Raw genomic sequence first — 228,315 nt, forward strand, 5'->3', positions numbered from 1 at the left:
CGATGCCCAACGCGTGCTGGTCACCAACTACCCCCAGAGCGAGTACCTCGCGCGCGGATTCCGCGCCAAGGACGACCCCTGGTGGAAGGTCTGGTAAGGGCAGGTCGGTCCTTGCCGGGTCCGTGATCCCGGCGCTGCGAACGACTTGGCCCTGCGGTCGGGGTGCCGACTTGCGTGCGGGGGGCACGGGGCACGGGCAGGCGATTTTTGACACAATCCGTTCGCGGCGGCGTAGTTGCCGTCAGCCTTGCCTCTTTCGCCCTTCAAACAACCGGCCGCAGCACCGTTAAGCCCCCATGGGATTGCTTTCCTCACAACCCCAGCGGCACATCGGGCACGTCGTCCCCGTGGCATGCATTCTGGCGGTCCTGTATTTCGGCCAGGTCTTCATCAAGCCGCTCGCGATTGCCGGTGTGCTCAGCCTGGTCATCGCGCCCCTCGTGCGAAAGCTCGGGCGGACCGGACTGGGCCGCACCACGTCCACGCTGACATCGGTGCTCCTGGTGGCCACCTGCGTGGTATGGATGGGCGTGGTGATCGCGATCCAGCTTGTTGCCGTGGCCGAAGACCTGCCGCGCTACAAGGCGGCCATCGGTGCCAAGGTCGAGTCGATCAAGGAACTCACGGTGCGTCCGCTCGAACGCTTCGAGGCCGAGCTCAAGGGCGTGGTGCCGCAGGCACCGGCGACCCATCTCAGCGCGGAGCCCGAGCGCCCTGCGAGCGCCCGCGGTGCGGCTGGACCGTCGGCGTTCCAGGCAACGCCCCAGCATGCTCCGGCGCCGGACGCGGCGGGCGATCTGGTCACGCGCCTGTTCTCTGCGCTGTGGGGGCCATTGGGCGAGGCGGGCATCGTCTTCATCCTGCTGGTGTTCATCCTGCTGGAGCACGAGTCGCTCAGCGACCGCTTCATCCGGGTCGTCGGCGAGGATGAACTCGGCACGACCGTGCAGGCCCTCAGCGACGCGGCGCACGGCGTGTCGCGTTTCTTTCTTTCGCAGTCGATCGTCAATCTCGCGTTCGGCACGATCATCGGCCTGAGCCTGTGGGCCATCGGCATACCGCATGCCGCCCTGTGGGGCGTGGTCAGCGGGCTGCTGCGTTTTGTTCCCTACGTGGGCATTCTGGGCGCGGGTGCGCTGATTGCCGTGTTCGGCGCGGCGGCCGATCCGGGCTGGTCGCTCACGCTGTGGAGCCTGGGCGTGTTTCTCCTGCTCGAGCTGCTGGTCGCGCATGTCGTCGAGCCGCAGGTGTATGGCCACAGCACCGGACTCGCGCCGCTGGCCGTGATCGTCTCCGCCTTGTTCTGGGGCGCCATGTGGGGGCCGGTGGGTTTGCTGCTGTCGACGCCGCTGACCCTGTGCCTCGTGGTCCTGGGGCGCCAGGTGGAGGCGCTGCAGCCCCTGACCATTTTGCTGAGCGACGCGCCCGGCCTGAGTGCGGGACAACGCTTTTACCAGCGGGCGCTGGCGGACAACACCGACGCGATCATTCAGGATGCTCGAACCTTCATGCGCCAGGGCAGTCTCGCCAAGTATTGCGATCATGTGCTGCTGCCCGGCCTTGCGTTGGGGGCGGTCGATTTCAACCGGGGCCGGGTCGGCCTGCAGCAGTGGCAGCGCATCCAGAGCAACCTCGGCCGCCTCGCCGAGTCCCTGGCGAACACGCACACCCGCACGCGGCTGGGCCTGCGGCGCAGGCGTTCGGCGGTATCGCTGGTCGACGCCAACATCGGCGCGCACCTGCGCCAGATCCGGGAGGCACGCCTGGGTCGCTGGCAGGGTCGCCTGGATGTGCCTTCGGGCTCGATCGTCCTTTGCATGAGCTTCGGCTCCGAGCGCGACGACCTGCTGACCGAGTTGCTGGTGCGGGCGCTGCGCGACGACAGTGTGGACGCGCGCAGCGCATCCATCGACGATCCGTCGGACCCGTCGATGGCCGGCAAATCCGTGCTGGTGGGCACGCTCTTCGTCGTCTACCCGCACGCGCAGGACATGGACCGCTGGCGCACCCAGATCGCCGAGGTGCGCGCAGCGCTGCCGCACGCGATCCTGGTCACCGTCAAGCTCAAGCTCGACGATCACTCGGCGGACATCGAGCAGGTCCAGGCGCATGTCGACCTGATCCTGCATTCGTACTCTGAAGCCGAGGCCTTCGTCCTGCAAGGCAGCAAGACGGCTTAGCGCGCACAGGGGTCTTTGCCAGCGCGGCGTGCCAGAGCGCCGAAAGACGATATGATTCGTATACGTTTCATACATCAGGATCCCCATGGGCATCGTCAAGATTTCAGAGCAGATGCACGAAAACCTGCGTGTCGCAGGCAATGCACTGAGCCGTTCCATCAACGCGCAGGCCGAGCACTGGATGCGCATCGGCATGCTCGCCGAGATGCATCCCGATCTCGACCACCGCGATATCTGCCAGATGCTGATCCGCGCCGAGCAGGCGGGTGGGCTGGACCTGGCCGTGCTGGCCGCGGCAGCGCAGCCACGTGCCGCCATGTCAGCGGTGGCAGCCGCGGCACCGGTGCGGCTGAAGAGGGCCGTTGCATGAATTCGAACGTGTCGATCCGCTCGAAGGACGAAATCGCCATGGCGCGCGAGGCGGGCCGGCTGGCTGCCGAGGTGCTGCAGATGATCGCGCCGCACGTGAAGGCCGGCGTCAGCACCGGTGCGCTCGACCGCCTGTGCCACGACTACATCGTCGACGTGCAGCACGCCGTACCGGCCAACATCGGCTACCACGGCTATACCAAGACCGTGTGCACCTCGGTGAACCAGGTGGTGTGCCACGGCGTGCCGTCGGACGAGAAGATCCTGAAGAAAGGCGACATCGTCAACATCGACGTGGCCGTGATCAAGGACGGCTGGTTCGGCGACACCAGCCGCATGTACTTCGTCGGCGAGCCCACGGTGCTGGCGCGCCGGCTGGTCGATACCACCTACGAGGCCATGTGCGCGGGCATCCGCCAGGTGCGCCCGGGTGCGACGCTCGGCGACATCGGGCATGCCATCCAGGCGGTGGCGCTGCGCGAGCATTTCAGCGTCGTGCGCGAATACTGCGGCCATGGCATCGGGCAGATCTACCACGACGAGCCGCAGGTGCTCCACTACGGCCGGCGCGGCGAAGGCCTGCGGCTGCAGGAGGGGATGATCTTCACGATCGAGCCGATGCTCAATGCGGGCAAGAGGGAGACGCGCCAGATGCCCGACGGCTGGACCGTGGTGACACGCGACCGGTCGCTGTCGGCGCAGTGGGAGCACATGGTTGCCGTCACCGCCGATGGTTTCGAGGTGCTCACGCCATGGCCTGAGGGCACCGGCGGCTACGCCCCCATTGCGATGCCGGTAGAGGCCGCTGCCGCTTAGCGGCAGAATGGCCGGATGAAAGCTCCTCCCCGTTTGCAGTCGCTGGTCGACGAAGGCCTGATCGACACCGTGGTTCGCCAACTCATGAGCGGCAAGGAGGCGATGGTCTACGTCGTGCGTTGTGGCGACGAAACGCGCTGCGCCAAGATCTACAAGGAAGCGACCAACCGCAGCTTCCGCCAGGCGGTCGACTACACCGAGAACCGCAAGGTCAAGAACACGCGCCTGCAGCGCGCCATGGCCAAGGGCACCAAGTTCGGCCGGCAGGCCACCGAGGCCGCGTGGCAGAGCGCCGAGGTCGATGCGCTGTACCGTCTGGCCGCGGCCGGCGTCCGCGTGCCCGTGCCCTACAACTTCTGCGACGGCGTGCTGCTGATGGAACTGGTGACCGACGCCGACGGCGACGCCGCACCCCGCCTGAACGACGTGGTGTTCACGCCCGAAGACGCGCGCCGCCACCATGCGACGCTGCTCACCGAGGTGGTTCGCATGCTGTGCGCGGGCGTCGTGCACGGCGACCTGTCGGAATTCAACGTGCTGCTGGCCGCCGACGGCCCGGTGATCATCGATCTGCCGCAGGCCGTGGACGCCGCGGGCAACAACCACGCCAAACGCATGCTGCTGCGCGATGTCGACAACCTGAAGAACTTTTTCGGCCAGTTCGCGCCGGACCTGCTGCGCACCCGCTACGGCGAAGAGATGTGGGGCCTGTACGAACGCGGCGAGCTCGACACCGCCTCCGTGCTGACCGGCGTCTTCAGGCAGGCGTCCGGCCCGGTGGACCTCGGCGGTGTGCTGCGCGAGGTGGACGATGCGCGCGACGAGGAAGCAGCGCGGCGGCTGCGCATGGCCACCCGCTGAGGGCGGGTGGGCGGGCGGTGGCGCCTCATGCGGCGGCCTGCTCCCGCGTGCAGATTTCCCGGCATGTGACCAGCGTCACATCGCCTTCCAGAATCGGTTTGGCGATGCCGAAGAAGTGAGCGACGGCGGCCGACTGGTTGTGACGGTCCATCGCGGCTTGATCGACAAAGCGCTCGTAGGTCGTGAACACGCAGGGGTCTGTCATGTCCTGCGACACGTAGAAGCCAAGCGTCTGCGGCTCATGCCGACGGACATGGTCTGCCACCGCGCTGAGCGCGTCGGACATGGCGGCTTGGTGACCTGGCTTGACGCGGATGACTGCGGTGATGGTGAGCATGGCGATCGATCGTGAGTGGGCGAGTTCGATGCGTTGCAAGAGCCGGGCCGGGTCGTTTGCCGGTCGCCCGACCTGAAGCCTGATCGCTTTCAATAGGCCGATGTCCTACAGCAGGTGTCTGCATCCGCGCAAATTTTCAGCCGTGACGGATCAGATACTTCGCCTCGCCGAGGGTCGACCAAGACCGGCAACAAACAAGTCCAACGTATCCAGAGGGAATCCAATATGAACAAAATTTTCAAGCTGTCCGGCGCCGTGGTGCTGGCAGCAACGCTTGCGGCGTGTGGCGGTGGCAACAGCGACGATCCAAGCCCGAGCGAGCAGACCGGCATCCTGACGGTGACCAATGCATCGATCGACGGCGTCAACGGCATCTATGGCAATGGCGCCCTGAACCTGACGGACGTGGAAAAGAAGAATCCGGTCGGCTCCGACCCCGAGGTCTGCACGTTCAAGTTCGACGGCGCGAATCGCGTCGGCGCAGACGGCACTGCCTACGGCGACGTGCGTTACCGGCCCGATGCCACGACGTTGTACGTGATCTTCCTCACCGTCAATGGCGTTGAGTACAGCAGCGGCCAGCCTGACAACTCCGCGGTGGTGCGCGACAGCGATCGAATTCGCCTGTCTGCCAAATCGCTCACCGCCGGCAATGGCAGCACCATCCGGGTCAGTGGCGTGATCCCGATGCGCCCGTCGCGTCCTACCGGCTGCTGATCGGGCATCGCGCGCGGGTTGCACTCGCTTGCCGTCAGGCCGAGCTACGGCGTGTCAGTCCGGCTTGATGTTGGCGCGTGCAATCACCTTTTTCCAGCGCTCCTGTTCAATTGCAATGAACTGAGTGAACTGTTCGGGCGTACCGCCAATGGCCTCGGCGGCGTCGCCTCGCAAGCGTTCCAGGGCGGCAGGTGCCTTCACCGCTTTCATGGTCTCCGTCGACAGCTTGGCAAGGTGAGCGGGTGCAAGGTTGGCAGGCGCGAGCATGCCGTACCACTGCGTCATCTCGAAACCTGGAAAGCCCTGTTCGGCGACGGTGGGCACGTCCGGCAGTTGCGGCAATCGCCTGGATGAGCCGGTCGCGATACAACGCACCTTGCCCGATTTGATGAACGGGATGATGGCTGCAGCACCGATGGCTGACGCTTCCAGGCGCCCGGACAGCAGATCGGTCAACATGGGGCCGGTGCCACGGTAAGGAACGTGCAGCATGAAGACGCCCGCACTCATTTTCAAGTACTCGAAAGCCAGGTGGCCTGCGCTGCCATTGCCAGCGGAGCCGTAGCTCAGCTTGCCCGGATTCGCCTTGGCATAGGCGATGAATTCGACGAGATTTTTTGCCGGGACGTCCGGGTGCACCACATAGAGGCTAGGCACCTTGGCCAACAGGCTCACCGGCTTGAAGTCCTTGTTGGCGTCATACGGCAACTTGGCGAAGATGTACGGATTGACGGCCAGTGTGCCGATGTGCCCCAGGATGAGCGTGTGTTGGTCGTCGCTGCGCGCGACTTCCGCCATGGCGATATTGCCCGCCGCACCGGGCTTGTTGTCGACGTAGACGCTTTGGCCGATCAAGGTTGAAAGCTCGGCTGCAGTGGAACGTGCCACGATCTCCGAGCTTCCGCCGGGTGCAAATGGCACCACGAAGCGAATGGACTTGGTCGGCCAGGCGGCTTGAGCGGCGGCGCGCGGCAACCACAGGCTGGCTGCGCCGACGGCACTTCCTGCCTGAAGCAGGTGGCGTCGTTGGATGCCGCGGTGTGGCTGTTGGGAATCGGTGTCGAACATGTCGTCTCCTTTTTTTGAGGTGGAAGGTGCCGATCATGCACTTGCGGCATGTTCGAGAACCGTGAGCCTGAGCGATTGGACTACTTGCAATTCGGCCGCATGGCCTTGGCTCCAGTGCCTGCAGTGACGCAGAGTCGTACTCGTGCGACATCGCAACCCCTTTTGAAGCATCAACCCAAAGCATTGGAATCATGAATACACCCTCAGAAGCCACCCCCTCCCACCTCGATGTGTCTCAAGCGGCCCTGGAAGCCGAAGAGGACACCGACGAGTTGCGGCCGCTGAATGCGATCGAGAAGACCTACACCGAGCATGACTCCCGCGGTACGGGGACATCGCGCTGGGGCACGTGCATGCTGTATGTGGTGGCCGGTGCAGCCATCGCCGCGCTCGCACTTGGCGCGACGGCCCGCCGCAGGCCCGACCTGCGTCGTCGCGGCGCCGCGTGGGTCAGCGAGCATCTGCCGCGTCGCGGTTGGTGATAGGGTGCCGCAGCGCCACGTAACAGCGTGGGTCTCGGCGCCACCTTGCGTGACGTAAAAAAGCCGCCTCAAGGGCGGCTTTTTCTGCGTGTTTGGCCGTGGGCACTTACGCGGCCCACGTTACGGCATGTTCACTTGCAGGAGCTATCTTGTATTTTTCTCGTCGTGACAGCTCTTGGTCGACGTGCCGTTATGAGATCCGGCTTGCCTGCGCAGGCACTACCCAGCATTCTGGGTAGCCTTGGATTATATCACGTGGATCGGAAATCGGTGAGATTGCCGCTGATCACACGCGGTATCTGTCAAAAGACATGACTCGCCGGGTCTGACGCGAGGGGTGGGGATGTCCTACATACAGGGCCGATGCACTGGCAATAGTCAGTGATGCGCCAGCCAGTGCTGCCTGCATTCGTTCGAACCCCACAGCCCCACAGAGAACACCCATGCCCAAATCACGCAAGTCCGCCGGGAGCGCTTCGTCGCTTGCCGTCAATTCCGCGAAGGCCGCCAGCCGCAACACCGACAGTGGTCCCGCACATCCCGCGCCGCCGGGCACCGTGCCGGGCGACCTGCCGGCGCAAAAGGCCGCGGACACCCAGGCGCTCGCAGCCGGCATGCCTGCCAACACCAACAAGCCGCTCGAACACGGCATCGACAACGCCAAGGCCGCTCCGCAAGGCCTGACAGTCGAGCCGCCGTCGGCCTTGCCGGGTGGCAGCACGCTGTCCGAGCACAACGCCTCGGCAAAGACGGGCGGCGTGGCCGCTCCGGGCATCAATCCTGCCAGCGCGCCGCTGGACCGCGTGCGCGTCGATTCGGCGGGCCAGCGTCTCACGACCAACCAGGGCGTACCGGTTGCCGACAACCAGAATTCGTTGAAGGCCGGCGTTCGCGGACCGGTGCTGCTCGAAGACTTCATCCTGCGCGAGAAGATCACGCACTTCGACCATGAACGCATTCCGGAGCGCATCGTGCATGCCCGAGGATCGGGCGCGCATGGATTCTTCGAATGCTATGAACCGCTGACGAAATACACCAAGGCCGACCTTTTCAACGAAGCCGGCAAGATCACGCCGGTGTTCGTGCGTTTCTCCACCGTCGCCGGGGAGCGCGGTTCCAAGGACACGGCGCGCGATGTGCGTGGCTTTGCCGTCAAGTTCTATACGCAGGAAGGCAACTGGGACCTGGTGGGCAACAACATGCCCGTCTTCTTCATCCAGGACGCGATCAAGTTCCCCGACCTGATCCATGCCGTCAAGCCCGAGCCGCACCACGGCATGCCGCAGGCCGCGTCCGCGCACGATACCTTCTGGGACTTCGCCTCGCTGATGCCCGAGTCGACCCACATGCTGATGTGGCAGATGAGCGACCGTGCGATTCCGCGAAGCTACCGCATGATGCAGGGCTTCGGCGTGCACACCTTCCGCCTGGTGAACGAGGCGGGTGAATCGGTGTTCGTGAAGTTCCATTGGCAGCCCAAGCTGGGCACGCATTCGATGGTCTGGGACGAGGCGGTGAAGATCTCCGGCGCCGACCCGGACTTCCATCGCCGGGATCTGTGGGAAGCCATCGATTCGGGTGAATACCCCGAATGGGAACTGGGGCTGCAGATCTTCACCGAAGCGCAGGCCGAGGCGTTCAGCTTCGACGTGCTCGACGCTACCAAGCTGATTCCCGAGGAACTGGTGCCGGTGCAGATCGTGGGCCGTATGGTGCTCAACCGCAACCCGGACAACTTCTTTGCAGAGACCGAACAGGTGGCGTTCTGTACCGCGCACATCGTGCCGGGCATGGATTTCAGCAACGATCCGCTGCTTGCCGGACGCATCCACTCGTACGTGGACACCCAGATCAGCCGGCTCGGTGGACCGAACTTCCATGAACTGCCGATCAACGCGCCCATCGCGCCGGTGCACAACAACCAGCGCGACGGCATGCACCGGCAGGCCATTCCGCGCGGTCGCGTCGCGTACGAGCCGAATTCGCTCGCCGGCGGTTGCCCGTTCCAGGCCGGCGCGGCCCAGGGCTTTCAGAGCGTGGCACGGCGCATGGATGCGAAAGAGGCCAGCGACAAGGTCCGTGGCAAGCCGGAAAAATTTGCCGACCACTACACGCAGGCCGCCCTTTTCTACGAAAGCCAGACGCCGGCCGAGCAGGCACACATCGCTGCGGCCTTTCGCTTCGAACTGTCGAAGGTCACAGTGCCCGCCGTGCGCGAGCGGGTGGTCGCCACACTGGTGAATGCCTCCCCGGCCTTGGCAGCGCAGGTTGCCGAAGGCCTGGGAATTGAGGTGCCTGCGGCGTTGCCGTTGGCACTGGAGACGCCTGTTTCGCCCGAAGTCAAGAGCTCGCCCGCACTGTCGCTCACGGCGCGACCGGGCGACGGCGGAATCCGAACTCGCAAGGTGGCCATCCTGGTCGCCCATGGCGCCGAGGGCACCAGCATCGCTGCGCTGCAGGCGGCATTGCTCGAGGGCGGCGCGGTACCTCGCCTTGTGGGGTCGCGCCTGGGAAGTTTTTCGGCTGAAGGGGGCGAATTGCTCGAGGTCGATGCAACGATGGAAAACAGCCCTGGCTTCCTGTTCGACGCGCTGGTGCTTCCCGACGGCGTGGCCGCCGCCGAGGCACTGGCCCGGGATGGGCATACCGCGGAGTTCCTGAAAGACCAATATCGCCACGGCAAAACCATTCTCGCGATGGGCGCGTCGCAGGGGCTGCTTGGCGATGCGGGCATTCCGCTCACCCTGCCTGATGGTTCAGCCGATCCGGGACTGATTCTCACCGACGCCGTCGGTGTAGCTTCTGCAGTGCCCTCCTTCATTGCAGCGGTGGGCGGCCCGCGCCACAGCGCACGCGAAACGGACCCACCCCGGGTCTGAGTCCGGCGTTTGCGTGAGCCCGGGCGCATCCCCCGGGCCACTGCGGCAGCACGCGAGAGGATGTGAGAGGGATGAAATGGGCGGGCGTGGGACCCCAGGGCAGGAACGAGTCGGAAGGGCCGGCTGAACTGATAGATTCAGCCCTTTCCTGCGGCCGCCCGGTCGCTCCATTCCTTTCGTCTTATTGCATCGTTCATGTTCCAGAGTGCCGGACGCGCGAGATTTATGCTGCTGCTCGCGCTGCTGGCGCTCGTCTTGCTCGCAGCGCCTCAGCGTCTGCCGTCGAGCGTACCTGCGCACTTCACCAGCGCGGACACGCTCATCGAAGACGGCGACGACTTCGCCCCAGCGCCTTATTTGCTGGACCCTGACAGTCTGGCGGGAGGCTGGACGCCGGTCGCGCTGCCTCACGTGATGCACCGGCCCGCGCTCAACCCTACGCGGTCGGCCGCATTGAACGGTGCAACCAGCGTCGTGAACTGGTATCGGCTCCAGATTCCGCCGCTGGCGCGCGAGACCGCGCAGCGCTATATCTATATCCCGAGGGTGAAGGCCGATGGGCGGGTTGCTGTCTATGGCGACAGTCGGCTGCTATACCAGTCAAACTCCAGCTTGATCTGGAATGGTTGGAACCAGCCACTACGAATCCTCTTGACCGAGGGGCGCGACGCACCCATGCCTGCCATCATCTTCATTCGCATCGAGCGTCCGGTGTGGGCCCAGGGTGCGTTGTCCACCGTCTGGCTGGGCACCGACGAGGCCATTGGCTGGCGGTATCGCATGCGCACCTTGCTGCAGGTGCAGCTCCCCTACATGGCGAGCGTCGCCTTCCTCGCAGTCGGGCTGTTTTCCCTGGCCGTGCGCATTCGGCTGGGCAAGGGGTCGCTGTACATGGTGTTCTTCCTGATCACCGTCGCTGCCTACATCCGGTCCATTCACTATTACGTCGGCCAGGAGAAACTGATCCTCTCTGACGAGTGGTTCCTGTGGCTGACCGTCAGCTCGCTGTTCTGGCTGATCGGCCTGTCGCATTTCTTCTCGCAGCGGCTGCACCGCCAGCCCCGTCCGCTGCTGAGCAAGGTCACCATTGGCGTCTGCGGCACGCTGACCGTCATCACGCTGCCCGACTTGATGCCCACTTTGGGTCTGCCCAGCATCGCCGGGCTCACGCCGATTGCCTACCTCCTGGGCATCGGGCTCATGCCCGCCATCGTCTACTGCGGCTACGTGAGCGCGCGCAAGGTGAAGTCGCTCGATGGCGTGCTCGTCGCCTGCTGGGGTGCCCTGGCATTCATCCTTGGCCTCTTCGACCTGCTGCTTCAGAACAATTTCGTGGGCCCGGAGGCTTTGTATCTGGGTTCCTACGCCAACAACGGGCTGTTCCTGGTGTTCATGTACATCCTGTTCAGGCGTTACGTTGAAGCGATCGACGATGTCAAACGCACCAATGCCAGCCTGGAGGCCCGGCTGCAGGCGCGCGAGGCGGAGCTGACGACCACCCACACGCGCTTGCGGGAAGCGGAGCGTCACCAGACCCTCAGCCGCGAACGGCAGCGCCTGATGCAGGACATGCACGACGGGCTGGGCTCATCGCTCATCAGCGCGATCCGTTCGATGGAGCAGGGCGGTCTGAGCGACGTCAAGGTCACGCAGATTCTCAAGGACTGCGTGGACGACCTGAAGCTGGCGATCGATTCCATGGAACCGGTCGAAGCCGACCTGTTGCTGCTGCTCGCGACCCTGCGTTTTCGGCTGGAGCCGCGGCTGGAAGGCACCGGTATCGTGTTGCGCTGGGCGGTCACGCAGATTCCAGAACTGAAATGGCTGGAGCCCAGCTATTCGCTGCACATCCTTCGGATTTTTCAGGAAGCGTTTGCCAACATCCTCAAGCACACCCGCGCCAGCGAGATCCACGTGAGCACCGGCGCCCAGGACGGTTGGGTGAGCGTGACCATCGCTGACAACGGCGCGGGCTTCGACACCGCATTGGCGCTGCGCGACGGCGGCAAGGGGCTGGCCAACCAGATGCGCCGCGCCGAGGCGTTGGGCGGTCAGGTCCTGATCGTGTCGGACGCGGGCGGCACGCGCGTGACCTTGCGCCTGCCGGTCGAGCGTCCGGCGCGCGGCTGAGCCGGGCGCACCCGCTGCGTCCGCGCGATCGGCTCAGTCGAATCGGCTCGCCAGGAAGGGCGAAGGGTCGACGAATGGCTTGTCGCCACCGACCAGTTCGGCGACCAGACGTCCGGTGACGGGGCCGAGCGTGAAGCCCTGGTGGGCATGTCCGAAGTTGAACCACAGTCCCCGATGGCGCGGCGCCGGTCCCAGCACCGGCTTCATGTCGACCGTGCAGGGACGGGCACCGAGCCAGGGCTCGGCCTCCACCGGCGTTCCCAGCGCGACCAGCAGTTGGGCGGTCGATCGCTCGGCGCGCTGGAGCTGGACGGGCGTGGGTGTCGCGTCGTGGCGTGCGAACTCCGCACCGGTGGTCAGGCGCAAGCCGCGCGACATCGGCGCGAGCATCACGCCGCGTTCGGTGTCGAGCATCGGCACCGCCAGGCGCGTGCCACCCTCGTAATGCCGGTGGTAGCCGCGTTTGACGAACAGCGGCAGGCGGTAGCCGAGCTGGCGCGTCAGCGTGTCGGCCCAAGGGCCGAGTGCCACCACGACGTCTGCGGCTTGCACCGGGCCCTCCGCCGCGTCGACCGACCAGCCAGCGCCCTGCGGGCGCAGGCTCAGCGCATCGCCGTGCGCGAACTGCCCACCGCGCAGCACGAAGAGCTTGGCGTAGGACGCCACCAGATCGCCAGGGTCACGCACGGTCCATGGATCGGTCCAGTGGATCGCGCCCGCCATCGGCAGCTTCAAGCCCGGCTCGGCCGCGGCCAGGGCCAGGGGCCCCTGCACCACGCAGCCGAGTTCGTGCGTGCTTGCCACGGCACGCGCGTGGGCTGCGGCGGTGTCGAACGCCTGGGCCGAGCGGTAGGCCTGTCGCCAGCCGTCGCGATGCACCAGATGGCCGGCATCCGCCTGGTCGATCCAGTGGGCATGCGCGTCGATGCTGTGTCTGATCAACGTCGCATAGGCCTGCGCGATGGGCTGGTAGCGCGCGGGCGCCGACGCATGCCAGTACCTGAGCAGCCTGGGCGCCAGCGCCGCCATGGCACCCAGGTGGTAGCGCGCATCGTTGCTCAGGCCGGTGGCCACACGAAAGAGGACGCCCAGGTCGCGGGGGAATGCATAGGGCTCGACGGCTTCGCGCTGGATGATGCCGGCGTTGCCGTAGGAGGTTTCGCGACCGGGCATCTTGCGGTCGATCAGCGTGACGGCGTGTCCGCGTTCCTGCAGCGCCAGTGCCGTGCTGACGCCCACCATGCCGGCGCCCAGAACGATCACTTCATGGCGGTTGGGTGTCATGAAGGCGTCGCCTCCTGGCAAGGATGGGGCCGTGGGGGAGGTGTGTGGAGGTGGGTCATGAGGCAAGCGCTGGCCGCGCAGGAATGCATCGATTGTCGCGCCGGATGCTTGTCGCCGGCGCATGAGCGAAACATCGATATTCGACCGCTCGATTGCCAAACGCGCAATCCATGCCTGCCTGTTCGAATGGTTTCAGGTCGCTCAACCTGCGCGGATCGCCTGCGTGAGAAAGTCGACGAAGGCCCGGCCGGCATCGGGCAGGGGCCGCCCGGCCAGTGTCTCGACCTCCAGATAGCGTTCGTTCATTTCACGGTCGCGCAGCGGTACCGCCACCAGCGTGCTGGCGAGGAGCCGTGTGCGGATCGACAGCTCGCCGTAGAACGCGATGCAGTCCGGCGCGGCCGCCACGAAGCTCACGAGCGCATCGGCGTGGTTGCTCGACATGGCCGTGGTGTAGCGCAGTCCCTGCCGGCTGCAGCTGATGTCGAGCAACTGGCGCACCGAGCTCGACGGATGTGGCAGCGCCAGCGGTGAGGCGACCACCTGGCTGAGCGAGAGCTGGCGTTGGCCCGCCAGTGGATGCGCGCGCGACATGACCGCCAGGATCGGGCTCGGATGGCGCAATGCGAGCTCGATGCCGCGTTCGGGCACCGAGCTCAAGGTCATGCCCACGTCGGCCTCGCCATCCCGCACACGGCGTGGAATGTCGGCCTGCGCGCACACGTCCAGGTGGAACTGGATGCCGTGGTAGGTCTTGCGGAAAGCCGCAATCAGCGTGGGAATGAAGTCGAATGCAAAGCCCTCGGCGCTGGCCACCCGCACGGACCCGCTGCGCAGCCCGCGCAGGGCGGAAATGTCGTTGAGCACGCGTTCGTTGTCCTGCTGCGCGCGCTTGGCATGCGCGGCGAGCAGCTCTCCCGCGGCGTTGGGCACCATGCCGCGGGCGTGGCGCTCGAACAGTAGCGTGTCCATGTCGCTTTCCAGGCGCGCCACCTGGCGGCTGACCGCGGAGGGCGCCACGTTGAGCCGGGCTGCGGCCTCCTTGACCGAGCCGGCGCGAACCACTTCCAGGAAGTAGCGCACCGCAGTGTCCTGCAGGAAATGCGGTGACATCAGGTTTCCTCCTGTGCGGTGGTGCGTGTCATGAATTGCTGTTAACGCAATCGAAGATTCTAAACAATGCGCTTGTGGCACTCCTGGGTGCGTCCTAGGATGCGATGGACCGGGCCGGCGACGCGGCCTCCCATTCCAGGTTCTTGAACTGCAGGAAACACCCATGACCCTTCTTCGCACTTTGGCCGGCGTGTCGCTGGCTGCAGGTCTGTGCATCTCGGGCGCCGCCGCGCTGGCCGCCGGCACCGACTTCCCGACCCGTCCCGTGACCCTGGTCATTCCCTTCCCGCCAGGTGGTGCCACGGATGTGCTCGGGCGCGTGATCGCGCAGCGCATGGCCAAGGAGCTCGGCCAGAACATCGTGGCGGACAACCGCGCTGGCGCCGGCACCCTCATCGGTGCGTCGTACGTGGCCAAATCCGCACCTGACGGCTACACGCTGCTGATGAGTTCGGGCACCACCTTCACCGTCAATCCGGCCATCCGAAAGAATTTGCCCTATGACCCGGCCCAGAGCTTCGAACCCATCGGCATCGCGGGGCGCACCGGCCTGATCCTGCTGGCCAACAAGGACGTGCCGGTCGACACCTTCAAGCAGTTCGTCGCGTATGTGAAGGCCTCGCCCGACAAGTACGCCTACGGTTCCTTTGGCAGCGGTACGACGGCGCACTTTGCCGGCGAGACCATGCTGCGTGCGGCCGGCCTGAAGATGGCCCATGTGCCCTACAAAGGCAGTGCGCCCGCCATGACGGACCTGATGGGCGGACAGATTCCGTTTGCGGTGGACACGGTGAGCGCTGCCATTCCCCAGTTGGCCAACGGCAAGATCAAGGCCATTGCCGTGACCACTGCCAAGCGCTCGGCGCTGTTGCCCGGCGTGCCGACGATGGCCGAAAGCGGCTACCCCGACGTCCAGATGGACACCTGGCTGATTGTCGCGGCGCCCAGGGGCCTGCCCGCTGCGGTCAAGGCGAAACTCGACGCCGCACTGGCTGCAACCATGGCCGATCCGCAGACCCAGGCCAAGCTGGTCGCAATGGGCATGGACCCGTCGTACAGCACGGGTGCCGCGGCCAGTATGCTGATCGAAAAGGAACTGCCCATCATGCGCGCCGTCGCAGCCCGCTCGAACATCACCGCGGACTGATCGCCGCCCCTTTTTCTGGAGACACATGCCTGAATCCATTCATTGCACAACCGGTACGCTCGTCGAGCAATCGGCCGTGACGCTGCGCCGCCTGATCGGCAGCAAGGCGGTATCGCCGGTGGAACTGCTCGACGCTTGCATTGCGCGTATCGAACAAGTCAACCCTTTCGTCAATGCCGTCACGGCCACCTGCTTCGACCGGGCGCGCACTGAAGCGCGGGCCGCAGAGGCCGCCGTCATGGCGGGCGAACCCCTTGGCTTGCTGCATGGCCTGCCACTGGGCGTGAAGGACCTGGAGCCGACCGAAGGCCTGCTCACGACCTGGGGCTCGGCGCTGTTTCGCAACCATGTGCCGACCGCCGACGTCGAACTGGTGGCGCGGCTGCGCCGTGCCGGTGCCATCGTTGCGGGCAAGACCAACGTGCCTGAGATGGGCGCCGGCGCGAATTCGCGCAACGATGTCTGGGGCGCGACCGGCAATCCGTTCAACCCCAACCTGAATGCAGGCGGCTCCTCGGGCGGATCGGCCGCGGCGCTGGCCTGCGACATGCTGCCGGTGTGCACGGGGTCGGACACGGGCGGTTCGCTGCGCATTCCGGCGGCCAAATGCGGCGTGGTGGGCTTTCGGCCGTCGCCTGGCGTGGTGCCCAGTGCCCGCAAGCTGCTCGGCTGGACGCCGCTGTCGGTGGTCGGCCCGATGGGCCGGACGGTCGAAGATGCCTGCCTGCAACTGGCCGCATCGGCCGGCATGCATGCGGGCGACCCGCTGAGCTATCCGTTGGACGCCTTGTCATTTCTCAAGCCCGCCGAAGTCGACCTGAGCGGCCTGCGCGTTGCCTGGACCGAAGACTTCGGCACCTGCGCGGTCGACCACGGTATCCGGGCGACCTTTCGCAGCAAGATCGCCGGCATGCGCCATCTGTTCCGACGCTGCGATGAGGTCCAGTTCGATCTCGGCGAGGCCCACCGATGCTTCGACGTCCTGCGTGCCGAGGCCTTTGTCGCGGGCATGCACGCGGCCTACACGAAAGACCCGGGCAGCCTGGGCCCGAATTCCCGCGCCAACTACGAGATGGGGGCGCGCATGAGCCTGCTCGACAGCGCCTGGGCCCAGGCCGAGCAGACACGGTTGATCCAGCGCTTTCAGCAGACCTTCGCCGAGTACGACCTGGTGCTGTCGCCGACGACGCCGGTTTCTCCCTTTGCCTGGACGCAGCTGTACGCGGACACGATCAACGGCGAGAAGCAGGAGAACTATTACCGCTGGCTGGCGCTGACCTACGTCACCACCTTGCTCACCCATCCGGCGCTGTCGCTGCCCTGCGGTGTCGATCACCAGGGCATGCCATTCGGCTTGCAGATCGTGGGTGGCTTTCGTGCCGACCACCACGTGCTGGGCGCTGCACAGGCGATGGAGCGGGCCTTTGCCGCCTTGCCTGAACTGCGCAGGCCGCGTCCCGACCTGTCGGCGCTTCGGCCGGCTGAACCGGCGCTGCGCTCGATCGTGACCGCGCCACCGCAGGCCGCAGATGGGTTCGCACCCGTCGGCGGCTCGGTTTCTGTCGTCTGACGTTCGAGAAGTTCGGGGGACTAACTTCGCGGCGCGGGTGGGGTCGGCGGCGGCGTTGGTGGTACGGCGCCTGTGGGCCGGAACATCAGGCGTGGCGGTTCGGCTTCGCAGGTACCGGTGACAGTGTCGCCTCGTGGCGTCGTCACTGTCACCTGTGCGCCGACGGACGCCGCGCGGCAGACCTCGAAGAATTCGGGTGGCGGCATGTCGTGCCGCCAAGGCGGGGGCGGGCGGTGCGCCATGTCCAGATCCGGGCCCCGATCTCCGCCATGCGGCGGCGGCAACACCATGCAGCCGGAAAGTGTCGTCGCCAAGGCCAAGCCTGCGGTCATCCAGCGTCTCATTCCAATCTCCTTTTTGTCCATGCAGAAGCAAGACTTTGGCGTGGGAGTTTGGAAGCATTTAGGAAGACGAGGGTCTCTTGCACACTGATTGCGGCTCAGTGGGAGGTGCAGCCTGCGTCGGCGACAAGCCGCCTCAGTTCGGCCAGCAGTTCATGCAGATCGGCCGGCTTGGCGAAGTGCGCGCCGAATCCGGCCTCCTGGGAAGCCCGCCGGTCGCGAGCCTGGCCATAGCCCGTCAAGGCCACCAATGCCATGGACGGCCAACGGCCATTGGCACGCACGCGGCGCGCAAATTCATAGCCGCTGATGTCCGGCAGGCCGATGTCGACCACGACCGCGTCGACAGGCGATTCGTAGAGTCGTTCGAAGGCCTTCTCGGCACTGTAGGCCACACGCACCGAATGGCCTTCCAGCCGGTACCAATCGGCCAGAAGATTCACCGCATCCTGGTTGTCGTCCACGAAAAGCAGACGCAGCGGCGGTCCCGCAGGCGATGCGTCGATGTGTTCGATGGCGCAAGCATCAGGCAGAGGAGGCGCCAGCGGCAGCATGAGATGGAAGGTCGTGCCTTTGCCAGCGCCGTCACTCGTTGCATCGATGGTCCCCCCGTGGAGTTCGGCCAGGCTGCGGGCGATCGCGAGTCCGAGGCCGAGACCACCGCCCGGGCGCTGCAGGCTTTGGCCCGCCTGCACGAATCGATCGAACACATGGGGCAGCAGCGCGGAATCGATGCCCACACCCTCGTCGGACACCGAGAGTTCGGCCTGGCCTTCGACGACGGCAAGTGCCACGGTGATCGACTTCGCGGGCGGCGTGAACTTGGCGGCGTTGTTGAGCAGGTTGGACACCAGTTGGGCCAAGCGCAACGCATCGCCCAGCACCATGATCGGCGTGGTGGGTAGCACGACGCCGGGCATGCGTGCACGTTGCTGCATGAGGGGCTGCGCAAGTTCCATCGCATGGGTCACGACGTCGCGCAGATCGACCCGTTCGCGCTGCAGGACGATGTTGCCCGCCACGATACGCGGCACGTCGAGCAGGTCGTCCACCATGCGGGAGAGCTGCTTGACTTGGCGCTCGATCATCTTGCGTTCGCTCGTGAAGACGTCGGGCTCCTTGCGTGCCATGAGTTGCAGAACGAGCGAAATCGGCGCGAGCGGGTTACGCAGCGCATGTCCGAGCATGGCGAAGAATTCGTCCTTTGCATGGCTCGCCGCCTCGACCTCGGCACGCGCCTGGTGCGCCTGGGCGAGCAAACGGACGTTGTCGAGCGCGAGCGCAGCCCGTTGTGCGAATTCTTCGACCAGGGTGACGTCCTCGGGGCTGAAATGGCGCTCCGACTCGGATTGCAGCACCGCCATCGCACCGATCGTGCGGCCGCGTGCCACCAGTGGCACCACGCAGCACGCGTGAATGCCGTGGCTGACCGCGAGCGCGCGCAAGCCTGCATGCGGCAGTTCAGAGAAGTCCCTCGTGGTGCGATTGACTACAAAGGTTTCACCTGTCGTCACCGCCCAGTGCAGTGAACCCGGTGCGTTGGTGTCGGCGATGGCGCGGGCGACGGCGGCGGTCACCTGGCTGGCACGGGTCAGGTTGCGATAGCGCGCGAGCTTGCGATGGAGCATGTCGTTCTCGTCGAGCAGGTCAATGCGACAGATGTCGGCGAAGTCCGGCACGATGACCTGCGCGATGGCCTCTATCGTCGAGGCCTCTTCGAGGGAGCGCGACAAGGTCGTGCTGACCGTGGCGAGCCATTGCAGGCGCTGCTGAGCGGCTTGCGCCGACAGCAGTGCCTGCTGGCCGGTCACCAGCAGGGTGTCGCGTTCCTCCTCGTGCTGGATGCGGTCGGTCGCCGCCTCTGCGAGTGCGTGGGAGACGCGGTCGACTTCGTCGATGCCCGACCGGTTCGGCGCGACCGGCTCACCGTGGCCCAGTGCCAGCGCGCTTTCGCGCAGGCGGCGCATCGGCCGCGTGATGGTGCGCGCGACCCACCAGACGCCCAATCCGCCAGCGAGCAATGAAAACAGCACGCCCCCGCTGTAGGCCCACATGGTGCGCCGCCATGCGCTGTCGACGGTGGACATGGGCATGCCGAGCACGACCTGCCAGCGGGCCGATGCGAGCCGGACGATGGCCGTCTGCATGGGGACGCCCTCATCCGTGTTCACGGTGCGCAGGAGTTCTGCGCGCGTATCCTGGCTGACCAGTGCCTCGCGCAACGTCGGGCCCGGTGGCCGGCCGCGGGTGAGTTCATCGTTGACCGATCGCGCGATCCGCAATTGATTGCTGTCGAAGACCGACACCTTCCAGCCGTCTGGCACCTGCTGGTTGCGCAGGACCGCAGCGACAGTCTCTGGTTTTACGATGGCCGTGAGTACATGGCGCACCTGGCCACCGCGAAGCACAGGGACGCGGACGGCGAACAGCAGCTTGTCGCGCGAACCACTGAACAGCCCGCTGACGACCGGCCGCCGTGTGCGAACCGCCTCTGCATGGCTGGGAAGGTCCAGGACCTGGTCGGCTGTGATACCAAAAGGACGTTCGCTGCTGAAGACGACATGGCCTTCAGGCGTGGTGAGCTGCACACCCTCCCAACCTGGATTGGACGCACGCAGCGCGCTGGCCAGCAGGTGCGCATCGGCCAGCGTCGACAGGTCGGTGGCGCCCAACGGATCGGTGAGCGCGAGCGTTTGCAGGGAAGAGATCGCCAGGCGAAGTTCGCTGTCGACTGCGCCCGCCACGGCGCGTGCCATGCCGATTGCGGCATCGCGCGATTGCGCACGCTGGCCGAGCCCCAGGTCGACCAGCGCAATGCCGCAGAGGATCGCCAGTGGCAGCATGGCGGCGATTGCCACCATCAACACGCGGCCGGGCAGGCTCATCAGACGCATGGGCCGCAGTCAGGTGGTGGTGCGGTTGACCAGCCGCTGCAGCTCCGCAGCCATCGCTTCGACGGCGGCAGGTTTGGGGAAATGGGCATCGAAGCCCGCGGCCAGTGCCTCCTGGCGGTCGGTCTCCTGACCGTAACCGGTCAGTGCAATCAGCACCATGCTGCGCCATCGCTCGTTGGCGCGCATGCGTCGGGCCAGTTCGTAGCCGCTGATGCCCGGCAGGCCGATGTCGAAGATGGCCGCATCCGCGGGCGCTTGATAGAGCAGCGCAAGCGCTTCTTCGGCGCTATGAGCGGTGCGCACCGCGTGACCCTCCAGCCGGAACCAGTCTCCGAGCAAGGCGACCAGGTCCTTGTTGTCGTCGACCAGCAAGAGACGTAGAGGCGCCGTCAGAGGCGCCGTCGACGGTACCGGTCCGGGCGTCGGGGCGGCGGGCAGGGCCTTGCGGACTTCGGTGTTCGCCAGCGGAATACGCACCGTGAATACAGCCCCTTCGCCCGGACCTGCACTTTCTGCGCGGATGCTGCCGCCATGAAGCTGAACCAGACTTTGCGCGATCGACAAGCCGAGCCCGAGGCCCCCGCCGGCGCGCTGCAGATGCTGCTCGCCTTGCACGAAGCGATCGAACACGTGGGCCAGCAGATCGTGTGCAATGCCGATGCCGGTATCGGCCACGACCAGTTCCGCTTCATGGGCATGAACCTCCAGCTTCACTGTGATGGCCTGCCACGGCTCAGTGAACTTGGCCGCGTTGTCCAGTAGCGCGGAGACGATCTGCGCCAGGCGGACCTCGTCGCCCTGAACCATGACGGGCGAGGAGGGCAGCGACAGTACAGGCTTGCGCGCGCGGCTTTGCAAGGTAAGGCGCGTGAGCTCGAGCGCTCGCGAAACCACCTCGCGCATGTCGACGGGTTCCATCTTCAGCACGAACTTGCCCGACAGCACGCGCGCCACGTCGAGCAGGTCGTCGACGATGTGCGTGAGGTGTCCGACTTGCCGTTCGATGATCTGGCGCTCGCGTGGAAATGCGGCATCGCCGCGCCGCGTGATCACCTCCAGCGCCAGTGCGATCGGTGCCAGGGGGTTGCGCAGTTCGTGGCCGAGCATGGCCAGGAATTCGTCTTTCGACTGGCTCGCAAGCTCGGCCTGCTGCTGCGCGCTGCGGGCCTGTGCGAACAGCCGCACGTTGTCCAGCGCGAGCGCGACGCGCTGGGCGATTTCGCCGATCAGGATGCGGTCGTCGGCCGTGAAGCGCCGCTTCGACTCCGCCTGAATCACGGCCATCGCACCTATGGTGCGGCCCCGTGCGACCAGCGGCACCACGCACAGCGCGGTCATGCGCATGGCCCGTGCGAAGTCGCGGAATGTCGCGTCCTCGATGTCGGACAGATCGGCTTTGGAGAAGTTCTGCAGAAAAACCTCGCCGGTGGCCACGGCGTGGGGAAAAAAGCCGGGCACGTCAGGCGGCGCCTTGTGCCGGCTATTGACTTCGTGCTGGATCTCAGCACTGCGCCGGGGGTTGAAATGGCGAGTGAGCTTGCGCTGCAGCTCATCGTTTTCGTCGAGCAGGTCGATGCGGCAGGCGTCCGCAAACTCCGGCACGAGCACATCGGCAATCGCATGCAGCGTGGAACTTTCTTCCAGCGATTTGGAAAGCATCGAGCTCGCGTGCATAAGGTATCCGATCCGGCGCTCGGCGGCTTGCGCGTCCGAACGTGCCTGGCGTTCGGCCAGCAGCAGGTCGTCGCGTTCGGCTTCGCGGCGCGTGCGCTCGATGCCGGCGAGCCCCAGCGCGCTGGCCACTGCATCGATCTCGACGATGCCCGAACGCTGGACCGTGACCACCGCGCCCCGCCCGAGTGCGGCAGCGCTGTCGCGCAACTGCCGTATCGGACGGGTGATCGTGCGCGACGTCCACCAGGCCGCAAAGCCGCTGAGGAACAACGACAGCACCAAGCCGGCGCCGCTGAGCAGCAACGTGCGCACCAGGGTGGCGTTGGCCGTCGACGTGGCGCCGCCGATGACCACCACCCAGGGCGCCGAGGTCATGCGCACCAGCGCCGTCTGCACCTGTACGCCATCGGGGTTCTCGGCAGAGCTGAGCAGGTCCTCGCGGGAACTCATGGTGTCGATCAACGCGCTCACGGCGGCGCTGGGCGGCTGGCCTCTGAAATTGGTTTCGTTGCGCGAGCGGGCCACGCCTGTGCGCATCGAGTCGAACACAGACACCGTCCAGCCCTCGGGAATCTGTTGCCGCGCGAGCACGGCGGAGATCGCTTCGGGCGCCACCACTGCGGTGAGCACGCGCCGTACGGAGCCGTCGCGCAAAATTGGAACGCGCACGGGGAAGCTCAGCCGGCCGCCAGGGCGCAGGGTCAGCGAACCGACAACCGGCTGGCCGGTGCGAACGGTCAGGGCCAGGCTGTCCATGTCGACGGCCCGCTCGATCGGCACGCCGAAAGGACGCTCGGTGCTGAAGATGCCCGAACCATCGGGCGCCGCCATGAGGATGTTCCGCCAGTTCGGTTGCGACGCGCGCATGGCTGATGCAAGCGCATGGGTGTTGGCCAGCGAAGCGAGCGATTCGCCGCTGGCTGGACTGGCCAGTGTGATCGCCTGCAGCGAGGAGACGGTCATACGCAGTTCACCGTCGATAGCGGTCGCAACGGTGCGCGCAACGCCCAGGGTCGACGCCAGCGACTGCGCGCGTTGCTCGGCAATCAGACCGTACAGTGCCACGCCGGAGAGCACGGCAAACGGCACGATGCCCGCCAGTGCGACGAGCAGCACGCGGCTTGAAAAATTGAAGGCACGCATCAGCGAGGATTGGGTCGGTCGGTTGAGCGGTGGCGTCCTGCGCGGCACCGCAGCCCAGAGGAAAAATGGGCTGACAGATAAAAGCAGGGATTGTGACGCCGCAGTGGAAACCGCGCGTGCACTTCAAGCCACACATGTCCCGATAAGTGGCGCAGCCCTTTTTTATTTATTAACATAAGATACATTGTATTTTATAAATCGAGGTGTCCTTGGACCGCATGCATGCTTTCATGCGCGCGGTACCATGGTTGACCATGAACCTTTTGTGCTGCCGATTCAACGCCCTATGGCCGGCTGCCTGCGGAATGCAATCGCCATGCGGCACATGAAGCGGCTCGCGGGTGTGTGGCACCGCGTGCGGCAGGCCACGATGGCCACACCCGGACTGCGCGTGCTGCTGCTGGCCATCCGCAATTACGTGATGCACCAGAGCGCCAACCAGGCCGGGAGCCTCGCGTTTTCGTCGGTACTTGCCATGTTTCCGCTGCTGCTTCTGGTATCGGCTGCGGCCGGCTATATCGGCCAGCCCGGCGATGCTGCGGCGTTGGCCGACCGCGTCATGGGCTACACGCCGCAGCTGGTGCGCGATGCGATGCAGCCGGTCATTCAGCAGGTGCTTGCCCAGCGCAACCAGGCGCTGCTGACGATCGGTCTGGTCGCCACGCTGTGGACGGCGTCGTCGGGTATGCAAGCGGTGCGCTCGGCGCTGAACCGCTCCTACGGCATCGAGCGTGGACTGCCGTTCTGGAAGGCGCGCATCAAGGTCACGCTGTTCACGGTGATCGTGGGCGGGGGCATCGTGGCCGCCTTCAGCTCGGTGATCATCATGCCGTACCTGTGGCGGCTGCTGGAGACCAATGTGGGTGTCGGGCAGGAGGTGCTCTGGCTGCGCAACAGCGTGCGCTACGGCTCGGCCTTCGTGGCACTGACGGTGCTGTATGCCCTGCTCTACGGCTGGCTTCCCGACATCCGCCAGCGCCTGTACACCGTGGTGCCGGGCGCGTTGGTCGGTGCAGCACTCTGGGTGGCCACGGCGGCCACGCTGTCCTACACGCTGCGAAGCGCCGGCAAGCTGGCCTTGCTGTACGGCAGCTTTGCGGGGGTGGTCGCAACGCTGGTCTTCCTCTATATCAGCGCAACCACCTTGATCTTCGGTGCCGAGATCAATGCCGTGCTGCATGAGAAGACCCGTCGCCGGGCAGAGGCGCAGCCCGGCACGCAGCGCTGATAATCGCCAAGGGTTTCCACTGTGGAAACATATTCCAGTTTCTCCCTAAGATTCGGCGCATCCCTGGACCTGCGTTTGCGCGCGGTCCCTTGCACCCTTCCGGAGAAATTTCCATGCGCACCGTACACCGCCTTGGCGTCGCCCTCGGGCTGACTTTTTCGCTGATGCTGCCCGCCTCAGCACAACAGGCGCAAGACAGGGTGATCCGCTTTGGGCACCTCAACAACGCCGACCATCCCGTGAGTTTCGGCGTCAAGCGTTTCGCTGAGCTGCTTGCAGCCAAGAGCGGTGGCCGCATGAAGGTCCAGGAGTTTCCTGCGTCCCAGCTGGGCAACGAGATGCAGCAGCAGTCGGCCCTGCAGGGCGGCGTGCAGCAGATGTCGGCGCCCGCGACCACCTCGCTGGCCGGCATCGTCAAGGAATTCGGACTGGTCGACTTTCCATTCGCCGTGAGCACATTCGAACAGGCAGATGCCCTGCTCGACGGGCCCCTGGGCCAGGCGCTGATCGCCAAGCTGCCAGAAAAAGGCCTGGTGGCGCTGGGCTACTGGGACCTGGGTTTTCGCAATGTGACCAACAGCAAGCGGCCGATCGCCAAGGCGGAGGACCTGGATGGCTTGAAGATCCGCGTCATCCCGAACCCGGTGTTTCTCGACACGTTCAAGGCCTTCAAGGCGAACCCGGTGCCCATGCCTTTCGCCGAACTCTATGGCGCGCTGGAGGCCAAGGCCGTCGACGGGCAGGAGAACCCGTATGCGGTGATCCTCTCGAACAAGTTTTTTGAAGTCCAGAAATTCCTCAGCGCCACGAACCACGTCTACGCGGCGAACATCGTGCTGGTGAGCAAGAAGTTCTGGGACGGCCTGACGCCTGCAGAGCAGCAGATGATGAAGGACGCCGCCAACGAAGCGCGCAGCTACCAACGCCAGGTCAGCCGCGCCGCTGCGCAGAAGGCGGTGGGCGAGTTGCAGGCCAAGGGGCTGCAGTTCAACGAAGTCGCTGCGGCCGAGCAGGCGCGCATGCGCAAGATCGCGAGCCCGGTGATCGAGCGCTTTGCCGCGAGCTACGACCCCGCGATGGTGAAGCTCTACAACGACGAACTCGCACGCATCCGCAAGTGAACGCGCAGGCACGCAATCCCCATGAAAATCCTTGTCCTGCACGGTCCCAATCTCAATCTGTTCGGTCGCCGCGAACCGCACATCTATGGCCGCACCACGTTGGCCGAGATCAATGAGCGGCTGGCCCGGCTCGCCGCTGAACTTCAGGTCGAACTGCTCACGCTGCAGTCCAACCACGAAGGCGCGCTCATCGACTTTCTGCACGCGCACATCGATGCCGCGCAGGGTGCGCTGGTCAATCCAGCCGGCCTGACGCAACACGGTGTGCCGTTGCACGATGCGATCAAGGCGATGCCATTCCCGACGATCGAAGTGCACATGTCGAACATCGCGGCCCGCGAGACATGGCGAGCCCATTCGATCATCTCGCCCGCAGTCAAGGCCACCATTCAGGGGCTGGGGCCGCAGTCCTACCTTGCCGCGCTAAGGGCCCTGGTCGAAACCCTGCGCGAACCGGCGGAACGCGCATGACACGTTGGGTCGACCGGGTCTGCAGGATGCTGGAGGCGGTCATCGGCTTCATGCTGGCGGTGATGGTGGTGCTGGTGTTCGGCAACGTCGTGCTGCGCTACGGTTTCAATTCCGGCATCACGGTGTCCGAAGAAGTCTCGCGCTGGCTTTTCATCTGGATGACGTTCCTGGGCGCGGTCGTCGCGCTCAAGGAACACGGCCATCTGGGCGTCGACATGGTGGTGCAGAAGCTGCCGGCGTCCGGCAAGAAAGCCTGCCTGGCCATCGGCCACATCGTCATGCTGTACATCGTCTGGCTGCTCTTTCAGGGCAGCCTGGCGCAGGCGCGCATCAACTGGGACGTGACAGCGCCGACCACCGGTGCGTCGATGGCGATCGTCTACGCGGCCGGCGTCGTCTTCGCCGTGCTCGCGGCCGTCATCCTCGCGCTCGATCTCTACCGGTTGCTGAGCGGCCAGCTCTCCGATGCCGACCTTGTGATGGTCCAGGAATCGGAAGAAGCCGTTCAGTTGCAGCAGATCCTCGGCGAGAACGCCGCGCCACCACCGGGCCGTGCGCCATGACCATCCTTGTTTTTGTCGGCTCGCTGCTGCTGGCCATGGCGCTGGGCATTCCCATTGCGTTCTCGCTGCTGGCCAGCGGTGTCATGCTGATGTGGCATCTGGACCTGTTCGACGCGCAGATCCTCGCGCAGAACGTGATCAGCGGCGCCGACAGCTTCCCCTTGCTGGCGGTGCCTTTCTTCATGCTGGCCGGCGAGATCATGAACGTGGGCGGGCTGTCGCGGCGGATCGTCGACTTCGCGTTGGCGCTGGTCGGGCACGTCAAGGGCGGACTGGGCTACGTGACCATCATGGCCGGTTGCCTGCTGTCGGCACTCTCGGGCTCGGCCGTGGCCGACGCTGCGGCGCTGACCGCCCTGCTGCTGCCCATGATGGTCAGCGCCGGACACGACAAGGCCCGTGCGGGCGGCCTGATCGCCGCGACCGGCGTGATCGGCCCCGTGATCCCGCCGAGCATCGGGTTGGTGATTTTCGGGGTGGCGGCGAACGTGTCGATCTCCAAGCTTTTTCTTGCGGCGATCGTGCCGGGCCTGCTCATCGGCGGCGCGCTGTGGGTGACCTGGGCCTGGCTGGTGCGCCGCGAGAAGATCGTGCCGCCGCCGCGCAAGTCACGCGCGGAGGTCATGACGGCATTGCGCAAGGCGCTCTGGGCCCTGATGCTGCCCGTGATCATCCTGGTCGGGCTGCGCATGGGCGTGTTCACGCCCACGGAAGCGGCCGTCGTGGCTGCAGCGTACGCGCTGTTCGTGTCGACCGCGATCTATCGCGAGCTGAGCTGGCGCGATCTCTACGGCATTTTCGTGAGCGCGGCCAAGACCAGCGCGGTCGTGATGTTCTTGATTGCCGCAGCCATGGTCAGCGCCTGGCTGATCACCGTGGCCGACCTGCCTTCCAAGGTGATCGGGCTGCTGCAGCCTTTCATGGACAACAAGATCCTGCTGATGCTCGCCATCATGGTGCTGGTGATGGTGGTGGGCACCGCCATGGACATGACGCCCACGATCCTGATCCTCACGCCCGTGCTGATGCCCGTGGTCAACGCCGCGGGCATCGATCCGGTGTATTTCGGCGTGATGTTCATCATCAACAACTCCATCGGGCTGGTGACGCCGCCGGTGGGCACCGTCCTGAACGTGGTGGCCGGCGTGGGAAGGATGTCCATGGACGACGTGACGCGCGGCGTCGTGCCTTTCATGATTGCCGAGTTCGGGATCATGTTCGTCATGGTGCTGTTCCCGTGGCTGGTGATCTGGCCTGCCAAGCTCTTTGCCGGCTGACGCCAGCCCCCCAGATTCATGACTCCGGAGACATCCATGAACGCTTCGCTGATGCGCCACCTGTCTATTGCCGGCTTGGCTGCCGTGGCCGCCCTGTCGGTCTGGTCTGCCAGCGCGCAGGTCAAGGAGCGCACGCTCAGGTTTGCCTTTCAGAACCAGGCCGGGCATCCGCAGGCGCAGGGCGCGCAGAAGTTCGCGGAACTGGTGGCCGAGAAGTCCGGCAAGAAGATCACTGTCAAGCTCTACCCGGGCGGCAGCCTGGGTGGCGATCTGCAGACCGTCTCTGCATTGCAGGGCGGCACGCTCGACCTCACCGTGTTGAACGCAGGCATCCTGACGGCGCAGGTCAAGGAGTTCGCCGCCTATGACCTTCCTTTCCTTTTCAACGACGCCAAAGAGGCCGACGCCGTGACCGATGGCCCCTTTGGCAGCAAGCTGTTCGCCAAGCTCGAAGACCGCGGCCTGCACGGCCTGGGCTACTGGGACCTGGGCTTTCGCAATCTGACCAACAGCAAGCGCCCCATCACCAAGGCCGATGACATTGCGGGGCTCAAGATCCGTGTGATCCAGTCGCCGATCTACATCGATCTCTTTGGGGCGCTCGGCGCCAACGCGACGCCGATGCCGTTTCCCGAGCTATACGCCGCACTCGACCAGAAAGCCGTCGACGGGCAGGAAAATCCCAACACCACCATCCTGTCGTCCAAGTTCGCCGAAGTGCAGAAGTACCTGACGCAGACGCGGCACATCTACAACCCACAGGCGCTCATCGTGAGCAAGAAGCTGTGGGACGCCATGAGCGCGGCGGAGCGCAAGGTGATCGAAGAAGCGGCCGCCGAAGCCACCGCGTTCCAGCGCACCGTGTCGCGCGGCGAGGCGGACAAGGCGCTGGCGGCGTTGAAGGCTGCCGGCATGACGGTGTCTGAACTGTCGCCGGCCGAGACCGCCAGGCTGCGCGAAAAGGTCAAACCCGTCACCGACAAATATGCAGCCGCGCTCGGTGGTGATCTGTTCAAGGAGTTGAACGCAGAGATCGCCAAGGTGCGCAAGTAGGATCGGCGGATTCGGGCCGACAGCTCGAATGGCAGGCGCACGTCGGCAGCAGCGGCAAACATCAGCAACATCGGCAAAGGGGGCATTGCGGATCGCCCGGAGCGGGCGCTGCCCTACCATTTGCGGCTGTTCCGTTCGCGCTTTAGCGCCCTCTCCTGTTTCCAATGACCGAAATCCGCGATGCCGCCGCCGACCTGTCCCGCTTTCGCCGTCGCGTGCTGGTGGTCGTGGGTGTGGTACTCGTGTGCTTCGGGCTGCTCGCTGCGCGCTTGACCTATCTGCAGGTGGTGCGCCATGCCGAGCTGGCCGAGCGTGCGGAGAGCAATCGCACCGCGATCGTTCCGGTCGTGCCGCACCGCGGCCTGATCCGCGATCGCAACGGGGTGGTGTTGGCGTCCAACTATGCGGCCTACACGCTCGAGATCACGCCGGGCAAGGCCGGCAAGGCGGCCGACCTGGACGCCACCCTGGACGCGCTCGCCGAGGTCGTGCCGATCAATGCGCGGGAGCGGCGGCGCTTTCACCAGCTGCGCCAGGACTCCCGCAGCTTCGACGCGGTGCCGGTGCGTACGCAACTCACCGACGAGGAGGTTGCGCGCTTCGCTGCCCAGCGTTACCGGTTTCCAGGCGTCGAGGTCAACGCAAGGCTGTTGCGCAGCTATCCGCAGGGCGAGGTCGCATCCCACGTCATCGGCTACATCGGCCGTATCAATCAGCGCGAGACCGTCGCAATGGAAGACTGGGAGGATGAGGAACGCGCCAACTACCGAGGCACCGACCACATCGGCAAGCTCGGTATCGAGCAGAGCTATGAGCGCGTGCTGCATGGCCAGACCGGCGTCGAGCAGATGGAAACCACGGCTGGCGGTCACGCCACGCGTCAACTCGCACGCCACCCCGCCGTGCCCGGTCAGAGCCTGACGCTGTCGCTCGACATCAAGCTGCAGAAGCTGGTGGAAGACATGTATGGCGAGCGTCGCGGCGCGCTGGTCGCGATCGACCCGAGGACGGGCGAAGTGCTGGCCTTTGTCAGCAAGCCGACCTTCGACCCCAATCTCTTCGTGGGAGGCATCGACACCGAAAGCTGGAAGGCGCTGAGCGAATCGATCGACAACCCGCTGCTCAACCGTGCGCTGCGCGGTACGTACCCACCAGGTTCGACGTACAAGCCTTTCATGGCCCTGGCGGCCCTGGAGACGGGCAAGCGCACCGCGCAGAAGATCGAGAACGACCCCGGCTATTACCACTTCGGCGGGCGCAATTTCCTGAGTCATCCGGGCGGGCTGGGCGGCGTCGACATGAACCGCGCGATCCAGCATTCGAGCAACACCTATTTCTACTCGCTGGCCAACGAGATGGGCGTGGATATGATCCACGACTTCATGGCGCCGCTGGGATTTGGACAGATCACCGGCATCGACCTGTTGGGCGAGGTGCGCGGCGTGCTGCCGAGCACCGGCTGGAAGCGCAACGCCTACCGGCGTGCCGAGCAGAAGAAATGGCATGCGGGCGAGACCATCTCGCTGGGCATCGGGCAGGGCTACAACAGCTTCACGATGCTGCAACTGGCATCGGCCAGTGCAACGCTGGCCCATGGCGGCGTGCGCTTTCGGCCGCATCTGGTGCGCGCGGTCCACGACACCGTCACCGGAGCGGTCGTGCAGCACATGCGGCCGGCCGCCGAGGATCTGGGCTACGCGGCGCGCAATGTCGACGTGGTACGCAACGCCATGGTCGCCGTGACGCAAGGCGGGACCGGTACGCGGGTGTTCGCTGGCTCGGCCTACACCTCGGGCGGCAAGACCGGCACTGCGCAGGCGGTGGGCCTGAGCGCCAAGGCACGTGCGAGTGGCAAAGCCCTCGATGCGCGGCAGCGGGATCACGCGCTCTACATGGCATTTGCCCCTGCCGACGACCCGTCCATCGCCGTTGCCGCCATCGTCGAGAACGCGGGCTTCGGTGCCGCCAGCGCGGCACCCATCGTGCGGCGCGTGTTCGACTACTGGGTCGACGGCAAATATCCGAATGCAGCCGACATGGCGGCCGTGCAGGCGGGCACGTCGGGCGCGCCCCTGGGCACGCCGCTGCTGGCCAGTGAGGTTGAACCGCGCAGCGCTGGTGCGGACATCGCAGATCCTGCGGCTGGCGACTGAACGAGTGATGTCGCCTCAGGCGGCTACTTCAACGGGACCTTCAAGGGCGTCTTCAGGCCCAGCGCCTGTTCCACCTTACCGGCCACCGATTGCAGGGCACCGAATGCGGAGCTTTGCTTCTGATGGCTCTGCCCTTCGTGAATGCTGATCCAGCTGGTACTTTCGACCACGTGGCAAACCAGCGCGCGGTCGAGCTCGCTGTCCTGCAACAGCAACGCTGCGCGCTTGTTTTCGATCAGCGCTGCGTGCAATTGCCGCACGCGGTCGGGTGCGCTGCTGAGGAAATGCTCAAGGCTGCGGCCCGTGCGCTGCCCGCGCCGGTCCGGTGCCCACTCCGCCAGGCTGTGAATCATCGCGGCCCGCTCGGTGGGCGTGAGCTTGAGTTCGAGGTCTTTCATCGGTCGCTCCTTCAGGGGATGCCGGGCATGCGGCGGTTGATACGTTTCTCTCTTTCCTGGACTACGCCGCCGACACGTGTTTGGATTCAGCAGGGCGAAAAAAGCGCAATGTGGTCTCCATCATGACGGCCTTTGAGGGCCTGCCGCCCCTCCACCCCGGCAAGTTTCCTTGCTGTGGTGCTTGTTGCCATTCAGGAAATCACCCTGGCGGCCGATAGACAAGGGCAGCCCGTTTGCTGCGCCCTGCCCTGTCTGATTTCCATGAAAAACGTCCTGAACCGCATGCGCCTCGCTCCTCGTCTTGTCATGGCGTTCGGGCTGGTGCTGTTGATCACCTCGATTGCGGCTGGCGTCGGCATCTGGCGTCTGCAACGGCTTCAGGACATCGCGGACGACCTGGGCGGTGCGTCGTCGCAGCGCGCATTGCTGGCGCGTGAACTGCATGCGATCGTCGTACTGAGTTCGAGCCGAGCCGAGGTGCTGCTGCAGACGAACGACGAGGCGCTGGCTGCGCGCATCAATGCCGATCGCAAGATCACCTCGGCGCGCTCGGATGTGGTGCGCAAGTCACTGGAGAAACTCGCCGACGATGCGCCGACTGCCGCCCTCTTCGACCGTATCGACCAGGTCGGCGATGCCTTTCGCAAGGCGCGCGATGCGCTGGTCAAACGAAAGGCAGCGGGCGAGCAGGTGGGTGCCGATGTCATTCAGACCCAATTGCGCACGGCAGCCGACAGTTACGCCAAGGCAGTCGACGACCTGGCTGTGTACCAGGCGGGCCGCGTCGAGGCCGCTCGACTGGCGGCTCGCGACAGCGAGCAGGCTGGCATCGCCATGCTCTCGTTGGGTATGGCGCTGGCACTGGCATTGAGCGTTTGGTGCGGCTGGGTGCTGCTGCGCTCGATCGTGCAACCCCTGGCCGCGGCCTCGCGCATGGCCGAGCGTGTATCGGCAGGCGATCTGACCACCCCTGTACCGCGCAGCACCGGCCGCGACGAAGTGCAGGTGCTGTTGGGCGATCTGAGTACGATGCAGGGCAAGCTGGCCGAACTGGTCAACAGCGTACAGACGGTCAGCCAGTCGATCACCACCGCGACCACCGAAATTGCCGACGGTAACCATGACCTGTCGGCGCGCACCGAGCAGGCGGCGTCGAATCTTCAACAGACGGCGTCGACCATGGCCCAGCTCACCGACACGGTGCGCCAGAGTGCCGAATCGACACGGCTGGCCGACCAGTTGGTGACCTCTGCATCGGACGTGGCGTCGCGGGGCGGCAAGGTGGTCGCCGAGGTGGTGTCCACCATGGATGATATTGCGGCGTCATCGCGCAAGATCGGCGACATCATCGGCGTGATCGACAGCATCGCCTTTCAGACCAACATCCTTGCGCTCAATGCGGCGGTGGAGGCGGCGCGCGCTGGCGAGCAGGGCCGCGGCTTCGCCGTGGTGGCCAGCGAGGTGCGCAACCTCGCCCAGCGTTCAGCGCAGGCCGCCCGCGAGATCAAGGCCTTGATCGGCGAGAGCGTCGTCAAGGTCGAATCGGGTGCGCGTCTGGTGGCGGAAGCCGGCTCGACCATGGGTGAGATCGTGGTGTCCGTGGGCCGCGTGGCCGACATCATCGGTGAAATCAGTGCCACGGCGGTCGAGCAGAGCCAGAGCATCGGTCAGGTGAACCAGGCCATCGGTCAACTCGACAACATGACGCAGCAGAATTCGGCGCTGGCCGAGGAATCCACCGCGGCAACGCAGAGTCTGAAGGATCAAGCCGGCAACCTCTCGCGTGCCATCGGCAGCTTCAAGCTCATTGCCTGATCCCCGAGGCTTTGCGGTATTGGCGCCGCGTTCAGCCCGGATTCACGGTTGAAAAATGCGATCGATGCGACAGGCGCGGCAGCGCCGGGTGCCGGAGGCCGATCGGCAACGCAACGGTGGGTCGCACCTCGACCCCGGACGTGGCAGGACACGTCTTTGCGGCACCTTGCGCGATGCCGCTGCATTCGTCGTCGACGAACTCAGGCATCGGCGCGAAGTGGGAGTCGTGCGTGTGCTTCATACGTTCACTTTAGGGACGGATTTCGTAGAAATTGAGGCGGCGGTGCGTTCACTCACTGATGGAACGCGCGATATTCCGCTTCTACCGTGCGCTGCGAGACCAACTGAACTTTCCCACAGGAAGTGCATGCATAGAGCGCACGTCCTGGCCACCATCTCATCCACCACCGTCGAGGTATGCGATTGAGGTGCTGTGCACCGCACCGGCATCGAGTCAAAATAAACATGCCAATCCCTGTCGCCGTGAAGGCGTTGTATTGAAAATATGTGCCAAAAAGTCACATTAATGCGCAATCGTGGCAGAATTACATAGATAACAATTAGTTTCACTTGAGGTGGAAAGGGGTGCCGTTCAGGGCCATCCCGCAAGCTGGACAATGGGCAGATGCCCATCCCACGTTTGTTTCTCCTGCCAGTGTTTTCCGGGGCCGTGGCGTTGCTTGGCCTGGTGGCCGGTTGCGCATCTCCTCCTGCGGCTGCGCCGCTTGACCTTCCACGCCAGACGGTCGCCACACAAACCGCGCTGCAGCCGGCTTCCGCGCCGGTGGCTCCCGGCGGAGAAAGCGCACGCAACGTAACGCCTGCCGGATTCGCGGATTGGGTGAGCGACGTGCGTGCGCAGGCGCGCGGCGCAGGCATTGGCGAGTCCGCGTTGCGCGATGCCTTCGATGACGTGCGTTATCTCCCCCGCGTGATCGAACTTGATCGGGCCCAGCCGGAGTTCACACGCAGTGTCTGGGACTATCTGGATGCCGCGGTATCGCCGCAGCGCGTGGCGCTCGGCGAGCAGAAGTTGGCACAGGTTCGGACCCAGGCCGATGCGGCTGCAGCGCGTTACGGCGTACCCGCCGCCACGGTTGTCGCGATCTGGGGCATGGAGAGCAACTACGGCGGCAACTACGGCAACATTCCCACTATCGATGCGCTGGCCACGTTGGGCTTCGAAGGCCGGCGCCAAGCTTGGGCTCGCGACCAACTGATGGCCGCACTGAAGATCATCGACAGCGGCGACATCCATCATGCCCAGATGATCGGCTCCTGGGCGGGAGCGATGGGTCAGACCCAGTTTTTGCCTTCCAGCTTTCTGGCCTATGCGGTAGATGCTGACGGCGACGGGCGTCGTGATATCTGGGGCAGCATGGCCGACGTCCTGGCATCGACGGCCAACTACCTGGCGCGCTCAGGCTGGCAGCCAGGCGAGGCCTGGGGCGCCGAAGTGCAGTTGCCCGCCGGATTCGACTATGCGCGCGCAGATCGCGTTGTGCGTCAGGCGAGCGCCCAATGGGCTGCCGAGGGCGTGCGAGGCATGGGCGGTGCCGCATTGCCTGAGTTGGCCGACGCATCCGTTCTCTTGCCCGCCGGCGCGCGGGGACCGGCGTTTCTGGTCGGACGGAACTTCCGCGCGATCCTTCGCTACAACAGTTCGGACAGCTACGCGTTGGGAGTGAGCCTCCTATCCCAACGCCTGGCCGGCGGACCCGGGGTGGTCGCCGCATGGCCGCGCGAGCAGCAGGTGCTGTCGCGCGCGCAGGTGCTGGCACTGCAGACCCGTCTGAATCAGCTCGGCTTCGACAGCGGCTCCCCCGACGGGATGATGGGGCCATCGACGCGCGATGGCTTGCGCAAGTACCAGCGCAGCCTTGGCCTGCCGGCCGACGGCTACCCGACGGTGGAGTTGCTCGAACGACTGAGCGCGTCTTGAGCCACTGAAGCAGCGTTCATGGACGCAACCCTGTCTGTATGTACAGGGTTTTGCGCCTCTTTTCAGCGAATTGCCAGGATGCCAAGCCGGTCTTCACGGACTGTGGAGAGTCGTACGGGAAGCTTTTGGCTGTACGCTATGTAAAAGATCGTCAAAAATGTGGTCTAAAGTCAATTATGCGCACAATTTTTTCAATGGGGTCGGAGGGGGGTGTGCGGACGACGTGTGCGAGCACGGGTCCTGCCTGCGCCACCGGAAGCATTGAAACGTCGGTCGGCGCGTTGCCGGCGCAACCCCCCGCGCCAAAGTGAAATTCGGTCCGATACGTCCCTCCCCGGCCGCCGATGGCGGTTGTCTTGCTTCCTTGTTTGCTGAGCGTGTGCTTCGGACGCTTGTCCTGGCAATGATGATCGTGCTGGTCGTTGGCTTGCCGTTGACTTATTTCTCCGTCTGTTACGGGTCGGCTGCTGCTGCACTTCAGACCAAGGCCGCGTTCCGCGGCGAGGTCATCACGCAGGCCATCAACCGGGCGCCGCAGATGTGGCGCTTCGATGAGCACCGTCTGCAGGAACTGTTGGTCCGCTTGCCCATGGAGCCAGCCGATGAGCGCGCGGCCATCGTGTCCGATGAAGGAGAAACGATCGTCGCGTCGCGCAGCGCAGTCGCGTGGCCGGTGATGTCGCGCTCAGTGCCTCTGTTCGAAGCAGGGGTGCCAGTCGGGCGTGTCGTGGTTCAGCGTTCGTTGCGCGGCCTGCTGATGGAGTCCGGCATCGCTGCTCTGCTCGGTTTGGTGGTGGCAGCGGTGGTATTGACTGCGCTTCGGCAACTGCTCGCCAAGTACCGAAGCATCGTTTCGGCAATGTATGACGAGCAGGAGCGTGCCCGCGTCACGCTTCAGTCGATTGGGGACGCCGTCATCACCATCGACGCCAATGAGCGCGTCGAGTATCTCAATCCGATGGCCGAGCGCCTGACGCAATGGACGCTGGCTGAGGCACGGGGCAAGCTCTTGAATGAGGTCTGCGCGCTGGCCGACGAAAGCACGATGCAAGCGATCGCGCCACGCGTGAAGCAGGCGATGCGCGAAGGTCGCTTCTGCGCATTCAGCGGCCAGGATGTCGCGCTGTTCCGGCGCGACGGATCGTCGCTGGCCATCGAGGAGTCGGCCGCGCCCATTCGCAGCGAGGGCGGCGACGTGACCGGTGGTGTGATGGTCTTCCGCGATGTCAGTGGCATGCGGCGCATGGCGCAGCGCATCAGTTGGGCTGCGACACATGACGCACTCACTGGCCTGATCAACCGGGCCGAATTCGAAATCCGGGTCGATGCCGCGCTGCTCAGCCTGCAGACACTGGGGCAGCCGCATGCACTGTGCCACCTGGATCTGGACAAGTTCAAGATCATCAACGACACCTGTGGCTATGCGGCAGGCGATGCGTTGCTCAAACAGATGGCAGATCTGCTGCAGGAAAACCTGTTCAGCTCCTGCAGCGTCGCCCGCCTGGGGGGCGACGAGTTCGGCATCCTTTTCGAAGGACGCACGGTCGAGCAGGCCAAGCTGATCATCGAAGACCTGCTTGCACTGCTGTCGCGGCACCGGTTCCGCTGGGATGGTCGTGACCTCTCCGTGAGTGCCAGCGCAGGACTGGTCGGCGTGAGTGCGGACACGGGGACGCGGTCGGACGCGTTCAATGCGGCCGATACGGCATGCGAGTTCGCTAAGCAGCAGGGCCGCAACCGGGTGTGCGTGTACCGCCACAGCGATCGCGATCTCACCAAGCATCGCAGCGAGGTGCACTGGGCCGCCCGGCTGGCCAGTGCCGTCGAGGAAAAGCGACTGGTGCTTTATTACCAGCCCTACGCCAATCTGCGGTCCGACAAGTTTGAACGCAGACACATCCAGATCTTGTTGCGTTTGCTCGACGAGAACGGCGAAGTCACCGATACGGAGACTTTCCTGCCTGCGGCGGAGCGCTACAACCTGATGCCGTCGTTGGACCGCTGGGTCATTGGCGCTGTGTTCTCGCGGTATCGGGAACTGGCGGTGATGCTGGGCGAGCCGCTGACCTGCTGCATCAAGCTGTCGGGCACCACGCTCAATTCCGATGGGATGTTCAAGTTCCTGCGCGATCTGTCGTTGCGCCACGAACTGCCGCAAGGCGCGCTGAGCTTCGAGATCACCGAAAAGGCGGCGATCAACAACATGCTCAAGGCGACCCAGTTCATGGGTGCCGTTCGTTCGTTGGGGTTCACCTTCGCGCTCAATGATTTCGGCATCGGTTCGAGCTCTCTGGCGTACTTGAAGAAACTGCCCGTCGACTACCTGAAAATCGACGGTAGCCTGGTGCGCAACATGGTCCACGACCGGGCAGACCGAACCATGGTCGAAACCATCAACCGCGTGGGTCATCTGATGGGCTTCCAGACCATCGCGGAACATGCCGAGTCAGACGATGTGGTGCGCCAGCTGCGTGCCATTGGCGTGGACTATGCGCAGGGCGAGGCGGTGCAGTCGCCGTCGCCGTTGACATCATCGCTTTCGCTGTCGGCCATTCAGCCTGGTGCGACGTCGATCGGTGACACGCAAGGTATTTTTTGATTTTCCCGAGGGCACCTGCGTGCCACTGCTTCCTGCTCGGAAGCTGACCTCGCCACCTACGTAGGAAAAAGCCGACAGTCAATCGGCATCATTCCCGATTTTCAAACGTCGCGTGACATTTGTCACAAATCAGGATCAGAATCGCCGTTGTCAGGCCAGGGTTTTTGGCCTCAACGTTTTATGGAATCTGCTATGAGCAAGCTGATGGGTTGTGCGTGTGAGTTCAGAGAGCTCGAACGCATCCCGAGGAGCTTCTGGATGCGATGGATTCCGTTCGTGCGGTTCTACTATTGCAGGCAGTGCCGTCAACAATTCCTGGCGTCCAAGCGCAAGGTCGATGCAGCGCGGCGCATGAGCGTTGTTTACATGTCCAATTCGGCTGGGCATTCGATGACCTCCGCGGCGAGCATGGAGCCCGTCGAGCGCAACGACGTTTCGGCCTAGCCTGTTTCACCCACCTGCCCGTTGTTGGGCGTTTCGTCTCCTTCATCGGTGTTGGCCGTCTCGCCCCTGCGTGCACGTCGATCACTGACCACGATCGCCTGCAGAACGCCAAAGGCATCGCTGGCACGCGACACTTGGTCGCGTACGCTCTTGCAAAAAACCGCGTCGAACTGAGGGCGGCCGCCGGCCTCCACGATGCTGGCATTGCGCCGCGTCTCCAGCCCGGTCTGAATGGTCTTGCGCAGCAGGCGCACGGTGTCGCGCATGTCCAGCAGCGCGGCCGCCGCGCGTGCAGAGCCGATTTCGTGCACGGGCACTGAGTCCAATGTGCCCATGAGGCTGCTCAGGATCGATTCGTCGTAACGATCGAAAAGCACGTTCATGTCGACATGGTCGCCTTCGAACAGCACGCCCATGCGTTCTGCACGCTCTGTGGCACCTCTGGCCACGGCCAGCACCGTGTCGGCGCGTCGCTCTTCGGCCGCGATCTCGGCCATACCGTCGGCCCGGCGCCATGCTCGCGCACGCTGCTCGCTCCACAAAAACACGCCGACGATGGCCACCACACTGGCGACGACGTGGAACCATCCCGACCAGTCGCCGGTCTGTACGCACGTGGCGGCGGATGCGATCCAGAGCTGGCACGGCTCCGGCGGTAGCAAGGTGGGCATTCGGTGGTTGACGCAAAAGACATCATGCTAGGTTGATCCTCTGTGTCGCAAAGCGCTGAACTCAGGGGTGGTGGTCTGCCATTTCGCCTATTTGATAAGGAGAGCAAATTATTAAATGGACTAACGGCAGAACCTGATTTGTTGAAAATCTATTATCTTTTGGCTGATGCGGTATAGGCCGTTAGCATAATTCATATCGGCTGACTGTTCACAAGCGCGTGACACCCTGATGCCGGGCATCTCATGTAATACACGAGTCATTTCACACTGTGTCCGCCATCTCCAAGACAAGGATCGAATTCATGAACTTCCAAGCTCCTCGCTTCGCCTGTGATGGCGCTCCGTGTCCAGACACGTTGGCGCGGTTCATGACCCGTACACGAAACCACCTCGGATTGAGTGCAGTCCACACACTGGCCTCCACGAATTCATCCGATGGCGTTCAAGCACACGGAGGGAACGACAGCGGCGACTTTCAAGGTGCACCACGCGGGCAGTTCGAAGCCATCACTGAAGAGTTTGCCGAGCAGTTCTTCATGGATCATCGCGGCGACCTTCGGGCACGCGTGGAGATCGTGAGGCTGACTCAGGAACTCGCCGCCTGCTCCAGCAAATCGCAAAAGCTGGCGAACGAAATCCGCCATATCGAGGCACGCAACGCGGTTTCCTGAACCGGCCGGGGTCGAGCGTGCGCCGGAGCGCGCCACGCAGACCACTCAACTGGCTGAGCTTGGCCGGAAAATGGCCTTCGGTAAACCGGGGCTCTGTGTAAGGCGTCCCCAGCGGCCTGTCAGAATGCGCCCGCTCTCGCGCCGAACATGACCCGCCCCACCGACCTCCCGCCCCGTTCCCGTGCCCCCATGGCACACCGCACCGGCGCGCTGGCTGCCTGTGCCGCAGTGTTCTGCATCATGCTCCTGCTGACCGTGCTCGGTCATGACGGCAAACGCGTGGCGCAACTCATGGTACTGGCGCTACCGGGCATCGTCTGGCTCGCCTGGCCGATCCAGAATTCGATGTTGCATCGGTTTCGCACCGCGGCGGTTTGGCTTTGGGCCCTCGCCTTCATGATCGACGGAGCGCTGCGTGCCTACCTCCTCGACGCTTACCAGGCGGCCCCCGATAGTTCGGTCGTGTTGACCGCCATCGCCAACACCAACGACCGCGAAAGCACCGAGTACCTCCACATGCACTGGCGTACGCTGGCGGTCTGGTGCGTGGTCCTTTGCGGTGCGGCAGCGGCAACGGCCTGGGCAGCGAGGCAGGGCCTGCGCGCTGGCCTCGAGGCCACGCGCTGGCACGTCGTCCTGGTATGCGCCGTATTGCTGCTGACAATGGTGGCCTATGCAAGCAAGCCCTGGCGACGCTTGCATCCCGTGCTGTTCTGGAGCCATTGGCACACATCCCTCTCCACGCTGCGCGCTGGCTGGACCGGTCAACAGGCTCAACGCGACGCAGCGCTCGTGCGCGCACGGCAGGCATCCCCAGTGGTTCTCAGAGCCGGGCCGTCGACCATCGTGCTGGTCATCACCGACAGCATCAATCGCGACAACCTGTCGCTCTACGGCTACGGGCGCGCCACCACCCCGCGATTACAGACCTACCAACGCCAGTTGGGCAACCAGATGGTGGTCATGCGCAATGCCTGGTCGGTCGATGCCAGCACGCTGCCGGCGTTGCGCAACATGTTTGGTTTCGGTGCGCCCGATGCCGTTGACGCCCAGCATGCGCTGGCCCTGGCGCGCGCGGCAGGCTACAAGGTCTGGTGGATGAGCAACCACGACGACGTGGCCATCGAGCAGCAGCATGGCCGCATGGCCGACGTTTTCGAGATGGTCAACCGCGTGCCGGGCCGCGCAAGCGCATCGCTCGATGGCGAGCTGATCGACTGCCTGCAGGAAGCCATGGAGGATCCGGCAGAACGCAAACTCATCGTCGTGCACCTCATGGGCGCACATCCCCACTACAACCTGCGTTTCCCGGCCGGCGATAACCCTTTCGACCACACGGACGACGATGTCGAGGCGCTGATGAAGAAGCATGGCCGCTCCAGCTGGACGCGGGAATTTCGCCAGTCCTACGACGCCGCCCTGCTCTATCACGACTTCGTGGTGTCAGAGACGCTGCAACTGGCACGCACCGCCGGCACCCCGGGCGGGCACCGTGCATGGATGTACCTGTCAGATCATGGCCAAGAGGTCGGCCACGAGAGCGACCGTGCAGGCCATAGTCCGGCGACGGCCTCCGGCTATCGGATACCGGCCGTGGTGTGGCGCAACGACCCGGCGTCCGCGGCGGAAAGCTTGAATCAGGCCATCCAGCAGCAGCCCTTTCGCTCCGACTGGGCGGCCTACATGCTCATGAACTTACTGGACATCCAGTGGGCCGGCGCGATGCCGCAACGCAATGCGCTGTCGGCCGACTATCGCTGGCAGGCGCCGCACTTGCCCGTGCAGGTGCCGTCGTTCACCGACTGAAGCGCACGAACTCAGACGGGCAGCACCGCTTCAGGAGTCGACGGCTGGCCGTCTGCCGCTCCGGCCGTGGCTTTGACCTTGCGGGCAACCGACGGCTTGGCCATGGGCTTCTTCGCAACCGGTGCCTTGGCGGCGGGTTTCGTTGCAGCGGAAACAGTCTTCTTCTTCTTCACTGCGGGCTTGGCGGCAGGTTTTCTGGTCGTCGGCTTTTTGGCTGCCGCCACTGCAGGAGATGCGACCTTTGAAGCTGCAGGCGCGTCGACAAGAAAATCTTCGATCTTCACGCCACGCTTCTTCAATGCGGCTTTCAACCAGGCTGGCTGAGAACCGCGTCCGCTCCAGCTGTCGCCGGTGACGGCATTGCGGTATTTGATGGCCACCTTGAAGCCTGCTTTTTTCGTAGTGCCGGACGGTGGGGCTGAAGGCACAGACGCGCCCCCGGTCTGGAAACTCTGAAGCGTGCGACCAGCGGCAAGTGCATCGCGTAACCACGCAGGATGCGGACCCCGGCCGCCCCAAGTATGGCCCAGGCCATCCGAATAGCGGGCGCTTTGACCCTTGATTGCCGACGACACGGATCCCGATTTTGGAAATGTGAGGTCATCGGCCGCCAATCCGTAAGTCGCGATGAGCTCATTGGCCTTGGCAACAGCGGCTTTCATTTCGGTGTGACGCAATTTCTCTGCAGCGGCCTGCAATGAAGCAATCTCGCGCGAAAGCTGCGCATAAGTCTTGGTCATGGTCTTTTGTGATCAGGTTGGAATGTACCGAGTCTATGGCGTTTTACCTGAACGGCCGAATAGCCATCGGTAATGGTGACAAGACTAGGAGCTACGTCTATCTGGCTATCAGTTTAACTGGCCAAAGCCTCTTGAGAAAAAGCCCTGCCGATGCGGTGCGCTCGGCAAGCTGCACGAACCCCAACAAGTGCGCGCTCATCACCCTGAGAACTTCCAGGTTTCACGCTCACTTGTGCGCCGAGGTCAGCTACCAATCAGCCTCATGAACAAGAATCGATCTCACTTCGTTTTCCAAGAATGACATGAAACTCCCTACTACGCGGTGGCCTGCCCGCTTCCTGGCCGTCACGGGTCTGACTTTGGCATGCTCCTGGGCCTGTGCGGGCGAAGGCGCATTCGGTTGGGTCTACACACTCGACCTCCAGCCAAAGGGAAAAGCCGAACTTGAACAGAAGGTGGACGTCACTCATGGCCAAGCCACTGGCAGCTACGACCTGGGCCAGTACCGCACGGAACTGGAGTACGGCGTGACGGACGACGTCCAGCTCGGGGCGTACGTGAATGCATTCTCGATCTACGCCAAGAACAATTACCTGAGCTCGGAAGTCTGCACAACGATCCCTTGCACGGCAGGCTTTGGCGTTCCGAGCACCGCCAACAATTCGAGCGCGTACCGTCGCAGCGGCATCGATGGCACCTCGCTGGAGGCCATCTGGCGACTGTTGAATCCGGTGACTTCGCCGGTGGGCATCGGCCTTTATGTCGAGCCGACATGGGGCAAGCTCGAAGACGAATTGGAGTTCCGGATCATCGCGCAATCGAACTTTCTGGACGATCGCCTGATCTTTGCGGCCAATCTGCTGGTCGAGCTCGAAAAGGAAAAGTACGACCCTGTGGGCGGGATCATTCGCAACTCCATGGCCGACCTTCTCTATGGCGTCAGCTACCGCTTCGCACCGAAATGGTCAGCCGGTGTCGAAGGCCGCTTTCATACCGATCACGACGGCTACCACTTCAACCAGCACACCCAGACGGCGAACTTCATCGGCCCGAACGTTCACTATGCCGAGAAAGACTGGTGGGTCACTGCCGCCTGGCGCCATCAGGTTGGCGGAAAGTGCTACGCCGACGGCACTGCGGACTGCTCGTTGGGCCAGGTATGGGACAACCACGGCCGCAACCAGATCATGCTCAAGGTCGGATTTCTCCTGAACTGACGCTTATATGAAATGGAATCCTGCGTGGCTGCTTCCCGTGGCTACCCTGGGGGCGGCCACGGCTCCCCTCGTCGCCCATGCGCGAATCTACATGTCGATCGAACAGGCACAACGCGACATGTTCGGCGGTACCGCGCTCTCACCTTTTCCAGTGGCGTTGACCGCCGCACAGCAGGACGCGCTGCGCGATGCATCTTCGGTTTCGCTGCCCTTTCAAGGGAACCGGATCTGGCGTGCGGCCGACGGAGGCTGGTTCGTGGTTGACGAAGTGGTAGGCAAGCATGAGTCGATTACCTATGCGGTCGGCATTCAAGCCGACGGCAAGGTCAAACGTGTCGAAATCCTCGAATACCACGAGTCGTATGGCTACGAGGTGGCGGAGGACCGTTGGCTGCAGCAATTCGCCGGCAAGGGACAGGATGCCACGCTGAAGCTGGGCAAGGACATCGAGAATATTTCGGGTGCTACGCTGTCATCCAAACACCTCACCGATGGTGTCAAGCGCGTGCTCGTGATGCACGGCCTGGTGCTCAAGGGCCATTGAGCCGACGACGGATGAAGCGCTGTCGGCCTTTGCTCGGAACCTATGTCGAAATCACGGTGCACGACGCATCGGAACGCCGTGGGGTGGAAGCTGCAATCGACGCCGCCTATGCGGCAGTGGACGAGGTGAGTCGCCTCATGTCCTTTCACGACCGGTCGAGCGAACTCTCGCGCATCAACGCGCTTGCAGCGGGCGCCACGATGTCGGTTTCACCCTGGACTTGGCAAGTGCTGACACTCGCGCAGGAATTGCACGCGGTCACCGGTGGCCGCTTCGAATGCGGTGTCGGCGCACGCTTGGTGCGCTGGGGCATGCTTCCCGACCACGGACATGTCACACCGGACTCCGGTTCCATGACGGATCTGGTGCTGCTCGCGAACCACGGCGTGCAGGCCCTTCGGCCGGTGTGCCTGGATCTGGGCGGATTGGCCAAAGGCTTCGCGGTCGACAAGGCCGTCGAGGCGCTCACGGCTTCTGGGATCATGCGAGGCGTGGTCAACGCAGGAGGCGATCTGCGTGTGCTGGGCGACGCGCCCCAGCCCATCCATGTGCGCGACGGGAGCGAGCGCCGGCAACCGCGCTATCTCGGCGAACTGGCGGGCGGCGCCATGGCCACTTCGGCGTCGTACCCTGCGGGCCAGGCGAATCCAACGGGCATGGATGGCGTGCTGGTGAATCCGTTCTCGCAACGGCCCATCCACGGCGATACGCGCTACACCGTGCTCGCCCCGACGTGCGCGGTGGCCGACGGCCTGACCAAGGCGCTCGCCGTGGAAGGCCATCTCGCACCGGACTGCCTCGCGCGGTACAGCGCGCTGGCGTTGGTGGCATGAGCGGCAGGCACCACGGCGCCACACGGGTCGGCCGACTCCCACGCTGGCAACGCTGGCTCTGCTACGGGTTGCTGGGCACCTGCGCAGCGACAGGCCTGCTGTGGTTCGTGCTGCTCGATGCGCTGGGCATGTCGCCACCTCAGCTTCGGCTGTGGTGGGTCGGACATGGCGTCAGCGGACTGGCGGCCTTGCTGGCCATCGGCAGCGTTCTGGCACACCACGTCACCGCCACATGGCGCAACCACCGCAACCGGTGGCTGGGCGGACTCACATTGGGAAGCCTTGCCGCCGGTGTCTGTTCAGCCTTCGTCCTCATGTATGGCCCGGAGGAACTTCATACTTGTGGCCATTGGGCGCATGTAGGACTCGGCATGTTCGCGCTGCTCGTGGTGCCAGCGCACGTCGTGTACGGACGCCGCAGCCGGGGGGCCAAAACCCTTGGTGCCCGGGGCGGGACTTGAACCCGCACACCTTTCGGCGAGGGATTTTAAGTCCCTTGTGTCTACCGATTTCACCACCCGGGCAGGACCGTCAGTGCGCTTGAACTCGCTTGCGAACTCAAGCTAAACAGTCCCTTCCACGCGGCGGAACACGCGCGGCTTGGCGGGGCTGCCAGACATCTGGAGGCGCGACCCGGAGTCGAACCGGGCTACACGGATTTGCAATCCGTTGCATAACCGCTTTGCTATCGCGCCACAATCGTTTCGCCTTGCAAGCAAGAGCGAAGCCCATGAGTTTACACCATGCACTGCCGACTCAAGCATCCGGAATGCCTCGATCCAGACGTGTTGCGACGAGAATGAAATGCATCCGAACGCGGTCGAACACGGCGCGATGCGCCGCCCCTTTATTCTGGAATCCTTTTCATGACGTCTTTCGGTACCGCCGTCCGCCCTGCACTTTCCGAGCGTCTCAGGCGCGAGACCTCCGCGCAGCACGAGCGCATGCACAGCCTGATGGCAAAGGGCAACCCTTTCGCCAGTCGCGAAAGCTACGCAGGGTTCGTGGCGGCCCAGTACCTGTTTCAGCGCGACATCGAACACCTCTTCGCCGACAACGATGTCAGGACAGCGGTGCCTGATCTGGAGGTACGGGGCCGACAGGCTGCATCGCTGGCGGACCTGGCCGACCTGCAATCACCAGTGCCTCTGGACACTTTGGCCAGTTCAGGCGTGTGCATGCCCGAGGCACTGGGCTGGCTCTACGTTTCGGAAGGTTCCACACTCGGCGCTGCATTCCTGTTCAAGGAAGCACAAGCGCAACTCGGTCTGTCCGCCGAGTTCGGTGCGCGCAACCTGGCGGCGTACCCGCAAGGCCGGGCCCAGGCATGGCGGAACTTCGTGGCTTCGCTCGACAGCGACCTGTTGGCCGCCGACTCGCACGATGCTGTCATCGCTGGCGCGCACGCAGCCTATGAACGGTTTGCGCAGCTGCTGGAGCGCTTCTTCAAGCTGCGCGTCGTTCCTTGCTGACACGCCCTGGCGCCATCATTGCCGAGCACCAAATAAAAAAGGACCCGAAGGTCCTTTTTTATTTGGTTGATGTGCTTCACGAAGCCCATCAACACGAATTGGAGCGGGATAAGAGACTCGAACTCTCGACCTCAACCTTGGCAAGGTTGCGCTCTACCAACTGAGCTAATCCCGCGTTTCAAGCCTCAGATTATACAACTATTTTTCAAGGCTTGGCAAGTGAGATCCGCTCATTCAGTGTTTAACCGAACCTTCGATCACCTGGGGTGCCGGCTGCGCGGCGCGCTGCTTGGCCAGTTCGGCGACCGCGGCGGCGGATGCAGCAACTTCTTCATCCGACAGTGGCACGGGCATCTTTTCCAACGCGATCTCCAGCACCTTGTCGATCCACTTGACGGGCACGATCTCCAGACCGTTTTTCACGTTCTCGGGGATGTCCTGCAAGTCCTTGGCATTCTCCTCTGGGATGAGTACGGTCTTGATACCGCCACGCAACGCGGCAAGCAGCTTTTCCTTCAACCCCCCGATGGCCGTGACCTCGCCACGCAGGGTGATCTCACCCGTCATGGCCACGTCGCCGCGCACCGGGATGCCCGTCAGCGCCGACACGAACGCCGTCGTCATGGCCGCTCCCGCGCTCGGACCGTCCTTGGGCGTCGCACCGTCCGGCACATGGATGTGGATGTCCCGCTTCTCGAAGATGTCGTCGCGAATGCCCAGCATGCGGGCACGGCTGCGCACCACCGTGCGTGCAGCCTCCACCGACTCCTTCATGACGTCGCCCAGCGAACCGGTCCGGCTGATCACGCCCTTGCCTGGCATCGACACGGCCTCGATGGTCAGCAGGTCGCCGCCCACTTCGGTCCATGCCAGCCCCACCACCTGTCCCACCTGGTTCTGCTTTTCAGCCAGGCCGAAGGTGTACTTGCGCACGCCCAGGTAGTCGTTCAGGTTGCTGCCATCGACCGTGACCTTCGGCGTCATCTTCTTGAGCAGCAGGCCCTTGACCACCTTGCGGCAGATCTTGGACAGTTCACGCTCGAGCGAGCGCACGCCGGCTTCGCGTGTGTAGTAGCGAACGATGTCGCGCACCGCCTCTTCGGTGATCAGGAGTTCTTCGTCCTTCACACCGTTGTTCTTCATCTGCTTGGGCAGCAGGTACTTCAGAGCGATGTGCGTCTTCTCGTCTTCGGTGTAACCCGACAGCCGGATCACTTCCATCCGGTCGAGCAGCGCCGGCGGGATGTTCATCGAATTCGACGTGGCCACGAACATCACGTCGCTCAGGTCGAAGTCGACCTCGACGTAATGGTCGCCGAACGTGTGGTTCTGTTCGGGGTCGAGCACTTCCAGCAGCGCGCTCGAAGGGTCACCGCGGAAATCCGTGCCGAGCTTGTCGATTTCGTCGAGCAGGAACAGCGGATTGCGCGTGCCGATTTTCGTCAGGCCCTGCAGCACCTTGCCGGGCAAGGCGCCAATGTAGGTGCGGCGATGGCCACGGATCTCGGCCTCGTCGCGCATGCCGCCCAGCGCCATGCGGGTGTACTTGCGGCCTGTCGCCTTGGCAATCGACTGGCCCAGCGAGGTCTTGCCCACGCCAGGTGGCCCGACCAGGCAAAGGATCGGCGCCTTGACCTTGTCCACGCGCTGCTGCACTGCAAGATATTCCAGGATGCGGTCCTTGACCTTGTCCAGGCCATAGTGGTCCTCGTTGAGCACCGCCTCGGCATTGGTCAGGTCATGCTTGATCTTCGTCTTCTTGGCCCACGGCAACCCAATGAGCACGTCGATGTAGTTGCGCACCACGGTGGCTTCAGCAGACATCGGCGACATGAGCTTGAGCTTCTTGAGCTCGCTCTCGGCCTTCTTCAGCGCGTCCTTGGGCATCTTGGCGAGCTTGATCTTCTTTTCGATCTCCTCGATATCCGCGCCATCCTCACCCTCGCCGAGCTCCTTCTGGATGGCCTTGACCTGCTCGTTGAGATAGAAATCGCGCTGGTTTTTTTCCATCTGGCGCTTCACGCGCCCGCGAATCTTCTTGTCCACATTCAGGATGTCGACCTCGCGCTCGAGTTGCCCGTACAGGTTCTCCAGACGCGCCTTGATGTCGTCCAGATCGAGCACCGACTGCTTGTTGTCGAGCTTGAGCGGCAGATGCGCAGCGATGGTGTCAGCCAGACGACCGGCATCGTCGATGCTCGAGATCGAGGTGAGGATCTCCGGCGGGATCTTCTTGTTGAGCTTGACGTACTGGTCAAACTGCTGCATCACGGCACGGCGCAGTGCCTCGATCTCGGTGCCCTTCAAGGCGGCGCCATCGGCAGCTTCCACAGGCGTGACATTGGCGGTGAAATGGGTCTCACCGTCTTCAATGCTGTTGACGCGCGCGCGCTGCTGGCCCTCGACCAGCACCTTCACCGTGCCGTCGGGCAGCTTGAGCATCTGCAGGATGGTCGAGACGCAACCGACCTCGAACATGTCCTCCACCGAGGGCTCGTCCTTCGCGGCGGCTTTTTGCGCAACCAGCATGATGCGGCGCTCGGCCTCCATGGCCAGTTCGAGTGCCTTGATGCTCTTGGGACGACCCACGAACAGCGGAATCACCATGTGAGGAAACACCACGACGTCGCGCAGCGGCAACAGCGGCAGGTCGAGCGCTTCAGGGGGTAAGGGGGTGTGGCCAGACATGCAGATCCTTCGCGTCTTTGGCTTTAAGCCTTTTTCGCCGCTTCGCGGTACACGAGCAACGGCGGCTTGTTTTCGTCGATGGTCGATTCCTCGACCACCACCTTGTCGACGTTGGTCGCATTCGGCAATTCGAACATGGTGTCGATCAGCGATTGTTCAAGGATCGAGCGCAGGCCACGCGCACCGGTCTTGCGGGCGAGCGCCTTGCGGGCGATGGCCTTGAGCGCCGTCGGACGGATTTCCAGGTCGACGCCTTCCATCTGGAAGAGCTTGGTGAACTGCTTGACCACCGCGTTCTTCGGCTCCGTCAGGATCTGCACCAGCGCGTCTTCGCTGAGTTCGGCCAGCGAGGCGACCACGGGCATGCGCCCCACGAGTTCGGGTATCAGCCCGAACTTGATCAAATCCTCAGGCTCGACCTCGCGGAACACCTCGGTGATGCTGCGCTGCGCCTTGCTCCTGACCATCGCGCCGAAGCCGATGCCCGACGCCTCGGTACGGTTTTCGATGACCTTCTCCAGGCCCGCGAACGCACCGCCGCAGATGAACAGGATGTTGGTCGTGTCGATCTGCAGGAAGTCCTGATTCGGATGCTTGCGGCCCCCTTGCGGCGGCACGCTGGCCATCGTGCCTTCGATGAGCTTGAGCAGCGCCTGCTGCACGCCCTCGCCCGACACGTCGCGCGTGATCGACGGGTTGTCGGACTTGCGCGAGATCTTGTCGATTTCGTCGATGTACACGATGCCGCGCTGGGCCTTCTCGACCTCGTAGTTGCAGCTCTGCAGCAACTTCTGGATGATGTTCTCGACGTCTTCCCCGACATACCCGGCTTCGGTCAGCGTCGTGGCATCGGCCATGACGAACGGCACGTCGAGCATGCGCGCGAGCGTCTGTGCAAGCAAGGTCTTGCCGGAACCCGTCGGGCCGATCAGCAGGATGTTGCTCTTGTTGAGTTCGACGTCGTCGCCCTTGGACTTTTCCTTGTGGCGCAGCCGCTTGTAGTGGTTGTACACCGCCACGGACAGCATCCGCTTGGCCGGCTCCTGGCCGATCACGTAGTTGTCGAGGTTGGTCTTGATCTCCAACGGCGTCGGCAGGTCGCTGCGCGCGTCACGTGCCTCTTCGCCGGCCGGCAGTTCGTCACGGATGATTTCGTTGCACAGGTCGATGCATTCATCGCAGATGAAGACGGACGGCCCTGCGATCAACTTCTTGACCTCGTGCTGGCTCTTCCCGCAGAACGAGCAGTAAAGCGTTTTTTCGCTGGAGGAGCCTTTTTTCTCGGCCATGGGCAGGTGCCTCGTAACTGGAATTCAACAATGATAACTAAACAAAAACGGCGTTCTCCGTGTGGGAAAACGCCGCTTGTGCATCGACGCCGCCGGCGCCAGCGCGGGACTCAGGGCCGCTTGTGGATCACTTGGTCGATCAGGCCGTAATCCTTCGACTCGTCAGCCGTCAGGAAATAGTCGCGTTCGGTGTCGCGCTGCACCTTTTCCAGCGGCTGGCCGGTGCGCTCGGCGAGGATGCGGTTCATCTGGTCCTTGGTGCGAAGGATATCGCGCGCATGAATTTCGATGTCGGTCGCCTGACCGCGAGCGCCGCCGAGCACCTGATGGATCATGACCTTGGAATTGGGCAGCGAGAAACGCTTGCCCTTCTCGCCCGCCGCCAGCAGGAAGGCGCCCATGCTGGCCGCGAAGCCGATGCACAGCGTCGACACCGCCGGCTTGATGAACTGCATCGTGTCGTAGATCGCCATGCCGGCGCTCACGCTGCCGCCGGGCGAGTTGATGTAGAACGAGATGTCCTTGTCCGGATTCTCGCTTTCGAGGAACAGCAGCTGCGCCACGACGAGATTGGCGGTCTGGTCATTGACCTCGCCCACCAAGAAAATCACGCGCTCCTTGAGAAGACGCGAGTAGATGTCGTAGGACCGCTCGCCGCGGCCCGATTGCTCGATCACCATCGGCACCATGCCGAGACCCTGGATGTCCTGTGCGCTCATGAATAGCTCCGTTCAGTGCTTGACCTTTGCCGGGCGTTCCCGGCAAGGGATCAGATGGGGATGCAGCCGGCGGCTGCAAGCCCCTGCGGCGGCAGCGGGGCTGATCAGCCCTGCTGTGCCATCAGTTCGTCGAAGGTCACCGACTTCGCGTTGACCTTGGCCTTGCCGAGAACAAACTCGGTCACGTTGTTTTCGATGACCACGGCTTCGACTTCCGCCAGGCGGTTGTTGTCGCTGAAGTACCAGCGAACGACGTCGGCCGGCTTTTCGTAGCTGGCGGCCAACTCGTCGACATGTGCCTTGAGTTGTTCCGGCGTGGCTTGCAGGTTGTTGGCGCGCACCAGTTCGGCGACTACCAGACCCAGGCGCACACGGCGCTCGGCCTGCGGGCGGAACATCTCTTCGGGGATCGGTGCCTTGTCGGCATCCTTGATGCCACGCTGCTTGAGCTCAGCGCGCGCGTTTTCCACCATGCGCTGGACTTCCGACTGCACGCTGGCATTCGGCAGGTCGAGTTCCGCATTGGCAATCAACGCGTCCATCACGGCGTTCTTGTTGCGCGCCAGGAGGCGGAACTTCACTTCGCGTTCGAGGTTGCGCTTGATGTCCGCGCGCAGACCTTCCACCGTGCCTTCGGCAATACCGAGCGACTTGGCCAGCTGTTCGTTGACTTCGGGCAGGTGCGATGCCTCGATCTTCTTGACGGTTACCAGGAAGTCGGCTTGCTTGCCGGCCACATCCTTGCCGTGGTAATCGGCCGGGAAGGACAACGGGAACGTGCGGCTGTCACCGGACTTCAGGCCGCGCACGGCGTCTTCGAACTCCTTGAGCATCTGGCCTTCGCCCACGATGAACTGAAAATCTTCGGCCTTGCCGCCCTGGAAGGGCTCGCCATCGATCTTGCCTTCGAAGTCGACCGTCACGCGGTCGTCGTCGGCCACCTGGGCTTCGAGCGCGCGCTGCGCGAACGTGCGGCGTTGCTTGCGCAGGATGTCCAGGGTCTTGTCGATGGCGTCATCGCCGACCTCGGCCGTGATCTTCTCGACCTCGGCAGCCGACAGGTCATTGATCTTGACGTCAGGGAACACCTCGAAGATGGCGTCGAAGGCCATCTGGCCTTCGGGCGATTCTTCGTTCTCCGTGATGCGCGGCTGGCCCGCCACGCGAAGCTTGGCTTCGTTGGCCGCCTGCGAGAACGCCTCGCCGACCTTGTCGTTCATCACTTCGAAGTGGACCGAATAGCCATAGCGCTGCGCCACGACGTTCATCGGCACCTTGCCTGGACGGAAACCGTCCATCTTGACGGTACGCGCCAGCTTCTTGAGGCGCGATTCGACTTCCGACTGGATGGTGCCGACCGGAAGGGTCAGGGTGATCTTGCGTTCGAGCTTCTCGAGAGTTTCAACGTTCACGGTCATTTCTGTCTTCCTTGAGGGGGTATGCTGGTGCGCGGGGCCTGCATCGTTGGGATGCCAGTTCATGGGCTTCAGGCGCACGTCGCGGGATTTTTGCGGTAACACCGCGAGACCCGCGATGGAAAATTGCCAACCGAGGATTCTACTGTGACGGCAATCCTGATTTCTCAAGGGCCGATCACCGGTGGATTGCCGGCCCTGATGTCCCATCGGACGATTCAGAGCAACAGAAAGGCCGCCGCAGCCACCGCAGTTGGGCCCAGCGCACCCGCCAGCAGCCCGCCCAGGCTGACCGTTTCGTCGGCAAAGCCGCGCCGCAGCAGCGCCACGCCCGCCGGATTCGGTGCATTGGCGATCACTGTCAACCCGCCGCCCGCCACTGCGCCGGCCATCAACATGTATTTGGACGCTTCCGACATCCCCTCGATCAACGAACCCAGGTAGGTCAGTGCCGCGTTGTCTGCGATCGCCGTCAGACCGAGTGCGCCAAAGAACAACGCCAGGGGCGACAGGCTGGCCACGATCGGTTGCAGCCACCAGCGCTGCAGTCCGCCCAGCACCACGAGCCCGGCGAGGAAAAACGCCACGAGCAGCGCCTCTTTCAGAAGCAGCGGGCTCTGGTGACGCGAGTAGGCCTGGACAAAGCCCATGAACAACAGAAAGAGACTCAGGAACACGACCGGGTGATGGGCAGACATCACCACGCCGGCCAGCAGCAGCAGATGTACCGCGACGACAGCAAAAGGCACCTTGGGCTCCACGGGTTCGCCCTGCGGAGTCGGTACTGCGGGCTGAAGGTACTTGCGCAATGCGAAGGTTGCCACGGTCGCGTTGATGCAGACTGCAAGGGCCGCCTTCCAGCCGAAGGTGGCAAGCATGAAGGCGCTGTCCCATTGCCACGTCACGGCGACCATCAGCACCGGCGGCGCCGCATAGGACGTGAGCGTGCCGCCGATCGACACGTTGACCAGCAGCACGCCGAGGGCGAGGTATTTGGCGCGCTCGGGAATGTCCCTGCGAAAAATCTGCGGCGCGAGCAACAGCGCGGCGATGGTCATGGCCGCCGGCTCGGTGATCAGCGAGCCCGCCAATGGAACGGCTGCCAGCCCCAGCCAGGCCACCGCCAGCGGCGTGCGCACCGGCAGCACGCGCGCGCACGCATCCACCCAAGCCATGACGGCACGCAGCACCGGGCGCGACGCCGCCATGACCATGATGACGAAGACGAACAATGGTTCGGTGTAGTTGCGGGATTCCGCATACGCCAGCGCCTGGTCTGCGCCGCCGACCCATGCCATCAGGACCACGAGCACGATGGCCCAGAAGCCGAAGACGACCTCGACCTCCCCCAGCAGGTGCAGCAGGCCTGCATGGCGCGGAAAGCGATGCGCCAATCGCGAGAATTGGCTGGCAGCGAAGGTATGCACCAACGCAAGCGCGAAGAGAGTGGCGGCGATCCACTGGATCGCCGGTTCGTAGGAGAGGTTCATGAGGTCGCGGTACTTCCGCGTGGCGGCCCGACCATCGCTACAACCTGATGCCCTGCAGTCCAAGGCAGCACCCGCCCTCATTGTAACCAACGGCCATGGCCCCAACCTTCCATGAGATCGCTACGGGCACTACACTGAAAGAACCTCAGGAGCCACGACTTGCCACTCACCTCTCGCCTGCAAAAGGAAAGAGCGCTCAACGCAGCGGGCATCGTGGTGCGCCCGTTACCCTCCGCGCCGATGGTTCTGGCAACCGGTGAACAGATCTGGCCGGAACGCACGCCGATGCAGCTGTCCACCGAATGGGAGCGCGAGGTCGATCGCCTGTATCAGCAGATGGTCGAAGCCCAATCCCAACCGCCGACCGGCGCCGTACAGCGCTTTGTCGAGACATGCCGCAAAGATGGGCTGTCCGAGGCGTTGACAGCGCTGAACCAACAGGTGCGGCATCGGTACACGGCGGTATACGCCATCGATGGCGAGACCATGAAGAACATCGTGCTGGTTGACAAGGCCGGCGAAGATATCCCGGCCCATCTCGCGCAAGTCCCCATGGGTCTGAGCTTCTGCCAGTACGTGCTTCGGGACGGTGTGTTCCTGTCCAATGATTCGACCACGGACGTTCGGCTGCATGGCCACCCCTCCCAAAGCGTGGTGGTTGCATACCATGCGGTGCCGATCATCGACGACGCTGGCGCCGTCTTCGGCTCCCTTTCCCACTTTGACTTGCGTGCGCAGCCGCTCAGCGACATCGAATTCACGCATTTGCAAGGCATTGCACGCGTGATCTATCCCTTTGCCCGCGACTGGCAGGCACAGAAAAAAGCCCCTGTTCCAGAAAAGAAACAGGGGCTTTGAAGACCGTCGGCAAGAAACCCGATGAAGCGGGCTTTTCCGAGGCGTGGTGCGCGGGGCGGGACTCGAACCCGCACAGTATTGCTACCGTCAGGACCTAAACCTGGTGCGTCTACCAATTTCGCCACCCGCGCAATCCGGATGTGAGACCGACGGCTCTGAAAGAGTCGCCCGCCAAATCGGTAACCGCGTATTTTAGCTGCTAAACCGGCCGATTCTCAGTCTCGCGCTTCACACGGAAAGCAGCAGCGTACATCGCCGGCAGTGCCAGCAAGGTGAGCACGGTGGCCACGATCAGCCCCCCCATGATCGCCACCGCCATCGGCCCCCAGAACACGCTGCGCGACAACGGGATCATGGCGAGCACCGCCGCTGCCGCCGTCAGCACGATCGGGCGCAGCCGGCGCACGGCCGACTCCACGATCGCGTCCCAGGCCGGCACGCCGGCCGTGCGGTCGCTTTCGATCTGGTCGATCAGGATCACGGAATTGCGCTGGATCATGCCCATCAACGCGATCACGCCGAGCAGCGCCACGAAGCCAAACGGCCGATTGAGAAGCAGCAGGGCCGCGGCCACCCCGGCAATGCCCAGCGGGCCCGTGATGAAGACCAGCAGCGCGCGGCTGAAGCTGTGCAACTGCAGCATCAGCAGCGTGAACACCAGGAACAGCATGATCGGCACGCCAGCCACGATCGAGGCAGAGCCCTTGCTGCTCTCCTCCGTCGCGCCCGCCACCTCGATGCGGTAGCCGCTCTTGCCAGCGGCACGCCAGCCTGCCTCGATCTCGCGCAGGCGGGGCAGCAGTTCACTGGTGACGGTCGCACCCTGCAGCCCTTCGACGATGTCGCCCTGCACGGTGATCGCGTAGTCGCGGTTCTCGCGCCACATCACCCCCGGCTCCCAGCCGAACACCGGCTTGGCGATCTGCGTGAGCGGAATCGAAGTGCCCGAGGCCGTCGGCAGGTAAGCATTGGCGATATCGGAGATGTCGTTGCTGTCGCCTGGCTGCGCCCGCATCACGATGTCGATGAGACGATCGTTTTCGCGGTATTGCCCGACCGTCGTGCCGGTGTAGGTGTTGCGTGCAGCCTGCGCGATCGACTGGCTGGTCACGCCCAGTGCACGGGCCTTGGCCTGGTCGACTTCCAGCCGGATCACCTTGACCGACTCGTTCCAGTTGTCGTTGACGCCACGCATGTGCGGGTTGTCGCGCAGCGCCGCCTTGACCTCATCGGCATACAGGCGCAACTGCGCGGGCTCCAGGCCGATCACACGGAATTGCACCGGGTACGGCACAGGCGGTCCGTTGGGCAGCAGTTTCACGCGACCGCGCGCTTCGGGAAATTCCTGCGCCAGCAAGCCCGGCAGCGTCTTGCGCAAGTGCTCGCGGTCAGACAACGACTGGGCCATCACGATCATCTGCGAGACATTGCTCTGCGGAAACACCTGGTCGAGCGGCAGATAAAAGCGCGGCACGCCCGAGCCGATCCAGGTGCTCACCGTCGACACGCCGGCCTCGGCCATCAGCCGACGCTCGGCGCGGCGCGTCACCTCTTCGTTGGCCTGCATCGAAGTGCCTTCGGGAAACCACAGTTCCACCATGACCTCGGGGCGGCTCGAATCAGGGAAGAACTGCTGCTGCACACGCCCCATGCCCACGATGCCCAGGACGAAGATCAGCACGGTCGCACCGATGGTGAGCCACCGATATTCGACGCACCAGTTCACCGCGCGGCGAAAGCCGTTGTAGAAGCGGGTATCGAAAAGTTCGTGCGGCGGCTGGTCGGGGTCGTGCGCCTTCACCTTGAGCAGCAACGTGCCCAGGTAGGGCACGAAGTAGACCGACACGATCCACGACAGCACCAGCGCGATCACCGTCACCGCGAAGATGGCAAAGGTGTATTCGCCGGTCACCGACTTCGCCAGGCCGATGGGCAGGAAGCCCGCCGCGGTGATCAGCGTGCCGGTCAGCATGGGCTTGGCCGTGACGTCGTAGGCGAAGGTCGCCGCGCGCGCCTTGTCATAGCCCTCCTCCATCTTGCGCACCATCATCTCGACCGCAATGATCGCGTCGTCCACCAGCAGCCCAAGCGCGATGATCAGCGAGCCCAGCGATATCTTGTGCAGGCCGATGTTGAAGTAGTTCATCGCCAGGAAGGTCACGGCCAGCACGAGCGGAATGGTGATCGCAACCACCAGTCCTGGCCGCACGTCGACGTGCCAGCCCAGGCGCCCGCCCTTGTGCAGACCCAGTGCGATGAAGCTCACCGCCAGCACGATGGCCACCGCCTCGATCAGCACGTGGATGAATTCATTGACCGAGGTCGCCACCGCAACCGGCTGGTCCTGCACCTGCACCAGCTCAACGCCGGCGGGCAGCCGCCGCTGGATCTCTGCGGAAGCGCCGCGCAGCGCCTTGCCCAGCGCGATGATGTCGCCACCCTTGGCCATCGACACACCCAAAGCGATCACCTCACGGCCCTGATGGTGGACCTTCGTGGTCGGCGGATCGACGTAGCCGCGCCGGACGTCCGCCACATCGCCCAGGCGGATCTGCACGCCCGACGAGCCGCGAATGGGCATGTTGCGCAACTGGTCGACGCTGGTGAACTGTCCGGCCACGCGCATCTGGACCACATCCAGCGGTGCCTGGATCACACCGGCGCTTTCCACCGCGTTCTGCGCGCCGAGCTGCTGGATGACGGCGTTGAGGTCCAGCCCCAGCTGCGCGACGCGCTTCTGGGACAGCTCGATGTAGACCTTTTCGTCCTGCACACCGAACTGTTCGACCTTGGCGACGTCTTTCACGCGCAGCAGTTGCTGGCGCGCGTCGTCGGCAAAATCACGCAGTTCAGCATAGCTGAAGCCATCGGCTTGCAGCGCGTAGATCACGCCATACACGTCGCCGAAATCGTCGTTGAAGAAGGGCCCCTGGATGTTCGAAGGCAACGTGCCCCGGATGTCGCCGATCTTCTTGCGCACCGTGTACCAGACATTCGGCACCTCGCTGGCTTTGGCGGAATCCTTGATCTGGAAGATGATCTGCGACTCGCCCGGCTTGGAGTAGCTGCGGATCTTGTCGGCGTAGGGCGCCTCCTGCAGCGTGCGTTCCAGCTTGTCGGTGACCTGCTCGGCCACCTGCTGCGCCGTGGCGCCCGGCCAATAGGTGCGCACGACCATCGCACGAAAGGTGAAAGGCGGGTCTTCGTCCTGGCCCAGCTGAAAATAGGCCGCGCAGCCCAGGAGCATCAGCACGACCATCAGGTAGCGCGTGAGTGGTGCGTGGTCGAGCGCCCAACCCGAAAGGTTGAAACCCTTTGGTTTTTCCTGCGCGTGCGGCTCTGGCGCGCTCATCGCGCGGCACCCGAGGCGGGGGCGGCAGGTGCAGGTACCGACGCCGTACGCGCCGTACCCGCCGCATTCGCGGCTGCGGCACTGGCCTTGTCCTGATACAGGGTGACCTTCTGGCCCGGCGACAGCACATGCACGCCGGCCACGACCACCGTGGCGCCCGGCGCCAGTCCGGAGGTGACCACGGCTTCGTTGCCGTCCGCCGTGTCCACCTGCACGCGTTGCGAGCGCACAGTCATGGTTGCCCGGTCGAGCACCCAGACTGCCGTGGCACCTGCGTCTTCGCGCAGCGCGCTCGTCGGCAACTTGAGCACCGGCGTCCCGCTGCGCGAAAGCGCCTTGGGACGCGCGTAAACCGTGGCGCCCAGGGCAGGCGCCGTGGCGGCATCGATCGCCACCTTCACGCCGTAGGTCCGCGTGACCGGATCGGCGCTGGCGGCCACTTCGCGGACCTTGCCTTCGAGTGTCTGGCCGCCGACCCAGCCGCGCACGGTCACCGGCGAGCCCACGGGAATCTGCCGCACTTCATCTTCGGGCACCGCGAACACGACGTCGCGAGCACCGTCCTGTGCAATGCGCACCACCGTCGCCCCCGCCGCGACGACCTGCCCCGGCTCCGCTTCGACCGCCGTCACGACGCCTGGCGCATCGGCCACCAGCGTGGTGTAGCTCGCCTGGTTGCCCTGGGAACGCGTCTGCGCCTGGGCTTGCTCCAGTTGCGCCTGTGCTGACTTGTAGGTGCTTTCCCGGCGCTCGAGCTCCGCACCGCTGATGAAGTTCTGCGCGCGCAGTTCGCGGTAACGCCCCAGGTCGGCCTGCGCCAGGTCCCGGTTGGTCAGGGCCGCGGCCTGCTGAGCGCGGGCTGCTTCGGCGGCCAGCCGGTAATCCTGGGGGTCGAGCTGCGCGAGCACCTGCCCGGCCTGCACATGCTGGCCCAGCTCGACCTCGCGACGCGTGACCTTGCCGGCCACCCGAAAACCGACGCGTGACTCCACGCGCGCCTTGACGTCGGCGGAGAACTCCGGCTCTGTCTGGAAGGCGCTGCGTCCCACGTCGACCACTTTGACGGCCCGCAAAGGCTCCTGGGCGGCGGGTGGACGCGAGCAGGCGGCGAGGGCAAGGACCGACACGGCCAGCGCCCAGGTGCCGCGTACGCGCGATGAAGAAACAGGATATTTCACGGTCATCGAGACACCTTGGGACTTACGGGGAGGGGTCACTAATGACCAAAGGGTTAGTAATCTAGGGGAAAGGTTTCACGCTGTCAATGCGAGCCGAAAACCGGCGCGGACCGGCCGGATGACTCGATTTCGACAATAACCCAAGAGTCGTGAAATGCCGCCAAAACCGGCACTGCCCGCAGGCTGGGCAAGCGCCGCGCCGCGGTGCACCTGGCCTCAGGAGCGCGCGCCCATCTCCACCAGCCGGTTGCCGGGCAGTTCGAAATAGTCGGACGCCCTTCCCGCATTGCGTTGCATCGCGCTGAACAGCGCCTGTCGCAGCGGGTTCATGCCGGGCAGGTCTGCATCGCCCAGCGAGGTGCGCGACACGAAATAAGACGTGCTCATGGCCTCGCAGGCCAGGCCATTCTGATAGGCGAAGATGCGGATGAATTCCGGAACGTCGGCGCGCTCCATGTAACCGTGGCGCGCGGTCATGCGCCAGATGCCGTGGCCAAGTGCCTCCGCCGAAATCCGTTCGCGCGCATCCACACGCGGCGTGTCGCATGTCAGCACCTGCATGATCACGACCTGCTCGTGCAGCACCTGGTTGTGCTTGAGGTTGTGCAGCAGCGCATGCGGCGCAGCCTCCGCATCCGCATTGAGAAACACGGCCGTGCCCCGCACACGGTGAGGCATGTGGCCCGCCAGCGCCTCGACAAAAGGCACCAATGGCAGACGCTCGCGTGCTGCAAGCGTCAGGCCGATGCGCCGACCCTTGGCCCAGGTCGTGAAGACCATCATGGCGGCGGCAGCCACAGCCAGTGTGAGCCAGCCACCCTCGGCGATCTTCAGGCTGTTGGCGACCACGAAGGTCAGGTCGACGATCACGAAGGCCAGCACACCGACGCCGACGGCTATTCGGTTCCAGCGCCACAGGTACAGCGCCACCACACCGGCGAGCAGCGAGGTCGTGACCATGGTGATCGACACCGCGATGCCATACGCCGCCGACAGCGCGCTGGAGCTGCGAAAGCCGAATACCAGCAGCAGCACACCCACCATCAGCAGCCAGTTCATTCCCGGCACGTAGACCTGGCCAATCGCCTCGCCCGAGGTCTGGACCACGCGCATGCGAGGCAGGTAACCCATGCGCATGGCTTGAACGGTCAGCGAGAACGCACCCGAAATGACCGCCTGCGACGCAATCACGGTGGCCATGGCCGCCAGCGCGACCATCGGCAAGACGCCCCAGGCCGGAAACAGGCGAAAGAAGGGGTTGTCGATGGCTGCAGGGTTGGACAACACCAGTGCGCCCTGGCCGAAATAGTTGAGCACCAATCCGGGCAGCGCGATGAAGAGCCAGGCCAGGCGGATCGGCCGCGCGCCGAAATGACCCATGTCGGCGTAGAGCGCCTCACCCCCAGTGAAGGCCAGGAACACCGCGCCGAGCACGGCGAGCGCCTGCGCCTGGTGCGTGAACAGGAAACCGACCGCCCGGCGCGGATCGAGCGCCATCAGCACCTGCGGTTGCTGAATCACCTGCCAGAGTCCGGCTACCGCGATGACGACAAACCAGACCAGCATCACCGGCCCGAACACCCTCCCCACCAAGGCCGTGCCCTTGCGCTGCACGGCGAACAATCCAATGAGGATGAGCGTGGTGATCGGGATCACGAAAGGCTGCATGCGAGGTGCCTGCACCTCCAGCCCCTCGACGGCCGACAGCACCGAGATCGCCGGCGTGATCAGGCTGTCACCGTAGAACATGGCGGCACCCACGAGCCCGAGCAACGCGATGGCCTGTATCAGCCAGGGCCGCGCCGCGCTGGACTCGGCCGCGCGTCGTGCCAGTGCCTGCAGCGCCAGAATGCCACCCTCGCCGTCATGGTCGGCACGCAGCACGAACACCACGTACTTGAGCGTGACCACGAAAAGCAGCCCCCAGAACACCAACGACAGCAGGCCCAGCACCGCGTCGGGCGAAAACACGACGCCATGCTCCGGGTTCAACGTTTCCTTGAAGGCATAAAGCGGTGACGTACCGATGTCGCCGAACACCACACCGAGGGCGGCCACGGTCAGGCTCGCGCCCGCACGCGCAGGCGCCTGGGCGTCAACCTGGGCAAGGGGAACGGTTTTCATGGCAAGTGTCATGGCAGAGGAAAAGGCAGCAAGACGCAAGGCAAAGCGTGCGTCGCGCGCCGATCCTACTTCGCCGTGAACGAGAATCCACCGAGTGTCTTCTTTGCCCCACACCGATACAGCCGCGCCACCCACGCACTACGAGAACTTTCCCGTGGCTTCCTGGCTCTGCCCGCCCCGGCTGCGTCCACCCATCGCCGCCATCTACATCTTTGCGCGCACGGCCGACGACATCGCCGACGAAGGCGACGCCACATCCGACGCGCGCATCGCCGAACTGCACGACTTTCGCGCCGACCTGGCGGCTGTGGCACGCGGCGCCCCGGCCTCGTCCCGCTGGCCTGAAGTCTTCGGTCCGCTCGCGCGGGCCTTGCGCGACTTCGCGCTGCCCGAAGCACTGCTGGCCGACCTGCTCAGCGCCTTCGCCCAGGACGTTGGCCACACGCGTGACGCCATCGGCTACACCGACCGTGCCGGCCTGCTGGATTACTGCCGGCGCTCGGCCTGCCCGATCGGCCGGCTGCTGCTGCACCTCTATGGCGTCGGCGACGCGCGTTCGCTGGCGCAGAGCGATGCCGTCTGCAGCGCGCTGCAGCTCATCAATTTCTGGCAGGACCTGAGCGTCGACCTGCCACGCCGGCGCTTCTACCTGCCCGCGGACGACCTTGCTGCGCACGGCCTCGTCCCGGCGGACCTGCGGCGATTCCGACCCCTGTCGCCGGCTGTGCCGCCCCCCGCGGCGGCCCTGGCGCTGGTCGCTGCCGAAGTGGCCTGGGCAAGGGCGCTCATGACCGAGGGCGCCCCCCTGGTGCATCGGTTGCCCGGGCGCATCGGCTGGGAACTGCGGCTGGTCGTGCAGGGCGGCCTGCGCATCCTCGACAAGATCGAGGCGCTGGGCTTCGACACCTTCTCGCAACGCCCCACGCTCGACAAGGCCGATGCACTTCGGCTGACATGGCGCGCACTTAGGATGCGGAGACAATCAGCCGCATGAAGAAGAAGCCGAACGCCAGTCCCCGATGAACCCAGAACAGTACGTCCAGGAAAAGGCCGCTGCGTCGGGCAGCAGTTTTTACTACGCCTTCCTGTTCCTCCCCAAGCCGCGCCGCGCGGCCATCACCGCCTTCTATGCGTTCTGCCGCGAGGTCGACGACGTGGTCGACGAGGTGCGCGACCCGGGTGTCGCCGCGACCAAGCTGGCCTGGTGGCGCACCGAGGTTGCACAGGCCTTTGCGGGCCAGCCGCGCCATCCTGTCATGCAGGCGCTGATGCCGGCGGCACACGAATTCAACATCGAGGCGCACCAGTTGCTGCAGGTGATCGACGGCTGCCAGATGGACCTCGACCAGACACGCTACCTCGACTTCCCTGCCCTGCAGCGCTACTGCCATCTGGTGGCCGGCGTCGTTGGCGAGGTGGCCGCGCGCATCTTCGGGCAGCAGAACCCGCAGACCACCGCCTACGCCCACAAGCTCGGCCTGGCGCTGCAACTGACCAACATCCTGCGTGACGTGGGCGAGGACGCGATGCGCGGGCGCATCTACCTGCCGGTCAACGAGCTGCAGCAATTCGACGTCAAGGCGCACGAAGTGCTCAACCGTGTGTATTCGCCCCGATTCGTCGCGCTCATGAAATTCCAGGCCGCACGCGCCCATCAGGCGTACGACGAAGCACTGGCGCTGCTGCCGGCGGCAGACCGCCGCAGCCAGAAGCCCGGCCTGATGATGGCCAGCATCTACCGCACCCTGCTGCGCGAGATCGAACGCGACGACTTCAAGGTGCTCGACCAGCGCGTGAGCCTCACGCCCGTGCGCAAACTCTGGCTCGCCTGGCGCGTGCAGGCGCTCGGGCGCATGGGGTGAAGGTCGCTGTCGTCGGCGCGGGCTGGGGCGGCCTGGCTTGTGCGGTCGACGCCACGCATGCTGGACACGCGGTCACGCTGTTCGAAGCGGCACGCCAGGCCGGTGGCCGTGCGCGGCGTGTCGACGACCTGCAGGGCCTGGCCCTGGACAACGGCCAGCACATCCTGATCGGCGCTTACACCGCCACGCTCGCACTGATGCGCGAAGTCGGCGTGCAGCCGGACACCGCGCTGCTGCGCGTGCCGCTCAACCTGCGCTTTGCCGACGGCGGCGGGCTGCAGGTGCCGGCCCGCCTGCGGCCTCCGCTCGACCTGCTCGCCGGCATCGCGACCGCACGCGGCTGGGCCTGGCGCGACAAGCTGAGCCTGCTGCGCACGGCGCTGCATTGGCAACGCGATGGCTTTCGCTGTGCACCCGACGCGTCTGTGGGCCTGCTGTGCACGACCCTCACGCCCCGCGTGCGCGAGGAACTCATCGAACCCTTGTGCGTCTCGGCCCTCAACACGCCTGCCGCACAGGCCAGCGGCGCCGTGTTCCTGCGCGTGCTGCAGGACGCGCTCTTCGGCGAGCGCGGTGGCGCCGATCTGCTGCTGCCACGCGTCGACCTCGGCGCCTTGCTGCCAGACCCTGCACTGCGCTGGCTGGCCACACGCGGCGCGCGCCTGCGCATGGGTACACGGGTACAGGCTGTCGCACGGCCGTGTGCCGTTGCGTCGACGGGGGGATGGGAGGTCGATGGCCAGCGCTTCGACCATGTCGTACTGGCCTGCGCACCCTGGGATGCGGCACGTCTGGTGCGGGCCGCCGACCTGCCGGAAGCCGCGTCGTGGCTCACCCGCGCCGAGGCCCTGCACCACGAAAGCATTGCCACCGTCTATGCCAAGGCGCCCGGCGTCAGGCTGCGCGCGCCGCTGCTGGCCCTGCGCGCCGACGACGAATCGCCGGCCCAGTTCGTTTTCGACCGCGGCCAGCTCGGTGGCCCACCCGGCCTGCTGGCTTTTGTCGTGAGCGCGAACCGTGCGCCACGCGAGGCGCTGCAGGCGGCGGTACTGCGCCAGGCCCGTGCCCAGCTCGGCGTGGACGCGATCGGCGTCCTGCAGACCGTGGTCGAAAAGCGTGCGACCTTCGCATGCACGCCAGGGCTGGTGCGTCCCCCAATGCACATCGCGCCGGGCCTCTTGGCCTGTGGCGACTACGTCGACGGTCCCTACCCAGCCACGATCGAGGGCGCGGTGCGCAGCGGCTCGGACGCAGCGGCTGCGCTCATCTCCTGACCCACCGGACATCGCCCATGCGACTGGACTATCTCGATTTCGATTGCAGCGAAGACAGCGAAGGCGTCGGCACCTTCGATGCGCTCGCCTCCACGACCGCCACGCAATTGCCCGCTGTGCATGCCGAGATCGAGACCGTGCTGGCCTGGGCGCATGGGCAGTTCCCCGAAGGCCCTGGCGCGGTGGCCGACGGCGCCGACTGGGACATCGACCTGCAGAGCCTGCGCGAGTACAGCGCGGCCGACACGCTGACGTACGACCCCGCCACCGGCCGGCTGCGACTGACACCCGGCGGCGACGGCGAACCGCGCCACACCACCAGCTTGTCGATCAGCGGCAGCGCGGCGTTCAGCGCCGCATTCCGAGATGCCTTCGAACTGGACTGACGCTCTGGCTCAAGGCTCGCCGTCCGCTGCCGTGCGCCGGTAGTTGTAGTTTTTGTTCAGCCGCTCCATCAGATAGTCGCCATAGCGCACCGGCGGATACTGCGGCGGGTTCATGGCATCGGTGCAGGTCGGCAGGCACTCGATCACGGTGTCCATGCTCGGATCGAGAAAGTAAGGCAGCGAATAGCGGTCACCGCCGGAACGGTTGATCACCCGGTGCGGGGTCGACACGAAGCGGTTGTTGGTCCACCGCGCCAGCATGTCCCCGACATTGAGCACGAAGGTGTCGGCCATCGGTGGCGCCTCGATCCAGTCGCCGGCGCGCGGGCGGACCTGCAAGCCCCCCGAGTCGTCCTGCGCGAGCAGGGTGATGATGCCGTAGTCGGTGTGCGGCGCCGAGCCGAACTGGTCGTCCGGGCCCACCGCCTGTGGCGGATAGTGCAGCGCACGCAGGAAGGTCGTCGGCCGCTCGAAATGATGGTCGAGCGCGTGCGCCGGCAAGTTCAGGCTCAGGGCGATCAGCCGCACGATGTGGCGCGCCACGGCATCGACTTCACGCTGGTACTGCAGCATGCGCGGCTTGAAGTCGGGCAGCCACTGCGGCCACTGGTTGGGGCCCTGCATCGGCGCGCCAGCCCGCAGGGCCGGGTCGTCGGGTGCGAGCTCGTGCATCACCATCAGCGATTCGCTCATGTTCGGCTGCGTCACCCGGGCCACCGACGAGGTCACGATGGTGGACGTCGCCATCCCCATGTAGCCCCTATGGAAGGCATTGATGGCCAGCGACTGCTTCTGCGCCAGGCTCGACGCGTGGAATTCCCGCGAGGCGGCAAAAGCGGCAGCCGTGGTGGCGGGCGCCACTGTGTGGCCGCGGATGTAGGCAAATCCGAGCGTGCTCAGCGCCTGAGCCAGTGCATTCGCGACGCGCGCGGCACCGCTGCCGCCCACGTCGAGGCTGCCTTCGAGATCGATCACAGGAATGGACACCGGTTGCTCCTCTCGTTCAGATGGGGGTGGCACGGGGTCGTCCCGGGCCACGTTTGGGCGCACCTTCGTGCAACTGCAGTCGCGCTGGCGGGTCCGAAGGGTCGGGCCGGGCGAGAAAGGCCTTACGCGTCATGGCCCAGGCGCGCACCACCAGGTCGCGCACCACCGCTTCGGCCCGCACCGGATCGCCAGCGCGGATGGCAGCGAGCATCTGGCGGTTCGAGCGGATGGCCAGCGGCAGCATCTTCTGGTGCTCCATGTAGGCCCAGTGCCGGTAGCGCAACGCCGGCTTGTCGAGCTGGGCGAGCAGCGCCGCCAGCACCGGGTTGCCGCTCTCGCGGTGCAGGATGCCCGTCAACTCGACGTTGGCCTGGAAGCCCGCGGCCAGGTCGTGCTGCGCCTGGGCATCTTCCATGCGCTGGAGGCAATCCGCGAGCCGCGCAACGGTGGCCGTGCGCGCCGACGCACCGGCGACCGCACCGGCCGCCAAGGCTTCGAGCGGCACCCGGCAGCTGTAGATGTGATCGAGGTTCTCGACCGTCATGGGCGCCACGTGCACCCCGAAACGCGGCCGGCGCGTGACCAGGCCGTTGGCTTCGAGCAGGCGCAGCGCCTCGCGCAGCGGCGTGCGGCTGATCTTGTAGAACTCGCACAGGTCGGCCTCGATCAGGCGCGTGCCGGGGGCGAACTCCCGGGTGATGATCTTGCGCTCGAGCATGGCCAGCGCGTCGAGCGCCAGCGGTGCGAATGCGGCACCCGCTTCGTCGGGGGGTGTCATCGCGGGTTGGTCGCTGGTCGTCACTGGCACGAGGTCATGAATCAGAAACGCTGGATTTTCAGCCCGACGAGCTTCTCGGTCGCCATGACCGCGAGCAGCGCCATCACGATGCTCATGGTCGAGACCGCCGCCGCCTCGGGGGTGAAATTGAACCGCAGGTAGTCGAAAAGCTGCAGCGGCAACGTGGCACCGCCCACGTCCTTGAGCAGGTAGGAAATGCCGAAGGTGTCGAAGGAGATGATGAACGCGAACAGGCAGCCGTTGATGACGCCAGGCTTGATCAGCGGCAGCGTGACGCGGCGAAAGCTCACCCAGGGGCTGGCGCCAAGGCTGCGCGCGGCCAGATCCCAGTTGCCGTCGAAGCCGTGCAGCGCCGTCACCACGTTGAGGAAGACGAAAGGCAAGGTGATCAGCACGTGGCCCACCATCATCCCGATACCGAACTTCGTGCCGATGCCGATCGCATAGAAAAAGAACAGCAGGGCCATGGCCGTGAGCACCTCAGGCAGCAGCAGCGGCAGCAGGATGGCCACGCGCAGGCTTTCCTTGCCTCGCGCGGCAAAACGCACGTAGTACAGCGCCGCAGCCACGCCGATGACGCCCGAGACCGCCGTGGCGGCCGCCGCCAGCCAGAGCGAGTGCACGATTGCGTCGATGAACACCTGGTTGTTCAGGAAGGCGACGAACCACCGCAGCGACAGCCCGCGCGGCGGGAAGGTGAGGAACGGCCCCGAATTGAAGGACGCGCCGACCACCACCACGATCGGCGCCAGCAGGTAGGCGCAGATCAACAGGCAGAACAGGCCGAGCAGGACACGTGAAGCGCGCATGGGACTCCCCTACTTCCAGCGGATGCGGGTGAGCCGCATGAACAGCACCACCACCAGGCATGCGGCGGCAGACAGGATCAACGCCAGCGCCGAGCCAAGCGGCCACTGGAACTGGTCGATCAGCGTCTCCACCACGATCACGGCCATGGTCTTGACCCGCATGCCGCCGATGAGCACCGGCGTGACGTAAGCGCTGACGGCGAGCACGAAAACCAGGATGGCACCCGACTGGATGCCCGGCAGCGCCAGAGGCAGCACGATGCGGCGAAACACCTGGCGCGGCGGTGCACCCAGCGAACGCGCCGCATTCTCCAGCGCCGGGTCGATGGTCTGCAGCGCGCCCATGATCGGCAGCACCATGAAGGGCAGGAACACGTGCGACAGCGCCACGACGATGCCGAAGGTGTTGTACATCAACGGAATCGGCGCATCGATCGCGCCGATATCGAGCAGGGTGCGATTGATGAAGCCGTTGTTGCCCAGCAGGATGGTCCAGCCGTAGCTGCGCACGACGATGCCCACCAGCAGCGGCGACAGCACGACGCCGTACAGCACGGCGCGCCAGCGGCTCGATGCGCGCACGATCTGCAGCGCGAGCGGAAAGCCCAGCACCAGGCACACCAGCGTGCTGAGCAGGCCGATCCACAGCGTCTGCAGCAGCGCGCCCACGTAGTAGAAGTCGGCAAAGAACTTGGCATAGCCGGCGCCTGAAAAGCCGCTGCCATACGGCATGTTCGGCGCCGGCGCGCGCAGGCTCATCACGACGATATTCAGATAGGGCAGGACCAGGAAAACGCCGATCAGCACCAGCGCCGGTGCGACCAGCAGCAGCGCGCGGCCTTGCGGTTGGGCGGCACGCGCATTCATGGCGTGGCCACGGCCCACAGCCTGGCGGGGTCCAGCACGAGCGCGACCGGGTCGCCCACCTCGTGCAGCGCCGGAGGCGCCACCTGGACGTTGAGCACCTGGTCGCCAACGGCAATGCGGTGGTCGATGAAGGCGCCATGGAAGTAGCGCGCGATGACGGTACCGCGCAGCGCGTGCGCAGAGGTCGCCGTGGTCAGCGCAATCGCCTGCGGCCGCGCGATCACCGACACCCGCGTGCCTGCTGCGAACTGCGCCTGCTGCGGCATGGGCAGGCGGCCCAGCGGCGAGTCGACGGCGAACGCGCCGGGCGATACCACCCCCGCGATGATGTTCGCCTGGCCGACGAAGCGTGCCACCGCCTCGCTGGCCGGGCGGTCGTACACCGTCTCCGGCGCAGCTGCCTGGGCAATCTGGCCACCGAACATCACGACCACGCGGTCGGACATGGTCATGGCCTCGGCCTGGTCATGCGTCACATACAGCGTGGAGATGCCGACGCGGCGTTGCAGGTCGCGGATGAACGTGCGCATCTCGTCGCGCAGCGTGGCGTCCAGATTGGCCAGTGGCTCGTCGAGCAGCAGGATCTTCGGCTCGATCACCAGCGCACGCGCCAGGGCCACGCGCTGCTGCTGTCCCCCGGAGAGTTCCCGCGGATAGCGCGCGCCCATGCCGCCGAGCTGCACCAGGTCGAGCACCGCCGCCACGCGCGTGGCGATCTCCGGCTTCGGTCGGCCGCGCATCTCCAGGCCGAAGGCCAGGTTCCCTGCCACCGTCATGTGGGGGAAGAGCGCGTAATTCTGGAACACCATGCCGATGTCGCGCTGCTCCGGCGGCAGGGGCGCCACGTCACGGCCATCGAACAGGATGCGGCCCTGGTCGATGGCCTCGAAGCCTGCCAGGCATTTGAGCGTGGTGGTCTTGCCGCAGCCACTCGGGCCCAGCAGCGAAATGAATTCGCCATGCGCGATGTCCAGCGAAATGCCGTCGACAGCGGTCGCACCACCGTAGCGCTTGACCAGGGACTGGATGGAGACGGTGGTCACTTGCCGACGACCTCGTTCCAGCGCTTGGTGATCGTTTCGGTGTTCTTGTTCATGAAGTCCCAGTCCCAGGCCAGGAACTTGTCCATGTCCTTGCCGGAAATCGGAACGTCCTTCTTCAACGCCTCGGGCACGACCACCTTGCGGTTGACCGGTGACACGAAGAACTCCTTCATCAGCACCGTCTGGCATTCGGGGCTCAGGATGAAGTCCAGGTAGGCATGGGCCTGCGCGCTGGGGGCGCCCTGGGGAATGTTGAAGGTCTGGTCCCACATCAGCAGCCCCTCTTCCGGAACGATGCAATCCACCGGAAGGCCCTGGTTGCGCAGGCGCGCGATCTCGCCGAAGTCGAAAGGTGCCACCACCACTTCGCCAGTGGACATCATGGTCGACATGTTGAAGTCGGTCTGCATCACCCGGCCGAGCTCGGCCAGCTTCTTGAAGCCGACATCGATGTTGTGGATGTCCCCGCCATACAGCTTGGAGGCGAGCATCAGCATCATCTTGCCCGCCGTGTTCTGGATGCTGTAGAGCCCCAGCCGGCCCTTGAATTCGGGATTGGTCCAGAGGTCCTTCCAGGACTTGGGCGGCTTCTTGACCATGTCGGTGCGGTAGCCGATGCCAATCGGCGACACGAGCCCGACCGCGCCCCACCCGTCGGCTGCGGCGGTGGCAATCGGATAGACGTCCGCCAGATTCGGCACCAGGCTGCGATCGAGCTTCTGGAACTGGCCTTCCGCGCGCAGCACCGAGGCATAGATCTCGTTGGTCATCACGACGCCGTAGGGCGACTTGCCCACGCCAGCGGCACGCATCGTCGACATATAGGTACGGCCCAGGCCGACGTCCAGCCTGGGCTGGATCCGCGTCTTGGCCGTGAACATCGGCAGCAGCGTGGCGCGCCAGAACTTTTCCCAACTGCCGCCATAGGTGGTGACGACCAGCTCTTCAGCCGCCCGCGCCATGCCGGGCACCGCCATGATGCCGGTGCCCATGAGCGCCGCGAGGGCGTGCAGAACGTGACGTCGACTCGGTGCATTCATGGCGGGGCCTTTCGTTGGTCAATTTCGTTGGTTAAATTCGGTATACTGAATTTCGAAAGCAATATTTGTTCCACATCAAGAGGTCGCGGATGCACCGTCTGATCATCGACACCGATCCCGGCCAGGACGACGCGCTGGCCCTGCTCGTTGCGCTCGGCGCGCCCGACATCGAACTGCTGGGCGTGACGACGGTCGCGGGCAATGTGCCCGTGACCCAGACGGCCGACAACGCGCGCCGCATCCTCGAACTGGCCGGGCGCGGCGACGTGCCTGTGTTCGCGGGTGCCTCCCGACCGTTGCTGCGCGCACCGCGTCCGGTGCCCGAGATTCATGGCGAGACCGGCATCGATGGCTGGGACTGGCTGCCCGCGCAGCGCCCGCCAGAGGCGATGCATGCGGTCGACTGGCTGGTCGAGACCCTGCTGCGGGAACCGGCGGGCAGCGTCAGCCTGATCGCTCTGGCACCCCAGACCAACCTTGCCCTGGCGCTGCGCCGCGCGCCGCAGATCGCTGAGCGGCTGGCGCGCGTCGTGTTCATGGGCGGCGGCTACTTCGAAGGTGGCAACATGACGCCGGCGGCTGAATACAACATCCTGGTCGACCCGGAAGCCGCGGCCATCGTGCTGGGCGCCGGACTCGATCTGACCGCGGTGCCGCTGGACTGCACGCACAGCGCGCCAGCACCGATCGACTGGTCAGTGGAACTCGACGCGCTCGGCACCAGCGTGGGGAGTGCCTGTGGCGGCATGGTGCGCTTCTTCGAACAGTACGGCAACCGCAAGTACGGCACCCGTTCGCGCCCGCTGCACGACGCCGTGGCCATCGGCGCCTTCCTGTGGCCGGAACTGTTCGACGGGCGCCTGTGCCCGGTGGACGTCGAATGCGCCGGGCGCCTCACCACGGGCATGACGGTGGTCGACTGGCTGCGGCAGACCGGCGCGCCGGACAACTGCCACTGGGTGCGCACCTGCCTCGATCCCGCACAGCTCTATGCGCGCATGCTCGGCTGCCTGGCCCGGCTTCCGTAGCTCAGTCGCGTCCCAGCGCGCGGCACAGCGCATGCAGGTCGGGCACGGTCAACTGCGGCGACCTTGCGCCGTGCGACCAGGGCACACGTTCGTCCTCGGGCATGCGCAGGACCCAGGCGGCCTGCATGCCTGCATCGAGTGCACCGACCACATCGAGCAAAGGGTCATCGCCGACGTGCAGCACCTGCGCCGCCGACACGCCAAGGGCCGCGGCGGCCGCATGAAAAATGGGGGCGTGCGGTTTGGCGCTGCCGAATTCCCGCGCGCTGAAGGCCGCGCGAAACCAGCGATCGACGCCAGTGAGCTTCAGGTCCGCGTTGCCGTTGGAGATGGCGACCAGCGGGTAGCGGGCGCTGAGCCATTCGAGCGCCTCGGCCGCATCGTCGTAGAGCACCACGCGCTGGCGCTCGGCAAAGAACACGTCGAAGGCCGTGTCCGCCAGCGCGGGGTCCTCGTTGGCGCGGCGCAGCGCCAGCCGGATCGACTCGCGGCGCAGCGCGCTCAGGTCGTGCGCGAGGTCCGAGCGTTCGCGCTCGGTCGCGGCGCGCAGTTCGCGCAGCACGCCAGGCGACACCAGCAACTCGGCCGTCTTGGGCGCCTCGCGCAGCAACCAGTCGTGCAACACGCGTTCTGCGCGGGCAATGGTCGGCCAGATCGGCCACAGGGTGTCGTCGAGGTCGAGCGAGATGGCGGCGATCCGTGCGAGATCGAGGCCTTCGGTGGGCGCGGTGGCCGGAGTCTCCTGGGTCATGCCCCAGAATATCGCATGCCTCTGCCAGCCACACACGGCGCCGGGTCCATACCGAACCCGGCCCACCCCACGATGCCCACGCCACCACCGTCCTCTGCCCCCTCCTCCCCACGCACGGCTGTGCTCTGGTGCAACCTCGGTTCTCCGGACGCACCGACCGCGCCCGCCGTGCGGCGCTACCTCTCGCAGTTCCTGCACGACCACCGCGTGGTGGAGATTCCACGCGCCATCTGGTGCCTGATCCTGCACGGCATCATCCTGCGCGTACGCCCGGCCAAGTCGGCGGCCAAGTACGCCAGCATCTGGCTGGCCGAAGGCTCGCCCTTGAAGGTCTGGACGGCACGCCAGGCCGCATTGCTCGACGCGCGCCTGGCCGCACGCGGCCACCGCGTGACGGTGCGCGACGCCATGCGCTACGCCAACCCGGCCATCGGCGACCGTCTCGATACGCTGCAGGCAGAGGGCGTGGACCGGGTGCTGGTGCTGCAGGCGTATCCCCAGTATTCGGCCACGACCACAGCCAGCGTCATCGACGCCGTCACCGCGTGGACGCAGCGCCGACGCCGCCTGCCCGAGATCCGCTTCGTCAACGACTACCACGACGACCCCGCCTACATCGAGGCGCTGGCGCAGGGGGTCGAAGCCTGGTGGGCCGTGCACGGCCGGCCCGACCAATTGGTGATGAGCTTCCATGGCATCCCGGCACGCAACATCGCGCTGGGCGACCCGTACCAGTCGCAATGCCTGCGCACCGCGCAGTTGCTGGCCGACCGGCTGCAACTGTCGGCCGACCAGCACCGCGTGACCTTCCAGTCGCGCTTTGGCCGGGCCAAGTGGCTCGAGCCCTACACCGAGCCGACCTTGCGCGCGCTGGGCGCTGCCGGTGTCGGGCGGGTCGATGTGATGTGCCCGGGTTTTCCGTCGGACTGCCTGGAAACCCTGGAGGAAATCGCCATGGAGGGCCGTGAGGCCTTCCTGCATGCGGGTGGCAAGACTTTCCATTTCATCCCCTGCATGAACGACAGTGCAGTGTGGATCGACGCGATGACGGGGCTGGCCGAACGCCACCTCGCCGGCTGGGACACGCAGGCCAGCAACGCGCCGCCCACCGTCGACGGCGCTTTGGCACAGCGCTTGCGTGACGGCACACCGCCCCTGTCGATCGAAAGCGACGGCACGGTCTTCTAGACTCGGTGCTTTCCGCCCATTCCCCAAGCCCAAAAGCCCAAAGCCCAACGCCACGCCGAACCGCAAAGACCATGAGCAACGTCCACGTCATCGACCACCCCCTCGTCCAGCACAAGCTCACCCTGATGCGCCGCAAGGACGCCTCCACCAACAGCTTTCGCCGCCTGCTCAACGAGCTGAGCTCCCTGATGGCCTATGAGGTCACGCGCGACATGCCGATGCAGGACATCGAGGTCGAAACGCCGCTGGAAGTCATGACCTCCCGGGTCATCGACGGCAAGAAGGTAGTGCTGGTGTCGATCCTGCGGGCGGGCAACGGCATTCTGGAAGGCATGCTCAGCGTGATTCCCGGTGCGCGCGTGGGCCACATCGGCCTGTACCGCGACCCCAAGACGCTGACGGCGGTGGAGTACTACTTCAAGATGCCCAGCGAGATGCAGGACCGCGACATCATCGTGGTCGACCCGATGCTGGCCACCGGCAATTCCGCCGTGGCCGCGGTCGAGCGCCTGAAGGTACTCAAGCCGAAGTCGATCAAGTTCGTCTGCCTGCTGACCTGCCCCGAAGGCGTGAAGACGCTGCAGGCCGCGCATCCCGACGTGCCGATCTACACGGCCGCCATCGACCGCGAGCTCAATGACCACGGCTACATCCTGCCGGGCCTGGGCGACGCGGGTGACCGTATCTTCGGGACGAAGTAGAGCTCGCCCCCAGGCTGCGCGGCACTTCGTGTCCGCTTCGCCTTCCCCCTGCCGGGGGCAACACCAGAGGCCCGGCGGAGCCGGTTCCTCGGTGTTTCTGGAAGGGGGCTCGCTGCGCTTTGCGTCACTTTGGCACGGGGGTACTGGCGTGTTTATTCATCAAACAGGGGAAGAACTTGACCATTCGCCGACAACTGATCGTTCGTTGCGCCGCCGTTGCGGTGGGCGCGGCCGGCCTGGCCTTGGCGCTGTCGGGCTGCGCGGGCATGTCCACGACCGGCGCGGTGCGCCTCGACGAGACGCCGCGCATCGCAGTCATCACCGCCTTCCAGCCCGAAATTGTGCTGCTGAGCCAGCGCCTGCAGGGCGCAAAGCGGTACAGCGTGAACGGCAACGACTTCACCACCGGCACGCTGGAAGGCAAGCCGGTCGTGCTGTTCCTGTCGGGCATCAGCATGACCAACGCGACCATGAACACCCAGGTCGCGCTCGACCGCTTCAAGGTCAGCCACATCGTCTTCAGCGGCATCGCGGGCGGCGTGAACCCGGCGCTGCACATCGGCGACGTGACCGTGCCCGTGCAATGGGGCCAGTATCTGGAGGTGCTGATGGCGCGCGAAACGGCGCCGGGCACCTACAGCCCCCCGCCCTGGATGAAGGACGTGACGATGCCGGCCTTCGGCATGATGCACCCGCGCCCGGTCGAGGTCCGCTCGGCGGCACAGCCTGACATCGTGCGCAAGTTCTGGTTCGAGGTCGACCCCCAGATGCTCGCCGTGGCGCGCAGCATCGGCAATGTCGAACTGGCGAACTGCGCGGCCGGCAAGTGCCTGACCACCCAACCCAGACTGGTGGTCGGCGGCAATGGGGTGTCGGGCCAGGCTTTCATGGACAACAGGGCCTACCGTGAATACGTGTTCAAGAACTTCCAGGCCAACACGCTCGACATGGAAACCGCGGCCGTGGGCATGGTGGCCTACAGCAACGGCGTGCCGTACCTGGCCTTCCGGTCGCTGAGCGACCTGGCCGGTGGCGGCAGCGAAGAGAACGAGATGGGCACCTTCATGGGCATCGCGGCCGACAATTCGGCCAAGGTGATGCTGGCTTTCCTGGCGGCCTGGAAATAAAGGCCACATCGGTTCGCCTGGTGCCGTTGCCGCGGAGCGCGCGGCGCCCGACACGCAAAGATTCACCCGCATCGGTCCGCCAACAGGGCAACAGGAACGTTGTTCCCTGAATGACCGAGCGCCCGTCTGCGTTCCAATCTGCGAACGCTTCCTCTACCCGCATGCCATCTGCCCCCGACACGCCACGCTCGGCGCCCGCCCTCTGGCTTGGCGCCTGGTGGCTTCGCCTTCGTCCCTGGCTGTTCGCCACAGCCGGCGTGCTGCTGTTCGCGCTCATGGCCAAGGCGCTGCACGGTTTTCTCGACGAGGTCCGCTACGACGAGGTCATGAAGGCGGTCACGGCCACGCCAGACCTGGACATCGCGCTGGCCGTGCTGGCCACCGCCGTGAGCTACCTGATCCTGGCCGGCTACGACTTCTCGGCGCTCGGTTACGCCCATGCCCGGGTGCCCCGCCCGACCGTGTTCGTCACCTCTTTCGTGGCTTATGCGCTGTCGAACACCATCGGCCTGGGGCCGCTGACCGGTGGGGCGATCCGCACCCGCATGTACACGGCCGCGGGCCTCAAGCCACACCAGATCGCGCAGGTGATCGTCTTCAACGTCGCGGCTTTCGGCCTGGGCATCACGGCTTTCGGGGCACTGGGGCTGCTGTGGGGGGCGCGCGACGTCGCGCCGCTGCTGCACCTGCCGGCCTGGCTGATGCAGACGCTGTCGGCCGCCGCCTTGGCCGCACTTGCCGTCTTCTTTTGGGTCTGCACACGGCGGCGCATGCTGCGCCTGGGCGCGCGCTGGACGCTGCGGCTCCCGACGCCGAGGCTGGCAGGCCGCCAGCTGCTGATCTCTGCCGTGGAGCTGTGCGCTTCGGCGGCCGCCCTGTGGTTCCTGCTGCCGCCCGGGCAGATCACGCTGGCGACCTTCATCGTCTTCTACGCCATTGCCATCGCGGCCGGCATCGTGAGCCATGTGCCCGGCGGCATCGGCGTGTTCGAGGCCGTGATGCTGCTGGCCACGCAGAACCACATGGCCACCGATGCGATGCTCGGTGCGCTGGTGCTCAATCGGGGCATCTACTACGTGCTGCCCTTGGTCGTGGCAACGGCCCTGTTGATCGGCTACGAGTTGCGCTCGGGCGTGGCGGCGCCCCTGGGTCGGGTGGCGGTGCGCCTGAGCCCGCGGTTGATGGCAGCGCTCGCGCTGGTGGCGGGCATCTGGCTGCTGGTGTCGGGCGTCACGCCGCTGACCGAGGACGCGAGGCTGATGCTCGCGGCGCTGCGTGTCCCGTTGCCGCTCATCGAAGCCTCGCACTTCCTCGGCAGCGTGGCCGGCCTGGGTTTTCTGCTGGTCGCGCGCGGCCTGTTCCACCGGCTCGACGCGGCCTGGTGGGCGGCCTTCGTGCTGTCGGTCGTGTCCGCCGGACTCGCCTTGCCCAAGGGCATCGCGCTGAACGAGGCGGCGCTGCTGTCCACGCTGGCCGTGCTGCTGCTGATTTCGCGGCACCAGTTCGACCGGCCGTCCTCGCTCTTCTCGCAGCGCATGGAGCCCGAATGGCTGCTCACGCTGGCGGGCGTGCTGGCCGCCTGCACCTGGGTGCTGGTGTTCGCCTACCAGGAGGTCGGCTACACCAACAAGCTGTGGTGGCAGTTCGAGCTCGACGCCGAGGCGCCGCGCTCGCTGCGCGCATTGCTCGGCATCGCGCTGGCCGCCCTGGCGTTCGGGCTCTGGCAGTTGCTGCGGCCGAGCGCTGGCGTGGTCGCGCCGCCGAGCCCCGAGGACATCGATCGCGCCGCGGAGATCGTGCGAACCAACCCGGCCTCCGAGGGCTGCTACGCACTCACCGGCGACAAGCACCTGCTGTTCTCGCCGTCGCGCAACAGCTTCCTGATGTTCGGCAGGCAGGGGCATTCCTGGATCTCCCTGTTCGGCCCGATCGGCGATCGACGCGAATGGCCCGACCTGGTCTGGCGCTTCGTCGAGCTGGCGACCTCGCACGGGGGCCGCCCGGCCTTCTACCAGGTGCGCCCGGCAAGCCTGCCGCTGTACCTCGACTGCGGCCTCCAGGCCTTCAAGCTGGGCGAATATGCGCAGATCGAACTGCCCGACTTCAACCTCAAGGGCGCCAAGCGCGCCAACCTGCGCTCGGGCATGAACCGGGGTGAACGCGAGGGCCTGCGCTTCGAGGTGCTGGCGCCCGCACAGGTCGAGGGCGTGATGCCAGCGCTGCGCGTCGTGTCCGACCAGTGGCTCGAAGGACAGAAGACCCGCGAAAAGGGCTTTTCGGTCGGCCGCTTCGACGAGCGCTACCTGCGCCGGCTGCCCGTCGCGGTGGTGTGGCGCGAAGATCGGCTGATGGCCTTCGCCAGCCTGCAGGTGACCGATGCCGCGCAGGACGCGGGCGTGGACCTGATGCGCTATGTGCCCGACGCACCGCCGGGCACCATGGACTTCCTCTTCGCCAAGATCCTGCTGCACATGCAGGCGCAGGGGTACCGCAGTTTCGGCCTGGGCATGTCGCCCATGGCCGGCATGGCCACGCGCCGTCGCGCCCCACGCTGGCAGCGACTGGGCCGGCTGCTGTTCAAGTACGGCGAACGCTTCTACAGCTTCCGCGGTCTGTACCAGTACAAGGACAAGTTCGAGCCCACCTGGGAGGCACGCTATCTGACGGCGCCGGGCGGCATTTCGCCGCTGCTGGTGCTCGCCGACGTGGCGGCACTCATCGGCGACGGCGGCAAGACAGGACACGATTCATGAAGACCTCACTCGTTCGCGCGCTGTCGGCTGCGGCGCTGTGCGCTGCCGCACTGCTGGCGCCCACGCTCGCACCGGCGCAGGCGCGCCCCTTGCAGGCGCCTTCGGCCAGCGTCATCTCGTACGGGCAGTTCGACAACATCCAGCTGCTGCGCCCGGCCGGCAAGGTGCAGCAGTTCGTGGTGCTGCTGACCGGCGGGGAAACGCCGGCCGCCAGCGATCGCAAGCTCGCCGACACGATGGTGGCGCGTGGCGCCATGGTGGCGCTGGTGCCGATGGCGCCCTTCTACCGGCGCCTGATCGCCGACAGCCAGGTGTCCAAGTGCGTGTACGGCGGCGGTTCGGTCGACAACTTCGCGCGCCATGTGCAGGCGCAGGACCAGTTGCAGACGTACATCGAGCCGTTGCTGGTGGGGACCGGCGATGCGGCCGCCTTTGCCTACACGCTGCTGGTGCAGTCCCCGGCCGACAACTTCACGGGCGCGATTTCGGTCGGCTTCTGCCCGCGGATGTCGCTGGCCATGCCTCTGTGCACCGCCAATGAACTGCGCACCCGCCTGGCGCCCGACGGCAAGACGGTGGAACTGCAGCCGGCCGCGCGGCTGGTCGCGCCCTGGGTGGCATCGCCGCCGGCCACGGCGGCGGCCTGCCCTGCCGGTGCCGCACCGTCCAGCGCCGCAATCACCGCATCGGCGCCGACCGCCCCCGCAGCCTTCGTGAAGGCCGTGCCGCAAGCCACCTGGATCGCACCCGCCACGCCGGCCGACGGCGCCGACGGCATACCCGCTGGGTTCGCCGCGGCTTACGACAAGCTGGCGGCGCAACGCGTCGCGCTCGGCGCACCACCTGCGCAACTGTCCGATCTGCCGGTGGTGGAAGTGCCGGCCGCAGGCAGCGGCAAACGTTTCGCCGTGCTGATCTCCGGGGACGGCGGATGGGCCGCCATCGACAAGGGCATCGCCGCCGGATTGGTCAAGGACGGCGTGCCGGTGGTAGGCGTGGACTCGCTGCGCTACTTCTGGACCGCTCGCACGCCCGAAGGCATTGCCACCGACATCGACCGCGTGATCCGCTATTACGCCGCGCGCTGGCAGCGCAGCGAGGTGCTGCTGATCGGCTTCTCGCAGGGCGCCGACGTGCTGCCCTTCGTCTACAACCGGCTGCCCCAACGCACCCGGGACAGCATCAAGCTGAACGTGCTGCTGGCACCGGGCCAGAAGGCAGCCTTCGAGTTCCATGTGAGCAACTGGCTGGGCAAGAGCGGCGACAAGCCGATCCTCCCGGAGGCCGTGAAGCTCAAGGCAGCCAACACCGTGTGCTTCTATGGCACCGACGAGAAGGCCGATGCGCTGTGCCCGCTGCTCGATGCGTCGCAGACCCGCACCGTCGCGATGCCGGGCGGCCACCACCTGGGCGGCGACTACGACGCATTGGCCACGCAGGTGCTGGGCTTCGTGCCGCGGTAGGCCGCGCAGCGGCCAGGAAGTGCCGCGGCGGCCTCGCCGTCTTCGCCCTCCTTGCCCTCCGCCAGCTCGATGCGCACGTCCAGCGGACCGCGCCCGCCGAAAGCCTCCGCCCCCGTGTCGATGCGGCCCAGCACATGGAAGCCGCCGGCAAGCGCCTGGCCGTCCTGCGCGTGCAGGATCGCCAGGTCGGGCCCGGCCGACCAGCAGATGATGTCGCCGACTTCGTAGCCTTGCAGGCGTTGTGGCGCCAGTGGCATCGCGCCCGGCAGCGGGCCGAACTTCTCGCGGCCGAACAGGCCGTAGAGCGTGATCGCGAGCGGCAGCATGGCCGCGAAGGCCCGCGCTGCCTCGGTGTCGGCCAGGGTGGCAGGCACGGCCCGGCCATCGAGCGTCAGATGAATCTTCATGGTGGACCTCGTTCGATGATGTGCGATGGGTGGGCCGTCGGTGGCCCTTCAGCGGCCCAGCTGCATCTCTCGCAGCCGCTTGACGTCGCGTGCCGGCGGCAGGCCGAAGAAGCGGCTGTATTCGCGGTTGAACTGCGACTGGCTCTCGTAGCCCACGCGGTGCCCGGCGGTGGCGGCGTCCAGGTGTTCGCCGATCATCAGGCGGCGCGACTCCTGCAGCCGCAGCTGCTTCTGGAACTGCAGCGGGCTCATCGACGTGACCGCCTTGAAGTGCTGGTGCAGCGACGACACGCTCATGTGGATCGCATCCGCCAGATCGTCGATGCGCAGCGGCTCGCGAAAGCGTTGCGACAGCAGGCCGATCGCCTGCGCGATGCGCTGGCTGTGGCTGTCGACCCCGGCCATCTGGGCCAGGCGCCGGCCGTCGGGCGAGCGCATCAGGCGGTAGAGGATCTCGCGCGAAATCAGCGGTGCGAGCGCCGGCACGTCCTCGGGCGTGTCGAGCAGTTTGACCAGGCGCAGCACCGGGTCGAGCAGCGTGGTCGACAGCTCGCCGGTGAAGATGCCGCGCTCCGGCGCGCTGCCGGACGACGCGTCACCCTGGCCGAATTCGAGCGCGAGGGCCGCGATGTCCTTCGCGTCGAAGGCAAGGCGCAGGCCGAGGTACGGCGACTCGGGCGAGGCATCGATCACCTGCCCCGACACCGGCAGGTTCTGCGACGCCACGAGGTAGCGGCTGCCGTCGTAGATGTAGACCTCGTTGCCGAGCAGCACGCGCTTGCTGCCTTGCGCCAGCACGCAGAAGGCCGGCTCGTGCATGGCATGCACCGGGTGCTGCATCTGCGAAGCCCGTGCCAGCAGGAGCCGCGGGATGGCCGTCTCGTGCGCGCCATCCACCCGCGTCAGGCGGTCGATGGTCGCGGCCAGTTCGGCCCGCATCAGCGTGACCTGCATCTGGTCGACAGGGGCTTCGGCGCGCAGCGGGATAGGGGTGGATGTCAGCATGGACCGGAGCTTAGGCGGCGCGACGGCGCTTGTCTCTAGCCTGGCGCGCTCGGCGGACGATCGTGCAAACATCGGCAACGATCCTGCAAAGGGCGATGGCGCGACGATGACGCGACGATCACGCGACAATGGCCCGGCATGCCGATTCAAGGAGATCCCCCGCCCCCACGCCCTGTGGCCCGGCCCCTGCCGCGGGTCGCGCGCTGGCTGCTGCTCGCCTTCGCCGGCCTGTGCCTGGTGCTGGCCGTCATCGGCGTGATCCTGCCCGGCATGCCCGCCACCGTCTTCCTGCTGATGGCCGCCTGGGCCGCGGCACGCAGCTCGCCCCGGCTGCATGCGTGGCTGCTGGGCCACCGCCTGTTCGGCCCGATGCTGCGCGACTGGGAGAACGGCCACTGCGTGAGCCGCCGCGCCAAGTGGAGCGCCGCGGTCGCCATGACGTTCTGCGCCGTTTTCCTGGCGTGGACCGCTCCCCGCCCCTGGATCGCCGCCGTCGGCATCGGCTGCATGGCCGTCGTGCTGGTGTGGCTGTGGCGGCGACCCGAGCCGCAGGGCTGATCCGGTTGCCGGCGGACGGGCGAACTACCTGTCCGTGACGGGCTCCAGCCCGGTCTTGGCGATGGTGGGCGCTGCTGCCGGCGACGCCAGGTATCGGATCAGTTCCGCCGCCGCCGCGGGTTGCGTCGACGCCGTTGCCACACCAGCCGAGAACACCGTGACGCGCTGCACCTCCGCCGGCAGCGGGCCGATGTAGTCGATGCCCTCGATCGGCAGCAGCTCGCTCACCTGCTGCAGGCCCAAGGCCGCGTCACCTCGCGCCACCACGGTGCCCACGCGCTCGCTCAGGATGCGCCGGCTCTTGGGCTTGACCTGTGCCTCGATGCCGAGGTTCTTCAGCAGCTCGATTTCGTAGTAGGTGCCGCTCGCGCTGGCCGAGTAGGCGATCGACGGCGCCGCCAACAACGTGCGCTTGAGCGCGTCGACCGTTGAGATGTCCGGCCGGGGCGCGCCGCGTTTCACGGCGAAGCCGATCGACGAGCGCACCAGGTCGACCTGGCTGCCGGCGACAACCTTGCCGTCCTTCACCAGCGCGTCGAGCGCCGAGCGCGCAAGGATCACGACGTCCGCCGGCTCGCCGCGCCCGAGGCGGCTCGGGATCGAGTCGGCGGCGTTGCCCATGGACGCGCCATAGGCGGTCTTCACCGTGTGGCCTGTCCGCTTCTCGAAGTCCGGGCGCAGCTCGTTGTAGGCGGCGGTGAAGCCGCCCGAGGTCATCACGTGGATGTCGGTGCCGGCGGGCTTGCTGCCGAGGCCGGTGCAGCCGGCGAGCGCGAGGGCGCCGGCCAGCAGTGCGAGGCGGCGAGTGATCGGGCGCGTTGTCGGGCGCGTGATCGAAGCAGTGGGTGCCATGGTGTCTCCAGGTCGTTGATTGCTTGATGGGTCTGGCCATCGTAGGCAGGCAAGCTGTCAAACAGCCGGCACCGGGACGAGGGTTATCCCGGGACGCTCACGGCGCGTGGGCGCTGTGGCTAGGCGCGCGCGGCCTCATCCCAAGCCGCGAGCAGGTCCGGCCGGCGCAGGCGCTGCAGCGCCTGCCGCAGGTGCGGGTGGTTCGCCACGCGGGCGAGCAGTTGCTGCTTCTGCCGCGGCGTGAGCCCGCTGGCCAGGATCGGCGCCAGCCACTGCCGGCCGGCCTCGGCCGCCACGTCGCGCACCACCTTCGACGCGCCAGCCACCTGCAGGCCCAGCGCGTTGCAGAAGGCCTGCAGCCGGGCCGGGTTGAAGATCGGCTCCGCGTGCTGCATCTGCCCATCCGGCATCAGCAAAAGGGCATGGCCGCGCGCGCCGGCGTAGAGGAATGTCGCCGTGATGTCATAGGCCGGCGCCAATTCGGCGTGGCGCCGGTCGCGGTAGATCAGGCCCAGGTTCTTCAGGTGCATGTCGGCGTTGCCGAGCAGTTCGTTGACCTCGATGCGGCGCAGCAGCTCGTGCACCGCCGGCTCGCCGCACTGCGGCAGGCCCAGCAGCACGGCCGCGATGGCGAGGTACGACTCGGTGTACTTGTGCTCGGGCGGCTTGCCGAAGACCTGCGCGAAATCCTCGAAATGGATCTTGTCGCCATGGTCGCGGTCGAAGCGCGTGACCGCCAGGAACTGGCCGTCGACCTCGTCGCCCAGGTCGTAGCGGTGCGGTGCCGTCAGCGCCGTCATCGGCACCAGCTCGAAGCGACACACGTCGACGCCAGCCAGGCCGGCCAGCGTCATGCCCAGGTTCTCGAGCTGCGGCATGCGCGGGTATTCGGCCGACGGCAGCTTGGCGATGATGGCGGCGTCGCCCTGCGAGGTGCGGCCGACGAAGCGGCCTTCGGCATTGCGGTTGACGCCGATCTTGGGCTGCACGCCGGAGATCGACAGCGCGTCCTGAAAAGGCTCCGACCAGACGGAGGCTTCGAGCGCGTCCTGGTTCTGCGTGACCAGGCGCTGCAGCGTGTCGCGGGAGATGTCTTCCCACTCTGCCGTGACCGCGCCCGGCATGTTCTTGCCGCAGGCCGCGATCATGGCCATGTGGTCCATCGGATCGATGGCCGCCTCTTCTGCCACGAAGCGACGGAAGATGCCTTCGGGCAGCAGGTTCTGGAAGAACGGCGGCAGCTGGGCGTCGCCCTTGCTGCCGGTCGTGCTGTTGAATTCGGGCCGGGTCACGTCGAGCCAGAAGGACTGTTGCTGCGCCGGGTCGTCCGCGCGCATCGACTCCGACAGCACGTCGGCCTCGGCCCAGGGGATGCGGGCATAGGCCTCGTCGGCGACGAAGCGCAGGATCGGCGGCAGACCGGGCTGCTCGTACTTGAACAGGCAGCCGATGCGCCGGCCATGCAGCTTGATGACCAGGACGGGCACGTTCATCGGCGGCCTTCCTTGAGGCGCGCCAGCCGCTGCTGGACGGCCGACAGCGCATGCGTCGGGCTGCCCTCGGCGGATGTGCGCAGTTCGGGCAGGCCGCGCTCGAGCGCGCGGGGCACGGTGACCAGGTCGAGCCGCAGCACGTCCATCACGGCCAGCAGCGTCGACACCTGCACGTCGTTGCCCTTGAGCAGGCGGTAGACGGCCTGGCGACTGACGCCGGCCTTCTCGGTCAGCGCCTGTCGCGTCAGACCGCTCGCCTGCCGGGCCGCTTCCAGACGGTCGGCCAGTTCCAGCAAGGTGCTCATGATGTTGCGTATTCGATTATTTATTCAAAATCTTATCGTATATGCAACGCAATGACGTTGCGAATTCAATGCATTTCATATTTTCTTATCGTATTCGATACATTTCAATCCAACATCCTGGGTTGTTGGCGGAAGTCACGCGCCTCCACCGAGGCCGCATTCCCATCAGAAGCCGCCGATCCGCTTGCTTTCCTACGCCGGTACGCGCCCTGGGCGTGCGCAGCGCGGCCTGCCCGCTGTCGACCATGTCGGCCTACGCACTGAACACGGTGAACCCATGAAAAATCTCCTCCTCGCTGCTGCCCTCGGCCTGACGGCATTCGCGCTGGCCGCCTGCGACCCCACACCCCAAACACCGAAGACCGCGACGACCCCGGCGGTGATGACTTGATGACGAACAAGGCCCTCATCGTCGGCGTCAGCGGCGTCATCGGCAATGCCCTGTCAGAGCACCTGCTCGGCCAGGGCTGGTCCGTCCACGGGCTCTCGCGCGGGCGCACCGCCGTCGCGTCGGGCTGCGTGCCCCTCGTCGCCGACCTCACGAACCCGGCGCAGCTGCACGACGTGCTGCACGGCCTGGACGTCAACCGCGTGTTCTTCGCCGCCTGGTCACGCCAGGCGAACGAAAAAGAGAACATCCGCGTCAACGGCGCCATCGTGCGCAACGTGCTCGACGCCGTCGGCCCCTCGCTGCGCGGCGGCCATGCGGCGCTGGTCACCGGCCTGAAGCATTACCTCGGCCCCTTCGAGGCGTACGCGACCGGTGCCGTGCCCATGACGCCCTTCCGCGAGGAACAGGGACGCCAGCCCGTCGACAACTTCTATTACGAGCAGGAAGACCGCCTGTTCGAAGCGGCGGAGCGCCACGGCTTCGGCTGGAGCGTGCACCGGCCGCACACCATCATCGGCTTCGCTGTCGGCAACGCGATGAACATGGGCGTGACGCTCGCCGTGTACGCGACGCTGTGCAAAGCCATCGGCCAGCCCTTCGTGTTCCCCGGCTCGGCGGCGCAGTGGGACAGCCTCACCGACATGACCGATGCGCGGCTGCTGGCGCGGCACCTGGAATGGGCGTCGACGAGCGAAGGCGGCCGCAACGAAGACTTCAACGTCGTGAACGGCGACATCTTCCGCTGGAAGTGGCTGTGGCCGCGGCTGGCCGACTACTTCGGCGTCGAGGCGGCGCCCTTCGACGGAACGACCCGGCCCCTGGCCGACCGCATGGCCGATGCACCCGCGCAGTGGGCCGACATCGCCGCGAAGCACCAGCTGCGCGAGCCGGACATCGGCAAGCTCGCCTCCTGGTGGCACACCGACGCCGACCTCGGCCGGCCGATGGAAGTGCTGGCCGACATGACCAAGAGCCGCAAGGCCGGTTTCCTCGACTTCCAGAGCACGCCGGACGCGTTCTTCGACCTGTTCCAGCGGCTCGAGGCCGAGCGGATCATTCCGACGCGCTGAGCGCCAGCGCCGCGGCGCTGTCGAGGAAGCGCAGCGACGGGTCGAGCGCCAGCGCACGGCGCGCGGCCTGCGCCTCGGCCGCATCCAGCGCTTCGAGCAGCGCGACCTCCCCCGCGATGCTGGTCGCGACCGGCACGCCGTCGCGCCACAGCACGCGCGAGCCGGCGACGCGCGGCACCTTCGGCCCGTTCACGATGGTGCCCAGCAGGTTGGCCGGGTCACTGGCGGCCAGCGCGATGAAGGCGCCGTCGTGCGGCTCGCGCCGGACACGGCGCATCGACGCGACCGCTTCAGGCAACGCGAACTGTTCGCCCGACACGCCCGCGATGAAGCGCCCGCCACGGATCTCGCCGCGGGCCTCCAGCCGGCGGCACACGCGCACCAGGTCGCGCCACGGCGGTAGCCATGCGGCCTCGCGTTCCAGCAGGCGCCAGCAGATCACGCCGTAGCGACGCAACAGCACATGCACAACCTGTTCGATGGCTTCGGCCGAGCCCGGGTTGGCCGATTCGCTCGCTGACGGCGGACGCACCAAGGTCCATCGCCCCGCGTCCTCGATGCCGAACAGCGGCACGCGACGGCGGCGGCGCGTGTCGGCCGACGCGCGCTTCGACGCCGGCACAAGCAAGGCACGCAAGCCGGCGTAGCTATCGCAGCGCACGCGGCCTTTCGCGACGAGTTCGGTCAGCGCCTCTTCGATCTCGACCGGCAGCAGCCGCGTGCCGCCCGCGATCTCGTCGAAGAAGCAGGCGCCGTGCTGCTTCATATAGTCGGCCACGCGGGATGCGCGCGAGCCGAGGTTGTCGTCATCGATGGGCGCGGGCGCCAGCGCCGTCCAGAGCGCGGCGCTTCGGCGCGGCAGCAGCACGACCGGCGTAGCGTGCAGCGACAGGCTGCCCGCGCCCTTGCGCCCTTCCACCGACGTGGTATTCGGCCGCAGCCGCGTCCACAGTACGCGCCCTGCCGTGCACAGGTCGTCGAGCCACGCACCCGCGTAGTCGGTCACGCGCGCGGGCAGCACCTCGGCCTCCCACAGCGGCGCGGGCGCCTCGTAGCCTTCGAGCTGCGACAGCACGCCCGACAGCGCCTCCGGCCCGCTCACGCGCGATGCGGCACCGACGTGCTGCCACTCGAACAGGAACCGCACGAAGTCGCGCGGCTCCACCGGCTCGATCTCGCGGCGCAGGCGCTTGAGCGTGTAGCGGTGGATGCGCGCGAGCAGATGGCGTTCGCACCATTCGATGCTGTCGGTGCCCGGCGTGAACCGCCCCTGCAGCACGCTGCCTTCGGCCTGCAGCGCGAGCAAGGCGGCCTCCACGTCGGCGACAGGAAAGAACAACGGCGCCGCCAGTTGCGCGACGGTGACCGGGCCGAGCCCGCCGAGGCGCGAACGCAGCAGCTCGCGCAGCGCGGCATCGCGGTCGTCGGGCCGCTCGGCATCGGCGGGTGCGGTGATGGCGGGCTGCATCGGCGCCTCGGGCGCAATGGCCTGTAGCAGCGGCAGGCGCTCGGCAGAGACCCACAGGCCCCGTGCGCTGCGGCCCTTGCCTTCGAGCAGCAGCCGCGTCGCGCGCCCGGCCTTGGCCAGCGCGGTCAGCCACTTCTTCCAATCCGCCTGCGCCGTGACTTCGTCGTCGCTCACCGCGCCGAGCATGCCCAGCGCCTCGTGCATCTCGTCGGCGTTGCGCGGCTGCGGCCAGGCTTCGTCGCGCACGCTCGCGATGGCGTCGGCATCGAGCTGCCCGACGTCGTCGGCGCTCTCGGGGTCGGTGTAGCGGCGGTTCTGCACGGCCTGCGTGCGGCGCTCTTCGAGCGGCGCGTCGTCGAGGAAGGCGTAGGGCCGCGCGTTGAGCGCTTCCATCGCCAGCGGCGACGGCCCGGGCAGGTCGCGCGCCAGCACGCGCACCTGGCCCGACTCCATGCGGCGCAGCAGCGCGAGCCAGCCGTCGGCGTCCATCGCGTCGTGCAGGCAGTCGTCCATCGTCTGCGCGACCAGCGGATGTTCGGGCACCTCGCGCTCACCGACGATGTTCTCCAGGCACGCGACCTGGTCGGGGAACACCGCCGCCAGCAGGTCTTCGGAACGCATGCGCTGCAGCTGCGGCGCCACCTTGCGCCCGCCGGTGAAGCGCGGCAGCGCGAGCGCCGTGGTCGCGTTCCAGCGCCAGCGCACGCCGAACAGCGGCGCGTCGAGCAGCGCCTGCACCAGCACGTCGAGCGCCGAGTTGGAGTGCAGGTAGCGCGCCACCTCGTCGAGCGGAAAGCTGTGGCTGGTCGACAGCGACAGCACGATCGCGTCTTCGGTCGCCGCGGCCTGCAGCTCGAAGTTGAAGGTGCGGCAGAAGCGCTTGCGCAGCGCCAGGCCCCAGGCGCGGTTGAGCCGGCTGCCGAAGGGCGAATGAATGACCAACTGCATGCCGCCGGACGCGTCGAAGAAGCGCTCCAGCACGATGGTGTGCTGCGTCGGCAGCGTGCCGAGCACGGCCGCCGCATGCGCGAGGTGCTCGACGATCTGGCGCGCGGCTTCTTCCGCCAGGCCCATCGTCTTGGTCAGCAAGGCCATCGCGCCGTCGCGGCCGCTCAGCGCCAGCACCACCCCGACTTCTTCGCGCAGCCGCGACACGCCGAAGGAGAGTTCGTCCGTCCGCCCCGGCGCCTCGCCGAGCCAGAAGGGAATGTTAGGCGCTGCGCCCTGCGCGTCTTCCACCCGCACACGGCCGGGCTCGATCTTCAGGATGCGGTAGCTGGTGTTGCCCAGCTGGAACACGTCGCCCGCCAGGCTCTCGACCGCGAAGTCTTCGTTGACCGTGCCGATCTTGTCGGCCTGCGGTTCCAGCATGACCGTGTAGTCGCCCGTCTCGGGGATGGTGCCGCCGGAGGTGAGCGCCGTCATGCGCGCGCCCTTGCGCTCGCGCAGCAGGTGGTTCACCGCGTCGCGATGCACATAGCCGGCGCGCTGGCCCTGCCGCGTGGTGAAGCCTTCGGACACCATCCGCACCACTTCCATGAAGCGCGCGTGCGTCAGTTGCGCATAGGGCCAGGCGCGGCGGACCAGCGCGAAGAGATCGTCCTCGTGCCATTCGCGGCACGCCGTCTCGGCCACGATCTGCTGGGCCAGCACGTCGAGCGGCGCGGGGAGCACGCGCAGCGCGTCGAGCTCGCCGCGGCGGATGCAGTCGAGCAGCGCGGCGCATTCGACCAGCTCGTCGCGCGACTGCGGAAAGAGCCGCGCCTTCGGCACGCCGCCCACCGCATGGCCCGAGCGCCCCGCCCGCTGCAAGAAGGTTGCGATGGAACGCGGCGAGCCGAGCTGGCAGACCAGGTCGACGTCGCCGATGTCCAGCCCCAGTTCCAGCGAGGCGGTCGCGACCAGCACCTTGAGCTCGCCGCGCTTGAGCCGCTGTTCGGCGTCGAGCCGCGTCTCTTTCGAGAGACTGCCATGGTGCGCTGCCACCGCGTCCTTGCCGAGGATGTCGCCCAGGTGCCGCGCCGCGCGCTCGGCCATGCGCCGCGTGTTGACGAACACCAGCGTCGTTTTATGAAGCCACACCAGCTCGGCCACCCGCGCATACACCTGCGTCCACTGCTCGTTCGACATCACCGCCGCCAGCGGCGTGGGCGGCAGCTCCAGCGCCAGGTCGCGCTGCTTGGCGTAGCCGATGTCGACGATGGCGCAGTCGGCCGTGCCGTCGGCCTTCACCGCGCCCGCGCCGACCAGGAAGCGCGCCACCTCGTCGATCGGCTTCTGCGTGGCGGACAGGCCGATGCGTACTGGCCTTGTCCCACCCCCTTCTCCGCCCGCCTCCATGCACAGCGCCTGCAGCCGCTCCAGCGACAGCGCCAGGTGGCTGCCGCGCTTGCTTGCGGCGATGGCGTGGATCTCGTCCACGATCACGCTGCGCACCGTCGCCAGCATCTTGCGGCCCGACTCCGAGCCCAGCAGCACGTAAAGCGACTCCGGCGTCGTCACCAGGATGTGCGGCGGCCGGCGCAGGCTCTGCTGCCGCTCCCGCTGCGGCGTGTCGCCCGTGCGCACCGCCGTGCGGATGTCGACATCGGGCAACCCCAGCGCCGCCAACTCCGCCCGAATGCCGGCCAGCGGCGCGTCGAGGTTCAGGCGGATGTCGTTGGAAAGCGCCTTGAGCGGCGAGACATAGACGACTGCCGTTTCATCCGGCAGGCCACCCGGCGCGAGGCCCCGCACGACCAGATCGTCGAGCGCGGCGAGGAAGGCGGTGAGCGTCTTGCCAGAGCCGGTGGGCGCGGCGACGAGGGTGTCGCGACGGGCGCGGATGGTCGGCCACGCGGCGGATTGGGCGGATGTGGGGGCGGGGAAGGTTCCGGAGAACCAAGTGGTGACGGCGGGGTGGAAAAAAAATGCGAGCACAGGCTCACCAACTTAGGGCCAACACGACCATTTCAAGCCATAACCATTCAATGCCAGTGGCCCCTACCAATTTTCATGCCCAGCTTGAAAGTCAACAAATGACGAAGCGCAATCAACTTCAAAGTTCAACGAACGACGATTCTTCGGCTCAACCACCCCGAACTTCATTCTCGGACGTTCTGCCTTGCATTCGTGAAAAATTCGCCATGAAAAAGGCTGTTGGAAAACCCCTCTTGGCAATCTTCGTGACACACTGTATCTTTCGTCAACTAGTGTCATACGAAAAATCCGTGCGGCACCCATATCAGAGTCCGCAACCGCACCAGTTATTCTGCCGAAATAATCAGCAAGACTGATGCAGTTGATTTGCGAGACATTCGGCTTCCGCAAAAGCTAAGCGAACCTCATCCAGGAGCCAATTTGAAATCGTACGACCATGTTCCAGAGCGGCTTCTGACCTGTTTACATGACTCGCAAGATGGCCCATTTTCCATCTCCGCATACTGTGCAGGCTTCGAGGTAGAGCAATGGCGGTGCGATGCGTTCGCCGACCATGCAATGGAATGGATCGCCGATTATGCCTTAATTGAAGAGGAGCTTCGGGTTTCGCACACCAACATGTACATTCGACTAAAAGAAGCGGCGGCCCGCGTCTACAAAAGCGAAAACTACAATAAAAGGGGCGAGCTTGGAGAAATCACCCTTCATGCGATATGCCGGGACTACTTTAAAACAATTCCGTTTGCGCCACGCGTTTTTTACCTGACCGCCTCAAATGATGTGGTTAAGTCGTTTGACATGGTTCATGTTCGATATGATGAGAACGACGGAGTTGAACTGTGGCTAGGAGAAGCCAAATTTTATACCGACCCAAAGCAGGCAATCGCGTCAGCCATCCAGTCAATAAGCACACACATAGAGGCTGGTTTTCTAAAAAATGAAAAGCTTTTGCTAGGCCCGCAAATCTCAAAAAACGTCCCGCACTACGAGAAGATCAGAAAACTACTGTCGCGCCAGACGTCGCTAGATAAACTATTTGAAGCCGCCGTCTTCCCCATCTGCATAGTCTGCGATAGCGCAGCCGTCATGGGCCACACCGCACAAAGTAAAAAATACTTGGGAGAAGTAAGAAAGGAGATCGAGGCACTCAGATCAACACTCCTCGCCTCTGGATTGAGCGGAAAAATTCGAATGACCCTCATATACGTTCCGATTAAATCCAAGACAGCCCTGGCACTCGCGTTCGACAAAAGACTCAAGGGTTTAGCACATGGTTAGTCAACAACAGTGGGCGAATTTGTCAAATCTTTCTGGCGACACGCTTAAACACAGCGTGTTTGCCTTAATGCAGAAAGCCGCCGCAAGAATCCATAAAGGAGAAAGCGACGACCCAACTTTGTTAGAGATTATTCCCCGGCTCGCCGATTTAATCGCCAACAAAAAAGAACTCTTATCATTTGAGCAAGCATTTAGTTCACTGGCGCGAGCGACTGGACTTTGGAACTATATCGACAAGGAAAAAGCCGACACAGCAGATGCCATAGTTGCGGAGACGGTAACCCTGCCCGAGCTTGACGGCATTACGCTTCATAGAGAACAAGTCGTAGCGCTAACAGACTTGCTGGCCGGGCAGAACTTAATCCTAAGCGCGCCAACGAGCTTTGGAAAAAGTCTTCTTATTGACGCATTGCTTGCATCAGGCAAATACAAGCGAGTCGCAATAGTTCTCCCAACAATCTCCTTGTTGGACGAGTTTCGGCGAAGATTGAGGCGAAGATTTGCACACGCCTTCGAAGTAATCATGCATCCTGGAGAAATCCCGAGTAAAGACGCGAAAGTCATATTCCTGGGGACACAAGAGAGACTAATTAATAGAGCTGACTTGGGGAAGCTAGACCTTACAGTAGTCGATGAATTCTACAAGCTTGATTCAGGGCGGAAGGACGATAGGAGCGTGACGCTAAATGCGGCCGTTTACAAGCTTCTGAGCCGCTCGCGCCAGTTCTTCTTTTTAGGCCCCAACATCGATGGCGTTCAATTTTCCACCGAGGGTCGATGGAAATTTAGCTTCTTGAAAACGAGATTTTCAACAGTTGCAGTAGATACGTATGATTTGTCCGACATTAAAGACAAAGCAACTCGACTCTTCGATGAAGTCGGGGAAGAAAAAAATTGGCCTGCATTAGTTTTTGTTTCTTCGCCTTCCAAAGCAAATATTCTGTCTGCCAAAGCGGCTCAAGAGATGGCCGTCTCGAATGGAGGTGCTGATTTTTCTTCATGGCTCGCCGCTAACGTTGGCCAAGGTTGGTCATTGGTCGAAACGGTCAAGTATGGATTTGCAATACATCACGGGAGACTTCCAAGAGCGATCGCATCGCATATGGTTCGTCTTTTTAACAATTCCCAGCTTCCGGTGTTATTTTGCACTTCAACCTTGATAGAGGGAGTCAATACAGCAGCCAAGACTGTGCTCATTTTTGACAAAAAGATAAATCACGCGGACTTTGACTTTTTTACTTTTTCCAATATCAAAGGGCGCGCAGGACGATTAGGCCAGCATCACGTCGGGAAAGTTTTCCTTTTTAACGATCCGCCGGAAAGAGTGACCACTGATGTCTCGCCAACTTTGTTCGGTGATGACGATGACGCGCCCGACGACTATGTTGTTCATCTGGACGAACTTGAGACAACGAGATCCATTGACTCACGCGTTGCGGCGTTAAAGATATCTTTAGGCTTAGACGCCTCTGGTTTGAGGCTTGCTGCATCGATTGGCCTTGAAAAGGCTCTGGCACTCAAAGGGCACGTCGCAGCAGCCCTAAAGGATGGCCACCCTCTGGCATGGAGCTCTTATCCACGCTATAACGAAATTCAAGCCGTTTTGGAGGTTATATGCAAAATTAAACGGGCTGGTGAGTTCGGGGCGTTCACTCCCAAAGCGCTCACCTACTTCATTAACACGCTGAGACTGACGCAGTCGATGCGGGAATTTTTGGTCAAATACGATGGCGGATACACGGGCAAGCCAGAGGACCGTGACAACATTTTCAAGTTTTTGCGAGCCTGTGAATATGGCTTGGTTCAATGGTTTGCAGTTGTAGAGATTTTTGTTAGGCAGGAGCAACCTGATGCTGACTATAGCGTCTTCCTCGAAGGTCTTAGTCGATGGTTTAAAGCCGAGGAACTAAAAAATCTAGACGAGGAAGGCATACCAATTCAAATTTCTGAGCGTTTTCACAAGGGCGAGAACAAAGCCGAGTTGACCAAAAAATTAGCAGCCGCGGCGATTTCTCGCTCACGCTCTCTCTCGCCTTTTGAACGCGACTGGGTCCTTGCGGCACTGGATATAGATGAGCAGGGCCGCCCTCTATTATGAAAAATAAGCTGCCAGGAGCTGCATTAAATTTTTCCGTAGATTGTGAGCAGAACTGCGGCGGGTTGGCCAGGTAACGCAGGCCGACGCGCGGAAAGCGGCGCAGGCCGGGGATGATCGTGGGGCGCAACTCAGCCACCAACGCGTCGAAGGCAGAGTCGGAGTGGGCTTCGACTTTGAAGGCCTTGATGGCGTGCAGGCACTTTACGGTTCGGCCGGTACAACGCCTCAGTCACGCTTCTTGGCAGGCTTGGTGGGGCTGGCTTTCTTGGCCGTACGTTGCTGAAGCTTGGTAAGCGCCTGATCGGCTTCGAAGGTGTGGCCTGCCGATATATCGGCTAGGCCGCGCTTGGCGTCGTCAATCAGGAGCAGGTGAATACGCTCGCGTTCGAGGCGGTGGTAATAGTCCAGCCGGTCGGCACCGATCAGGGCGACGTAGCTTTCACCGTTCTTGGTGATGATCTTCTCGGCGCCCGCCTTGGCCTGGTCCGCCAACTCGGACAAGTTGGCCCGGGCCTGCGTGAATGCAACGACATCACTGGACGCGAATCCCATGGCGGCTCTCCGAAAGAAGTGGATGACAGAGTTCTGTGCAGCCTATCTGAACAGCGCAGACAACTCTCCAGGTGGCTTCAGGCCAAACTTCCTTGCTCGACGCGCGACGATGTGTCTAACAGTTCCTGTTGCCGGCCTGTGCGACGGTGCTCTCGCCTCAGCCGATCCACTCGCGCCAGGACACGTCGCCTCGCACCCCACGCTCAACTTCGTCGAGTCGACGGGCAAAGATCGCCCAGCGACCTTCCCCGCCGAACTCCGCGTGAAGCGACTTCACGAAGCGGCTCGCATGATCGAGCTCGTTCTGGCTGAGGTACCAACCGAAGACGCGTTCGTACTGCGCGAGCTTGCGGCCCGCGAGATGCGCAATCGCGGCCTGTGGCGTCGTCAGGCCATCGAGCATGTCGAGCAGCGCGGTGACATCGCGTGCGATCTCCGCGCCCAGGGCGTCGCCATCCGTGTCCAAGGTGACGTCGTATTCCCGTCGAGCGCCGGGGTTGGCGTCGTTCGGTCGCAGGCGCACATGACACGACGGCTCGCCGGGGTCTTCGACGAGGGGATCGCCGATCACCGCGTCGAGCGCGGGGAGGTACACGGACCCGTTGATGTAGAACCGCGCCGCGAGCGCACCGTTGCGCTTGCTGCGCTCTACATTGACGACCTGTGTGGCCTCTGCCAGTCGGCGCTGGAAGGTCGAACCCGCAGATGTGAATCCTCGGGCGGTCAAGAAAGGCTTCAGGTGGGTTCGAACGACTGCGGCGATCAGCTTCGATGGCGTCATGGGCGTAAAGAATAAGCCAGCGGCGCGCGCCCTGCGATCACGCCGTTCAACGGCTTCCCGGGCGCGTCTGCATCGACAAGCCAACCACTGAGCCCGTCACGCACCCTCGTGCTGGGCAGCGTCGCACTGTCTATAATTCCTTACCTGACGTAAGGAGAGCAAATGGCCATCGCTACGCTGACCAGCAAAGGGCAGATCACCTTGCCCATGTCCGTGCGCAAGGCGCTCGGACTCCGCCCGGGCGCCAAGTTGGATTTCATCGCCCAGGACGATGGATTCAAGGTGGTTGCGCTCGACACGCATGTCTCCACGCTCAAGGGCCGCTTTGCCGGGCGTGTGGCCAGGCCCGTCAGCCTCGAAGCCATGGATCAGGCCATCGCCGATGCGGCTTCGTCCGGGCACCGCAAACCGTAGCATTGAGAGCGCGCTCATGATCGGTCTCGATACCAACGTGCTGGTGCGCTATCTGGCACAAGACGACGCCAAGCAGTCGGCTGTCGCCACGCGCTTCATAGAAACCCAACTCAACGAACGCACACCGGGCTTCATCAGCCTGGTCGTGCTGGTGGAGGTTTGCTGGGTGCTCGAGCGGCTTTATGCAGCGACGGTCAAAGAGATCGGTGAGATGGTGAACGACCTGCTCAGCACGCCGAACTTTCATCTGCAACACCGCGAGGCGGTACAGGAGGCTGCGCAACTGCTGCTCACGCAGAAGACCAAGGGCTCCGGCTTCGCCGACTTGCTGACTGCACAGATCGCATTGAACGAAGGTTGCACTTCGATCGTGAGCTTCGACCGGGGTGCCGTTCGGAACGCCGGCATGACCCTTCTCAGCTGACGCGGCACCAATGCAAGAGGTCCGATATCAGGCGATATCGAACCGATCCAGCTCCATCACCTTCACTCCAGCCGCAGCTGCTTGGGCCACCAGTCGCCGTTCTGGGTGCGGGCGCCACTGGCCTGCTGGTGGAAGGGGCGCTTCGCTTCGGTGGTCATGAGTACCGGCCAGACCCATCGGTGTCGACCTACACGGGCTGTGGCTCCCGTCGACGGCGAACACGGCCGCTCGCGGCTCAGCATTGCTGAGCCTGCCCTTCGAACGCAGCGCCGCCTGAGCCGCCCCATTCAACCGGAACGAAACAGAGAGATATCCATGAAACCGATGAAGCCGATGAAGCCGATGAAGCCCATGGCGCCGATGAAGGCCGACGACGGCTGGTGGCCGGAAGGGCTGTCGAACCCCAGTTCGAGCGGCGGCCAGAATGGGATGAAGTACGCGTTCTTCCCCGACCAGAAGCGACTGGCGATCGAGCGCAACGGCCAGGTCGAGCAGTTCGACACCGGCAGCCACCGCATCTCTGGCGTGTCGCAGAGCCAGAGCGGCAACAGCGGCGGCGACCCGGTGTTCTCGGCGGATGGGGCCGACGTGGTGCTGTCCGACCTTCGCAAGGGGGGCTGAGCGCCTGGGTTCGGGCGGCCCTCAGCGGCCCAGGTGCTGTCGGCGCCACTGCCCCGGTGACAGCCCCGACCAGCGCTTGAACGCATGCTGGAAAGCCGACTGGTTGGCGAAGCCCAGCGCCAGCGCAATGTCCGTCAGGCTGCGCTGTGGCTCCGCCAAGTACTGCTTGGCCTTGGTGTCGCGCACGCCATCGAGCAGCGCACGGTACGTGAGGCCCAGGTCTTCGAGCCGGCCCTGCAGCGTGCGAGGCGCCATGTCAAGATCGGCAGCCAGCGCGTCGAGGGTCAGGGCTTCGTTGCCCAGGCGATCACGCAGGCGGCGCCGCAGCTTGACCAGCAGGCCCGCCGATTCGCCGTTCAGCCGCTCCAGCTCGGTCTCCACCTGGTTGCGCAGCATCCCGTTGACGCCGGGGTCGTGCTGGCGCACCGGCAAGGCGAGGTAGTCGGCCGCACCTTGCATCTCGGTGACGGGGCTGTGGAAGCTGATGTGACCGCCGAAGCTGCGCTCGTAGGCTGCCGCATCGGCCAACGGTGGCCCCTCGAAGCTCACGTCGAAACGCAGACCCGGTTCGCCGGTGAGCCAGCGCGCACGCCATGCCCAAGCGCCCATCAGCAGGTGGGCCAGCCTTGCCGAGGCGGTCTCGCCGGTGGGCAGCAGGCGCAGCGCAAAGTGTCGCTCGTCGACGGTGGACTTGACGCGGTAGACGTTGTGGAACAGGCGCTGAAAGCGCACCAGCAGCGTGCCGACCTCCGAGATCGACGGGCTGGTCATCAGCGTGAAGCCGAGCGCCCCGCCCTCCCATATCTGCACGAACTCCGACGCCTTGAGGGCCAGGCCCGGGTCTGCGAGGCGGGTTTGCGCCGCATCGAGCAGCGCGTGGAAGTCTTCGAGCGGGAACGCAGCGACCGTGTCGCCTTGCTCGATGCGCTGGAGCACCGACGCGGCGAAAAGGCTCGCCGGATCGACCCCCTGTTGGCGCAGATAGGCCAGCACCGAGCGGCAATGGCCGATGTGCACGCTGAGCGGCTGGGCCGGCGGGCGCTCGGCGGCTGGCTTGCGGGCAACCAGCCTGGGTGCGGCTGGCTCAGCCGGATGTAGCGGAGCGAGGAACTGGGGCTGCGTCACGGGCGGCGGAATCCTGGATACGTTGGATCGTCTCGATTCTGATGCGCTCGGGGCCGGCAAAGGCCTCGTTGCGCAAGGCTTCTACCTGCTGCTGCCGCATGCTGTCGGCGAGCGTAGTGTCGCCAAGAATCTTCTCACGTTGCTGCAGGTAGGCGGCGACACGACCATCCCAAGCCTGCGTCTGCCGATCCAGCGATTCGAGGCGGTCTGCGGCGTCACGCCCCACCAGTTTTTCTCGCACGTCGCGCAGTTCCTGGGGGCTGCCAGTGCGCTGCTGCCACGCGGTGGTCAACGCCTCCAGCGTTTGCACCGTCTCCGACACGTCCATTTGCTGGCGCACCGCTTCGGGCTGCGTGCCCCGCAGCTCGGCGATGTGCGCGGCCTTCTGCGCGGGTGAGAGGGCCGGGTCGTTCAGGATGCTCATCTTCGCGAGGCTGTACCGGTCGTACCCCTGCTCTTCGCCGAAGAAGGCCACCACCTCCTCGGGTTGGAAATAGCGGGCGCGCACGAAGGCGACCGCACCCAGGCGCGCCTGCATGTCGCTGAGCGAGGTGGCACGGCTGCCCGAGAGCACCCGCGAGAGTTCGTCCTTGTAGGCGATGTAGCTGTCGAGCAGTACCAGCGCCTGCTCTGCGGCGGCGCCTGGCCAGCGGTGCGTGATGTAGGCCCGAATACGCTCGCGCTGGCGCTCGACCGGCTCCTCGCCGCTGGCAGACAGGAAGTAGTCGAACAGCAGCCGCAGGCCGCGGGTGACCTTCAGTCTGCCGTGTTCGTCGACCTCCAGCTCGCCGCTCACCTCAGTGCCTTGCAGCGAAGCAGGCAGCGCTTCGAGGCCGGTGTCGGCCGTGGCGGGCGCCGTGTCGACCTCGGTCATGGTGCTGCCAGCGTGCAACCACACCTCAAGGCCACGGGGCGTGGGAGCTGGCGCCACCGGTGCCCGCTCCGTGCCGCGCCCGCTGGCCCAGACCCACAGCGCCAACGCCAACACCACGGCGAGCCCGGTGATGCAGACAATGAAGCGTCTACGCCGCCGCGATGGCGCAGCCTCCACGACCAACAAGTGCCTCATCGCGCCGCTCGCTTCACAGACCAGCGAGCTTCAGGCGGTTGGCATGCTGTCGGTACAAGGCCACCGGGTCGGTGAAACCCGCGACCCCGAAGAACTGGTTGATCGTGTCGAGGTGGTTCAGCGCGTAGTCGCCGCGGATCACCGCCCCCAGGTAGCTGTCGCACTGCCCCACCAGGCCGTCGTTGGGCGTGCCCTTGAAGGCCAGCGCCGTGAGGGACAGCGCGGAGTCGCTCGGGTCGATCCCGCTGGTGATCTGGCTGGTGCCGCTCCACGAGTAGTAGCGCACGCCGTTCACCATCGAAGCGCCCTGGCCGCAGCGCGTCGGGGGCACACCGGCCGGGAAGTTCTTGTTGAAGTTGGCCGCCCCCTGGGTGGTGAGCGAGGTCAGCACGGCATTGCCGTCCGACGGCAATCCACCGCTGCCGGACAGCAGGTCGATGATCGAGCCAAGACCCGAGACCACCGCGTTGACCACGGCGTTCGTGAAGGTGCCCGCCGGCGCCGCGCCGGCGATCAGGTCTGCCACTGGCGAGCCGCCCGTGGTGCCGCTGACCGAGGTGACCGACGCCACCTTGCCGGGCGCCACCGCCGCCACGTAACGGGTCGACTGGTTGCCCTGGCTGTGGCCGACGAGGTTGACCTTGCTGGCGCCCGTGATGGCCAGGATGGTGTCGACCTGCTGCAGCAGCTGCTCGCCGCGCACCTCGGACGAATTCACTGCCGAGACCTTGGTCGTATAGACCTTGGCGCCATGGGACTGCAGGTCACCCGGGATGCCGTACCAATAGTCGATGCCGGCCGCGGTGTCCCAGCCCAGCAGGCCATGGGCCAGCACGATCGGGTACTTGGTGGCGGCGTAGGTGTCAGCGGCAGCGACCGGGGCAGCAGCGCCGATGAGTGCGGCCAGCGCCATCGCGCCGAAGAGGGGTCGGTTCATGGTCAGAGTCTCCTGTTGTTGTCGGGTCTACGGCCCCGGCTTGCGGCGGGGCCGTCAGGAGCGATGGTGTCGGTCGGCCGAACGCGCGTCTTGCCTGTACGCGCGGATGTTTTGCTCAGGCGCGTGGAGCCAGGGAAAACCTGGGGCCTGGCCCATGTGTTCAACGGACCCGTGCGAAACGCTGGGCGACCTGGCTTTCAGCTCGGTCAGGCCTTCTTCTGCACCATCTTGATGACGCTGGAAAAGTCCAGCGCGCCGTGGCCGGCCAGGCTGTGGGCGGCATACAGGTTGCGCGCCATCCCGCCCAGCGGCGTCGATGCGCGCACTGCGGCAGCGTTCTCCTGCGCCAGGCCCAGGTCCTTGAGCATCAGGTCGGTGCCGAAGCCACCGGCGTAGTTCTTCGACGCGGGCGCGGTTTCCATCACGCCCGGCAGCGGGTTGTACTTTTCCAGCGCCCAGTTGCCGCCCGAACTGCGCCGCATGATCTCCGACAGCACCTTCGGGTCGAGCCCGTTGGCCACGCCCAGCGCGATGGCTTCGGAGGTTCCGATCATCAGGATGCCCAGCAGCATGTTGTTGCAGATCTTGGCGGTCTGGCCCGCCCCGGCCGCGCCCGCGTGGAAGATGTTGGCGCCCATCTTTTCCAGCACCGGGCGCGCGCGTTCGAGGTCGGCCTCGCTGCCGCCGACCATGAAGGTCAGCGTGCCGGCGATGGCGCCGCCCGTGCCGCCGGACACCGGCGCATCGATGACGGCTACGCCCTTCTTCGCTGCAGCCTCAGCCACCTTGCGCGACGTGGCGGCGGCGATGGTGCTGCTGTCGATGACCAGGGTGCCGGGCGCGATTTGCTCCAGGATGCCCGGCTGCCCGTCGCTGCCCAAGTAGAGCCCTTCGACGTGCGCGCTGGCCGGCAGCATGCTGATGACGATCTCGGCGCCGTCGAGCGTGGCCGCCGCCGACGCGGCGATCGGCAGGCCATCGGCTGCGAACTTCGCGCAGGCGTCCTTCGACAGGTCGAAGGCACTGAGGGTGTGGCCGGCCTTCTGCAGGTTCATGGCCATCGGGCCGCCCATGTTGCCGAGGCCGATGAATGCGATCTTCATGTCTTTGTCTCCGTTGCTTCTTTTGTCGAATGCGTTGTCGTCAGACCAGTGGCACGAGTTCCGGCGCCATCTCGCCGCGCGAGCGCAGGTGGTCCTCGACGAAGGCCGGCGTGATCTCGGCGAGCGTGGCCGGGTTCCATTTCGGGTTGCGGTCCTTGTCGATCAGCACCGCGCGGATGCCCTCGGCAAAGTCGGCATGGGCACAGAAGCCCAGCGACGCCCAGTACTCCAGGCGGAACACCTCGGCCAGCGACATGCGCGGCACGCGCTGCCACAGCGCCCACGACAGCGCGACCGAACTCGGCGCGCCCTTCGCATAGGTCTTCACGGCCGTCTGCAGCCACGGGTCGTCGCTCTGCAGCGCGCGCAGGCGTCGGTCGATGGCCAGCAGGTCGTCGCCGGCCAGCGTGGCGTTGATGAGGTCGAAGTGCTCGCGCAGCTTCGACGCGGGCATGGCAGCGCCCTCGCCCGCCTGCGCCAGCAGCCTGGACATCAACGCGCGGTCGGCGTCGGGTGTGCCCTTCCAGCCGGCGGTCGTGATGGCTTCCAGCACCTCGGCCTTGGCCGCGTGCGGCACCAGCACGTCGGCCAGGCCCGCGAAGATGGCGTCGGCCGCGTTGATCTGCGCCGCGGTGAAGGCCAGGAACAGCCCCGTGCGGCCCGGCGTGCGGCGCAGGAACCAGCTGCCGCCGACGTCGGGGTAGAGGCCGATGTTGACCTCGGGCATCGCGACGCGGCTGCCTTCGGTTACCACGCGGTGCGAGCAGCCGGCCATGAGGCCGACACCGCCACCCATCACGATGCCGTGCCCCCAGCAGACGAAGGGCTTGGGGAAGGTATGGATCAGGTGGTCGAGTTCGTATTCCTCGCCGAAGAAGCGCTCGGCATATTCGTTGCGCTCGGCCTTGCAGTCCAGCAGCGTCTGGTAGAGCTGGCGCAGGTCGCCGCCGGCGCAAAAGGCCTTCTCGCCGGCTGCGTCCATCAGCACGCCGACGACGTCGGGGTCCGCGGCCCAGTCACGCAGTTGCGGCGTGAGCAGGCGCACCATGTCGACCGACAGCGCGTTGAGCGAGGTCGGTGCGTTGAGCGTGGCCACGCCGAAGCGCTGGCCGTTGGCGGTGGGGATTTCCTTGAAAAGGACAACAGGTTCGGTCATGGTCAAAGGATAAGCAGGTTCAGCGGATGTCCGTGTCACCTTCGAGGAGCTTTCGCGCGACGATGACCCGCATGATTTCGTTGGTGCCTTCGAGGATCTGGTGCACCCGCGTGTCGCGCACCAGCCGCTCCAGCGGGAACTCGGCCAGGTAGCCGTAGCCGCCGTGCAGTTGCAGCGCGTCGTTGCAGATGGTGAAGCCCGCATCGGTCGCGAAGCGCTTGGCCATCGCGCAGTAGGTCGATGCATCGGGGTGCGCCGCGTCGAGCTTGCTCGCGGCCATACGCACCATCTGCCGCGCCGCGACCAGTTCGGTCGCCATGTCGGCCAGCTTGAACTGCAGCGCCTGGAAGCTCGCGAGCGGCTTGCCGAACTGCTGGCGGTCGTGCAGGTAGCTGCGCGCCGCATTCAGCGCGCCCTGCGCCGCGCCGACGGAACAGGTCGCGATGTTGATGCGCCCGCCGTCGAGCCCCTTCATCGCGATGCGGAAGCCCTCGCCTTCCGCGCCCAGCAGGTGGTCGGCGGGCACGCGCACGTTGTCAAAGGCGATGGTGCGCGTGGGCTGGCTGTTCCAGCCCATCTTGTGCTCCTTCTTGCCGTAGCTGATGCCGGGCGCATCGGCCGGCACCGCGAAGGCCGAGATGCCGCCCGCGCCACCGCCGCCGCTGCGGGCCATCAGCACCAGTACATCCGTAGCGCCGGCGCCTGAGATGAAGGCCTTGCCGCCGTTGATGACGTACTCGCCGCCGTGCAACTCGGCCCGCGTCTTGAGCGAGCCCGCGTCGGACCCGGCGCCGGGCTCGGTCAGGCAGTACGACGCCAGCTTGCGGCCGCTGGTCAGGTCTTCGCCCCAGGTCTTGCAGACGGCCTCGGTGCCCCAGGTGCCGAGCATCCAGGTCGCCATGTTGTGGATGGTGATGAAAGCGGTGGTCGACGGGTCGACCGCGGCCATCTCCTCGAACACCAGCGTGGCGTCCAGGCGCGGCAACGCGAGGCCGCCGACGCGCTCGGGCGCATAGAGGCCGCAGAAGCCGAGTTCGCCGGCCTTCGCGATGGCGTCCTTGGGAAAGAAAGCCTCGGCGTCCCAACGCGCGGCATGCGGCGCGAATTCGGCCGCGGCGAATTCGCGGGCGGTCTCGGCAAAGGCGCGCTGCTCTTCGGAAAGTTCGAAGTCCATGCAGCCGAGCCTATTTCAAGCTGATGGTGGTGTTGACGCCTTGCGACACCGTGCTGTCGTCGAACCAGCGCGCAGTCACCGTCTTGGTCTGCGTGTAGAACATGATGACCTGCTTGCCGTACGGCCCGAGGTCGCCCAGCTTCGACGCGCGCGAGCCGGTGAAGGAGAACATCGGCACTGGCACCGGAATCGGCACGTTGATGCCGACCTGGCCCACGTCGATCTCTTCCTGGAACTTGCGCGCCGCCGCGCCCGACTGCGTGAAGATGGCGGTGCCATTGCCGTTCGGGTTGGCGTTGATCAGCTCGATCGCCTCATCGATGGTCGCGGCATTCGCCAGGCACAGCACCGGGCCGAAGATTTCCTGCTCGTAGATCACCATGCCGGGCTTCACGTCGGCGAAGACCGTCGGGCCGACGAAGTTGCCCGTTTCGTAGCCGGGCACAGAGGGCTTACGGCCGTCGAGCGCCAGCGTGGCGCCGTCGGCGATGCCGCGTTCGATCAGGCCGTTGACGCGGTCGCGAGCGGCGCACGAGATCACCGGGCCGACATCAACGCCCTTGTCGGTGCCCGCGCCGATCTTCAGCGTCTTGGCCTTCTCGACCAGCTCGGGCACCCACTTCTGCGCATCACCCACCAGCACCGCGACGGACACCGCCATGCAGCGCTGCCCCGCCGCGCCGAATCCTGCCCCGGCCAGCGCATTGAGCGTCTGCTCCTTGTTCGCGTCGGGCATGACGATCGCGTGGTTCTTCGCGCCCATCATGCACTGCACGCGCTTGCCCGTCGGGATGGCGCGGTTGTAGACATGCGTGCCGACCTTGGTCGAGCCGACGAAGCTGATCGCCTTGATGTCCTTGTGATCGCAGATCGCGTTGACCACCGCTTCGCCGCCGTGGATGACATTGAGCACGCCGGCCGGAATGCCCGCCTGCAGCGCGAGTTCGCACAGCCGCATGGTGACCATCGGGTCCTGCTCCGACGGCTTCAGCACGAAGGTGTTGCCGGTGACGATCGCCATCGGGAACATCCACAGCGGGATCATCGCGGGGAAGTTGAAGGGCGTGATGCCGGCGCACACGCCCAGCGGCTGCAGCAGCGTGTACGTGTCGACGCCGTTGGCCACGTTGTTGGCCAGCTCGCCGAGCTGCAGGTTACCGATGCTCGCGGCATGCTCGACCACTTCGAGGCCACGGAACACATCGCCCTCGGCGTCGGGCAGCGTCTTGCCCTGCTCGGCCGTGAGGATGGCGGCCAGTTCGCCCATGTTCTCGCGGATGAGCTGCTGGTACTTGAGGAAGATGCGGGCGCGCGCGCCGATGGGCGTCTTCTTCCAGGTCTTGAAGGCGTCCTTGGCGGACGCGACCGCGGCATCGACTTCGGCCGGCGTCGCGAAGGGCACGCGGGCCAGCACCTCCTGCGTGGCCGGGTTGACGACATCGCGCCATTCGGTCGTCTTCGACTCGACGAACTCGCCGCCGATGAGCAGCTTGACGGTGGCGACCTGGGTGGTCGGCTTGACTTTGGCATCCATGGATTTGTCTCCTTGTAGATTTCTGGCCGGATGGCGGTGAACGAAGGATGCTAGCTTTGCAGTTTTGCGATAGCAAGGGACAAATATGCACCGCCAATCTGCATAATTGCGCCAACGCAAAATGGTCGTCGAGAACGACTCCGCATCCCTCACTCCTCCCATGAAGACCTCCGAATCCATCAAACAGCAAGGCGACGTCATCTGGAACATCGCCAACCTCTTGAGGGGCCCCTACCGGCCGCCTCAATACCGCCGCGTGATGATCCCGCTCACCGTGCTTAGGCGGCTCGATTGCGTTCTGGAGAGCACCAAAGAGAAGGTGATCACGCACCACAAGAAGCTCAAGGCGGACGGGAAACTCGAGCCCGAGGTTGTCGAAAAATTGATCAATCAGAAGTTCAACCTTCCCTTCCATAACACCAGCGAATTCACCTTTCAGAACCTGCTCGGCGACCCTGACAAGCTTGCGGCGAACCTTCGCAACTACATGGCCGGATTTTCCGCACGGGCGCGCAAGATCATCGAGAAGTTCAAGTTTGAAGAGGAAATCGATAAGCTCGAAGAAGCGAATCGACTGTTCGAGGTCGTGCAACAGATGGCGGGAGTGAACCTCCATCCCGACGACATCCCGAACATCGCCATGGGATACCTGTTCGAGGATCTGGTCCGGCGCTTCAACGAGCAGGCGAACGAAGAGGCTGGAGACCATTTCACGCCTCGTGAGGTCATCAAGCTCATGGTGAATCTCCTCTTCACGCACGACGACCTCGTGTATCAGCCCGCCAAGGTCATCCGGATCTATGACCCGGCCTGCGGAACAGGCGGCATGCTGTCAGAGTCCGAAAAGCTGATCAAGGACCCGGAAACAGGACTCAACCCGAGCGCCAACGTCTACCTCTATGGCCAGGAGTACAACCCTGAGTCATACGCCATTTGCGGTTCCGATCTCATGATCAAGGGCGAGGACGTCAAGAACATCGCCTTTGGCGACACCTTGGGCACCGGCAAGACAAAAGACGGCTACGTTGATGGGGATGGCCATCCGGATGAGCGCTTCCACTACATGCTTGCGAACCCGCCTTTCGGCGTCGAGTGGAAGCCAGAGAAAGATTACGTTACGCGCGAGCACAACGAGTTCGGTTTCAACGGCCGCTTCGGCCCAGGCCTACCTCGCATCAACGACGGCGCGTTGCTCTTCCTCCTTCACATGATCTCGAAGATGGAGCCGACCGGGAAACACGGAGAAGGCGCGCGCATCGCCATCGTCTTCAATGGCTCGCCGCTTTTCACCGGAGATGCCGGCAGCGGCGAAAGCAACATCCGTCGCTGGATCATTGAGAACGACATGCTCGAAGCGGTGATCGGCCTGCCCGACCAGCTCTTCTACAACACCGGCATCTACACCTATGTCTGGATCGTCACCAACCGCAAGCAGGGCAAGCGTGTGGGCAAGGTGCAACTCATCAATGGCACCGACTTTGCTTGGAAGATGAAAAAGAGCCTGGGCGACAAGCGCAAGCGCATCGGAGACGGCAACGACGGCACGCCCAACCACATCGCCATGCTTACCCGGCTCTACGGTGAGTTCAAGCATGACGTTCGTCAAACCGTTGGCGATATTCAAACCAACGTCGATGCCAAACGCGATCAAACCAAGTCGCTTTTTGTCAGCAAGATCTTCAACAACCAGGATTTCGGGTTTCTCAAGATCACCGTGGAGCGCCCATTGCGCCTGAACTTCGCAGTCACGGCAGAGCGGATCGCAAGGTTTCAGAAGACCAATGCATTTGTTGACTTGGCCGTCTCTCGCAAGCGCAAGAACAAGGCAAAGATCGAGGAAGAAATGCTGGTGGGCGCAGCGGCACAAGCGGCCATCCTTGAGGTTCTCGAAGCCATGAAGCCTGCGTTCGGCGCAGGGCAACAGGTCAGCGATCGCGAAGTGTTCGACAAGCAGTTGAGCAGCGCATTCAAGGTCGCGGGCATTTCTCTCGACAGCAAACTCAAAGATGCCCTGCTTGCGCCAGGCAGTTTGGGCGAAAAAGACCCGTCAGCGCAAATCTGCAAAGACAAGAAGGGAAATCCCGAACCCGATGCCGATCTGCGCGATACCGAAAACGTGCCATTGCCGCCGGACATCGAACTGCCGCTGCCGCTCGATTACGAAGGCAAGAAGAACAAGGGCAGCAGTTGCAAAACACCATCTACCAGTTCGAGCACAAACAAGGCGTGGTGCAGAAGATCGACGAAGACACGCGGCAGCTAGTGCAGGCGCTGCACGAGGGCACGCCAATCATCATCACCACGCTGCAAAAGTTTCCGTTCATTGCCGAAACGCTCGACAAGCTGCAGCGGGAGGGCAAAAAGGGCCTGGCTCTTTCAACCCAAGACAAGCGCTTTGCGGTGATCGTCGACGAGGCGCACAGCTCGCAATCGGGTGAGACGGCGATGGAACTGAAGGGCGTGCTCAACGCACACGGCGTACAGGAAGCGGCCGCCCAATACGCGTTGGACCACGAACTGGAAGACGACGATGCCGATCAGATGGCGGGCGTGGTGCGCGAAATGATGAAGCGCGGCAAGCAGTCCAATCTGAGCTTCTTCGCCTTCACGGCCACGCCCAAGTACAAGACGAAGAAGGTGTTTGATGAGCCGGGCAGCGCGGGTGAGTCGCCTTTTCACCTGTACACAATGCGCCAGGCGATAGAGGAAAAATTCATCCTCGACGTGCTGCGGCACTACGTCACCTACGAAGCCTATTTCCGCCTGGTGCAGGTGGGCGACGACGACCCGCATGTCGAGCGCAAGAAGGCGGCGCGGGCACTGGCGCGAACGCTCACCTTCCACGCGGTCAACCTGCGCACCAAGACCGAGGTGATGGTGGAGCACTTTCGCACCCACGTGCGCCACAAGATCGGCGGCCGTGCCAAGGCGATGGTGGTGACCGATGGGCGGCTGCACGCGGTGCGCTACAAGCAGGCCTTCGACAAGTACATCGCCGAAAAGGGCTACACCGACGTCAAAACGCTGGTGGCCTTCTCGGGTGTGGTGGAAGACTCTGAGGCACCGGGAAAGAGCTGGACTGAAGTCGGAATGAACGGCGGCATCAAGGAAAGCGAGTTGCCGGAAAGGTTCGACAGCCACGAATACCAAGTGTTGCTTGTTGCCGAGAAGTACCAGACCGGATTCGATCAGCCGCTTTTGCACACGATGTACGTGGACAAGAAGCTGACGGGGCTTCAGGCAGTGCAAACCCTCTCGCGCCTCAACCGGACATGCGCGGGCAAGGAAGACACGTTTATTCTGGATTTCCGGAACACACCCGAAGAAATCTTCAAGGCATTCAAGCCGTACTACCAAGACACGCCGACCGAACCGTTGACCGACGCGCAGCACCTTTACCGGCTCCACCACCAGATCGAGGAAACGGGGCTGATCTTCGAAGAGGAAGTGCAGGCCTTCTGCAAGGTCTACTTTCTTCCCCGCAGGAAGGAGACAGTCCATGATCATGCTGCCATGAACGGCATCCTGGACCAGGCGGTAGACCGGTTCAAAGAACGCGAAGCTGAGGAGCGCGAAGAGCTCAAGGCACTATTGGTCAACTTTCGTAATCTCTACGGATTTCTCTCGCAGGTCATACCGTATCAGGACAGCGATCTCGAGCAGCTGTACACCTATCTGCGCTTCTTGCTGACCAAGTTACCGAAGCGAGAGGGCGAGGGCCCTATCCATCTCGAAGACGAGATCGAACTGCAGTATTACCGGCTGCAAAAGATCAGTGAAGGTCAGATCGACCTTGGGGCGGGCGATGGGAATGGGCAGGCGCTCAAGGGGCCGAACGATGTCGGCACAGGGCAAGAGGATCAGCGCATTCGCCTCTCGGAATTGATCGGGCTTCTGAATGAGCGCTTTGGTACTGACTTCACTCAGGCCGATCAATTGTTCTTCGATCAAATTCAAGAGGAAGCCATCGAGAGCGAGACCCTGAGAGAGGCCGCCGCCACCAACTCGAAGAACGACTTTCGCTACGTGTTCGAGAAGGCTTTTGAAGGTCTCGTCATCGACCGCATGGAGGGCAATGAGGAGATCTTCGGCAAGCTCATGAGCGATGGTGAATTTCGCAAGCTGGCAGTCGAGCACTTGCTGCACCAAGTCTATGGTGCGCTAAAGATGCACAAACCATGAAGCGCCTGTCGCTTCGTTGTCGCTGAGAGCTCCAACCCATGGACTGGGACAACCTGCGCTTCTTTCTCGAGCTCGCGCGCTCTGGCACGCTGCAGAGCGCGGCGCGCCGGCTGGCGGTCGACCACACCACGGTAGCTCGGCGCATCCAGGCGCTGGAAAAACAGGTCGGCTCGCCCCTGTTCTCGCGCGAAGCCGGCGGCCATCGGCTGACCGAGGCCGGGCGTCGGCTGCAGCCACAGGTCGAGGCGATGGAGAACGCGTTCCGCAGCGTCGAGAGCGCGGCGCCCGCCTCGCAGGAAGGCCTGTCGGGCGTGGTGCGCATCGGCGCGACTGAGGGCTTCGGCACCGTGGTGCTGGCGCCGCAGTTGGCGCTCTTTGCCGGCCGGCATCCGAAGCTGGTGATCGACCTGCTCGCCATGCCGCGCCTGGTGCACCTGTCGCGGCGCGAAGCCGACATCGTGATCTCGCTGGAACGCCCCGCGCGCGGCCCGGTGGTGGTCACCAAGCTCACCGACTACACGCTGCGGCTGTATGCGTCGAAGGCCTACCTTGCGCTGCACAGCGCCATCGAGACGCGCGACGACCTGCGCGGCCACACGTTCATCAGCTATGTCGACGACCTGCTCTTCAGCAAGGAGCTGCAGTACCTCGACGAGCTGCACAAGCCCGACACCTTCGCGCTGCGCAGCACCAGCATCCTGGCGCAGCACGCCGCCGTGGCAGCGGGCGCCGGCATCGCGGTGCTGCCGGCCTTCATCGCCGAGCGCGACGCGTCGCTCGCACCGGTGCTGCCGAAGCAGGCGCATTTCACGCGCACCTTCTGGATGTCGATGCCGGCGGAGACCAAGCACCTGGGGCGCATGCAAGCGGTGTGGGGCTTCGTGCGTGAGACGGCGGAAGCACAGCGCAGCATGCTGCAGCTCGCCGCCTGAGCGTGCCGGCGCCGACGCCTCACTCGTCGTTCATACGGAGCGCAGCGGTGACGAGGTCGGCCAGGAACGCGCCGTGGGGTGACAGCGAGGCGTCCCGGCGCTTCACCAGGAAGAGTTCCCGCTGGATCTCGGGCGCCCTGATCGGAATGGCCCGCAAGCCGATGGCTTGCGCATCGAAGATCGACGGCAGCACCGCGGTGAACCCCCAGTGCTGCACCAGGCCGAGCAGCGTCGACAGCTGATCCACCTCCATATGCCAGGGGCTCGGCAACGCGCGTCCGGCCAGCTCGTCGTCGACCTGCAGCCGCGTGGAACTGAGGCGGTTCAGGCTGACGACGCGCAGGTCCGGCAGGTCGGTCCATGCGATCGACTTGCGCCGCTTCAGCGCGGGGTGCGCCGCCCGGGCGATCAGGTTGAAGCCGTAGGGCGCAATGGGCCGGGCCTCGAGCGCCGGCCCGAAGGACATGTGCGTGGAAATGCCGAACTCGGCCATGCGCTCCTCGACCAGCGTCGCGATCGATGCGGCAATGCCATCCCGGATCGACAGGAACACCTTCGGGTAGCGTTTCGCAAAGTCCGGCAGGACCTGCGGCAGCTTCGAATAGGCCACGGTGGCCACCGTGGCGATCACCAGCGCGCCCTCTTCTCCGCGCGCCACGCGAGCCGCCTCGGTCAAGCCGCTGTCCAGGTCGCTGAGCAGCGGCACGACCCGCTCATAGAGCGCCATGCCGGCAGGCGTCAGCAGCACCTTGCGTGTCGTGCGGTCGAACACCCGGCCGCCGATGGCGCGCTCGAGGTTCTGGATGCGCCGGCTGAGCGCGGATGGCGTGATGCAGAGCTGGTCGGCCGCATCGGTGTACTGCCCGAGCCGGACCAGGCTGCAGAAGCCGCGAAGGTCGTCGATGCTGTATTGGATGCGCATATCTCAACAATCGGTGCGTTTTATGCGTTTGACTCTATCAGGACGCACTTCTAACCTCAGCGCCGACGACCCATTCCTCATGAAGACCTCACCCATCCATCTCCAATCGATCGCCAGCCTCTTCGTCGGCGGCAAGACGGCCGTGCTGTCCGACCTGCCGGTCGAGCACCGCAGCATGGTCCTCAACGGGGCGCCTCGCGAGGTCAACCCCAACGGCCACCACGTGTACGGGCAGATGTATGCCCAGCATTTCAAGCTCGCGTCGCCCCGGCATTCGCTGCCGGTCCTGCTGTGGCACGGCGGCGGCATGACGGGCGCGACCTGGGAGACGACACCCGACGGTCGCCCCGGCTGGCTCTGGCGCTTCCTCGAAGCCGGCTACGACGTGTTCTGTTGCGACGCGGCGGAGCGCGGGCGTGCGTCCTTCGCCATGTCGCCGCACATCTATCGCGAACCGCCGGTCTTCCGGACTGCCGAAGAGGGCTGGAAGACCTTCCGGCTCGGCCTGCGCTATGCCGCCGACAGCGCCGAGCGCCACGTGTTCCCGGGCCAGCGCTTTCCGGTCGCATGCTTCGACGAATTCACCAAGCAATGGGTGCCCCGGTGGCCGGCCCACGAAGCCATGATCCTTCAAGCCTACGAGGCGCTGGTGGAGCGCGTCGGCGAATGCATCGTCGTCGCCCACAGCCAGGGCGCGGGCTTTGCGGTCGAGATCGCACGGCGGCGACCGGAGCTGGTGCGACGCGTCGTGGCCGTCGAGCCTGGCGGCATGCCCGATGCGCTGCCCTCGAGGGGCCTTCCGCCGCATCTCGTCGTCTGGGGCGACCACATCGTGCCGTCGGGCAGCCACTGGATGGGCTACCGCAAACAGGCCGACAACTACTTCGCCGTGGTGGCGGAGACCTCGGACATCACCACGCTCGATCTCCCTGCCAAGGGCATTCGCGGCAACTCCCATTTCCCAATGATGGACAGCAACAGCGACGAGGTCTTCCAGGACATCGCCGCCTGGCTCGAGCGCTGACACCCCCACCCAGAAAGAGACATCATGAAAATCATCTCGCGCCTTGCCGGCGCAGCCACGCTATGCGCCCTGTTCGCGGGCTCGCCCACCGCGGCCCTTGCCGAGTATCCCGAGCGCCCGGTGAAGTTGATCGTGCCGTACGCGCCGGGCGGCACCGTCGACGTTTTCGCGCGCCTCATCGTTCCGGGGCTGGAAGCGAAGATCGGCAAACCGGTCATCATCGAGAACATCCAGGGCGCGGGCGGCGCAATCGGCGTGGCGCGCGCCGTGCGATCCACGAACGACGGCTACACCATCCTCATGGGCATCGTCTCGGACGTCGTTCTTGCCCCGCTGACGGAAAGCAGCGCCGGCTACACCTACAAGGACCTTGAACCCATCGGCCCGCTCGGGACCAGCGGCCTTGCGGTCGTCTCCAATCCGGCATTGAATATCCGCAACTTGTCGGAGTTGATCGCCTATGCAAAGAAGAACCCGGGCAAGGTGAGCTACGGCGCCACGGGCGCCAGTTCGCTGCCGGCCCTTGCCATGGAAGACTTCAAGCGTCGGGCCAAGGTGGAGATGAACTTCATCCCCTACGCGAGCGCTTCGAAGATCGCGGTGGATGTCATGGGCGGGCACCTGGACGTGGGCGTCTCCGGGCTGCCTGCGCTGCTGGAGCACATCAAGGGCGGCAAGCTCACTGGCGTTGGCGTGCTGAGCAAGGACCGCGACCTGGGCAACAAGGACCTGCCCTCCGCCGGCGAGACACCCGAACTCAAGGGCGCGGATTTCTTCTTCTGGACTGGCCTCTTCGCACCGAAGGGAACGGCTGCGCCCATCATCAACAAGCTCAACAACGCGTTCGCCGACGTGCTGAAAGACCCCAAGGTCAGGTCACGCTTTGCGGACCTGGGCGTCAAGATCTCCGACCCGACCACCCCGCAGACGTTCGGCGCATTCGTCGCGCAGAGCAACGCGCAGTACGAACAGCTGGTCAGGCAGAGCAACCTGCCCAAGAACTAGCCTGTCGCGCCGATCCACCACAGTGTCACGCCCGCTCCTTGGTTTGAAAAAACGTGAGCGTGCACCGTGCTGTCAGGACCACTGCACCGTGAGCACAGTCATTGCATCGACGTTGGCCATCGCGGGCTCCTGGCCTATTGAAGCTCGAAGCTCTTCTGCTTCACGGCCTGCGAATCCAGGCCGATCTGCACGTTGAAGGCACCGGGCTCGGCCACGTGCTGCAGCTGCGCGTTGAAGAACTTCAGCTTCGACTCGTCGATGGCGAAGCGCAGCACCTTTTCCTCGCCCGGCTGCAGCGCTACCTTCTGGAAGTCCTTGAGTTCCTTGACCGGCCGCACCACCGAGGCGGCCACGTCCTGGATGTAGAGCTGCACCACCGTCTCTCCGGCGCGCTGGCCCATGTTCTTCACGGTGACGGCGGCTTCGATCTTCCCGCCACGCGGCATGGTTGCACCCGACAGCACCACGTCGGACAGCGCGAAGTCGGTGTAGCTCAGGCCGTAGCCGAAGGGGTACAGCGGCCCGGTGACTTCCTCGAAATACTGCGAGGTGTAGTTGCCCGGCTTGCCTTCGGTGAAGGGGCGGCCCAGGCGCGCGTGGTTGTAGTAGGTCGGGATCTGGCCGACCGAGCGCGGAAACGAGATCGGCAGCTTGCCCGACGGGTTGTAGTCGCCGAAGAGCACCTCGGCGATCGCGTGGCCGCCTTCCATGCCGGTGTACCAGGTCTCGAGGATGGCATCGGCCTCCTGCTGTTCGCGCTGCAATGCCAGCGGGCGGCCGTTCATCAGCACCAGCACCAGCGGCTTGCCGGTGGCCTTCAATGCGGTGATGAGGTCGCGCTGGCTCTGCGGCAGGTCGAGGCTGGTGCGGCTCGACGACTCGTGCGACATGCCGCGCGCTTCGCCGACCGCGGCGACGATCACGTCGGACTGGCGCGCAGCGGCCACGGCCTCTTCAATCATCGCGGCAGGCGTGCGCTTGTCCTGCGTGACCTCGGGCGTGTCCCAATTCAGGAAGTTGAGGTACTTGACGATGCCTTCGTCGTTCGTGATGTTGGCACCGCGCGCATACAGCACGCGGCCCTGCGTGCCCACGGCGGCGTTCAGGCCGGTGCGCAGCGTGACGGCGTTCTTCGAATTGCCGGCGGCCGACCAGCTGCCCAGCATGTCGATCGGCGCGTCGGCCAGCGGGCCGACCAGCGCGATGGTCTTCGACTTTGCGAGCGGCAGCGTGCTGTTGCGGTTCTCCAGCAGCACCATCGACTTGCGCGCGACCTCGCGTGCGGCGGCGCGGTGCAGGCGGCTCTCGGCATCGAGATCGGCAGGATCGTCCTTGGCCACGCCGATGCGCAGGTAGGGGTTCTGGAACAGGCCCATGTCGTACTTGGCGCCCAGCACCTCCGTCACCGCCTTGTCGATGTCGTTCGTCGACACCTCACCGGACTTCACCAGCCCGGGCAATTCCTTGAGATAGACCGAGTCGGCCATGCTCAGGTCGATGCCGTTCTTGATCGCCAACCTGGCGGCCTCGCGCTCGTCCTTGGCCACGCCGTGGCGCATGAGTTCGACGATGGCACCGTGGTCGCTCACGCTCACGCCCTTGAAGCCCCATTCCTTGCGCAGCAGGTCCTGCATGAGCCAGGTGTTCGACGTGGCGGGCACGCCGTTGATGGAGTTCAGCGCGACCATCACGCCACCGGCGCCGGCGTCGATGGCGGCACGGTACGGCGGCAAGTAGTCGTTGTACATGCGCATCGGGCTCATGTCGACGGTGTTGTAGTCGCGGCCGCCCTCGACCGCGCCGTACAGCGCAAAGTGCTTGACGCTGGCCATGATGCGGTCGGCCGGCACCGGCAGCGTGCCCTGGAAGCCCTTGACCGTCGCCTTGGCGATCTCGGACACCAGGTACGGGTCTTCACCGAAGCCTTCGGACGTGCGGCCCCAGCGCGGGTCGCGCGCGATGTCCACCATCGGCGCGAAGGTCATGTCGACGGAATCGCCCGCAGCCTCTTTCGCGGCGGTGCTGGCCATCAGCCTGATCGCATCCATGTCCCAGCTCGACGCCAGGCCCAACCCGATCGGGAAGGTGGTGCGATGGCCGTGGATCACGTCATAGGCGAAGAACATCGGGATCTTCAGCCGACCCTTCATGGCCGCGTCCTGCAGCAGGCGGTTGTGCGGACGGTTCACCGAATTGAAGGTGCCGCCCACGCGACCCGCGGTGATCTCGTTGGCCAGTTGCGCGATGGGCATCTCGGGGCCGATGCTGATGAGCCGAAGCTGGCCGATCTTCTCGTCGAGCGTCATCTTGCCAACCAGTTCGGCGATGAACGCACGCTTGTTCTCGATCGGCGCCGCCGCCTGCGCCGGCAAGGCCGACAGGCCAGAGACCAGCGCGACCAGGCAGACGGCCTTCATCAAGGCGCTGTCGCGGGCGGTGCGAGCGCTGGAGGCGTTGCGCGGTGCGCGTGATTCGGTCTGTGTCGGGTCGTAAGAAATTGGAAAAGCGCTTTTCATTCGAAGTCCAAAAAGAGGGCAACCCGCGATCGCCACGGATCGATCGGGCGTGCTGGAGGCCGTGCAATGCAGGTGATGCAAAGACGCAGATGTCTGTGCGATGCCGAGGCCGGGTGCACAGCCCGTAGCACCCTCTGCCATCCAGGAGCGAGCCGTTGACAAACAACGGGCCATGAGTCAACGGCGATCTTACATGCCCCTTTTTCCCTGCTGTGGCATGCGGGGTTTGCCCTGCGAGCGATGCTAAGCTAGCGAAGATGAAGACGACACGGGTCGCCTTGTGCACGACAGGAGCGCTGCGACCACAGCGCGCGCTCAGGGTGGCGACCGCATCGACACATGCGAAAGACCCGCCATGCGACCCGCCGAACGAGGGCAGGAATTTTGCTTCGCAAGCCGGGTCCACCACCGCCCCACCCCGCAGGACGGCATCGCCGCTCCTTTTTCTTGTTTCTGATTGTTCTTTTGGAATAGACCCATGATCTTCAAAGATGCATGCCGGGGAAAGCGTTACATCGCTCACCTGTGCCTGGCTTCCTTTTTCTCGGTCGTCTGTGCAGCTGCCGCTGCGCAGGCCAAGGCTTTCTCGCTGGACGACGTCACCGCACAGGCCCGTGCCCTCATGGAAAAGCCGTACGTGGCACCGCAGAGCAACCTGCCGCCGGTGTTTCGCAACATGCAGTTCGCCGACTACCAGAAGATCCAGCCGCGTTCGGACCGCTTCGAATGGCGCGACACCGGATCGGCTTTCAAGCTGAACTTCTACCACCAGGGCATGCACTTCAATACGCCCGTGCGGATCAACGAGATCACCGGCGATGGCGTGCGCGAGATCCGCTACGACGCCGAGCGCTTCGACTTCGGCGACCTGGGCTTCGACAAGCAAGCCACCAGCACGCTCGGCTATGCGGGCTTTCGCGTGATGTACCCGATCAACCAGGCGGGCAAGGACGACGAGATCCTGAGCTTTCTGGGCGCGAGTTACTTTCGGGTGATCGGCAAGGGCCAGGTCTATGGCCTGTCGAGCCGCGGCCTGGCCCTGGACACCGCGCCCCCCGGTGGCGAAGAGTTCCCGGACTTCCGCGAGTTCTGGATCCAGCGTCCGGGTCCGCAGGACAAGCAGCTCGTGATCTATGCCCTGCTCGACTCGCCGCGCGCCACCGGCGCCTACCAGTTCATCCTGACGCCGGGCAGCGACGCCGTGATGGACGTGCAGGCCAACATCTTCCTGCGCGGCGACGTCAACATGCTGGGCATCGCCCCGCTGACCAGCATGTTCCTGTTCGGCCCCAACCAACTCACGGACAAGCGCAACTACCGCCCGGCCATCCACGACTCGAACGGGCTGTCGATCCACACCGGCACCGGCGAATGGCTGTGGCGCCCGCTCAACAACCCGCGCACGCTGGCCATCAGTTCGTTCGAAGTCGAGAATCCGCAGGGCTTCGGCCTGCTGCAGCGCGGCCGCGACTTCTCGCGCTACGAAGACTTGAAGGACCGCTACGACCTGCGGCCCAGCGCCTGGATCGAGCCCCATGGCAACTGGGGCAAGGGCAAGGTCATGCTGATGGAAATTCCGACGCCCGATGAGACCAACGACAACATCGCCGCATTCTGGAACCCCGATGCAAAGCCGAAAAAGGGCGATGCCCTGCAGTTCGCCTACCGCATGCACTGGACCATGGACGAACCGGGGCTGCACAGCGCCGACAACGCCTGGGTGCGCCAGACCTTCCAGACCGAGGGTGAGCAAACGCAGGCCAACCTGATCCGCAAGCCCGACGGCAGCACGGCGTTCCTGGTCGACTTCGAAGGCCCCGCCGTCGCCAAGCTGGGCGCGGGCGACCCACCGGAAGTGCAGGTGAGCGCGAGCGACAACGCACAGATCCTCGAGAGCTCGGTGCAGCGCAACCCCGCCATCAAAGGCTGGCGACTGACGCTGCGGCTGCATGTGAAAGACCCGGCGCAGCCCGTGGAACTGCGTGCCGCCCTCGCCCAAGGCGGCAAGCCGCTGAGCGAGACCTGGAGCTACCAACTGCCAGCCAACGGCGGCGCCCTGCTGGCCATCACACCGTCGACTGCACCCTCTGCCGTGCAGCAACCGGCCGCGCCGGCTGCATCTTCCACGGAGACGCAGCCTGCCACCCTGCCTGCAGCGCCGGCCGCCAAGACAACGCCCTGAAGACCGGAGCCCGGCAGGCCAGCGGAGCGGGCGCGCCACGCGCCCGGCTCAGCGCGCCGTCGCCGTCTGCTCGGGCGCCAGCCCCTTGCGCACCGTGGCCACCTGTGCGGGTGTCACGGCCTCGGCTCGGTTGCCCCAGCTCGAGCGGACAAAGCTCAGCAGATCGGCCACGTTGTCGTCGGTGAGCCGCCAGCCGAAGCCCGGCATCGCCAGCGCCGAAGGCGCCTTCTCGGTGCTCGGCATCGCCGAGCCGGCGAGCACGATGCGGATCAGTGACGTCGGGTCCTTGGCGTTGACCACGCTGTTGCCAGCCAGCGACGGGAACACGCCCAGGCCCCCTGCGCTCGCACCCGCACCGCTCGACTGGTGGCAGGCGTTGCAGTTGTTCAGGTAGACCATGGCGCCGCCTCTTTGGACCGTCCCCGCGCGCAGTTCCAGCGTGCTCGGATATGTCTGCGACACAGCCACCAAGGCGGCTTGCGAAGGCGCAGGTGGGGTCGGCGGCGTGCCGATCGACTGCAGGTAGGTGGCGATCGACGCCAGGTCTTCGCGGCTCATGTACTGCGTGCTGTTCTGCACCACCTGCGACATGGGTCCGAAGGCCGCAGTATGCGCCGTGCGCCCGGTCTGCAGGTAGGCCACCATGTCGTCCGTCGACCACTGCGCCGCGCCGCCGCGCTCGCTGTGGCGCAGCGGTTGCGCGAGCCATCCATCGATCAGCGCACCCGCCAGATAGCTGTCGCCCTGCCGATCGTTGGCGGCCTTCACGCCGCCCGTCAGGCTGCGTGGGGTGTGGCAATCGCCGCAGTGGCCCAGGCCCTGCACCAGATAGGCGCCGCGGTTCCATTCGGCGCTGCGTGCGCTGTCGGGCTGGTAGGTGCCCTTGTCGAGGTACAGCATGTTCCAGCCTGCCATCAGCCAGCGCTGGCTGAAGGGCCACGGCAGCTCGGTCGGCGGCGGCTTGGCGGAAGACGGCGCCACGCCCTGCTGGAAATAGACGTAGAGCGCATGCATGTCCGCGTCGTTCAGCTTGGCGAACGAGGGGTACGGCATGGCGGGGTACAGATGCTGGCCATCTCGCCGCACGCCCTCGCGCAGCGCGCGGGCGAACTCCGCCTCGGTGTATTCGCCGATGCCTGCGCCCTTGTCGGGCGTGATGTTGCTCGACACGATGGTGCCGAAGGGCGTCGACATCGGCAGGCCGCCCGCGAAGGGCACGTTCGACGGGCCGGTGTGGCAGCTTACGCAGTCGCCGGCACGCGCAAGGTAGCGTCCGCGCTCGACCGTCGGGTCGGACGACGACGCCTGACTCGCCCCCGTGGTCGCCACGGCCGGCGCCGAGGCCACGCCCCCGCTGACCGGGCTCGCCTTCTGGCCGAAGGCCCAGGTCGACAGCAGCGCCGCGACGACGATGCCGAGCCCGGTCACGCGCAGGCGCGTCTTGGTGGCCGCGTTCATCGGAATACCTCCGTGCTCCGCACTGCGGTGCGAGCTTGCTTGGGGCGGCCCAGCGCGGCGCTCATACGAGCGCTCCCGGGTTCTTCAGGTAGTTCTCGCGGATCGCCTTGGCCGACCAGTACGCCAGCGCACCCACGACGGCCGTCGGGTTGTAGCCGAAGTTCTGCGGGAAGGCGCTGGCGCCCATCACGAACACGTTGGGCACGTCCCAGGTCTGCAGGTAGCGGTTGATGGCACTGGTGTTCGGGTCGGTGCCCATGATCGCGCCGCCGGTGTTGTGGGTCGACTGGTAGGGCCGCACGTCGTAGTGCTCGCCCTTCTTCTTGAAGCCCATGCTGATGTGCTTCGGCCCCATGGCCTTGGCGATCTGCTCGACCTTGGTGCCGATGAAGGCGGTCATCGCCATGTCGTTGTCCTTCCAGTCGAAGGTCATACGCAGCAGCGGCTGGCCGAAGGCGTCCTTGTAGGTCGGGTCGAGGTCGAGGTAGTTGTCGCGGTAAGCCATCACCGAGCCCTGGCTGCCGACGCTGGTCTGGTAGACGTAGTTCTCCTTCGCCGCCTTCTTCCAAGCTCCGCCCCAGGTCGGCGTGCCTGCAGGCAGGCTCAGCTGCTGGATCGGCCGCCCACCGGTGTTGATGCAGTTGATGGTCGCGCCGCCGACGAAGCCGAGCGGCCCGTGGTCGAAGTTGTCGCCGTCGAAGTCGTCCATTGCATGGCCGCTCGCGCCGGCACCGACGAAGGGGTTCATCGGCTGGTCCTTGTCGAAGTGCAGCGTGGCACCCCCATTCAACTGGTAGGCATAGCTGCGGCCGACCACGCCCTCGCCCGTCGCCGGGTCGTACTTCTTCCCGATGTTCGACAGCAGCAGCAGGCGCACGTTGTGCATCTGGTAAGCGCACAGCACCACGAGGTCGGCGGGCTGCTCGACCTCGTTGCCCTGCGCGTCGATGTAGGTCACGCCGGTGGCCTGCTTGCCGTCGGGCGACATGTTCACGCGTTGCACGTGCGACCGGGTGCGCAGCTCGAAGTTCGAGCGCTTCATCAGCGTCGGCAGCAGCGTGGTCTGCGGCGATGCCTTGGCATACATGTAGCAACCGTAGCGCTCGCAGAAGCCGCAGAAGTTGCAGGGGCCGAGCTGTGCGCCATGCGGGTTGGTGTAGGCCCGCGACGCATTGGCCGCGGCCTGCGGGAAGGGGTGGTAGCCCAACTCGCGCGCGGCCTTCTCGAAGAGCACGGCGCTGTTGGGCGATGCCAGCGGCGGCAGAGGGTACTCGTTGGCGCGCCAGCCCTCGAAGGGGTTGCCGCCGGGCTGGATCTGGCCCTTGAGGTTGCCGGCCTTGCCCGAGGTGCCGCAGATCTTCTCGAACTGGTCGAAGTGCGGTTCGAGCTCGTCGTAGCTGACGCCGAAGTCCTGCAGGTACATGCCTTCAGGGATGAACTTCTTGCCGTAGCGCGCTTCGTAGGTGCTGCGCAGTTGCAGGTCGGCCGGCAGCGCGCGCCAGTGGTGGCCGTTCCAGTGCACGCCAGCACCGCCCACACCGTCGCCCAACAGGAAGGAGCCGTGCTGCCGATACGGCACGGCCACGTCGGCCGGCGTGTGGCGAATGGTGACGGTCTCCTTCGAGAGGTTCTGAAACAGCTTGCCGCGGATGCCGTAGCTCAGCTCGTCGGTGATGCGCGGGTACGCGAAGTCGGGCACGGTGTCGCGGTTCTCGCCACGCTCCAGCGCCAGGACCTTCAGGCCGGCGGCGGTGAGTTCCATGCCCATGATGGCGCCGGTCCAGCCGAAGCCCACCAGCACCGCGTCGACGCTGGGTTTCTTGATGCTTGCCATGTCGCGCCCCTCAGCCCTGCGGCCCGTTGATGCTGACGGGGGGCAGCGGGTAATGGACGCCGGGCTTCTGCACCCAGTCGAGGAAGTCGGCACGCGCGCCGGGGAAGCCGATCATCTTCCAGGACACGGCGTTCTTGTTGCCGCCATGGATCGGGTCGCTGAAGTAGCCTTCCTTGGTGTTCTGCAGCAGGAAGGTGAAGAAGTCCTTGGCACCGACTTCGGCGAACTGGATGGTGCCGCCGTCGAGGCCCTTGAGCACCTCGTCCTGCGTGGCCGCATCGAGCTCGGCGAAGCGCTTGCCGCCTTTCTGCTGCCTGCACCAAGCATCGGTCGCCGCGATGCCCGCACGGTAGACCTCGCGCGGCGGCATCTTGCCCTGGTAGCCGAAGAGCGGCGAGCTGGGCACGAACGGCCCCTGCATGTACCAGATGGCCGCATGGCCGAACACGCCTTCCATCTGCCGGTCGATGAACTCGGGCACGCCGGCTTCGATGGCGCCGGGGCCGGTGTCGTCGGAGGGTATGAGCCGGGCGACGGCGGCCTGGATGAAGGCCCACTCCTCGGCATGGAAGTACACCGGCGTGTACGGCGGCGAAGTCGGTGCCGCGGGCGCCGAAGCGGGTTGTGCCGCGACCTGCTGGCCTGCGACGAAGCCGGTCGCCGTCAAGGCGCTGGCCGCGGGAACGATCGCGATGGACCGACGCAGAAAGCCGCGCCGGCCCGGTGAGGGAACGTCAGTCATCGATGGATCTGCAGCACGAGGCTGCTGTGTTGTTATGAATCCAGCATGGCACTGCGGCGGCGGCGAGGCAATCGGACGGCAACGCTTCGCACCGATGAAATCGGTCAATGTTTGGCGTGAATCGGCCAAGTGTGCCGTCAAGGCCAGGGCAAGGCCGCGCTCAGAACGGGGATGTCGGCTTGTCTGTAGCATTTCGCCTTTACAGAGACTGGCCCTCGCGGCATCGCATGCGCTCATCCCCCCTCACAACCCACCGGCCGCTGGTCATCGCGTCGATCATGGCCTCGATGGCCATGGTGGCGATCGAGGCCACCATCGTCTCCACCGTGATGCCGCAGATCGCCTCGTCGCTGGGTGGCCTGCATCTCTACAGCTGGGTCTTCGCGTCCTTCCTGCTGGCGCAGACGGCGATGACGGTGGTCTTCGGCAAGCTGTCCGACCTGTATGGCCGCAAGCCGGTGATGTTCGCGGGCATCGCGATCTTCCTGGTGGGCTCGGTGCTCGCGGGCTTCGCATGGTCCATGCCCGCGATGATCGCCTTCCGCCTGATCCAGGGCATCGGCGCGGGCGCGATCCAGCCCGTGGCGCTGACGATCGTCGGCGACCTGTATCCGGTGCGCGAACGCGGCAAGGTGCAGGGCTACCTGGCCAGCGTGTGGGCGGTGTCGGCCGTGCTCGGGCCGATGCTCGGCGCGCTTATCGTGCAGAAGCTCTCCTGGGCCTGGATTTTCTGGATCAACATCCCGATCGGACTGCTGGCCGCCGCCGGCTTCTGGTTCTTCCTGCGCGAGGCGCCTTCGGTACGCCGCAGTGCCATCGACTTGGTCGGCGCCCTGCTCTTCACCGTGGGCATCGCCGCGCTGATGATCGCGCTCACCGAATTCGGCATCGGCAACACCGGCTCGGCGCTCGCATGGGCGCTCGGCTTCGGGGTCGCGGCCGTGCTCTTCGTCGTGCAGGAACGCCGTGCGCCCGATCCGATGGTGTCGTTCCGGCTGTGGGGTGCGCGGGTGATCGCGACCGTCAACGGCGCATCGATGCTCGTGGGCATGTCGCTCATCGGCATCACGACCTTCCTGCCGATGTATGTACTGGTGGTGCTCGAGCGCTCCTCGGTCGTCGCCGGACTGGCGCTCACGATGGTGATGCTCGGCTGGCCGCTGGGCGCCACCCTGGCCTCGCGCACCTTCCACCGCTTCGGCCTGTGGCGCGTGGTGTTCGCGGGCTCGGCGCTGATTCCATTGGGTGCACTGGCCTTCGCACTGCTGCGGCCCGGCAGTTCGCCGGTGCTGGCCGGCGTGGGCTCCTTCGTCATCGGCCTGGGCTTCGGCCTGCTGAGCCTGAGCTCGCTGATCCTCATCCAGGAATCGGTGGCGATCTCGCAGCGCGGTGTCGCGACCGCATCGAACATCTTCTCCCGCAACCTCGGCAGCGCGCTGGGCGCCACCTTCTTCGGCGCGATCTTCAACGTCGGCCTCAGCCGTGCGAACGGCGGTGCGTTGATCTCGGAGGATCAGCTGCGTCAGCTGCTGCAGGGCGCCCATGGCGGCACTGGCGGCACCGCGGCCACCGTCAGCGACACCGCCATTCGCGCGGCGCTGGCCGGCTCGCTGCAGTTCACCTTCCTGATGATGCTGGTGGTGACGCTGGGCATCGTCGTGCTCGCGCTCGTGCTGCCACGGCAAGGGCTGGGCGCGCGGGCGGGTGACGCCCCAACGAAAGAGGCGCTGCCGCAGAACCTGCATTGAGCGCAGGCTCGGCGGGTCAGCGCCTCCAGTTGCCCGGCGGGGAAATCAGCGGATCAGCGGCACGCCGGTCTTGGCCTGCAGCGTGTCGAAGCTCACGCCCTCGGCCAGCTCCACCACCTTCAGGCCTTCGGGCGTCACGTCCATCACCGCCAGGTCGGTGATGATGCGGTCGACCACGCCCACGCCGGTCAGCGGCAGGGTGCACTGTTCGAGGATCTTCAGGTCCTCGGTGCCGTCTTTCTTCTTGGCAACGTGCTCCATCAGCACGATCACGCGCTTGACGCCAGCCACCAGGTCCATGGCGCCGCCCATGCCTTTCACCATCTTGCCGGGGATCATCCAATTGGCCAGGTCGCCCTTGGCGCTCACCTGCATGGCGCCCAGGATCGACAGGTTGATCTTGCCGCCGCGGATCATCGCGAAGCTGTCGTGGCTGCCGAAGATGGCGCTGCCCGGCAGTGTGGTCACGGTCTGCTTGCCGGCGTTGATCAGGTCGGCGTCGACGGCGTCGTCGGTCGGGAACGGACCGATGCCCAGCATGCCGTTCTCGCTCTGCAGCCAGACTTCCTTGTCGCCGGTGTGGTTGGCCACCAGCGTCGGGATGCCGATGCCCAGGTTCACATAGAAGCCGTCTTCGAGTTCTTGTGCGGCACGGGCCGCCATCTGGTCTTGGGTCCAGGGCATGTCAGGCTCCCTCTTTCTTGTTGGCGGGGACTTTCGGGACGGGGACTTCGTCGATCACCGCGGCCTGCGCGATCACGGCCTGCGCCTCGACCTTGGCAGCCTCGACATCGACTGGCGCTGCCGCGCTCACCGTGCGCTTCTCGATGCGCTTCTCGGGGGTGGCATTGAGCACGATGCGGTGCACGTAGATGCCCGGCAGGTGGATGTCGTCGGGGGCGAGTTCGCCGAGTTCGACGATCTTCTCGACCTCGACGATGCAGACCTTGCCGGCCATCGCCGCGGCCGGGTTGAAGTTGCGCGCCGTCAGGCGAAAGCGCAGGTTGCCGGAGGTGTCGGCCACGTCGGCCTTGACCAGGGCCACGTCGGGCACCAGCGAACGCTCCATGACGTACGTCTCGCCGTCGAAGTCGCGCAGCTCCTTGCCTTCGGCCACCTGCGTGCCCACGCCGGTCTTGGTGAAGAAGGCCGGAATGCCGGCACCGCCGGCGCGCAGCTTCTCGGCCAGCGTGCCCTGCGGCGTGAATTCAAGTTCGAGTTCGCCGGCCAGGTACTGCCGCTCGAACTCCTTGTTCTCGCCGACGTAGCTGGCGATCATCTTCTTGATCTGCCGGGTCTCGAGCAGCTTGCCGAGGCCGAAGCCGTCGACGCCTGCGTTGTTCGAGACGCAGGTCAGGTCCTTGACGCCGCTGTCCTTGAGTGCCTCGATGAGCGCCTCCGGAATGCCGCACAGGCCGAAGCCGCCGACCGCGAGCATCTGCCCGTCGGCCACCACGCCCTGGAGCGCCGCCTCGGCGGAGGGATAAATCTTGTTCACCATGGCTTGTGATCCTCGCTCGGTGATGGTTGATGGAATGTCCAGACGATACTACGTACTCGCATACGTAGTATTTCGTAATGGAGACACCTGAGACCCGCCGCCCTGCCCGCCCGCCGTCGCACACCGACACGCACGCCGACATCGACTACCGGCTCGCCTTTGCGCACGCGCCGGTGGGCATGGTGCTGTCGCGCAACCGGACGATGGTCGACTGCAACGCACGGCTGTGCGAGATGTTCGGTGCCGATCGCGACGCGCTGATCGGCCAGTCCTTTCGCGTGCTTTACCCGAGCGTTGCCGAATTCGAGCGCATCGGCAAGCGCATGGAACCCATCCTGAACACAAAGGGCCGCTATGCCGACAACCGCATGATGCGGCGCGTCGGCGACCTGCACGGCGCGATGGCCGGCGAAACCTTCTGGTGCCACGTGACGGGCCATGCGCTCAATCGCGCCCTGCCGCACGAGGCCGGCATCTGGATCTTCGAAGACCTGGGCTCGCGGCGCGCGGGCAAGGCGGAACTCACACCCCGCGAGCGCGAGATCGCCGCGCAGGTGATGCAGGGGCTGACCTCCAAGGAGATCGGCCGTGCGCTGGGTATCAGCCATCGCACGGTCGAGCTGCACCGTGCGCGCCTGATGCGCAAGTACACCGCCGCGACCACGGCCGAACTGGTGCAGAAGCTGATCAGCGGCCCTTGACCGCGATGAGCTCGATCTCGAAATCCAGCGTCGCGTTCGGCGGGATCACGCCGCCCGCACCACGCGCACCGTAGGCAATGGCCGGCGGGCAGGTCAGCTTGGCCTTGCCGCCGACCTTCATCTTCTGCACGCCTTCAGTCCAGCAAGGGATCACGGCGTTGAGCGGGAATTCGGTCGGCTCGCCGCGCTTGTAGGAGCTGTCGAACTCCTTGCCGCTGTCGGGAAAGGTGCCACGGTAGTGGACCTTCACGGTGTCGGTGGCCGCGGGCGAGGCGCCGGTGCCTTCCTTGAGCGACTGGTAGATCAGGCCACTGGGCGTGGTGACCGGCTTGGCCGGCGCCTGTGCCCAGGCGGTAGGCAGGACACACAGGGCGGTGGCGGCGGCAGCGGCGCAGAGAAGGAGTCGCATGAACGGTGGCTTTCGGAAAATGGAAAGCACCATTATTGCCATGCCGACCGTCGTGCCCGTGGGCGTGCCCGTCAGTGAGGGTTGCGGCGCGCCTCGCGCAGGGTCTGCGACGGCAGCTCGCCGAACAGGGTCTTGTACGCGTGCGAAAAGCGGCCCATGTGGAAGAAACCCCACTGCGCGGCCACGTCCTGCACATTGACGTCGCAGGCCTCGGCACGCAACCGGCGTCGGCAGGCGTTGAGCCGCACCGCGCGCAGGAACTCGGTGGGCGATTCGCCAACCGCACCCTGGAAGTGGTTGTGCAAGGTGCGCGGTGTCACGTGCAGGCGTTCGCACAGCGCATCGACCGTGAGGTCGTGGTTCACCGGGTCGATGGCCAGCGAGCGCGCGGTCATCACGGCCCGCAGCCGGCGACGCGCCGTCAGGTCGACGGCCTTTTGTTCGGCCGACTGGGCAGCGTCGCCCAACAGGCACAGCAGCCGGTCCGTCAATGCCTGAAGGGCCGTGCGGCCCCATTGCAGCGCGATCTCGCCGCTCGCGCCCAGGGCCAGCATCGACTCGATGGTCTGGCACAGCGCGGCATGGCGGTGCGCCGACAGCACCGTGGCATGGGTCGAGCCGCTCGCCGTGGCGGGCCGAAGCAGTGCGCGCGCGCCCATGCGGTCCAATTGGTTGCCCAGCCACTCCTCGTCGATCACCACGCCATAGATGCCGAAGTCCCGCGGCGTGCGCAGCACGAAACCGTCGTCGGCCCGCGCGCACAGCACACGGCGCTCGCGCTCCAGCGGCTGGGTGCTGCCAGAAAAGTGCAGTGGCGCGGCATTGCACGCATCGGGCACGCCGAACCAGATGGCACCGCGCCAGGGCAGGCAGCGCTGGCTGGTCTGTTGACCGGTGTGCTCATGGAACACCTGCAGGCGCGGCGCATCCACGCACAGTTCGCGCACCGCGCCGGTGAAGTCGCCGCACGAAATCTGGTCGTATTCCTGGTGCCATGCCGAGATGTGGGTGGCATGCTCGTCGACATCGCGGCTCGCGCGCAGGGCGTAGTGCGGCGGCGCGGCAACGGCACTGGACTCGCTGGCATGGGAGAGAAACGGATCGATGGCGACCATGGCGCGTGCAGGGCAAGCAAGAGCGGTGCCACGCAGACCCACCACGCGACAACGCGCGCTGCGCCGCTTTCCTCTTTTTCCGATTCCGGATAGAACAACTTGCGTCGCTTTGGTCGAATACGGCCATCACAGTTCCAACAGGAAAGCGCCATGAGTTCCAACAGCCCGGCCAGCGGCCATCTCAAGAAGGTTCTCGGTCCCTTCCAGCTCTGGGGCATTGCCGTGGGGCTGGTGATCTCGGGCGAGTACTTCGGCTGGAGCTATGGCTGGAACACCGCCGGCACGCTCGGCTTCCTGGTCGCCACGGTGCTGGTGGCCACGATGTACACGACCTTCATCTTCAGCTTCACGGAGCTCTCGACCGCCATCCCGCATGCGGGTGGCCCCTTTGCCTATGCGCGCCGCGCCTTCGGGCCGACCGGCGGGTTCGTGGCGGGCTTTGCCACGCTGGTCGAATTCGTCTTTGCGCCGCCGGCCATTGCGCTGGCCATCGGCGCGTACTTGAACGTGCAGTTTCCGGGCGTCAATCCGAAGCACTTCGCACTGGGCGCCTATGTGGTCTTCATCGCGCTCAACTGGGCTGGCGTCGGCATTGCCGCGGCGTTCGAACTCTTCGTCACACTGCTGGCCATTTTCGAGCTGCTGATGTTCATGGGCGTGGTCGCGCCAGGCTGGTCATGGGCCAACTTCACGGCCCACGGGTGGGCCGGCGGCGAGGTGCTCAACGGCACGGCCATCTCGGGCATCTTCGCTTCCATTCCCTTCGCGATCTGGTTCTTCCTGGCCATCGAAGGTGCCGCCATGGCGGCCGAGGAAGCCAAGGACCCGCACCGCACCATCCCGATCGCCTACACCACCGGCATCGTCACGCTGGTGCTGCTGGCCTTCGGCGTGATGATCTTCGCGGGCGGCGTGGGCGACTGGCGCACGCTTGCCAACATCAACGATCCACTGCCGCAGGCGATGAAAGTCGTCGTCGGCGAGCACAGCGGCTGGCTGCACATGCTGGTGTGGATCGGCCTGTTCGGGCTGGTCGCATCCTTCCACGGCATCATCATGGGCTATTCGCGCCAGATCTTCGCGCTGGCCCGCGCCGGCTACCTGCCGGCCTATTTCGCTGGCCTGAGCCCGCGCTTCAACACGCCGCACCGGGCGTTGCTCGCCGGCGGCGCGATCGGCGTCGTTGCCATCTTCAGTGACGAACTGGTGAAGTTCGGCGGCCAGACGCTCACCGCCAACATCGTGACCATGGCCGTGCTCGGTGCGATCGTGATGTACCTGATCTCGATGGCCGCGTTGTTCAAGCTGCGCCGCAGCGAACCGAACCTGTTGCGCACCTACCGCGCGCCCTTCTACCCGCTGTTCCCCGCGATTGCCTTCGTACTCGGCCTCGTGTGCCTGGGCGCGATGGTGTGGTTCAACACCTTGCTGACCATGCTGTTCCTGGTGCTTATGGTGCTGGCCTACGGCTACTTCCTGGCCACCGCAGCGCAGCGCAAGGCCGCAGCGCCCGACGACATGCTCTCGGCCTGAGACCACCCACCCACTCTCCCCAAGGACACGCCACGATGCGCTACCGCACCACCATCGCCGGACAGGTCTTCGACTTCGAGGACCTCAAGCAAGTCATGGCCGTGGCGAGTCCGGCGCGCTCCGGCGACTACCTCGCAGGCATCGGCGCGGCGACGGCGCAGCAGCGCATGGCCGCACGCCATGTGCTGGCCGACACACCGCTCAGGCAGTTCCTGACCGAGGCACTCATACCCTACGAGAGCGACAACATCACCCGCCTGATCATCGATGGCCACGACGCGGCGGCTTTTGCCCCGGTCGCGCACATGACGGTGGGCGACCTGCGCAACTGGCTGCTGTCGGCGCAGGCCAGCACGGCGGCGCTGACGGCGCTGGCGCCGGGGCTCACGCCCGAAATGGTCGCGGCCGTCTCCAAGCTCATGCGCAACCAGGACCTGATTGCGGTGGCGAGGAAGTGCAGCGTGGTCACGCGCTTTCGCAACACCATCGGCCTGCCAGGCCACATGGCCGTGCGGCTGCAGCCCAACCACCCGACCGACGACCTGCGCGGTGTGGCCGCGTCCACGCTCGACGGCCTGCTCTACGGGGCGGGCGACGCGGTGATCGGCCTGAACCCCGCGTCCGACAGCATGCCCGTGCTGGGGCGCCTCCTGCACATGCTCGACGAGGTGATCCAGCGCTTCGAGATTCCCACGCAGAGCTGCGTACTCACCCATGTGACCAACACGCTCAAGCTGGCCGAGGCCGGTGCACCGGTCGACCTGGTGTTCCAGTCGATCGCAGGCAGCGAAAAGGCCAACCTCTCCTTCGGGGTCACGCCGGAACTGCTCGACGAAGCCTACGCAGCGGCGCTGGCATTGCAGCGCGGCACGGTTGGCAACAACGTCATGTACTTCGAGACCGGCCAGGGCAGCGCGCTGTCGGCCAATGCCAACTTTGGCGTCGACCAGCAGACCTGCGAGGTGCGCGCCTATGCGCTGGCCAGGCGCTACAAGCCGCTGCTGATCAACACGGTGGTCGGCTTCATCGGGCCGGAGTATCTGTTCGATGGCAAGCAGATCATCCGTGCCGGCCTCGAGGACCATTGCTGCGGCAAGCTGCTGGGCCTGCCGATCGGCTGCGACGTCTGCTACACCAACCATGCCGAGGCCGACCAGGACGACATGGACACGCTGCTGGTGCTGCTGGCCACCGCCGGCCTCACCTTCCTGATCGGCGTGCCGGGCGCGGACGACGTGATGCTCAACTACCAGAGCACCTCGTTCCACGACGCCCTGTTCCTGCGCGAGACCATGGGCCTGAAGCGCGCGCCCGAATTCGAGGCCTGGCTGCAACGCATGCAGATCACCGATGGTGCGGGACAACTGGCACCGCCCTCTTCCACTTCCAACCGGCTGCTCGCAGGCATGGGCGGCCTGGCTGCGCTGAGTCCTTGAGAGGTCCGTGGCAATGAAAGACCGCCCCGACGAGACACCCGCGCCTGTGACAGCCAACCCCTGGCAGGAATGGCGCGCCGCCACGCCCGCACGCCTGGCGTTGGGCCGCGCGGGTGCCGGCATGCCGACGGACGAGACGCTGCGCTTCGGCTGGGCGCACGCCATGGCGCGCGATGCCATTCATGCGGCGCTGGATGTCGACGCACTCGACGCGGCACTGCGTGCGGACGGCTGGGTGGTCGAACGCGTGCACAGCCGCGCCGCGGACCGCACCACCTACCTGCGGCGCCCCGACCTCGGCCGCCAGCTCGACCCCGACGATGCCGAGCGCCTGCGAGCGACGGCAGAGCACCTGCCCGAAGGCCGGCATTGCGAGGTCTGCATCGTCATCGGCGACGGACTGTCGTCGCTGGCGATCGAGCGCAACGCGGTGCCGTTGCTGGCTGCGCTGCGGGCGCACCTGCCGCCCGACACGCGCGTCGCGCCGGTGGTCATTGCGTCCCAGGCCCGCGTCGCGCTGGCCGACGAAGCCGCAGAAATCTTCCGGGCCGACCTGTCGGTGATGCTCATTGGCGAGCGGCCCGGCCTGAGCTCGCCCGACAGCCTGGGCATCTACCTCACGCACGCGCCGCGCCGCGGCCGCCACGATGCCGAGCGCAACTGCATTTCGAACGTGCGCCCCGCCGGTCTGGCTTATGACCTGGCCGCCTTCAAGCTCGCCTGGCTCATGCGCGAGGCGCTGCGCCGCGGCCTCACCGGCATCGCACTCAAGGACGAGAGCGACCTGGCCGTGCTCGATGCGGGCGAGCGCCCCCTCACCCTGCCCGACTGACGCCCGCCTGCCCGCCCACTTCCCAGCATTTCCCGGCTTCTCCCGCGCCACTCCCGTGGGGTCCGCCACCGCATGCACGGTTTCTGTTTCCGTTTCGACCTCTCTCCTCGCTAGGACTTTTTTTCATGCAACGCCGATTCTTCCTCCTCACCCCCGTGGCCGCCGCACTCGTCGCCACCGGCTGCGCCAGCCTGCAGCCGAAGGCAATCACCCTGCCGCCTGCGCATTGGGACGACTTCAACCGCACGCAGATCGAAGGGCTGATCGCGAGCCTCGGCAAGGGCAGCGCCGGCTACAGTGCCGCACGGCCGCCTTACGTCGTCTTCGACTGGGACAACACCAGCGTCTTTCTGGACATCGAGGAAGCCGCGCTGATCTACCAGTTGGAGAACCTGGTGTTCGGCGCCACGCCCGCCCAGCTCGACACGGCGCTTCGCCGCAACATCCCCAAGACGAACTTCCTGCCGGGCTACAACAACGCCGCAGCCCAGCCGGTGAACATCGACCGCGTCGCCCCGGACATCGTGGCCAGCTACACCTGGCTGCGTGCCAATTACGCCGGCTTCGGTGGCACGCAAACGCTGGCGCAGGTGCGCCAGAGCGCGCACTACACGGCCTTCATCACGAAGGTGCGCTACCTCTACGAAGCCATCGGCGACACCTTCGACCACGACACGGCCTACCCGTGGGTCACGTACCTGTTCGCCGGCATGACCGAAGCGCAGGTGCGCAAGCTCACTGTCGACACGGTCAACTGGCAGCTCAAGGAACCGATCGCCAAGGTCAAGTGGACCTCCCCGGCCAGCCTGCCCGGCAGTGCGGGTGTGGTGTCGGTCAGCTGGAAGAACGGCCTGCGGCTGCAGCCCGAGATGCAGGCGCTGTATGCCGCGTTCCGCAACGCGGGCTTCGACGTGTGGGTGTGCTCGGCCTCCTTCGTCGACGTGATCAAGGAGATTTCGTCGAACCCCGCCTTCGGCTATAACAACCCGCCCGAGCGCGTGCTGGCGATGGAACTCGAGCGCGACGCCAACGGTGTGATCCAGCCGACCTATCGCCGCGGCTACGACCAGACGCAGGGCCCTGGCAAGACCAAGAACATCCAGCGCTTCCTGGTGTCGAAATACGGCTATGGCCCGAGCTTCATTGCCGGCGACAGCGAAGGCGACCAGAACATGATGGCCGACTTCGCCGACACGAAGAAGGTGCTGATCGTCAACCGCCTGCGCGACCCGAAGACCGACATCGGCAGGTTCTCCGCGCTGGCGGTGCAGAACTACGGCAAGGCGGACACCCGCTACCTGCTGCAGGGCCGCGACGACAACACCGGCGAGTGGGTGCCATCCCAACTGCACACGCCCCTGGGCGCAACGCAGGGCAAGGCGCTGAAGTAAGAGGTCAGGCGGCGCGACCGGTTGCGTACTGTGCAGCCAGGGCCAGGAAAGCCTCGAGGCCCGGGTCGCGCCCGGTTTCCTCGCGCACGATCTCGGCCACGCGCGGCGCCAGTGCGGCGGCCCGGCGTGCATCGAGAAAGAGCAGCCGATGGCGCCGTGCGAGCACGTCTTCGACGTTGCGCGCGTATTCGAAGCGCACCGCATAGCGCACCATCGCCTCGCTCAGCCCGGCCGTGAGCTCGACGTCAGCGCCCGGCAACGCGCGCACCGCATCGGCCTCGGCGCCATAGCTGTGCAGGCCCGACGCTTCGCTCAACGCGACGCGCGGCGTGCCCGCGGCCGGTGCGCCGAACAGCGGCAGATGCACCGTCACACCGGCAGGCCGCGCGGGCACCAGGCCGGCTTGCGCGCACTGGGCAAGCACGTCTTCGGCCATGGCGCGGTAGGTCGTCCATTTGCCGCCGGTCACCGTGACCAGGCCGCTGCGGCTCACGAGCACCGTGTGTTCGCGGCTGATCGCCTTGGTGTTGCCGTCCTCGCCGCCCTGCGGCTTGACCAGCGGGCGCAGGCCGACCCAGATGCTGCGCACGTCATCCCGCGTAGGGCCCCGACGCAGATAGCGCGCGGCCTCGCGCAGGATGAAATCGACCTCCTCGTCGAAAGGCAGCGGCTCGCGCACCAGGTCGTGGCGCGGCGTGTCGGTGGTGCCGAGGATCACCTTGCCCAGCCACGGCACTGCAAAAAGCACGCGGCCGTCAGCGGTCTTGGGCACCAGCAGCGCATGGTCGCCGGGCAGGAATTCGCGGTCGACGACCAGGTGCACGCCCTGGCTGGGCGCCACCATCGACTCGACAGGACGGCCGACGGCGTCGCCGTCCTGCTGGCGCAGCGCATCGACCCAGACGCCCGTGGCGTTGACCACACAGCGGGCACGCAGTGTGAATTCCGCACCCGTTTCGCCGTCGACGCACACGAGCCCTGCGACCTTGCCGTTCTCATGGACCAGCCGCTTCGCTGCGCAGTAGTTGACCAGCAGTGCGCCGCGCGCGGCCGCCGTGCGGGCGAGCGCCAGCGCCAGCCGTGCATCGTCGAACTGGCCGTCCCAGTACTTCACGCCCCCATGCAACCCCTCTGCCCGCGCGGTCGGCAGCAAGGCACGCGTGCGCGCCTTGCCCAGCAGCTCGGTGCGGCCCAGCCCGGCCTTGCCGGCCAGCGCGTCGTACATCTTCAGTCCCACGCCGTAGAAAGGCGTGTCCAGCAGCCGATAGGACGGCATGACGAAAGGCAGCGGTTGCGCCAGGTGCGGCGCATTGGCCAGCAGGGTCGTGCGCTCATGCAACGCTTCGCGCACCAGCGCGATGTTGCCCTGCGCCAGGTAGCGCACACCGCCGTGCACCAGCTTGGTCGCGCGCGACGAGGTGCCCTTGGCAAAGTCGGCCGACTCGACCAGGACGACCGACAGGCCGCGGGCTGCGGCGTCCAGCGCCACACCGAGCCCGGTCGCGCCACCGCCCACGATGGCGATGTCGCAGGCCGGGAGTGCCTGCAGCCGGGCCATCAGGTCGGCGCGGTGGACGTCCGCAGGAGGATGGGCAGAGGAAGCGGCTGAAGCGGCGAAAGCGGTCATGGACAAAGGGGGCTGCATGGGGGCGGAACGCAGATCGGTGAGATCCGGTCTGCGGCAGGTCGCCATTTTCGTTTATTTTCGTTTTTTCTTTCCAAGCCCACAAGAAGTACTTATTATTTTCCTTTTTGTTTCTTCATTTTCGTTTGAATTCACCGATGCAGTCACCTGCCGATGCCAACCCCCGCCAGCTTCGCCTGTTGGACACCGTGCGCACGCGTGGCGCCATGACGGTCGAGCAGTTGGCCGATCTGTTGGGCGTGACGTTGCAGACCATCCGCCGCGACGTGCAGCGCCTGGCCGACGACGGGCTGCTGGCGCGCTTTCACGGCGGCGTGCGCCTGCCGGCATCGACCACCGAAAACATCGCGCACCGCCAGCGTGCGGTGCTCCACGCCGAAGGCAAGGCGCGCATTGCGGCGGCCGTGGCCGCTCAGGTGCCCGATGGATGCTCGCTCATCCTCAATATCGGCACGACCACCGAAGCGATTGCCAAGGCACTTCTGCGCCATCGCGGACTGCGCGTGATCACCAACAACCTGCGGGTGGCCACGATCCTGAGCGACAACCCGTCGTGCGAAGTGATCGTGGCCGGCGGCGTGGTGCGCTCGCGCGACTGGGGCATCGTCGGCGAGGCGGCGGTCGACTTCATACGACAGTTCAAGGTCGACATCGCGCTGATCGGCATCTCGGGCATCGAGGCCGACGGCACGCTGCGCGACTTCGACTACCGCGAAGTGAAGGTGGCGCAGACCATCGTGCAGCAGGCCCGCGAGGTCTGGCTGGCCGCCGACAGCAGCAAGTTCCACCGGCCGGCCATGGTGGAGCTGGGGCGGCTCGATCAGATCCACCGGCTGTTCACCGATGCACCACCGCCCGAGCCCTTTCCCGCGCTGCTGGCCGAGGCCGGTATCCGCTGCGAAGTGGCGCCCTGAGAACGCGACGCGCCGAGCCGTTTCAGCCGGCCGCGCCGCGGCAATGCGCGAAGGCGTCGAGTTGCGGCTTGTAGGTCGGCGTGCGCACATCCATCACGCCGAGCAGCGTGTGGTACAGGTTGTCGTGGGTGAGCGCCGCGTCGCGGTTGCCTTGCAGGCACCGCGTCGACAGCTTCTCGCGCGCCAGCAGGCCGGCGTCGAACCACGCCACCATCGGCACGTGCTTCTGCACCTCCGGTGCGAAGTCGTACGGCAGGCCATGCAAAAACAGGCCGAACTCGCCGAGCGACTCGCCGTGGTCGCTCATGTAGAGCATGCCGGTGTCGAACTTCGGCGACTGGGTCTTGAGCCAGTCGATGGTGTGCGCCAGGAACTGGTCGGTGTGCGCGATCGAGTTGTCGTACGCATTGATCAGCTCACCGTGGCTGCAATCGGCCAGCACGTTGGTCTTGCATTCCGGCAGAAAGCGCTTGGAATTGGAGTTCGACCGCTTGTAATAGGCGGGGCCATGGCTGCCCATCTGGTGCAGCACCAGAAGGACGCCCTTGCTGCGGCGATCGGCGGGCAGCGCCGCAATGCGCTGGTCGATGTTCTTGAGCATCACGTCGTCCAGGCACTCGTCGCCGTCGCAAAGCGCGCTCTTGACCGCCGGGTCGAGGCCGTCGCCCGCCGACACGTTCGGCACGCGCACGCACACGCCCTTGCAGCCGGCCTGGTTGTCGATCCACAACACGGCGAGGCCGGCGGCCTGGGCCACGTCGAGCAGGCTTTCGTAGTCGTCCTTGCGGCCTTCGTAGCCCTGCTTGCCCAAGTGCGAGAACATGCACGGCACCGAGGCCAGCGTGTTGGTACCGCAGGAATGCACGTTGCGCCAGCTCAGCACGTCACGCGCGGCCAGTTGCGGCGTGGTGTCACGTGCGTAGCCATTGAGCGCGAAATGGTCGGATCGCGCCGTCTCGCCCACCACCATCACGAACAGCGGTGGCTTGATCTGCGCTGCGTAACTCGCACCCAGCGCGGCACCACCCGAAATCGGTATCAGCTTGCCGCTGCGCTTGAACAGCGGCTTGATGAACACCGCCCCGCTCGAGTAGACAATGGCCAGCGGATTCATCATGTAGCGCAAAGTCGTGTTGTTCCGCATGAGCGGCGCCAGATCGCGCGACATGGCGGCCGCACCGCCGGCCACCACGGCCAGGGCCGCCACCAGCAGGAGCGCATTGCGCCAGAGTTGGCCCCACAGCCGCATCGGCAGGATGCGCACGCGCAGCAGCCACCAGGTCGGCAGCGCCATCACCAGCAGCACGTTCAGGAGCATGCGCGGCCCGAGCAGGTCGCGCGTTTCGTGCAGGTCCGTCTGCATGGCGTTGGCGGCCATGGTCGGGTCCATCACCACACGGTAGGTCAGCATGTAGTGCTGGGCCACCGCAGCCACCAGCAGCAGCACGAACCACACCGGCTTCATCCAGCGCGACCAGGCTGTCAGCGACAGCAGAGCCAGCGTGCCGAAGCCGACGAGCACGGCCATGGCCGCCACCAGCCGCAGGTAGACACTCGGCGGGCCGCCCAGGTGCGCCAGCGCGCCCCAGAGCGTCCAGTTGGCGGCGACGAGAAAATAGACGCTGAGCCACGCGACGGCCAGACGCGCCGAGCACGGACGTGCCATCCATTGGTCAACCTGCGTCAGCCAGGCCGGAATGTACTGTTTCACGGAAGATGGGCCGGGATGCGTGGATGCGCCGCGCGCAGCCGATGAGCCAGCCGCGCCCAGCGCGGCGGCATCGATAATTTCAGGGGGCATCTGCCAACGATAGACAACGGGCCTGAAGATTGCCTGAACATCTCGTTCAGGTTTCGTTCAGCTTCAGTTGCCCACCACCGCGAGGCCAGCCCGTGCGCGCTGCCGCCGCACGGCCTGCACACCCAGATCGATCACCAGCCCGACGGCCCAGCAGACCCATGCCGTCCACAACGTGTGGCTCATGTAGTGCGCGCCACGCCACTGCTGGCCCAGCCCCAGCGCGAAACCGACCACGATGGCCACCGCCAGCCAGCGACGCGCCGCCACGGGCGCACCGGTGCGCAAGGCGAACCAGCCACCAAGGTAAGCAAAAGCGGCCGATGCATGGCCCGCCGGAAAACACCGCCCCGGTCCGCCGTCAGCCACACCCCAGGCCCAGTGCGAGACATGGCGTGCCGTGCCGCCGAACTCGGCGAGATCCCAGGGACAACTCGTGCTGCTGGCGCTCTTGATCAGCGACACGGCCAGTACCGACACCAGCACGGTGGCGGCCAGCTGCAGCCGCGCAGGCAGATCCACCTGACGCAGGAAGCCGACCGGCCAGCGCACGGCCACGAACAAGGCGAACAACAGCAGCCAGCTCAGCAAGCGTGGCCCCTCGTGCATCACGAGCAACAGCGCCCGGCTGTCGCGCCACGGGAATCCATGGGGTGTAGCCGCCAGCCGTGCCAGGGGCAGGTCGAGGCCGGACAGGTCCCAGAGCAGGACGATGGCCAGGAAGGCAAAGGTCAGAACGAGCAGGCGCGGGGTCGAGGAGCGGTTCATGCACAACAGGAATCGATAGGAAAAAGCCCGGCCGAGGCATGGGCTACCGGGCGCCGAGCCTAGGCCCGCTTCATGAACGCTACCTGAAGGCCCTAGACTTCCTTCTTTCTTTTTCAAACGAGGTGCTGGTGCGGATTCTGCTGGTCGAAGACGATGTGGCGCTGTCGGATGCGGTCTGCGGCTACCTGCGCGCCAAGGCTTTCGTGGTCGATGCCGTACGCAGCCTGGCGATGGCCGGCAATGCCCTGCGCGCCGCCCAGTACGCAGCCGTGCTGCTCGACCTGCACCTGGGCGACGGTGATGGCCTGCTGCTGCTGCCTCAGATCCGCAGCTTGCGCGACAGCCCGATCGTCATCGTGCTGACCGCGCGCGATCAGGTGACCGACCGCATCCGCGGCCTGGATGCGGGTGCCGACGACTACCTGATCAAGCCCTATGACCCGGCCGAACTGCTCGCGCGCCTGCGGGCCGTCGAGCGGCGACGCAGCGCTGCGCACAAACCGGTGCTCGAACTGGGCAGCCTGCATATCGACCTCGCGCGCGAGCTCGTGAGTCAACTGGGCGTGCAGATCAACCTCACGCAGAAGGAATGGGCCCTGCTGCGCGTGATGGCCACCCGCCCCGAGCGCATCCACACCCGCGAGAACCTTCAGGACGCCCTCTACGGCTTCGACGACGAGGCCGACAGCAACACGCTGGAAGTGTTCATCAGCCGCCTGCGTCGCAAGCTCGGCCGCGACCACATCCAGACGCTGCGCGGCCTGGGCTACCGACTGGTCGGGCAGCCGCAAGAGGGTGACGCTTGAAGCCCGCCGGCAAGCTGGCCGACCGGCTCACCCGCACCCTCATCCGCTGGGTGGGTGGCGTGTGGCTGTTGTGCGTGATCGGCGTGGTCTGGTATGTGGACGGCGAGATCAACTACAACTTCGACCACGAGCTGGTGGAGGTCTCTCACCGCATGTTCGACATCGCGCTGGAAGACCTCGACCGGCGCGAGGGCAGTCAGTCCTCCCAGGCCGACGCCGGGCCGATGGTCGCGCCAACACCGATCTTCGCAGACGCGGCGGTGATGTTCCAGGTCGTCGACGCCAACGAACGGGTGCTGCTGCGCTCGGCCGAGACGCCCGCGGACACCTTCGATGTGCCGCTGGCGGTCGGCTTCGCCAACGACGCGTCGTGGCGCATCTACACCGTGCGCCATCCGACCCGCAAGCTCTTCCTGCAGGTCGCGGACCCGCTGTCGGAGCGACGCACGGCGCTCAATCGCACACTCCTGGGCCTGATCATCCCGCTGGTTGCCGTGCTGCCTCTGCTCGCGCTGCTGCTGAGACGCATCGCGCGCCGTGAGCTGGCGGTGTTGCAAGGCCTGTCGCTGCAGATCGCCGGACGCAGCGGCACCGACCTGAGTCCGATCCCGCTGCAGGACATGCCACAGGAGCTGCAGGTGGTCACCGACCACGTCAACCATCTGCTGGGCCGGCTCTCGCAGTCGCTGGACGTGGAGCGCGCGCTGGCGGCCAACGCCGCGCACGAACTGCGCACACCGCTGGCGACCGCATTGCTGCACCTGCAGACCGCGCTGGAGCACGACCTGCGCCGCGACGACGTGGTCGCAGCGCTCAATGCACTGCGCACGCTCAGCCATCGCACCGAAAAACTGCTGCAGCTCTCGCGTGCCGAGTCGAGCGCCTCTCTCACGCGCACCCCGGTCGATCTGGTGCAACTGGTGGCGACGGTGGCGCAGGAATTCTGGCAACAGCCGGCCGCACTCCACCGGCTCGGCCTGAAGGTGCCCGACAGCGGCGATGCGCCGGTCGCACTCGGCGATGTCGACGCGCTCGCGATCGCGTTGCGCAACCTGGTGGAGAACGCACTGCGCTATGCCCAGGGAGCCGCTGTGGAGATCGAGGTCGACGTCGACGGCCACCTCATCGTTCGCGACTTCGGACCGGGTGTGAACGACGTCGAGTTGCACACCCTGCAACAGCGCCACGTGCGCCACAGTGCTGAGCATGCCGGCTACGGGCTGGGCCTGTCGATCGTCAGCACCATCGTCGAGAAGCACGGCGGGTGGCTCGAACTGCGGTCACCGCTGCCGGGTGCGACGCATGGCTTCGAGGCGAGGATCGGACTGCAGCGGGCCTAGAAAGTCCAGCGCGCACTCAGCCGGGTGCTGCGCGGCTCCATTGGATGCACATGGCGGTCGTCGATGCCATCGCCACAGGCGCCGCGGGCCACCTCGCCGACGGTGCACGATGCATAGGCGTACTCGATGTCGTTGCCTTTGCGCCCGGCCATGTTGAACACGTCGAGTCCGAGCGTGAGGTGCGGGTTCACCGCATAGCGCATGCCCAGATTGAGGAGCGTTGATGACTTCGAGCGTTCGGTGTTCCGCGTGTCCAGCGCGCGGGGCCCGAGGTAGCGCAGCCGCAGCGACGTCGTGAGCGGCCCGTCGACGAAGGTGACGCCGGCGGCCAGCACCTTCTCGACCGCATTGTCGATGTAGTTGCCCTCGCCTTCCGGCGCCACGCCGCGAAAGCGGGCGCGTGACACGGCGCCGTCGAGCTCCAGGCGCCATGCCCGGTCGAGCTTCCAGCGCAGGGTCGCCTCGACCCCGCGACGGTTGCTGGCGCGGCCCGGCTCGGTCGAGCCGGCGTCGCCCACGTAGACCAGTTCCGAGTCGAGCCTGAGCTGCCACAGCGCCAGCGTCGCGGTGAAGTCCTCGCTGGGCTGCAGGCGCCATCCGACTTCGGTCCCGACGCCCTTGACCAGCGCCGGCACACGGTCGGCCGGCAGGCCCGAGGCCGGGTCGGTCGTGATGGTCGCGCCGCGCACGTCGTTGCTGTGGAAGCCGACGCCTGCGTTCAGGTAGAGCTCCTGCTGCGGCGTCAGCGCATAGGCCAGGCCCGCCTTGGGGCTGGCCAGCGAATCGCGACCGCGGCCGCTGTTGACGGCGCCATACACCGGCTCGCGCCCCTGCACGTCGTAGCGCAGTGCATCGCCACGCAGCCCCACATAGCCGCGCAGCCGGTCGGTCAGGTAGACCAGTTGCTGGCCATACACCGACAAGAGGTCCTGCGACACCTTGTCGTCGCGCACGGTGCCGAGTTGCTCGCGCGCCTGCGTGGCGTACAGGCCCACCTGGCCGATGCGGTCGCCACGCCAGCTCGCACCCACGCTCAGCACGCCGTCGAGGCCGCCGAACCGGGTCGGCATCGTGCGGGCCGCCTGGGCGCCGAAGACATGGCGGCGGTCGACCTGTTCGAACTGGTCACCGTTCACCGGGTCGTTCAGGAAATAGGTGAAATCGGAGAAGAGCCGAAAGCGGTAGTCGATGGCATAGGCGCTCAACGTCGTCTCGCCGTCCGGCCCCTTGTCGAACCATTTGCCCGACAGGCTGACGCGCTGCGTGTTGCCGCCGTCGCTGGGGTCGAGCGAGCCGAAGCGCGGCAGCTCGCCGCTGTCGATGAGGCGCTGTGGGACTTGGTCGGTCGCGGTCCAGCGGCTCTTGTAGGCCATGCCGGTCAGGCTGAACCCGCGCATCGGCGAACCCTGCGAATAGCGCAGCACCGCGTTGACCTTCTTGAGGTTCTCGGCCACGTCCCAGGGACCATCGTTGCCCTCGACCTCGATGGCGCCCAGCCAGGTCTGGTCCTGCACCGTGCGCGAGCCTGCGGCCAGCAGCCGGCGAAATTGGTGGCTGCCGACGCTGAGTTCGGCAAAGGGTGCTTCGAGCGCGCCGAAGTAATCGAGGGTCGCGCTTCCCGCCAGCGAGAAGTCGCCGCCATCGGCGAAGTACGGCCCCTTGCGGTAGCGCACGCCCGAGACCAGCTCGGGAATCAGGAAATTGAGGTCCGCGAAGCCCTGGCCATGCCCGTGCGTAGGCATGTTGACCGGCATGCCGTCAACGCTGACGGCGAAGTCGGTGCCGTGGTCGAGGTTGAAGCCGCGCAGGAAGTACTGGTTGGCCTTGCCGTCGCCCGAATGCTGGGTGGCCACGACGCCGGGCACCGCCTCGACGATGTCGCCGGGGCGCAGCTTGGGGCGCGTCTGGTAGGACTCGCGTTCCACCGCGCCCTCGCTGGCGCTGTCGGCTGAACCGATGGCCGCGTCGCGCGGTCCGCGCACCTCGATCTCTGGCAAATGGCTCTGCTGGGCACAGGCTGCGCCGGCAGCGAAAGCCACGCTCAATAGCACCGGTCGTGCCAGTGCCTGTCTGCGTGTCATCTCATCCCTCGTGTTCTTTGCGAAAGCGCGGATTGTCCGGTCACACGGTGACGCTGTCGTTACGCCGCCACGCGAACACGATGTCCAAAGAAAGTTCCCAAATTCTTACCAGATTCACGGCTACGTAACAGTCGAAAAATAGGATGAACTTCTCGGGGCCGCATCGCTCGCGTCCCGAAAAAACGCCCTTCAGACACTCCCTCACAACAGAGAAAGGCACTCGCCATGCGACCCTGTCATCGCCTTCGTTTCTTGTTCGCCAGCAGCTTGCTGGCCATGTTGGCCGCCTGCGGCGGCGGTAGCGACTACCACGCCAGCAACACGCCCGCACCCTCCGGCAGCCCGGCCGCCTCGCCCAACGATTCCGCCAGGCAGGCTTCATTCGCCACCGACTACGGTTCCGGCCTCGCGGCCCTCAACACCTATGGTGGCCTGACCAATGCAGCCTTCGTCGACAACTTCGACGACACCTTCGTGGATGCCGGCTACGCCAAGGCGCAGGTGCGCGAGGCCCTCACGCAGGAAGCCGCCGCGCTGCTGCTCTTCTCGACGGAGCTGTCGTCCTTCCCGGCCGTCAAGCTGTCGGCCGTCACGATCAACGGCTGTGACAGCAAGAACGTGTGCACGCTGAGCGCCACGCTGACCAACACGGACGTCGACACCACCTCGGTCACTTTCACCACACGCCTGTCGTTCAGCGGCGGCAAATTCCGCCTGCTTGGCGACCAGAAGCAAGCCTGAAGCCGCCTTCGCTCCCATCGAATCAACGTCCGGAAATCCTGTCATGACGATCCCTTTCCCCTTGCGCGATACGGCGCTGGCGCTCGTCGCGCTGGCCAGCATCACCACCTTTTCCCTGAACTCGGCCCAGGCCGCCGACCGCGCCGACACCAAGGCCAGCGGCACCTACGTCGCGGGCGACTTTCACAACCACACGACCTGCTCGGACGGAACGCTGTCGGTGCAGAAGCTGGTCGACAAGTCGGCCAAGACCTTCGGCCTCGACTGGTTCGTGCAGGCCGACCACGGCGGCAGCAGCACGCGCAACTGCACGCTGGCCGAAGACCCGTTCGAGCCCGTGCCCACAGGCCTGGGCCTGACGAACAGCACGACGGGCCCGTACCCGCCGAACACCTACCCCGGCAGCGGCCAGCCGGCCAGCACGGGCAAGGGCCCGAACCAGACCTGGGAAGCGACGCTGCCCAACGGGCGCGCCGGCATCAAGGGTGATGGCAGCGCCACGCCCAAGGCCATGTGGCGCTGGCAGGAAATCAAGGAATACCAGTATCCCGTGGCCGAAGCCGAGAGCCGCGCGCGCAACAAGCCGATCTGGATCGGCGTGGAACAGAACGCGCCCGGCCACGAGCACGTGTCGACCAACGTGTTGCCGGGCCAGTTGCCCTGGCCAGCAACCGGCGCCGCCGGCAGTGCCGCCCTGCAGGCGCAGTACGAATACTGCTTCGACCGCAGCGACAGCGACACCAGCCGCGGCGCGGAAAACCAGTGGGATTGCACCGTGGGCGGCAGCAACAACAACAGCCTGGTCGACGCGACTGCACGCAAGATCACTGGCAACAACAGTTCTGCCACGCCCGACCTCGGCCACCTGAAGACCCTCGAAGGCATCAAGTGGATGAACGAGAAGGCGCCGACGGCCAGCTATTTCGTGCCGGCTCACCTCGAACGTGCCGGCGCGTACAGCCCGACCGCCAGCAAGGGCTACAACATCGAGCACCTGCGCGACTTCAACAACACCGCGCCCCAGATCGCGTTCGGCTTCGAGTCGATGCCCGGCCACCAGGCCGAAGGTGAGCGCGGCAGCTACAGCACCGGCGCAGTGGGCGGCGGCACCTATGGCGGCGCCGGCGTCTATGCGGCGGCAGTCGGCGGCGTCTGGGACGCCTTGCTGGGCGAAGGACGCAACTGGTTCTTCTTCGCGAGCTCCGACTTCCACAACCGTGGCAGCTTCGGCCCCGACCAGCGCGAAACCAACGCCGACTTCTTCCCCGGCGAATACACGCGCGACTACGTCATGGTGCGCAAGGGCAGCGACAAACTCACCGCCAGCGGCATCATCAACGGCCTGCGCAGCGGCAACAGCTTCGTCGCCAACGGCCAGCTGATCGACCGCCTGTCGTTCACGGTCTGCGCCGCCAATCCGGGCCTGCCGCGCAACGCCGTGCACGCCCTGTACGGCAAGGCCGGCCAGAACGCCACGGCGGCCAATGGCGACGTGCGCATCAACGGTTGCGCGACGATGGGCGAGAAGCTGGTCGTGCGCCCCGGCACGGACCTGGTGGTGACGGCCGTGCTGCGCGATCCGCCGGGCACCAACAACTCGCCGTATTCGTTCCCGAACCCGTCGCTCAAGCAGGTCAACATCACGCAGCCGCTGAATGCGCCGGTGCTCGACCACGTGGACGTGATCAACGGCATGGTGACCGGCATGGTCAGCCCGTCGGACACGGCGAACTACGCCGGTGCGCTGGGCTCCAAGGCAGCGACCAACAAGACGGCCAAGGTGGTGAAGGTGTTCAACAGCACGAACTGGACGGCCCAGGCCGACGGTACGCGCACAATGAGCTACATCGTTCCGGCCGCCAAGGCATCGCAGTACTTCCGCCTGCGCGGCACCAACCTGCCAGCCTCGGTGCCCTTCGAGACCGATGCCGACGGCAACCCGCTGCTCGACTTCACGTCGAACCCGGCCGACGGCACCCTGCCGGGCAAGATCCCCTGCAGCGACGCTGCCTGCCCGGCGCACATGCGCACGCTCAACGGCACGAAGTATTCGAGCTATGACGTGGCCGGCTGGTCGGACCTCTGGTTCTACAGCAACCCGGTGTTCGTCGAGGTCGTGAACACCGTCAAGGTCGCCGGCATCAAGTAAGCGAACACGGCCCGTTCCCGTTCGGCACGGCAGGCACAGTGTGTCTGCCGTGCCTTTTGCGCCATGGCGCGGCGGTACAGGCCTTGCATCCGATGTCCGAAAAAACCTGGAGCGCCTCGCGAGGCGCCGCCCCTGAAATATCGTCCGCACGCAGTGCGGGCGGCGTACGCCTGGAACTTCCCCTTGCCCATCTGCTGATGGTTCTGTCCGGCGCTGCTGCACTGGCATGGCAGATGGTCTGGACCGCCGAATTCGGCGCCGCGATGGGCCATGAGATCGTCGCAGTACTGGCCGTGCTGGCCGCCTTCTTCGGTGGCTTGGCCCTTGGTGCGCAGCTGCTGGGCCGCACCCTGGCGCACAGCCGCTGGCCAGGACGCTGGTATGCCGGCTGCGAGATGATGCTGCTGGCCTGGGGCCTGGCCCTCACCGTCGCCATGCCTTCGCTGATCAGCGCCACGGCGCTGCTGATCGGCCCCGAACCGTCGGTGCTGCGGCACTGGACGGTCGCCTTCCTTGCCCCGCTGTTTCTGCTGCTGCCCGCCAGCGCGGCGATGGGCGCCACCCTGCCTGCGCTCGAACGCCAGTTGAGTGCAGCGCGCAGCCGCCTTGGCGGGCTCTATGCGGCCAACACCTTCGGCGCGGTGCTTGGCCTGCTGCTGGCAGTGTTCATCGCGATCCCGCACGGCGGGCTGCTGCGCACCGCCCTGCTCTGCGCTGCGTCGAATGCGCTGTGCGCGGTGCTGGCCTGGTGGCTCTGGCGGGATGCGCCGGTCGCACCGAATGCCGTGTCGCACCCCCAGACACAGGCCGCCGACCGGCGCGTGCCGCCCCTGCTGGTGGCCACCGGCCTGCTCGGCATCGGCTACGAGGTGCTCGCCGTGCGCGTCCTCAGCCAGGTGACCGAAAGCACCGTCTACAGCTACGCCCTGTTGCTCGCCGTCTACCTGCTCGGCACTGCGGCGGGAGCGGCGATCTACCAACGGCTGGCGCATCGCGCGGTCGATCCGCGCCCATGGCGCGACCGGCTGCTGCTCGCGCTGGCGGGGGCGGTGCTGCTGTCGGGCGTCGCCCTCGGCGCGGCCGACGTGCTGTGTGCCTGGCCAGCCCGCTGGCTCGGCCCCGGCGTGGCCGGTGCGCTTGCCGGCGAAGCGCTGGCGGCCGCAGCGGCCATGGCGGCGCCGACGCTGGTGATGGGCGCACTGTTCACACACCTGTGCATCGAGGCGCAGTCCGGCGGGCTACCGCTCGGGCGTGCGCTGGCGCTCAACACCGCGGGCGCGGCCCTCGCCCCTGCGCTGGTGGGCGTGTGGCTCGTGCCCGCGCTCGGCGCACCGATGGGCCTGGCGCTGATGGTTGCGGGCTACCTGCTGCTGCAGTCGCCGGCGCGCTGGCGACACCCACGGACCCTGGTGATCGCCATGCTGGCCGGCACGCTGGCGCTGTGGGGCTCGAACCTGCGTTTCATCGACGTGCCCGATGGCGGCCGGGTGTTGAGCTACGACGACGGCGTGATGGCCGCCGTGAGCGTGGTCGCCGACGCCGACGGCGTGGCCCGCCTGCGCATCAACAATCGCGCGCAGGAAGGCAGCAGCGCCAGCGGGCTGGTCGAGTGGCGGCTGGCACAACTGCCGCTGCTGCTGCACACGGCGGCGCCCCGGCAGGCGCTCTTCCTCGGGCTGGGCACCGGCTTCACCGCGGCGGCCGCGTCCCAGGAGCCGGGCTTGCAGGTGCACGCGGTCGAATTGCTGCCCGAGGTGATCACGGCCGCCGCGCTGTTTGCGAAGTCACCGGCCGCACCGGTGCCGTTGCAACCCCTGCATGTCGTGCCGGCCGACGCGCGGCGCTTCGTGCAGGCGTCCGACGCGCACTACGACGTGATCGTGGCCGACCTGTTCCATCCGGCGCGCAGCGGTGCCGGCGCGCTCTACACGGTGGAGCAGTTCGCCGCGGTGCGTGCACGCCTGGCGCCCGGCGGCGTCTTCTGCCAGTGGCTGGCGCTGCACCAGATGGACCTCGAAACGCTGCGCAGCATCGTCGCGGCCTTCCTTGCCGTGTATCCGGACGCCATCGCCGTGCTGGCCAGCAACAGCCTGGACACGCCCGTGCTGGGCCTCGTTGCACGGCCCGACGACCCGGCCATCGACCTGGCGGCCGTGCGGGCGCGACTCGCTCGGGCTGCAGGCCCGTCACAGCGGGCCGCGGCGCATTTCGAGGACGAATTTGCCGTGGTCGGCAGCGTGCTCGCCGGCCCGGCGACGCTCGCGCGATTTGCCCGAGGCGCCGTCGCCAACACCGACGATCGCCCCGTGGTCGTGCACCACGCGCCCTGGGCGACCTACGCACCGCCGTCGACGCCACGCCAGCGGCTGATGCAGTTGCTGCGCGAACTGCAGCCTCACCCCATCGAACTGCTGCGCCAGCCACACGACGCCGAAGCCGACCGCATGCAGGCGTACTGGGACGCGCGCCAGCGCTACCTCGAATTCGGTGCGACCGTGCGGCCCGTCGCCGACACGGGCGAGATGCTGCAGCGCGTGCAGATGCCGCTGATGGGCCTGCTGCGCCAGAGCCCCGAATTCCGCCCCGCCTGCGAACCGCTGGCGGCAATGGCCAACGCCTTGCGCGGCAGCGATCCGGCGCGCGCCCTGGCCGTCACCACCGCCCTCGACGCGCTGGGCGCACGCTGCCCCCACAGCGCCACACCCTGAACGCCGAGCGCTTTCCCAACCCATTTCTCTTTCGATCTACCACCCTCCCATGGACCTCTCCAACGCCCTGAAACGTGCCGCCCGCGAGCCGCTGCTTCACTTCCTTTGCCTCGGCCTGCTGTTGTTCGGCGCCGACCACGTGCTCAACGCCCGCCGCGAAAACCCGCAGACGATCGTCGTGGGGGCCGACGTGCAGAAGGAGGTGCGTGAGATCTTCGTCGCCGGCATGCAGCGCGAGCCGACGCCCGGCGACATGAAGAAGCTCATCGACCGCTGGGTCGACAACGAGGTGCTGTACCGCGAAGGCGTTTCCCTCGGCCTGGACCGCGGCGACAGCACCATCCGCGAACGCGTGATCTTCAAGGCCATGAGCATCGCCCGCAGCGGCATCAGCCTGCCGGCCATCGACGAGCCGCAACTGCGCGCCTGGTTCGAGGCGCGCCACGACCGCTACGACACGCCGGCCCGCTACGACTTCATGGAGGCGGTGGTGGTCGGCGACAGCACGCCCGAGTCGCTGGAGACCTTCGCCCACGCCCTCAACGGCACCGCCAGAAGCGACACGCAGAGCGACTTGCGCGTTTTCAAGGACCGCCCGCGGGCCAACCTGGTCGAGAGCTACGGCGTCGCGTTCGTCGACCAGCTCACCCAGCTCAAGCTCGGCGAATGGCAGGCCGTCCCAAGCAGCGCCGGTCTGCGCGTGGTCCGTGTCGAAGCCATCAAGCCGGGCTCCACGGCGAAGTTCGACGACATGAAGGACGCCGTCCTGCAGGACTGGAAGGACGACGCCACAGCCCAGCGCCTGACCGACGCCGTGCATGAGATGGGCCGGAAGTACACCGTCCGTACCGAGGGGCAACCGTCATGAAGGCCATGTGGCGTCTGGCGCTGCGCGCGCTGTTCGCGCTGGCCGTCGGCTGGCACGCGGCCGGTGCGGGAGCGCACGAGATGAGCATCGCCGAGATGACGATGCGCGAAGTCGCCACGGGTCAGTTCGTCTGGTCCTGGGGCGTGCCGGGAAAGAACCGGCCGGTCTCCGAGGAACTCACGCCGATCTGGCCGGAGGGCTGCACGGGCGACGCGCAGACGGTGCAATGCGCGGGGCCGATGGCGGGCACGCTGGCGATCGACGGCGTGGGCAAGGCCTATTCGGCGGCGCTGGTGCACATCTACTGGCGCGACGGCCAGCAGAGCGTCCACACGCTCAGCGGTGCGCAGCCCAGCGTGCAGCTCTTCGGCGGCGCGCGCGACGAACGCGGTGGCCTGGAGCTGGCCAAGGTGTACGGCATCCTCGGCGTCGAGCACATCTTGAGCGGCATCGACCACCTGCTGTTCGTCATCGGCCTGCTGTTCCTGGTCGGGCTGAACAAGCGGCTGATCGGCACCATCTCGGCGTTCACGCTGGCGCACAGCTTCACGCTGGCGGCCAGCGCGCTGGGCTGGCTGACGCTGCGCTCACCACCGGTCGAGGCCACCATCGCGCTGTCGATCGTGCTGGTCGCCGCCGAGGCCTTGCACGACCGGCAGACCTGGAGCCGACGCTGGCCCGCGCTCGTCGCCTTTCTGTTCGGATTGATCCACGGACTGGGCTTCGCCGGCGCGCTCAAGGACATCGGGCTGCCGCAGCAGAACATCCTGGTCGCGCTGCTGAGCTTCAACCTCGGCGTGGAAGCCGGGCAGCTGATGGTGGTCGCGCTGGCGTGGGGGCTGACGGTGCTGCTGCGGCGCTATTCCTTCGCGCCGCTGGTGAAGCGGCCGGCGCTCTATGGCATCGGCGCGCTGGCCAGTTTCTGGACCATTTCGCGCATCGTGGCGATCGCCGGTTGATCGCGCGCATGGCATCCGCTCCCCCCCGCGCGCAGATCTTCGAACTGTTCCCGACGCCCGTGATGCGCGTCGAGGGCTGCATCGACACCACGCTGGTCGCCGGGCTGCACGCGCAGCTGGGTGGCGACCTGTCGCAGGCCAACCATCGCTCCGACGCGCTGTCGCACAGCCGCCTGCTGTCGCCGCAGGACGCGCCGCTGCTGCGCGAGGTGGCACAGCGCCTGGATGCGCCGCTGCGCGAATTCGGCACGCTGCTCTTCGGCGAGGCGCTGCAGTGGCGCATCAAGGAGATGTGGCTCAACGTGATGCAGGCCGGCGGCCAGCAGGCGATGCACAACCATGCCAACAGCTTTGTCTCGGGCGTGCTCTACCTGAGCGCGTGCGAGCCGGCGAGCAACACGACCTTCATCCGCAGCCTCGGCGGGCGCGACTACGTGTTCAGCAACGCCAACCCGCGCAGCAGCACCGGCCCCTTCAACGCCGAACGCTGGATCGGGCCGACGCCGGCCGCAGGCGACCTGCTGCTGTTCCCGAGCTACCTGCTGCACGAGGTGCCAGTGAACCGCGGCGCCACGCGCAGCACCCTCGCCTTCAACGCCATGCCGGATCGGCTCGATGCGTGGGGCTATTCGATGTCTTTCTCCATCTGAGCCCGGAACGCCCGCTCCCACTTGCCTGACGCCATGACGACCTCACGACACGCCTTCCGCCTCGCCGCGCCCCTGCGGCGCGCTTTCCTGCTGGCACTGGCGCTCTCGCCGATCGCCGCCTCGACGCACGAGTACTACAGCCTGGACTTCACCCTCATCCACCCCTGGGCCGACCCGACGCCCGAAGGCGAGCTGGCATCCGCACCGATCTATTTCAAGATGGAAAACGTCAGCAGAAAGGACCGCCTGATCCGCGCCAGCACGCCCTACGCCGAGACGGTGGAGTTCCGCGGCGGCGACGAGGCATCCGCCCCGCGGCTGGAGGCCATCGACATCGCACCGGCCGACCAGCTCGACTTCGGCAAGGACCAGCCGCACATGGTGTTGCGCAACCTGAAGGTGCCGCTGCAATGGGGCCGCAGCTACCAGATGACGGTGGTCTTCGAGAAGGCGGGCGCCCTGCAGGTGATGGTGTCGGTCGGCGCGCACTGAGTACCGACCGGTCTTCCATGCACGGCCGGATGCACGGCCGGCGCCCTGCGCTCAGGCCGTGACCAGCGCGCGCAGCCACTCGGGCAGTGCCATCGCCTTCTGCTTCGGAAAATCGACCCAGATGGTGGTCGCGCCACCGGCCGCGCAGAGGATGTCGGGCGCGTCGGCGCGCGCCATGGTGGCCCAGGTCTCGAAGGTGGTGCGGGCCGGGTCGCTGGCGTACATCTTCAGCAGCACGTCGCCCGGGTATTCGAGCTGGCGGTAGAAGTTGCAGAAGGCATTGACGATGACCATGCCTTCTCCGTCCGGGTCGGGCTGGAAGCCGATCGCGCGCATCCAGTCGATGCGCGCCGTCTCCATGTAGCGAAAGTAGCTGCCGTTGTTGAGATGGCCCATCGCGTCCATGTCGCCCCACCGGATGGCGATGGACATCTCGTAAACCAGCTTCTTCTGCTCGGGAATCTCGATTCTCATGGTCTCTCTTTTCTTGGGGCTGCATCGCGCAGGCGACGCCGGCTGCAGGGACGCCCCCGGGGAGATTGGCGCTCCTGGATGACAGGGGACGGCCCGGAGCGCCGCATAAAATGTCACAAAGTGCGGTGCCCAGCGGTGCCGGGTACCCGAATCATTATTGACGAGACCCTTGATGACCCACGACGAAATCATTGCCCAGTTCGGTCCCCGCGAAGCCATGGAATACGACGTTGTCGTGGTCGGTGGCGGACCCGCCGGCCTGTCGACTGCCATTCGCCTGAAGCAACTGGCCTCGGCCAACGACAAGGAAATCTCGGTCGTGGTGCTGGAGAAGGGCTCCGAGCCCGGCGCGCACATTCTCTCGGGCGCCATCATGGATCCGCGCGGCCTGAACGAACTGCTGCCCAACTGGAAGGAACTCGGCGCGCCGCTGAACCAGCCAGTGACGGAAGACGCCTTCCTGATGCTCAGCGAAAAGGGCGCCACGCGCACCCCTAATTTCCTGCTGCCGCACAACTTCCACAACGAGGGCAACTACATCGTCAGCCTGGGCAATGTCACGCGCTGGCTCGCGCAGCAGGCCGAGAACCTGGGCGTCGAAATCTTCCCGGGCTTCCCGGCGGCTGAAGTCCTCTACACCGAAGACGGCAAGGTGCGCGGCGTGGCCACCGGCAACCTGGGCATCGGCAAGGACGGTGAGCCGACCGAGAACTTCCAGCTGGGCATGGAACTGCTGGGCAAGTACACGGTGTTCGCCGAAGGTGCGCGCGGCCACCTGGGCCGCCAGTTGATCGCCAAGTACAAGCTCGACGACGGCAAGGACCCGCAGAGCTACGGCATCGGCATCAAGGAACTGTGGGAAATCGACCCGGCCCGTCACCAGCCTGGCCTGGCCATCCACACGGCCGGCTGGCCGCTGCCCAACGACACCTATGGCGGATCGTTCGTCTACCACGCGGAGAACAACCAGCTCATCATCGGCTACGTGGTCGGCCTGGACTACCAGAATCCGCACATGAGCCCGTTCGAGGAGTTCCAGCGCTTCAAGACCCACCCGAACATCCGCTGGTACCTCGAAGGCCAGGACAAGGGTTTGAAGCCGGCCAAGCGCCTGAGCTATGGCGCGCGCGCCATCACGGCCGGCGGCCTGCTGTCGCTGCCCAAGACGGTGTTCCCGGGCGGCGCGCTGGTCGGCTGCGAGGCCGGCTACCTGAACGCGAGCCGCATCAAGGGCAGCCATGCCGCCATCAAGACAGGCATGCTGGCCGCCGAAGCCGCATTCGACGCGGTGATGGCCGGCCGCCAGCACGACGAACTGTCGGCCTACCCCGCCGCCTTCGAAAAGAGTTGGCTGCACACCGAGCTGCACAAGGCGCGCAACTTCAAGCAGTGGTTCAAGAAGGGCCTGGCCGTGGGCACGGTCATGACGGGCATCGAGCAGTTCGTGCTGCGCGGGCGCATCCCATGGACCCTGCACCGCACCGAGCCCGACCACAAGCGCCTGAAGCCGGCCTCGGCCTGCAAGAAGATCGTCTACCCCAGGCCCGATGGCAAGCTCACCTTCGACCGGCTCTCCAGCGTGTTCATCAGCAACACGAACCACGAGGAAAACCAGCCAGCGCACCTGACGCTCAAGGACGCGACGGTGCCCACGCGCATCAACCTGCCGGAATACGCAGGCCCCGAGGCGCGCTACTGCCCGGCCGGCGTCTATGAGTTCGTACCCGACGAGGCCAACGCCGGCAAGGAACGCCTGCAGATCAATGCGCAGAACTGCGTGCACTGCAAGACCTGCGACATCAAGGACCCGACGCAGAACATCGTCTGGGTCACGCCCGAGGGTGGTGGCGGCCCGAACTACACGGGCATGTAACCACCCGTCGCACCCTCCCGTGCTACGCGGTGTCGCTCAGCGCAGCAGGGCACGCGCCTCGCGCACCCGGGACACCGGGAAGATCAGCGCGAAGCGGGAGCCCTGCCCCACCGTGCTCTCGATGCGGAACTCGGCGCCGTGGCGCTGTGCCACGTGCTTGACGATGGCCAGCCCCAGGCCGGTGCCGCCGGTTTCTCGCGAACGGCTGCGGTCGACACGGTAGAAGCGCTCGGTCAGCCGTGGAATGTGCTCGGCGGCAATGCCGGGGCCGCTGTCACGCACCGCATACTCACCGCGCCCGTCGGGCAGGAGCCGCCAGGTGACGCCGATTTCGCCACCGCCGGGTGTGTAGCGGATCGCGTTGCTCAACAGGTTCGACATGGCGCTCTGCAGTTCGGTGGGCACACCGCCCAACTCCGAATCGGCCTCCACGGCAAACGAGAGCCGGTGTCCGTGCTGGGGTGACAGCCGGCTCGACAGACCCCGTCCCTCGTCCTCGCAATGCGCCATCAGCGCGCGCACGCGGGTCCATTGGGTGAATGTCGGCGCGGCGCTGCCTTCCAGGCGCGACAGCGTCAACAGGTCGTTGACCAGCGTCTCCATGCGATGCGATTGCTGCGCCATCAGCGCCAGGTAGCGCACGCGTTCATCGGGTTCGAGCGGCAGGTTCTGCAGCGTTTCGACGAAGCCTGCCAGCACGGTGAGCGGCGTGCGGATCTCGTGCGAGACGTTGGCCACGAAGTCGCGGCGCATGGCCTCGGCCTGTTCGAGCGAAGTGACGTCGCGCGTGAGCAGCATGCGGCGGTTGCCTGCGTAGGGATGCACCTGCACCGACAGCCGCACCGGATGCGCGCGCTGTTCGTGCGAATACGCCGGACCGTCGATGACCACGTCGCGGCTGTAGTTCCACGAGGCCAGGTAAGCGACGAACGTCGGGTCGCGCACCAGGTTGACCAGATGCTGCAGCAGATCGCGTTCGATATCGATGCCGAACTGCGCAGCCGCCGTCTGGTTCGACCATTCGATGCGCCCCTGTTCGTCGAGCAGCACCACGCCGTTGGGGGAGGCCTGGATGGCGGCGAGGAATTCCTGCAGCCGGTCTTCGGATTGGCGCACCTGCTGGTCGCGCTCGCGCAGCAACTTGCGTATGCGCTCGGCGATCTCGCCCCACACGCCCGCACCGCGGGCCGGGAGGCTGGAGACGTCGGTGCGCAACACATGCAGCAGGCGCTGAGCACGCCAGGCGTCGAGTGCCAGCCAGAGCAAGGCGCCCAGCCATGCGCCGAGCCAGAGGTAGCGGACACCGAACAGCATGGCAACACCTGCCAGCGCAGCAGAGGCCAGCAGGAATGCAAAGAGACGAAATGGCATGGCGCGCGATTATCCGGCGCAGGCCGGACGGGCAGACAGGATCAGACGGTGGCCTGTGCGGTCAGCCGGTAGCCGGCGCCGCGCACGGTTTCCACCATCGTTGCGGCGGCGCCCAGCGATTCGCGCAGTCGCTTGACATGCACGTCGACGGTACGCTCCTCGATGTAGACATGGTCGCCCCACACCTTGTCGAGCAGCTGTGCGCGGCTGTGCACGCGTTCGGCATGCTGCATCAGGTAGCCCAGCAGCTTGAATTCGGTCGGCCCGACTTTCAGCGGGGCGCCCTGCCAGGTCACGCGGTGCGTGGCGGTGTCGAGCACCAGCTCGCCGATCTCGATGCGCTCGGTCGCCGTCTCCGGTGCACGGCGGCGCAGCACGGCACGGATGCGCGCGAGCATCTCCTGCGTGGAAAAGGGCTTGGTGATGTAGTCGTCGGCACCGGCATCCAGACCCGCGACCTTGTCGGGCTCGTCGCCACGTGCGGTCAGCATGAGGATCGGGATCACCTTGGTGCGTGGGTCCTTGCGCCAGTGGCGCGCAAGTTGCAGTCCGCTCTGGCCCGGCAGCATCCAGTCGAGCAGGATGAGGTCGGGCAGGAAAGCGTCGATCTCGCGCTGTGCTGCGGCGCCGTCCTCCGACCAGATCGGCTCGAAGCCGTTGTGGCGCAGGTTGACGGCGATCAGCTCGGCGATCGAGGATTCGTCTTCGACGATCAGGACGCGTGGTTTTTTCATTCGCTTTGGTGTGGCGCTACTGCAGCGCTGACTCGATTTCCTGCATCGAAGTGTGCCGCACGTCGGCACCCTTGACGATGTAGATGATGAATTCCGCAATGTTCTTCGCGTGGTCGCCGATGCGCTCGATGGCCTTGGCCAGGAACAGCAGGTCGAGGCTGGCGGAGATCGTGCGCGGGTCTTCCATCATGTAGGTGACCAGCTTGCGCACGAAGCCGTCGAACTCCTTGTCGATCAGGTCGTCGTCCTTGAGGATCGACAGCGCGGCCGCGGTGTCCAGGCGTGCGAACGCGTCGAGCGCCTTGCGCAGCAGGCCCGAGGCCATGTCGGCGGCGATGCGCAGTTCGGTCGACGGCAGCGCGCGGGCCGAACCGCTCTCGATGATCGACTTGACCATGCGCGCGATCTTGTTGGCCTCGTCACCCACGCGTTCGAGGTTGGCTGTGGTCTTGGAGATGGCGATCAGCAGGCGCAGATCGCGGGCGGTCGGCTGGCGACGCGCGATGATCGACGACAGTTCGCGGTCGATCTCGATTTCCATCGCATTGACGCGCACTTCCGTTTCCATCACGCGGTCGGCGGCTTCGGGGTCGAACTGCGCGAGTGCGTAGACCGCCTGGTGGATCTGGGATTCCACCATGCCGCCGAGTTCCATCACGCGCGAGGACACGCCATTGAGTTCGCTGTCGAACTGGCTGGACAAATGTTTTTCGGTCATAGGGTTACCTCTTGATTGGATTCAGCCGGAACACCGCGGAACCGGCTTTGCCGGGCCGCTGGTGTTGCCCCCTCAAGGGGGTTGGCGAAGCGACACGAAGTGCGCGGAGACTGGGGGTTCATCCGAACCTGCCGGTAATGTAGTCCTCGGTCTCTTTGCGCTGCGGCTTGAAGAACATCTGCTCCGTCGCACCGAACTCGATCAGGTCGCCCAGATACATGTAGGCGGTGTAGTCGCTGCAGCGGGCTGCCTGCTGCATGTTGTGGGTCACGATCACCACGGTGTACTCGCTCTTGAGCTCGGCGATCAGTTCTTCGATCTTGGCCGTGGAGATCGGATCCAGCGCCGAGCACGGCTCGTCGAGCAGCAGCACCTCGGGCTTGATCGCGATGCCGCGTGCGATGCACAGCCGCTGCTGCTGGCCACCGGACAGGCCGGAGCCACTTTGCTGGAGCTTGTCGCGCACTTCGGTCCACAGCGCCGCCTTCTTGAGTGCCCACTCGACACGGTCGTCCATGTCGCTGGCGCTCAGGTTTTCGAAAAGCTTCACGCCGAACGCGATGTTGTCATAGATCGACATCGGGAACGGGGTCGGCTTCTGGAACACCATGCCGATCTTCGCGCGGATCAGAGCCACGTCCTGCTTGGAGGTCAACAGGTTCTCGCCGTCCAGCGCGATGGTACCCTCGGCACGCTGCTCCGGGTAGAGCTCGAACATGCGGTTGAAGGTGCGCAGCAGCGTCGACTTGCCGCAGCCTGACGGGCCGATGAACGCCGTGACCTTGTTCTCCGGAATCTCCAGGTTGATGCCCTTGAGCGCATGGAACTTGCCGTAGTAGAAGTTCAGGTCCTTGACCGAGATCTTCGAACGTTCTGCTTGCGTGATGGTTGCTGGCATGCGTGTGCCTCTTTGTCTAGTGTTTGGAGCGGGTCAGGACCCGCGCAAGGATGTTGAGTCCGAGCACCGCGACGGTGATCAGGAACACGCCGGCCCATGCCAGCTTCTGCCAGTTCTCGTAGGGGCTCATCGCGAACTTGAAGATGGTCACGGGCAGGCTGGCCATCGGTTGCGAAAGGTCCGCCGTCCAGAACTGGTTGTTCAGCGCGGTGAACAGCAGCGGCGCGGTTTCGCCGGCAATGCGTGCCACGGCCAGCAGGATGCCCGTGACCACCCCAGCGCGGGCCGCGCGCAGCGTGATGCTCATGATGACCTTCCACTTGGGCGTGCCCAGTGCGTAGGCGGCTTCGCGCAGGCCAGGCGGCACCAGCTGCAACATGTTCTCGGTCGTGCGGATGACCACCGGAATCACGATCAGCGCCAGGGCCAGCGCACCAGCCAGTCCGGAGAAGGTCTTGAAATAGGCAACGACCACCGCGTAGACGAACAGGCCGATCACGATCGAGGGCGCCGACAGCAGGATGTCGTTGACGAAGCGCGTGACGGCCGACAACCAGCCCTTCGGGTTGTATTCGGCCAGGTAGATCCCGGCCATGATGCCGATCGGCGTGCCCACGAAGGTGGCCATGGCCACCATCACGAGCGAGCCGAAGAGCGCGTTGGCGATGCCGCCCTCTTCATTGGGCGGCGGCGTCATTTCGGTGAAAGTGGCGAGCGCGAGGCCGCCAATGCCCTGGCGCAGCGTTTCCCACAGGATCCACACGAGCCAGAACACGCCGAAGGTCATGGCCGCCAGGGACAGCGTGAGCGCGATTTGATTGACGCGCTTGCGGCTGGCGAAACGGGCGGCGCGCGTGGCGTTGAGCGTTTGCGCGGCCAGCAATTTTTCTGCAGTGGTCATGACTTGGTGCCTTCGCTCTTCTTCATGCGCTGGAGCAGCAGCTTGGACAGCGACAGCACGACGAAGGTGATGAAGAACAGGACGAGGCCGAGGTACATCAGCGCGGCCTGATGCAGGCCTGCGCCGGCTTCGGCGAACTCATTGGCCAGCGCCGAGGTGATGCTGTTGGCAGCCTCGAACACCGACAGCGAATTGAGCTGGTTGGTGTTGCCGATCACGAACGTCACCGCCATGGTCTCGCCCAGTGCACGGCCCAGGCCGAGCATGATGCCGCCCACGACGCCTGCCTTGGTGTAGGGCAACACGACCTTGGAGACCACCTCCCAGGTGGTCGAACCCAGGCCATAAGCCGACTCCTTGAGCAGCGGTGGCGTGACTTCGAACACATCGCGCATCACCGAAGCGATGAACGGAATGATCATGATGGCCAGGATGATGCCAGCCGACAGGATACCGATGCCCACGGGCGGGCCGGTGACCAGGCTGCCGAGAATGGGCACGCCGTGGAGCAGCTTTTGCAGCGGCTGCTGCACATAGGTCGACAGGATCGGCCCGAACACCAGCAGGCCCCACATGCCGTACACGATGGATGGCACGGCGGCGAGCAGTTCGATGGCGGTGCCCAGCGGACGCTTGAGCCAGGCCGGCGAGAGTTCCGTGAGGAACAGCGCAATGCCAAAGCTCACCGGAACGGCAATCACCAGTGCGATGAGCGACGTGGCCAGCGTGCCGTAGATCATCACCAGGCCGCCGTACTCGTCCTTGACCGGATCCCAGACGCTGCTCGTGAGGAAGCCCAGGCCATACTTCGAAATGGCAGGCCAGGCGCCGATGATCAGGGAGACCAGGATGCCGATGAGCATGGCCAGCGTCAGCAGCGCGGCGCCCTTGGCGGCCATGCCGAAGAGGCGATCGGTGCCTGCGCCGGTGCGCGGGCGCTTGGCCGGCGGCAGGTTGGAAGAAGCGCGCGCGCCGTCGGCCAGGCGGTCGACGGGCGATGCGGAAGTGGGGAAGGTGGATGACACAGGTCGCTCCAAATTCGGCGCGCCGTCGAGCGGGGGATGGCTCATGGGCGCGCCGTATTCTGATTACTTGACTGCGATGGCCTTGCCGGACGTGTCCTTGATCTCACCCCACGACTTGGCGATGATGGCCTTGACGCTGTCGGGCATCGGCACGTAGTCGAGGTCGTCGGCAGTCTTGTCGCCGGACTTGTAGGCCCACTCGAAGAACTTCAGCACGCTCGCAGCGTTGGCCGGCTTGTCCTGTACCTTCTGCATCAGGATGAAGGTGGCGCCAGTGATCGGCCAGGCACCCTTGTCGGCCTGGTTGGTCAGCACCTGATAGAAGCTCTTGTCCCACTGGGCGGCGCCTGCGGCGGCCTTGAACGCGGTGTCTTCTGGCGAGACAAAAGCGCCGGAGGCGTTCTGCATCTGCGCGAACGTCATCTTGTTCTGCTTGACGTAGGCGTATTCGACGTAACCGATCGAGTTGGGCAGCTGCTTGACGAAAGCGGCGACGCCTTCGTTGCCCTTGCCGCCGGTACCGACGGGCCAGTTCACTGCCGTGCCTTCACCGACCTTGCTCTTCCATTCGGTGTTGACCTTGCTCAGGTAGTTGGTGAACAGGAAGCTGGTGCCCGAACCATCGGCGCGGCGCACCGGAGCGATGGCGGCGTCGGGCAGTTCGAGCGAGCCGTTCAGTGCCTTGATGGCCGGATCGTTCCACTTGGTGATCTTGCCCAGGTAGATATCGCCCAGGACCTGGCCGCTCAGCTTGAGGTCGCCCGGCTTGATGCCCTGGATGTTGACCACGGGGATCACGCCACCGATGACGGTGGGGAACTGCGTCAGGCCCTTGGCGGCCAGTTCGTCGTCCTTGAGTGGTGCATCGGAAGCGCCGAAATCGACGGTCTTGGCTTCGATCTGCTTGAGGCCGGCACCCGAACCCACCGACTGGTAGTTCACCTTGACACCGGTGGCCTTGTTGTAGTCACTGGCCCACTTGGAATACAGCGGCGCCGGGAAGCTGGCGCCTGCGCCGGTCACATCCTGTGCGAAAGCCGGGACATGGGCGAAGGCGGCGGCCACGAAGCTGGCTGCTGCGAATTTGATGGTGGTTTTCATGGAGCTTCCTTTGTGAAGAGCAATCGATCCCGGATTCGGGTTGATGCGGACTTTAGAAAGCTTCTGTGACAACGATATGACACCCCGCGCCACGAGGGAAAAGCCCTCTTTTTCCAGGCGTGCTCTGTGACGCTGTCATACAAACGTCACGCAATGACTGCGCGGCTGCGGCTACCATCGACGCACATGCAAAACGGTACCCTCCTCGCCGCAGTCGATCTCGGCTCCAACAGTTTTCGCCTCGAAATCGGGCGGGTCGATCACGGCCAAATTCATCGCACGGAGTACCTCAAGGAAACCGTGCGGCAAGGCAACGGTTTGGACAGTGCTCGCAATCTGACGCCGGAAGCCATGCAGCGCGGCTGGGACGCGCTGGCACGCTTTGGAGAGCGGCTGGCCGGCTTCAAGCGCTCGCAGGTGCGCGCCGTCGCCACGCAGACGCTGCGCGAAGCGCGCAACCGCGACGAATTCCTGCTGCGCGCGCGCACTGTGCTGGGGTTCGGCATCGACGTGATTCCCGGCCGCGAAGAGGCACGCCTCATTTACCAGGGCGTGGCGCACATGCTGCCTCACAACGAGGCATCCGACCGGGAACGGCGGCTGGTGGTGGACATCGGCGGTCGCTCGACCGAGATGATCATCGGCCATGCACTCACGGCACAGGTGATGGAGTCGTACCGTGTGGGCAGCGTTGCGTGGTCGATGAAGCATTTCCCGCAAGGGCAGTTCACGCCTTCAGCCTTTCGCTCGGCCGAAATCGCGGCCAAGGCGGTGCTCGACGACGCCCTGGGTACCTATTCGTCCGATCAATGGGACGTGGCGTATGGTGCTTCCGGAACGATCGGTGCCGTGAGTGACGTGCTGGTGGCTTCCGGGGCGCCGGTGGGTGTGGTCACCCGCGAAGGGCTCGACTGGCTGCTGGAGCGGCTGCTCAAGGCCGGCAGCGTTGACAAGCTTCGCATCGATGGCATGCGCGAAGACCGCAAGGCAGTGATCGGCGGTGGCGTCAGCGTGCTGCGCGCAGTGTTCGACCTGCTGGACATCCGCGAGATGAAGGTGGCCCAGGGTGCGTTGCGCCATGGCGTGCTCTACGAATTGCTCGAACGCGACGACAGCGTGGCCGATCTGCGCGCGGCGACGGTGGCTCGGCTGGCAGCGCGTTTCGAGGTCGATGCGGCGCAAGCCCAGAGGGTGAGCCAGTGCGCGGCCGCGCTGTACCTGCAGATCGACCCGAGCGCCCGGGATGCCAGCAACGCCAGCCGTTCGGGCCGGGCGCTGCGCAAGTTGGGTTGGGCCGCGCAGTTGCACGAAATCGGCGCCCACATCTCGCACAGCGACTATCACAAACACGGCGCGTACATTCTGGACAACGCGGACGCGCCCGGCTTCGCGACCAACGAACTGCACCAGCTCAGCCAGCTCGTGCTCGGTCATCGCGGCAAGCTGCGCAAGCTGGAAGCCGCGCTCGAAGACGAAGTGATGGTCGCGCAACTGCTGGCGCTGCGCCTGGCGGTGATCCTGTGCCACGCACGCCGTGATCCCGATCCGCAAGCGCTGAAGGTCGCCGCCTCGGGACGCGTCTTCACGCTCAGCTGCAACAAGGGTTGGCCCGAAGCCTACCCCCAGTCTGCGCATCTGCTGCGCGAAGAGATGCTGGCCTGGCAGAAGACCAACTGGCGCGTCGAACTGCCTGCGGGCTTCTGAGGCGCCGCGCTCGTTACAGCAGTTCTGGCGCCTGCACTGTGACGACCACCGTCTGCACGTCGCCGTCGCGTTCACGCGTGCGAATCCACCAGACGGACCCCTTGCGCACCGGGCAGCTTTCCTGCTGCAAGCCCAGCAGCACGGAAATGGCCTGACCGAGCGCCGGCTGGTGGCCGATCACCAGCACCACCGAACGCCCGTTGGGCCAGCCTGCCGCCTCCAGCAAAGCTTCGGGCGTGGTGTCGGGTGCGAGTTCGGCGCGCAGCTTGTACTTGCGGCCCAGCGCCAGCGCCGTCTGCTCGCAGCGGCGCGCAGGACTGCACACGATGCGGGTGCCTTCAGGCAGCTGGCGGTCGAGCCAGCCGGCCATGCGCTTGGCCTGCTTTTCGCCTCGCGCGGTCAATGAACGCTGCATGTCGTCGCAGCCTTCGGTCCAATCGTCAGCCTCGGCATGTCGCCAGAAAATGAGGTCCATATGCAATCTCCGTGGGGATGCGGTCGGTGCGCGTCAAGCGCGGCCGCCGCGGTGCAGTCCGCGCGAGGCATAGCGGCCCATCAACGCGGCCTGCGCGCCGTGCGCTTCGATCGAGCGCGAAGCGCCCTCTTCACCCGGATGGGTGTCACCGTCGACACGGCGGTAAATGCCGTCGGCACCCAGGTCCCAGGCATCGCGGCCATCGTGCAGGTAGGCCACCAGGCATTCGTCGATGAGGCGCTGGCGCAGGCTCGGGTCGGTCACCGGCCAGGCCAGCTCGACCCGGCGCATCATGTTGCGGTTCATCCAGTCGGCGCTCGACAGGTACAGCGACTCGTCCTTGCCATTGCGGAAATAGAAGACCCGCGAATGCTCCAGGAAGCGGCCGATGACCGAGCGCACGCGGATGTTGTCGGTGAGGCCGGGCACCTGCGCCGGCAAGGTGCAGGCACCGCGCACGATCAGGTCGATCTTCACGCCCTTCTGCCCGGCGCGAACCAGCGCTGCAATGAGCGCGTCGTCCGTCAGCGCGTTCATCTTGGCGACGATGCGGGTCGGTTCACCCTGCTCGGCCGCTGCACCGAGTGCATCGATCTGCGTGACCAGGTTGCGGTGCAGGTCGAAGGGCGCCAGCCACAGCCGGTTGAGCTTGGGCAGGCGACTCTGGCTGGCCAGGTGCACGAACACGGCTTCCATGTCGGCAGTGAGCAGCGCGTCGGTCGTGAGGTGGCTGATGTCCGTGTAGAGCTTGGCCGTACGCGGGTTGTAATTGCCGGTGGAGAGATGGCCGTAGCGACGCATCTGCTTGCCCTCGCGGCGCGTCACCAGCAGCATCTTGGCATGCGTCTTCAGGCCGACGACGCCGTAGACCACCTGGGCGCCGATCGACTCGAGCATCTCGGCCCAGTTGATGTTGGCTTCTTCGTCGAAGCGCGCCTTCAGCTCGACCACCACCATCACCTCTTTGCCGCGGCGCACGGCTTCGCGCAGCAGGTCCATCAGCTCGGAATCCGTTCCGGTCCGGTAGATGGTCTGCTTGATGGCCAGCACCTGCGGGTCATTCACCGCCTCGCGCAGGAAGGCCAGCACGCCGTCGAAGCTCTCGAACGGCTGGTGGATCAGCACGTCGCTGCGCTGCAGCCGGTCGAAAAAGGACTGGCCGGGCGACAGCGTGACCGGGAACGAGGGCTGATAGGGCGTGAAACGCAGGGCCTGGAAGCGGGGCTCGTCGATCAGGTCGATGAGCTGGGTCAAGCGGGCCAGGTTGACTGGCCCATGCACGCGGTACAGCGCCTGCGCGGGCAGGTTGAACTGCGCCAGCAGGAAGGTCGCGAGCGATTCGGCGCAGCTGGCCGACACTTCCAGCCGCACGGCCTGCCCGTAGTGGCGATGCTGCAGCCCCTGGCGCAGGGCAGTTCGCAGGTTCTTGACGTCTTCCTCGTCCACGGCGAGATCGGAATGGCGGGTGACACGGAACTGCGAGAACTCACCAACCTCCCGGCCCGGGAACATGCTCGAGAGATGGGCGCGCACGATGCTCGACAGCGCCACAAACAACGTCTTGCCACCCGACACCTTGGCCGGCATGCGGATCAGGCGCGGCAGCACGCGCGGCACCTTGAGAATGGCGATCGGATTCTCGCGGCCGAAGGCGTCCTTGCCGCCCAGGCGCACGATGAAGTTCAGCGACTTGTTGGCGACCTGCGGAAACGGGTGCGACGGATCGAGCCCGACCGGAATGAGCAATGGCCGCACTTCACGCTCGAAGTAGTCGTACACCCACTTGCGTTGCAGCGGCGTGCGCTCGCCGTGCGAAATGATATGCAGGTCGTGGACGGCAAAGGCCGGCATCAGCGCATCGTTGTACAGCGCGTACTGCTTGGCCACCAGCGCATGGGCGGCAGCCGACAGCTTTTCGTACGATTCGATCGAATAGGCGCCGGCCTGGTCGCCGACGCTGTCGGCGATGAGATGGGGTGCTACGCGGACTTCGAAGAATTCGTCGAGATTGGACGAAACGATGCACAGATAGCGCAGTCGTTCGATGAGTGGAACTGTGGAGCGTTCGGCCCAGTCGAGCACGCGCTCGTTGAACGCCAGGATGCTGTGGTCGCGATCGAGAAGGGTCAGCGTGGGCGCCGCCGGGGCTGCCTCACGCACTGCAGGGGGAGACGACATGGTCACGGATTCTGGAACATCGGGCACCGAGGTGCTAGCCGGTGGAAATATGACAGTGTCGACGGTGCACATGACTTATTTGTGACAGGCGTCACAAATCTTCAGTTGCCTAGAAAGTGCTTCCGGTAGCGCGCAGGCAGATCGTCGATGCGCATCAGCATGGGCAGGTCGGCGGTGTTGAAGTCAGGGTCCCACGCTGGCGCACCCAGCACCTTGGCTCCCAGCCGCAAGTAGCCCTTGATCAGCGCCGGCGGCTCGACGACCAGTTGGCCGTCCAGGCGGTCTACCGGCAACGGCAGGCGCGGCTGCACCTGGTACTGGATCGGCGCCATGTGCGTAGCCGAGAGTTGACGCCAGATGCTGGCAGCGGCATCGCCACTGGTCACGCCGTTGTGCGACATCGGTATGCTGGCGCAGCCGATCATCGTGTCCAGCCGGTTGCGGTGCATGAAACCGGCCAGCGCGCCCCAAAGGGCGAGGATGACTCCGCCCTGGCGGTGGTCGCGGTGCACGCAGCTACGACCCAGTTCCACCATGCGCTCGCGCAGGTCGCGCAGCCGGGTCAGGTCGAACTCGGTGTCGCTGTAGGTGCTGCCGACACGGCGCGCCTGTGCCGGGGTCAGCACACGGTAGGTGCCAATGACCTGTCCGCTGGCCTCGTCGCGCACCAGCAGATGCTCGCAAAAATCGTCGAACAGGTCGATGTCGTGGCCTGCGAGCGATGTCGTCAGGCGTGCACCCATCTCACCGGCAAACACATCGTGACGCAGACGCTGTGCCGCGCGCACATCGTCCTGGTGGCGCGCCCAGCTCACGGTGATGCCCGGCGTCGAACCCGCAGCCACGGCCACGGCCGGTGGCACGATCGGGGCCGGTTGCGGCACCGCAACCTGCGTCGGCGCGATCGCGGCATGGACGACCGCCGGACGGGCCGGCTCGGGCGCACGCCAGAAGGTGGCACGCACGCCCAGTTGGGAAATCGGGAACATCGGGTTGGGAAGTTCTTTCATTGGAACCCTTTCTGCGCCCAAGTCTGGCGAACCGCGATGAACAGCGCATGTCAGCGGCGTGGCAGTTGCGTGACGTCCAGGCGCCTGTGCAGTTCTCCGGCAGCGGCCAGCAGCACATATGTATATGCTGACGCCACTCTTTTTCTCGGATCGCAGCGCCATGTCCCAAGCTCCCATCGACGTCTATTCCTGGCCTACACCCAACGGCCACAAAGTCCACATCATGCTCGAGGAGTGCCGCCTCCCTTACGTGGCCCATCCGGTGAACATCGGCAAGGGCGAACAGTTCGCCGCCGACTTTATGGCGATCAGCCCGAACAACAAGATCCCCGCCATCACCGATCCCGTGGGTCCCGGCGGCAAGCCGATCTCGCTGTTCGAGTCGGGCGCCATCCTGGTGTACCTGGCGGGCAAGACCGGCAAGTTCATGCCTGCGGGCGACCGCGCGAAGTACGACGTGCTTCAATGGCTGATGTTCCAGATGGGCGGCGTTGGCCCCATGCTCGGCCAGGCGCACCACTTTCGCATGTACGCGCCGGAGAAGCTTCCCTATGCCATCGAGCGTTACACCAACGAAGCCAGGCGCATCTACGGCGTGATCGACAAGCAGCTGTCAAAGAACAGGTTCATCGCCGGCAGGACCTACTCCATCGCCGACATCGCCATCTTCCCCTGGCTGCGAAGCTGGGAGAATCAGGGCATCGTGCTCACCGACTACCCTCACTTGAAGACCTGGTTCGATGGCATTGCTGCACGCCCCGCCGTGCAGCGCGGGGTGAAGGTACTGGCCGACCTGCGCACCCCCATCACCGGCGACAAGGAACGCGAGATCCTGTTCGGCAAGACGCAGTACCAGAAGCGTTGACGAAAGAGTTTTTCAGAAATTCCAGACACCCCGAAAATCCACGCTATAATCAAAGGCTTGTCGGGGCGTAGCGCAGCCTGGTAGCGCATCTGCTTTGGGAGCAGAGGGTCGTGAGTTCGAATCCCACCGCCCCGACCATAGAAAAGTGAATGCCCGCAAGGACTTAGGTTCTTGCGGGCATTTTGCTTTTGCGAAGGATCGCGTCCAACCGTTGAAGGTTGATCTAACGGCCATCACTCCCCACACCAGAGGTTCGGAGCCGGTTCGCACCAACGTGGCCTACCCATATACCGAGCGCCCCCCGCCGCACGTGCATCACATGCCAGCCCTCCGTGCGCAGGTCGATCGCGCCGCCGACGAGCATCTTGGCGAAGCTCAGGCGGCTGATGCCTAGGGATGTTCATCCAATACTGGGCATCTTTCCGGCAACTGGACCCAGGCCAGCGCCTGCATGCCCCCCCAGAATTCTTCAGGGCCAAACCACATGCAGAACGGAGATAGCGTCTGAGCACACATGGATGCTGAGCATGCCAGGTTCGAATCCCACCGCCCCGTCCCTCAAAAAGCCTCATTCAGGGGCGCACGGAGCCAGTTGGCAGCGGCCCTTCAGCAGATCAAACATCTGTAACAGATTCAACAACCATCGCGTTACCAGCTGGTACCTGTCAGAAGATTTGTTTCATACGCACACAACATCGCGTCGGATTCAGCCGCAAACCCCATAGGCCATGGATGCCCGGGGACATAGCATGTCCACGTTGAAAAAAGACTACAAGTTTGGCGTCGAACGCCGATAGAGAGCCTCATGAATTGGAAAATCAATGCCGCATTGGCCTTTGCGGCCTTTGTTCTCGCCGCACTCGTGGTCCTCGTCCCTATGGACCACGATGTGTCGCTGATACCGGGGATGGCGCTCATGGGCGTCGTCCTGGTCCTGATAGGAAGCCTTGTTGTCGGTGGCGTGCGCCTGCTCAAGGCCAAACTGCGGCCACGCAGGCGCCATACGCATACGGCGCGTTGAGGTCCCCAGACCGATGTACCAAGCAGGAAGTCCAGACAGTGGCGCAGTGATGCATCCGTCACGTGTAAACCCGGAGATTCGCTTCCTACAGGAGTTCGAGGATTTGCCCCATTACGAAAACTCGGCACAAGTCGCAAACTGAAAGTGTTGTTTCTTAATACATCAACAAAAAAATAGACCGAAGGGGCATCCCATGTTCACGTTCCTTGTAGTTTCGTTGCTCGTCATCTACGCGCTTTTTGGTCTGGGTATCCTCAGCATGGCGCGTGCAGCATCTGTGTCGGACGAGGCGATGGAAGCGCACTCCGCGTACCAGGGCACGACACATCCCGTACGCACCCAGTCTCGACGCATGCAAGACCGGCACGCCAGCCCACGCACCGCTCAGATGCCCGTTTCAGGCCTCGCTTCGGGCATGGTGCACAGAGAGCCATAACGGCAGCATGTCGGGTGCCATGGGCTTGCCCACGAGGAAGCCCTGCAACTCGTCGCATCGCGCGGCGCGCAGCGTCTGGGCCTCTTCGTCTGTTTCGACGCCTTCGGCAACCACCTGCAAACCCAGCGCGTGCCCCAGTCCGATCACGGCACGCGCAATGGCCATACCCGTCACATCTTCATCGGTGGGATGAACGAACGAGCGGTCCACCTTGAGCTTGTCGATAGGAAAACGATGAAGGTAATTCAGGCTTGAGTAGCCCGTGCCGAAATCGTCGATGGACAGCATCACACCCAGTGCCTTCAACGCCCGCAATTGCGCAAGCGTCTCGGCCGTCGCATCCATCAAGCTGGATTCGGTCAGCTCGATTTCAATGTCGGATGGCTGCACACCCCTCGTCTGCATCGCCTCGCGCAATTTGTCGATCAAGGCGGAATCGCGCAACTGGAGCGCGGACATGTTGACGGAGACCGGCACGCGGCCCAAGCCCTCTCGCTGCCATATCGCATGTTGTTCGCAGGCCTGGCTGATGACCCAATCGCCGATCGCGACGATCTGCCCCGACTCTTCCGCAATGGGAATGAATTCGGCGGGCGGTACGCTGCCCAGTTCGTCGTTGCGCCAGCGCAAGAGTGCCTCGACGCCCGTGAGCGCGCCAGTGACGGCATGCACCCGTGGCTGGTAGTGCAGCGTCAGCTCGTCGCGTTCAATGGCGTGGCGCAGCTTCGACTCGACGTGCAGGCGCTGCTGGGCCCGCTCGTTCATATCGGAAGTGAAGAAGCGCGCCATGTCGCGTCCGTTGGCCTTGCTCTGGTACATCGCCACGTCGGCGTGGCGCATGAGCGTGTCGATGTCCTGCGCATCGTCCGGGTAGATCGCAATGCCGACGCTGCAGGATACATGGAGCTCCGCGCCGCCGACGTCATGCGGTTTGCGGATGCGCGGCACGAGACGGCGCTCCACCACGTTGAGGATCTCGTGCGCGTCGGCCACCCCGTTGAGCACAATCACGAACTCATCGCCGCCCAGCCGGCTGACGGTGTCGATGGAGCGCACCGATTCGGTCAGACGCCGCGCGACCGACCTCAAAAGGCCGTCGCCGACATGGTGGCCCAGTGAATCGTTGATGTTCTTGAAACGGTCGAGGTCGATGAACAGTACGCCCACGCGCTGTCGGGTGCGCTGCGCCTGCTGAATCGCCATACGAAGCCGCTCGATGCACAGCGAACGGTTGGGCAGCTCGGTGAGCACATCATGATGTGCGAGAAAGCGGATGCGCTCCTCGCTGCGCTTGCGGTCACTGATGTTGATCGACGTGAAGATGTAGTGCGAAATGTGCTCGGGGCCATCGCGCACCACGCTCGCCACCAGCCAAGCGGGGTAATGGGTGCCGTTGCGTCGGCGGACTTCCACTTCGCCCTGCCAGGACGATCGCAGATCGAGCATGGGCCACATCAGGTCGAAATGCATGGTGTCATCTTCGATCAGCACGTCGGGAGCCTCGCCCGCCAGGGTGCGCAGCTCATGACCCGTCTGGCGGCACATGGCGCGGTTGACGGTAAGGATCCTGTGGTCCTTGTCGATGATCATGATGCCTTCGGACGACGCCTCGAACACCTTCGCCCACAGCTCCAGGCGCTGCTCCATCTGCTTGAGATGGTTCACCGGCGTGAAGGCCGTCAGCACCGCGTCCTGCCCCTGGTAGGTCAGCCGGCGCGCCGACAACACGGCCCACGATGGCTCGATGCCACCGCGCCACCGCACCTCGAACTCGTCGACGGCCTTATGGTCGGCCAGTTGTTGGAAGAACCGGGCGCGCACCGACGGTTCGAGTCCGTGCGCCCACGGATCGCGCGTGCTCCCGTTCAGCCAGGCCTGCGCTGGCGGGTTGGCATTGAGTACCTCGTGGCCGGGAATGGCGGTGACCATCATGGGAATCGGAATGGCCGCGACCAGATCGCGCTGCGCCTCGGCTGCGCGCGCGGTGGCCGCGAGTTCCTGCTGGATGCGCCGTTCACGGTCCAGCTGGGCAAGCATGTCGTTGAAGCCCAAGACCAGCCGGCCTATTTCGTCGCCACTGTTCCACTCGGCACGCAGGCTGTGGTCGCCGGTGCGGCGCACCGTGTCCACCACGTCCGACAACCGACGCAGAGGCTTTGCGATCTGCCTCGCCACGTAGAACACCGCCGTCAGAATCAGCAGCAACAACGTCAGCGCCGTGCCCAGGTGCAGCCACATGCGATGAAAGAACCCTCGTTCTCGCGTCTGCAGCATCGTGCCCAATTCGGCATTGCCCAGCGTCCATGCATGGTCGAGGTCGCTGAACAGCGCCTGCTGCGCGGCGTCGAAAGCCGATGCAGCGCTGGCATCGGTGGTTTCGAGCCGCTGGCGCGCGGCACGGCGGAACCGGTCGATGCCCGCGGCCAGGCGCTTGCGGGATGCGCCCAGCCTGTCGCGCAACTGTCCGTTTGCAGCCACGAAGGCCTCGCCGTAGTCGCTCTCGATGCCCGCGGCGACAGCGTCTATTCGACCCTCCAGGGTGAAATACTGGGCGCGAATGTCGGCTGCAGTCAATCCGTCGGGGCCCGGTGTCTGCAGCCGCGCAGCCATGCTCGAACCCAGTTCCATCAGTTCGGGAAAGCGCAACAGCACCAGCGACATCGTGTAATAACTGTCGAGGTCGGGATCCAGAATGAGGTTGGACTGATTGCCGATGCGCGTGACAAGCGCTCGCCCCTGTTCGAGCGCGTCCAGCGCGCCGGACACTTGTCTTGCATCACGCTGCCCTCCTTCCTCTGTGCCCACTCCTTCCTGCGCAGCAGTCACCGCACGGCGAAACCCAAGGCTGGGCTCGGCGGTCCGCATGCCGTCACCGAGTTGACGTTCGACCTGTGCCAGCACAGCGTCACTCGCCACACGGGCCTCTCGCCACCCCGCAAGTGCCAGCAGGCTAGGCTGAAGCTCCTTGATGTAAGCCAGCCCTGTCATCTCCTTGCGCCCGAAATCGATCGCAATGAACTTCTCGTTGATCAATATCCCGCTGATGAAGATGACGGCCGTGAGATCCAACAGGTAGATGACCAGCAGTTTGCGCCCGACACTCAACCTGCCCAAGCGACGAGAAATGATTTGCAACATGTGACTCCCCAACGAAGACAAATGTATGCAAATTACTGACCTTTGACGCGCAAGCTGGCCGGAAAATTAGAATTAGACCCGTGTCGACTTCAAAAATCCTGCGGTGTTCTCGTCGAGACCAGGTTCGACCTCCTCGTTGTGCTCACCCTCGCGTGGAGCACCGGGGATCTCACCGGCTGGAAAATCGGGTTCCACGGGCAGTGGGACGGGGGCGTCGCTGGGCGAGGCGGGAGACGTGGGGCGCATGGAAAATCCTGACAGGGTGAAGATGATCTTGAAATAATAGGTCGCAAGGCCTTTTGCCCGCGTAGGCGCCCCACCGATTGACCTGTGGTCGGCGCCGTCGCCCGCTTCGTGCAGCCTCCGTGAGGCAACAGGGCGAACACGCGCAGGAGCGTTAGAATCGCGCCGTCTTGTTGACGGGCGTACGCAAATGCCCGGCCGGCAATTTCTCACTATCTGTCCGTAGCTCAGTTGGATAGAGCATCGGCCTTCTAAGCCGAATGTCGGGGGTTCGATCCCCTCCGGACAGGCCACATATATGGTTGATGTATCGCAGATGGGCGAGCCGGCCGGTCTACCCGCAGGCCGCTACCCGCCCAAAGTCTCCCAAATTGCCCGGCACGATCAAGGTCCTCTGTGGGGCACCTCGGTGCTTGGCCCGCCTCGTGCGGGCCTTTTTTCGTCCGCTCGCGCCAACGCACCTTCTTTGTAAGCCGCGTCAAACACTCTTGACATTTTGGACACCCCTGCCCAGCGCCCGGTCGGTAGAGTCGACCTTGGTTTCTCCATGGGACGTTTCCAGATGACGTTTCTTCAGCCCGCCAGCGTGCGGGCTGTTTTTTTGGGGACGTAGGGCCCGGTCGACAACGCGCAGCAGGCGTGGCACTGACGCGCTCAAAGCACCTTCACCGCGCGACCGATGAACTGGATCGGTCCGGTGGGCCGGTTCAGCGGCGACCCATTGGGAGGCTCCAGCGTCAGCTCGAAAAGCTGGTTGGGTTCGAGCGGTGGCAGCCGATCGATCGGCACGCGCAAGGTCTGGCCCGGCTTGACCAGGCCCAGCGACACCGGACCGGCCCAACCGTCGGCCTTGGTCCAGAACTGCAGCGACTTCTCCTGCGGCACCTCGGTCGCGCCCAGCGGAATCAGACTGAGCTGATGGTTATCGGCGGTGGCCGTCTGCACCACCCACCCCGGTGCTTTGTCCTGCGGCGCGACCAACACGACCATGTATTGCGGCGTGACCGGCGCACCCAGGCGGGTCACGAGCACCGCAGCGAGCACCGCGGCCGCGGCGAAGCCGGTGCCGGCCAGCCCGCGCCAAAGCCCGAGATGATTCCACCAGCCGCTGCGTGCCGTCTTCTGGCGCACGGCCGCGGCGTTCGGCGCCGCACCCGTGATGCCATTGACGCTGTCGTGGATGCGCGGCCACAGCTGCGCCGAAGGCTGTACCGGCGGCGCCAGGGCCGTGAGCGGCATCAGCCGGGCCTCCCAGGCATCCACCGCCTGCCGCAGTGCAGGCTCGGTCGACATGCGCTGTGCGACGGCGTGTCGCGCCTGCGCGGACAGCGTGCCCAGGACGTAGTCGCCGGCCAGCGCGTCGAGCGACTCGTCAGGCGAATCGTCAGGCGGTAGTGCGGCCTGATCGGACATCGTGCTCATGCCATGCACTCCCGCAGCATGCGCATCCCGCGCTGGATCCAGGTCTTGACCGTGCCCAGCGGCGTACGGGTGCGTTCGGCGATCTCGCTGTGCGAGCAACCGTCGACATAGGCGTAAAGGATGCAGTTGCGGCGCTCGGGCTCCAGGCTCGCCAGGCAGCCCTGAAGACGGCCGAGGTCGGCACGCAATTCGAAGGGATCGGCCGCGGCAGCGTGCGCACGCAGGGCGGCGTCGTCCTGAATGGCGGCCGACGCTTCCTCATCGACCGGCACTTCGCGCGCGCTGCTACGGACGCGGTTGAGCGCCGCATGGCGAACCACGCTGTAGATCCAGCCGCGGCCTGCGCCGCGCGACGGATCGAAGGTTCCGGCCCGCTGCCAGATACTGATGAAAGCGTCGTGCAACACATCCTCCGCATGCTGGTGCTGGCGCACGATGCGCAATGCCACCCCCAGCAGGTAACGGCCTTCGCGTTGGTAAAGTTGCTGCAACGCGCCCTGGTCGCCCCGGGCGCAGGCCACGAGCGCAGCGTCATAGTCGAAAGGGTCGTCGGCGGTCACGGTCGGCGGCAGGGAGGGATGGATCGAACCTCATGGTAGTCGACCGGTGCCCGCCGACACCGGCCGTGTTTCCCCCCATTCCGCAGGGTCAGGCGGCTTTCCAGAAGATGTAATCGGCCTGGTACTTGACCGTCTGCTTCTGGCCCTTGGTCATGGGCGTGCAGGGCGTCGAAGGCGCCACGCCGCCACTCAATGCCACGCGCTGGATGTAGGTCACGCCGCTCATGGCGCCCATGCCCATGGCGGGGTTGGCTTTCACCAACTGGTATGGCAGGCTGGTCGGGCCCGACGGCGCAACGGCCAGTTGGGTGGCGGTCAGCTTGGAACCATCCATCGACTCCCAGGTGGCCGGGGGGCCGTAGTACCTGCCGACCTGCTTGCCACTGCGGTCGTTCAGCGCCGCGTTGGGGCCGACGAACACCCATTCGGTCTGGCCAGGCATGTTGGCCTTGTCCCGGCATTCGTAGGTGATGTCGCCCACGCCCACGGTTTCCAGCGCAACCCGGTTGCCGGCGGGCACCTGAATGCTCGGCGGCAGGCTGGCTTGCGAAAAAGTCGGCGCCATGGTGCTGCTGCCCATCGACCCACAGGCTGTCAACAGTGCGGCTGCGGAAACAGCGCCCCATGCGGCGGCGGGACGGACGGAAGTGATGAAGGACATGTTCTTCTCCAGTGGGTTTGAAAGGGTCAGCAGCGGCTGCTGCTGCATGTACTACCCACCGGTTCCTCGTTCGGATGCACCCCGCGAAAAAAATGATTCAGCGGATGGTCAGGGGGCCGCCGGACCGAAGCGCGGCACGCGATTTTCCATGTTGGCGCGCACGGCCTCGGCCTGATTCGCGCTGCCGATCAGCCGCTGCTGCTCGACCGACTCCGCCATCAGCAACTCAGCCGCGCCGAGGTCCAGCGACGCGTTGAGCAGCCGCTTGCCGCCACGGATGGCATCAGGGCTCTTGGCCGCGATCTCGTGGGCCAGCGCCAGCGCGTCGGTCAGCGGCTCGGCCGACAGGCGCGTGGCAAAGCCGATCTGCAGCGCCTCTTCGCCCGTGAAGATGCGTCCGGTCCAGGTCAGCTCGCGCACCACATCGGCCCGCGCGAGCCCGCGCATGAGCACCATACCTGCCATGTCCGGCACCAGGCCCCATTTGATCTCCATCACCGACATGCGGGTGTCGGGCGCCACGATGCGGATATCGGCACCGAGCGCCACCTGAAGGCCGCCGCCGAAGGCCACGCCATGCACGGCGGCAATCACCGGCACCGGCACGGCGCGCCACACCATGGCGACCTGCTGCGCCGCGTTCGAGATGCCGTGCGTGCGCGTCAACAAGTCGGTGCCGGCCGCACCATCGCCGAGCACGTCGGCGGCAGCCCCTTGGCCCATGCGCTCGAAGGACTGCATGTCGAGCCCCGCGCAGAAGGCCTTGCCGCGGCCGGCGATGACCACCGCGCGCACCTGCGCATCGCTGCACAGCCGCGTGCCGGCTTCGATCAGCGCGTCGAACATGGCCGGGTCCAGTGCGTTCATCTTGTCGCTGCGCACCAGTTGCAGCTCGACCACGCCATCGGCATGGCGCGTCGATTCGATACGGTCGTTCATGGTGTCTCCAGAGTTTTTGGCGACGCGAGTATCGGCGCTGGATGACGGTCCAGCCTGTCACGCTCCGGTCAGCCGGTTCAGGGTTTACTGCCATTTCGGCAGCGGTTTCGAAAACGTTTGGCATGCCCCAGCGCTATCGCATGCGCGACTGTCATAAATCTGTCATATGAAGATTGCGACAATCGTTAACTAAAGCTCGCATGCGCGCAACCGATAGCCAGATAAAAGGCGACGCGCGCTGCTGATCCCACATCCACTCACTCCGAGGAAAACGCCATGAATGCCATCAAGTCCGCAAGAAAATTCATCGTCGCCAACCCTGCCAGCGAGTCTTCACGCACGCTCGCACTGCTGGTGCTCTCGCTCGAATCGGAGACTCAGTTCAACGTCACGGAGCTTTACAAGCTCGACCTGGAAACCTTCGATCTCGCCATCGACGTGCTCAAGCAATGGCGCATCGACCGTTACTACGCGGGCAAGGCCAAGCTGTTTGACCTGTCGCTGCAGGTCAGCTCGCTGCCTGATTGAAAAGCGTTCTCCGCGAACTCCTTAAACTGGGCCCATCACCCCGTTCCCAGGAGACGCACACATGAAGATTCTTTTGCCCATCGATGGATCGACCGCCTCGCTCGAAGCCATCCATCACGCAACGCAACTCGTGCAAGCCGGACTGCAGGCGAGCTTCGTCCTCGCCAACGTGCAGGCACCGGCCAATTTCTATGAACTGGTCTCCACGCCCGATGCGGCGTCGTTGGAAGAAGTGAGCCAGGCTGCCGGTGCGCATGCGCTCGCTCAGGCACAGGCGCTGATGCAGGGCGCCGGCCTCGACTTCGAAAGCGAAGTCGCGTCGGGCGATCCCGGCAACGTGCTGGTCGAGATTGCAGAGCGCTACGGCTGCGACATGGTCATCATGCAGACGGGGGGCGCGGGCGAGCTGCGCCAGGCGTTGCTGGGCTCGGTGTCACATTCCGTGGTACATGGCGCCCACGTGCCAGTGACACTCGTGAACACCAGAGCGCGCTAGAACGCTAGGGCGGGCCGTTGCGCAGACGGTCCTCGCGCTTGAGGGCCAGATAGCTCGCGAGATCGATTTCGTGGAGCTGGCGCGGATACCGCTCCGTCGCCTCGTACCAGGCCAGCAGGCGCGCGTCCTGCTGCTGCGGCGCGGGCACATCCATCGCGGACAGGTAGGCTTCGACGGCCAGGAAATAGCGCATCGCATTGCGCTCGACGAGTCCGCGCGTGCCACGGATCCAGTCGGTCTCTCCGCCAGGAAGCCGGCCCAATGCCGTGAAGCCAACCTTGTCGCTGCCGAAGGTCGCCAGATACGCCTGCGTGGCCACGCGTGCCACCAGGTTGTGTTCGTAGGCGTAGCTGAAATGCAGAAAGGTCCGGCCATTGCGCAGGCGCACGGCTTCCAGCACCACACGGTAACTGCGCGTCCCCAGCGGTCCGCTCTCCGCGCTCAGTTCCACGGCCATGTAGTCGGGGTCCATGGCGATCGTGCGATAGAGGAATGGCAGCGTGAACGCGCTGTCGACCGGCTTGTCGTACCGGCGCACCACACTCAACGTCAGCACCTCTCGGCCCGAATCGGTTGCCACCTGGCAGCGACGGTTGTTGATGTGCAGGATCAGCGCCTCACACCAGCGCGCCGGTGTCTTGAGCGCGGCCGCGACATCCTGCAACGGATGGTCGACGATGGCATAAACGTCGCCCTTGAGCCCTTCGGGCAACTCCATGGAGTCAAGCACCAGCGGTCGGCCGAAAGGGCTGTCGCCCAGCCGTCCACCCAGGGCCTGTTGCGTGTCGCGCAAGGCCTGCGCCGCACCGGTCGTCGGCGATGCGGCGAGCGCCGCGTTTCCGGCCGCCACGCTGGCGGCCAGGACCACCTGCAGGCCTGTCCCCACGATCCGGTTCCATCCACGTCGCATCGAAGAACGGTACATCCTTGCACGATAGCTCACCGACGACCGAGGTTGCAGGTTCAGTCCCGCCATTTCCATCGGATGCAGCAAATCACACATATTGAAACATTCAGACCGGGTCGTGGCACGCGCCTTGCCATGCTGCCTCAAGCGGCGCAGCAAGTCGGCCGACGGCTCCTCTGCTCCATCCGGAAGCAGACCGTTGGCACCAAAGCGGTGCAGCTGTTGTCAACCCGAGCCATGCCATCCACCGATCCTCATTTCGACCCGGCGACCACCCAACAGACCTTCCGTCTGGGCACCCCCGACTACCTGGCGCCGCCACTGATGGCCGCCATCGTGAGCTATATGCGCAGCAGCGCACCTGGCGCGCGCCTCGTGATGCAGCCGCTGTCTCCAGACTGCGATTTCGCCTCGGAGTTGGCTGACGGCCGGCTCGACGTGGTCATCGGGAACTGGCCGCAACCGCCTGCGCATCTGCGCAGCAAACTGCTCTTCAAGGACGAGACGGTATGCCTGGTCGATCGCGCGCACCGTTGTGCCGCACACATGCGGCGTGAAGACTACCTGGAAGGTTCGCATGTCGTCCCTTTGACCTACAGCGTACCGGCAGGCGGGGTGGTCGAGATCCATCTGGCTTCGCACCAGCTTGCACGCAACCCCACCGTGACGGTGCCCTACTTCAGCATGGCGCCCCAATTGCTGCCAGGCACGGACCTGATCTACACCACCAGCCGGCACTTCGCGGAACATTACGCAGCGATCCTGCCCCTGGCCATCGTGACGCCCCCCATCGACTTTCCGGAAATGCGCTTCTATCAACTGTGGGACGCCAGCACCGAGCATGCGGCGGATCGTCTGTGGTTCCGCTCGCTGCTTTCTGCCGTCGTGCGAACGGCCCAGGCCACGCAGCACACGCGCACACCCGACCGCTCGGCGGGACGGACCGGGCACTCGCCCTGAAAGACGGACCAATGTCTTCCGCGCCGCAGGACTGCCGGCGCCGCAGCTCGACGGCTCAGGGACCTTTACGGATCTTGCGTGGCGGTGTGCGGGACGCGTCTGGGCGGCCCGCCCTGCCCACTGGGGGACGGCCAGAACCGTTGTCGCGCGGCGGCAGGCCGGTGTGCTGGGTGAGCAGGCGGCCCTTGGTGGGCGACTTGGGCGACGACGGGACCACCGCTTCTGCCGACACGCTCGAGTTTTTCCTGCGCGCACTGGTGTAGCTGCCGTCGGTCAGCGGCTGCCAGGTGGGGATCAGATGGTGCTTGCCGTTGCCGATGAGGTCGGCGCGGCCCATGCTCTTCAAGGCCTCACGCAGCAACGGCCAGTTGTTGGCATCGTGGTAGCGCAGGAACGCCTTGTGCAACCGCCGGCGCTTGTCGCCGCGCACGATGTCCACCGTTTCACTGTCGCGTGTGATCTTGCGCAGCGGGTTGCGGTTGGTGTGGTACATCGTCGTCGCCGTGGCCATGGGACTCGGGTAGAAGGTCTGCACCTGATCGGCGCGGAAGCCATTCTTCTTGAGCCAGATCGCGAGGTTCATCATGTCCTCGTCGCTGGTACCCGGATGTGCCGCGATGAAGTACGGGATGAGGTACTGCTTCTTGCCCGCCTCGGCCGAGAACTTCTCGAACATCTGCTTGAACTTGTCGTAGCTGCCGATGCCGGGCTTCATCATCTTCGTGAGCGGGCCCTGCTCGGTGTGCTCGGGCGCGATCTTCAGATAACCGCCGACGTGGTGCTGCACCAGCTCCTTGACGTATTCGGGGCTCTGTACGGCCAGGTCGTAGCGCAGGCCGGAGCCGATCAAAATCTTCTTGATGCCCTTGAGCGCACGCGCACGCCGGTAAATCTTGATGAGCGGGTCGTGGTTGGTGCCGAGGTTCGAGCAGATGCCCGGATACACGCAGCTCGGCTTGCGGCAGGCCGCCTCGATCTCGGGCGATTTACAGCCGAGCCGGTACATGTTGGCGGTCGGCCCGCCCAGGTCGGAGATGGTGCCGGTGAAGCCCTTGACCGAGTCGCGAATCGCCTCGACCTCCTTGATGATCGAGTCTTCCGAGCGGCTCTGGATGATGCGGCCCTCGTGCTCGGTGATCGAACAGAAGGTGCAGCCGCCAAAGCAGCCGCGCATGATGTTCACGGAGAAGCGGATCATCTCCCAGGCCGGAATCTTGGTGGCGCCGTCATGGCTGCCGTTCTCGTCGGCATAGCGCGGATGCGGGCTGCGCGCGTACGGCAGGTCGAACACGTGGTCCATCTCGGCCGTGGTCAGCGGAATCGGCGGCGGGTTGATCCACACGTCCCGGGCGGTCGCGCCTTCGCCGTGGGCCTGCACCAGCGCGCGGGCATTGCCGGGGTTGGTCTCCAGGTGCAGTACACGGTTGGCGTGCGCATACAGCACCGGATCGCTGCGGACCTGCTCGTAGGACGGCAGCCGGATCACCGAACGGTCGCGCGGCGGCACCTGGATGCGGGTGCGCATGGCGAGCGCCGGATTGGGCACGAAGTTCAGGGGCTGGATGGCCGGGTTGGCGGCCGCCGGGCCGCGCGACGCCGCCGCAGGAAGCGGCGCGCCGGTCTGCGCGGCCTTGGCGACGGCCTCGGCCTCGTCTTCGCGCGCGCAGGTCGCGCCATTGGCCTTGGCCTGGTCGGACACCATCAGGTAAGGGTTGACGTGCGCCTCGACACGACCGGGCGCGTCGACGCTGGTCGAGTCGATCTCGAACCAGCCTTGGGCCGATTCATCGCCACTGCGGCGAACGAAAGCAGTGCCGCGCACGTCGGTGATCTGCTGCACCGGCTCCTTGGCCGCCAGGCGGTGGGCAATCTCGACGATGGCGCGCTCGGCGTTGCCGTAGAGCAGCAGGTCGCATTTGGCGTCGACCACCACGGAGCGGCGCACCTTGTCCGACCAGTAGTCGTAGTGCGCAATGCGCCGCAGCGACCCTTCGATGCCGCCGAGGATGATCGGCACATCGTTCCAGGCTTCACGGCAGCGCTGCGAATACACGATGGCCGCACGGTCGGGCCGCTTGCCGCCGATGTCGCCGGGGGTGTAGGCGTCGTCGCTGCGGATCTTCCGGTCGGCGGTGTACCGGTTGATCATCGAGTCCATGTTGCCCGAGGTCACGCCGAAGAACAGGTTCGGCTTGCCCAGCGCCTTGAACGCGTCGGCGCTCTGCCAGTCGGGCTGGGCGATGATGCCGACGCGAAAGCCCTGTGCCTCCAGCATGCGGCCGATGACGGCCATGCCGAAGCTCGGATGGTCGACGTAGGCGTCGCCGGTGACCACGATGATGTCGCAACTGTCCCAGCCGAGCGCCTCCATCTCCTGCCGCGAGGTGGGCAGGAACTTCGCCGTGCCGAAGCGGGCCGCCCAGTACTTGCGGTAGCTGGTCAGCGGCTTGGCAGCGCGCGTAAAAAAGGAAACGTCGACCGGGGCGTTCATCGTGGCTTGGGGGGTGGGCCTGCGGATGGCCGGGAGTGCGGGGGACCGAAGATTGTAATTGGCTCCCTCTTCCCTGTCGTTGGCAAGGGTAAGGGCGCGCGCCACCCCGCGGCACACCCGCGCACGCGTACCCGCGGGGGATCAGCCCAAGCTCATTGCATGAACCAGCCGTGGCTCACCACCAGCGACTGGCCCGTCAGCGCGTTGGTTGGAAAGCCGGCGAACATCAGTGCGACCTGGGCCACATCATCCGTGGTGGTGAATTCACCATCGACCGTTTCCTTGAGCATGACGTTCTTGACCACCTGCTCCTCGGTGATGCCCAGCGTCTTGGCCTGCTCGGGAATCTGCTTTTCGACCAGCGGCGTGCGCACGAAGCCCGGGCAGATCACGTTGGCGCGCACGCCGTATTTGGCGCCTTCCTTGGCCACCGTCTTGCACAGGCCGATCAACCCGTGCTTGGCCGTGACGTAAGGCGCCTTGAGCACCGAGGCTTCCTTGGAGTGCACCGATCCCATGTAGATCACGCTGCCGCCGCGGCCCTGCGCATACATGTGCTTGAGGCACGCCTTGGTCGTGAGAAAGGCGCCGTCGAGATGGATGGCGAGCATTTTCTTCCAGTCGGCAAAACTGAATTCGTCCACAGGATGGACGATCTGGATGCCCGCGTTGCTCACCAGGATGTCGATGCCACCAAACGCCTTGACGGCTTGCTCGACACCGGCATTGACCTGATCTTCATCGGTCACGTCCACGCCCACCCCGATGGCCTGCGCGCCGGTCGCCGCGATCTCTGCCGCCGTGGCCTCGGCGGCCGCCTTGTTCAGGTCGGCGATGACGATCTTCGCGCCCGCCTTGGCATACACGATGGCGATTTCCTTGCCGATCCCGCTGGCCGAGCCGGTGATGAAGGCGACCTTGTCCTTGAGCTGCATGAGACGATTCCTTGGTGTGACAAAAACAAAGAAGAGAAAGAAAGATTCTCCAATGAAACGGCAACGGCCGGGCGGTACCGCAAGCAGCGCCACAGCGGCCGTCAGGTGGGGGTCTTGGGCTGGCGCGCCTTGCCTCCCACGCGCATGTCGAGCGTCGGCCGACGCACACGCAGTGCGTCTGGCTCGGTCAGGTCGAAGGTGGTCACGCCGTTTTCGGTGGCGCTCTCCAGCCACTCCGGGTGGGCCAATGTGTTGCGCATGTCGCGCACGCCGGCCTCCCAGTGTTCACGCACGGTCGCACGCGAGAACTCGTAGTCCTTCGAGTCGAGGTCATAGGGCCGGTTGCGGTAGATGAGATGCACGATGTCGATCGGCGCATGGTTCATCTGCGCGCGCAACAACTCCACGCTCTCGTCGTCACGCAGCCGCGCGGGCAGCTTGGCGATCAGGTCGACCACCGCCTGCTGCAGGTTCACGTTGGCAGACAGCGCGTCGGTGTTCATGCGGGTGCGGCTCGAATAGACAATGTCTTTTTGCCGCTGGGCGACTTCCGACAACGTCTGCGGCATCGTGCCGCGCGCGCTGAAAAGGTCCACCTGCAAGGCCACCAGGGGCTCGGTGCGCACGTGGGTGTCCAGCAGGTACTGCAGCGGCGTGTTCGAGACGATTCCACCGTCCCAATAGTCTTCGCCGTCGATGTGCACTGGGGGAAAGCCCGGAGGCAAGGCGCCGCTGGCCATGATGTGCTCCGGGCCGATCTTTTGCGTGCGGTTGTCGAAATAGACGGAATTGCCGGTGCGCACATTGACCGCACCGACGCTCAGGCGCATGTCGCCGTGGTTGATGCGGTCGAAGTCGATCAACCGTTCCAGCGTCGCCTTCAGCGGCGTGGTGTCGTAGTAGCTGGTGACCGGTGCCGCGCCGCCGAGCAGCAGCGTGGGGTCGACGCGCGGCTTGAAGAACCCGGGAATGCCGAAGAGCACGGCCGACGTTGCACTCCACTGGTTCAGCAGCAGCCGGTTGCCCGTGCCCGCGGGCAGCTGCTGGCCCGGCGCCGAAGACACCAGGTCCCAGAACTCGCGCAACCGCGCCACCCGCTGGCCCGGTTCATTGCCGGCGATGAGCGCCGCATTGATCGCGCCGATCGACACGCCGACGACCCATTCGAGGTCTTTGACACGCACGGACAGCGCGTCGTACACGCCCGCCTGGTAGGCACCGAGTGCACCGCCGCCCTGGAGCACCAGGGCCTTGTCGGCAAAACGCATGGCGGGCCCGGTTGCGGGGGCGCGCACGCTGGAGGGGATGTCTTGGCTCATCCCGCTATTGAACACCATCGGGCCGACCGGCAGCTGACGTACGGGTCCGGGCCTCCAGCGCGGCCTCGGAACCGGGCCGCACCGACCCCTTGAGCGAGCCATACGCGTGTGCATAGACCCAGGTGAATTCGGCGCCCAGAAGGAAGATCTGTGCGGAGTAATAGACCCACACCAGCACCACCACCAGCGAGCCCGCAGCGCCGTAACCCGACGCCACGCTGCTCTTGCCGATGTACAGACCAATGAGGTGCTTGCCGACGGTGAACAGCAGCGCCGTGACCGCCGCACCCACCCACACGTCGCGCCACTGCACCCGCACGCGGGGCAACAACTTGTAGATCATCGCGAAGGCTACCGTCACCATGGCGAAGCTGAAGGTAAAGTTGACGAGCTGGGCCAGCGTTTCCCAGCCGCCGAAGAGGGGCGACCACCACTTGCCCAGCGCGGAAAGCGCCGCGCTGGCGACCAGCGACACCATCAAGAGGAAGCCGATGCCCATGATCATGCTGAACGACAGCAGGCGCACCTTCAGCAAGCTGACGATCCCGCTGCTCTGCACGCGCACCGGCGCACGCCAGATGCGGTCCATCGAATCCTGCAACTCTCCGAACACGGTGGTGGCACCTACCACCAGCAGCGTCACGCCAATGACCGTGGCGACAACGCCCTCGGTCGGCTTGTTCACCGCCTCCAGCATGCCCTGAACCGCCAGCGCGCCCTGGGCGCCCATCATCCCCGAGAGCTGCGCGAAGATCTCGCCCCGCGCGGCATCCTGGCCAAACACCAGTCCCGCCACCGAAATCGCGATGAGCAGCAAGGGGGCGACGGAGAAGACCGTGTAGTAGGCGAGCGCCGCGCCCATGCTGGGGGCGTAGTCGTTCTTCCACGAGATGACGGCCTGCTTGCAGAGGTCCAGGAGTGCGCTGAAGTTCATGATCGGAGTTTCGCAGCGCGTGGCACCGCGCCGTGTCGGCGCAGACCCCGGTCTGCGCCTTTGTGCGCGCCGCATCATAATTTCGGCCATGCATCCGGCTCCACCTGCCGCGGCGGCTGAAGCCGACCGCCCCCGTCCGCGCTCGTGCGGCGACCTGTTCCGTTCGTTCACCTGGCTCGCGCTCCAGGGTTTCGGTGGGGTGCTGGCCATCGTGCAGCGCGAAATGGTCGAGAAGAAGCGCTGGCTCTCCCCTGATGAATTCCTGGAAGACTGGGCAGTGGCGCAGGTCATGCCCGGCCCGAACGTGATCAACCTGGCGCTCATGATCGGCGACCGCTACTTCGGCCTGCGTGGCGCCTTGGCTGCCGTGGCTGGCATGCTGACCGTGCCGCTCTTCGTCATCCTCGGCCTGGCCCTGCTCTATGCGCACTACGCGGGTCACCCGCAGATCGCCGCCGCGTTGCGCGGCATGGGCGCCGTGGCCGGCGGGCTGATTGCAGCCACCGGCATCAAACTGGTGCCGCAACTGCGACGGCACCCGCTGGGCTTCGGACTGTGCCTGGCCATCGTGGCAACGGTGTTCGCGGCCATCGCCCTCGTGCGGGTGCCGCTCGGCTGGGTCCTGATCGTGGTCGGCGGTCTCGCCTGCGGCGAAACCTGGCGCAGGTTGGCACGATGACCATCGTCATGCAATCGCACGACTGGCTCGCTTTGCTGGGCCAGTACCTGATGCTGTCGATGCTGTCGATCAGCGGCGCCATCACCACGGTGCCCGACATGCATCGCTATCTGGTGGTGCAGAACGCCTGGTTGACCGATGCGCAGTTCAGCTCCTCTGTGGCCATCGCCCAGGCCGCCCCGGGGCCGAACGTGCTCTTCGTTGCGCTGATGGGCTGGAACGTGGGCATCAACGCCGGCGGCGGCATTGCGGCCGGGCCACACGCCTGGGCGCTCGGCCTGCTGGGGTTGACCATCACCATGGTGGGCATCATGTTGCCCAGCACCACCCTCACCTATTTCGCGACGCGCTGGGGCCATCGCAACCGCACGCGGCGTGAAGTTCGCGCCTTCAAGCAGGGCATGGCGCCGGTCGTGGTCGGCCTGCTGATCGCCACCGGCTGGGTGCTCGCGACAGGCAACCAGGCCGGCGGTACCGCGCCAGCCTGGCATCTCTGGCTGCTTGCGGGGGCCGCCACCGTGGTTGTGTGGCGCACGCGCCTGCATCTGCTGTGGCTGCTCGCTGCCGGCGCGCTGCTCGGCGTGCTCGGCTTTGTCTGACCTTCTCTCTCAAGAAAGCGACTTCCATGCAATTGCGCCCACTCGGCCGTTCGGGCCTCGATGTTTCTCCGCTCGCCTTCGGTGGCAACGTGTTCGGCTGGACGGTGGATGAAGCCCTGTCCTTCCGCCTGCTCGACGCCTGGCTCGACGCTGGCTTCAACTTCGTCGACACGGCCGACGTGTACTCGGCCTGGGTCCCTGGCCACACGGGCGGGGAATCGGAGACGATCATCGGCAAATGGCTGCGCCAGACCGGCAAGCGCAACCGTGTGGTGCTCGCCACCAAGGTCGGCAAGCCGATGGGGGAAGACAAGAAAGGTTTGTCGCCAGCGTACATCCGTGCCGCAGTCGACGCCTCGCTGCAGCGCCTGAAGACCGACCACATCGACTTGTATCAATCGCACGACGACGATGCTGAAACGCCGCTCGAAGACACACTGGGCGCGTTCGCCGAACTGATCAAGGCGGGCAAGGTGCGCGCCATCGGCGCCTCGAACTACACGGCGCCGCGACTCGCCCAGGCGTTGGACGTATCGCAGCGGCTGGGCCTGCCACGCTACGAAAGCCTGCAGCCGCTCTACAACCTTTACGACCGCGCCGTGTTCGAGGACGCCCTGGAGCCGCTCTGCCTGGCGAACGACGTGGGCGTGATCAATTTCTACGCGCTGGCCGCCGGGTTCCTCACCGGCAAGTACCGCAACGAGGCCGATGCGGTCAAGAGTGCGCGCGGGGCGAATACGACCAAAAAGTACCTGAATCCGCGCGGCCTGCGCATTCTCGACGCACTGGACCAGGTGGCGCGCACGCACAACGCAACCCCAGGCCAGGTGGCGATCGCCTGGCAGATCGCGCGCCCGGCCGTCACGGCCCCCATCGCCAGCGCGACGTCTGTGCAGCAACTCAACGAATTGACGGCCGCCGCGACGCTCAAGCTCGATGCGTCCTCGATCGCGGTGCTGAATGCGGCCAGCGCCGAGCAGGCCTGAGCGGGAGACGACCCCAACTGTAGGCCCCCACCGACACCCACTGCCGATGCATGCCACGCGCATTGCGGTCAAGTAAATGCGACAAGGATGGATATCAATTTCGGAGAGAGTTCATGTCCTTCGCGCTCTACATGGTGGGTTTTCTGATCTTCCTCGGCGGCCTGGCCTGGGGCGCATCGGTCGCCGGCGTGCCGACGCTGTACATCGGTATCGGTGCCCTGATCCTGCTGGGCATTGGCATCTTCAGCGGCGTGGGGCGCACGCGCGGCAAGGACCCATCTTGAGCGCTGTCGTCAATTGCGTCGCATCGGCATTGCACCGGAGGCAAGAGCGAACAGCTCGCTTCTGAAGTGGATGCCCAGCCGTGCGAATGCACGGTTGCGATAGGTCTTCACGGTCGGTACGCCGATATTCAGATCGGCGGCAATGCCGTCCTGGCTCATGCCCTGCAACAGGCGTGAGCACACCTCCACCTCTCTGACTGTGAGCGCTGGCTGAAGCTCGCGCAGGCGATCGATCTGTGCATCCTGCATGCGGGTGCCCGACGCCGATGCCAGCGTGAGCGCGACGTGCTTGCGCGTCAGTGCCATCAACAACCCTCCCATTTGCGAGAAGTCGGCAATCTGGCCGTCATTCAACGGGCGCTGTCGGGCATGCCGATAGAAGTTCACCGCAAACACATCGCCCTCGGCGTCTTCCTCGACCACGGAGATGCGTTCGGCAACGCCATGGGCTTCGTACACCTTCGCACGGTGTTCGCTCGGCACTTCACCGGCCGTGATGTGACACAGGTGTGGGCGCTGCAACGGGCGTGAAGGCGCCTGCGGCAATGCCGACCGCAGCGTCCGATCGTGGCGGATCGGGCCCGAGAGATAGGCGCGCCAACAGTCCCGCGTCGTGTCATGCACATCGGTGCTGGCCGTGAGAAAAATCGCCGGGCGGGCACCGGTGCGATAGACCGACAGCGACCCCACCGGCAGCGCCGCACCCAGCGCGCCCAACAGCGCGGCACCGAAGCCCGCTTCGCCCAGCGCGGGAACGGCCGTAGCGATCAGATCTGCCCCGCTCGCAGCGCCGGAGGCATCGGGATCGGCAAGCCAGCTTCGCATCGTGTGTCCAGAGGGGTATCCCGTCATCTTCAGGGATGACAGCGGCGCGGTACCCCGGGACTTACGCTAGGGCATGACCTCGCCTTTTCCAGCGGCCTCCCTCGCGACCGATCCGCTCGCGCCGCCCTTTCTCGACCTTTTCGCCGACCTTGCGGTGGACGTGGGCCAGCCGCAGTTGCTCGGCCAGAGCGCGCGCGGCCTGCGCCGCGTGGTGCCGATCACCGGTGGCAGCGCGCGCGGCCAGGGCTGGACGGCGCGGGTGCTGCCCGGCGGCAGCGACTTCCAGCTGATCGTGAGCGACACGCTGTCTGAACTTGACGCACGCTACGGCCTGGAAACGGACGCGGGAGATCTGGTGTACGTCCACAACCGGGCCGTGCGCGCGGCATCGCCCGAGATCATGGCGCGGCTGCTGAGCGGCCAGAGCGTCGATCCGTCGCAGATCTATTTCCGGTGCAGTCCGTCTTTCGAGACGGCGTCACCCACGCTGCGCTGGGCCACCGAGCGCATGTTCGTCGGCGCTGGTGTGCGCCATCCGACACAGGTCGTCATGCGCTTCTTTGCGCTGCGCTGAGCGACGCGAATCCCGTTCACCCTGCACCACAAAGAGACAACCATGAATCGACACGCGCTTTCACGCCGCCATGCCATCACCCTGACGCTGGCAGTCAGCGCCGCCTGCAGCCTGCCCGCCCACAGCCAGGCGCAGGCCGCGAATTTCCCCAGCCGGCCTGTGCGCATCATCGTCGGCTTTCCGGCCGGCACCGGGCCGGACATTGTGGCACGCCTGTTGGCGCAAAAGCTCTCCGAGGGTTGGAACAACATGGGCGTGATCGTGGACAACAAGCCAGGCGCCGGCGGGTTGATCGCCGCCACCGAGGCTGCACGCAGCCCCGCCGATGGCTACACGCTCATGCTCGGAGAGACCGGGCAGTTGAGCATCGCGCCCAGCAGCTACACCAAGCTCGCCTACGACCCGGTACAGGACTTCGCGCCCGTCAGCCAGGTGGTCACCTCCGACTTCATGCTGCTCGTGAATCCGCAGAAGGTGCCAGCCCGCACGGTCAAGGAATTCGTGGATTGGTCGCAAAAGCAGAATGGCCTGTTCATGGGCACCTTCGGCGCAGGAACGCCCGGGCACTTCGGCGCCTACCTCTTTGGCGATGCCATCGGTCAGAAGCCGACGCCGGTGCACTACAAGAGCACCGGGGATGCGCTGAGCGGCATCTTCGGCGGGGATATCGCCGGTGTGTTCGCTAGCGTCGGACTGGCGGCGCCCAACGTCAAGGCAGGCAAGCTCGTTGCACTGGCCTCGAGCGGCGACCAGCGCGCCCAGGCGCTGCCCGATGTCCCCACCTTCAAGGAACAAGGCTATCCGCAGCTGGTGTTCAATTCGTGGTTCGGGATCGTGGCACCCTCGAAGACGCCGCCGGCCATCGTGGCCAAACTGAGCGCCGACATCCAGAAGGCCATGAAATCGCCCGATGGCCGGGCCAAGATGGAAGACGCCGGCTTCCGCGTGACGGGCACCACCGGCGCCGAATTTGCAACCATCATGGCTGCAGACACGCGCACCTGGGGCAAAGCCGTCGCAGCCACCGGCTTCAAGGCGGACTGACGTCCTCCGGGCGACTTATTTGGGTGCGGAGGCGGCCGCCGCCGCCTTTGCGGCTTCGCTCGACGGATCGGCCGGGTCCATCGCGGACGACGAAGACGAGGACGGGGCCGTCGAGCCCGACGGCGACGCCGTGGGATCGGAGGCCGGGGCTGCAGGCGAAGCGGCCGGAGGCGTCACCACCACAGGGGGCGGCGTGACCACCACGGGGGCCTCTTCCTTCTTGCCGCAGGCGCTCAGGGCAGCGGCAGCAACGATGGCTGCAATCAGGACCGACTTGTTCATTTGAATCTCCTTGAGGTGAATCGAATGAAAATTCTAGAACCACATTGGTGCATCCAAATGTGTTCGAGGCCTTGGCTTACAACGGTGCATGGCACTGCCGCAGTGCACGGTGCCGCTCAGATTTCCGCGACGTGCGCCCATCCAGCTTCGCACCAGTCGCCCATCAGTGCGAGGGCATCATCGCTGGCGCCGCGCAGATCCCGCGCGTCGAGCGCCCGCTGGTCCGCCAGTTTGCGCATGAGCTTCGCATCGCGTCCGCCCGCACGAAAACTCTCGCCATTGATGTAGATATGGCGATCGTCGTAGAGCATGCGGGTGCGTCGGTCGAGCGCCAAGGCAGCGAAGTCACCGGGCAGTTCGCCCGGATCGAACCAGACGTTCGCCTTCGGCTCTGTCATCGACTCGCCGAGCGCCCGGTCGATCGCATCCGCGTCTCGCAGCGCCGCCTGCACGGCCTCGCGCGCAAAGCGCTGCAGTTCGGCCGGCATGGCCGCAGGCGCGGCGACAGCCGGCTGGCGCGGATCGCGGTAATGCACCGGCGGTCCGCCCTCGCCGTCTTCCTGCGCTTCTGCATGGGCTTCGGCGATGCGTGCGAGCAGATCGGCGCCCAGACCCGCGGCGGCGGGCGAACGCAGCCCGATCGAATAGGTCATGCAGTCGTCGCCGACGGCCACGCCGTCGTGCGCATAGCGCGGTGGCAGGTACAGCATGTCGCCCGGCTCCAGCACGAAGGTCTGCTCCGGCTCGAAGTGCTGCAGCACCTTCAGCGGCACGCCCGGTTGCAGGCTGAGGTCGCGCTGCCTGCCAATGGACCAGCGGCGACTGCCATGGGCCTGCAGCAGGAAAACGTCGTAACTGTCGAAATGCGGGCCGACGCCGCCGGTGTCGCTCGCGTAGCTGATCATCAGGTCGTCCAGGCGTGCGTCCGGGAGGAATCGAAACTGCTGCAGCAACGCATGCGCCCGGTCGTCATGGAGGTCCACACCTTGCACCAGCATCGTCCAGCCCGGCTGCTTGCGCGGGGGCAACGCACGGCGCGGCAGCGGGCCGTGGCGCAGCGTCCAGCCGGTGGGGCCTTGACGGATCAGGCGGGATTCGACATCTTCACGTTCGGCCAGTGCGAACAGAGCGCTCCGGTCCACGGGTGGCGCCATGGCCGGCACGGCCTGGCGAACGAGCAGCGGCTTCTTCTGCCAATGACGCTGCATGAACTGCGCGGCGGTGAGTCCGCCGAGCAGAGGTAACGGTTGATTGATGTCCATGGGAGAATTCTGCAATGGAAATCTCTGAACAATGTGTGGTCGGCCTGACCTGGACCCTGAAAGACACCCTGGGTGACGTGCTCGACGTACTCGACGAACCAGTGGAATTCCTCGTGGGCGGCGAGGATCTGTTTGCGGCGATCGAAGCGGTGCTTCGAGGCCATGAGGCGGGCGACCGCGTCCAGCTGCAGCTCGAACCCGAACAGGCGTTCGGGGACTTCAACGACCAGCTGCTCTTCCTCGAGCCCCGGGCGCTGTTCCCGCAAGGCACTGAAGAAGGCATGACCTTCGACGGCGCGGCGCTGCCAGCGGGTACGAATCCGGAGATGCCGAAGAATGCCATCTACACGGTCGCGGAGATATATCCGGATCATCTGGTGCTCGACGGCAACCACCCGCTCGCGGGCATTGCGCTGCGCCTGGACATGACGGTGCGCTCGGTGCGAGAGGCCACCGAAGAAGAAATCGGCCGCGGCAGCGCGGGCACCGGTTTCTTCAAGCTGCCGACCCTGGCGCCGGGCAGCGACCTGCTGCACTGAAAAAAGCCCGCAGCCTCGTCGTCGCGACGGCGCTTGACGGGCAGCATCGAGGTGAGGGCTGGCGCCAGTGCCAGCCGATCACCCCTAGTAACGTGAGATCTGGCCGTTGTCGATGCGCACGCGGTCGCCGATGCGCAGGTCGCCCGGGCTCGCTACGTCGAAGGCACGGTAGGCGCCATTGTCGGTCTGCACCGAGATGCGATAGCTCTCGGAGACGCGCGGCCGATTGTTGTTGGCCTCGATGCTGTTGCCCAGCAAGGCGCCGCCCACCAGGCCGAGCGCCGTGGCAGCCGCACGGCCACCACCGTGGCCGATCTGGTTGCCCAGCACACCACCCACGACGCCGCCGGCGATCGCACCGCCGCCACCGGTGCCCGTGCCCGGCGTTTCCGTACGAATGACCTCGATATTGGCAACGCGGCCATATTCCATGTACGAGCGCGGAGCCTCGTAGGTGCGCGGTGGCGCCTGGTACGGGTAGCTGGTCGTGTAGGCCGGTGGCGGCGCGACACAGGCCGTCAGGCTGACCAGCGCCAGCGCGGCGGCCGTCACGGAAAGAAATCGAGTGGTTGTTTTCATGTCTTGGAAACTCCTCAAAAGCGGTGCACAACAGGCAACCCGGTCCATGTTCAACGCGTCATTCGCCGTTGCGATGACCATGCTGTCATGTTCCGCGTTTCGAGGCGTTAGCGCCCGCGTGGTTCCGCTCTTTACTTGTCGGACATATGCGCCATGCGCATCACTGCGTGCCGGTAGACCCGTAGCCGCCCTCGCCGCGCGTGCTGAGCGGAAAGTCGCTCACTACGTTGAACTGCGCCTGCACGACCGGCACGATCATCAGTTGTGCCAGGCGCTCCATGGGCTGCAACACGAAGGGCGTGCTGCTTCGGTTCCAGGCGCTGACCTTGAGTTCGCCCTGGTAGTCGCTGTCGATCAAACCGACCAGATTGCCCAGCACGATGCCGTGTTTGTGGCCCAGACCCGAGCGCGGCAGGATCAGCGCCGCGTAGCCTGGATCGGCCAGGTGGATGGCGATGCCGGTGCCGATCAGTTGCCAGGCGTTGGGCTCGAGCGTGACCGGCGCGTCCAGGCATGCACGCAGGTCAAGTCCGGCGCTGCCTGGCGTCGCATAGGCAGGGAGTTGATCCGCCATGCGCGGATCGAGGATGCGAACGTCTACTTTCAATTGTCACGCTTTCGGAAAGAGGATGAAGATGTTGCTGGCGGTCACGCGCGTCAGTGGTTCCTGCCGGGCAGACGGGCCGCGATCTCGGCCACGAGCTCGCGCGCCAGGACCAGCTTGGGCGCGTGCGGAAGCTCGCGCACGCCGTCGGCGTCGACCAGCAGCAGGCTGTTGTGATCCTGTCCAAAGGTCAGCGGCCCGATGTTGCCCACCAGCAGCGGAATGCCCTTGCGCTCGCGCTTGGCCTTGGCATGTGCCAATAGATTCTCGCTCTCGGCAGCAAAGCCGACGCAGAACAGGCGGCCGCTCTGGGCACGCGCACTCTGCGCCACCGTGTGCAGCACGTCCGGGTTCTCGACGAAGTGCAGCACCGGCGGCTGGCCGCTGCCGTCCTTCTTGATCTTCTGGTCGCTGTGGCTCGCGGGTCGCCAGTCGGCCACCGCCGCGGTCGCCACGAAAACGGTCGCGCGCTCGGCCTCGTGCACGGTGGCGGCGAGCATGTCATTGGCCGAGAGCACGTCGATGCGGCGCACACCGCGTGGCGTCGGCAGGTGCACCGGGCCGGCCACCAGCGTCACCTCGGCCCCCGCGTCACGCGCCGCGCGCGCGATCGAAAAACCCATCTTGCCCGACGAATGGTTGGTGATGCCGCGGATCGGGTCGAGCGCCTCGAAGGTCGGGCCCGCCGTCACCAGCACGTGTTCGCCGGCCAGCAGCTTGGGCTGAAAGAACGCGATGACGTCGTCGAGCAGTTCGGACGGCTCGAGCATGCGCCCGTCGCCGGTCTCGCCGCACGCCTGCGCGCCGCTGCCCACGCCCAGGAGGCGTGCGCCGTCGGCCGCCACCTGCGCCATGTTGCGTTGCGTGGCCGGATGCACCCACATCTCCCGGTTCATCGCAGGCGCGATGAGCAGCGGCACGCGATCCATCGGCCGGGCCAGGCACAGCAGGCTCAGCAGTTCGTCGGTGCGGCCTTGTGCCAGACGCGCGATGAAATCGGCGCTGCACGGTGCCAGCAGGATCACGTCGGCCTCGCGGCTGAGGTTGATGTGCGGCATGTTGTTTTCTTCGCGCACATCCCACTGCGACAGATAGACCGGGCGGTTCGACAGTGCCTGCATCGTCACGGGCGTGATGAACTGCGTCGCCGCCTCGGTCATCACCACCTGGACGCTGGCGCCCGCCTTGATGAGCAGGCGGCAGAGTTCCGCCGATTTGTAGCAGGCAATGCCGCCGGTCAGTCCGAGAACGATGTGTTTGCCAGCGAGATCTTGCATAGCCAAGAAGTGTAAGACCCACTCGCCCCGGCAACCTGCCTGAAACACCGCGGATCCGGCTCCGCCGGTCCGCAGGTGTTGCCCCCCCGGTCGGGGGGAAGGCGGCCACACGAAGTGGGCAAGCCTGGGGGGTGAGCCTATAATCACAATTTCCCACTGCCCGGACATCAAGGTCCGGAACTGGCATGACCAAATTCGTCTTCGTCACCGGTGGTGTCGTCTCTTCCCTCGGCAAGGGAATCGCCTCCGCCTCGCTCGCTGCCATTCTTGAATCGCGCGGCCTCAAAGTCACCCTGATCAAGCTCGATCCGTACATCAACGTGGATCCGGGCACGATGTCGCCGTTCCAGCACGGCGAGGTGTTCGTCACCGACGACGGCGCCGAAACCGACCTCGATCTCGGCCACTACGAGCGCTTCATCAATACGCGCATGCGCAAGGCGAACAACTTCACGACTGGCCAGATCTACAAGTCGGTGCTCGAGAAGGAACGCCGCGGCGACTACCTGGGCAAGACGGTGCAGGTGATCCCACACATCACCAACGAAATCCAGGAATACATCAAGCGTGGCGCCGGCATCGGCACGGCGCACGAGGTCGACGTGGCCATCGTGGAAATCGGCGGCACCGTGGGGGACATCGAGTCGCTGCCCTTCCTCGAAGCCGTGCGCCAGATGAGCCTGCGCACCGGCCCCAACAACTCGGCCTTCGTTCACCTGTCATACGTGCCGTGGATCGCCGCGGCCGGCGAACTCAAGACCAAGCCCACGCAGCACACCGCCAAGGAACTGCGCGCCATCGGCATCCAGGCCGACGTGCTGCTTTGCCGTGCCGACCGCCCGATTCCCGACGACGAACGCGCCAAGATCTCGCTGTTCTCGAACGTGCCCGAATGGGGCGTCATCAGCATGTGGGACGTCGACACCATCTACAAGGTGCCACGCATGCTGCACGAGCAGGGCCTCGACGGCCTGATCTGCGACAAGCTGCGCATCAACACGCCGCCGGCCAAGCTCAAGCGCTGGGACGACCTGGTCTACGAGGTGGAGCATCCGCAGCGCGAAGTGCACATCGCCATGGTCGGCAAGTACGTCGACCTGTCGGACAGCTACAAATCGCTCAACGAAGCGCTGCGCCATGCCGGCATGAAGAACCATGCCCGCGTGAAGATCGACTACATCGACTCCGAAACGCTGACGCCGCAGGAAGTGCCGCGGCTGGCCAAGTACGACGCCATCCTGGTGCCCGGCGGCTTCGGCGCGCGCGGCGTGGAAGGCAAGATCTCGGCGGCCAAGTTCGCACGCGAAAGCAAGGTGCCCTACCTGGGCATCTGCCTGGGCATGCAGGTCGCGACCATCGAGTACGCACGCAACGTCGCCGGCCTGAAGAACGCCAACAGCACCGAATTCGATCCGCAGACGCCCTACCCCGTGATCGCGCTGATCACCGAGTGGAAGGACAACGACGGCACGGTCAAGACGCGCGACGAAAAGTCCGACCTGGGTGGGACCATGCGCCTGGGCGCGCAGAGTTCCGACGTATCGCCCAATACGCTGGCCCAGACGATCTACGGCGACGTGGTCACCGAACGCCATCGCCACCGCTACGAAGCCAACGTCAACTACCTCGACGACCTGCGTGCCGCCGGCCTGGTGATCTCGGCGCTGACGCAGCGCGAGCACCTCACTGAAATCGTCGAACTGCCGCAGGACGTGCATCCGTGGTTCATGGGCGTACAGTTCCACCCCGAGTTCAAGTCGACGCCATGGAGCGGCCACCCGTTGTTCAACGCTTTCATCAAGGCCGCGCTGGACCACCAGGGCACCGACAAGAAGCCGCTCAAGGCCGTGGCCTGAGACCCAGATCGCAGCCATCCCGGAAACAAACCCATCATGAGCGGCTACATCATTGCCCACGTCGAGGTGACCAACCCGACGCAGTACGAAGAATATAAAAAGTGGTCGAGCGCCGCGATGCTGGCCACCGGTGCCGAGGTCTGCGTGCGTGGCGGCAAGATCGAAGTGCTGGAAGGCGACTGGTCGCCATCCCGCGTCGTGATGCTCAAGTTCCCGACCTTCGAGCAGGCCAAGGCCTTCTACGACACGCCCGAGTACCGGCAGGCCCGCGAAGCGCGCGCCGGTGCGGCGGTCATGCGCATGATCGTGGTCGAAGGTCTGTAAGCAGGCTCACCCCCATGCTGCGTGCACTTCGTGTCACTGCGCACACCCCCTTGCAGGGGGCAACACCGATGGCCCGGCGGAGCCGGTTCCATGGTGTTTCCCGTGAGGATAGAGACGAACGGTTTTTGTTTTATTGGAGTTGTTTTAAATGAGTGCAATCGTTGACATCGTCGGGCGCGAAATCCTCGACAGCCGCGGCAACCCCACCGTCGAATGCGACGTGCTGCTGGAATCCGGCACCATGGGCCGGGCCGCCGTGCCTTCGGGCGCCTCCACTGGCTCGCGTGAAGCCATCGAACTGCGCGACGGCGACAAGTCGCGCTACCTTGGCAAGGGCGTGCTCAAGGCCGTCGATAACATCAACACCGAGATTTCCGAAGCGGTGCTGGGCCTGGACGCCAGCGAACAGGCCTTCCTGGACCGCACGCTCAACGACCTGGACGGCACCGACAACAAGGCCCGCCTGGGCGCCAATGCCACGCTGGCCGTGTCGATGGCCGTGGCGCGCGCCGCGGCCGAGGAATCGGGCCTGCCGCTGTACCGCTACTTCGGTGGCATGGGCGGCATGCAGTTGCCCGTGCCGATGATGAACGTCATCAACGGTGGCGCCCATGCCAACAACAGCCTGGACATCCAGGAATTCATGATCATCCCGGTGGGCGCCAAGAGCTTCCGCGAAGCCGTGCGCTACGGTGCCGAGACCTTCCACGCGCTCAAGGCCATCCTGCACGGCCGCGGCATCAGCACGGCCGTCGGCGACGAAGGCGGTTTTGCGCCCAGCGTGGCGAGCCATGAAGAAGCGATCCAGCTCATCCTCGAAGCCATCGACAAGGCCGGCTACACCGCCGGCGAACAGATCGCCCTGGGCCTGGACTGCGCGGCCAGCGAGTTCTACAAGGACGGCAAGTACACGCTCGCCGGTGAAAATCTCTCGCTGTCGGCCGAAAGCTGGACCGACATGCTGGCGACCTGGGTCGACAAGTACCCGATCATCAGCATCGAAGACGGCATGCACGAAGGCGACTGGGACGGCTGGAAGCACTTGACCGAGCGCCTGGGCAAGCGCGTGCAATTGGTGGGCGACGACCTGTTCGTCACCAACACCAAGATCCTGCAGGAAGGCATCGACCGCGGCATCGCCAACTCGATCCTGATCAAGATCAACCAGATCGGCACGCTGACCGAGACCTTCGCCGCCATCGAGATGGCCAAGCGCGCAGGCTACACGGCCGTGATTTCGCACCGCTCGGGCGAGACCGAGGACTCGACCATCGCCGACATCGCGGTGGGCACCAACGCCGGCCAGATCAAGACCGGCTCGCTGTCGCGCTCGGACCGCATCGCCAAGTACAACCAGCTGCTGCGCATCGAAGAAGACCTGGGCGACATCGCCAGCTATCCGGGCCGTGCGGCCTTCTACAACCTGCGCTGATCGCCTGCCTTGCGCATCCGCATCGTCCCTGTCGTGCTCGCCGTGCTGCTGCTGATCCTTCAGTGGCAGCTGTGGACCGGGCGCGGCAGCATGCCCGACGTGCGCCAGCTGCAGGCCAAGCTGGTCGAGCAGAAGGACAGCAACGCGCGGGCCGCGCTGGCCAACGAACGCCTGGCCTCCGAGGTCAACGACCTCAAGGAGGGGCTGGAGATGGTCGAGGAACGCGCACGGCAGGAGCTGGGCATGGTCAAGCCTGACGAAGTCTTCGTACAGATGACGAAGTAGGCTCGCCCCCAGGCTTGCGCGCTTCGCGTCGCAGCGCCCACCCCCTGCCGGGGGCAACACCTGCGGCCCGGCACAGCCGGTTCCGCGGTGTTTCACGAAAGGGCTTTGCTTCGCTCGCCAGTGCGGCGAAGGCATCATCACTTCCTGCAAAATCGCCGATGGCTGAATTTTTCTCTGCGCCTGCCTTCGTGCTGTGGGGGGCGCCCACCAGCTGGTCGGAAGTGATTGCTGCCGGCCTTGCGCTGGCGATGGTCGGCTGCAACCTGCGTGAAATCCACTGGGGCTGGCCGCTCGCCATCCTCAGTTCCCTCCTCTATGTCGGCGTGTTCACCCAGGCACGCATCTACGGCGACGCATCGCTGCAGGTGTTCTTTGCCGTGATCGCCGGCTGGGGCTGGTACCAATGGCTGCGCGGGCGTCGCGCCGACGGCCGGTCGCTCGAGGTGACCCGGCTTTCACGACGCGGCGCCGGCTATGCATTGCTGGCCTGCGCCGTGGCCTGGCCGGCCGTCGCACTCTTCCTGCGTCGTTTCACCGACACCGACGTGCCCTGGTGGGACGGCTTTGCCACGGGCGTGAGCCTGGTCGGCCAGTTCCTCCTCGGGCGCAAGTACATCGAGAACTGGCTCGCCTGGATTGCGGTCAACCTGGTCAGCATCGGGCTGTTCATCCACAAGGCGCTCTGGCTCACCGTCGGGCTCTACGCGGTGTTCGTGTTGCTGAGCGTGGCGGGCTATCTGGCCTGGCGTCAACGGCTGCATCGACAGCAGCGGCTGGTGAGCTTGTGACGCCGGCCCTCACCGCCGGCTGCGTCATCGCCATTCTGGGGGCCGAGAGCACCGGCAAGACCGACCTGGCCCGCGCGCTGGCCGAACGCCTTGCGCAGCGCGGGGTGGCGGTCACGCTGGTGGGCGAATACCTGCGCGAATGGTGTGAGCGCGAGGGCCGAACGCCGCGGCCCGACGAGCAGGCAGCCATCGCCGCCGAACAGACCCGCCGCATCGCCGACGCCGCATCGCGCGGAGCCGTGATCGCCGACACCACCGCCCTCATGACCGCCGTCTACAGCGACATGCTGTTCGACGATCGCACGCTGTATGCCGACGCGCTGCGCGCCCAGGGCGGCTATGTGCTCACGCTGCTGACCGCCCTCGACCTGCCCTGGATCGCCGACGGCCTGCAGCGCGACGGCCCGCACGTGCGTGAGCCGGTCGACGCCCTGGTGCGCGCGGCGCTGGCACGGGCTGGCGTGTCGTACGCCGTGGTCCACGGCCAGGGCGCGCAGCGGCTGGCCAACGCATGGCAGGCCATCGATCGCCGGGTGCAGGCCAAGGACTCGCCCGACCTCGCGCGGGCAGCGCAGGCCCAGGCAGCATGGCGCTGGTCGTGCGAGAAATGCTCCGACCCGGCCTGCGAGCACAAGCTCTTCAGCGATCTGGTGGCCCAGCGCCGCTGAGGCACTGAAAAAGCGCTGCTCCGTGGCCGCGGCGCTCTACTGGACGACCGGACTCGCCGGCAGCTGGTCGCCCGGCGGACGGAATATCTGCGCGGCATCGATGGCGTCGAAGCGGTACTGCTTGCCGCAGAAATCGCAACCCACCTCGATGTCTCCGCGCTCGGCCAGGATGCCTTCGGCTTCCTCCTGCCCCAGGCCGCGGATCATGTTCGCCACCCGGTCGCGACTGCAGGTGCAGGCGAAGTGCGGGCCGAGCGCGCCGGTCTGCGGCTCGAAGCGCAGCAGCTTCTCTTCCCAGAACAGCCGGCGCAGGATGGTCTCAACATCGAGCGTGAGCAGTTCCTCGCGCGTCAGGCTCGACGCGAGGATGGAGATGCGGTTGTAGTCCTCGTTGCGGCCGATCTGGTCTTCGTTGGCCTGGTCGATGTCGCTGTCGGACGTGCCTTCGAGATTGCCCTGCCCCTTGACCGGCAGGCGCTGGATCAGCAGGCCCGCGGCCACCTTGTCGTCGGCCGCCAGCACCAGCGTCGTGTCGAGCTGTTCGCTCTGCAGCATGTAGTGCTGGAGCACCTCGTTGAGCTTGCCCAGCGGCTGGCCATCGTCACCGAACAGCGGCACCACCCCCTGATAGGGTTGCTGGCCCGGCACGCGGCCCTTGGGGTCGAGCGTGATCGCGCAGCGGCCCTTGTTGCTGGCGTTGACCATGTCGGGCAACCGCGCATCCGCCGGCAGTTCGCCGATCAGCGTCGCCGTCGCGCGCAGGCTCAGATCGTGCTGGACCTCGGCCACCGCCACCTTGACCGGGCCATCGCCGAAGATCTGAAGGATCAGCGCGCCGTTGAACTTGATGTTCGACTCCATGAGCGCCGCGGCCGCCGTCATCTCGCCGAGCAGTTCGGCCACCGGCGGCGGATAGGCACCCGTGGTGGTGTTCGACGCGCGGCGCGCGAGGATTTCCTGCCACGCATCGGTCAGGCGCACGATCATCCCGCGCACCGGCAGGCCATCGAACAGGAACTTGTGCAACTCGCTCACAGCTGTATCTTTCTGCCGCCGGCCGCAGGGGCTCAGGCGATCTTCTTGAGCCCGGTCGCAAAGCGCCGGGCGTTGTGCACGTAGTGCTCGGCGCTTTGCCGCAGCTTGGCAGCAGCCGCATCGTCGAGCGTGCGAACCACCTTGGCGGGCGAGCCGATGATGAGCGAGTTGTCCGGGAACTCCTTGCCCTCGGTCACCACACTGCCGGCACCCACGATCGAGTTGCGGCCGATCTTCGCGTTATTCAAGACCACGGCCTGAATGCCGATCAGCGAGTTGTCGCCGATCGTGCAACCGTGCAGCATGACCTGGTGGCCGATGGTCACGTTCTCGCCGATGGTCAGCGGGCAACCGTGGTCGGCATGCAGCACCGACAGGTCCTGCACATTGCTGTTGCGCCCGATTGTCAGGGTGTCGGTGTCGCCGCGCACCACGGCGCCGAACCACACGCTGGCATTCTCGCCCAGCACCGCCCGGCCAATGACCTGGGCGCTGTCGGCGACCCAGGCGCCAGCGCCCAGTTGTGGCGTCACGCCATCGAGTTCGTAGAGTGCCATCGTGAGGTCTCCTGGGGTCAAAACTAGAATTGTAGGGATGCACCCCCGCCTTGGCGCCCTCGCGGCACTGCGAATCACCGATCCTGCCCGCAAAGTGGCCGCCACACGCGCCCTCTTCGCCCAAACGGCCCTTGGCACCCTGCCCCTGGACACCGTGCGCGTGCCGGGCGACGAGGCCGGCGTGCCCGGCCGGCCCGAGCGCCCGGAACGGGTCTCGGCCATGGCTGTCGGCAAGCGCTCGCCATTTCTGCCAGACGGCCGCGCCGCGCTGATCCATTCGATCTGCCATATCGAATTCAATGCGATCAACCTCGCGCTCGATGCCGCCTGGCGCTACGACGGCATGCCCGAGGCCTATTACCGCGACTGGCTGCGCGTGGCCGACGAGGAGGCACAGCACTTCGCGATGCTGCATGCCCACCTGCAGACCATGGGCTTCCACTATGGCGACTTCACGGGTCATGACGGCCTGTGGGCCATGTGCGAGAAGACGCGCGACGACGTGCTCGCGCGCATGGCGCTGGTGCCGCGCACGCTGGAGGCGCGCGGGCTCGACGCCACGCCGCTGATCCAGGCCAAGCTGCGGCGCGTGAACACGCCCGATGCATGGCAGGCCGTTGCGATCCTGGACGTGATCCTGCGCGACGAGGTGGGTCACGTGGCCATCGGCAACCACTGGTACCGCTGGCTGTGCGAACGCGAGGGGCTCGACCCGATCGCGCATTACCGCGTGCTGTACCGCCGCCACGAGGCGCCGCGGCTGAAGGCGCCCTTCAACCTCGAAGCCCGCGCACGCGCCGGGTTCACCAACGAAGAGCTGCAGGCGCTCGCGCAGGACGACGACCGCGCCACGCGGCCCGCATCGCCTGTCAGTCGGCCTTGATGTTCGCTTCGCGCACGATCCGGCCCATCGCGTCGTATTCGCTGCGAATCTCCTTGGCGAAGTCGGACGCGCTGCCGCCCGTCGGCACGTTGTCCGTCGCGATCAGCCGCGCGCGCAGGTCGGGGCTGGCGAGCGCCTTGTTGATCTCGTCGTTGTAGCGCCCCAGCAGCGCCAGCGGCGTGCCCGCCGGTGCGATCACGCCGAACTGCGAGGACAGACTGGCGCTGCGGAAACCCAGTTCGGTCAGCGTTGGCACGTTGGGCATGCCTTCGAGCCGGGCGGGTGCGCCCACTGCCAGCGGCCGCAGCTTGCCGGTCTTGATCTGCGCGGACACCGGCGGCGCCGCGTTGGTCGACAGGATTTCGAACTGCCCGCTGATTGCGTCGGTCATCTGCTGGCCGCCGCCCTTGTACGGCACGTGCGTGATGTCGACGCCTGTATCGGCGCGCAGTTGCTCGAGAATGATGTGGCCGAGCGACGCCGGGCCGGAAGTGGCCCAGCGGATGTCGCCGGGGCGCGCCTTGGCGTCGGCCAGCAACGAGCGGAAATCACGCGTGCCGGTGGCCGACGTCGCCAGCAGCAACACCGGCGAATACATCACGCTCGCCACCGGTGCGATGTCCTTGAACGGGTCGTAGGGGAGCCGGCCCAGATGCGGGCTCAGCACCAGCGGACTGATGGCCGCAAAACCCAGCGTCGCGCCGTCAGGCTGCGCCTTGGCGACGGCATCGACACCGATGGTGCCGCTCGCACCTGCGCGGTTCTCCACGATCACCGTGCTGCCCAGCTGCTGGGTGAGCTTGTCGGCCAACCCACGCGCGACCACGTCGCTCACACCACCGGCCGGGTAGGCAACGATGATGCGGATCGTCCTGGGGATGGTTTGCGCACCGGCGCCTTGCGCGGCGATGGCGGCACAGGCTCCAACACAGGCGGCGGCGATGAGGGCACGCCGCGAAATCTTCCAGTTCATGGCTTCGGGGTCTTTCAAGTGATGGTGCGCGCAACCAGGGGTCATCCACGCGGATGGTGGTGCGCGTGCAGCTGCTTCAGGCGCTCGCGCGCGACGTGTGTGTAGATCGTCGTCGTCGAAATGTCGGCATGCCCGAGCAGCAGTTGCACCGCCCGCAGGTCGGCGCCGTGGTTGAGCAGGTGCGTGGCGAAAGCATGCCGCAGCGTGTGGGGCGACAGCGGCACATGGATGCCCGCGGCCTGCGCGTGCTTCTTGACGATCATCCAGAACATCACACGCGTCATGCCCGCGCCGCGCGCGGTCACGAACAGGTCGGGCGTCTGCTGGCCCGCCAGGATGGCCGGACGCGATTCGTCGAGGTAGCGCTCGATCCAGCGCCGCGCTTCCCCGCCGAAAGGCACGAGCCGTTCCTTGTCGCCTTTGCCCAGCACGCGCAGCACGCCGTCGTTGAGGCTCAGGTCGAACACCTTGAGGGTGACCAGCTCGCTCACGCGCAGTCCGCTGGCATACATGAGTTCGAGCATCGCGCGGTCGCGCAGGCCCAGCGGCGATGCAACATCCGGCGCCTCCAGCAAGTCGTCAACCTGCTTTTCGGAGAGCATCTTGATGGCGCGCGGCATCTGCTTGGCCGGTATGAGGCGCAGCGTCGGATCGGCCACGATGCGCCGCTCGCGCAGCGCCCAGCGGAAGTAGCGCTTGAAAACCGTCAGCCGCCGGTTGGCCGACGTCGCCTTGCCCCGGTCGACCAGGCGTGCGCCCATGTACGCCTGCAGGTCGGTCTCATCGGCAGTGTCGAGCGGCCGGCCGCGCTGCGCGGAGATCCAGCGCGCGAAGAGCGCAAGGTCGCGCCGGTAAGCGGCCAACGTATTCTTCGACAGGCCATCCTCGAGCCACAGTGCGTCAAGGAAATCGTCGATCCCGGGAGGGTCTGGGGTCGCGAGGGCATGGGGACCCGACGTGGAAACAGAGCGCATGGCCCCCAAGATACCAAAAGCGGCGGCCGGAGGTGCGCCACACGCCTCGGCGACCGCAACAAAAAACCGCCCGAAGGCGGTCTCTGCGCACGATGCGAAGCGCCTCAGTCGAGGGCCAGCTTCTGCTTGACAACCACTTGTTTGTAGATCTCGTACTCGGCCTTGATCTGCGCGGCGAACTGCTCTGGCGTGTTGGCCACGATGATCGAGTCGGTGTCCTCGATGCGCTTGCGCACAGCCGGATCGGCCAGCGCTTTCTTCACGCCCTCGTTGACCTTGTCCACCACTTCCTTGGGCAGGCCTTTCGGGCCGAGGATGCCGTAATAGGCCATGCGGTTGACCGGTTCCAGGCCCACTTCCTTGAAGGTCGGCACGTTCGGCAGCGCTGCCACGCGGGTGGGCGCGCTCACCACGATCGGAATCAGCTTGCCTGCCTTGATGAAAGGCAGCGCCGAAGGCAGGTTGTCGAAGATGATCGGTACCTGGCCGGCCACCGTGTCATTGAGCGCCGGACCCGCGCCGCGGTACGGGATGTGCGTGACGAAAGTGTTCGTCAGGCTCTTGTACAGCTCCATCAGCAGGTGGCCGATGCCACCGGTGCCCGACGACGAGTACGAGTACTTGCCCGGGTTCTTCTTGAGTTCGGCGACGAACTCGGCGTAGTTCTTGGCCGGGAAGCTCGGGTTGACCGCGATGATGTTCGGCGTCGCGGCGATGTTGATGATCGGCGTGAAGTCGTTGATCGGGTCGTACGGCACCTTGGGGTTGATGGCTGGATTGGCCGCCGTGCTGGAGACCGTGGCGATGCCCAGCTTGTAGCCATCGGGCGCCGCGCGCGCGGTTTCAGCCGCCCCCACGATGCCGCCGCCACCGGCGCGGTTGACCACGATCACCGGTTGGCCCAGCACCCGGCCCAGCGGATCGCCGATCACGCGCGCGACGATGTCGGTGGTACCGCCCGGTGCAAAAGGCACGCTCAGCTCGATCGGCTTGTTGGGATAGCCCTGGGCCAGGACCGGGCCGGCAATGGCCCCCAGTGCGATGGCGCCCACGAGCGCATTCCATTGACGACGTTGCATCGGCAACTCCTTGAAATCGGTGAAAAATATCTCTGGATGCTACCGCCTGACGCCGGCTGACGCTCTCCTGAATTACCCATGTCGGTGACGGTTATCCTCGTGGCGTGAATTACGCGCAGCTGCTCTTCCCCGATTTCTCTCTCATCGCCTGCGGCTGGCTTCTCTGCCGCTACACCGCGCTCGACCGCCGCGTGTGGGACCAGGTCGAAAGCCTCGTCTACTACTTCCTGTTCCCGGTGCTGCTGTTCCACTCGATCGTGCGCAGCCCGATCGACTTCAGCGCCGCCTCGCAACTGCTCGTCGGCGGTGTGGGCGTCTGCCTGGCGGGCGTGGCACTGGCGTATGCGTTGCCCTACCTGCCGGGCCTGCGCGGCCACATCGACCGGCGCGACCACGCGGCGAGCGCACAGGTGGCGTTTCGCTTCAACTCCTTCATCTGCCTGGCCATGGCAGAACGGCTGGCCGGCACACAGGGCCTGTTGCTGATTGCAGTGCTGATTGGCGTGGGCGTGCCGCTGATGAACATCGGCGCGGTCTGGCCGATGGCGCGCCATGCCCAGAGCGGCTTTGTGCGACAGTTGCTGCGCAACCCGCTCATCATCGCCACGGCGACCGGGCTGGTGGTCAACCTGCTGGGGCTGCGCGTGCCGGAATGGGCCACGCCCACGCTGTCGCGCATCGGCGCTGCGTCCCTGGCACTGGGGCTGCTGGCCGCGGGTGCGGGCATGCAGTTCGCCACGCTGGCGCGGGGCAAGGTGCTCGCGGTGTCGGTGCTGACCATCCGCCACCTGCTGCTGCCGATCATCGGCTGGCTGTTGGCGCGCGCGCTGCACCTGGAGACGTCGCAGGCCCTGGTGCTGCTGGCGTTCTCCGCCGTGCCGACCGCGTCCAGCGCGTACGTGCTGGCCGCGCGCATGGGCTACAACGGGCCCTACGTCGCCGGCCTGGTGACGCTGTCGACGCTGCTGGGCATGCTGAGCCTGCCGTTGGCACTGTCATTGCCGCGCTGACGACGAATTGGCACGTGCGTTGCGGACCAGAGGACAGGCACCTGCCGATCCTCAAGTTCCATCACTCCGCGACCATGGCCTTCGACGACTGCAAACCCCTGTCAGCATTGAAAAAAGCCGCCGAGCGTCACGCCCGGCCGGACTGCCACAGGCGTCGGCGAATCATTGAACGTCACGTAACACGGGGCGAGGATGCCGTTACCCCCCACGGTCACATCGAAGCAGGTGGCACCTCTTACCTCATGGAGATATGACGATGCTGACGATTCTTCTGTGTGCCGTGGTCGGTGTGCTGGGACTGGGCTATTTCAGCCTGATCCGGATTGCCACACAAGCCGATCAGGACGATCCGGACTGATCGGTTTCAAATCGCGTTCAGAACCCGAAGGGCCGTGGCGGACTCATTCGACCAACTCCGTCTCAGAGACCTCCTGCAAGCGGCCGCAGAACTGGTACCCGACGCCGTGCCGCGCACGCACCGGCAGATTGAGCATGGTGACGGCATGGACCTTGCGCCTCAAGCGAGAGATGGTCATGTGGAAAGTGCGCGAAGGCTTGCTTGAGGTCGATTCCTTCTGACATGTGCCCGTCAAAAGGGCCCAGCGCTTGTGCGGCACCAGTTGATGCTCTCCGCGAAGCATCTCCTTGAGCAACAGGTGCTCGGCCAGCGTCAGATCCACCCGCATGCCCTCGGGTGTCCACACCTGAGGCAGGTACCTGTCGATGCGCCAGGCGGGCGTCGAAGTGTCCGACGCATCGGGCGACAGACTGAGATCGGGCAGCCCTTATTCGGAGGCTTCACTGCAAAACGCCTCTGTGCGATCGGTTCGCGGCGCATCCCCGTCCCAGTGGTAGGCAGCGAACCTCCGGTGAAGCGCCGTCACCTGCGCAACCAGTTCGGCCCCATGCACGGGCGCAGAAAGACACGCATCCGCGCCGCAGTTCAGGCCGCGGACCCGATCTGCCGGCGTCTCGCCCGTGATCAGCAGGATCCCTGCGTCCAGGCTCGACTGCAGCAACGCAATCACCGACAGCACCTCGGGCTCGGGGAACGGGGCTTGCGAAGCGTCCAGGACAACAATCGGGTTCACGCCCAACCCGATGGAGGACATCAGCTCGCGCGTGCTTGTGCACTGATGAACGGAAATACCTGCTTCAGACAAGCTCTCGCAGGCAATGCCAGCCTTGCTTCCAGGCCCGGGCTGGATGAAGCCTTGCGTCATGTCCATGCCGGCGGGAAATTGGTGGTGTGGCGGCTCGACCGCCTCGGCCGGTCCCTGTCGCACTTGGTGACGTTGCTTGAACAGTTGGGCCGGCGCGATGTCCGCTTCCAGTCGCTCAACGAGCACATCGATACGAGCACGTCAGGAGGGCGTTTGGTGTTCCACATGATGGCCGCGCTGGCGGAGTTCGAGCGCGCGCTGATCAGCGAACGCACACGTGCAGGCATGGCTGCTGCACGCGCCGGAGGAAGGCGTGTCGGCCGCAGACCGTCGCTGTCGCCGCAGCAATGCGACGAAGCCTGCCGGCTGATGGCCGATGAGCAATGGTCTCTCCGCGATCTGGGTGCGCATTTTGGATTGCACCCACGTACGGTGAATCGGCTGCTGCGTATCCATACACATGGACAGGAAATGTTTCAGGTCTTGAGTCGCTCGCCGGACGTCTCGATGTAGTGGCGGCCCGCTTCGAGCGGGGATGCGGCGATTCGGTGCCGTGGATCGTGTTGTTTCATCGGTTGAACAGACTCTGGTGAGCTGTCTCTGTGTTGCCCCTGGACTCGGCCCTAGGGTTCGGTTTTTTCTGGCTCAGTGCCTGCATATCACTTGCGAAGTGCGGTGCATGCAAGGTTAAGAGACTTTAAAAAAAGAGGGCAATACCGGTCTAGAAGAAAACTGGCGATCATCAGAACAAAACGGTGACGACCAAGCGCGCGACGCGCGCGCGACTCAGGCGGTCACACTTGCGCGAAACGCGGCCGGCGTGCACCCGAGCCGCGCGCGCATCACGCGCGTGAGGTGGGCTTGATCGGCGAAACCGCACACGGAGGCCACCGCCTTGATGGGCAGGCTGCCTTGGCCCAGCAAGGCGCGCGCGCGATCGAGGCGTCGGTCAATGATGTAGTGGTGCGGCGTCGCAAGGAACGACATGCGGAAATGCTTCGCGAACGTCCACACGCCCATGTTGGCGACCATCGCCAGTTCGTTGAGCGTCAGGCTTTGTTCGAGATGACCTTCGATGTAGTCGACGATGCGGCGGCGCAGCGCCGGGGCAAACTGCCCGGTGCTGGAATGGTCGACGAAATCGACCGAGGCATAGTGGCGCAGGAGGTGGACGGAGAGTTGGGTGCTGAGCGCGTCGACATAGACCGCACCGCCAATGGCAGTGTCGCCGGCCTCGCGCGCTATCGCCGCGACGATGCCACTGACCACAGGGTCATGTTGCCGCAACACGTCATGCAGCCGCACATCGGCGATCGGCCGGTCGAGCACGTCTGCCGCCACCCTCGTGGCGAGACCATCGGGCAGATAGACATGTGTGACCTCGATCGGCTCGGTCCAGTGCCAGTGCGACAGCTGCGAGCGGGTCAGGAGTGACACATCGCCGGGATGGCACGTGGTACGGGTCCAACGACCCTCAAAGCGGCGGTCCACCAGTGTGCTGCCTCGCAGGTACGAGACGATCATGAAGTGGGTGAGCGCCGGAACCTCGACATCGAGACCTTCGTATCGGTAACCACGCAGACCGACGTCCTTCCAGCCGAGGCCGTCGCTGGAGCAGAGCAACTCGCCAGGCACCCAGCGAGGGAGCTCTTCAGGTCGGGCCGGGTGATGCATGAAGGGATTGTTGGTGCACTGGTTGAGGACGGCGGCTGGGGTATACCCTCTCGCCTAATTCAGGCGGACCAACGTCTCCCTCAAGCGCGCAAGCTTCGGTACACGGCCGATTCGAACTCCACGAATCCGGCGTACGAAGATACATCGTGGAACGGCAGGATCTGCGATCCCCAATAGCCACCCACGCCGGTTTTCCGATCGATCCAATAGAAGAGATTGGCCAGGCCGGCCCACATCAATGACCCCGCCGGGCGGCCGGTCGGCGTGTCCTCTTCATTGACCTGGAAAGTGTACGCCCAGGATTTTCGCACGGTGGGCGAAAATTCTCCGTCGTTGGACAGGGATGCAATCGACGTGGTCCAGCCGCCGCTTGTCATGCCTTCGGGCAGACCATTTTTCGACATGACCGCGACAGTTTCAGGCCGCAAGACCCGGCCGTACTCGCCTACTCCGTCGTTGAGGAACATGCGGATGAGCTTCATGTATTCGCCCACGGTCGCATAAAGGCCGTGGCCGCCCATGTCCATCGACGGCGGCTGCGGCAGCACGAGGTCAGGCATGGGCGTGAGCTTGCCATCCTTCGCGCGGTCGTGGAGGGTGGCGCGTCTTGCGCGCATGGCGTCACTCATTTCGAAGCCGATGTCCACCATGCCCAGGGGGGCGAAGATGCGTTCTTTCATGACCTCGCCCAGGCGCTTGCCACGCTGCTGCTCGACCACCTTGCCCAGCCAGTCGATGTTCACGCCGTAGGTCCAGCGTTCGCCGGGCTCGTGCACGAGTACCGTGCGGATCGACTCGAAGGTGCTGGACACCACCGTCGGAATGTTCCTGGCCGTGCGCAGCTTCAAGTCGTCGTGGCTGAAGAACTCGTAGCTGAAGCCGGCCGTGTGGAGCATCAGGTCCCGCAGAGTGATGTCACGCCGCGGCGCACGGGTCTTGGGTTGGCCTGCGGCATCGAAACCATCGAGCACCTGGATCTCGGCAATTTCCGGGACGTAGGTCTTGGCGGCGTCGTCCAGGCGGATCTTTCCTTCTTCGACAAGCTGCATGATGGCCGTGCCCGTCAGCGCCTTCGTGGTCGAGAAGATTGCCATGACGGAGTCGGCGGTCATCGGCTGGTCCTTGCCGAGTTCGCGTACGCCGGCAGCGCCCTCGTAGATGTTGCCCTTTCGGTCTGTGGCCATGGCGACGACGCCCGGCGCGCCGCCCGCTGCGTTGACGGTTCGCTGCAGGATGCCATCGGCCATCGTCTTCAATTTCGTGCTCATTCATGTCTCCAGTCGGCGCAATTGTCGAGATGCATCCCGGCGAGCGCCATTGACGTCCGGGATGCGGAAATTCTGGCGGAGCCTCTGCTGCCAAAGCCATCGATGCCGATCGGGCTGGCTGTTAATTGCCGTATCGAGACAGCAGCTTGCCGTTCGCAGACATTTGCCGAGGCACCAGCATCGCCGCCTGCCATCGACGGCTGACATCGACGACGCTAGACTGCCGTGCACCGGCGCCGCGCGGGGCGCATGTTCAAGGTGGAGACATGAGTGCACTGCAAGGCGTGTTGATCGTGGATGCAAAGGGCGGGCGCACCGAAGAACATCACGTCGTCAGTACCACCGACTGGGACGAAATGCATGCGTGGTCGGACCGCATCTACATGCCCTACGAGGTGTCGCCCACTGGCAAGCCCCAGGCGCCGGATGCGCGCATGTACGCCTCGAAGATCGGATCGAGCATCCTCAGCCGGTTCTCATACAACATTCCGGTGCACATCAAGGATTGGTCGCAGAAGGAAGACCTCGCGATCGTCCTCACGACCATCCGCGGCAATGCGCGTCACTGGGTCGACTCGCGCAAGCCGGCTGACACGGGGGTGGGCGAGGCGTTTCTGGTGGACACCAGCCGCACGGACTACTGGGTCGATTTCGACCCGAACCACCTGCAGGTCAACGTCACCCTGCCGCACCAGTTGCTGGCGAGCCTCTACGAACGCTGGTTCGGGCAGCTTCCCGACGAGCGGCTCTGGCTGCAGAAGGTTCGCTTCGGCGGGCAGGGCTCGGCCTGGATCGCGTTGATGGAATACGCCTCGCGCTGCATGGCGGAGTTCCCCGCCCAAATGGCCGCCGGCCCTCTGGGCCGGCATGTCGAGGAGGCCATTGGCGTGCATCTGCTGATGCAGTGGACACAGTCGATGCACGGCGCCGCTGCGTTCGGTCCGCCGCCCCAGCTCGCGCCGAGGCTCGTGCGGGATGCCGAACGCTACATCGTGCACAACGCGCGCCACGCACCGACCGTGTCGGAGGTGGCTGCTGCGGTGGGCGCCAGCGTGCGCGCACTCTCCGGCGCATTTCGCCGGTTTCGCGGCATCACCGTTCAAATGTGCCTGCGGGAAGAACGGCTCAAGGGAGTCCGCGCCGATCTGCTCGCAGCGCCGCCCGAAGCGTCCATCAAAGCCATCGCGGCTTACTGGGGCTATTGCAGCATGGGCGTGTTTTCCGCCAGCTACAAGAAGCGATTCGGTGAGTTGCCTTCGCAGACGCTCAAGGCCTTTCGGAGGATCTGATCGTTCCGACCTCTAGAAAAGCACCGAACCCGACAGTCATCCTCGGGAGGGACAGTCGGTTCGGTCATCATGCATCGGGTCGGCTTTCGAAGAAGAAGCACTCGGGCAGGATCGCTGGGGCAATGTAGTCGATGTCCTTGGTCGACACACCGCAGGCAAAGAAACCGTCGCGCCAATGCCGGACAACATCGATAATCCGATCAATTTCCTCGCGCGCCTCTTCCGCCGGCAAGCCGAAACGCCCCGCCTGCGACAGGAGGTTGTAGATGCTGGCCGTGCGACCGTAGTCGCCGACGGTCAAGGCCAGGTCCCGCCTCTCCAGGCTCACTACGGGCGCGGGCACTAGATCGTAGGCCGGCGACAACCGCCATCCCTTTTGCCTGCGCAGCAGGGCGTGGTTGCGAGGGTGATCGTCGTTGTTGGTCACGGCAGCGTTGAAGACCATCCGCCTGAAGAGTTCGGCGCAATCAGCTTCTGGCTTGTCAGACCATCGGCGCAAGTTGTCGGCCAGCAGCGGATAAGACCAACGATCTCGGTCCAGGTGGCTGTCGCCGCAGTCGAGCACGGTCAGGCCACTGACGAGACCGAAACGCAGGTAACCCTGGTCGGTGTAATCGCGATCGAACCGCTGCAACATCAGCACGTCACTCTCGCCAACCGCCTCCAGCCGGGACTGTGTGACGTTCAGGCCGCATCTCCGAGCCAAGTCCAGCGTCGCAAATTCGACCCGCTGCAGATTGAAGCGGTCATCTCTGGCAGGAAACTTGCCGAGCCAGAGACTTTGCGCGTCCTCGATGGTGGCCTTCGGCCGCGCACCACCCATGCTGGTGCCAGGATCGAGCTGTTCGAGCAGATGGGCGGCCACTGGGCGGCCTTCTTCGATCGCCTGCGTGGCCGCGATCAACTCGGCGAACTGGTGCGTGCGGTTGTACTGGCGCTTGGGCGCGGGTGGTTCGGCCTTCAGCCCAAAGCTCAGGTACCCTGCCCCATCTTGCGGACCATGGAGCAAATAGTCGATTTCCTGGAGGTCAGCCGCGCTGCGCTCGAGCTTGTGCTCGATCACCCGCCGCCCCCAGGCGTCGGGACCCGCGTCTCGAACCGCGCCGGGAATCCCCTTGAGCTGGGTGAACTGGAAGACTTCCTTGGCAAGAGGCAGCTGAAACGGATCGAGTGCCACCGCCTCTTGGCGCTGAAGGTAGCGGTCGCCGTAGCGAAACCGCCCTATTTGCGTGCCGTCGGGCAGCGTCTGCACCCTGAGCAGCGCTGCTGGCACTGTTTCCAATGTGCCGGGCAGCTGAACATAAACATAGGCTTCTCGCTCAGAAGTCATAGTCGTCGCTCGCGTTTCGGGCCTTGCTCGCCCGTGTGGGGCGGCGCGACGCTTCGAGCGCCTTGCCGTGGAGATCGCTGTCGGGATCGGCAACAGCGTCCAGCGACTTGTCCAGGCCGAGTGCCCACAGTACCGTGAAGCACACGCCAACCGCCGTACCCGGCTTACCGAGTTCCAGCGCCGTGAGGGTGTTTCGATTGATGCCCGCCTTGCTGGCGAGATCGGCGACCGACCAGTTGCGCCGAATTCGCGCCACCCGGATGCGCTGACCCAGCTGGGCAACCTGCTCGGCGGCTTGCCGTGGAATCGCGAATTTGCTCATTAAATTAGGCATTAACTTTAGTTAATGCCCACTATATTAGAATTTTCTCGCATGGTGTACAAGCTGGGTAGCGAAGCTTGAAGCCGAACTGAGCGACGGCCGGGCATTCATCCTCGACGCGAGCACCCGTCCACGATAATGTGACAGCCCGCTCCTGCCTGCACCTTGGCAGCGCATGCGTCGGGTTTCATGGAACGCTTGCGCGTGGCGTAGCTTTCGAACTCGACAGGGCAAAAACCTACGCTGATCGGCGCACTGTAGCGGCCTGAGCGGGAGTGGTGACGAAGTCAAACGACACATCGAAGATCGCAAAAACATCAATGGAATCAAAGGCGTGCTGAAGAAAACCGAGCAAGATCAAGAGCTTATGGAAGCCCCGAAATCTGCGCACACGCCCATGATGGCGCAGTACAACCGCCTGAAGGCCGACCACCCCGACACCCTCCTCTTCTACCGGATGGGTGACTTCTACGAGCTGTTCTACGCCGACGCCGAAAAGGCCGCGCGGCTGCTCGACATCACGCTCACGCAGCGCGGCCAGTCGGCCGGGCAGCCGGTGGTCATGGCGGGTGTGCCGTTTCATGCGGTCGATGCCTATCTCGCTCGCCTCATCAAGCTGGGCGAGTCGGTCGCCATCTGCGAGCAGGTCGGTGAAGTGGGTGCGGGCAAGGGCCCGGTCGAGCGCAAGGTCATGCGCGTGGTCACGCCCGGCACGCTGACCGATGCCGAACTGCTCAACGACAAGACCGAGTCGCTGCTGCTGGCCGTGCACGCCGGCCCGCGCAACACCTGCGGCCTGGCCTGGCTCAGCGTGACCGGGGCGGCACTGCATCTGGCCGAATGCCCGGCGGACGCGCTCGAAGCCTGGATCGGCCACGTCGCGCCGAGCGAACTGCTCTACAGCGCCGAGGTCACCCCCGCCTTCGAGAACCGCCTGAAGGCGGTGCGCGCGGCCACGCCCGTCACGCTGTCGGTGCGGCCCGCGTGGCAGTTCGACGGTGCGCTGGGCGAGCGCAAGCTCTGCGAGCAACTCGCCAGCGCCAGCCTGGCCGCCTGGGGTGCCGAATCGCTGGGCAGCGCGCACGCCGCGGCCTCCGCGCTGCTGGGCTATGCCGAACACACACAGGGCCGCGCCCTCTCGCACGTGCAGCAACTGGCGGTCGAGCGCGACGGCGAGCTGATCGAGCTGCCGCCGGCCACCCGGCGCAACCTCGAGCTGGTGCAGACGCTGCGCGGCGAGGAATCGCCCACGCTGTTCTCGCTGCTCGACACCTGCATGACCGGCATGGGCAGCCGACTGCTCAAGCGCTGGCTGCTGTCGCCGCGGCGTGATCGCAGCCAGGCGCAGGCGCGGCTCGACGCCATCGACGCGTTGCAGGCGACCCCGCCGGGCACCACCGTCGCGCCCTGGCGGCGGCTGCGCGAACAGCTCAAGAACACCAGCGACGTGGAGCGCATCGCCGCGCGCATCGCGCTGCGCCAGGTGCGCCCGCGTGAACTCGTCGCGCTCGGGCTCGCGCTGGGCAAGGCCGAACAGTTCGCGCCCGCGTTGCCTGAGGGCGCAGCGCTGCTCGCGCAAATGGCCGCCCAGATGCAGCCGCCGCCCGGCTGCGCCGAACTGCTGGCCACCGCCATCAAGCCCGATCCGTCCGCGCTGGTGCGCGATGGCGGCGTGATCGCCACCGGCCACGACGCCGAGCTCGACGAGCTGCGCGCCATCAGCGAAAACTGCGACGACTTCCTGCTGCAGCTCGAAGTGCAGGAGCGCGCGCGCACCGGCATCCCGAACCTGCGGGTGCAGTTCAACCGGGTGCACGGCTTCTACATCGAGGTGACGCAGAGCGCGCTCGCCAAGGTGCCCGACAACTACCGCCGCCGCCAGACGCTGAAGAACGCCGAACGCTTCATCACGCCCGAACTCAAGGCGTTCGAGGACAAGGCGCTGAGCGCGCAGGACCGCGCCCTGGCGCGCGAAAAGTGGCTCTACGAACAACTGCTCGACGCGCTGCAGCCGCACGTCAACGCGCTCACGCGGCTGGCCGGCGCCATCGCCGCGCTGGACGCGCTCTGCGCGCTGGCCGAACGCTCGCACACGCTGCACTGGAAGGCACCTGTCTTCGTCGCGCACCCGTGCATCGAGATCGCACAGGGCCGCCATCCGGTGGTGGAGGCGCGGCTGGCCGAGAAATCGTCCGGCGGCTTCATTGCCAACGACGCGAACCTGGGGCCGCAGCAGCGCATGCAGGTCATCACCGGCCCGAACATGGGCGGCAAGTCCACCTACATGCGGCAGATCGCGATCATCGTGCTGCTGGCCTCGATTGGCTCGCACGTGCCGGCGGCCGCCTGCCGGCTCGGCCCGATCGATGCCATCCACACGCGCATCGGCGCGGCCGACGACCTGGCCAACGCCCAGTCGACCTTCATGCTGGAGATGACCGAGGCTGCGCAGATCCTGCACAGCGCCACGGCGCAATCACTGGTGCTGATGGACGAAATCGGCCGCGGCACCAGCACCTTCGACGGCCTGGCCCTGGCAGCCGGCATTGCGGCCCACCTGCATGACCGCACCAAGGCCTTCACGCTGTTCGCCACGCACTATTTCGAGCTGACCGAGTTTCCGGCGGACCACCGCTGCGCGGTCAACATGCACGTGAGCGCAACCGAGAGCACGAAGAACGGGGGGCGCGATATCGTCTTCCTGCACGAAATGCAGCCCGGCCCGGCGAGCAAGAGCTACGGCATTCAGGTGGCGCGGCTGGCCGGCATGCCGGCTGCGGTGGTGAACCATGCACGCCAGGCGCTGGAGGCACTGGAAGCCCACCAGACCGAGGCCCGCGCGCAGGTCGACCTGTTCGCCGCGCCGCCACCCGAGGCCCAGGCGCAGATCAGCGCCGTAGAATCGGCCTTGGCCGCACTCGACCTCGACGCGATGAGCCCGCGAGAGGCGCTCGAAGCGCTCTACAAACTTCAAAAACTGAACGCGCGCGAACGCGGCTGACACCGGAACCCCATGACTTATTGCGTAGGCATCAAACTCAACGCCGGCCTGGTGTTCCTGTCGGACTCACGCACCAATGCGGGCGTCGACCACATCAGCACCTTCCGCAAGATGATCGTGTACGAGCAGCCTGGCGACCGCGTCATGGTGCTGCTGTCGGCCGGCAACCTGAGCATTTCGCAGTCGGTGCGCGAGATTCTGCAGATCGAGGAGCTGCGAGAAACCGAAGACAGCCCACCCATCACGATCTGGAACGCCAAGAGCATGTTCGACGCTGCGCGCGTGCTCGGCTCGGCCGTGCGCCATGTGTACGACCGCGATGCCGAGGCGCTCAAGCACGCCGGGCTCGACTTCAACGTCTCCTTCATCTTCGGCGGCCAGGTCAAGGGCGAAGGCATGCGCCTGTTCCTGGTCTATTCGGCCGGCAATTTCATCGAAGCCACCAACGAAACGCCCTACTTCCAGGTGGGCGAGTCGAAGTACGGCAAGCCCGTGCTCGACCGCGTGCTCACACCCGAGACCCCGCTGGACGAGGCCGCCAAGTGCGCGCTGGTCTCGATGGACTCCACCATGAAGTCCAATCTCTCGGTCGGCCTGCCGCTGGACCTGGTGGTGTACGAGGCCAACCAGCTTCAGACCGACAAGATCGTCTGCATGGACGCCAACAACCCGTACTACCAGATGATGCACAACAGCTGGGGCCAGAAGCTGCGCGAGGTGTTCGACAGCATCGACGACCCCGTGTGGGATGGTGGCGAGACGGCGCATCCGCTGATGCAGCCCGCGCTGCGGCACCCGCCACTGCGCAAGATCTCGACCCCTGAAGAAAAGCTCATCTGACCCCGTGGGCTCGCTTTCGCCCATCGTCTTCTCGCACGGCAACAGCTTTCCGGCGAGCACCTATCGCGTGATCCTCGACAGCCTGCGCATGCGCGGTTTCGAGGTCGACGCGATCGAGAAATTCGGCCACGATCCGAAGTACCCCGTCACCGACAACTGGCCGCACCTGGTGCAGCAGCTCGCCGACTTCGCGAAGGCGCGCGCAGCGGCAGCGGGTGGCCCGGTTTTCCTGGTCGGGCATTCGCTGGGCGGCTTCCTGAGCCTGATGTGTGCTGCCCTGCATCCGGAACTCGCACGCGGCGTGCTGTTGCTCGACTCGCCCCTCATCGGCGGTTGGCGTGCCAACACGCTGAACCTGGTCAAGCGCACCCCCCTCATGCGGCGTGTGTCGCCCAGCGTCGTGAGCCGCCGCCGACGCAACAGCTGGGAAGACCGCGAAGCGGTACTGGCGCACTTTCGCGAGAAGAAGGCGTTTGCGCGCTGGGACGCCCAGGTGCTGCGCGACTACATCGAACACGGCACCTTCGACAGCGAGGACACCCGCGCCCTGGCCTTCGATCGCCTGGTGGAAACCGCGATCTACGACACCCTGCCCCACAACCTGGCAGGGCTGTTGCGCGCGCATCCGCTGCAGTGCCGTGCCGCCTTCATCGGCGGGCGCCAGTCGGTCGAAATGCGGCGCGTGGGCATGGCGATGACCCTGCAGGTCACCAAGGGCCGGGTCATGATGCTCGACGGCACCCACCTGTTCCCCATGGAAAAGCCGATCGCCACGGCGGCGGCGATCGAGGCGTCTTTGCGCAACCTGCTGGCCTGAGCTACTCCGCCCAGACCACCAACCCGCTCCACGCCGTCGCGAGCACGACGATGCCGAAGGCGATGCGGTACCAGGCGAACGGAATGAAATTGTGGGTGCTGATGTAGCGCAGCAGCCAGCGCACGCACAGCCACGCGCTCAGGAACGAGAACAGCAAGCCGACCGCGAACAGCGGCAGGTCTGCCATCGACAGCAGCGCGCGCTCCTTGTAGAGGCTGTAGATGGCCGCACCGATCAGCGTCGGTATGGCGAGGAAAAAGGAGAAGTCGGTGGCGGTCTGGCGGCTCAGGCCGAGCAGCATGCCGCCGATGATGGTCGAGCCGCTGCGGCTGGTGCCGGGGATCATGGCGAAGCACTGGACCAGCCCGACCTTGAGCGCGTCCAGGGGTGTCATGTCATCGACGTTCTCGACCCGCACCGAACCCGGCGGGCGCTTTTCAGCCCACAGGATGATGAAGCCACCAAGGATGAAGGTGCTGGCGACCACGGTCGGAATGAACAGGTGCTCCTTGATGACCTTGCCAAACAGCAGGCCCAACACCACGGCTGGCAGGAAGGCGATGACGATGTTCAACGCCAGGCGGCGCGCCTTGGGTTGCCGGGGCAGCGCCACCACGGTGGACTTGATTTTCTGCCAGTACACCAGGATCACCGCGAAGATCGCACCGGTCTGGATGGCGATGTCGAAGACCTTGGCCTTGTCGTCATCGAACCCGAGCAACGATCCGGCCAGGATCAAATGCCCGGTGGATGAGATGGGAAGGAACTCGGTGAGCCCCTCCACGATGCCCATGATGGCGGCCTTTACCAGCAAAACGATATCCACGTGAACTCCTTGTAAGAGCAGGGATTATGGCGAGCGAAAAAGTCAGTCGGCGTTCAGGAACCGCCGGGCACGCCCGTTGCCGTGCCATCCGCGCCGTCCAGGCCCTGCCAGCCGCCCCCCAGCCCCTGGATGAGGGACACCGCCGCCGTCTGCCGGCTCAACAGCACTTGCAGCACCGTGCGCCGCGCGCTGAGCGCCGACGCCTGGGCAGTGACCACGTCGGTGTAGCTGACCTGGCCGGCGCGATAGCGGTTGAGCATCTGCTCCTCCGTGCGATCGGCTGCGGCCGAGGCTTCGCGGCGCAGCACCTCCTGCTGCGCCAGGCTGGCAGTGGACGTCAGCTGGTCTTCCACGGCCTGGAAGGCAGTGAGCACGGTCTGGCGGTACTTCGCCGTCGAGGCGTCCATCGCGGCACGGGCCGCGTCCACGCGCGCGGCGATGGCACCGGCGTCGAACAGCACCTGCGCCGTCGACAGCCCGAAGGACCACAGCGTGTTGGACGCACTGAACAGGTCCGACACCCGGCTCGACGAGCGCCCGAGGGAGGCGCTCAGGCTCAAACTCGGAAAGTACGCCGAGCGCTCGATGCCGATCTGCGCATTGGCTGCCGCCACCGCGCGTTCGGCCGACGCAATGTCGGGCCGGCGTTGCAACAGCGTCGAGGGCACACCCAGCGGCACGGCCGGCACCACCGGCTGCCAGGTGGCCAGCGCCGGCAGCTGGAAGTCGGCCGGAGCGGCACCGATCAACACGGCGATCGCATGCGCGAGCGTGTCGCGCGTGCCTTGTGTCGACACCCGGTCTGCACGCGTATTGACCAGCGTCGTCTGCGCCTGCAGCACGTCGCTCTGCGGCGCGATGCCCGCTTCGTAGCGGTTGCGGGCAATGGTCAGCGCACGCTCATAGCCCTGGATGGTGGCGTCCAGCAGGGCGAGTTCCGCATCGGCTTCGCGCAGCGAAAAGTAGTTGCTGGCCAGGCTGCCCTGCGCGGACAACCGTGCGGCGGCCAGGTCGGCCTGGCTGGCCTGGGCCTGGGCCTGGGCGCTGCTGACCGTCAGCTTCAACCGGCCCCAGACATCGGCGTCCCAGCTCGCGTCCAGGCTGGCGCTCGCGCTCCCGGTGGCCGTGCCGGCCGTGCGATTGCCGCTGCGCGTCGAACTGCCCGACAGCGACAGGCTCGGAAACAGCGCCGCGCGATCTTCGCGCACCAGGGCCTGCGCCTGCGCGTAGTTGGCCACTGCGGTGGCAATGTTCTGGTTGGAAACTTCGACGCGCGCCGCCAGGGCATTGAGCTGGGCATCGCCGAACAGCGTCCACCACTCGCCGCGATCGAGTGCGTCCGCGGGCGCGGCTGGCAGCCAGCCTACGGCCGCGGGCGCCTCCTTCCAGGCCTGGGGCGATGTCACGGTCGGGCGTTCGTAGGTCGGGCCGACCGCGCAGGCACTGAGCGTTGCGGCAGCGACCACCGACAGGAAAACGGCATGCAGTCGGCAGGCCTGGGGATGTTTCATAAAGCTCTTGCCAGGTGATGTTCGTTGGGGGCTTGGCGGCGCAGCTTGTCCATCAGCACGTAGACCACGGGCGTGGTCAGGAGCGTGAGCAGCTGGCTGGCGATCAGGCCGCCGATGATGGCCACGCCCAGAGGCTGGCGCAGCTCCGCGCCCTGCCCGAAACCGATGGCCAGCGGCAAGGCGCCCAGCGCTGCGGCCATGGTGGTCATCAGGATCGGCCGAAAGCGCAGCATGCAGGCCTCGCGCACCGCTTCGGCGGCGCTCAGGCCGCGCGCACGCTGGGCGTCCAGCGCGAAGTCGATGATCATGATCGCGTTCTTCTTGACGATGCCGATCAGCAGGAACACGCCGATGAGCGCAATGATGGAAAAGTCCATGCGGAACAGCAGCAGCGCGATCACCGCGCCCACACCCGCCGACGGCAGCGTGGTCAGCACGGTGATCGGGTGGATCAGGCTCTCGTACAGCACGCCCAGCACGATGTAGATCACCACGATGGCCGCCAGAATCAGAAACAGCTGCTGGCCTTGCGAGTCGGCCGCACTGGCCGCTGTACCGCTGAAGCTGCCGCGCACGTTGATCGGCATCGCGATGCCGGCCGTCGCCTGGTCCATGATCGTGCGCGCGTCGGCCAGCGTGGCGCCTTCGGCCAGGTTGAAGGACAGCGTGCTCGACAGCTCGCCACCGTCGTGCGAAATCGAACTGGGCACGGCGCGCTCGCTGAGCGTGGCCACGGTCGACAGCGGCGTCATCGTCGTCACGCTGGTGCTCACCGGCGAACCGGTGGAGGCCCCCCGCAGGCCCGGATTCGCGGACGTGGTGGTCACCGTCGTGCCCGTGGCCGTGGTGGGCGAGGTCGGCAGGTACAGGTCCTTGAGCGCGACCGGGCCCTGCATGTAGCGGGGCGACCATTCCATGATGACCGAGTACTGGTTGAGCTCGTCGTAGATGGTCGCCACCGAGCGCTGGCCGAAGGCGTTGTAGAGCGAGCTGTCGACCGCGCTCGACGTGATGCCCATGCGCGATGCGCTGTCGCGATCGACGGTCACGAAGGTCTCCACGCCGTTGTCGGACTGGTCGCTGTCGATGTCGGTCAACAGTGTTTCCTGCTTGAGCCGATCGGCCAGCTTGCCCGTCCACAGGCGCAGGTCCTTGATGTTGTCGGCCTTGAGCGTGTACTGGTAGGTCGAGTTGCTCGATCGCCCGCCCATGCGCAGGTCCTGCACCTGGCCCAGGAAGACGCGCAGGCCTGTGAGCCTGTCGAGCTTGGGGCGCAGGCGTGCGATGACGGCCGCGCTGCTTTCAGCGCGCTCGCCCACCGGCTTGAGGTTGACGAACATGAAGCCGCCACCCGCGCGGCTGCCGCCCGCGAAGCCCACGACCGTGTCGACGGCCGGGTCGGCACGCACGATGTCCACGGCCTGCTTGAGCTTCTCGCCCAGCGCGGTCGACGAAATGCTCTGGTCGGCCCGCAGGCCGCCGTTGAGCTGGCCATTGTCCTGCTGCGGGAAGTAGCCCTTGGGCACCTTGACGAACAGGTAGGCGTTGAGCCCGACGACCGCCAGCAGGATCAGCACCACCAGTGCCTTGCTCGCCAGCGCCCAGTCGAGGCTGCTCTCATAGCGCGCGAGCATGAAGTCGTAGCTGCGCTCGGCCCAGCGCACCGGCCAGGCCGAACGGCGCACAGGCGCCTGGGGGTCGGCCTTGGGCTCCGCGCGCAACAGCCAGGCGCACAGCATCGGCGTGGTCGTCAGCGAGATCACGAGCGAGATCAGCACCGCCGCCGACAGCGTGACCGCGAACTCGCGGAACAGCCGCCCGACCTGCCCTTCCATGAACAGCAGCGGAATGAACACCGCCACCAGCGACAGGCTGATCGACAGCACCGTGAAGCCGACCTCGCGCGCACCGCGCAGCGCCGCGTCCACACGGTCCATGCCGTCCTCGATGTGGCGCATGGTGTTCTCCAGCACCACGATCGCGTCGTCGACCACGAAGCCGGTCGCCACCGTGAGCGCCATCAGGCTCAGGTTGTTGAGGCTGAAGCCCAGCAGGTACATCACGCCGAACGTCCCCAGCAGCGACACCACGGTCGCCACCGCCGGCACGATGGTCGCGCGCGCCTTGCGCAGGAACAGGCCGACCACGAGCACCACCAGCACGATGGAGATCATGAGCGTGAACTCCACCTCCTTGAGCGACGCGCGGATGGAATTGGTGCTGTCGGACGCCACGTGCAGCTCGATGTCCTGGGGCAGTTGCGCGCGCAGCTCGGGCAGCAGCGCACGCACGCTGTCGACCGTCTCGATGATGTTGGCGCTGGCCTCCCGCGTGATCAGCACGATGATCGCGGGCTGGCCGTTGAAGAGGCCCAGCGTGCGCCGGTTCTCCACCCCATCGATCACGTTTGCCACGTCGCTCAGGCGCACGGCGGCATTGTTGCGCCAGGCCACCACCATCGACCGGTAGTCGGCCGCGGCACGCGAGGGCTGCGAGGTATAGATCTGCAGCCGGCGGCCCTCGCCCTCGATCGCGCCCTTGGGCCGGTTGGCAATGGTCGCCTGGATGGCTGCGCGCACGTCTTCCGTGCTGATGCCGTACTTGTTCAGCGCAAAGGGCAACAGCTCGACACGCACCGCCGGCAGCGAGCCCCCGCCGATTTCGACGTCGCCCACGCCCTCGACCTGCGACAGGCGCTGGCTCACGATGTTGGAGACAGCGTCGTAGATCTGCCCCGGCGTCTTGGTCTTGGACGTGAGCGCCAGGATGATGACCGGCGACGAGGCCGGATTCGCCTTGCGATAGGTCGGGTTGCTGCGCAGCGTGGCCGGCAGGTCCGCACGTGCGGCGTTGATGGCGGCCTGCACCTCGCGCGCGGCGCCGTCGATGTTGCGGTTCAGGTCGAACTGCAGCGTGACGCGGGCCGAACCCGTCGAGCTGGTCGACGTCATCTCATTGACGCCGGCGATGGTGCCCAGGCGCCGCTCCAGCGGCGTCGCCACGCTGCTGGCCATGGTGTCGGGGCTCGCGCCCGACAGGCTCGCCGACACCGAGATGCTCGGATAGTCGACCTTGGGAAGCGGCGACACCGGCAGCACGAAATACGCCGCGATGCCTGCCAACGCAATGCCGATGGTCAGCAGCACCGTGGCAATCGGCCGCTCGACGAAGGGACGCGACAGGTTCACGCGCGGGACTCCTGCGGCGCGCGTTTCGGGCCGAAGCGCCGACCCAGCCTGTCAAAGGCCAGGTAGATGACCGGCGTGGTGAACAGCGTCAGCACCTGGCTCACGATCAGCCCGCCGAAGATCGCCAGGCCGAGCGGCCGGCGCAGCTCGGCGCCCTCGCCGAAGCCCAGCATCAGCGGCACCGCGGCGAACAGCGCGGCCAGCGTGGTCATGAGGATCGGGCGAAAGCGCAGCAGCGCGGCCTGGTGGATCGCCTCCAGCGGCGTCTTGCCCTGCTGGCGTTCGGCTTCGATGGCGAAGTCGATCATCATGATCGCGTTCTTCTTGACGATGCCGATCAGCAGGATGATGCCGATGATGCCGATCACGCCCAGGTCGTTGCCCGTGACCATCAGCGCGAGCAGCGCACCCACGCCGGCCGAGGGCAGGGTCGACAGGATGGTCAGCGGATGCACGTAGCTTTCATACAGCACGCCCAGCACGATGTACACGCAGATCACCGCCGCCAGGATCAGCCAGAGCTGGTTCGAGAGCGATTTTTCGTACGCGCCCGCTGCACCCAGGAAGGTCATCGAAACGCCCGCGGGCAGGCCGATTTCCTTGGCGGCCTGGCGGATCGAATCGACCGCGCGGCCCAGCGACACGCCATCGGCCGTGTCGAAGCCGACTGTGGCCGCCGGGTACTGCGCCACGTGCGTGATCTGCAGCGGTGCGAGCTGCTCGCGGATGGTGGCCACCGCCGACAGCGGCGTTGCCGTGCCGGCGCCGTTCTTCAGGTTGAGCGTGCCGAGTTGCTGCGGTGTTTCGATCGAATCGACCGCAGCCTCCAGGATCACCCGGTACTGGTTGGTCTCGGTGAAGATGGTCGAGACGATGCGCTGGCCGAAGGCGCTGTAGAGCACGTCGTCGACCGCGCTGGCCGTGATCGACAGGCGCGAGGCGGTGTCACGGTCGATGTCGATGAAGGCCGACAGGCCCTGCGCGCCCGCATCGCTGGTCACGTTGCGCACCTGCTTGACGTCCTGCAGCCGGGCCGTGAGCTTCTTCACCCAGGCGGTCACGCTGGCGGAATCGACGCCCTCGACCGACAGCCGGTATTCGGTCGGCCCGGTCTCCGCATCGATGGTCAGGTCCTGCGTCGGCTGCAGGTACAGCTTGACGCCGGCCACCTGCGCCACCCGCTCTCGCAGCCGGTTCATGGTCGCTTCCTGCGAGCCGCGGTCGGCCTTGAGGTTGATCAGCAGCCTGCCGGTGTTGAGCATGGTGTTGTTGGCCGCATCCACGCCGGTGATGGAGCTCAGGCTTTCGACCTCCGGGTCTGCCAGCACAGCGCGCGCCGCCGCCTGCTGCAGCTCGGCCATGCGCGCATACGACACGTCCTGCGCGGCCTCGATGCGGCCCTGCAACTGCCCGGTGTCCTGCGTCGGGAACAGGCCCTTGGGAATCAGCACGTAGAGCAGCACGGTGAGCGCCATCGTGGCCAGCGCGACCACCAGCGTCAGGCCCTGGCGGCGGAACACCCATTGCAGCCACACGTCATAGCGCGCAATCACACGGTCGAAGAAGGCCTGCACCTTGCCCCCCAGGCCGCGCGTCGCGTTGTGCGGCTCGCTCTTCAACAGGCGCGCCGACATCATCGGCACCAGGGTGAGCGACACCACCGCCGATATCAGGATGGTGATGGCCAGCGTCATCGCGAATTCGCGGAACAGACGGCCCACCACGTCGCCCATGAAGAGCAGTGGAATGAGCACGGCGATGAGCGACACCGTCAGCGAGATGATGGTGAAGCCGATCTGCGCGGCGCCCTTGAGCGCGGCAGCGAACGGCTTTTCGCCCTCTTCCAGGTAGCGCGAGATGTTCTCGATCATCACGATCGCGTCGTCCACCACGAAACCGGTCGCGATGGTCAGCGCCATCAGGCTCAGGTTGTTCAGGCTGTAGCCCAACAGGTACATGAGCCCGCAGGTGCCGATGAGCGAGATCGGCACGGCCAGGCTGGCGATGAGCGTGGCCTGCCAGCTGTGCAGGAAGAAGAAGATCACCAGCACCACCAGCAGCACGGCCAGCAGCAGCTCGATTTCCACGTGCTTGACCGACGCGCGGATGCCCGTGGTGCGGTCGCTGAGCACCTGCACGTCCAGGTTGGCCGGCAGCCCGGCCTGCAGGGCAGGTAGCTGCTTCTTGATGGCATCGACGGTGGCGATCACGTTGGCGCCCGGTTGGCGCTGCACGTTCAGGATGATGGCCGGGGTGAGCTGCCCGGTCGTGCCCGACCACGCACCCAGGCGCGTGTTCTCGGCGCTGTCGACCACGCGCGCCACGTCGGTCATGCGCACCGGTGCGTTGTTGCGGTAGGCAACGATCAGGTTCCTGTAGTCGTCGGCGGCCACGAGCTGGTCGTTGGCGTTGATCGTGTACGAGCGCTGCGGGCCATCGAAGCTGCCCTTGGCGCTGTTCGCGTTGGCGTTGGAGATGGCCGTGCGCAACGTGTCCAGGCCAATGCCGTAGGCCGCCAGCGCCTTGGTGTCGGCCTGGATGCGCACCGCCGGGCGCTGTCCGCCCGACAGCGACACCAGCCCCACGCCCGAGACCTGGCTGATCTTCTGCGCGAGCCGCGTGTTGACGATGTTCTGCACCTCGGTCAGCGGCATCGAGGCCGAACTGATGGCCAGCGTGAGCACCGGCGCATCGGCCGGATTCACCTTGGCGTACACGGGCGGCGCAGGCAGGTCGGCCGGCAGCAGCGAGTTCGCGGCATTGATGGCCGCCTGCACTTCCTGCTCGGCCACGTCGAGCGTCTCTGTCAGGCCGAACTGCAGCGTGATGACCGACACGCCTGCGGCGCTGGTCGAGCTCATGCGGCTCAGCCCCGCCATCTGGCCGAACTGGCGCTCCAGCGGCGACGTCACCGTGCGGCTCATCACCTCCGGGCTGCCACCGGGATACAGCGTCTGCACCTGGATGGTCGGGTAGTCGACCTGCGGCAAGGCGGACAGCGGCAGGAAGCGAAAGCCCACGAAGCCCGCGAGCACGATGGCAACCATGAGCAGCGCGGTCGCGACCGGCCGCTCGATGAAGGGACGTGAGGGACTCAAGACAGCGCCCTCATTCGCCCTGCGGCGGCCGACGGCGGCGCTCGCCCGCGGGGCCGGAGGCGGCATCGCGCGGTCCCGAGGCGCCACGGCGTGGGCCCGAGGCACCGTTTCGTGGCCGCGCGCCGGGCGCGTCGGTGGCCAGCTGCACGCTCGCACCGTCCTTCAGGCGGTCGCCGCCTTCGGTGACGACCATCTCGCCATCCTTCAAACCACTGGTGACCACCACCGACTCCACCGTGGACTCGCCGCGCTTGACGTCGCGCATGCTCACCGTGCGGTCCTGGTTGATCACATAGACGTAGTTGCCGGTGCCCGAGGTGCGCACCGCCGTCACCGGCACGGTCACGGCGCCGTCGATCGTGCGCAGCAGCAACTGGACGTTGACGAACTGGCTGGGGAACAACGTGGTACCTGCATTGGCGAAACGCGCCTTGGCCTTGACCGTGCCGGTGGTCGTGTCGACGGTGTTGTCGAGCGTGGAGAAAGTGCCCGTGTCCAGCACGGTCGCCTTGGTGCGGTCGAGCGCGGTCACGCTGAGAGTGGCGCCAGAGCGCACGCGGGCCTCGATGTCGGGCACGCGGTCTTGCGGAATGGAAAACTGCACGTCGATCGGCGTGATCTGGGTGATGGTCACGATGCCGGTGGTCGCGCCCGCCGCCACATAGTTGCCGGCGTCGACGGTGCGCAGCCCGACCCGGCCGCTGACGGGGGAGGTGACGCGGGTGAATTCCAGGTTCAGGCGGGCCGTGTCTTCGGCGGCCTTGTCGGTCAGCACGGTGCCTTCGAGCTGCTTGACCAGCGCGGCCTGCGTGTCGACGTCCTGCCGGGCGATCGAGTCCTGGCCGAGCAGCGTGCGGTAGCGCTCCAGCGTGACGCGCGCCGCATCGAGCTGCGCGGCATCGCGGGTGCGAGCGCCCTGGGCCTGCATCAGCGCCTGCTCGTAGGAGCGCGGGTCGATGCGCGCGAGCACGTCGCCCTTGCGCACCATCTGGCCTTCGGTGAACAGCACCTCGGTCATCACGCCCGAGACCTGCGGACGCACGGTGATGGTGGTGACCGGCGTGACGGTGCCCAGGGCGTCGAGCTTCACCGGAATGTCGGCCCGCTTGGCGACCGCCATGCCGACGGTGACCAACGCACCCCCGCCCTGGCGCGGGCCGCCTGGGCCACCTGGGCCGCCAGGCCCCCCCGGTCCGCCGGGGCCGCCCGGGCCGCCGGGTCCACCCGGACCCCCGGGCCCTGCCATGCCCGCCGACATGGCAGGCGGACGGTTGACGAGATACCAGGCGCCAGCGGCCACGGCGGCGAGCACGAGCAGGGCGACGATGCTGCCGACCCAACGACGCCGGCGGCGCGGTGGCGGCGAGGGCGTCAAGGACGCAGACGGGGACTGCGGCGGCGCGTCGGGCGCGGGGGTCGGGTTCTCGGGCGGGTGGGGGTCCATGCGGCAAATCCTGGGAGAAAACGGCGCAGTGTGGCGCCCTGGGCCGGATCGTAGCTTGCCAAAGTGCGCGGATTGCGACTGCCGATGCAGCTTGCCGTAAACCCTCTGTAAAGCGCCGCCCGCTCGCCCGGCCCGGCTGCACTTCGCGCCGCGCTTTCGCATTTCATCGCATCGGGGTCGTTCGCGCCGGCAATTTCCCACACAGTCGCGCCATCGACTTTCATCTCGCCCTTGTGCATTCTTTCGGAGAACACACCATGCTGCTTCAAATCGTCGCTCACACGCCCACCTGGGTCTTCGCCGTGTTCGCACTGCTCATCTGGCTGGGCAGCAAGCAATGGATCGGCGGCAGCGTCGGCTTGGTCCGCGCCACGGTCGTGCCACTCGCAATGGCCGTTTTCTCGCTCTACGGCGTGGTCTCTGCCTTTGCCGCCACGCCCTCGGCGCTCATCGGCTGGGCTGCTGCGGCGGCGGTGGGATTGCTGCTGGTGCTGCAGCGCCGGCTGCCCGACAGCACACGCTACGACGCGGCCCGCCGCAGCTTCCACGTCGCCGGAAGCGCGGTGCCGCTGGTCCTGATGATGGGCATCTTCTCCACCAAGTACGTGGTCGGCGTGCAGCTGGTCATGCATCCGGAACTCGCCACCCACCTGAACTTTGCGCTGGCCATCGCCACCCTGTATGGCGCCTTCGCCGGTGTCTTCACCGGCCGCGCCGTGCGCCTGTGCAGACTGGCGCTGCGTGCCCCCGCCCGCATCGACGGCCAGGCAGCCTGACCCGCTGCCCCCTTACCGGAGACGGCCATGAACCCGCGCAAAACCCACACCCCCCTCACCCTCGACATGCTGGCGCGCCGCCGTGCCAAGGCCAAGCTCGGCTGGTTCGTCCATGCCACCGTGTACCTCTCGGTCAATGCGGTGCTGCTTGCCCTGTCGTTCGCCCATGGCCGCAGCTGGGCCTGGTTTCCGCTGCTCGGGTGGGGCCTCGGGCTGCTGCTGCACGGCGTCGCCGTCTGGGTGCTCGCACCGGGCGGCAACCTGCTCGAGACCATGGTGCAGCGGGAACGCGCCAAGCTGGGCGCACGCGCAGGAGATCCGCGGTGAGCGGGCGTTGGCTGCGGGCCGCCGTGGTTTGGGCCATGGCGGCGGCGGCCACGGGTGTCGCCACTGCCTCGACAGGCGTCGCCGTGCTGCCGTCGCCGCCTGGCAGCGGGCCCGTCACGGTGTTCTATCCGAGCGATGCCGCGCCGGTGCGCGTCGAGCGCGGCCCCTTCGTTTTACAGCTTGCGCCCGGTGCGCCACCCCTGCCGGGCAACGGGCGGCTGATCGTCATGTCGCACGGTTCGGGTGGGGCGCCGTGGCCGCAAGCAGACTTGGCGCAGGTGCTGGTCGCCGCAGGGTTCACCGTGGCCATGCCTGAGCACGCCGGAGACAACTGGCACGACATGAGCGATGTCGGCCCGGTGAGCTGGGCGCACCGGCCACAGGAGGTGTCGCAAGCGATCGATGCGATGGCCGCCGACGCACGTTTTGCACAGCGCCTGGATTTCCAGCAAGTGGGGGTCTATGGCATGTCCGCGGGTGGCCTTGCCGCGCTGACGCTGGCCGGGGCACGCTGGTCGCCCGCGCAACTGGCGCGGCATTGCGACGCCCACCTGAGCGAGGACTTTCCGGGCTGCGTCGGACTGGCGACCACGCTGGACGGCGGCGTGCTCGACCCGCTCAAGCGGGGCATCGCCCGCAGCGTCATCCGCTACAAGTGGGCCGGCGACACCGAATGGCGTCACTGGGACGAACCCCGCATTGCCGCCGTGGTCGCCGCCGTGCCGATGGCTGCGCCCATCGACCTGACTTCTTTGGCCCATCCTCGCGTGCCCCTGGGCCTCGTGCGCGCCGGTCACGACGCCTGGCTCGCGCCGCAATGGCATGTGGACGCGGTGCGCGCCGCATGCAGTACCTGCGTGCTGGTCGCCGACATGCCCGAAGGCGGCCACGGCTCCGTGCTGGCGCCGCAACCCGTGGGTCTGTCGCCGCGCGCTGCAGCGCTCCTCAACGACCCGCCCGGCTTCGACCGGGCCAGCCTGGGCACCGTTTATCGTGCGATTGCCGACTTTTTCGTGAAGAATCTCGCGCCATGAACTTCCTTTTGCTCCTGCTCAAGCTTTCGGTGGTCACCGTGCTGGCGGCGTCGCTGGTCGAGGCGCTGGTGCTGAGCTGGCGCCGGGGGCGAGCGGGCTACGACTGGAAGGCCGCGGGCATCTCCCTCATCGACTTCCTGGTGCGTGAATACCCCCTGCGATGGCTGCTGCCGCTGGCGTTCTTCACCGGTGCCATGGACTGGGTCTACGCGCACCGGCTCTGGACGCTGCCGATGGACCACTGGACCGGCTGGGTCGCCTGCTTCGTCGGCCAGGAGTTCTGCTACTACTGGTACCACCGCGCCGCGCACCGCGTGCGCTGGTTCTGGTGCACGCATGCGATCCATCATTCGCCGAACCAGTTGAACCTGTCGGCCGCCTACCGCTTTGGGTGGACGGGCAAGCTGACAGGCACGCTTCTGTTCTTCACGCTGGCACCGCTGCTGGGCATGCCGCCTAAGGTGATCCTGCTGATGCTCACGCTCAACCTGCTCTACCAGTTCTGGATCCATGCGACCTGGATACCGAAGCTCGGACCGCTCGAATGGGTGCTCAACACACCTTCGGCGCACCGCGTGCACCATGCGTCCAACATCGAGTACCTCGACGGCAACTACGGCGGCGTGCTGATCGTCTTCGACCGCCTGTTCGGCACCTACATTCCCGAGCGCAAGGAGGTGCCCTGCCGCTACGGGCTGGTCACGCCGATCCACGGATACAACCTGCTCGAAATCGAATTCACGCACTGGCGGGCGCTCTGGCGCGACCTGCGCGACGCGCCGTCGCTGGGGGTGGCATGGAACTACCTCGTCAAGCCGCCCGGCTGGCGGCACGATGGCACCAGCCAGACCACCGCCGACCTGCGGGCGCGCACCGGATGACGATCCGCTGGCAGGACGCCACGCGTCACTATCTGCAGGTGGTGGCGGCCTGCTGCGCGATCGCGGTGCTGACCAACATGATCTGGCCGCTCAAAGGCTATCTCCCGCAACTGGGCTACGCGCTTTCCGTGGGAACCATCAGCTGGATGGTGATCGAGTTCGGCCGTTACCTGGTGCCCGAGCGCCACTGCCGCCGCGCCAGCCACGGCGGTCGTGGCTGGCCCCAGGGTTGGCGCGGCCTGTTGCTGACGGCGGTGTCCATCGGCCTGGGATTCATCGGCGGTCAGCGCTTCGGCGACCTGTTCTGGAGCAACGGGCTGGTCAACTCGCCGCGCGACGACGAGATCAGCCTGACCATCACCATCCTTGCCGGCGCAATCATCAGCTTCTATTTCCACAGCAGGGGCCGGGCCGCGGAACTCGTCGCATTGAAGAATGCAGCGGAGCGCAGTGCCAGCGAGGCCAAGCTCAAGCTGCTCGA

The 228,315-nt window shown here is 65.6% G+C and carries 196 protein-coding genes and 6 tRNA genes (1 of these 202 only partly in view); 102 read left to right on the top strand and 100 right to left on the bottom strand.

Annotated features, from left to right (window positions below; translation table 11 throughout):
• Positions 1 to 296 precede the first annotated feature (296 nt).
• The 4 genes from J2W36_RS06265 (at position 297) to J2W36_RS06280 (ending at position 4,226) form a co-directional block, all read left to right on the top strand.
• Positions 297 to 2,180, top strand: coding sequence for an AI-2E family transporter (locus J2W36_RS06265; protein WP_307688834.1), 1,884 nt, complete (start codon positions 297 to 299; stop codon positions 2,178 to 2,180).
• 85 nt (positions 2,181 to 2,265) lie between these two features.
• A complete protein-coding gene (locus tag J2W36_RS06270; protein ID WP_307688836.1) occupies positions 2,266 to 2,550 on the top strand; it encodes a ParD-like family protein in 285 nt (94 codons plus the stop codon).
• Positions 2,547 to 3,365 (top strand): type I methionyl aminopeptidase, encoded by an 819-nt coding sequence (gene map / locus J2W36_RS06275; RefSeq protein WP_307688837.1) that lies wholly within the window; start codon positions 2,547 to 2,549, stop codon positions 3,363 to 3,365. Before J2W36_RS06270 ends, map begins: the two co-directional genes overlap by 4 nt.
• Before the next feature lie 15 nt (positions 3,366 to 3,380).
• Positions 3,381 to 4,226, top strand: a complete 846-nt coding sequence (locus J2W36_RS06280) for a PA4780 family RIO1-like protein kinase (protein ID WP_307688838.1) — start codon at positions 3,381 to 3,383, stop codon at positions 4,224 to 4,226.
• Positions 4,227 to 4,251: 25 nt separating this feature from the next.
• On the opposite strand, the gene J2W36_RS06285 is transcribed toward J2W36_RS06280, so the two are convergent.
• A complete protein-coding gene (locus J2W36_RS06285; protein ID WP_307688839.1) occupies positions 4,252 to 4,563 on the bottom strand; it encodes a putative quinol monooxygenase in 312 nt (103 codons plus the stop codon).
• Positions 4,564 to 4,788: 225 nt separating this feature from the next.
• Between J2W36_RS06285 and J2W36_RS06290 the strand changes: the two genes are divergently transcribed.
• Positions 4,789 to 5,280, top strand: a complete 492-nt coding sequence (locus J2W36_RS06290; protein WP_307688840.1) for a hypothetical protein — start codon at positions 4,789 to 4,791, stop codon at positions 5,278 to 5,280.
• Positions 5,281 to 5,334: 54 nt separating this feature from the next.
• Here the strand turns inward: J2W36_RS06290 and J2W36_RS06295 are convergent, their stop codons facing one another.
• Positions 5,335 to 6,348 (bottom strand): Bug family tripartite tricarboxylate transporter substrate binding protein, encoded by a 1,014-nt coding sequence (locus J2W36_RS06295; RefSeq protein WP_307688841.1) that lies wholly within the window; start codon positions 6,346 to 6,348, stop codon positions 5,335 to 5,337.
• Positions 6,349 to 6,539: 191 nt separating this feature from the next.
• Here J2W36_RS06295 and J2W36_RS06300 point away from each other — a divergent pair, with 191 nt between their 5' ends.
• The 3 genes from J2W36_RS06300 to J2W36_RS06310 all read left to right on the top strand — a co-directional run bounded on the left by J2W36_RS06300 (position 6,540) and on the right by J2W36_RS06310 (position 11,839).
• Entirely contained in the window at positions 6,540 to 6,830 is a 291-nt protein-coding gene (locus J2W36_RS06300) for a hypothetical protein (protein ID WP_307688842.1), read from the top strand.
• Between the two features lie 443 nt (positions 6,831 to 7,273).
• Positions 7,274 to 9,709 carry a catalase gene (locus tag J2W36_RS06305; RefSeq protein WP_307688843.1) on the top strand — a complete coding sequence of 812 codons (2,436 nt, stop codon included), beginning with the start codon at positions 7,274 to 7,276 and terminating at the stop codon, positions 9,707 to 9,709.
• Between the two features lie 225 nt (positions 9,710 to 9,934).
• Positions 9,935 to 11,839, top strand: coding sequence for a sensor histidine kinase (locus J2W36_RS06310; protein ID WP_307688844.1), 1,905 nt, complete (start codon positions 9,935 to 9,937; stop codon positions 11,837 to 11,839).
• Positions 11,840 to 11,872: 33 nt separating this feature from the next.
• On the opposite strand, the gene J2W36_RS06315 is transcribed toward J2W36_RS06310, so the two are convergent.
• Both J2W36_RS06315 and J2W36_RS06320 read right to left on the bottom strand, forming a co-directional pair.
• The gene (locus tag J2W36_RS06315) at positions 11,873 to 13,123 is read right to left on the bottom strand and encodes an NAD(P)/FAD-dependent oxidoreductase (RefSeq protein WP_307688845.1); all 1,251 of its coding nucleotides are present in this window, start codon (positions 13,121 to 13,123) and stop codon (positions 11,873 to 11,875) included.
• 201 nt (positions 13,124 to 13,324) lie between these two features.
• Complete coding sequence (locus J2W36_RS06320; protein ID WP_307688846.1) at positions 13,325 to 14,236, bottom strand: LysR family transcriptional regulator; 912 nt, start codon at positions 14,234 to 14,236, stop codon at positions 13,325 to 13,327.
• 163 nt (positions 14,237 to 14,399) lie between these two features.
• Between J2W36_RS06320 and J2W36_RS06325 the strand changes: the two genes are divergently transcribed.
• On the top strand, positions 14,400 to 15,383 hold the full coding sequence (locus tag J2W36_RS06325) for a Bug family tripartite tricarboxylate transporter substrate binding protein (RefSeq protein WP_307688847.1): 984 nt from the start codon (positions 14,400 to 14,402) through the stop codon (positions 15,381 to 15,383).
• A gap of 25 nt (positions 15,384 to 15,408) precedes the next feature.
• The gene (locus J2W36_RS06330) at positions 15,409 to 16,953 is read left to right on the top strand and encodes an amidase (protein ID WP_307688848.1); all 1,545 of its coding nucleotides are present in this window, start codon (positions 15,409 to 15,411) and stop codon (positions 16,951 to 16,953) included.
• Between the two features lie 439 nt (positions 16,954 to 17,392).
• Here the strand turns inward: J2W36_RS06330 and J2W36_RS06335 are convergent, their stop codons facing one another.
• Positions 17,393 to 20,188: an ATP-binding protein gene (locus J2W36_RS06335; RefSeq protein ID WP_307688849.1), complete on the bottom strand. Its 2,796-nt coding sequence runs from the start codon at positions 20,186 to 20,188 to the stop codon at positions 17,393 to 17,395.
• Positions 20,189 to 20,197: 9 nt separating this feature from the next.
• Entirely contained in the window at positions 20,198 to 23,005 is a 2,808-nt protein-coding gene (locus tag J2W36_RS06340) for an ATP-binding protein (RefSeq protein WP_307688850.1), read from the bottom strand.
• 316 nt (positions 23,006 to 23,321) lie between these two features.
• On the opposite strand from J2W36_RS06340, the gene J2W36_RS06345 reads away from it, so the two are divergent.
• The 7 genes from J2W36_RS06345 (at position 23,322) to mrdA (ending at position 30,871) form a co-directional block, all read left to right on the top strand.
• Positions 23,322 to 24,233, top strand: coding sequence for a YihY/virulence factor BrkB family protein (locus J2W36_RS06345; RefSeq protein WP_307688851.1), 912 nt, complete (start codon positions 23,322 to 23,324; stop codon positions 24,231 to 24,233).
• A gap of 113 nt (positions 24,234 to 24,346) precedes the next feature.
• Positions 24,347 to 25,354 carry a TRAP transporter substrate-binding protein gene (locus tag J2W36_RS06350; protein WP_307688852.1) on the top strand — a complete coding sequence of 336 codons (1,008 nt, stop codon included), beginning with the start codon at positions 24,347 to 24,349 and terminating at the stop codon, positions 25,352 to 25,354.
• Positions 25,355 to 25,375: 21 nt separating this feature from the next.
• Positions 25,376 to 25,825 carry a type II 3-dehydroquinate dehydratase gene (locus J2W36_RS06355; RefSeq protein WP_307688853.1) on the top strand — a complete coding sequence of 150 codons (450 nt, stop codon included), beginning with the start codon at positions 25,376 to 25,378 and terminating at the stop codon, positions 25,823 to 25,825.
• A complete protein-coding gene (locus J2W36_RS06360; protein ID WP_307688854.1) occupies positions 25,822 to 26,388 on the top strand; it encodes a TRAP transporter small permease in 567 nt (188 codons plus the stop codon). Before J2W36_RS06355 ends, J2W36_RS06360 begins: the two co-directional genes overlap by 4 nt.
• Entirely contained in the window at positions 26,385 to 27,665 is a 1,281-nt protein-coding gene (locus J2W36_RS06365; protein ID WP_307688855.1) for a TRAP transporter large permease, read from the top strand. Before J2W36_RS06360 ends, J2W36_RS06365 begins: the two co-directional genes overlap by 4 nt.
• Before the next feature lie 36 nt (positions 27,666 to 27,701).
• Positions 27,702 to 28,718, top strand: a complete 1,017-nt coding sequence (locus J2W36_RS06370; RefSeq protein ID WP_307688856.1) for a TRAP transporter substrate-binding protein — start codon at positions 27,702 to 27,704, stop codon at positions 28,716 to 28,718.
• A 164-nt stretch (positions 28,719 to 28,882) separates the two neighbouring features.
• Positions 28,883 to 30,871: a penicillin-binding protein 2 gene (gene mrdA, locus J2W36_RS06375; RefSeq protein ID WP_307688857.1), complete on the top strand. Its 1,989-nt coding sequence runs from the start codon at positions 28,883 to 28,885 to the stop codon at positions 30,869 to 30,871.
• Positions 30,872 to 30,894: 23 nt separating this feature from the next.
• On the opposite strand, the gene J2W36_RS06380 is transcribed toward mrdA, so the two are convergent.
• Complete coding sequence (locus J2W36_RS06380; protein ID WP_307688858.1) at positions 30,895 to 31,269, bottom strand: hypothetical protein; 375 nt, start codon at positions 31,267 to 31,269, stop codon at positions 30,895 to 30,897.
• A gap of 261 nt (positions 31,270 to 31,530) precedes the next feature.
• Here J2W36_RS06380 and J2W36_RS06385 point away from each other — a divergent pair, with 261 nt between their 5' ends.
• Positions 31,531 to 33,084: a methyl-accepting chemotaxis protein gene (locus J2W36_RS06385; RefSeq protein ID WP_307688859.1), complete on the top strand. Its 1,554-nt coding sequence runs from the start codon at positions 31,531 to 31,533 to the stop codon at positions 33,082 to 33,084.
• A gap of 31 nt (positions 33,085 to 33,115) precedes the next feature.
• On the opposite strand, the gene J2W36_RS06390 is transcribed toward J2W36_RS06385, so the two are convergent.
• Entirely contained in the window at positions 33,116 to 33,325 is a 210-nt protein-coding gene (locus J2W36_RS06390) for a hypothetical protein (RefSeq protein ID WP_307688860.1), read from the bottom strand.
• A gap of 384 nt (positions 33,326 to 33,709) precedes the next feature.
• Here J2W36_RS06390 and J2W36_RS06395 point away from each other — a divergent pair, with 384 nt between their 5' ends.
• From J2W36_RS06395 to J2W36_RS06405, 3 genes are all read left to right on the top strand, one after another.
• Positions 33,710 to 35,026 carry a lytic murein transglycosylase gene (locus J2W36_RS06395; RefSeq protein WP_307688861.1) on the top strand — a complete coding sequence of 439 codons (1,317 nt, stop codon included), beginning with the start codon at positions 33,710 to 33,712 and terminating at the stop codon, positions 35,024 to 35,026.
• Between the two features lie 403 nt (positions 35,027 to 35,429).
• Positions 35,430 to 37,625 (top strand): EAL domain-containing protein, encoded by a 2,196-nt coding sequence (locus J2W36_RS06400; RefSeq protein WP_307688862.1) that lies wholly within the window; start codon positions 35,430 to 35,432, stop codon positions 37,623 to 37,625.
• A gap of 192 nt (positions 37,626 to 37,817) precedes the next feature.
• On the top strand, positions 37,818 to 38,069 hold the full coding sequence (locus tag J2W36_RS06405; RefSeq protein ID WP_307688863.1) for a hypothetical protein: 252 nt from the start codon (positions 37,818 to 37,820) through the stop codon (positions 38,067 to 38,069).
• Here J2W36_RS06405 and J2W36_RS06410 read toward each other — a convergent pair.
• Positions 38,066 to 38,740 (bottom strand): hypothetical protein, encoded by a 675-nt coding sequence (locus J2W36_RS06410; RefSeq protein WP_307688864.1) that lies wholly within the window; start codon positions 38,738 to 38,740, stop codon positions 38,066 to 38,068. The genes J2W36_RS06405 and J2W36_RS06410 overlap by 4 nt on opposite strands.
• Positions 38,741 to 39,042: 302 nt before the next feature.
• Between J2W36_RS06410 and J2W36_RS06415 the strand changes: the two genes are divergently transcribed.
• Both J2W36_RS06415 and J2W36_RS06420 read left to right on the top strand, forming a co-directional pair.
• The gene (locus J2W36_RS06415) at positions 39,043 to 39,411 is read left to right on the top strand and encodes a hypothetical protein (protein WP_307688865.1); all 369 of its coding nucleotides are present in this window, start codon (positions 39,043 to 39,045) and stop codon (positions 39,409 to 39,411) included.
• Between the two features lie 189 nt (positions 39,412 to 39,600).
• Positions 39,601 to 41,217 (top strand): phosphoethanolamine transferase, encoded by a 1,617-nt coding sequence (locus tag J2W36_RS06420; protein WP_307688866.1) that lies wholly within the window; start codon positions 39,601 to 39,603, stop codon positions 41,215 to 41,217.
• Between the two features lie 11 nt (positions 41,218 to 41,228).
• Here the strand turns inward: J2W36_RS06420 and J2W36_RS06425 are convergent, their stop codons facing one another.
• Positions 41,229 to 41,957, bottom strand: a complete 729-nt coding sequence (locus tag J2W36_RS06425; RefSeq protein WP_307688867.1) for an H-NS family nucleoid-associated regulatory protein — start codon at positions 41,955 to 41,957, stop codon at positions 41,229 to 41,231.
• Positions 41,958 to 42,259: 302 nt separating this feature from the next.
• On the opposite strand from J2W36_RS06425, the gene J2W36_RS06430 reads away from it, so the two are divergent.
• From J2W36_RS06430 to J2W36_RS06445, 4 genes are read left to right on the top strand one after another with little or no spacing between them, the layout of a single operon-like run.
• Positions 42,260 to 43,174: a DUF6662 family protein gene (locus J2W36_RS06430; RefSeq protein WP_307688868.1), complete on the top strand. Its 915-nt coding sequence runs from the start codon at positions 42,260 to 42,262 to the stop codon at positions 43,172 to 43,174.
• A 7-nt stretch (positions 43,175 to 43,181) separates the two neighbouring features.
• Positions 43,182 to 43,718, top strand: a complete 537-nt coding sequence (locus tag J2W36_RS06435; protein ID WP_307688869.1) for an FMN-binding protein — start codon at positions 43,182 to 43,184, stop codon at positions 43,716 to 43,718.
• 11 nt (positions 43,719 to 43,729) lie between these two features.
• A complete protein-coding gene (locus J2W36_RS06440) occupies positions 43,730 to 44,551 on the top strand; it encodes an FAD:protein FMN transferase (RefSeq protein ID WP_307688870.1) in 822 nt (273 codons plus the stop codon).
• The gene (locus J2W36_RS06445; RefSeq protein ID WP_307688871.1) at positions 44,548 to 45,012 is read left to right on the top strand and encodes a hypothetical protein; all 465 of its coding nucleotides are present in this window, start codon (positions 44,548 to 44,550) and stop codon (positions 45,010 to 45,012) included. Before J2W36_RS06440 ends, J2W36_RS06445 begins: the two co-directional genes overlap by 4 nt.
• Here J2W36_RS06445 and J2W36_RS06450 read toward each other — a convergent pair.
• Positions 44,991 to 45,075 (bottom strand) — tRNA-Leu (locus J2W36_RS06450). The two genes, J2W36_RS06445 and J2W36_RS06450, sit on opposite strands and share 22 nt — an antisense overlap.
• Positions 45,076 to 45,172: 97 nt before the next feature.
• Positions 45,173 to 45,246: transfer RNA gene (locus J2W36_RS06455), tRNA-Cys, on the bottom strand.
• Between the two features lie 171 nt (positions 45,247 to 45,417).
• Here J2W36_RS06455 and J2W36_RS06460 point away from each other — a divergent pair.
• Entirely contained in the window at positions 45,418 to 46,023 is a 606-nt protein-coding gene (locus J2W36_RS06460; protein WP_307688872.1) for a biliverdin-producing heme oxygenase, read from the top strand.
• 99 nt (positions 46,024 to 46,122) lie between these two features.
• Here J2W36_RS06460 and J2W36_RS06465 read toward each other — a convergent pair.
• The 6 genes from J2W36_RS06465 to J2W36_RS06490 all read right to left on the bottom strand — a co-directional run bounded on the left by J2W36_RS06465 (position 46,123) and on the right by J2W36_RS06490 (position 53,624).
• Positions 46,123 to 46,198 (bottom strand) — tRNA-Gly (locus J2W36_RS06465).
• A gap of 59 nt (positions 46,199 to 46,257) precedes the next feature.
• Positions 46,258 to 48,711: an endopeptidase La gene (lon, locus tag J2W36_RS06470; RefSeq protein ID WP_307688873.1), complete on the bottom strand. Its 2,454-nt coding sequence runs from the start codon at positions 48,709 to 48,711 to the stop codon at positions 46,258 to 46,260.
• Between the two features lie 23 nt (positions 48,712 to 48,734).
• Positions 48,735 to 50,000 carry an ATP-dependent Clp protease ATP-binding subunit ClpX gene (clpX, locus tag J2W36_RS06475; RefSeq protein ID WP_307688874.1) on the bottom strand — a complete coding sequence of 422 codons (1,266 nt, stop codon included), beginning with the start codon at positions 49,998 to 50,000 and terminating at the stop codon, positions 48,735 to 48,737.
• 110 nt (positions 50,001 to 50,110) lie between these two features.
• Positions 50,111 to 50,719 carry an ATP-dependent Clp endopeptidase proteolytic subunit ClpP gene (clpP, locus tag J2W36_RS06480; protein WP_307688875.1) on the bottom strand — a complete coding sequence of 203 codons (609 nt, stop codon included), beginning with the start codon at positions 50,717 to 50,719 and terminating at the stop codon, positions 50,111 to 50,113.
• Positions 50,720 to 50,823: 104 nt separating this feature from the next.
• Positions 50,824 to 52,137, bottom strand: a complete 1,314-nt coding sequence (tig, locus tag J2W36_RS06485; protein WP_307688876.1) for a trigger factor — start codon at positions 52,135 to 52,137, stop codon at positions 50,824 to 50,826.
• Positions 52,138 to 52,352: 215 nt separating this feature from the next.
• The gene (locus J2W36_RS06490; protein WP_307688877.1) at positions 52,353 to 53,624 is read right to left on the bottom strand and encodes a putative Na+/H+ antiporter; all 1,272 of its coding nucleotides are present in this window, start codon (positions 53,622 to 53,624) and stop codon (positions 52,353 to 52,355) included.
• 159 nt (positions 53,625 to 53,783) lie between these two features.
• Between J2W36_RS06490 and J2W36_RS06495 the strand changes: the two genes are divergently transcribed.
• The gene (locus J2W36_RS06495; RefSeq protein ID WP_307688878.1) at positions 53,784 to 54,482 is read left to right on the top strand and encodes a GAF domain-containing protein; all 699 of its coding nucleotides are present in this window, start codon (positions 53,784 to 53,786) and stop codon (positions 54,480 to 54,482) included.
• 44 nt (positions 54,483 to 54,526) lie between these two features.
• Here the strand turns inward: J2W36_RS06495 and J2W36_RS06500 are convergent.
• From J2W36_RS06500 to J2W36_RS06515, 4 genes are all read right to left on the bottom strand, one after another.
• Positions 54,527 to 54,613: transfer RNA gene (locus tag J2W36_RS06500), tRNA-Leu, on the bottom strand.
• A gap of 68 nt (positions 54,614 to 54,681) precedes the next feature.
• Positions 54,682 to 57,834, bottom strand: a complete 3,153-nt coding sequence (locus tag J2W36_RS06505) for an efflux RND transporter permease subunit (RefSeq protein WP_307688879.1) — start codon at positions 57,832 to 57,834, stop codon at positions 54,682 to 54,684.
• Entirely contained in the window at positions 57,831 to 59,018 is a 1,188-nt protein-coding gene (locus J2W36_RS06510) for an efflux RND transporter periplasmic adaptor subunit (RefSeq protein WP_307688880.1), read from the bottom strand. The genes J2W36_RS06505 and J2W36_RS06510 overlap by 4 nt, the downstream gene beginning before the upstream one ends.
• Before the next feature lie 210 nt (positions 59,019 to 59,228).
• Positions 59,229 to 61,136 carry a potassium transporter Kup gene (locus J2W36_RS06515; RefSeq protein ID WP_307688881.1) on the bottom strand — a complete coding sequence of 636 codons (1,908 nt, stop codon included), beginning with the start codon at positions 61,134 to 61,136 and terminating at the stop codon, positions 59,229 to 59,231.
• A gap of 94 nt (positions 61,137 to 61,230) precedes the next feature.
• On the opposite strand from J2W36_RS06515, the gene hpnC reads away from it, so the two are divergent.
• From hpnC to J2W36_RS06535, 4 genes are read left to right on the top strand one after another with little or no spacing between them, the layout of a single operon-like run.
• A complete protein-coding gene (gene hpnC, locus J2W36_RS06520) occupies positions 61,231 to 62,130 on the top strand; it encodes a squalene synthase HpnC (protein WP_307688882.1) in 900 nt (299 codons plus the stop codon).
• Between the two features lie 25 nt (positions 62,131 to 62,155).
• On the top strand, positions 62,156 to 62,998 hold the full coding sequence (hpnD, locus tag J2W36_RS06525) for a presqualene diphosphate synthase HpnD (RefSeq protein WP_307688883.1): 843 nt from the start codon (positions 62,156 to 62,158) through the stop codon (positions 62,996 to 62,998).
• On the top strand, positions 62,995 to 64,272 hold the full coding sequence (gene hpnE / locus J2W36_RS06530; protein WP_307688884.1) for a hydroxysqualene dehydroxylase HpnE: 1,278 nt from the start codon (positions 62,995 to 62,997) through the stop codon (positions 64,270 to 64,272). The genes hpnD and hpnE overlap by 4 nt, the downstream gene beginning before the upstream one ends.
• A 17-nt stretch (positions 64,273 to 64,289) precedes the next feature.
• A complete protein-coding gene (locus J2W36_RS06535; RefSeq protein ID WP_307688885.1) occupies positions 64,290 to 64,658 on the top strand; it encodes a hypothetical protein in 369 nt (122 codons plus the stop codon).
• Between the two features lie 9 nt (positions 64,659 to 64,667).
• On the opposite strand, the gene J2W36_RS06540 is transcribed toward J2W36_RS06535, so the two are convergent.
• From J2W36_RS06540 to J2W36_RS06565, 6 genes are read right to left on the bottom strand one after another with little or no spacing between them, the layout of a single operon-like run.
• Positions 64,668 to 65,645, bottom strand: coding sequence for an isopenicillin N synthase family dioxygenase (locus J2W36_RS06540; protein ID WP_307688886.1), 978 nt, complete (start codon positions 65,643 to 65,645; stop codon positions 64,668 to 64,670).
• Positions 65,646 to 65,661: 16 nt separating this feature from the next.
• Positions 65,662 to 66,423 (bottom strand): GntR family transcriptional regulator, encoded by a 762-nt coding sequence (locus J2W36_RS06545; RefSeq protein ID WP_307688887.1) that lies wholly within the window; start codon positions 66,421 to 66,423, stop codon positions 65,662 to 65,664.
• Positions 66,424 to 66,464: 41 nt separating this feature from the next.
• Positions 66,465 to 67,253: an ABC transporter permease gene (locus J2W36_RS06550; RefSeq protein ID WP_307688888.1), complete on the bottom strand. Its 789-nt coding sequence runs from the start codon at positions 67,251 to 67,253 to the stop codon at positions 66,465 to 66,467.
• 9 nt (positions 67,254 to 67,262) lie between these two features.
• Positions 67,263 to 68,120 carry an ABC transporter permease gene (locus tag J2W36_RS06555; protein ID WP_307688889.1) on the bottom strand — a complete coding sequence of 286 codons (858 nt, stop codon included), beginning with the start codon at positions 68,118 to 68,120 and terminating at the stop codon, positions 67,263 to 67,265.
• Positions 68,117 to 69,163 (bottom strand): ABC transporter ATP-binding protein, encoded by a 1,047-nt coding sequence (locus J2W36_RS06560; protein WP_307688890.1) that lies wholly within the window; start codon positions 69,161 to 69,163, stop codon positions 68,117 to 68,119. The genes J2W36_RS06555 and J2W36_RS06560 overlap by 4 nt, the downstream gene beginning before the upstream one ends.
• Positions 69,160 to 70,203 (bottom strand): ABC transporter substrate-binding protein, encoded by a 1,044-nt coding sequence (locus tag J2W36_RS06565; protein WP_307688891.1) that lies wholly within the window; start codon positions 70,201 to 70,203, stop codon positions 69,160 to 69,162. Before J2W36_RS06565 ends, J2W36_RS06560 begins: the two co-directional genes overlap by 4 nt.
• Positions 70,204 to 70,292: 89 nt before the next feature.
• Between J2W36_RS06565 and J2W36_RS06570 the strand changes: the two genes are divergently transcribed.
• Complete coding sequence (locus tag J2W36_RS06570) at positions 70,293 to 71,231, top strand: nucleoside hydrolase (RefSeq protein ID WP_307688892.1); 939 nt, start codon at positions 70,293 to 70,295, stop codon at positions 71,229 to 71,231.
• A 1-nt stretch (position 71,232) separates the two neighbouring features.
• On the opposite strand, the gene J2W36_RS06575 is transcribed toward J2W36_RS06570, so the two are convergent.
• Positions 71,233 to 71,982: an HAD-IA family hydrolase gene (locus tag J2W36_RS06575; protein ID WP_307688893.1), complete on the bottom strand. Its 750-nt coding sequence runs from the start codon at positions 71,980 to 71,982 to the stop codon at positions 71,233 to 71,235.
• 72 nt (positions 71,983 to 72,054) lie between these two features.
• Here J2W36_RS06575 and hemH point away from each other — a divergent pair, with 72 nt between their 5' ends.
• The 5 genes from hemH to J2W36_RS06600 all read left to right on the top strand — a co-directional run bounded on the left by hemH (position 72,055) and on the right by J2W36_RS06600 (position 79,214).
• Entirely contained in the window at positions 72,055 to 73,170 is a 1,116-nt protein-coding gene (hemH, locus tag J2W36_RS06580; protein ID WP_307689209.1) for a ferrochelatase, read from the top strand.
• Between the two features lie 71 nt (positions 73,171 to 73,241).
• Positions 73,242 to 73,871, top strand: coding sequence for a uracil phosphoribosyltransferase (upp, locus tag J2W36_RS06585; RefSeq protein ID WP_307688894.1), 630 nt, complete (start codon positions 73,242 to 73,244; stop codon positions 73,869 to 73,871).
• A 266-nt stretch (positions 73,872 to 74,137) separates the two neighbouring features.
• Complete coding sequence (locus J2W36_RS06590) at positions 74,138 to 74,998, top strand: 5'-methylthioadenosine/S-adenosylhomocysteine nucleosidase (RefSeq protein WP_307689210.1); 861 nt, start codon at positions 74,138 to 74,140, stop codon at positions 74,996 to 74,998.
• A 161-nt stretch (positions 74,999 to 75,159) separates the two neighbouring features.
• A complete protein-coding gene (mprF, locus tag J2W36_RS06595) occupies positions 75,160 to 77,751 on the top strand; it encodes a bifunctional lysylphosphatidylglycerol flippase/synthetase MprF (protein ID WP_307688895.1) in 2,592 nt (863 codons plus the stop codon).
• Complete coding sequence (locus J2W36_RS06600) at positions 77,748 to 79,214, top strand: virulence factor family protein (RefSeq protein WP_307688896.1); 1,467 nt, start codon at positions 77,748 to 77,750, stop codon at positions 79,212 to 79,214. The genes mprF and J2W36_RS06600 overlap by 4 nt, the downstream gene beginning before the upstream one ends.
• Here the strand turns inward: J2W36_RS06600 and J2W36_RS06605 are convergent.
• Positions 79,169 to 79,621 carry a cyclophilin-like fold protein gene (locus J2W36_RS06605; RefSeq protein WP_307688897.1) on the bottom strand — a complete coding sequence of 151 codons (453 nt, stop codon included), beginning with the start codon at positions 79,619 to 79,621 and terminating at the stop codon, positions 79,169 to 79,171. The two genes, J2W36_RS06600 and J2W36_RS06605, sit on opposite strands and share 46 nt — an antisense overlap.
• A gap of 48 nt (positions 79,622 to 79,669) precedes the next feature.
• Complete coding sequence (locus J2W36_RS06610) at positions 79,670 to 80,626, bottom strand: AraC family transcriptional regulator (RefSeq protein ID WP_307688898.1); 957 nt, start codon at positions 80,624 to 80,626, stop codon at positions 79,670 to 79,672.
• A gap of 138 nt (positions 80,627 to 80,764) precedes the next feature.
• Between J2W36_RS06610 and J2W36_RS06615 the strand changes: the two genes are divergently transcribed.
• The gene (locus J2W36_RS06615; RefSeq protein ID WP_307688899.1) at positions 80,765 to 81,184 is read left to right on the top strand and encodes a YbaN family protein; all 420 of its coding nucleotides are present in this window, start codon (positions 80,765 to 80,767) and stop codon (positions 81,182 to 81,184) included.
• A 24-nt stretch (positions 81,185 to 81,208) separates the two neighbouring features.
• Here the strand turns inward: J2W36_RS06615 and J2W36_RS06620 are convergent, their stop codons facing one another.
• The 3 genes from J2W36_RS06620 to J2W36_RS06630 all read right to left on the bottom strand — a co-directional run bounded on the left by J2W36_RS06620 (position 81,209) and on the right by J2W36_RS06630 (position 83,834).
• The gene (locus J2W36_RS06620; protein ID WP_307688900.1) at positions 81,209 to 82,036 is read right to left on the bottom strand and encodes a substrate-binding domain-containing protein; all 828 of its coding nucleotides are present in this window, start codon (positions 82,034 to 82,036) and stop codon (positions 81,209 to 81,211) included.
• A gap of 119 nt (positions 82,037 to 82,155) precedes the next feature.
• Complete coding sequence (locus J2W36_RS06625) at positions 82,156 to 83,529, bottom strand: type II toxin-antitoxin system HipA family toxin (RefSeq protein ID WP_307688901.1); 1,374 nt, start codon at positions 83,527 to 83,529, stop codon at positions 82,156 to 82,158.
• Positions 83,526 to 83,834: a helix-turn-helix domain-containing protein gene (locus J2W36_RS06630; RefSeq protein WP_307688902.1), complete on the bottom strand. Its 309-nt coding sequence runs from the start codon at positions 83,832 to 83,834 to the stop codon at positions 83,526 to 83,528. The genes J2W36_RS06625 and J2W36_RS06630 overlap by 4 nt, the downstream gene beginning before the upstream one ends.
• A gap of 390 nt (positions 83,835 to 84,224) precedes the next feature.
• On the opposite strand from J2W36_RS06630, the gene J2W36_RS06635 reads away from it, so the two are divergent.
• Entirely contained in the window at positions 84,225 to 85,295 is a 1,071-nt protein-coding gene (locus J2W36_RS06635) for an SDR family oxidoreductase (protein WP_307688903.1), read from the top strand.
• Here J2W36_RS06635 and J2W36_RS06640 read toward each other — a convergent pair.
• The gene (locus tag J2W36_RS06640; RefSeq protein WP_307688904.1) at positions 85,279 to 89,682 is read right to left on the bottom strand and encodes a DEAD/DEAH box helicase; all 4,404 of its coding nucleotides are present in this window, start codon (positions 89,680 to 89,682) and stop codon (positions 85,279 to 85,281) included. The two genes, J2W36_RS06635 and J2W36_RS06640, sit on opposite strands and share 17 nt — an antisense overlap.
• Positions 89,683 to 90,102: 420 nt before the next feature.
• Here J2W36_RS06640 and J2W36_RS06645 point away from each other — a divergent pair, with 420 nt between their 5' ends.
• Positions 90,103 to 90,960 (top strand): HamA C-terminal domain-containing protein, encoded by an 858-nt coding sequence (locus tag J2W36_RS06645; RefSeq protein ID WP_307688905.1) that lies wholly within the window; start codon positions 90,103 to 90,105, stop codon positions 90,958 to 90,960.
• Positions 90,953 to 93,058, top strand: coding sequence for a DEAD/DEAH box helicase (locus tag J2W36_RS06650; protein WP_307688906.1), 2,106 nt, complete (start codon positions 90,953 to 90,955; stop codon positions 93,056 to 93,058). Before J2W36_RS06645 ends, J2W36_RS06650 begins: the two co-directional genes overlap by 8 nt.
• Positions 93,059 to 93,283: 225 nt before the next feature.
• Here the strand turns inward: J2W36_RS06650 and J2W36_RS06655 are convergent, their stop codons facing one another.
• On the bottom strand, positions 93,284 to 93,610 hold the full coding sequence (locus J2W36_RS06655) for a type II toxin-antitoxin system Phd/YefM family antitoxin (protein ID WP_307688907.1): 327 nt from the start codon (positions 93,608 to 93,610) through the stop codon (positions 93,284 to 93,286).
• A 157-nt stretch (positions 93,611 to 93,767) separates the two neighbouring features.
• Positions 93,768 to 94,391 (bottom strand): DUF4304 domain-containing protein, encoded by a 624-nt coding sequence (locus J2W36_RS06660; protein ID WP_307688908.1) that lies wholly within the window; start codon positions 94,389 to 94,391, stop codon positions 93,768 to 93,770.
• 162 nt (positions 94,392 to 94,553) lie between these two features.
• On the opposite strand from J2W36_RS06660, the gene J2W36_RS06665 reads away from it, so the two are divergent.
• From J2W36_RS06665 to J2W36_RS06675, 3 genes are all read left to right on the top strand, one after another.
• The gene (locus J2W36_RS06665) at positions 94,554 to 94,805 is read left to right on the top strand and encodes an AbrB/MazE/SpoVT family DNA-binding domain-containing protein (RefSeq protein ID WP_307688909.1); all 252 of its coding nucleotides are present in this window, start codon (positions 94,554 to 94,556) and stop codon (positions 94,803 to 94,805) included.
• A 16-nt stretch (positions 94,806 to 94,821) separates the two neighbouring features.
• On the top strand, positions 94,822 to 95,229 hold the full coding sequence (locus J2W36_RS06670) for a type II toxin-antitoxin system VapC family toxin (protein WP_307688910.1): 408 nt from the start codon (positions 94,822 to 94,824) through the stop codon (positions 95,227 to 95,229).
• A 315-nt stretch (positions 95,230 to 95,544) separates the two neighbouring features.
• Complete coding sequence (locus J2W36_RS06675; RefSeq protein ID WP_307688911.1) at positions 95,545 to 95,850, top strand: hypothetical protein; 306 nt, start codon at positions 95,545 to 95,547, stop codon at positions 95,848 to 95,850.
• A gap of 21 nt (positions 95,851 to 95,871) precedes the next feature.
• On the opposite strand, the gene J2W36_RS06680 is transcribed toward J2W36_RS06675, so the two are convergent.
• The 7 genes from J2W36_RS06680 to J2W36_RS06710 all read right to left on the bottom strand — a co-directional run bounded on the left by J2W36_RS06680 (position 95,872) and on the right by J2W36_RS06710 (position 103,948).
• The gene (locus tag J2W36_RS06680; RefSeq protein WP_307688912.1) at positions 95,872 to 96,975 is read right to left on the bottom strand and encodes an AraC family transcriptional regulator; all 1,104 of its coding nucleotides are present in this window, start codon (positions 96,973 to 96,975) and stop codon (positions 95,872 to 95,874) included.
• The gene (locus tag J2W36_RS06685; protein WP_307688913.1) at positions 96,935 to 98,044 is read right to left on the bottom strand and encodes a lipase secretion chaperone; all 1,110 of its coding nucleotides are present in this window, start codon (positions 98,042 to 98,044) and stop codon (positions 96,935 to 96,937) included. Before J2W36_RS06685 ends, J2W36_RS06680 begins: the two co-directional genes overlap by 41 nt.
• Before the next feature lie 13 nt (positions 98,045 to 98,057).
• Entirely contained in the window at positions 98,058 to 98,981 is a 924-nt protein-coding gene (locus J2W36_RS06690) for an esterase/lipase family protein (protein ID WP_307688914.1), read from the bottom strand.
• Between the two features lie 206 nt (positions 98,982 to 99,187).
• Positions 99,188 to 100,084 carry a 3-hydroxyisobutyrate dehydrogenase gene (gene mmsB, locus J2W36_RS06695; RefSeq protein ID WP_307688915.1) on the bottom strand — a complete coding sequence of 299 codons (897 nt, stop codon included), beginning with the start codon at positions 100,082 to 100,084 and terminating at the stop codon, positions 99,188 to 99,190.
• A gap of 40 nt (positions 100,085 to 100,124) precedes the next feature.
• A complete protein-coding gene (locus J2W36_RS06700) occupies positions 100,125 to 101,240 on the bottom strand; it encodes an enoyl-CoA hydratase/isomerase family protein (protein ID WP_307688916.1) in 1,116 nt (371 codons plus the stop codon).
• Between the two features lie 19 nt (positions 101,241 to 101,259).
• The gene (locus tag J2W36_RS06705) at positions 101,260 to 102,414 is read right to left on the bottom strand and encodes an acyl-CoA dehydrogenase family protein (RefSeq protein WP_307688917.1); all 1,155 of its coding nucleotides are present in this window, start codon (positions 102,412 to 102,414) and stop codon (positions 101,260 to 101,262) included.
• 10 nt (positions 102,415 to 102,424) lie between these two features.
• Positions 102,425 to 103,948 (bottom strand): CoA-acylating methylmalonate-semialdehyde dehydrogenase, encoded by a 1,524-nt coding sequence (locus tag J2W36_RS06710; RefSeq protein ID WP_307688918.1) that lies wholly within the window; start codon positions 103,946 to 103,948, stop codon positions 102,425 to 102,427.
• Between the two features lie 160 nt (positions 103,949 to 104,108).
• Here J2W36_RS06710 and J2W36_RS06715 point away from each other — a divergent pair, with 160 nt between their 5' ends.
• From J2W36_RS06715 to J2W36_RS06725, 3 genes are read left to right on the top strand one after another with little or no spacing between them, the layout of a single operon-like run.
• Entirely contained in the window at positions 104,109 to 106,211 is a 2,103-nt protein-coding gene (locus tag J2W36_RS06715; protein WP_307688919.1) for a type I restriction-modification system subunit M, read from the top strand.
• Positions 106,136 to 108,130 carry a type I restriction enzyme subunit R domain-containing protein gene (locus tag J2W36_RS06720; protein ID WP_307688920.1) on the top strand — a complete coding sequence of 665 codons (1,995 nt, stop codon included), beginning with the start codon at positions 106,136 to 106,138 and terminating at the stop codon, positions 108,128 to 108,130. Before J2W36_RS06715 ends, J2W36_RS06720 begins: the two co-directional genes overlap by 76 nt.
• Positions 108,131 to 108,168: 38 nt before the next feature.
• Positions 108,169 to 109,062, top strand: a complete 894-nt coding sequence (locus tag J2W36_RS06725; RefSeq protein WP_307688921.1) for a LysR family transcriptional regulator — start codon at positions 108,169 to 108,171, stop codon at positions 109,060 to 109,062.
• Between the two features lie 19 nt (positions 109,063 to 109,081).
• On the opposite strand, the gene J2W36_RS06730 is transcribed toward J2W36_RS06725, so the two are convergent.
• A complete protein-coding gene (locus J2W36_RS06730) occupies positions 109,082 to 109,984 on the bottom strand; it encodes a LysR family transcriptional regulator (protein ID WP_307688922.1) in 903 nt (300 codons plus the stop codon).
• A gap of 79 nt (positions 109,985 to 110,063) precedes the next feature.
• On the opposite strand from J2W36_RS06730, the gene J2W36_RS06735 reads away from it, so the two are divergent.
• Complete coding sequence (locus tag J2W36_RS06735) at positions 110,064 to 111,008, top strand: alpha/beta hydrolase (RefSeq protein WP_307688923.1); 945 nt, start codon at positions 110,064 to 110,066, stop codon at positions 111,006 to 111,008.
• Positions 111,009 to 111,032: 24 nt separating this feature from the next.
• On the top strand, positions 111,033 to 112,013 hold the full coding sequence (locus J2W36_RS06740) for a Bug family tripartite tricarboxylate transporter substrate binding protein (protein ID WP_307688924.1): 981 nt from the start codon (positions 111,033 to 111,035) through the stop codon (positions 112,011 to 112,013).
• 134 nt (positions 112,014 to 112,147) lie between these two features.
• Here J2W36_RS06740 and bglX read toward each other — a convergent pair whose 3' ends face one another.
• On the bottom strand, positions 112,148 to 114,430 hold the full coding sequence (bglX, locus tag J2W36_RS06745; RefSeq protein WP_370869281.1) for a beta-glucosidase BglX: 2,283 nt from the start codon (positions 114,428 to 114,430) through the stop codon (positions 112,148 to 112,150).
• Between the two features lie 577 nt (positions 114,431 to 115,007).
• Here bglX and J2W36_RS06750 point away from each other — a divergent pair.
• Complete coding sequence (locus J2W36_RS06750; RefSeq protein WP_307688926.1) at positions 115,008 to 116,711, top strand: glucan biosynthesis protein G; 1,704 nt, start codon at positions 115,008 to 115,010, stop codon at positions 116,709 to 116,711.
• A gap of 48 nt (positions 116,712 to 116,759) precedes the next feature.
• Here the strand turns inward: J2W36_RS06750 and J2W36_RS06755 are convergent, their stop codons facing one another.
• The 3 genes from J2W36_RS06755 to J2W36_RS06765 form a co-directional block, all read right to left on the bottom strand.
• A complete protein-coding gene (locus J2W36_RS06755; protein WP_307688927.1) occupies positions 116,760 to 118,169 on the bottom strand; it encodes a c-type cytochrome in 1,410 nt (469 codons plus the stop codon).
• Positions 118,170 to 118,230: 61 nt separating this feature from the next.
• Positions 118,231 to 120,003: a GMC family oxidoreductase gene (locus tag J2W36_RS06760; protein WP_307688928.1), complete on the bottom strand. Its 1,773-nt coding sequence runs from the start codon at positions 120,001 to 120,003 to the stop codon at positions 118,231 to 118,233.
• Positions 120,004 to 120,013: 10 nt separating this feature from the next.
• Positions 120,014 to 120,745: a gluconate 2-dehydrogenase subunit 3 family protein gene (locus J2W36_RS06765; protein WP_307688929.1), complete on the bottom strand. Its 732-nt coding sequence runs from the start codon at positions 120,743 to 120,745 to the stop codon at positions 120,014 to 120,016.
• Positions 120,746 to 120,972: 227 nt separating this feature from the next.
• Between J2W36_RS06765 and J2W36_RS06770 the strand changes: the two genes are divergently transcribed.
• Entirely contained in the window at positions 120,973 to 122,493 is a 1,521-nt protein-coding gene (locus J2W36_RS06770; protein WP_307688930.1) for an MFS transporter, read from the top strand.
• Positions 122,494 to 122,538: 45 nt separating this feature from the next.
• On the opposite strand, the gene J2W36_RS06775 is transcribed toward J2W36_RS06770, so the two are convergent.
• On the bottom strand, positions 122,539 to 123,177 hold the full coding sequence (locus tag J2W36_RS06775; RefSeq protein ID WP_307688931.1) for a 3-oxoacid CoA-transferase subunit B: 639 nt from the start codon (positions 123,175 to 123,177) through the stop codon (positions 122,539 to 122,541).
• Position 123,178: 1 nt separating this feature from the next.
• Positions 123,179 to 123,991, bottom strand: a complete 813-nt coding sequence (locus tag J2W36_RS06780) for a CoA transferase subunit A (protein WP_307689211.1) — start codon at positions 123,989 to 123,991, stop codon at positions 123,179 to 123,181.
• 80 nt (positions 123,992 to 124,071) lie between these two features.
• Between J2W36_RS06780 and J2W36_RS06785 the strand changes: the two genes are divergently transcribed.
• Positions 124,072 to 124,695, top strand: coding sequence for a LuxR C-terminal-related transcriptional regulator (locus J2W36_RS06785; RefSeq protein WP_307688932.1), 624 nt, complete (start codon positions 124,072 to 124,074; stop codon positions 124,693 to 124,695).
• Here J2W36_RS06785 and J2W36_RS06790 read toward each other — a convergent pair.
• Together J2W36_RS06790 and J2W36_RS06795 are read right to left on the bottom strand one after the other, a co-directional pair.
• Positions 124,682 to 125,104 (bottom strand): FKBP-type peptidyl-prolyl cis-trans isomerase, encoded by a 423-nt coding sequence (locus tag J2W36_RS06790; RefSeq protein WP_307688933.1) that lies wholly within the window; start codon positions 125,102 to 125,104, stop codon positions 124,682 to 124,684. The genes J2W36_RS06785 and J2W36_RS06790 overlap by 14 nt on opposite strands.
• A gap of 71 nt (positions 125,105 to 125,175) precedes the next feature.
• Positions 125,176 to 126,219, bottom strand: coding sequence for a helix-turn-helix domain-containing protein (locus tag J2W36_RS06795; protein ID WP_307688934.1), 1,044 nt, complete (start codon positions 126,217 to 126,219; stop codon positions 125,176 to 125,178).
• Positions 126,220 to 126,369: 150 nt separating this feature from the next.
• Between J2W36_RS06795 and eat the strand changes: the two genes are divergently transcribed.
• The 4 genes from eat to J2W36_RS06815 all read left to right on the top strand — a co-directional run bounded on the left by eat (position 126,370) and on the right by J2W36_RS06815 (position 131,411).
• Complete coding sequence (gene eat / locus J2W36_RS06800) at positions 126,370 to 127,752, top strand: ethanolamine permease (protein ID WP_307688935.1); 1,383 nt, start codon at positions 126,370 to 126,372, stop codon at positions 127,750 to 127,752.
• Positions 127,753 to 127,787: 35 nt separating this feature from the next.
• On the top strand, positions 127,788 to 129,188 hold the full coding sequence (locus J2W36_RS06805) for an ethanolamine ammonia-lyase subunit EutB (RefSeq protein ID WP_307688936.1): 1,401 nt from the start codon (positions 127,788 to 127,790) through the stop codon (positions 129,186 to 129,188).
• Positions 129,189 to 129,201: 13 nt separating this feature from the next.
• Positions 129,202 to 130,020, top strand: a complete 819-nt coding sequence (gene eutC, locus J2W36_RS06810; protein WP_307688937.1) for an ethanolamine ammonia-lyase subunit EutC — start codon at positions 129,202 to 129,204, stop codon at positions 130,018 to 130,020.
• A gap of 125 nt (positions 130,021 to 130,145) precedes the next feature.
• A complete protein-coding gene (locus J2W36_RS06815) occupies positions 130,146 to 131,411 on the top strand; it encodes an HAD family hydrolase (protein ID WP_307688938.1) in 1,266 nt (421 codons plus the stop codon).
• Positions 131,412 to 131,415: 4 nt separating this feature from the next.
• Here J2W36_RS06815 and J2W36_RS06820 read toward each other — a convergent pair whose 3' ends face one another.
• Positions 131,416 to 133,038, bottom strand: coding sequence for a glycerol-3-phosphate dehydrogenase/oxidase (locus tag J2W36_RS06820; RefSeq protein ID WP_370869277.1), 1,623 nt, complete (start codon positions 133,036 to 133,038; stop codon positions 131,416 to 131,418).
• 155 nt (positions 133,039 to 133,193) lie between these two features.
• Between J2W36_RS06820 and J2W36_RS06825 the strand changes: the two genes are divergently transcribed.
• Positions 133,194 to 133,970 (top strand): DeoR/GlpR family DNA-binding transcription regulator, encoded by a 777-nt coding sequence (locus tag J2W36_RS06825; protein WP_307688939.1) that lies wholly within the window; start codon positions 133,194 to 133,196, stop codon positions 133,968 to 133,970.
• Positions 133,971 to 133,992: 22 nt separating this feature from the next.
• On the opposite strand, the gene J2W36_RS06830 is transcribed toward J2W36_RS06825, so the two are convergent.
• Complete coding sequence (locus J2W36_RS06830) at positions 133,993 to 135,771, bottom strand: phosphoethanolamine transferase (RefSeq protein WP_370869278.1); 1,779 nt, start codon at positions 135,769 to 135,771, stop codon at positions 133,993 to 133,995.
• A 63-nt stretch (positions 135,772 to 135,834) separates the two neighbouring features.
• On the bottom strand, positions 135,835 to 136,536 hold the full coding sequence (locus J2W36_RS06835) for a phosphatase PAP2 family protein (protein WP_307688940.1): 702 nt from the start codon (positions 136,534 to 136,536) through the stop codon (positions 135,835 to 135,837).
• A 128-nt stretch (positions 136,537 to 136,664) separates the two neighbouring features.
• Here J2W36_RS06835 and J2W36_RS06840 point away from each other — a divergent pair, with 128 nt between their 5' ends.
• The gene (locus J2W36_RS06840; RefSeq protein WP_307688941.1) at positions 136,665 to 137,342 is read left to right on the top strand and encodes a response regulator; all 678 of its coding nucleotides are present in this window, start codon (positions 136,665 to 136,667) and stop codon (positions 137,340 to 137,342) included.
• Positions 137,339 to 138,682 (top strand): ATP-binding protein, encoded by a 1,344-nt coding sequence (locus J2W36_RS06845; protein WP_307688942.1) that lies wholly within the window; start codon positions 137,339 to 137,341, stop codon positions 138,680 to 138,682. The genes J2W36_RS06840 and J2W36_RS06845 overlap by 4 nt, the downstream gene beginning before the upstream one ends.
• Here the strand turns inward: J2W36_RS06845 and J2W36_RS06850 are convergent.
• Entirely contained in the window at positions 138,679 to 140,763 is a 2,085-nt protein-coding gene (locus J2W36_RS06850) for a TonB-dependent receptor (protein WP_307688944.1), read from the bottom strand. The genes J2W36_RS06845 and J2W36_RS06850 overlap by 4 nt on opposite strands.
• 252 nt (positions 140,764 to 141,015) lie before the next feature.
• Here J2W36_RS06850 and J2W36_RS06855 point away from each other — a divergent pair, with 252 nt between their 5' ends.
• The 7 genes from J2W36_RS06855 to J2W36_RS06885 all read left to right on the top strand — a co-directional run bounded on the left by J2W36_RS06855 (position 141,016) and on the right by J2W36_RS06885 (position 149,330).
• Positions 141,016 to 141,504 carry a hypothetical protein gene (locus tag J2W36_RS06855; RefSeq protein ID WP_307688945.1) on the top strand — a complete coding sequence of 163 codons (489 nt, stop codon included), beginning with the start codon at positions 141,016 to 141,018 and terminating at the stop codon, positions 141,502 to 141,504.
• Between the two features lie 43 nt (positions 141,505 to 141,547).
• Entirely contained in the window at positions 141,548 to 143,653 is a 2,106-nt protein-coding gene (locus J2W36_RS06860; RefSeq protein WP_307688946.1) for a PHP domain-containing protein, read from the top strand.
• 92 nt (positions 143,654 to 143,745) lie between these two features.
• A complete protein-coding gene (locus J2W36_RS06865) occupies positions 143,746 to 146,361 on the top strand; it encodes a fused MFS/spermidine synthase (RefSeq protein ID WP_307688947.1) in 2,616 nt (871 codons plus the stop codon).
• Between the two features lie 49 nt (positions 146,362 to 146,410).
• Complete coding sequence (locus J2W36_RS06870; protein WP_307688948.1) at positions 146,411 to 147,229, top strand: peptidylprolyl isomerase; 819 nt, start codon at positions 146,411 to 146,413, stop codon at positions 147,227 to 147,229.
• Positions 147,226 to 148,188, top strand: coding sequence for a HupE/UreJ family protein (locus J2W36_RS06875; RefSeq protein ID WP_307688949.1), 963 nt, complete (start codon positions 147,226 to 147,228; stop codon positions 148,186 to 148,188). Before J2W36_RS06870 ends, J2W36_RS06875 begins: the two co-directional genes overlap by 4 nt.
• 8 nt (positions 148,189 to 148,196) lie before the next feature.
• On the top strand, positions 148,197 to 148,838 hold the full coding sequence (locus tag J2W36_RS06880; protein ID WP_307688950.1) for a TIGR02466 family protein: 642 nt from the start codon (positions 148,197 to 148,199) through the stop codon (positions 148,836 to 148,838).
• A gap of 33 nt (positions 148,839 to 148,871) precedes the next feature.
• Positions 148,872 to 149,330 (top strand): copper chaperone PCu(A)C, encoded by a 459-nt coding sequence (locus J2W36_RS06885; RefSeq protein ID WP_307688951.1) that lies wholly within the window; start codon positions 148,872 to 148,874, stop codon positions 149,328 to 149,330.
• A gap of 51 nt (positions 149,331 to 149,381) precedes the next feature.
• On the opposite strand, the gene J2W36_RS06890 is transcribed toward J2W36_RS06885, so the two are convergent.
• A complete protein-coding gene (locus tag J2W36_RS06890) occupies positions 149,382 to 149,804 on the bottom strand; it encodes an acyl-CoA thioesterase (protein WP_307688952.1) in 423 nt (140 codons plus the stop codon).
• A 172-nt stretch (positions 149,805 to 149,976) separates the two neighbouring features.
• Between J2W36_RS06890 and J2W36_RS06895 the strand changes: the two genes are divergently transcribed.
• Positions 149,977 to 151,677 carry an electron transfer flavoprotein-ubiquinone oxidoreductase gene (locus tag J2W36_RS06895; protein WP_307688953.1) on the top strand — a complete coding sequence of 567 codons (1,701 nt, stop codon included), beginning with the start codon at positions 149,977 to 149,979 and terminating at the stop codon, positions 151,675 to 151,677.
• 36 nt (positions 151,678 to 151,713) lie between these two features.
• Here J2W36_RS06895 and phoR read toward each other — a convergent pair whose 3' ends face one another.
• From phoR to pstS, 7 genes are all read right to left on the bottom strand, one after another.
• Positions 151,714 to 153,048 (bottom strand): phosphate regulon sensor histidine kinase PhoR, encoded by a 1,335-nt coding sequence (phoR, locus tag J2W36_RS06900; RefSeq protein WP_307688954.1) that lies wholly within the window; start codon positions 153,046 to 153,048, stop codon positions 151,714 to 151,716.
• 41 nt (positions 153,049 to 153,089) lie between these two features.
• Positions 153,090 to 153,782 (bottom strand): phosphate regulon transcriptional regulator PhoB, encoded by a 693-nt coding sequence (gene phoB, locus J2W36_RS06905; protein WP_307688955.1) that lies wholly within the window; start codon positions 153,780 to 153,782, stop codon positions 153,090 to 153,092.
• A gap of 16 nt (positions 153,783 to 153,798) precedes the next feature.
• Positions 153,799 to 154,500, bottom strand: a complete 702-nt coding sequence (phoU, locus tag J2W36_RS06910) for a phosphate signaling complex protein PhoU (RefSeq protein WP_307688956.1) — start codon at positions 154,498 to 154,500, stop codon at positions 153,799 to 153,801.
• 118 nt (positions 154,501 to 154,618) lie between these two features.
• A complete protein-coding gene (pstB, locus tag J2W36_RS06915; RefSeq protein WP_307688957.1) occupies positions 154,619 to 155,398 on the bottom strand; it encodes a phosphate ABC transporter ATP-binding protein PstB in 780 nt (259 codons plus the stop codon).
• 16 nt (positions 155,399 to 155,414) lie between these two features.
• Entirely contained in the window at positions 155,415 to 156,299 is an 885-nt protein-coding gene (gene pstA, locus J2W36_RS06920) for a phosphate ABC transporter permease PstA (RefSeq protein ID WP_307688958.1), read from the bottom strand.
• Complete coding sequence (gene pstC / locus J2W36_RS06925; RefSeq protein ID WP_307688959.1) at positions 156,296 to 157,369, bottom strand: phosphate ABC transporter permease PstC; 1,074 nt, start codon at positions 157,367 to 157,369, stop codon at positions 156,296 to 156,298. Before pstC ends, pstA begins: the two co-directional genes overlap by 4 nt.
• An 18-nt stretch (positions 157,370 to 157,387) precedes the next feature.
• Positions 157,388 to 158,425 (bottom strand): phosphate ABC transporter substrate-binding protein PstS, encoded by a 1,038-nt coding sequence (pstS, locus tag J2W36_RS06930; protein ID WP_307688960.1) that lies wholly within the window; start codon positions 158,423 to 158,425, stop codon positions 157,388 to 157,390.
• 186 nt (positions 158,426 to 158,611) lie between these two features.
• Here pstS and J2W36_RS06935 point away from each other — a divergent pair, with 186 nt between their 5' ends.
• Positions 158,612 to 160,129 (top strand): Ppx/GppA phosphatase family protein, encoded by a 1,518-nt coding sequence (locus J2W36_RS06935; protein WP_307688961.1) that lies wholly within the window; start codon positions 158,612 to 158,614, stop codon positions 160,127 to 160,129.
• Between the two features lie 13 nt (positions 160,130 to 160,142).
• On the opposite strand, the gene J2W36_RS06940 is transcribed toward J2W36_RS06935, so the two are convergent.
• From J2W36_RS06940 to J2W36_RS06950, 3 genes are all read right to left on the bottom strand, one after another.
• On the bottom strand, positions 160,143 to 160,604 hold the full coding sequence (locus J2W36_RS06940) for a SixA phosphatase family protein (protein ID WP_307688962.1): 462 nt from the start codon (positions 160,602 to 160,604) through the stop codon (positions 160,143 to 160,145).
• 33 nt (positions 160,605 to 160,637) lie between these two features.
• On the bottom strand, positions 160,638 to 162,782 hold the full coding sequence (ppk1, locus tag J2W36_RS06945) for a polyphosphate kinase 1 (RefSeq protein WP_307688963.1): 2,145 nt from the start codon (positions 162,780 to 162,782) through the stop codon (positions 160,638 to 160,640).
• Between the two features lie 101 nt (positions 162,783 to 162,883).
• Complete coding sequence (locus J2W36_RS06950; RefSeq protein ID WP_307688964.1) at positions 162,884 to 163,792, bottom strand: GNAT family N-acetyltransferase; 909 nt, start codon at positions 163,790 to 163,792, stop codon at positions 162,884 to 162,886.
• Between the two features lie 160 nt (positions 163,793 to 163,952).
• On the opposite strand from J2W36_RS06950, the gene J2W36_RS06955 reads away from it, so the two are divergent.
• From J2W36_RS06955 to J2W36_RS06965, 3 genes are all read left to right on the top strand, one after another.
• On the top strand, positions 163,953 to 164,657 hold the full coding sequence (locus J2W36_RS06955; protein ID WP_307688965.1) for a glutathione binding-like protein: 705 nt from the start codon (positions 163,953 to 163,955) through the stop codon (positions 164,655 to 164,657).
• Between the two features lie 61 nt (positions 164,658 to 164,718).
• Positions 164,719 to 164,795 (top strand) — tRNA-Pro (locus tag J2W36_RS06960).
• A 667-nt stretch (positions 164,796 to 165,462) separates the two neighbouring features.
• Complete coding sequence (locus tag J2W36_RS06965) at positions 165,463 to 165,678, top strand: hypothetical protein (RefSeq protein ID WP_307688966.1); 216 nt, start codon at positions 165,463 to 165,465, stop codon at positions 165,676 to 165,678.
• Between the two features lie 397 nt (positions 165,679 to 166,075).
• Here the strand turns inward: J2W36_RS06965 and J2W36_RS06970 are convergent, their stop codons facing one another.
• On the bottom strand, positions 166,076 to 169,252 hold the full coding sequence (locus tag J2W36_RS06970) for an EAL domain-containing protein (RefSeq protein ID WP_307688968.1): 3,177 nt from the start codon (positions 169,250 to 169,252) through the stop codon (positions 166,076 to 166,078).
• Positions 169,253 to 169,711: 459 nt separating this feature from the next.
• Here J2W36_RS06970 and J2W36_RS06975 point away from each other — a divergent pair.
• Positions 169,712 to 169,788, top strand: a tRNA-Arg gene (locus J2W36_RS06975).
• A gap of 361 nt (positions 169,789 to 170,149) precedes the next feature.
• On the opposite strand, the gene J2W36_RS06980 is transcribed toward J2W36_RS06975, so the two are convergent.
• The 4 genes from J2W36_RS06980 to J2W36_RS06995 all read right to left on the bottom strand — a co-directional run bounded on the left by J2W36_RS06980 (position 170,150) and on the right by J2W36_RS06995 (position 173,077).
• The gene (locus J2W36_RS06980) at positions 170,150 to 170,908 is read right to left on the bottom strand and encodes an anti-sigma factor (RefSeq protein WP_370869282.1); all 759 of its coding nucleotides are present in this window, start codon (positions 170,906 to 170,908) and stop codon (positions 170,150 to 170,152) included.
• A gap of 5 nt (positions 170,909 to 170,913) precedes the next feature.
• Positions 170,914 to 171,477 carry a sigma-70 family RNA polymerase sigma factor gene (locus J2W36_RS06985; protein ID WP_307688970.1) on the bottom strand — a complete coding sequence of 188 codons (564 nt, stop codon included), beginning with the start codon at positions 171,475 to 171,477 and terminating at the stop codon, positions 170,914 to 170,916.
• Between the two features lie 88 nt (positions 171,478 to 171,565).
• Positions 171,566 to 172,138: a DUF3455 domain-containing protein gene (locus tag J2W36_RS06990; protein ID WP_307688971.1), complete on the bottom strand. Its 573-nt coding sequence runs from the start codon at positions 172,136 to 172,138 to the stop codon at positions 171,566 to 171,568.
• Between the two features lie 108 nt (positions 172,139 to 172,246).
• Complete coding sequence (locus J2W36_RS06995) at positions 172,247 to 173,077, bottom strand: crotonase/enoyl-CoA hydratase family protein (protein WP_307688972.1); 831 nt, start codon at positions 173,075 to 173,077, stop codon at positions 172,247 to 172,249.
• Between the two features lie 276 nt (positions 173,078 to 173,353).
• Between J2W36_RS06995 and J2W36_RS07000 the strand changes: the two genes are divergently transcribed.
• Together J2W36_RS07000 and J2W36_RS07005 are read left to right on the top strand one after the other, a co-directional pair.
• Positions 173,354 to 173,605: a hypothetical protein gene (locus J2W36_RS07000; protein ID WP_307688973.1), complete on the top strand. Its 252-nt coding sequence runs from the start codon at positions 173,354 to 173,356 to the stop codon at positions 173,603 to 173,605.
• Positions 173,606 to 173,666: 61 nt separating this feature from the next.
• A complete protein-coding gene (locus J2W36_RS07005; protein WP_307688974.1) occupies positions 173,667 to 174,101 on the top strand; it encodes a universal stress protein in 435 nt (144 codons plus the stop codon).
• Positions 174,102 to 174,105: 4 nt separating this feature from the next.
• On the opposite strand, the gene J2W36_RS07010 is transcribed toward J2W36_RS07005, so the two are convergent.
• Positions 174,106 to 174,987: a hypothetical protein gene (locus tag J2W36_RS07010; RefSeq protein ID WP_307688975.1), complete on the bottom strand. Its 882-nt coding sequence runs from the start codon at positions 174,985 to 174,987 to the stop codon at positions 174,106 to 174,108.
• A 258-nt stretch (positions 174,988 to 175,245) separates the two neighbouring features.
• Here J2W36_RS07010 and J2W36_RS07015 point away from each other — a divergent pair, with 258 nt between their 5' ends.
• Entirely contained in the window at positions 175,246 to 175,968 is a 723-nt protein-coding gene (locus J2W36_RS07015; RefSeq protein WP_307688976.1) for a LysR substrate-binding domain-containing protein, read from the top strand.
• Positions 175,969 to 176,023: 55 nt separating this feature from the next.
• Here J2W36_RS07015 and J2W36_RS07020 read toward each other — a convergent pair whose 3' ends face one another.
• The 4 genes from J2W36_RS07020 to J2W36_RS07035 all read right to left on the bottom strand — a co-directional run bounded on the left by J2W36_RS07020 (position 176,024) and on the right by J2W36_RS07035 (position 181,647).
• Positions 176,024 to 178,459: a YgiQ family radical SAM protein gene (locus J2W36_RS07020; protein WP_307688977.1), complete on the bottom strand. Its 2,436-nt coding sequence runs from the start codon at positions 178,457 to 178,459 to the stop codon at positions 176,024 to 176,026.
• 152 nt (positions 178,460 to 178,611) lie between these two features.
• Positions 178,612 to 179,394, bottom strand: a complete 783-nt coding sequence (locus J2W36_RS07025; protein ID WP_307688978.1) for a 3-hydroxybutyrate dehydrogenase — start codon at positions 179,392 to 179,394, stop codon at positions 178,612 to 178,614.
• 101 nt (positions 179,395 to 179,495) lie between these two features.
• Positions 179,496 to 180,713: a DUF3734 domain-containing protein gene (locus J2W36_RS07030; RefSeq protein WP_307688979.1), complete on the bottom strand. Its 1,218-nt coding sequence runs from the start codon at positions 180,711 to 180,713 to the stop codon at positions 179,496 to 179,498.
• Between the two features lie 4 nt (positions 180,714 to 180,717).
• Positions 180,718 to 181,647, bottom strand: coding sequence for a YihY/virulence factor BrkB family protein (locus J2W36_RS07035; protein ID WP_307688980.1), 930 nt, complete (start codon positions 181,645 to 181,647; stop codon positions 180,718 to 180,720).
• Positions 181,648 to 181,735: 88 nt separating this feature from the next.
• Between J2W36_RS07035 and J2W36_RS07040 the strand changes: the two genes are divergently transcribed.
• The 4 genes from J2W36_RS07040 (at position 181,736) to J2W36_RS07055 (ending at position 184,195) form a co-directional block, all read left to right on the top strand.
• Positions 181,736 to 182,326, top strand: coding sequence for a chromate transporter (locus J2W36_RS07040; RefSeq protein ID WP_307688981.1), 591 nt, complete (start codon positions 181,736 to 181,738; stop codon positions 182,324 to 182,326).
• Positions 182,323 to 182,925, top strand: a complete 603-nt coding sequence (locus J2W36_RS07045; protein WP_307688982.1) for a chromate transporter — start codon at positions 182,323 to 182,325, stop codon at positions 182,923 to 182,925. Before J2W36_RS07040 ends, J2W36_RS07045 begins: the two co-directional genes overlap by 4 nt.
• 26 nt (positions 182,926 to 182,951) lie before the next feature.
• Positions 182,952 to 183,911 carry an aldo/keto reductase gene (locus tag J2W36_RS07050; protein WP_307688983.1) on the top strand — a complete coding sequence of 320 codons (960 nt, stop codon included), beginning with the start codon at positions 182,952 to 182,954 and terminating at the stop codon, positions 183,909 to 183,911.
• A 113-nt stretch (positions 183,912 to 184,024) separates the two neighbouring features.
• Entirely contained in the window at positions 184,025 to 184,195 is a 171-nt protein-coding gene (locus tag J2W36_RS07055; RefSeq protein WP_307688984.1) for a hypothetical protein, read from the top strand.
• Between the two features lie 9 nt (positions 184,196 to 184,204).
• Here the strand turns inward: J2W36_RS07055 and J2W36_RS07060 are convergent, their stop codons facing one another.
• Entirely contained in the window at positions 184,205 to 185,020 is an 816-nt protein-coding gene (locus tag J2W36_RS07060; protein WP_307688985.1) for a helix-turn-helix transcriptional regulator, read from the bottom strand.
• A 73-nt stretch (positions 185,021 to 185,093) separates the two neighbouring features.
• Between J2W36_RS07060 and J2W36_RS07065 the strand changes: the two genes are divergently transcribed.
• Both J2W36_RS07065 and J2W36_RS07070 read left to right on the top strand, forming a co-directional pair.
• Positions 185,094 to 185,594, top strand: a complete 501-nt coding sequence (locus J2W36_RS07065; RefSeq protein WP_307688986.1) for a DUF3237 domain-containing protein — start codon at positions 185,094 to 185,096, stop codon at positions 185,592 to 185,594.
• A gap of 42 nt (positions 185,595 to 185,636) precedes the next feature.
• Positions 185,637 to 186,638: a Bug family tripartite tricarboxylate transporter substrate binding protein gene (locus tag J2W36_RS07070; RefSeq protein WP_307688987.1), complete on the top strand. Its 1,002-nt coding sequence runs from the start codon at positions 185,637 to 185,639 to the stop codon at positions 186,636 to 186,638.
• 15 nt (positions 186,639 to 186,653) lie between these two features.
• Here the strand turns inward: J2W36_RS07070 and J2W36_RS07075 are convergent, their stop codons facing one another.
• Together J2W36_RS07075 and J2W36_RS07080 are read right to left on the bottom strand one after the other, a co-directional pair.
• On the bottom strand, positions 186,654 to 186,920 hold the full coding sequence (locus J2W36_RS07075) for a hypothetical protein (protein WP_307688988.1): 267 nt from the start codon (positions 186,918 to 186,920) through the stop codon (positions 186,654 to 186,656).
• Between the two features lie 116 nt (positions 186,921 to 187,036).
• Positions 187,037 to 188,182, bottom strand: coding sequence for a JmjC domain-containing protein (locus J2W36_RS07080; RefSeq protein WP_307688989.1), 1,146 nt, complete (start codon positions 188,180 to 188,182; stop codon positions 187,037 to 187,039).
• Positions 188,183 to 188,196: 14 nt separating this feature from the next.
• Here J2W36_RS07080 and J2W36_RS07085 point away from each other — a divergent pair, with 14 nt between their 5' ends.
• The gene (locus J2W36_RS07085) at positions 188,197 to 188,721 is read left to right on the top strand and encodes an FKBP-type peptidyl-prolyl cis-trans isomerase (protein ID WP_307688990.1); all 525 of its coding nucleotides are present in this window, start codon (positions 188,197 to 188,199) and stop codon (positions 188,719 to 188,721) included.
• Between the two features lie 84 nt (positions 188,722 to 188,805).
• Here J2W36_RS07085 and J2W36_RS07090 read toward each other — a convergent pair whose 3' ends face one another.
• From J2W36_RS07090 to coaBC, 3 genes are all read right to left on the bottom strand, one after another.
• Entirely contained in the window at positions 188,806 to 189,300 is a 495-nt protein-coding gene (locus tag J2W36_RS07090; protein WP_307688991.1) for a glycine zipper 2TM domain-containing protein, read from the bottom strand.
• Positions 189,301 to 189,460: 160 nt separating this feature from the next.
• Positions 189,461 to 189,907 carry a dUTP diphosphatase gene (dut, locus tag J2W36_RS07095; protein ID WP_307688992.1) on the bottom strand — a complete coding sequence of 149 codons (447 nt, stop codon included), beginning with the start codon at positions 189,905 to 189,907 and terminating at the stop codon, positions 189,461 to 189,463.
• A 50-nt stretch (positions 189,908 to 189,957) separates the two neighbouring features.
• The gene (coaBC, locus tag J2W36_RS07100; RefSeq protein ID WP_307688993.1) at positions 189,958 to 191,181 is read right to left on the bottom strand and encodes a bifunctional phosphopantothenoylcysteine decarboxylase/phosphopantothenate--cysteine ligase CoaBC; all 1,224 of its coding nucleotides are present in this window, start codon (positions 191,179 to 191,181) and stop codon (positions 189,958 to 189,960) included.
• A 185-nt stretch (positions 191,182 to 191,366) separates the two neighbouring features.
• Here coaBC and pyrG point away from each other — a divergent pair, with 185 nt between their 5' ends.
• The 6 genes from pyrG to J2W36_RS07130 all read left to right on the top strand — a co-directional run bounded on the left by pyrG (position 191,367) and on the right by J2W36_RS07130 (position 196,534).
• Entirely contained in the window at positions 191,367 to 193,037 is a 1,671-nt protein-coding gene (gene pyrG, locus J2W36_RS07105) for a CTP synthase (RefSeq protein ID WP_307688994.1), read from the top strand.
• 33 nt (positions 193,038 to 193,070) lie between these two features.
• Positions 193,071 to 193,361, top strand: coding sequence for a DUF1330 domain-containing protein (locus tag J2W36_RS07110; RefSeq protein ID WP_307689214.1), 291 nt, complete (start codon positions 193,071 to 193,073; stop codon positions 193,359 to 193,361).
• Positions 193,362 to 193,509: 148 nt separating this feature from the next.
• Positions 193,510 to 194,793, top strand: coding sequence for a phosphopyruvate hydratase (gene eno, locus J2W36_RS07115; protein ID WP_307688995.1), 1,284 nt, complete (start codon positions 193,510 to 193,512; stop codon positions 194,791 to 194,793).
• A gap of 9 nt (positions 194,794 to 194,802) precedes the next feature.
• Positions 194,803 to 195,078, top strand: a complete 276-nt coding sequence (ftsB, locus tag J2W36_RS07120) for a cell division protein FtsB (RefSeq protein WP_307688996.1) — start codon at positions 194,803 to 194,805, stop codon at positions 195,076 to 195,078.
• A gap of 158 nt (positions 195,079 to 195,236) precedes the next feature.
• A complete protein-coding gene (pnuC, locus tag J2W36_RS07125) occupies positions 195,237 to 195,866 on the top strand; it encodes a nicotinamide riboside transporter PnuC (protein WP_307688997.1) in 630 nt (209 codons plus the stop codon).
• A complete protein-coding gene (locus tag J2W36_RS07130) occupies positions 195,863 to 196,534 on the top strand; it encodes an AAA family ATPase (RefSeq protein ID WP_307688998.1) in 672 nt (223 codons plus the stop codon). The genes pnuC and J2W36_RS07130 overlap by 4 nt, the downstream gene beginning before the upstream one ends.
• Positions 196,535 to 196,570: 36 nt before the next feature.
• Here J2W36_RS07130 and hslO read toward each other — a convergent pair whose 3' ends face one another.
• Positions 196,571 to 197,569, bottom strand: coding sequence for an Hsp33 family molecular chaperone HslO (hslO, locus tag J2W36_RS07135; protein ID WP_307688999.1), 999 nt, complete (start codon positions 197,567 to 197,569; stop codon positions 196,571 to 196,573).
• Between the two features lie 32 nt (positions 197,570 to 197,601).
• The gene (locus tag J2W36_RS07140) at positions 197,602 to 198,126 is read right to left on the bottom strand and encodes a gamma carbonic anhydrase family protein (protein WP_307689000.1); all 525 of its coding nucleotides are present in this window, start codon (positions 198,124 to 198,126) and stop codon (positions 197,602 to 197,604) included.
• Between the two features lie 37 nt (positions 198,127 to 198,163).
• Between J2W36_RS07140 and J2W36_RS07145 the strand changes: the two genes are divergently transcribed.
• Complete coding sequence (locus J2W36_RS07145) at positions 198,164 to 199,009, top strand: ferritin-like domain-containing protein (protein WP_307689001.1); 846 nt, start codon at positions 198,164 to 198,166, stop codon at positions 199,007 to 199,009.
• Here the strand turns inward: J2W36_RS07145 and J2W36_RS07150 are convergent.
• The 3 genes from J2W36_RS07150 to J2W36_RS07160 form a co-directional block, all read right to left on the bottom strand.
• Positions 198,996 to 199,982: a Bug family tripartite tricarboxylate transporter substrate binding protein gene (locus J2W36_RS07150; protein ID WP_307689002.1), complete on the bottom strand. Its 987-nt coding sequence runs from the start codon at positions 199,980 to 199,982 to the stop codon at positions 198,996 to 198,998. The genes J2W36_RS07145 and J2W36_RS07150 overlap by 14 nt on opposite strands.
• A 41-nt stretch (positions 199,983 to 200,023) precedes the next feature.
• Positions 200,024 to 200,956, bottom strand: coding sequence for a site-specific tyrosine recombinase XerD (xerD, locus tag J2W36_RS07155; RefSeq protein ID WP_307689003.1), 933 nt, complete (start codon positions 200,954 to 200,956; stop codon positions 200,024 to 200,026).
• A 104-nt stretch (positions 200,957 to 201,060) separates the two neighbouring features.
• A complete protein-coding gene (locus J2W36_RS07160; RefSeq protein WP_307689004.1) occupies positions 201,061 to 202,035 on the bottom strand; it encodes a tripartite tricarboxylate transporter substrate binding protein BugE in 975 nt (324 codons plus the stop codon).
• A 104-nt stretch (positions 202,036 to 202,139) separates the two neighbouring features.
• On the opposite strand from J2W36_RS07160, the gene J2W36_RS07165 reads away from it, so the two are divergent.
• On the top strand, positions 202,140 to 203,045 hold the full coding sequence (locus tag J2W36_RS07165) for an AEC family transporter (RefSeq protein ID WP_307689005.1): 906 nt from the start codon (positions 202,140 to 202,142) through the stop codon (positions 203,043 to 203,045).
• A 401-nt stretch (positions 203,046 to 203,446) separates the two neighbouring features.
• On the opposite strand, the gene J2W36_RS07170 is transcribed toward J2W36_RS07165, so the two are convergent.
• Both J2W36_RS07170 and J2W36_RS07175 read right to left on the bottom strand, forming a co-directional pair.
• Entirely contained in the window at positions 203,447 to 203,725 is a 279-nt protein-coding gene (locus J2W36_RS07170) for a helix-turn-helix domain-containing protein (protein ID WP_307689006.1), read from the bottom strand.
• Between the two features lie 105 nt (positions 203,726 to 203,830).
• Positions 203,831 to 204,274 carry a response regulator transcription factor gene (locus tag J2W36_RS07175; protein ID WP_307689007.1) on the bottom strand — a complete coding sequence of 148 codons (444 nt, stop codon included), beginning with the start codon at positions 204,272 to 204,274 and terminating at the stop codon, positions 203,831 to 203,833.
• On the opposite strand from J2W36_RS07175, the gene J2W36_RS07180 reads away from it, so the two are divergent.
• Entirely contained in the window at positions 204,260 to 204,721 is a 462-nt protein-coding gene (locus tag J2W36_RS07180; protein WP_307689008.1) for a recombinase family protein, read from the top strand. The two genes, J2W36_RS07175 and J2W36_RS07180, sit on opposite strands and share 15 nt — an antisense overlap.
• Before the next feature lie 273 nt (positions 204,722 to 204,994).
• On the opposite strand, the gene J2W36_RS07185 is transcribed toward J2W36_RS07180, so the two are convergent.
• Positions 204,995 to 205,882, bottom strand: coding sequence for a helix-turn-helix domain-containing protein (locus J2W36_RS07185; protein ID WP_307689009.1), 888 nt, complete (start codon positions 205,880 to 205,882; stop codon positions 204,995 to 204,997).
• An 80-nt stretch (positions 205,883 to 205,962) separates the two neighbouring features.
• Positions 205,963 to 207,150 (bottom strand): methyl acetate hydrolase AcmB, encoded by a 1,188-nt coding sequence (gene acmB / locus J2W36_RS07190; RefSeq protein WP_307689010.1) that lies wholly within the window; start codon positions 207,148 to 207,150, stop codon positions 205,963 to 205,965.
• 266 nt (positions 207,151 to 207,416) lie between these two features.
• Between acmB and J2W36_RS07195 the strand changes: the two genes are divergently transcribed.
• On the top strand, positions 207,417 to 208,439 hold the full coding sequence (locus J2W36_RS07195) for an AraC family transcriptional regulator (protein ID WP_307689011.1): 1,023 nt from the start codon (positions 207,417 to 207,419) through the stop codon (positions 208,437 to 208,439).
• A 67-nt stretch (positions 208,440 to 208,506) separates the two neighbouring features.
• Here J2W36_RS07195 and J2W36_RS07200 read toward each other — a convergent pair whose 3' ends face one another.
• Both J2W36_RS07200 and J2W36_RS07205 read right to left on the bottom strand, forming a co-directional pair.
• Positions 208,507 to 209,769 carry a type II toxin-antitoxin system HipA family toxin gene (locus tag J2W36_RS07200; protein WP_307689012.1) on the bottom strand — a complete coding sequence of 421 codons (1,263 nt, stop codon included), beginning with the start codon at positions 209,767 to 209,769 and terminating at the stop codon, positions 208,507 to 208,509.
• Positions 209,759 to 210,091 (bottom strand): helix-turn-helix transcriptional regulator, encoded by a 333-nt coding sequence (locus J2W36_RS07205; protein WP_307689013.1) that lies wholly within the window; start codon positions 210,089 to 210,091, stop codon positions 209,759 to 209,761. The genes J2W36_RS07200 and J2W36_RS07205 overlap by 11 nt, the downstream gene beginning before the upstream one ends.
• Positions 210,092 to 210,458: 367 nt before the next feature.
• On the opposite strand from J2W36_RS07205, the gene mutS reads away from it, so the two are divergent.
• From mutS to J2W36_RS07220, 3 genes are read left to right on the top strand one after another with little or no spacing between them, the layout of a single operon-like run.
• Positions 210,459 to 213,092 carry a DNA mismatch repair protein MutS gene (gene mutS / locus J2W36_RS07210; protein ID WP_307689014.1) on the top strand — a complete coding sequence of 878 codons (2,634 nt, stop codon included), beginning with the start codon at positions 210,459 to 210,461 and terminating at the stop codon, positions 213,090 to 213,092.
• A gap of 12 nt (positions 213,093 to 213,104) precedes the next feature.
• Positions 213,105 to 213,932, top strand: coding sequence for a proteasome-type protease (locus tag J2W36_RS07215; RefSeq protein WP_307689016.1), 828 nt, complete (start codon positions 213,105 to 213,107; stop codon positions 213,930 to 213,932).
• Positions 213,933 to 213,936: 4 nt separating this feature from the next.
• On the top strand, positions 213,937 to 214,749 hold the full coding sequence (locus J2W36_RS07220; protein ID WP_307689018.1) for an alpha/beta fold hydrolase: 813 nt from the start codon (positions 213,937 to 213,939) through the stop codon (positions 214,747 to 214,749).
• Between the two features lies 1 nt (position 214,750).
• Here J2W36_RS07220 and J2W36_RS07225 read toward each other — a convergent pair whose 3' ends face one another.
• From J2W36_RS07225 to J2W36_RS07245, 5 genes are read right to left on the bottom strand one after another with little or no spacing between them, the layout of a single operon-like run.
• Positions 214,751 to 215,575, bottom strand: a complete 825-nt coding sequence (locus J2W36_RS07225; RefSeq protein WP_307689019.1) for an undecaprenyl-diphosphate phosphatase — start codon at positions 215,573 to 215,575, stop codon at positions 214,751 to 214,753.
• Between the two features lie 53 nt (positions 215,576 to 215,628).
• A complete protein-coding gene (locus J2W36_RS07230; RefSeq protein ID WP_307689020.1) occupies positions 215,629 to 217,086 on the bottom strand; it encodes an efflux transporter outer membrane subunit in 1,458 nt (485 codons plus the stop codon).
• On the bottom strand, positions 217,083 to 220,274 hold the full coding sequence (locus J2W36_RS07235; RefSeq protein WP_307689021.1) for an efflux RND transporter permease subunit: 3,192 nt from the start codon (positions 220,272 to 220,274) through the stop codon (positions 217,083 to 217,085). Before J2W36_RS07235 ends, J2W36_RS07230 begins: the two co-directional genes overlap by 4 nt.
• Complete coding sequence (locus J2W36_RS07240; RefSeq protein ID WP_307689022.1) at positions 220,271 to 223,372, bottom strand: efflux RND transporter permease subunit; 3,102 nt, start codon at positions 223,370 to 223,372, stop codon at positions 220,271 to 220,273. Before J2W36_RS07240 ends, J2W36_RS07235 begins: the two co-directional genes overlap by 4 nt.
• A gap of 10 nt (positions 223,373 to 223,382) precedes the next feature.
• The gene (locus J2W36_RS07245) at positions 223,383 to 224,816 is read right to left on the bottom strand and encodes an efflux RND transporter periplasmic adaptor subunit (protein ID WP_307689023.1); all 1,434 of its coding nucleotides are present in this window, start codon (positions 224,814 to 224,816) and stop codon (positions 223,383 to 223,385) included.
• A gap of 257 nt (positions 224,817 to 225,073) precedes the next feature.
• Here J2W36_RS07245 and J2W36_RS07250 point away from each other — a divergent pair, with 257 nt between their 5' ends.
• The 5 genes in view from J2W36_RS07250 to J2W36_RS07270 are tightly spaced (at most 27 nt apart) and all read left to right on the top strand, a layout consistent with a single transcriptional unit that may run on beyond the window.
• Entirely contained in the window at positions 225,074 to 225,592 is a 519-nt protein-coding gene (locus tag J2W36_RS07250; RefSeq protein WP_307689024.1) for a DUF6622 family protein, read from the top strand.
• Between the two features lie 27 nt (positions 225,593 to 225,619).
• Complete coding sequence (locus J2W36_RS07255; protein ID WP_307689025.1) at positions 225,620 to 225,919, top strand: 2TM domain-containing protein; 300 nt, start codon at positions 225,620 to 225,622, stop codon at positions 225,917 to 225,919.
• Positions 225,916 to 226,953, top strand: a complete 1,038-nt coding sequence (locus J2W36_RS07260) for an alpha/beta hydrolase family protein (RefSeq protein ID WP_307689026.1) — start codon at positions 225,916 to 225,918, stop codon at positions 226,951 to 226,953. Before J2W36_RS07255 ends, J2W36_RS07260 begins: the two co-directional genes overlap by 4 nt.
• The gene (locus tag J2W36_RS07265) at positions 226,950 to 227,834 is read left to right on the top strand and encodes a sterol desaturase family protein (RefSeq protein ID WP_307689027.1); all 885 of its coding nucleotides are present in this window, start codon (positions 226,950 to 226,952) and stop codon (positions 227,832 to 227,834) included. The genes J2W36_RS07260 and J2W36_RS07265 overlap by 4 nt, the downstream gene beginning before the upstream one ends.
• Positions 227,831 to 228,315 carry the start of a sensor histidine kinase gene (locus tag J2W36_RS07270; RefSeq protein WP_307689028.1) on the top strand. 622 nt of this gene lie beyond the right edge of the window, so 485 of the gene's 1,107 nt are visible here — the first part of the coding sequence; its start codon is at positions 227,831 to 227,833; the stop codon falls past the right edge of the window. Before J2W36_RS07265 ends, J2W36_RS07270 begins: the two co-directional genes overlap by 4 nt.

Source organism: Variovorax ginsengisoli, from assembly GCF_030811835.1.
Classification (GTDB): domain Bacteria; phylum Pseudomonadota; class Gammaproteobacteria; order Burkholderiales; family Burkholderiaceae_C; genus Variovorax; species Variovorax ginsengisoli_C.

Bases quoted from the DNA above. Each gene is read 5' to 3' on its own strand.
- J2W36_RS06265 (WP_307688834.1), top strand. From the start codon at position 297: ATGGGATTGCTTTCCTCACAACCCCAGCGGCACATCGGGCACGTCGTC.
- J2W36_RS06270 (WP_307688836.1), top strand. From the start codon at position 2,266: ATGGGCATCGTCAAGATTTCAGAGCAGATGCACGAAAACCTGCGTGTC.
- map (WP_307688837.1), top strand. From the start codon at position 2,547: ATGAATTCGAACGTGTCGATCCGCTCGAAGGACGAAATCGCCATGGCG.
- J2W36_RS06280 (WP_307688838.1), top strand. From the start codon at position 3,381: ATGAAAGCTCCTCCCCGTTTGCAGTCGCTGGTCGACGAAGGCCTGATC.
- J2W36_RS06285 (WP_307688839.1), bottom strand. From the start codon at position 4,563: ATGCTCACCATCACCGCAGTCATCCGCGTCAAGCCAGGTCACCAAGCC.
- J2W36_RS06290 (WP_307688840.1), top strand. From the start codon at position 4,789: ATGAACAAAATTTTCAAGCTGTCCGGCGCCGTGGTGCTGGCAGCAACG.
- J2W36_RS06295 (WP_307688841.1), bottom strand. From the start codon at position 6,348: ATGTTCGACACCGATTCCCAACAGCCACACCGCGGCATCCAACGACGC.
- J2W36_RS06300 (WP_307688842.1), top strand. From the start codon at position 6,540: ATGAATACACCCTCAGAAGCCACCCCCTCCCACCTCGATGTGTCTCAA.
- J2W36_RS06305 (WP_307688843.1), top strand. From the start codon at position 7,274: ATGCCCAAATCACGCAAGTCCGCCGGGAGCGCTTCGTCGCTTGCCGTC.
- J2W36_RS06310 (WP_307688844.1), top strand. From the start codon at position 9,935: ATGCTGCTGCTCGCGCTGCTGGCGCTCGTCTTGCTCGCAGCGCCTCAG.
- J2W36_RS06315 (WP_307688845.1), bottom strand. From the start codon at position 13,123: ATGACACCCAACCGCCATGAAGTGATCGTTCTGGGCGCCGGCATGGTG.
- J2W36_RS06320 (WP_307688846.1), bottom strand. From the start codon at position 14,236: ATGTCACCGCATTTCCTGCAGGACACTGCGGTGCGCTACTTCCTGGAA.
- J2W36_RS06325 (WP_307688847.1), top strand. From the start codon at position 14,400: ATGACCCTTCTTCGCACTTTGGCCGGCGTGTCGCTGGCTGCAGGTCTG.
- J2W36_RS06330 (WP_307688848.1), top strand. From the start codon at position 15,409: ATGCCTGAATCCATTCATTGCACAACCGGTACGCTCGTCGAGCAATCG.
- J2W36_RS06335 (WP_307688849.1), bottom strand. From the start codon at position 20,188: ATGCGTCTGATGAGCCTGCCCGGCCGCGTGTTGATGGTGGCAATCGCC.
- J2W36_RS06340 (WP_307688850.1), bottom strand. From the start codon at position 23,005: ATGCGTGCCTTCAATTTTTCAAGCCGCGTGCTGCTCGTCGCACTGGCG.
- J2W36_RS06345 (WP_307688851.1), top strand. From the start codon at position 23,322: ATGCGGCACATGAAGCGGCTCGCGGGTGTGTGGCACCGCGTGCGGCAG.
- J2W36_RS06350 (WP_307688852.1), top strand. From the start codon at position 24,347: ATGCGCACCGTACACCGCCTTGGCGTCGCCCTCGGGCTGACTTTTTCG.
- J2W36_RS06355 (WP_307688853.1), top strand. From the start codon at position 25,376: ATGAAAATCCTTGTCCTGCACGGTCCCAATCTCAATCTGTTCGGTCGC.
- J2W36_RS06360 (WP_307688854.1), top strand. From the start codon at position 25,822: ATGACACGTTGGGTCGACCGGGTCTGCAGGATGCTGGAGGCGGTCATC.
- J2W36_RS06365 (WP_307688855.1), top strand. From the start codon at position 26,385: ATGACCATCCTTGTTTTTGTCGGCTCGCTGCTGCTGGCCATGGCGCTG.
- J2W36_RS06370 (WP_307688856.1), top strand. From the start codon at position 27,702: ATGAACGCTTCGCTGATGCGCCACCTGTCTATTGCCGGCTTGGCTGCC.
- mrdA (WP_307688857.1), top strand. From the start codon at position 28,883: ATGACCGAAATCCGCGATGCCGCCGCCGACCTGTCCCGCTTTCGCCGT.
- J2W36_RS06380 (WP_307688858.1), bottom strand. From the start codon at position 31,269: ATGAAAGACCTCGAACTCAAGCTCACGCCCACCGAGCGGGCCGCGATG.
- J2W36_RS06385 (WP_307688859.1), top strand. From the start codon at position 31,531: ATGAAAAACGTCCTGAACCGCATGCGCCTCGCTCCTCGTCTTGTCATG.
- J2W36_RS06390 (WP_307688860.1), bottom strand. From the start codon at position 33,325: ATGAAGCACACGCACGACTCCCACTTCGCGCCGATGCCTGAGTTCGTC.
- J2W36_RS06395 (WP_307688861.1), top strand. From the start codon at position 33,710: ATGCCCATCCCACGTTTGTTTCTCCTGCCAGTGTTTTCCGGGGCCGTG.
- J2W36_RS06400 (WP_307688862.1), top strand. From the start codon at position 35,430: ATGATGATCGTGCTGGTCGTTGGCTTGCCGTTGACTTATTTCTCCGTC.
- J2W36_RS06405 (WP_307688863.1), top strand. From the start codon at position 37,818: ATGAGCAAGCTGATGGGTTGTGCGTGTGAGTTCAGAGAGCTCGAACGC.
- J2W36_RS06410 (WP_307688864.1), bottom strand. From the start codon at position 38,740: ATGCCCACCTTGCTACCGCCGGAGCCGTGCCAGCTCTGGATCGCATCC.
- J2W36_RS06415 (WP_307688865.1), top strand. From the start codon at position 39,043: ATGAACTTCCAAGCTCCTCGCTTCGCCTGTGATGGCGCTCCGTGTCCA.
- J2W36_RS06420 (WP_307688866.1), top strand. From the start codon at position 39,601: ATGGCACACCGCACCGGCGCGCTGGCTGCCTGTGCCGCAGTGTTCTGC.
- J2W36_RS06425 (WP_307688867.1), bottom strand. From the start codon at position 41,957: ATGACCAAGACTTATGCGCAGCTTTCGCGCGAGATTGCTTCATTGCAG.
- J2W36_RS06430 (WP_307688868.1), top strand. From the start codon at position 42,260: ATGAAACTCCCTACTACGCGGTGGCCTGCCCGCTTCCTGGCCGTCACG.
- J2W36_RS06435 (WP_307688869.1), top strand. From the start codon at position 43,182: ATGAAATGGAATCCTGCGTGGCTGCTTCCCGTGGCTACCCTGGGGGCG.
- J2W36_RS06440 (WP_307688870.1), top strand. From the start codon at position 43,730: ATGAAGCGCTGTCGGCCTTTGCTCGGAACCTATGTCGAAATCACGGTG.
- J2W36_RS06445 (WP_307688871.1), top strand. From the start codon at position 44,548: ATGAGCGGCAGGCACCACGGCGCCACACGGGTCGGCCGACTCCCACGC.
- J2W36_RS06460 (WP_307688872.1), top strand. From the start codon at position 45,418: ATGACGTCTTTCGGTACCGCCGTCCGCCCTGCACTTTCCGAGCGTCTC.
- lon (WP_307688873.1), bottom strand. From the start codon at position 48,711: ATGTCTGGCCACACCCCCTTACCCCCTGAAGCGCTCGACCTGCCGCTG.
- clpX (WP_307688874.1), bottom strand. From the start codon at position 50,000: ATGGCCGAGAAAAAAGGCTCCTCCAGCGAAAAAACGCTTTACTGCTCG.
- clpP (WP_307688875.1), bottom strand. From the start codon at position 50,719: ATGAGCGCACAGGACATCCAGGGTCTCGGCATGGTGCCGATGGTGATC.
- tig (WP_307688876.1), bottom strand. From the start codon at position 52,137: ATGACCGTGAACGTTGAAACTCTCGAGAAGCTCGAACGCAAGATCACC.
- J2W36_RS06490 (WP_307688877.1), bottom strand. From the start codon at position 53,624: ATGAACCTCTCCTACGAACCGGCGATCCAGTGGATCGCCGCCACTCTC.
- J2W36_RS06505 (WP_307688879.1), bottom strand. From the start codon at position 57,834: ATGAGCGCGCCAGAGCCGCACGCGCAGGAAAAACCAAAGGGTTTCAAC.
- J2W36_RS06510 (WP_307688880.1), bottom strand. From the start codon at position 59,018: ATGACCGTGAAATATCCTGTTTCTTCATCGCGCGTACGCGGCACCTGG.
- J2W36_RS06515 (WP_307688881.1), bottom strand. From the start codon at position 61,136: ATGAAAACCGTTCCCCTTGCCCAGGTTGACGCCCAGGCGCCTGCGCGT.
- hpnD (WP_307688883.1), top strand. From the start codon at position 62,156: ATGAACCCAGAACAGTACGTCCAGGAAAAGGCCGCTGCGTCGGGCAGC.
- J2W36_RS06535 (WP_307688885.1), top strand. From the start codon at position 64,290: ATGCGACTGGACTATCTCGATTTCGATTGCAGCGAAGACAGCGAAGGC.
- J2W36_RS06545 (WP_307688887.1), bottom strand. From the start codon at position 66,423: ATGACACCCCCCGACGAAGCGGGTGCCGCATTCGCACCGCTGGCGCTC.
- J2W36_RS06550 (WP_307688888.1), bottom strand. From the start codon at position 67,253: ATGCGCGCTTCACGTGTCCTGCTCGGCCTGTTCTGCCTGTTGATCTGC.
- J2W36_RS06555 (WP_307688889.1), bottom strand. From the start codon at position 68,120: ATGAATGCGCGTGCCGCCCAACCGCAAGGCCGCGCGCTGCTGCTGGTC.
- J2W36_RS06565 (WP_307688891.1), bottom strand. From the start codon at position 70,203: ATGAATGCACCGAGTCGACGTCACGTTCTGCACGCCCTCGCGGCGCTC.
- J2W36_RS06570 (WP_307688892.1), top strand. From the start codon at position 70,293: ATGCACCGTCTGATCATCGACACCGATCCCGGCCAGGACGACGCGCTG.
- J2W36_RS06575 (WP_307688893.1), bottom strand. From the start codon at position 71,982: ATGACCCAGGAGACTCCGGCCACCGCGCCCACCGAAGGCCTCGATCTC.
- hemH (WP_307689209.1), top strand. From the start codon at position 72,055: ATGCCCACGCCACCACCGTCCTCTGCCCCCTCCTCCCCACGCACGGCT.
- upp (WP_307688894.1), top strand. From the start codon at position 73,242: ATGAGCAACGTCCACGTCATCGACCACCCCCTCGTCCAGCACAAGCTC.
- J2W36_RS06590 (WP_307689210.1), top strand. From the start codon at position 74,138: ATGTCCACGACCGGCGCGGTGCGCCTCGACGAGACGCCGCGCATCGCA.
- mprF (WP_307688895.1), top strand. From the start codon at position 75,160: ATGCCATCTGCCCCCGACACGCCACGCTCGGCGCCCGCCCTCTGGCTT.
- J2W36_RS06600 (WP_307688896.1), top strand. From the start codon at position 77,748: ATGAAGACCTCACTCGTTCGCGCGCTGTCGGCTGCGGCGCTGTGCGCT.
- J2W36_RS06605 (WP_307688897.1), bottom strand. From the start codon at position 79,621: ATGAAGATTCATCTGACGCTCGATGGCCGGGCCGTGCCTGCCACCCTG.
- J2W36_RS06610 (WP_307688898.1), bottom strand. From the start codon at position 80,626: ATGCTGACATCCACCCCTATCCCGCTGCGCGCCGAAGCCCCTGTCGAC.
- J2W36_RS06615 (WP_307688899.1), top strand. From the start codon at position 80,765: ATGCCGATTCAAGGAGATCCCCCGCCCCCACGCCCTGTGGCCCGGCCC.
- J2W36_RS06620 (WP_307688900.1), bottom strand. From the start codon at position 82,036: ATGGCACCCACTGCTTCGATCACGCGCCCGACAACGCGCCCGATCACT.
- J2W36_RS06625 (WP_307688901.1), bottom strand. From the start codon at position 83,529: ATGAACGTGCCCGTCCTGGTCATCAAGCTGCATGGCCGGCGCATCGGC.
- J2W36_RS06630 (WP_307688902.1), bottom strand. From the start codon at position 83,834: ATGAGCACCTTGCTGGAACTGGCCGACCGTCTGGAAGCGGCCCGGCAG.
- J2W36_RS06635 (WP_307688903.1), top strand. From the start codon at position 84,225: ATGACGAACAAGGCCCTCATCGTCGGCGTCAGCGGCGTCATCGGCAAT.
- J2W36_RS06650 (WP_307688906.1), top strand. From the start codon at position 90,953: ATGGTTAGTCAACAACAGTGGGCGAATTTGTCAAATCTTTCTGGCGAC.
- J2W36_RS06655 (WP_307688907.1), bottom strand. From the start codon at position 93,610: ATGGGATTCGCGTCCAGTGATGTCGTTGCATTCACGCAGGCCCGGGCC.
- J2W36_RS06660 (WP_307688908.1), bottom strand. From the start codon at position 94,391: ATGACGCCATCGAAGCTGATCGCCGCAGTCGTTCGAACCCACCTGAAG.
- J2W36_RS06665 (WP_307688909.1), top strand. From the start codon at position 94,554: ATGGCCATCGCTACGCTGACCAGCAAAGGGCAGATCACCTTGCCCATG.
- J2W36_RS06670 (WP_307688910.1), top strand. From the start codon at position 94,822: ATGATCGGTCTCGATACCAACGTGCTGGTGCGCTATCTGGCACAAGAC.
- J2W36_RS06675 (WP_307688911.1), top strand. From the start codon at position 95,545: ATGAAACCGATGAAGCCGATGAAGCCGATGAAGCCCATGGCGCCGATG.
- J2W36_RS06685 (WP_307688913.1), bottom strand. From the start codon at position 98,044: ATGAGGCACTTGTTGGTCGTGGAGGCTGCGCCATCGCGGCGGCGTAGA.
- J2W36_RS06690 (WP_307688914.1), bottom strand. From the start codon at position 98,981: ATGAACCGACCCCTCTTCGGCGCGATGGCGCTGGCCGCACTCATCGGC.
- mmsB (WP_307688915.1), bottom strand. From the start codon at position 100,084: ATGAAGATCGCATTCATCGGCCTCGGCAACATGGGCGGCCCGATGGCC.
- J2W36_RS06700 (WP_307688916.1), bottom strand. From the start codon at position 101,240: ATGACCGAACCTGTTGTCCTTTTCAAGGAAATCCCCACCGCCAACGGC.
- J2W36_RS06705 (WP_307688917.1), bottom strand. From the start codon at position 102,414: ATGGACTTCGAACTTTCCGAAGAGCAGCGCGCCTTTGCCGAGACCGCC.
- J2W36_RS06710 (WP_307688918.1), bottom strand. From the start codon at position 103,948: ATGGATGCCAAAGTCAAGCCGACCACCCAGGTCGCCACCGTCAAGCTG.
- J2W36_RS06715 (WP_307688919.1), top strand. From the start codon at position 104,109: ATGAAGACCTCCGAATCCATCAAACAGCAAGGCGACGTCATCTGGAAC.
- J2W36_RS06725 (WP_307688921.1), top strand. From the start codon at position 108,169: ATGGACTGGGACAACCTGCGCTTCTTTCTCGAGCTCGCGCGCTCTGGC.
- J2W36_RS06730 (WP_307688922.1), bottom strand. From the start codon at position 109,984: ATGCGCATCCAATACAGCATCGACGACCTTCGCGGCTTCTGCAGCCTG.
- J2W36_RS06735 (WP_307688923.1), top strand. From the start codon at position 110,064: ATGAAGACCTCACCCATCCATCTCCAATCGATCGCCAGCCTCTTCGTC.
- J2W36_RS06740 (WP_307688924.1), top strand. From the start codon at position 111,033: ATGAAAATCATCTCGCGCCTTGCCGGCGCAGCCACGCTATGCGCCCTG.
- bglX (WP_370869281.1), bottom strand. From the start codon at position 114,430: ATGAAGGCCGTCTGCCTGGTCGCGCTGGTCTCTGGCCTGTCGGCCTTG.
- J2W36_RS06750 (WP_307688926.1), top strand. From the start codon at position 115,008: ATGATCTTCAAAGATGCATGCCGGGGAAAGCGTTACATCGCTCACCTG.
- J2W36_RS06755 (WP_307688927.1), bottom strand. From the start codon at position 118,169: ATGAACGCGGCCACCAAGACGCGCCTGCGCGTGACCGGGCTCGGCATC.
- J2W36_RS06760 (WP_307688928.1), bottom strand. From the start codon at position 120,003: ATGGCAAGCATCAAGAAACCCAGCGTCGACGCGGTGCTGGTGGGCTTC.
- J2W36_RS06765 (WP_307688929.1), bottom strand. From the start codon at position 120,745: ATGACTGACGTTCCCTCACCGGGCCGGCGCGGCTTTCTGCGTCGGTCC.
- J2W36_RS06770 (WP_307688930.1), top strand. From the start codon at position 120,973: ATGCGCTCATCCCCCCTCACAACCCACCGGCCGCTGGTCATCGCGTCG.
- J2W36_RS06775 (WP_307688931.1), bottom strand. From the start codon at position 123,177: ATGCCCTGGACCCAAGACCAGATGGCGGCCCGTGCCGCACAAGAACTC.
- J2W36_RS06785 (WP_307688932.1), top strand. From the start codon at position 124,072: ATGGAGACACCTGAGACCCGCCGCCCTGCCCGCCCGCCGTCGCACACC.
- J2W36_RS06790 (WP_307688933.1), bottom strand. From the start codon at position 125,104: ATGCGACTCCTTCTCTGCGCCGCTGCCGCCGCCACCGCCCTGTGTGTC.
- J2W36_RS06795 (WP_307688934.1), bottom strand. From the start codon at position 126,219: ATGGTCGCCATCGATCCGTTTCTCTCCCATGCCAGCGAGTCCAGTGCC.
- eat (WP_307688935.1), top strand. From the start codon at position 126,370: ATGAGTTCCAACAGCCCGGCCAGCGGCCATCTCAAGAAGGTTCTCGGT.
- J2W36_RS06805 (WP_307688936.1), top strand. From the start codon at position 127,788: ATGCGCTACCGCACCACCATCGCCGGACAGGTCTTCGACTTCGAGGAC.
- eutC (WP_307688937.1), top strand. From the start codon at position 129,202: ATGAAAGACCGCCCCGACGAGACACCCGCGCCTGTGACAGCCAACCCC.
- J2W36_RS06815 (WP_307688938.1), top strand. From the start codon at position 130,146: ATGCAACGCCGATTCTTCCTCCTCACCCCCGTGGCCGCCGCACTCGTC.
- J2W36_RS06820 (WP_370869277.1), bottom strand. From the start codon at position 133,038: ATGACCGCTTTCGCCGCTTCAGCCGCTTCCTCTGCCCATCCTCCTGCG.
- J2W36_RS06825 (WP_307688939.1), top strand. From the start codon at position 133,194: ATGCAGTCACCTGCCGATGCCAACCCCCGCCAGCTTCGCCTGTTGGAC.
- J2W36_RS06830 (WP_370869278.1), bottom strand. From the start codon at position 135,771: ATGCCCCCTGAAATTATCGATGCCGCCGCGCTGGGCGCGGCTGGCTCA.
- J2W36_RS06835 (WP_307688940.1), bottom strand. From the start codon at position 136,536: ATGAACCGCTCCTCGACCCCGCGCCTGCTCGTTCTGACCTTTGCCTTC.
- J2W36_RS06850 (WP_307688944.1), bottom strand. From the start codon at position 140,763: ATGACACGCAGACAGGCACTGGCACGACCGGTGCTATTGAGCGTGGCT.
- J2W36_RS06860 (WP_307688946.1), top strand. From the start codon at position 141,548: ATGACGATCCCTTTCCCCTTGCGCGATACGGCGCTGGCGCTCGTCGCG.
- J2W36_RS06865 (WP_307688947.1), top strand. From the start codon at position 143,746: ATGTCCGAAAAAACCTGGAGCGCCTCGCGAGGCGCCGCCCCTGAAATA.
- J2W36_RS06870 (WP_307688948.1), top strand. From the start codon at position 146,411: ATGGACCTCTCCAACGCCCTGAAACGTGCCGCCCGCGAGCCGCTGCTT.
- J2W36_RS06875 (WP_307688949.1), top strand. From the start codon at position 147,226: ATGAAGGCCATGTGGCGTCTGGCGCTGCGCGCGCTGTTCGCGCTGGCC.
- J2W36_RS06880 (WP_307688950.1), top strand. From the start codon at position 148,197: ATGGCATCCGCTCCCCCCCGCGCGCAGATCTTCGAACTGTTCCCGACG.
- J2W36_RS06885 (WP_307688951.1), top strand. From the start codon at position 148,872: ATGACGACCTCACGACACGCCTTCCGCCTCGCCGCGCCCCTGCGGCGC.
- J2W36_RS06890 (WP_307688952.1), bottom strand. From the start codon at position 149,804: ATGAGAATCGAGATTCCCGAGCAGAAGAAGCTGGTTTACGAGATGTCC.
- J2W36_RS06895 (WP_307688953.1), top strand. From the start codon at position 149,977: ATGACCCACGACGAAATCATTGCCCAGTTCGGTCCCCGCGAAGCCATG.
- phoR (WP_307688954.1), bottom strand. From the start codon at position 153,048: ATGCCATTTCGTCTCTTTGCATTCCTGCTGGCCTCTGCTGCGCTGGCA.
- phoB (WP_307688955.1), bottom strand. From the start codon at position 153,782: ATGAAAAAACCACGCGTCCTGATCGTCGAAGACGAATCCTCGATCGCC.
- phoU (WP_307688956.1), bottom strand. From the start codon at position 154,500: ATGACCGAAAAACATTTGTCCAGCCAGTTCGACAGCGAACTCAATGGC.
- pstB (WP_307688957.1), bottom strand. From the start codon at position 155,398: ATGCCAGCAACCATCACGCAAGCAGAACGTTCGAAGATCTCGGTCAAG.
- pstA (WP_307688958.1), bottom strand. From the start codon at position 156,299: ATGACCACTGCAGAAAAATTGCTGGCCGCGCAAACGCTCAACGCCACG.
- pstC (WP_307688959.1), bottom strand. From the start codon at position 157,369: ATGAGCCATCCCCCGCTCGACGGCGCGCCGAATTTGGAGCGACCTGTG.
- pstS (WP_307688960.1), bottom strand. From the start codon at position 158,425: ATGAAAACCACCATCAAATTCGCAGCAGCCAGCTTCGTGGCCGCCGCC.
- J2W36_RS06935 (WP_307688961.1), top strand. From the start codon at position 158,612: ATGCAAAACGGTACCCTCCTCGCCGCAGTCGATCTCGGCTCCAACAGT.
- J2W36_RS06940 (WP_307688962.1), bottom strand. From the start codon at position 160,604: ATGGACCTCATTTTCTGGCGACATGCCGAGGCTGACGATTGGACCGAA.
- ppk1 (WP_307688963.1), bottom strand. From the start codon at position 162,782: ATGTCGTCTCCCCCTGCAGTGCGTGAGGCAGCCCCGGCGGCGCCCACG.
- J2W36_RS06950 (WP_307688964.1), bottom strand. From the start codon at position 163,792: ATGAAAGAACTTCCCAACCCGATGTTCCCGATTTCCCAACTGGGCGTG.
- J2W36_RS06955 (WP_307688965.1), top strand. From the start codon at position 163,953: ATGTCCCAAGCTCCCATCGACGTCTATTCCTGGCCTACACCCAACGGC.
- J2W36_RS06965 (WP_307688966.1), top strand. From the start codon at position 165,463: ATGAATTGGAAAATCAATGCCGCATTGGCCTTTGCGGCCTTTGTTCTC.
- J2W36_RS06970 (WP_307688968.1), bottom strand. From the start codon at position 169,252: ATGTTGCAAATCATTTCTCGTCGCTTGGGCAGGTTGAGTGTCGGGCGC.
- J2W36_RS06980 (WP_370869282.1), bottom strand. From the start codon at position 170,908: ATGTCCGATCAGGCCGCACTACCGCCTGACGATTCGCCTGACGAGTCG.
- J2W36_RS06990 (WP_307688971.1), bottom strand. From the start codon at position 172,138: ATGTCCTTCATCACTTCCGTCCGTCCCGCCGCCGCATGGGGCGCTGTT.
- J2W36_RS06995 (WP_307688972.1), bottom strand. From the start codon at position 173,077: ATGAACGACCGTATCGAATCGACGCGCCATGCCGATGGCGTGGTCGAG.
- J2W36_RS07000 (WP_307688973.1), top strand. From the start codon at position 173,354: ATGAATGCCATCAAGTCCGCAAGAAAATTCATCGTCGCCAACCCTGCC.
- J2W36_RS07005 (WP_307688974.1), top strand. From the start codon at position 173,667: ATGAAGATTCTTTTGCCCATCGATGGATCGACCGCCTCGCTCGAAGCC.
- J2W36_RS07015 (WP_307688976.1), top strand. From the start codon at position 175,246: ATGCCATCCACCGATCCTCATTTCGACCCGGCGACCACCCAACAGACC.
- J2W36_RS07020 (WP_307688977.1), bottom strand. From the start codon at position 178,459: ATGAACGCCCCGGTCGACGTTTCCTTTTTTACGCGCGCTGCCAAGCCG.
- J2W36_RS07025 (WP_307688978.1), bottom strand. From the start codon at position 179,394: ATGCAGCTCAAGGACAAGGTCGCCTTCATCACCGGCTCGGCCAGCGGG.
- J2W36_RS07030 (WP_307688979.1), bottom strand. From the start codon at position 180,713: ATGAGCCAAGACATCCCCTCCAGCGTGCGCGCCCCCGCAACCGGGCCC.
- J2W36_RS07035 (WP_307688980.1), bottom strand. From the start codon at position 181,647: ATGAACTTCAGCGCACTCCTGGACCTCTGCAAGCAGGCCGTCATCTCG.
- J2W36_RS07040 (WP_307688981.1), top strand. From the start codon at position 181,736: ATGCATCCGGCTCCACCTGCCGCGGCGGCTGAAGCCGACCGCCCCCGT.
- J2W36_RS07045 (WP_307688982.1), top strand. From the start codon at position 182,323: ATGACCATCGTCATGCAATCGCACGACTGGCTCGCTTTGCTGGGCCAG.
- J2W36_RS07050 (WP_307688983.1), top strand. From the start codon at position 182,952: ATGCAATTGCGCCCACTCGGCCGTTCGGGCCTCGATGTTTCTCCGCTC.
- J2W36_RS07055 (WP_307688984.1), top strand. From the start codon at position 184,025: ATGTCCTTCGCGCTCTACATGGTGGGTTTTCTGATCTTCCTCGGCGGC.
- J2W36_RS07060 (WP_307688985.1), bottom strand. From the start codon at position 185,020: ATGCGAAGCTGGCTTGCCGATCCCGATGCCTCCGGCGCTGCGAGCGGG.
- J2W36_RS07065 (WP_307688986.1), top strand. From the start codon at position 185,094: ATGACCTCGCCTTTTCCAGCGGCCTCCCTCGCGACCGATCCGCTCGCG.
- J2W36_RS07070 (WP_307688987.1), top strand. From the start codon at position 185,637: ATGAATCGACACGCGCTTTCACGCCGCCATGCCATCACCCTGACGCTG.
- J2W36_RS07075 (WP_307688988.1), bottom strand. From the start codon at position 186,920: ATGAACAAGTCGGTCCTGATTGCAGCCATCGTTGCTGCCGCTGCCCTG.
- J2W36_RS07080 (WP_307688989.1), bottom strand. From the start codon at position 188,182: ATGGACATCAATCAACCGTTACCTCTGCTCGGCGGACTCACCGCCGCG.
- J2W36_RS07085 (WP_307688990.1), top strand. From the start codon at position 188,197: ATGGAAATCTCTGAACAATGTGTGGTCGGCCTGACCTGGACCCTGAAA.
- J2W36_RS07090 (WP_307688991.1), bottom strand. From the start codon at position 189,300: ATGAAAACAACCACTCGATTTCTTTCCGTGACGGCCGCCGCGCTGGCG.
- coaBC (WP_307688993.1), bottom strand. From the start codon at position 191,181: ATGCAAGATCTCGCTGGCAAACACATCGTTCTCGGACTGACCGGCGGC.
- pyrG (WP_307688994.1), top strand. From the start codon at position 191,367: ATGACCAAATTCGTCTTCGTCACCGGTGGTGTCGTCTCTTCCCTCGGC.
- eno (WP_307688995.1), top strand. From the start codon at position 193,510: ATGAGTGCAATCGTTGACATCGTCGGGCGCGAAATCCTCGACAGCCGC.
- pnuC (WP_307688997.1), top strand. From the start codon at position 195,237: ATGGCTGAATTTTTCTCTGCGCCTGCCTTCGTGCTGTGGGGGGCGCCC.
- J2W36_RS07140 (WP_307689000.1), bottom strand. From the start codon at position 198,126: ATGGCACTCTACGAACTCGATGGCGTGACGCCACAACTGGGCGCTGGC.
- J2W36_RS07145 (WP_307689001.1), top strand. From the start codon at position 198,164: ATGCACCCCCGCCTTGGCGCCCTCGCGGCACTGCGAATCACCGATCCT.
- J2W36_RS07150 (WP_307689002.1), bottom strand. From the start codon at position 199,982: ATGAACTGGAAGATTTCGCGGCGTGCCCTCATCGCCGCCGCCTGTGTT.
- xerD (WP_307689003.1), bottom strand. From the start codon at position 200,956: ATGCGCTCTGTTTCCACGTCGGGTCCCCATGCCCTCGCGACCCCAGAC.
- J2W36_RS07160 (WP_307689004.1), bottom strand. From the start codon at position 202,035: ATGCAACGTCGTCAATGGAATGCGCTCGTGGGCGCCATCGCACTGGGG.
- J2W36_RS07175 (WP_307689007.1), bottom strand. From the start codon at position 204,274: ATGGACATGACGCAAGGCTTCATCCAGCCCGGGCCTGGAAGCAAGGCT.
- J2W36_RS07185 (WP_307689009.1), bottom strand. From the start codon at position 205,882: ATGCATCACCCGGCCCGACCTGAAGAGCTCCCTCGCTGGGTGCCTGGC.
- acmB (WP_307689010.1), bottom strand. From the start codon at position 207,150: ATGAGCACGAAATTGAAGACGATGGCCGATGGCATCCTGCAGCGAACC.
- J2W36_RS07195 (WP_307689011.1), top strand. From the start codon at position 207,417: ATGAGTGCACTGCAAGGCGTGTTGATCGTGGATGCAAAGGGCGGGCGC.
- J2W36_RS07200 (WP_307689012.1), bottom strand. From the start codon at position 209,769: ATGACTTCTGAGCGAGAAGCCTATGTTTATGTTCAGCTGCCCGGCACA.
- J2W36_RS07205 (WP_307689013.1), bottom strand. From the start codon at position 210,091: ATGAGCAAATTCGCGATTCCACGGCAAGCCGCCGAGCAGGTTGCCCAG.
- mutS (WP_307689014.1), top strand. From the start codon at position 210,459: ATGGAAGCCCCGAAATCTGCGCACACGCCCATGATGGCGCAGTACAAC.
- J2W36_RS07215 (WP_307689016.1), top strand. From the start codon at position 213,105: ATGACTTATTGCGTAGGCATCAAACTCAACGCCGGCCTGGTGTTCCTG.
- J2W36_RS07230 (WP_307689020.1), bottom strand. From the start codon at position 217,086: ATGAAACATCCCCAGGCCTGCCGACTGCATGCCGTTTTCCTGTCGGTG.
- J2W36_RS07245 (WP_307689023.1), bottom strand. From the start codon at position 224,816: ATGGACCCCCACCCGCCCGAGAACCCGACCCCCGCGCCCGACGCGCCG.
- J2W36_RS07250 (WP_307689024.1), top strand. From the start codon at position 225,074: ATGCTGCTTCAAATCGTCGCTCACACGCCCACCTGGGTCTTCGCCGTG.
- J2W36_RS07255 (WP_307689025.1), top strand. From the start codon at position 225,620: ATGAACCCGCGCAAAACCCACACCCCCCTCACCCTCGACATGCTGGCG.
- J2W36_RS07265 (WP_307689027.1), top strand. From the start codon at position 226,950: ATGAACTTCCTTTTGCTCCTGCTCAAGCTTTCGGTGGTCACCGTGCTG.